Here is a 224,744-nt window from a genome sequence, read left to right as displayed (position 1 = left end):
CCGCATTACCTCGTCGTCAATGCCGACGAATCGGAGCCGGGCACCTGCAAGGACCGCGAAATCATGCGCCACGATCCGCACACGCTGATCGAGGGCTGCGTCATCGCCGGTTTCGCCATGGGCGCCCATACCGCCTATATCTACGTGCGCGGCGAATATATGCGCGAGCGCGAGGCCCTGCAGGCGGCGATCGACGAGTGCTACGACTACGGCCTTCTCGGCGGCAACAACAAGCTCGGTTGGGATTTCGACATCTACGTGCATCACGGCGCCGGCGCCTATATCTGCGGCGAGGAGACGGCCCTGCTCGAAAGCCTCGAAGGCAAGAAGGGCCAGCCGCGCCTGAAACCGCCGTTCCCGGCCAATATGGGCCTCTACGGCTGCCCGACGACGGTCAACAACGTCGAATCGATCGCCGTTGCCCCGACCATCCTGCGCCGCGGCGCCGGCTGGTTCTCCTCGATCGGCCGTCCGAACAATGTCGGCACCAAGCTCTTCATGATCTCGGGCCATGTGAACAAGCCCTGCACGGTCGAAGAGGCCATGGGCATCCCGTTCCGCGAACTGATCGAAAAGCATGCCGGCGGCATCCGCGGCGGTTGGGACAATCTGCTCGCCGTCATTCCGGGCGGCGCATCCTGCCCGGTCATCCGGGGCGAGGACATGGGCGACGCGATCATGGACTTCGACGGCATGCGCGACAAGAAGTCGTCCTTCGGCACGGCTGCGATCATCGTCATGGACAAGTCGACGGACATCATCAAGGCGATCGCCCGCCTTTCGGCCTTCTTCAAGCACGAAAGCTGCGGCCAGTGCACGCCGTGCCGCGAAGGCACGGGCTGGATGTGGCGCGTCATGGAGCGCATGGTGAAGGGCAATGCCCAGAAGCGCGAAATCGACATGCTGTTCCAGGTGACGAAGCAGATCGAGGGACACACCATCTGTGCGCTCGGCGATGCCGCCGCCTGGCCGGTCCAGGGCCTCATCCGCAATTTCCGCGATGAGATCGAAAAACGCATCGACCAATACACCTACAACGCCATGGCGCACGGCGCCGTCATGGAAGCTGCGGAGTAACGGCTGTGACGAAAACGGGCAACGAGCAGGAAAAGCATGCGGCGGATCATCCGGCGCTCGATCCCACGCGTCCGTCCCGTTTCTCGGACATGCCCTATTTTTCGGAAGCCCTGTCGCTGAACCCGCTTCTCGCCCATCCGGCGGCCGCGATGGCTGCTGCGACCGCGATCGGCTTCGGCTTCGCAAACCAGATGGCCGGCGCCTTCTTCGGCGCATTGCAGAGCGCGATGGAGACGACCAACCGGCAGAATGCGCAGGCTTCGGAGCCCGAAGCTGCGGCCGAGACCGAGGCTTCCGTTGCGGCAGAGACGATGGTTGCCGCCGGTGCCGTCGCCGCAGAGCCGGCCGCGCCCGCCGAAAAGGCAAAACCCGTGCGCAAGGCGCCGCCGGCAAAGCCGGTGGCGGAAAAGAAGGCCGTCGCGAAGGCTGCTCCTGCAAAAGCTCCCGAAAAGGCCGAGGTGAAGGCTCAGCCAGCGCCGAAAGCTGCTGCGAAGGCGCCTGCCAGGCCGAAGGTTTCGAAGGTGGCGGCCGGCAGCGACGACCTGAAACGGATTTCGGGCATCGGCCCGAAGCTTGAAGGCATCCTGAAGGGCATGGGCGTGACGAGCCTTGCCGAGGTTGCTGCCTGGACCGACAAGGATATCGCCCGTTTCGACAAGGAACTGGGTTTTGAAGGGCGCATCGGCCGCGACGATTGGGTCGGCCAGGCGAAAGCTCTGCTGAAATAAAAAGGATTAAGTCCCGCGAGTCGCCGCAAGCCAGGGAGACCCGAAGGATGGAACTGAGGACGTAAGTGAGACGATGGTTAAGCTGAAGGTTGACGGCAAAGAGGTCGAGGTTCCGGATCATTTCACGCTGCTCCAGGCATGCGAGGAAGCCGGTGCCGAAGTCCCGCGCTTTTGTTTCCACGAACGTCTTTCGGTCGCCGGCAATTGCCGCATGTGCCTGATCGAGGTGAAGGGCGGCCCGCCGAAGCCGGCGGCCTCCTGCGCCATGGGCGTGCGCGACATCCGCGGCGGCCCGAACGGCGAGCTGCCGGAAGTCTTCACCAACACGCCGATGGTCAAGAAGGCCCGCGAAGGCGTGATGGAATTCCTGCTGATCAACCATCCGCTGGATTGCCCAATCTGCGACCAGGGCGGCGAATGCGACCTGCAGGACCAGGCGATGGCCTTCGGCATCGATAGTTCCCGCTACACGGAAAACAAGCGCGCCGTCGAAGACAAGTATATCGGTCCGCTGGTCAAGACCGTGATGAACCGCTGCATTCACTGCACGCGCTGCGTCCGCTTCACGACCGAAGTCGGCGGCATTTCCGAGCTCGGCCTGATCGGCCGCGGCGAGGATGCCGAGATCACCACCTATCTCGAAAGCGCCATGACCTCGGAACTGCAGGGCAATGTGATCGACCTTTGCCCGGTCGGCGCGCTGACCTCAAGGCCCTTCGCCTTCACCGCCCGCCCGTGGGAGCTCGGCAAGACCGAATCGATCGACGTCATGGATGCCGTCGGCTCGGCGATCCGCGTCGATACCCGCGGCCGCGAAGTGATGCGCATCATGCCGCGCGTCAATGAGCAGGTGAACGAGGAGTGGATTTCCGACAAGACCCGCTTCATCTGGGACGGGCTGAAGACCCAGCGCCTCGATCGTCCCTACGTCCGCAAGAACGGCCGCCTGACCGCCGCCTCCTGGGGCGAAGCCTTCGCCGCCATCAAGGCTGCGGTATCCGGCGCGTCGGCGAACAAGATCGGCGCGATCGCCGGCGATCTGGCTTCGGTGGAAGAAATGTACGCCTTGAAGGAACTGATCCGCTCGCTCGGGTCGGAAAACCTCGACTGTCGCCAGGACGGGACGGCGCTTGATCCGTCGCTCGGCCGCGCAAGCTACATCTTCAATCCGACCATCGAAGGCATCGAACAGGCCGGCGCACTGCTTCTGGTTGGCGCCAATCCGCGCCTCGAAGCCGCCGTCCTCAACGCCCGTATCCGCAAGCGCTTCCGTCGCGGCAACTTCCCGATCGGCGTGATCGGCGAAGTCAGCGAACTGCGCTATGTCTATGACTATCTCGGCGCCGGCCCGGAGACGCTCTCCGCCCTCGCGTCGGGCGCCAATGCTTTCGCCGACAAGCTGCGCGGCGCCAAGAACCCGATGATCATCGTGGGGCAAGGGGCTCTCTCCCGTCCGGACGGTGCGGCTATCCTTAGCTCCGCCGCCCAGCTGGCCGGTTCGGTCGGCGCGCTCACGGAAGAGTGGAACGGCTTTGCCGTCCTCCACACCGCAGCCGCCCGTGTCGGCGGCCTCGACCTCGGCTTCGTGCCGGGTGCAAACGGCGCGGATGCGAGCGCGCAGCTCGCCGGCATGGACGTCCTCTTCCTGCTCGGCGCCGATGAACTCGATTTCTCCAAGAAGGGCGCCAAGTTCACGGTCTATATTGGCAGCCACGGCGATGCCGGCGCGCACAATGCCGACGTCATCCTGCCGGGTGCGGCCTATACGGAAAAGTCAGGCACCTGGGTCAATACCGAAGGCCGCGTCCAGATGGGCAACCGTGCCGGCTTCGCGCCGGGCGAGGCCCGCGAAGACTGGGCGATCATCCGCGCCCTTTCCGACGTGCTCGGAGCCAAGCTGCCGTTTGATTCGCTGAGCGCCCTGCGCGCGAAACTTTATGCGGACTACCCGCATTTCGCCGCCATCGACGAGATCGCGGCCGGCTCGGTGAACGAAATTGCCGCACTCGGTCAGAAAGCTGGGACAATGACGAAGTCCGGGTTTGCGTCTCCGATCAAAGACTTCTATTTGACGAACCCGATCGCTCGCGCATCCGCCGTCATGGCGGAATGCTCGGCATTGGCCCGCAACAATTTCCAGGCTGCGGCGGAGTAATTTTGCACATGGATTCGTTCTTTTCCATCTATGTCTGGCCGGGCATCATCATGGTGGCGCAGTCCCTGCTGCTTTTGGTCTGCCTGCTCGTCTTCATCGCCTATATCCTGCTTGCCGACCGCAAGATCTGGGCAGCCGTCCAGCTGCGCCGGGGCCCGAACGTCGTCGGCCCCTTCGGTCTGTTCCAGTCTTTCGCCGACCTTTTGAAGTTCGTCTTCAAGGAGCCGGTCATTCCGGCGGGCGCCAACAAGGGCGTCTTCCTGCTTGCTCCGCTCGTCGCCGTGACGCTGGCTCTCGCCACCTGGGCGGTCATTCCGCTCGCCGATAGCTGGGTCATCGCCAACATCAATGTCGGCATCCTCTATGTCTTTGCGATCTCCTCGCTCGAAGTCTACGGCATCATCATGGGCGGCTGGGCTTCGAACTCGAAATACCCCTTCCTCGGCGCGCTCCGCTCGGCGGCGCAGATGGTCTCCTACGAAGTCTCGATCGGCTTCGTCATCGTCACTGTGCTGCTCTGCGTCGGTTCGCTGAACCTGACCGACATCGTCAACGCCCAGCACGATGGCCTCGGCACGATGATGGGCCTACCGGCCTCGTTCCTCGACTGGCACTGGCTGGCGCTGTTCCCGATGTTCGTGGTGTTCTTCATCTCGGCGCTCGCCGAAACGAACCGCCCGCCCTTCGACCTTCCGGAAGCGGAATCGGAACTGGTCGCCGGCTTCATGGTCGAATACGGCTCCACCCCCTACATGATGTTCATGCTCGGCGAATACGCGGCGATCTGCCTGATGTGCGCGCTGACCACGATCCTCTTCCTCGGCGGCTGGCTGCCGCCGGTCGATATCGCCATCCTCAACTGGGTGCCGGGCATCATCTGGTTCGTGCTGAAGGCGGGCTTCGTCTTCTTCATGTTTGCCATGGTGAAGGCCTTCGTTCCGCGCTACCGCTACGACCAGCTCATGCGGCTGGGCTGGAAGATCTTCCTGCCGCTGTCGCTCGCCATGGTCGTCATTACCGCATTCGTGCTGAAGCTGATGGGATGGGCATGATCGTGACCGTTCCCGCTTCCGGCATCATTGGAGAATAAACATGGCAAGTCTCGGCCAAGCCGTGAATTCGCTGTTCCTGAAGGAGTTCGTCGGGGCGTTCTTCCTGTCGATGCGTTACTTCTTCAAGCAGAAGGCGACGATCAACTATCCGTTCGAGAAGGGGCCGGTCTCTCCGCGCTTCCGCGGCGAACATGCGCTGCGCCGTTATCCGAACGGCGAGGAGCGCTGCATCGCCTGCAAGCTGTGCGAGGCGATCTGTCCTGCCCAGGCGATCACCATCGAGGCGGGTCCGCGCCGCAACGACGGCACCCGCCGCACGGTGCGTTACGACATCGACATGGTGAAGTGCATCTATTGCGGTTTCTGCCAGGAAGCCTGCCCGGTCGACGCGATCGTCGAGGGCCCGAACTTCGAGTTCTCGACCGAAACGCGCGAAGAACTCTACTTCGACAAGGCGCGGCTGCTGGAAAACGGCGATCGCTGGGAGCGGGAGATCGCCCGCAACATCGCTCTGGATGCGCCCTACCGCTGAGGCGGGACGCATTCTTCCCGGTGCAGCTCCCATTCAGCGAGCAATGCGCCGGTGACATCTGGATGAAATGCCCGGTGCGTATCAGGCAACCGGGTTTCGACGGGTAGGGGCGTCCGCTCCGATCCCGGCTGAGGGACGAAAAGGCACCACGATGGGTCTGCAGGCTATCTTCTTCTATCTCTTCGCGTTCGTCGCGGTGGCGTCGGCGTTCATGGTCATTTCGGCCAAAAACCCGGTCCACTCGGTGCTCTTTCTCATCCTGGTCTTCTTCAATTCGGCCGGCCTCTTCCTGCTCACGGGCGCCGAATTCCTGGCGATGATCCTGCTGGTCGTCTATATCGGCGCCGTTGCGGTCCTCTTCCTCTTCGTCGTGATGATGCTCGACATCGACTTCGCCGAACTGCGCTCGGGCGTCCTGCAATATGCACCGATCGGCATCCTGATCGGCCTGATCGTCGCAGCTGAACTTGTCGTCGTCATCGGCGGTAGCGTGCTGACGCCGGGTGCGGCCAAGGCGATCACCATGCCGATCCCGAACCCGGCGACCCGCACCAACACGGCGGCGCTCGGCGACGTGCTCTATACGAATTATGTCTACTTCTTCCAGATCGCCGGCCTGGTGCTGCTGGTGGCGATGATCGGCGCGATCGTGTTGACGCTGCGCCACCGCACCAACATCAAGCGCCAGGATGTTTCCAGACAGGTTGCCCGTACGCCCGAAACCGCCGTCGAGGTGGTCAAGGTCAAGCCGGGCCAGGGCGTGTGAGCATGTCGCGCAAAAGTGTGAAGCGGTTTTGCGATAACGACATGCGCCGGAAGAAGAACTAGGCGGGTAAAAGGAACAAGAAAAATGGAAATCGGTCTTTCCCATTATCTCACGGTCAGCGCCATCCTCTTCACGCTCGGCGTTTTCGGCATTTTCCTGAACCGCAAGAACGTCATCATCATCCTGATGTCGGTGGAGCTCATCCTGCTCTCGGTCAACCTCAACATGGTGGCCTTCTCCTCCTTCCTGAACGACATCGTCGGCCAGGTCTTCGCATTGTTCATTCTGACCGTCGCGGCCGCGGAAGCCGCCATCGGTCTTGCAATTCTTGTCGTCTTCTACCGCAACCGCGGCTCGATCGCGGTCGAAGACGTCAATATGATGAAGGGCTGATCGGGTCATGATCTACAAGGCAATCGTCTTTTTACCCCTGATCGGCTTCCTGATCGCCGGCCTGTTCGGCCGCCAGATCGGCGCCAAGGCTTCCGAATACGTCACCAGCGGCCTGATGATCGTCGCCGCCGTGCTCTCCTGGATCGTCTTCTTCAACGTCGCGCTCGCCCATGGCGAGGCCGGCGAGGTGATCAAGGTTCCAGTGATGCGCTGGATCCAGTCCGGCGGCATCGACGTCGAATGGGCCTTTAGGATCGATACGCTGACGGCGGTCATGTTCGTCGTCGTCAACTCCGTCTCGACGCTCGTGCATGTCTATTCGATCGGCTACATGCATCACGATCCGCATCGGCCGCGCTTCTTCGCCTATCTGTCGCTCTTCACCTTCGCGATGCTGATGCTGATCACGTCGGACAATCTGGCCCAGATGTTCTTCGGCTGGGAAGGCGTCGGTCTCGCCTCTTATCTGCTGATCGGCTTCTGGTACAAGAAGCCTTCGGCTTCGGCCGCTGCGATGAAGGCCTTCATCGTCAACCGCGTCGGCGACTTCGGTTTCGTGCTCGGCATTGCCGGCGTCTTCGTGCTGTTCGGCTCGATCAGCTTCGAGACGATCTTTGCGGCCGCCGCCACCTATCTGCCGCATGAAGGCGCTCCGGAAGCCTCTCAGGTCATCGCCAACATCTTCGGCATGCAGCTGACCAGAAGCGGCGCGCTGACCATCGTCTGCCTGTTGCTCTTCATGGGCGCCATGGGCAAGTCGGCGCAGTTCCTGCTGCATACCTGGCTGCCGGACGCCATGGAAGGCCCGACCCCGGTCTCCGCGCTCATCCATGCGGCGACCATGGTCACCGCCGGCGTCTTCCTCGTCGCCCGCATGTCGCCGCTCTTCGAGCTTTCGCCGGATGCTTTGCTCTTCGTGACGATCATCGGCGCCATCACCGCCTTCTTCGCGGCGACCGTCGGTCTCGTCCAGAACGACATCAAGCGCGTCATCGCCTATTCCACCTGCTCTCAGCTCGGCTACATGTTCGTCGCACTCGGCGTCGGGGCCTATGGCGCGGCGATCTTCCACCTGTTTACGCACGCCTTCTTCAAGGCGCTGCTGTTCCTTGGCGCCGGTTCGGTCATCCATGCCGTCGACGGGGAGCAGGACATGCGCTACATGGGCGGCCTCAGGAAGCATATCCCCGTCACCTTCTGGATGATGACGATCGGTACGCTGGCGTTGACCGGCGTCGGCATCCCGTTCACGCCGGTCGGTTTCGCCGGCTTCTTCTCCAAAGACGTGATCATCGAAGCGGCCTATGCCTCGCATTCGGCCGCCTCGGGCTTTGCCTTCACGCTGCTGGTCGTGGCCGCTCTCTTCACCAGCTTCTATTCCTGGCGTCTCGCCTTCCTCACCTTCTTCGGCAAGCCGCGCGCCTCGGCCGACGTCATGCACCACGTGCACGAATCGCCGAACGTCATGCTGATCCCGCTCTATCTCCTGGCGATCGGCGCGGTCCTGGCCGGCGTGATCTTTGAAGGTTACTTCTACGGCGAGGAATATGCCGAGTTCTGGAAGGGTGCGCTGTTCACCTCCGAACACAACGAACTGCTGCACGAATTCCATCACGTGCCGGCGCTTGTGGCATTGAGCCCCTTCATCGCCATGCTGGTCGGTTTCGTCACCGCCTGGTACTTCTACATCAAATCGCCCTCGACGCCCCGCCGTCTCGCCGCCTCGCAGAAGGTCCTCTACGAGTTCCTGCTCAACAAGTGGTATTTCGACGAGATCTACGATTTCCTCTTCGTCCGTTCCGCCAAGGCGCTCGGCCGGTTCCTGTGGAAGAAGGGTGACATCGGCGTCATCGACACCTACGGCCCGAACGGCGTTGCCGCCCGCGTGGTCGACGTCACCAACCGGGTTGTCAAGCTGCAGTCCGGTTACCTTTATCACTATGCGTTCGCGATGCTGATCGGCATTGCCGCCCTCGTCACCTGGATGATGCTCGGGAGCTCAATCTAATGACCGACTGGCCAATTCTCTCGACGGTCACCTTCCTGCCGCTGGTCGGCGTCGTGCTCCTGCTTCTGACACGGGAGGACGGCCCGTTCGGCCGCCGCAATATCCTCAACGTCTCGCTGTTCACGACGGTCTTCACCTTCATCGTCTCGCTCTTCATCTGGATCGGCTTCGACAATTCGAATCCCGGCTTCCAGATGGTCGAGAAGCATGAATGGCTCGGCACCGGCATCTCCTATCATCTCGGCGTCGACGGCATCTCCATGCTGTTCGTCATCCTGACGACCTTCCTGATGCCCTTCTGCGTGCTCGCCAGCTGGGAATCGGTCGAAAAGCGTCTCAAGGAATACATGATCGCCTTCCTGCTTCTGGAAGTGGTCATGGTTGGCGTCTTCGTTTCGCTCGACATCGTCCTCTTCTACGTCTTCTTCGAAGCGACGCTGATCCCGATGTTCGTCATCATCGGTGTGTGGGGCGGTAAGGACCGCGTCTACGCCTCCTACAAGTTCTTCCTCTATACGCTTACCGGTTCGGTGCTGATGATGCTCGCGGTCATGGCCATGTACTGGCAGGCCGGCACCACCGACATTACCGAACTCCTGAAATACGGCTTCCCGGCCGGCATGCAGACCTGGCTCTGGTTCGCCTGCTTCGCCGCCTTCTCGGTCAAGATGCCGATGTGGCCGGTCCACACCTGGCTTCCGGATGCGCACGTCCAGGCGCCGACCGCGGGCTCCGTTATCCTGGCCGGCGTCATGCTGAAGCTCGGCGGTTACGGTCTCATCCGCTTCTCGCTGCAGATGTTCCCGCTCGCGTCCGACTATTTCGCGCCGCTCGTTTTCGCGCTCTCCGTCATCGCCATCATCTACACCTCGCTGGTGGCGATGATGCAGGACGACATCAAGAAGCTGATCGCCTATTCCTCCGTCGCCCACATGGGCTATGTGACCATGGGCATCTTTGCGGCGAACGTGCAGGGCGTCCAGGGCGCGATCTTCCAGATGCTGTCGCATGGCATCGTCTCCGGCGCGCTCTTCCTCTGCGTCGGCGTCGTCTACGACCGCCTCCATACCCGCGAGATCGCCGCCTATGGCGGCCTCGTCAACAACATGCCGAAATATGCCGTCGCCTTTATGATCTTCACCATGGCGAATGTCGGCCTGCCGGGCACGTCGGGCTTCATCGGCGAATTCCTGACGATCATCGGCGTCTTCCGGGTCAATACCTGGGTGGCGCTCTTCGCCGCCACCGGCGTCATCCTTTCGGCCTCCTACGCGCTCTGGCTCTATCGCCGGGTGATCTTCGGTGCGCTCGAAAAGGAGAGCCTCAAGGCATTGCTCGATCTTTCCGGCCGCGAGAAGCTCATCCTCTATCCGCTGATCGCACTCACCATCTTCTACGGCTTCTATCCGGCTCCGATCTTCGATGCGACGGCAGCCTCCGTGGACCTCGTGGTGAACAATTATTCCGCAGCCCTGGCCGCGGCGAAAACCCTTGCGCTCAACGCGCACTGAGACGGGACACGACTGGACATGACCGCTGAAATTCTCTCGCTCAGCCTGCAGCTCTCCATGCCGGAGCTTATCCTGGCCGTGGGCGCGCTCGTTCTCCTGATGATCGGCGTCTTCTCCGGCGACAAGTCGTCGACGACGGTGACCGGCCTTGCCGTGGCGCTGCTCGCTGTCGCCGGCCTCTGGCTGATCTTCATGTCGGGCGAGGGCGAGGCCTATGGCGGCGCCTTCAAACTCGACGCCTTCGGCCGCTTCATGAAGGTGCTCGCACTGATCGGCTCGATCACCGCCATGGTCATGTCCGTCGGCCACGCGAAGTCCGACCAGCTCAACCGCTTCGAATTCCCGGTGCTGCTGGTGCTCTCGACGCTCGGCATGCTGCTGTTGATCTCGGCCAACGACCTGATCGCCTTTTATCTCGGCCTCGAACTGATGTCGCTGGCACTCTATGTCATCGCCGCCTTCAATCGCGACAGCCTGCGCTCCACCGAAGCGGGCCTTAAATATTTCGTCCTCGGCGCGCTCTCTTCCGGCATGATGCTGTACGGCATGTCGCTGGTCTACGGTTTCACCGGCAATACCGGCTTCGACGAGATCGCCAGGGTTCTGACCGCAGAACACCGTGGCCTCGGTCTCGTCTTCGGCATGGTCTTCGTGCTCGCCGGCGCCTGCTTCAAGATCTCCGCCGTGCCGTTCCATATGTGGACGCCGGACGTCTACGAAGGTGCGCCGACCCCCGTCACCGCCTTCTTCGCCGCCGGCCCCAAGGTCGCCGCCATGGCGATCCTGGTGCGCATCGTCTCCGACGCCTTCCTGCCGATCGTTGCCGACTGGCGCCAGATCATCGTCTTCGTGTCGATCGCCTCCATGCTGCTCGGCTCGTTTGCCGCGATCGGCCAGCGCAACATCAAGCGGCTGATGGCCTATTCCTCGATCGGCCACATGGGCTATGCTCTGGTCGGCCTTGCCGCCGGCTCCGAGACGGGCGTTTCCGGCGTCGTCCTTTACATGACCATCTATATGATCATGACGCTCGGCACGTTTGCCTGCATCATGGCGATGCGTCGCAAGGAAGGCGGCAATGTCGAAAATGTCGACGATCTCGCCGGCCTTTCCTCAACCAAACCCTTCATGGCGATCGTGCTCACCGCACTGATGTTCTCGATGGCCGGCATCCCGCCGCTCGCTGGCTTCTTCGCCAAGTACTTCGTCTTTGTGGCGGCGATTGAGGCGAAGCTTTACGCGCTGGCGGTCATCGGCGTCCTCTCCTCGGTCGTCGGCGCCTATTATTACCTTCGTATCGTCAAGCTGATGTGGTTCGACGAAGCCAAGGGCGAGTTCGCCCGTATCTCCGGCGAACTGCGCTTGGTCTTCGGTCTCTCGGGTCTTTTCGTTACGGCCTATGTGTTGTTCGGCGGCCCGATCGGCTCGGCTGCAAACGCCGCCGCCAAATCCTTCTTCTGAGGATGATCGGAAGACGCGGCCGTTTCTCGCTCGATGCGTTTCGCCACGAAGCGCTTGATGAAGTCGGCTCCACCAATAGCGAATGTCTCGCCCGCGCCCGCGCGGGCGATTCCGGTTTGTTGTGGCTCACCGCCACCCGCCAGCTCGCCGGCCGCGGCCGTCGCGGCCGTGCCTGGACGTCGGAGCCCGGCAATCTCTACGCCTCCCTGCTGCTGATCGATCCCGCACCGCCCGAACGCATCGCGTCGCTGCCGCTTGCCGTTGCCGTCGCCGTGCACGCGGCCATCCGCGCGGTCTTGCCGCCGGGCGGCGACCCGCTGGAAGTAAAATGGCCAAACGATGTTTTGATCGGCCGCCGCAAGACCTGTGGTATCCTGTTGGAAGGCGAGGGCCTGCCGGAGGGCCGCCGCGCGCTTGTCATCGGCATCGGCATCAATATCCGCCATATGCCGGATAACCCGGCCTATGCCGTGACCCGGCTTGCCGACCACGGCGCCAACATCTCGCCCGACGAGCTTTTCGCCCATCTTTTCAGGGAGATGGTCGAGGTTCTGGAATCATGGGACGAAGGCCGTGGCACCGCGGAGATCAGCCACCGCTGGCGCGAGGTCGCCTGCGGCATCGGCGAAAAAATCACCGTGAACCTGCCGGACCGCTCGCTTGTTGGCACATTCGCAGGTATCGATGACAAAGGATTTCTGCTGCTCGACACCGGGCTGGGCGCGGCTCTTCCGATCGCCGCCGGTGATGTGTTTTTTCAAAGAATGGAATAGACAAAGATATGGCCAACCAAGAAGAACTGGTGTTTCTGCCGCTCGGCGGCGTGGGCGAGATCGGCATGAACCTCGCCCTCTACGGCTACGGAACGCCGGAGAAGCGCCAGTGGATCATGGTCGATTGCGGCGTCACCTTCCCGGGGCCGGAGCTGCCGGGCGTCGATCTCGTGCTGCCGGATATCCGCTATCTCGCGAACCAGCGCAACAACCTCAAGGCGATGATCATCACCCACGCCCATGAGGATCATTACGGTGCGATGAACGACCTGTGGCCCGGCCTCAACGTGCCGGTCTATGCGTCGCCCTTCACCGCCGGCATGCTGGAGGCGAAGCGCGATTACGAAGGCTCGCGCGCCGAGATCCCGGTGACGATCTTCAAGGCCGGCGACAGGATCAATGTGGGTCCGTTCGAGATCGAGGCCGTCGGCGTCAACCACTCCATCCCCGAGCCCATGTCGCTGGTCATCCGCACGCCGCTCGGCAACGTGGTCCATACCGGCGACTGGAAGATCGATCATGCGCCGTCGCTCGGCCCGCTCACCGACGAGACGCGCTTCCGCAAGCTCGGCGACGAGGGCGTGCTGGCGCTGATGTGCGACTCGACCAATTCCATGCGCGAGGGTGTTTCGCCCTCCGAGGAGGAAGTGTCGGAAGGCCTGCGCCAGATCATCGAGGCCGCCGAGGGCAGGGTGGCGATCACCACGTTTTCGTCCAATGTCGGCCGCATCCGCTCCATCGCTCAGGCCGCCGAAGCCGCCGGCCGCGAAGTACTGCTCCTCGGTTCGTCGCTGAAGCGCGTCGTCGACGTCGCCCGTGATATCGGCATCATGGAAGGCCTGAAACCCTTCATCGCCGAGGACGAATACGGCTATATCCCGCGCGACAAGATCGTCGTCATCCTTACCGGCAGCCAGGGCGAGCCGCGCGCCGCGCTTGCCAAGATCGCCCGCGACGAGATGCGCAATGTGGCACTGACCTCGGGCGATACGGTTGTCTTCTCCTCGCGCACCATTCCTGGCAACGAAAAGGCGATCCTCGAGATCAAGAACGGCCTGATCGAGCAGGGCGTCAAGGTGGTGAGCGATGGCGACGCGCTGGTGCACGTCTCCGGCCATCCGCGCCGCAACGAGCTTCTCAAGATGTATGAGTGGACCCGGCCGCAGATCCTCGTGCCGGTGCACGGCGAGGCGGCGCATCTGACGGCGCAGGCGGAGCTCGGCGCATCCGCCGGCATCAAGACCATTCCGCGCGTCCGCAACGGCGACATGCTGCGCCTGGCGCCCGGTCCGGCGGAAGTCATCGACGCGGCGCCCCATGGCCGCATCTTCAAGGACGGCAAGCTGATCGGCGATTTCGAGGAAATGGGCATCGGCGATCGCCGCAAGCTCGCCTATGTCGGACATGTCGCCGTCAACGTGCTGCTCGACAACCGCTATGACTTCGTGACGGATCCGGACCTCGTCGCCTTCGGCCTGCCGGAATTCGACGATGAGGGCGAGGACATGGAGGATACCCTTTATGATGCGGTGCTCGGCGCCGTCGAAAGCATTCCGCGCGCACGCCGCAAGGATCTCGACATGGTCCGCGAAGCGATCCGCCGCGCCGTCCGCGCCGCCGCCAACGAGGCTTGGGGCAAAAAGCCGGTGGTGACGGTGTTCGTGACGCGGGTGTGAGGAGCGAGGGGCGGCCCCCTCACTTGCGGTTTCTAACACTTAGCCTTTGGCTAAGTGTTAGAAACCGCTTTCTCTCCCGCAGGGGGAGAGATAGGAGCGCAGGCGCTGTCCCAGCCTACCCCCTTGCGGGAGAGGACGAAAAATCAGCATCTTAGCCGGAGGCTAAATGCTAGATTTTTCAGGTGAGGGGGCGGGAATGGTTACAGTTCCCAAAGGAGGACACATGCTCGGACGCGTCAATCACATCGCCATCGCCGTGCCGGATCTGGCCGCCGCCACCGCGATCTATCGCGATACGCTCGGCGCCCGTGTTTCCCAGGCGCAGGCACTCCCGGAGCACGGCGTGACGGTGGTGTTCGTTGAACTTCCCAACACCAAGGTGGAACTGCTCGAACCTTTGGGCGAGAACTCGCCGATTGCCGCCTTCCTGGAGAAAAGTCCTTTCGGCGGGATGCATCACATCTGCTACGAGGTGGACGATATCATCGTCGCCCGCGACAGCCTCAGGGCCGCCGGTGCTCGCGTGCTCGGGGACGGCAATCCCAAAACCGGTGCGCATGGAAAGCCCGTTCTCTTCCTGCATCCCAAGGATTTCAACGGTACGCTGGTCGAGCTTGAGCAGGTCTGAGGCCGGGGTAGTTCCAAGGAGAATCTGCCCACGCTCCGGCACAACTGACGTTCAAGGTAATAAGCCGCGCCAACTGCCGCACCCTTAATACAAACAACCTCAATGCCTTACCCCACCTTCCGGAATCACTTTCGCAAGGTGCGGCATCGCGTCCGCATCGGGCGGTTTGAGCTTTGCCGCCTTTCGGCCTATAAGGCCGCTCTCTGACGAAACCGGAAACCAATCCATGTCGCTGCTGACGGTCGCCGCCATCTATTTCATCATCTGGTGGACCGTGCTCTTCATCGTGCTGCCGCTCGGTTATCGCAGCCAGCAGGATGATGGGGAGGTGACGAACGGCACGGTGGAAAGCGCGCCGACGAAGTTTCGGGGCGGCCGCGTGGTTCTCATGACGACCGTGATCTCCGCCGTGCTTTACGCAGCTTACCATTTTATGTCGAGTTATCTGGGCTTCGGCATCGCCGACATTCCCAATATCGTTCCGAGCTTCGAATAGACGCGGAAATGTCATCTGCCTGTCATCATTCGAGGGCATAGGAGCGCCGGAAGCGAATGGCCTGATCGGGAAGGCGGGCAGCCGCCTTGAGAGCTGTATGCCGTCGAGAAAGCAAAAAAAAACAAGGCGGTTAGGCCTTGTTTTTAGTATCGCGTGATCCTTAACCGTTGCCGGGGCAGCGAACGAGCGCGCCTAAGATCTGATCCTCCCAAGACTTGACCGCGAAATGGCAAGAATTTGAACTCCTTGCCTGTTTTGTGAGCTGACCGTAGCCCAACAGATGGGCTTTGTCACCCAGTTTTTTTGTATTTTTGACACAGTTCGATAAAATTTTTCAGTTGACATAAATGTCGCACGTTTGCCACGAAATCCCCGCTTTTTGCCGATTTGTCGTTGCCGGCTGAATCGCGGTTCCCAGTGCGATTCCTGTGGGAGCGGGTTCCCATCAAAGCCCGGAACGGCTATGTACCCAGGCCATATCGTTCAAGAAATGGCCGATTCCCGTCGTTCCAGGGACCGGCCCGGCAACCTCGGAAATCTCGATGCGCCTTTCCCGCTATTTTATGCCTATCCTAAAGGAAAACCCCAAGGAGGCGGAAATCGTCTCGCACCGGCTGATGCTGCGTGCCGGCATGATCCGCCAGCAGAGCCAGGGCATTTATTCCTGGCTGCCGCTCGGCAAGCGGGTGCTCGACAAGGTCAACGCGATCATCCGCGAGGAGCAGAACCGGTCGGGCGCGATCGAGCTCATCATGCCGACCCTGCAATCCGCCGAGCTATGGCAGGAAAGCGGCCGTTACGACGCCTATGGCAAGGAAATGCTGCGCATCAAGGACCGGCAGGACCGGCCGATGCTCTACGGCCCCACCAACGAGGAGATGATCACCGACATTTTCCGGTCCTACGTCAAATCCTACAAGAACCTGCCGCTCAATCTCTATCACATCCAGCTGAAGTTCCGCGACGAGATCCGTCCGCGCTTCGGCACCATGCGCTCGCGCGAATTCCTGATGAAGGACGCCTATTCCTTCGACCTGACGAAGGAGGGCGCCGAGCACGCCTATCGCAGGATGTTCACCGCCTATCTGCGCACCTTCTCCAGGCTTGGCCTGCGGGCCATTCCGATGCGCGCCGATACCGGCCCGATCGGCGGCAACCTGTCCCACGAATTCATCATCCTGGCCGAGACCGGCGAGTCGGAAGTCTTTTCCCACAAGGATTTCGTGAATTTCGACATTCCCGGCGTCGACACCAATTTCGACGACGTCGAGGCGCTGCAGGCGATCTTCGACAAATGGACCTCGGTCTATGCCGCGACCTCGGAAATGCATGACGAGGAAGCCTTCAACGCCATTCCGGAAGAGGATCGTCTCTCGGCCCGCGGCATCGAAGTCGGCCACATCTTCTATTTCGGCACCAAATATTCCGAGCCGATGGGCGCCAAGGTGCAGGGGCCGGACGGCAAGGAACACCTTGTCCACATGGGGTCCTACGGCATCGGCCCGACCCGCCTTGTTCCCGCCATCATCGAAGCATCGCATGATGAGAACGGAATCATCTGGCCGGCCTCCGTCGCGCCCTTCGACGTCGTGGTCATCAATATGAAGCCCGGTGACGAGTCCTGCGACCGGATTTCGGAGACGCTCTACGGCGGCTTCACGACGATCGGCAGGGACGTGCTCTACGACGATACGGATGAGCGCGCCGGCACGAAGTTCGCGACCGCCGATCTCATCGGCGTGCCCTTCCAGGTGATCGTCGGCCCCCGCTCCGCCGCAGCCGGCGAAGTGGAGGTCAAGGACCGCAGGACGGGCGAGCGCGAAACGCTGACCGTCGAGGCGGCCATGAACAAGCTTGCCGGGCGCTGATCCGGCAGGCTGCCGGGTCGGATATGCGTGGAGCATTTCCGGGAAAAGGACCAGGCTTTTCGTCCGGAATTGCGACAGACAGAGATAGGCAGGCTTGAGGAGACGGCATGGCAAGCGTCGCGGCGAATGGTGAGGCGGAAAAGGCGGGGCGCTCTCCCTCGGCCGGGCCTTTTTCGGCTTTCGAACGGATGGTGGCTTGGCGTTACCTGCGCTCCCGCCGCAAGGAAGCCTTCATTTCCGTCATCGCCGGTTTCTCCTTCGTCGGCATCATGCTGGGCGTGGCGACGCTGATCATCGTCATGGCGGTCATGAACGGTTTCCGCACCGAACTCATCTCGCGCATCCTCGGCATCAACGGCCATATGATCGTCCAGCCGATCGATGGCCCCTTCACCGATTATGCCGAGCTCACCCAGAAATTTTCCGCCGTGCCGGGGGTCAGGATGGCGCTGCCGCTGGTGGAAGGCCAGACGCTTGCCTCAGGCCGGGGCGGGGCGGGTTCCGGGGCGCTCGTCCGCGGTGTCCGCCCGGAGGATCTCGAAAAGCTCACCGAGGTCGCCGGCAACATCAAGTTCGGAGATATGGTCGGCTTTGCGTCGGGCCAGGGCGTGCTGGTCGGTTCGCGGCTTGCAGCCCAGCTCGGCCTCAATGCCGGCGACCAGATCACCCTCATCTCCCCGGAAGGCGACGTGACCCCCATGGGGGTCAACCCGCGCGTCAAGTCCTATCCGGTATCGGGCATATTCGAGATCGGCATGTCGGAATATGATGCGACGATCATCTACATGCCGCTCGAGGAATCGCAGCTCTATTTCAATGCCGATGGCCTCGTCCAGTCGATCGAGCTCTTCATCGACAACCCGGACAACGTCGACGGCCTGCGTCCGCTGGTGGAAGCCGCCGCCGGAAGGCAGATCTTCATCACCGACTGGCGCCAGCGCAACCAGACCTTCTTCTCCGCCCTCCAGGTGGAGCGCAACGTCATGTTCATGATCCTGACGCTGATCGTGCTGGTGGCCGCCCTCAACATCATTTCCGGCCTCATCATGCTGGTGAAGGACAAGGGCAGCGATATCGCCATCCTGCGCACCATGGGCGCGGGGGCGGGCGCGATCATGCGCATCTTCTTCATGACGGGTGCTGCGATCGGCATCGTCGGAACGTTTGCCGGTGTGGTGCTGGGCGTGGTCGTCTGTCTCAACATCGAATCGATCCGCCAGTTTTTCTCGTGGGTCTCGGGTACCGTCCTCTTCGACCCGGAACTCTATTTCCTGAGCCAGCTGCCGGCCGAGATGAGCTTTGGCGAAACGCTGTCCGTCGTCCTCATGGCGCTGGTGCTCTCCTTCATCGCGACCATCCTGCCGGCCTGGCGGGCCTCCAGGCTCGACCCCGTCCAGGCCCTCCGATACGAATAGGTCCAAATCCTTCATGGCACGCAAAACTGTCTTGCAGCTCTCGGGCGTCGAACGTCACTACGGCCAGGGCGAGACCACGCTTTCGATCCTGAAGGGAGTGGATTTCGAGCTGAAGACCGGCGAGATCGTCGCGCTGGTCGCCCCCTCGGGAACCGGCAAGTCGACGCTGCTGCATCTCGCCGGCCTGCTCGAACATCCCGATGGCGGCGAAGTGTTTGTCGACGGCCGCGCCTGCAACGGCCTTGCCGATGGCGAGCGCACCGCGATCCGCCGCGCGGAGATCGGTTTCGTCTATCAGTTCCACCATCTGCTTCCGGAATTCTCGGCGATTGAGAACATCATGATGCCGCAGCTCATTGCCGGCCTTTCCAAAGCGGAAGCGAAGGAGCGGGCGGGGCAGCTTCTGGACTACATGCGCATCGGCCATCGCGCCGAACACCGCCCGTCCGAGCTTTCCGGCGGCGAACAGCAGCGTGTGGCGATCGCCCGCGCCGTCGCCAATGCGCCGCGTGTGCTTCTCGCCGACGAGCCGACCGGCAATCTCGACCCGAAGACCGCATCCTATGTGTTCGATGCGCTGGAAGCTCTGGTGCGCCAGTCGGGTCTCGCCGCCCTCATAGCCACCCACAATCACGACCTCGCCGCCCGCATGGACCGCCGCGTCACCATCGAGGGCGGCAAGGTCGTGGAGATGTAGCCGCCGCTTCGCTTGCGGTTTTGCCCGATGCGCATATAATTTGCGCATGATGTGGAGGAATTCCCATGCCGTCAGCCGTTCGTAAACCCGCCAACCTCTCCCTCGACTCCCGCCTGTTGTCGGAAGCGCGCGAGTTGAACATCAATATCAGCCGCGCCGCCGAGGAGGGGGTTGCCAGCGCCATAAAGGCAGAGAAGGAGCGGCTTTGGCGGATCGAAAACACCGAAGCGATCCAGGCGGAAAACGAATATATCGAAAAACACGGCCTGCCGCTCGCCAAGTACCGGCAGTTCTGATGGCGCGTTTTGAAGTCTTCCGGATGAAGGACGAGCCCTTCCTCCTGCTCGATCTTCAGTCCGATCTTCTGGATACCTTGCCCACCCGTGTGGTTGTCCCGCTCTTTCCGGCAAGTGAGATGTCTTGGTCGATTGACAGGTTGAACCCGCGTTTCGAAATCGATGGGCACGTCTATGTGATGGCGACCCAGAGGATGGCGGCGGTGAAGGCCAATGAATTCGGCCCGTTCGTGACTGATCTCAAGGCTCACTCGGATACCATCACCAAGGCGACCGACTTCCTGTTTCAGGGTTTTTGAACAGCCGCCGCCCGTGGACGAAATTTGCTCCCGGTCTCTGTACGATCAAAGACTTACACGAATTTTCGTCCCCCTTCATCCCCGCCCTCAGGACCCTTGCCTATACTGTGCCCGTCCCGCATCGGATACACCGCAAGGCGTTGCGGCGAGGCGGGGCCGGCGCGGTGCGAGAGGATAGGACGCAAAGCCTCCGGCATCGGGTTCCCGGAAAATGGTTTCCCTCCGGCGACACGGGAGAAGCGATGCGGTTACGGACCGGCCCTTTCGCTTCCGATGCCCGAAAGAGCGCGCCGGGCGTGCCTGTGCGGCACACATGAGGGCTGACCCGGATGGTTTCGCCGGATGTCTGGTCTGGAGTCCCGGATCGGGTCCGGGGACGAAACCGGCGGCAAAGGACCGTTCGGTCCGGCCTTCGCAGAGGAACCGGAGTCGCGGATAAAAATCCTCGGGTTTAACCCGAGGACCAACGGGGCTGAGAGGTGTCACCTATTACTTAACTACAAGGCAGCTTTCAGCGCCCCGTCCGATCCATGTCTCCGATCGGACTGGTTTTCCAGGCCCGGACGCTACCGCATGCGCATGGGCGTGCGGTGGCGGCTTAACCTTCCGTTTACCAGCGTATCGAGGATATCGCGACTTGTTCGTTTCCTGTCTGTTCTCCTGTTGACTCATAAACAAAATGAGAACAAATTAAAAACATAAGAGAACACGGGAGACGACGATGACTGACCTTATTCGTGACATTGCCGCATTCGCTTCCATCGCCACCTTCGTGGCCAGCCTCTCGATGATCATGATGGCCATGTGATGAGCAGCCTCGGCCGAAAGGCGTTGAGGAGGAAAATCCGAACTGGACTCTCAAGGCCGTGCGCCGGACAATAGCCTGATTCATGAAATGGATATGGCGTGGACATGGCAGATACGGCGGATGCGAAATCGGGTTCGGAAGAGCTGGGGAACTCCCCTCAATTCGTCCATCTGCGCGTCCATTCGGCCTATTCGCTTCTTGAAGGCGCATTGCCGCTCAAGAAGATCCTTTCGAAGGCGGTCGCGGACAATCAGCCCGCGATTGCCATCACCGATACCAACAATCTCTTTGTCGCGCTTGAATTCGCCCAGAAGGCGATCGACGACGGCCTGCAGCCGATCATCGGCTGCCAGCTCTCGATCGACATGGAAGACCAGTCGGACGAGCGCCGCAACAGCCACCAGCAGCTCGCCAAGCTGCCGGCGGTCGTCGTGCTTGCCGCCACTGCGGCGGGGTATGAAAGGCTCGTCGATCTCATCAGCCGTGCCTATCTGGGCGGCGAGGGACATCAGGCGACTCACATTCGCCGCTCCTGGCTGGAAGAGGGCGGTACGGAGGGTCTCATCGCGCTCACCGGCGCTTCCACCGGTCCGGTCGACATGGCCATGAAAGAGGGCAATGCCGCGCTGGCCGAGGCGCGACTGCTTACGCTCAAGCGGATTTTTGGCGATCGCCTCTATGTCGAGCTGCAACGTCACGGCTCCTACGACCGCCGCCACGAACAGAAGATCGTTTCGCTCGCCTATGACCACGACCTGCCGCTGGTCGCGACGAACGAGGCCTTTTTCCCGACCAAGGCGGATTACGACGCCCATGATGCTCTGATGGCGGTGGCGCACAATGCCATCGTCTCGGACGACAGTCGTTTCCGGCTGACGCCGGACCACTATCTGAAGAGCCGTGCGGACATGGCGAAGCTTTTCGCCGACCTGCCGGAAGCGCTGGAGAACACGGTCGAGATCGCCCGCCGCTGCTCCTTCATCCTGAAGACCCGCAACCCGATCCTGCCGCGCTTCACCGGGGCGACGGACGATCCGGCCGAGGCCGAACGCGCCGAGGCCGCCGAACTTCGCCGCCAGTCCGTCGAAGGGCTGGAGGAACGGATCGCCACGCTCGGCATGACTGCCGGATATACGGAGAAGGATTATCGCGAACGGCTGGATTTCGAGCTCAGCGTCATCGAGAAGATGAAGTTCCCGGGCTATTTCCTGATCGTCTCGGACTTCATCAAATGGGCGAAGCTTCAGGGCATTCCGGTCGGTCCGGGACGCGGTTCGGGTGCGGGCTCGCTGGTCGCTTACGCGCTGACCATCACCGACGTCGATCCGCTGCGCTTTTCGCTGCTGTTCGAGCGCTTCCTCAATCCCGACCGCGTGTCGATGCCGGACTTCGACATCGACTTCTGCCAGGATCGCCGCGAAGAGGTGATCCGTTACGTGCAGCAGAAATATGGCCGCGAGCAGGTGGCGCAGATCATCACCTTCGGTTCGCTGCAGGCGCGCGCCGCTCTGCGCGATGTCGGCCGTGTGCTGGAAATGCCCTATGGCCAGGTCGACAAGATCTGCAAGCTGGTGCCGAACAACCCGGCCAACCCGACGCCGCTGTCGAAGGCGATCGAGGAGGAACCCAAGCTGCAGGAGGAGGCCGAGAAGGAGCCCGTCGTCGCGCGCCTCCTCGATATCGCCCAGAAGATCGAGGGCCTCTACCGCCACGCTTCGACCCACGCCGCCGGCATCGTCATCGGCGACCGGCCGCTGTCGAAGCTCGTGCCGATGTATCGGGATCCGCGTTCCGACATGCCGGTCACCCAGTTCAACATGAAATGGGTGGAGCAGGCGGGCCTGGTGAAATTCGACTTCCTCGGGCTGAAGACCTTGACGGTGCTGAAGACGGCGGTCGATTTCTGCCGCAAGCGCGGCATCGAGATCGATCTGGCGAAAATCCCGCTCGACGATAAGAAATCCTACGAGATGCTATCGCGCGGCGAGACGGTCGGCGTGTTCCAGGTGGAAAGTGCCGGCATGCGCAAGGCGCTGATCGGCATGCGGCCGGACTGTATCGAGGACATCATCGCCCTTGTGGCGCTCTACCGTCCCGGCCCGATGGAGAACATCCCCACCTACAACGCCCGCAAACATGGCGAGGAGGAGATCGAATCGATCCATCCGATGATCGATTACCTCCTGAAGGAAACCCAGGGGGTCATCGTCTACCAGGAACAGGTCATGCAGATCGCCCAGGTCCTGTCGGGTTATTCGCTCGGCGAAGCCGATCTTCTGCGCCGTGCCATGGGTAAGAAGATCAAGGAGGAAATGGACAAGCAGCGTGCCCGTTTCGTCGACGGCGCGGTGAAGAACGGCGTTTCCAAGCCGCAGGCCGACAACATCTTCGACCTTCTCGCCAAGTTCGCCAACTACGGCTTCAACAAGTCGCATGCCGCGGCCTACGCGATCGTCTCCTACCAGACCGCCTATATGAAGGCGCATTACCCGGTCGAGTTCCTGGCAGCCTCGATGACCTACGATATGTCGAACAGCGAGAAGCTGAACGACTTCCGTCAGGATGCGGGCCGCCTCGGCATCGCCGTCATTCCGCCTTCCGTCCAGACCTCCTACCGGCATTTCGAGACGGGCGAGAACAGGATCTATTACGCGCTTGCCGCCATCAAGGGGGTCGGGGAGAGCGCCGTCGATCACATCACCGAGGTGCGTGGCGACCAGCCGTTCCGGAGCATAGAGGATTTCTGCCTGAGGATCGATCCGAAACAGGTCAACCGCCGTGTCATGGAAAGCCTGATCTCGGCGGGTGCCTTCGATTGCTTCGGCCGCGACCGCGCCGAACTGATCGGCGGTCTCGACCGGATCATCGGTTATGCCCAGCGCGCCCAGGGAGAGAAGGTGAGCGGCCAGCACGACATGTTCGGTTCGTCCTCGGCTTCCGGGCCGGAGACGCTGATCTTCCCGCCGTTCAATCCGTGGATGCCGTCTGAGAAATTGATGCGGGAATATCAGGTTCTCGGTTTTTACCTTTCGGCCCATCCGCTGGATTCCTACGCCAATGTTCTCGCCAAGATGCGCGTTCAGACATTTGCGGATTTCTCCGCAGCCGTGAAACAGGGGGCAACCGCCGGCCGCCTCGCCGGAACGGTGACGAGCCGGCAGGAGCGCAAGACGCGCACCGGCAACAAGATGGGCATCGTCGCCTTCTCCGATTCGTCCGGCCAATTCGAGGCCGTCCTGTTCTCCGAAGGGCTGGCGCAATACCGGGACCTGCTGGAGCCCGGCAAGTCGCTGGTCATCACCGTGCAGGCGGAAGAACGGCCGGAAGGGATCGGGCTGCGTATCCAGACGGCCCAGTCGCTGGAGGAGAAATCGGTGCAGATGCAGAAGGCGCTGCGCGTCTATGTCCGCGATTCCGGTCCCTTGCGCACCGTGGCACGCCATCTCAATGCCAAGGGAGACGGATTGGTTTCCTTCGTCGTCATCAAGGACGACGGCAGGCGCGAGATCGAGGTGGAGCTGACGGAGAAATACCGCATCTCCCCGGAAATCGCCGCGGCGCTCAAGGCGGCGCCGGGCATTCTCGATGTCGAACTCGTCTGATCCGCTGGGGTTCGCACCCGTCCGGCGAGGAGGCGGGGCCTTGTTTCGCACCATTGTCGCCGGCGCTTGCGGGCGTCAATAGAGGCCGATCATGCCGGACTTGAGTTCGGAGCGCGTCTGGCGCACCGGGCGTGGCTTGGTGATGGTCGGCTCGGCGTCGGCCATAGCCTGGGCAACCCGGCCTTCCGGCTGCGTGATGGTGATGAAATCCGTGCCGTCGCCCGTCTCGGGGCCAAGGCCCTGGTCATTGATGGTCAGCGAACTGCCGTCGGTCAGCATCGTTTCGATCCGGTCGCGGATATCGGCGGGGATTTCGATCCGGTCGAGCGTCCGGCCGGCCGCGCCGGGGGCGCCGGCATCGTCGGCGATGGTGATGCCGAGGCGGGTCATCGTGGCATCGGAGAGCTTGTTCGGCAGCGTCAGGCTGTGCCACTCGCCGGTCTCGGCCTTGCGATCCACCTTGTCGACGGTGAAGAAATGCGTGCCGAGCGCGATTTGCGGGTCCCTGATGCCGATCGGCGCCTCGAAGAGCGGTTCGAAACTCTGCCGCACCAGGATCTGGCCCGCCGGCGGCCGCGGTTTGCCGGCGGTTTCATAAAGCGCCGTCAGGAATTCCGGCGTCAGCAGCGACCCTTTCGGGGAAAGGTTCTTCCAGCGCTTGAAACCCGCGATCGCGCTGCGGGTCATCGGCCCCGCAAAACCATCCGAGCCGCCGGTCTCGAAACCGAGTTCCTGCAGGATCGTCTGGGCGTCCATCAGGGTCTCTCGGTCCCCGCGGCGGGTGATGAGGATGCGCAACGGTGCGGCATCGATATTCGCCTCAGCCGGTGTGGCTTCGTTCGCCGCGGCCGGTGGCGTGACGATGGGATGCGCGGCGGCCGGATTGCCCGGAACGACGTTCATCGCCACTTCGACCGGTTTAACCGGCCCCTTGATCGACGAGGTCCGCAGTTCGACATCGGGGAAAAGTGGGCCGTTCGGCAGCGGCTTGCGCGGCTGGAAGAGGTTGGCATTGTCGATCCTTTGCGGCGCCACCGGCGCCTCGGTGATGATCACATGCGCGCCGCGCTCGGTCATCTGATAGAGCGATTTTGCAAAAGCGCCGGGCATGCGGATGCAGCCGTGCGAGGCCGGATAGTTCGGGACGACGCCTTCGTGAAGCGCGATGCCGGACCAGGTGAGCCGCTGCATCCAGGGCATGGGCGCATTCGAATAGAGGTTCGATTCGTGATATTTCTCTTTTTGAAGGATCGAGAAGATGCCGCTCGGCGTCGTATGGCCGGCCTTGCCGGTCGAAACCTTCGTCGTCGTCACGACCGTCTCGCCGTCATAGACGACCATCGACTGCTTGTCCTTGGAAACGACGATCTGGAGCGTATGGCCGCCTTCGGCAAATGCTCCGTGCGACAGCATGGTCGCAGACAACAAACCCAATCCGAACATCAGGGGACGCAACATACACAGACCTCATACGCAATACACGAGGCGCATATTAGGGGATTAGGTTTAAGGAAGATTTTCGCCGGCAAGAAGGATGGTTAAAAACGGATCACATTTCATTGATCCCGCCGGCGGTCCCCGAACGTATATCCGGTTTCGACCGCCGCCTTGCCGAACTTGTCCCTGAGCTTGTCCATGGCCGCCTCCGCCGCCGCCCGCCGGCCCGCCTGGCGGTCGACGAGGTCCGGCGGATCGGCAAGCGTCGGGTCGCTCAGGTCGGTCACGCCGATGCCGAGCAGACGAAACTTGGTGCCGTCGGTTTCCCGCTCCATCAACGAAAGCCCGGTGCGAAAAATCCGGTCGGCGAGCTGCGTCGGGTCTTCCAGCCTTTTGTTGCGGGTCCGGCTCTTGAAGTCGGCGGTCTTCATTTTCAGCACCACCGTATGTCCGGCGATGGCGTGTTTCTTCAGCCTTGCCGAGACTTTTTCGGAAAGCCTGCGCAGGATCGGCACGAGGTCGTCGTAACGGGAAATATCGTCGAAAAACGTGGTTTCAGCCGAAACGCTCTTGGCGGCCTCGTTTGGATGCACGTCGCGATCGTCGATGCCGCGGGAAAGCCGGTAGAGCCGCTGGCCCATCGTGCCGTAGCGGCGCATCAGATCGCCTTCCTCCATCGTCTGCAACTGGCCGATCGTCCGGATGCCGTCGGCCTCCAGCGTGGCGTTGAAGGCCTTGCCGACGCCCCAGATGGTGGTGACGGGCCGCGCCGCGAGGAATTCCAGGGCTTCCTCGCGGCCGATGACGGAAAAGCCGCGAGGCTTCTGCAGGTCGGAGGCGACCTTGGCGAGGAATTTGCAATAGGAAAGACCGACCGAGATGGTGATGCCGAGTTCGTCGTGAACACGTTTTGCGAGCCGGGCCAGGGTACGGGCAGGCGGATCGTGATGCAGCCGCTGCGTGCCGGCGAGCTCCAGGAACGCCTCGTCGATCGATAGAGGCTGCACCAGAGGCGTCAGATCCATCATCATCTGTCGCACCTGCCGGCCGACGGCGACGTATTTCTCCATATTGGGCCGGATGACGACGGCGTCCGGGCAGAGTTCGAGCGCCTTGAACATCGGCATTGCGGAGCGCACGCCGTTGATGCGGGCAATGTAGCAGGCAGTCGACACGACGCCGCGCTTTCCCCCGCCGATGATCACCGGCCTGTCGGCGAGCTCGGGATTGTCGCGTTTTTCGATCGTCGCGTAGAACGCGTCGCAATCGATGTGGGCGAGCGTCAGGTCATAGAGTTCGCGGTGATAAACGAGGCGGGGGCTGCCGCATCCACGGCACCGGCGTGTTTCGGCCTTCTGCTCGGCAAGGCAGTCGCGACAGAAGCCGGGTGTCTTGTCGGATACGGAGGTCATCGCCCGGAACAAAGATTGAACATCGGAACAATAGGCCTTAAACTTGTGACTCTCAAGAGAGAAGCGAGCCGGTATGGAAGTCTTCACAGCCTATCCGCTGACGCCCGACAGATGGGACGATTTTAAAACCCTGTTCGGCCCGAGCGGCGCCTGTTACGGCTGCTGGTGTACCTATTTCCGCATGCCGGCGGCGGAGCGCAAGGTTTTGGATGGCGAGGCAAAAAAGGCGTTCATCCACCGGCGCATCGAGGCGGGGCCGCCGCCCGGCGTGCTCGGTTATCTCGATGGGCGGCCCATCGCATGGGTGCAGGTGGGGCCTCGCTCGGATGTGCCGCAATGGAATTCGCCGCGTACCGTCTCGCGGCCGCTCGATCCCGCCGATGCGGAAGATCCCTCGGTGTGGGCCGTAAGCTGCTTTTTCATCGGCGCCCGCCATCGGGGAAAGGGCGCCAGCCACGATATTCTCGGCGCCGCGGTCCGTTTCGCCCGCGAGGGCGGGGCACGTGTTCTGGAAGGCTGTCCCATGGAACGGGCCAAGCAATCCAAGTCGCTCGGCCTCTATGTCGGATCGCTCCGGATTTTCGAAGCCGCAGGCTTCAAGGAAGTGGCGCGCCGCAAGGATGGACGGCCGCTCATGCGGCTGGAACTCTGATGTCAGGCCGCCCGGCGCTGGATATGGGCCCGGATCAGTTCGGCCGCATGCTCCCAGTCCGTTGCCCGGACGATGTCGTCGGCCGGTTTGGGAGCAAGGACATGCAGCGGCGAGGCCGGCATCATGTGGAGAAGCAGCGTATCGGGAAGGTGATCCCTTACCGAATGCAAATTGTGCGCCATATCGTCGATGAACACGGAAGGAAGCCCGCGCCCGGCGTGCAGCCGCTTCATGATCGGCCCCTTGGACTCTTCGCTGGCGATCAGCGGGAAGAGAAGGCCGAACCGGTCGAGAAGCCGGCGGCGATGCTCCCGGTAGCGCGGCGGCATCGCCGTCAGGAAAACGACGTCCGCTTCGGTCGAAAGTGCCTCGAGCGTATGGCCGACGAGATCGAAGGGATGCTGCCAGCTTTCCTGGGCTTCGAAAAAAGCCTCGATCAGTCGCCGGACATCGCCATGTTCGAGCGCGATCTGGGTGTCGGTGGAGACGATATTGCCGGTGAGCCGGAAGGAGCGCGGCAGCAGTTCATGGCCTTCGCCGCGCAGGAAATCCTGGAAAGGTGCCACGAAATGCAGCACCACATCGTCCACATCGCAGACGACGAGCGGCCGATCGCTGAGACGGATATGCGAGATATCGAGGATTTCGGTCATTTCAGTACTCGCCTGGACCAGGCCCTGGGCCCGAATAATGGTTCCATGCGGCGGCCACGGTCTCGGGATTCGTGCCGGTCGCCTCGCAGAAGGCGAGCAATGTCGGCTCGTGTCCCATCAGGAAGTCGATCATGCCGGCGAGAAAGCCCGGATCGTTTATCGCCTGGCGCAATTGGTACGGCTGAACGCCGGAAAGCGCCAGAAAACGGCCGAGCATTTCCGGTTCATTGGCGAGCCAGCCTAAAATGGCGCCCGCCGTCTCTTCCGCCTCGGCTGTATTGTTGCTGGTATTTCCAGTCGTATGCCGCTTCACTCGTCAAGTTACCTCTTTTTCAACTAAATGGCCTTACCGTGCCTCAAAAGAGCTCTGTGGAATCGACCGTCCGGCGAGCTTATATACTGAGAGCACGCTTGCAAGGCGGGATTTAAGGAACGCATCGCCATGCCCAAACGGGTGATGATCGTCGAGGACAACGAGCTCAACATGAAGCTCTTCCGAGATCTGATCGAAGCATCGGGATATGACACGATCCAGACCCGCAACGGCATGGAGGCGCTCGATCTCGCGCGCAAGCATCGTCCCGACCTCATCCTGATGGACATCCAGCTTCCGGAAGTTTCCGGCCTGGAGGTCACCAAATGGCTGAAGGAAGACGACGAGCTGCACATTATTCCGGTGATCGCGGTAACCGCCTTCGCCATGAAGGGCGACGAGGAACGCATCCGTCAAGGCGGCTGCGAGGCCTATGTCTCGAAGCCGATCTCGGTGCCGAAATTCATCGAGACCATCAAGACCTATCTGGGCGACGCATGAGATCGGAACGGACGTCATGACGGCGCGCATCCTGGTAGTCGACGATATTCCGGCAAACGTGAAGCTGCTCGAGGCGAGGCTTCTTGCCGAATATTTCGATGTCCTGACCGCCGATGACGGCTACAAGGCTCTGGCGATCTGCGACAGCACGCATGTGGACCTCATCCTCCTCGACATCATGATGCCGGGCATCGACGGATTCGAGGTTTGCGAGCGGCTGAAGGCCAATCCGCGCACCGCTCATATCCCGGTGGTCATGGTGACGGCGCTCGACCAGCCTTCCGATCGCGTGCGGGGACTGAAGGCCGGTGCCGACGATTTTCTCACCAAGCCGGTCAACGATCTGCAGCTCGTCTCGCGGGTGAAGAGCCTGGTACGGCTGAAGACGCTGAGCGACGAACTTCGCATCCGTGCCCATACGGCGAACAATATCGCGCTCGAAGATATGCTGAAGGGCGCCGACGGTCGCGACGAGATGGCCCAGGTCCTGCTCGTGGATGGACGGGCGAGTTCCCAGGAGCGGATCGTCAAGGCGCTGAAGCCGGTGGCCGGTGTGATCGCCATGTCCGACCCCCAGGCGGCTCTTTTCGAGGCGGCCGAAAATCCGATCGATCTGGTGATCGTCAACGCCAATTTCGACGATTACGATCCCTTGCGCCTCTGCTCGCAGCTCCGCTCCCTGGAGCGAACCCGCTTCCTGCCCCTGCTTCTCGTCACCGAACTCGGTGCCGACGACATGATCGTCCGGGCGCTCGATCTCGGAGTGAATGACTATATCGTCCGGCCGATCGACCCGAACGAGCTCGTCGCGCGCGTGCTGACCCAGATCAAGCGCAAACGCTACAACGACCGCCTGCGGACGAGCGTCCGCCAGACGATCGAACTCGCGGTGACCGACGGACTGACGGGTCTCAACAACCGCCGTTACCTCGACAACCATCTGAAGGTTCTGTTCAATCGTGCGGCGGCGCGGGGCAGGGCGCTTTCGGTGTGCATCACCGATATCGACCGCTTCAAGTCGGTCAACGACACCTATGGGCACGACGCGGGCGACGAAGTGCTGAGGGAATTCGCCGGCCGGATCCGCTCGACAGTGAGGGGAGCCGATCTCGCCTGCCGTTACGGCGGCGAGGAGTTCGTGGTCGTCATGCCGGATACGGACGCCGCTGCTGCCGCTGCCATCGCCGAGCGTCTGCGCAGTATCGTCGAAAGCCATCCCTTCGCGCTGAAGACGGCGGGAGTAATGCTCAACATCACCGCATCGCTTGGCATCGCCTGCAACACCCATGGCGCGGAGACCCCGGAGCAGCTTTTGAAGCAGGCCGACCGCGCGCTTTACGAAGCGAAGAACAGCGGGCGAAATCGCGTTGTTGCAGCCGCTGCATAAGAGAATCATTTAATTCTAAAATAAGAGCTTTAACCTGCTCTTCGCGCCCAAACCGGTGTGGAAAACGCCTCCTGATCGATCATTAATGAGCATCGATAACGATTTTTTGCGGGTGCGAATTGATGGAAGAACTTTCATGAACACCAGTCAGAAAATCTGACGGCGGCAGGGGAATGAAAGTGAATTTGAATGTATCGGTGGTCCATCTTGACCTTCCGCTCCAGAATAAATTTGCCATTCTGCATCAAGATTTTTGGCGCGACGCAAGGGGTGCGTAAATACCGTTCGGAATATTCTTGACGTAGGGCATATGTTTCTAGAAGTGCGCTTGAAGGAAAGAATACAAGTTCCTCAGATAGACTATTGACTTATATCAAAGATCGGATGCTGATCGCCGATTTTGGCCATGAATTTTAACCAACAACCCAAACAGATCAGGGGTGGAATTAAGAATCTGTTGATTTTCTTTTCGTTTTGCGCAACTTTGACCTCAACGAAAACAAGGCTCCCCAACGGGACGCAGATACCCCATGATGCTCAGGTCCGCCGCATCTCCTGGGTCGTGGGGTCGGTCGACTGGCAGGCATACCAAAAACGGTTCCTCGTGCCGTGATTGCAGGCTGGTCGACCCCCATTTGAAACGCCGCTTCCGGTTTCGGAGGCGGCGTTTTCCGTTTCTACGGCCAGACCATCATCCCAGATCACACGAAACCTGAAAAGACGCAAAAGAAAAGGCGCCTGACCTTGAGGCCGGCGCCTTCGGGCATTCCAGAGATCAAGAGTTACTTGATCTTGGTTTCCTTGAACTCGACATGCTTCTTGGCAACCGGGTCGTACTTGGTCTTCGTCATCTTGTCCGTCATGGTACGGCTGTTCTTCGTCGTGACGTAGAAGAAACCGGTGTCAGCCGTCGACAGCAGCTTAATCTTGATGGTCGTAGCTTTCGCCATGGTGTTCTGCCTCTAAGAAAAATGAAGCCGCGGGCGCGTGTGAGGCCCACGGCAAAATCTGGCGCGAAATTACAAATCGCGTCCGAAAAGTCAACCTCGTTTTGAGCGGAAAATGACCCGGCAAACGGAAACTGCGACGTAAAAGCCGAAGAAACCGGCCAAAGCCCAGGCAAAGCCGTCATTGCCGGCGACATCCATGGCGGCGCCGATCCCTTGCGGGCCGGCAACCGTGCCGACCGCGTAACAGAAGATGAAGGCGGCATTGGCGGCGGCGAGATCGGGGCCGCTTAGCCGCGCGCCGAGATGCGCAAGGCCGACCGTATAGAGGCCGGAAACGCAACCGCCCCAGAAGAACAGAATCACCGCCATCAGGATCCAGTGCTCGATCAGGAAGGGTAGGGCGAGCGAGCCGAGGACGCCGAGGACGGCCATGATCGCCAGGAGAGGCCTGCGGTCTCTCAGCCTGTCGGAATAAAGCCCGAGCGGGATCTGGAAGGCCATGTTACCGGCGCCCATCACGGTCAGCAGCAACGCGGCTTGAGCCTCGGTCAACTGTTCGCGCAGCGCGTAGATCGGGAACAGCGAAAGGCCGCCGGCCGACACCGCGCCGAAGGCAAAGACTGCGGCGGTTGCCGTCGGGACGAGGAAGATATAGTGGAAAAAGTGCCGTTCGGGTTTGGTATCGAGGACGGGGCTTTCACGGCGGGCGATAAAGATCGGGATGACCGCCAGCATGATGATGATCGCACCGACGAGAAACGGCATGATGCCATCGCTGCCGAGCGCCGAGAAGAGCAGCGGACCGATGGCAAAGCCGATCGCCAGCACGGTGGCGTAGATCCCGAGGACCAGGCCGCGGCGGCGGGGCGGTGCGGCCTCGTTGATCCAGAACTCCGAGAGGATGAAGAGCGTCGTCGTGGCGCCGTGGAAGGTGAAGCGCAGCGGAAACCACATCCAGAAGGCGTCCGCGTAAAAGAAGCCGATGGCGCTAAGTGCTGCGACTACAACCGCGACCATCATCGTCTTCGCCACGCCGTAGTCATGCGCGAATTTGGTGGTGATGGGAGCGGCGGCCATCGAGGCGATGCCGGCCATCGCCGCGTTGAGGCCGATCAGGGTCGATGCGATGCCGCGCTTCTCGAGGATGATGGAGAGAAGCGGCAGGCCGAGTCCGATAGCGATGCCGACCGCGCTAATGGCGGAGATGGCGGCGATCAGCGACGGCCAATGAATTTCTTCGACATGGCCGTTTTCGTCGGTCGTCGGCAGGGGCATTCACCATTCCTTACAGTCGGCTGCGGACGAAATGTCCACGTCGCATGAAATAGAAGTTGACCGGGCTTCCAAAGGGTAAAGACGGATCGGCGGCCATGAGGTTCCTCACATCCTCCAATACCGTCTTCGTGATGGCCGGGAGTTTCAGACCGGAAAGCGCCGCAATGTCAAGCCAGCCCACGTCCTGAAGTTCAGTAGAATCGCATAAATGGTTTACGTCGAAGCCCGTTTCGTCGAGAAATGCCAGGAAGAAGCGGGTATCGTAGCGGCGGACATTGCCGGGCGGGGTGATGGCGCGGGCGACATAACGCAGGCGCGAGAGATCGGCTGCGGCTGCCGGCGCCCCGAGCCCCGTCTCCTCGCGCAGTTCCCGAAGTGCTGCGAGCGCCAGCGCGCGGGCACGCGCCAGGCTCATGCGGCCCGGCGCGGCGGCCAGCAGCTTTTCGAAGACGAGCGGATTAAGATCGCCGGAGAACGGCAGCGCATGGTCGCGGGCATCGCGCCGGCCGCCCGGGAATACGTAGACATCCGGCATGAAGACATGGCCGCTGCCGCGCCGGCCCATCAGAACCCGAGGCGTCGGCGCCGAACGGTCGATCAGGATCAGCGATGCGGCATCCTTGGGTTTCACGCCGGCGATACGGGCATGTTTGAGCGCGTCCATTGCGGACGGAGCATGTTCCTCATTCGAGGAGATCATGCGACAGGTCCGTCCTTGCGCGCAGGATGGCCCGGATCGATCGTTTCGTCGTCATGGCCGCCGAAGCCATGCATACGATAGACCCATTGCAGCCCGATGACGCCGCCCTTGATCGGCTGGATGGTGAGAAGGGCAGCAAGCACCGCGAGCGGCACCCAGATCGCCAGATGGATCCAGGGGGAGACGCGAAACACCATGTCGGTCAGCATGTAGCCGGTCATCAGCACATGGCCGACGACGACGATGACCAGATAGGCGGGAAGATCGTCGGCCCGCTGATGGGACATGTCCTCGCCGCAGACCGCGCAGGCATCGACCGGCTTCAAGAAGGCCCGGAACAGGCGGCCCTCGCCGCAATTCGGGCAGCGGCAGGCGAGGCCGCGCCTGATCGAGCGTCCAAGAGGCCGCTCCGCCTCTCGTGCGCCTCCGTATCGAACCGTCTGTTCGCTCTCTCGCATTCCTATCTCCTTCGGCCGCGCGGCGGCCGCGTGCCGGGTGTCGGCCTGCCGCGCCGTCCCGACTTGTGGCCCGACTTGTGGCCCGACTTGTGGAACGAGCGGGTCGCGGTCGGCAGTTTCTTGCCTTGGCTCAGCATCTCGAACTGCAGCGCACCGGCAAGCGGGATCGCCTGCTTCAGCCGCACATCGACCGTATCGCCGAGCTGATAGCCCAGACCCGTCTTCTCTCCGGACAACGCCTGATGCGCCTCGTCAAAGATGAAGTAGTCGTTGCCAAGGGTGGATATAGGGATGAAACCGTCCGCGCCATAGGTCGGCAGCGAGACAAATAGTCCCGCCTTGGTGACGCCGGAGACGCGGCCTTCGAATTCCTCGCCGATCCGCTCCGAAAGATGATGGGCGATCAGCCGGTTGATCGTGTCGCGCTCGGCCGCCATGGCACGCCGCTCGAAGGTCGAGATTTCGGCGGCGATATCGTCGAGCTGCGCTTCCTCGTCCGGCGTGATGCCGCCTTCACCGAGCCCCAGCGAGCCCACCAGAGCACGATGCACGATAAGGTCGGCATAACGGCGGATCGGCGAGGTGAAATGCGCGTATTTCATCAGGTTGAGGCCGAAATGGCCGATGTTTTCCGGGCTGTAGATCGCCTGGCTCTGGGAGCGCAGCACCATCTCGTTGACCATGACCTGATGCGGCGTTCCTTCAGCCTTCGACAGGATGCCGTTGAAGGAATTGGATCGCATCTGGCCGCCCTTGGCCATCGAAATGCCGAGCGTCGCGAGAAACTCGCGCAGCGTTTCCTGCTTGGCGAGCGAGGGCGTGTCATGGATGCGGTAGATCAGCGCCTGGCGTTTCTTCTCCAGCGTCTCGGCGGCGGCGACGTTCGCCTGGATCATCATCTCTTCGATGAGCTTGTGGGCATCGAGCCGTTCCGGCACGAACACCCGGTCCACCGTGCCGTCGGATTTCAGCACGATCTTGCGCTCGGGCATGTCGAGTTCGAGCGGCTGGCGGCGGTCGCGTCCGCGCTTCAGCACGCCATAGGCATGCCACAGAGGCTTGAGGATCGGATCGGTGAGCGGCCCGGTCTTCTCGTCCGGCTTGCCGTCGATCGCCGCCTGCGCCTGTTGGTACGAAAGTTTCGCCGCACTCTTCATCATGATGCGATGGAAGGTGTGGCCCGCCTTGCGGCCTTCCTTCGAGAATGTCATGCGCACGGCGAGCGCCGGCCGGTCCTCGCCTTCGCGCAGCGAGCAGAGGTCGTTGGAAATGCGCTCCGGCAGCATGGGCACGACGCGGTCCGGGAAATAGACCGAGTTGCCGCGTTTCAGCGCCTCGCGGTCGAGCGCCATGCCGGGGCGGATATACCAGGAGACATCGGCGATCGCGACGGTGACGATCACCCCGTCCGGATTGTCGGGCGAGGGATCGGGCTCGGCATAGACCGCGTCGTCATGGTCCTTGGCGTCGGCCGGGTCGATGGTGATCAGCGGCACGTCACGCCAGTCTTCGCGTTTCGACATTGTCGCCGGCTTGGCGTCTTCCGCCTCGTCCATCACCTGTTTCGGGAAGATGTGCGGGATGCCGTGGGCGTAGATGGCGATCATCGAGATCGCCTTTTCCGAGCCGACCGAACCGACGACGGAAAGCACGCGGGCGCGCGGCAGGCCGAAACGGCCGGAACGCACGACTTCCGACTCGACGAGATCGCCGTCCTTTGCATCGCCGATATCGGCATGCTCGATGACCATTTCCTCGCCGCGCCGGTCGATCGGCAGGAGGCGAAGCTCTCCGTCGGAAAGCTTGTGGACGACGCCGAGCGAGGCGCCGCGCCTTTTGTCGATAACCTTGATGACGCGGGCCGTGTAGGCGGGACCGCTACGGTCCTTGTTGGGGAAGATCTTCGCGAGGATGCGGTCGTTGAGGCCGGCCGCCGGCGTCTTGCCCTTGCCGCGATTTTCGGACGGCTGGCGGATCAGCACGGCCGGCGCCGCGCCCTGTTCCTCCGGCCATTCCGCCGGTCGGCCGATCAGCTCGCCGTCCTTGTCGCGCATGGTGATGTCGAGCACGGTGACCGGAGGCAGGGCGCCCGGGCGCGAAAGTGATTTCCGGTCCTTCTTGAGGAGGCCTTCCTCTTCCAGCGCCCGGAGCAGGTCCTTCAGCTCGACCCGGGTGTCGCCTTTCAACCCGAAAGCCTTGGCGATCTCGCGTTTCGAGGCCCTGTCCGGGTTGTCGGAGATGAATTCCAGCAGCACCTCGCGCGGAGGCACGGCGCCCTGAATGATTGCGGGCTTTTCGCTCGCGGAGGCTATCCTGCCGCGCCCCGTTCCGTCCGCTGTCCTGTCCGGGCGTCGCCCCGAGGGTCTCGATCTGTCGCGCGGTTCTCTCACGTTCCCGTCTTCTTCGCCTTCGGAGCCGCTTTCTTGGCCGGCGCCTTGGCCTTGGTGGTGGCCTTGGCTTTCGGAGCGGCCTTCTTGGTATCGCCGTCTGCTTTGGCGGCCGCCTTCCTGGCGGGCTTGGCCTTGGCCGGCGCGACCTTGCCGCCCTTCTCGATAATGAGGGCCATCGCCTGTTCCATCGTCACCGACTGCGGATCCATGCCCTTCGGCAGCGTGGCGTTGACCTTGCCCCAGTTGACATACGGGCCGTAGCGGCCGTCCCGCACGGTGATCGAGCCGCCATCCGGATGGTCGCCGAGCTCCTTCAGCGCCGCCGGCGTGCCGCGGGTCCGCCCGCCGCCGGCCGCGACCTTGCTCTGTTTTTCCGCAAGCACGGTCACGGCGCGGTTGAGGCCGATCGAGAAAACGTCCTCGATGCTTTCGAGATTGGCATAGGTCCCGTCATGCAGCAGGAACGGCCCATAGCGGCCGAGGCCTGCGGAAATCATCTTGCCCGATTCGGGATGCTGGCCGACGTCGCGCGGCAGGTTGATCAGCGCCAGCGCCTTTTCATGATCGATATCCTCCGGCCTCCAGCCCTTGGGCAGCGACGAGCGCTTGGCTTCCTTGCCGTCGCCGCGCTGGATATAGGGCCCGAACCGGCCCGAACGCAGCGTCAGTTCCTCGCCCGTATGCGGATCGGCGCCCAGCGCCTTCGGTTCGTTGAGGCCGTTCGCCTCCGCTTCCGCACCGCCTTCGGAAGAAAGCTGGCGGGTGTAATTGCATTCCGGATAGTTCGAGCAGCCGACGAAGGCGCCGTATTTGCCGAGCTTCAGCGAAAGATTGCCGGTACCGCAGACCTGGCAGATGCGCGGATCGCTACCGTCTTCCCGCTTCGGGAAGACCAGCGGCGCAAGCGTTTCGTTCAGCGCATCGAGCACGTTGGTGACGCGCAGTTCCTTGGTGTCTTCGATCTGGCTGAAGAAATCCTGCCAGAATTCCCGCAGCACCTGCTTCCAGTCGAGTTCGCCGGCGGAAATCTTGTCGAGCTTTTCTTCCAGATCGGCGGTGAAGTCGTATTCCACGTATTTGGTGAAGAAGCTTTCGAGGAAGGCCGTCACCAGCCGCCCCTTGGAATGCGGGATCAGCTTGCGCTTGTCCACCGTAATATATTCACGGTCGGACAGTGTCTTCAACGTTGCGGCATAGGTAGAGGGGCGGCCGATGCCGAGTTCTTCCATCTTCTTGATCAGCGAGGCTTCCGAATAACGCGGCGGCGGCTCGGTGAAGTGCTGGCTGGCATTCACCTTGCGCTTGTCGAGCTTTTCTCGCGCGTTGATTTCCGGGAGGCGGCCGTCCTCTTCGTCATCCTCCGATTTGTCGGCATCCTCGCGGCTGTCCATATAGGCGCCGAGGAAGCCGTCGAAGCGGATGACCGAGCCGACGGCCCTCAAGCCCGCCTTCTGGCCGCTGTTGTCGGCGAGGATTTCGACCGTGGTGCGCTCGATTTCGGCGGACGCCATCTGGCTGGCGATGCCGCGCTTCCAGATCAGCTCGTAGAGACGGGCCTGATCGGCGTCGAGGAAACGCTTCACCTTGTCCGGCGAGCGGTTGAAATCGGTCGGGCGGATCGCCTCGTGCGCTTCCTGGGCATTTTTCGCCTTGGTGGAATAAAAGCGCGGCTTTTCCGGCAGGTAGCGGTCGCCGAACTGGTCAGCGATGGCGTGCCGCGCCGCATCGATCGCTTCCGGCGCCATCTGCACGCCGTCCGTACGCATATAGGTGATCAGACCGAGGGTTTCGCCGCCGATATCGACGCCTTCATAAAGTTTCTGGGCCACCTGCATGGTGCGGGACGCGTTGAAACCGAGATTGGAGGATGCAGCCTGCTGCAACGTGGAGGTGGTGAAGGGCGGGCCGGGATTGCGCTTGACCGGTTTCGCCTCGACGGTATCGACCGTATAGGCCGCGCCGTCGAGCAGCGCCTTCAACCGGTTGGCATCCTCTGCGTTCTTGATCGCACGGCCCTGCAGCCGCTTGCCGTCGGCGGATACGAGCTTTGCCTCGAACTCGTCGCCGCGCGGGGTGCGAAGCAGGGCGGAAAGGTTCCAGTACTCCTCCGAAACGAAACGCTCGATCTCCGATTCGCGATCGCAAACGAGACGCAGCGCCACCGACTGCACGCGGCCGGCCGATCGGGCGCCGGGCAACTTGCGCCACAAGACGGGCGAGAGATTGAAGCCGACCAGATAGTCGAGTGCGCGGCGGGCCAGATAGGCATCCACCAGCGGCACGTCGATATCGCGGGGGGCGGCCATCGCGTCGAGCACGGCTTTCTTGGTGATCGCGTTGAAGACGACACGTTTGACCGGCTTGTCGCCCAGCACGCGCTTCTTCTTCAACAGATCGAGCACGTGCCAGGAAATGGCCTCGCCTTCGCGATCCGGGTCGGTCGCGAGGAAAAGGCCGTCCGAGCCTTTGACTGCGTCGGCTATGTCTTTCATGCGCTTCTGGGACGCGGCATCGACCTCCCAGGACATTTCGAAATCCTGGTCGGGAAGCACCGAACCATCCTTGGCCGGAAGATCGCGCACGTGGCCGAAAGAGGCGAGAACCTTATAGCCGGAGCCGAGATACTTATTGATGGTCTTGGCTTTAGCGGGAGATTCTACGACGACAACATTCATTTTGCTTCTCTGCAATAGAGGCTTGGCCCGGAACCTTTTAGGTCCAGGCGGAATTCTTGACCTCCCGACATGGAGGGCCTTTGCCTCGCGGTCAAGAGGCCGCCATTAAATTCTGGAGTACAACGAAGCGCAACCGAAGGGGGATCTGCAATTTGTTGCAATCTTAAATAAATGCGATAAGGTCCTCGTATAGATGAAGGTGGATTTATTTGGGTTGGCCAAACGGATCTTTTACAGGGTGACCGATGATCCTCGAGAGCGAAATGAACAGCCGACGCGAATCCGATGCGAGGGAGAATATCGCCTATATCAGGCAGATGCTGGGAGAGCTTCGGCAGGTCGCATTGGGGGAGGGCGCGGACATGCTCTGTTATCTCATCGAAATGGCTTATGTGGAAGCCGGTGACGTTCAGGCCGGCAGGCGCCCACGCTCAGTTTTCCATCGCGATTGAGACGAGGCCGCCAGCATGCCGCCGCAGTTGCCTCGGCGGCATCGAGGTCCAGGAGGACGAGATAGACAGACGAGGCCGGTAAGCCGGTGTACTGAAGATATCATCCACCTCAACTGGTGTGCGCTATCGGCGATCCCAACCGACGGACGGGTTGCTGCAGAAAGGTCTCTCTTACCGCAAAAAGGAAGTAGTGCCGGCGGCCTCTAGTTCCTGTCCGCCTTGCGTTGCCGTCCATCTGCTCATCCCTTCTGGCCGATCCTGCCTTCGGTGCCGGCGATCAGCCGTTTGATATTGGCCTCGTGCTTCCACCAGGAGATCGCGGTCATGATGGCCATGACCAGCGCGATCTTCGGTTCTCCTGAGAACCACAGCACAACCGGAATGACAAGCGTTGCAACCAGGGCCGAGAGGGAGGAGTATTTGCTGATCTTGGCGACCGAGAGCCAGATTGCCGCAAATACCAGCACCATCCACGGCGCAACGCCGAGCAGCGTACCGATATAGGTGGCCACGCCCTTGCCGCCCTTGAAGCCGAGCCAGACGGGGAAGAGATGGCCCATGAAGGCCGCGAAACCGGCGATCAGGCCCGCTTCCTTGCCGAAGAAATACCAGCCGACCAGGGCGGCGGCGGTCGCTTTCAGCGCGTCGAGCAGCAGCGTCGCGGCGGCGAGTTTCTTGTTGCCGGTCCTGAGAACGTTGGTCGCGCCGATATTGCCGGAACCGATCGAGCGGATGTCGCCGAGCCCGGCGGCGCGCGTCAGGATCAGGCCGAAGGGAATGGAGCCGAGCAGATAGCCCAGGATCAAGGCAGCTGCGGCGATCGGCAGGGTGATCTGCCAGTTGAAAAGGTCTGCCATCCGTTTGCCCCTTTACGTCCTGAAACCCTTGTGGCCCAAATCCCATGGGGCCGAAAGCCCCTCATCCGCCTGCCGGCACCTTCTCCCCGCATGCGGGGAGAAGAGATATGCCGTGCCCTTTTTGCTCGATCTCCTGACCCGCGGTGAAGTGGACCTGGCGTCGCCGCACCTATCCTTCTCCCCGCGAGCGGGGAGAAGGTGCCCGCAGGGCGGATGAGGGGCAAACCTTGTAATCAGCCCAGATTATAAACGCACTTGCCCGCAACATAGGTCGCGACCGCTCGTCCCGAGAAACGCGCATCCTCGAAGGGCGTGTTCTTCGAACGGGACAAAAGCATATCCTTCATCACGATCCAAGGCTCGTCGAGGTCGATCAGCGTGATATCCGCCTTCGCACCGGATTTCAGCGTGCCGGCATCGAGGCCGAAGATTTGTGCGGGTCTCGTCGACATGGCGTCAATCAGCCGCATCAGCGGCACGCGGCCGTCGTGATGCAGGCGGAGTGCTGCGGCCAGCATGGTTTCCAGCCCGATCGCGCCGTCGGCGGCATCGGCGAAGGGCAGCCGCTTGGTATCGACGTCCTGCGGGTCGTGCGAAGAGACGATGATGTCGATCGTGCCGTCCGCGACCGCATCCGCCATGGCGATCCGGTCGTCCTCGGAGCGGAGCGGCGGAGAGAGCTTAAAGAAGGTGCGGTATTCGCCGATGTCGTTTTCGTTGAGCGACAGGTGGTTGATCGATACGCCGCAGGTGGCGTTCGCCCCGCGTCCGCGTGCAACCCGCATGGCTTCCGCCGATTCCGCCACGGAAATCTTCGCGGCGTGATATTTCGCTTTCGTCAGTCCGGCGAGGCGCAGGTCCCGTTCGAGCGGGATGAGTTCGGCTTCCTTAGGCACGCCCGAAAGGCCAAGCCAGCTGGCGAACAGGCCCTCGTTCATCACCCCGTTGCCGAGATATTTTTCCTTGAGTTCGAGCGAGATGACGGCGTCGAACTCGCGCGCATAAGTCATGGCCCGGCGCAGGAGCAGACTGTCGGAAAGCCCGTGGCGGCCGTTGGTGAAGGCAACCGCGCCGGCTTCCTGCAGGAGCCCGAATTCGGTCATCTCCCTGCCGTCCAGGCCCTTGGTGAGCGCTGCGGCCGCATGGACGTTGACGATCGCCTTGTCGCGGGCGTTCTTCTGCACGAATTCGATCAGCGCGATGTCGTCGAGCACCGGATCGGTGTCCGGCATCATGATGAAGGATGTGATGCCGCCGGCCGCCGCCGCGCGGCCTGCCGATGCTATCGTCTCGGTGTGCTCGGCGCCGGGTTCGCCGAGATAGACGCGGGCATCGACCAGACCCGGCGTCGCGACGATGCCCTTGCAATCCTTGACCGTCGCGCCTTCCGGCACGCCCTGGTTCTGTGCATCCCTGCCGGCGGCTAGAATGCGGCCGTCATCGCCGATGACGATCGTGCCGGTTTCGTCGAGATTGCGCGACGGGTCGATGATGCGGAGGTTTTTCAGAACGGTGGCGGCCACGGACTTCAAGGTCATGCGCGTTCTCCTTGGTTATGCGAGACGAGCAGCGCTTCCATCACCGCCATGCGTACGGCGACCCCCATTTCCACCTGTTCCTCGATAACGCTCTGCGGACCGTCCGCCACTTCCGAGGCGATCTCGACGCCGCGGTTCATCGGGCCGGGATGCATGACAAGAGCATCCTCCTTGGCGGCCTTCAGCTTTTCGGCATCAAGGCCGTAGAAGCGGAAATATTCGCGCACCGACGGCACGAAGGCGCCGGCCATGCGCTCCCGCTGCAGTCGCAGCATCATCACCACGTCTGCATTCTTGAGGCCTTCCTCCATGGAGCGGAAGACCTCGACGCCCATGTCGCGGATGCCGGAGGGAAGCAGCGTCGAGGGGGCTACGACCCGCACCCGCGCGCCCATGGCATTGAGCAGCAGGATGTTCGAGCGGGCAACGCGCGAATGCAGCACGTCGCCGCAGATCGCCACAATGATGCGCGACAGCTTGCCCTTGGCACGCCGGATGGTCAGCGCGTCGAGCAGCGCCTGGGTCGGATGTTCGTGCTGGCCGTCGCCGGCATTCACCACCGAGCAGGCGACCTTCTGGGCGAGCAGTGCGGCGGCACCCGCGGAGGAGTGGCGCAGGATCAAGACGTCCGGCCGCATGGCGTTCAGCGTCATCGCGGTGTCGATCAGCGTCTCGCCTTTTTTAACCGACGAATTGCCGACCGACATGTTCATCACGTCGGCGCCGAGCCGTTTGCCGGCGAGCTCGAACGAGGACTGCGTCCGCGTCGAAGCTTCGAAGAAGAGATTGATCTGGGTGAGGCCGCGCAGGGTGGACGTCTTCTTTTCCCGCTGCCGGGAAATCTTCACGGCCTCGTCGGCCTTGTCGAGAAGAAAGGTGATGTCCTGTTCGGTGAGGCCCTTGATGCCGAGGAGATGGCGGTGGGGAAAGAAGACCATGGGTCATGTCTCCGCTTGCGTTCGGCGGTCTATAAGGGCTGGCGGCAGGCGCCGCAAGCGGTCAGAACGTCATCTCCGCGCATGTTTTACCGGTGTCCACCGCAGATTTTCTGTGTACCAGTCACCTATATGTAAAGAACGTTTGAAATCCCCCGCGGCTGCCGTTCCCACGGTTGTCGACTTCCTATAGAAGGCAGCCATGAACCAGATGTCGCGCGCCGAAGAAAAGTTTGCCGAACTGAACCAGCCCAAACCCTGGTCCGGCATCAATGCCTATCGATCCGATCCGCTGGTCGTCGATCTGACGAGCACGCTCAACCGCACCATCCGCGAGGAATACGACCAGCTCGGCCGTTACGTCACCTCGCCGGAGGCGCAGGAACTGGCGCGGATGGCGAATGAGAACCCGCCGAAGCTCAAGACCCACGGTCCGCGGGGTGAACGGCTCGATACGGTCGAATTCCACCCGGCCTGGCACGCTCTGATGCGCCGCTCGATGCAGGCCGGCCTGCATTCCTCCGTCTGGGAAAGCATTCCAGAAGCCAAGGGCCACGAGCACAAGGCGCGCGCCACGCGCTTCTATCTGACGGCGCAGCTCGAATGCGGGCATCTGTGCCCGCTCACCATGACCAACGCCTCGATCGCTGCGCTGATGGCTTCGCCGCGGGTGCAGAAGGAATGGGCGCCGAAGATACTGTCGCGCAAGTACGATTCCACGAATCGCCCAGCACTGCAAAAGACCGCCGTCACGCTCGGCATGGGCATGACCGAGAAGCAGGGCGGCACGGATGTGCGCGCCAACCGCTCGACCGCGGAGCGGGTGGGCGAGGGGATCTACCGGCTGTCCGGCCACAAATGGTTCATGTCGGCGCCGATGAGCGACGGTTTCGTCATGCTCGCCAAGACCAACGAGGGGATCGGCTGTTTCCTCGTGCCGCGCATGCTGGAAGACGGTTCGGCGAACGGCCTACAGTTCCAGCGTCTGAAGGACAAGCTCGGCAACCGGTCGAATGCGTCCTCGGAGGTCGAATTCACCGATGCCTTCGGTTACCTGCTCGGCGAACCGGGCGGCGGCATCCGCACCATTCTCGACATGGTGACGCTGACGCGGCTCGATTGCGCGCTGGCTTCGGCCGGCATCATGCGCGCATCGCTTGCGGAAGCGGTGCATCACTGCCGCGGCCGAAGCGTTTTCGGCAAAAAGCTGATCGACCAGCCGTTGATGACGCGCGTGCTCGCCGACATGGCGCTCGATGTGGCTGCTGCAACGGCGCTGAGTTTCCGCCTCGCGGACGCCTTCGATCGTGCCGCCAGCAGCCAGACCGATGCGGCATTCGCCCGCGTCATGACGCCGGTCATCAAATACTGGAACTGCAAGATCGCGCCCGCGCTGATCTATGAGGCCATGGAATGCCTCGGCGGCAACGGATATATCGAGGAGCGGCCGATCGCCCGGCATTATCGCGAAGCGCCCGTCAATGCGATCTGGGAAGGCTCCGGTAACGTCATGGCGCTCGACGTGCTGCGCGTCCTGTCGCGCGGAAAGGACCTGTTCGACACGGTGCTCGCCGGTTTCGAACGCGATCTCGGCCCCTCCGGCAAGAAGACGGTCGAGGTGCTGCGCGCCGCCATGGCGCTCTGCGAAACTGACGAAGGGGCCGCCCGGCTTCTCGTGGAGCAGTTGGCGCTCGCGGCAGGTGCTTCCGAACTCGTCCGGCTCGGAGCCGGCAAGATCGCCGATGCCTTTCTGGAAACCCGGCTCGCCGGCGGCTGGCGCTCGACCTATGGCATGCTCGATGCCCGCTTCGATGCCAATTATATCGTCGACCTGCTTTACCCGGCAGCGACGTAGGCGGTCGCGCTCATGATGGCCGGAATGGTCAGGAAGGACGCGATCACCTGCAGCGCCGCCGCCGCGGCATAAAGATCCGCATCCCCGTTCAACTGCTTGGCCAGCAGATAGCCGTTCATCGCGGTGGGAACAGCCGCACTCAAAGCCAGCAGGACAAGCCCGTCGCCGCCTATGCCGCAAAGCGCCCCGACCCCGACGGCGACGATCGGGAAGACGATCAGCTTCAAGACCACCGCAAGCAGGGTGAGTGGCCTCGGCTTCAGCGCATCCGCGATCCTGAGGCCTGCACCGACGGTGATCAGTCCGAGGCTGAGCGACGCCTGCGACAGCAGATCGACCGTCGACATCAGCGGCTGGTAGATCGGCAGGCCGGCGACGTTGACGAGGATGCCGAGTGCCGTCGACAGGATCAGCGGATTGGTGACGATCCGGTAGACAAGCGTCTTGTAGTTCCGCTCGCGGCCGGAAAACCACAAAAGCACGATGACGTTGATGAGGTTGAGGGGAACGACGATCGCCGCCATCACGAGACCGACCGTGGTGAGCCCCTCCTGGCCGAAGGTTTTGGCGGCGATCGCGAGCGCCATGAACGCGTTCCAGCGCGTCGCGGTCTGGAAGAGCGAGGTATAGGCCGGCCCGCCGACGCGCAGGTTCCTCAGGAGCGGCCAGGCGAGGAGCAGCCCGCCCGACATGACGATGACGGAGATGATGGCTGCGACACTGACGGTCAGGTTCTGCGTATTGGAAAAATCCGCCCTGGCCATCGTGGCGAACAGGAGGGCGGGGAACAATACCCAGTAACTCAGCTGTTCGAGCCCGTCCCAGACATTGGCATTGATGACGGGTGCGCGTTTCAGTCCGATGCCGAGCAGGACGAGCAGGAATATCGGGAGCGTGCTTTGAAAGACGATGAGCATATGGGCAGGCGTCGGAGGGAAATCGATCCCTCGTTAGTCCTCCCGTTCCGATAGTGCAATGCGGCGGGTTGCGATTTCGGGTGCGCAATCCTGTGAATGGCCCCTTGACACCGCTTGCAGCGGCCGATGGCAGGGATTATCGCGGTTGAGGACGGGAACCAACACGGGCGAAAAATGCTGCAACCCTCTGAAGTCACGGCGCAAGAAGGCCCGGCTGCAAAAGTGCGCAATCGCGCCGGTACGGAGCGGGCGATTTTTCTGGCCGCGCGCCAGCTTCTGGCCGAAAAGGGGTTCCAGGGTTTCGGCATCAATGCCGTGGCGCGGCGGGCGGGCTGCGACAAACAGCTCATCTACCGGTATTACGGCGGCCTTGGCGGCCTGATCGAGGCGATCGGCACGGATCTCGGCACCTGGGTCAAGGATCGCATTCCGGAAGACACCGGCGGCATGTTCCTCCTGACCTATGGCGACCTCATGGAAAAGCTCGCCATCTATTTCATGGAGGCCCTGCGCGACGATCCGCTGGTCTGCAAGATCGTCGCCTGGGAGGTCTCGCAGGATACGCCGCAGGTCCGCCAGCTTTCGGAAGCGCGCACCAAGGCGCTTGGCAAATGGCTCGACCGCATGAAAGGGTCGTTGAACCCGCCGAAAGGGGTCGATGCCGCGACGACCAATGCCGTGCTTTTCGCAGCCATCCAGCATCTGGTGATTTCCGCGGCCGTGAGCGGCCAGTTCGCCGGCATTGCATTGAGGACCGAGAAGGACTGGGACAAGGTCGCCAGCGCACTGCGCCGCCTGGTGCGCGCCATCTACGGCTGACCGCCCATGTCTTGAAGCCTTGACCTTTGCCCAATATCTTTCCGGGAAAGGGAGGCGGTGATGACGGTACCGACACTTTACGAATGGATCGGCGGTTTCGACGCGCTCCTGCGTCTGACGACGGAGTTCTACCGCCGCGTCCCGGCGGACGACATCCTCGGTCCGGTCTTTTCAGGCATGGACAAGGACCATCCGCAGCATGTCGCGATGTTCATCGCCGAGGTCATCGGCGGGCCGAAGCTCTATTCCGAAGAGCGCGGCGGCCATCCGGCCATGGTGCGCCATCATCTCGACAGGCACCTGACCGAACCAATGCGCCGGCGCTGGATCAATCTTCTCCTCGACAGCTACACCGATCTCGGGCTTCCCGCCGATCCGGAATTCGCCTCCGCGCTGGTCGGTTATCTCGAATGGGGAACGCGCCTCGCCGTTATCAACTCGCAGCCCGGCGCAAAGGTCTACGAACATGCGCCCATGCCGGAATGGGGCTGGGGCGAGACGGGCGGACCTTATATTCCCAAGAAGCCGGCGCCTGCGGCCTGAGCCGGTTTTCCACAGCAGACCCTTCCCTTGTTAACCATGCTCTCCGGTTTCCGTTGCGGGAAATCCCTCGCGGGCTAAATTCGCATTAACGCATTGTTAACGACGACGTTCGCCGAGTATCCGCGTATGGGAACTGCAGTCAGGGATTGGGCATTGCTCGCCGTCATGACGACGATCTTTGCGGCGCTGGCGATGGACATCGCGGTTCCGGCCGCGGTCCTGAGCTTGATGGCATTATCGAGATGGCTCGTATTGCCGGAGATGTATCCGGTGGGGCCGAGGGGAAAAACCGCATGAAGTGGTTTCTGATTTTGTGGGCGGGTCCCGTCCTGCTGCTGACCGGCTGGTACGGACTTTCCTACTACGACATGAGCTTCGGCTTTTTCATGCTCACCCGCCATACGCATGACCTGGTCTTCCAGATCTATGGGAACGTTCTCGGCATTCCGCCGGAAACCATCCCGCCGCTCGTGGCACGCGCCATCGCCTTCGACAGCCTGATCGTCTTCGCCATCATCGCGTTGCGCAAGCGAAAGGCGATTGCGGCCTGGTGGCGCAGGCGTCAGTCGTCCCGGTCGATCGGGATTTCCCTGGCGAGCGACGAAAGTCTGTCGAGCGCGCCTTGAAGGATGAAGCTCGCCGCGGCGGAATCGATCCGCTCGGCACGCTTGGCCCGCGACACGTCCATTTCCAAAAGCGCCCGTTCGGCGGCGACCGTCGACAGCCGCTCGTCCCAGAAGACGAAGGGCAGGGCGGTCTTCTCGCTCATGGAGCGCACGAAGGCGCGCGTCGCCTGGACGCGCGGGCCGGCCGAACCGTCCATGTTCATCGGCAGGCCGATGACGAAGCCGGCGACCTTTTCCTTCTCGGCGAAGGCGAGCAGCAATTCAGCGTCCTTGGTGAACTTCACCCGCTTGATGACCGGGCGCGGAGAGGCGAAGCGCCGGCCGAGATCCGACATGGCAAGCCCGATCGTCTTGGTGCCGAGATCGAGCCCGGCGATCGCCTGACCCGGCGCGAGCGCCTGCGCGAGTTCCTCGATCGTCATCACTGTCATGCGTTCTTCATCCCTTGGGGGCAGAGAGGCCCGGAGACGGTTTGTCCCACCTTCTGTCCCACTTCCCTTTAGCCTCACATGGGCTATGTGTCGTTACCATTCACATTGCATCGGAGGAAACTTTTCCATGAAGATCATCTGGCTCGGCCATGCCGCCTTCCGCATCGAGACCGCCAAGGCAAAGATTCTGATCGACCCGTTCCTGACATATAACCCCGCCTTTGCCGGTCAGGACATCAAGGCCGCCGCCGAAGGCCTGACCCATATTCTGCTGACCCATGGCCATGGAGACCATGTCGGCGACACAGTCCAGATCGCCAAGGAAACCGGTGCCGTCGTTCTCGCCAACTATGACCTGGGCGTCTGGCTCGCCAAGAAGGGCGTCGAGAAGCTGGAAATGGGCAATACCGGCGGCACGATCGGCTTCGACGGCTTTACCGCCACCTTCACCAATGCTCTGCATTCTTCGGCGCAGATTACCGAGGACGGGGTTTCCCATGCGCTCGGCAATGCCAACGGCCTGATGCTGCATTTCGACGACGAACCTTCGGTCCTCCACATGGGCGACACCGATATCTTCTCCGACATGGCGCTCATCAACGAGCTGCACCAGCCGGATATCGGTATCGTGCCGATCGGCGACCGTTTCACCATGGGCGGTGCCGTGGCGGCGCTCGCCTGCCAGCGCTTCTTCGATTTCAAGCACGCGCTGCCCTGCCATTACGGACTGCCAATGGTCGACATGACGGCGGAAAAGTTCGTCAAGGGCATGGAAGGTTCGCGCACCCGCGTCGAGGTTCCGGCTCCGGGCGGCAGCGTTTCGTATTGATTGCTGCATGAGATCCGGCGGCGCGCCTCCAAATTGAGACGCGCTGCCTGTTGCGGGAAGCGGACGCGGCGATTATAGCGGGTAGGAAATTTCTTGCCTGGAGCTGTGCCATGTCCGTCGATCTCGCCACTGTGAAGCGCGTCGCGCGCCTTGCCCGCATTGCGGTCACCGAGGAAGATGCCAATCGCATGGTCGGCGAGTTGAACGGCATCATCGATTTCGTCGAACAGCTCAATGAAGTGGATGTCGCGGGCGTCGAGCCGATGACATCGGTCACGCCGATGGAGATGCGCAAGCGCGCCGATATCGTCACCGACGGCGACAAGGCCGCCGAGGTGGTGGCGAACGCGCCATCCATCGATCACAATTTCTTCCTGGTGCCGAAGGTCGTTGAGTGAGCGCTCAAACGGCGCTGCCTCTGAGCCTTTTCCCGCATTCGAACATTCCGAAGAGACCATGACCGAACTCACCAGCCTTACCATTGCCGAAGCCCGCGACAAGCTGAAGGCCAAGGAATTCACCTCCGTCGAGCTGACCGAGAGCTATCTGAAGGCGATCGATGCCGCCAATCAGGTATTCAACGCCTATGTGGCGGTGACGCCGGAAAAGGCGATCGAGATGGCCAAGGCCTCCGACGCCCGTCGCGCTTCCGGCACCGTCGGCGCGCTGGAAGGTATTCCCCTCGGCATCAAGGATCTGTTCGGCACCCGCGACGTCCATACCCAGGCGTGCAGCCACATTCTCGACGGCTTCAAGCCGAAATACGAATCGACCGTGACCCAGAACCTCTGGGACGATGGCGCCGTCATGCTGGGCAAGCTCAACATGGACGAGTTCGCCATGGGCTCCTCCAACGAGACCTCGCATTACGGCGCGGTGATCAACCCGTGGAAGGCGAACGGCTCCAACCAGCAGCTCGTGCCGGGCGGTTCGTCCGGCGGTTCGGCCGCAGCCGTCGCAGCACATCTCTGCGCCGGTGCCACCGCCACCGATACCGGCGGCTCGATCCGCCAGCCGGCCGCCTTCACCGGCACTGTCGGCATCAAGCCGACCTATGGCCGCTGCTCGCGCTGGGGCGTCGTCGCCTTCGCCTCGTCGCTCGATCAGGCCGGCCCGATCGCCCGCGACGTGCGTGATGCCGCGATCATGCTGAAGTCGATGGCATCGGTCGACACCAAGGACACCACCTCCGTCGACCTGCCGGTGCCGGACTACGAAGCCTCGCTCGGCCGGTCGGTCAAGGGCATGAAGATCGGCATTCCCAAGGAATACCGCGTCGACGGCATGCCGGAAGAGATCGAGGCGCTCTGGCAGAAGGGCATCGCCTGGCTGAAGGATGCCGGCGCCGAGATCGTCGACATAACCCTGCCGCACACGAAATATGCCCTGCCGGCCTATTACATCGTGGCACCCGCCGAGGCCTCGTCGAACCTTGCCCGTTACGACGGTGTCCGCTACGGGCTGCGCGTCGACGGCAAGGACATCATCGACATGTACGAGAAGACCCGCGCCGCCGGCTTCGGCAAGGAAGTCAAGCGCCGCATCATGATCGGCACCTATGTTCTGTCCGCCGGATATTACGATGCCTATTACCTGCAGGCGCAGAAGGTCCGCACGCTGATCAAGCGCGACTTCGAGATCGTTTTCGACGCCGGCGTCGACGCGATCCTCACGCCCGCCACTCCGTCTTCCGCCTTCGGTGTCGCCGACGAGAACCTCGCCGCCGATCCGGTTGCCATGTACCTGAACGACATCTTTACGGTGACGGTGAACATGGCGGGCCTGCCCGGCATCGCGGTTCCAGGCGGTCTCGACAAGAAGGGCCTGCCGCTCGGCCTGCAGCTCATCGGCAAGCCTTTCGAGGAAGAGACACTCTTCCGCACCGCCCATGTCATCGAACAGGCCGCCGGCCGGTTCACCCCGGCCAAGTGGTGGTAAGCGGGCTTACAATCCGAAAAATGACCGTCGCCGACCATAAACTGGTCGGCGAAGTCGGGTTTGCGGCCTGGTCCGCGAGTGATGCGTTCGAGGACAGCTATCTTGATCTCGAAGTGATCGCCCGGGTGAAGCTCCGTTATTTTGAGCAGATGAAGGAAGTCCGTAGGGCGCTGATCAAGGAGCTAAACAGCAACATATCGTATCTGATCTTGCTGGCAATCGTAACGGTAACCACAACGCTGCTGCTGTTTTCGTGACCAGTCCGAGAATATACGGCTCCGGTCTTGCAGTCGCGCTTTACACCCACTTCTTCCTCACGTTGCTCATGGTGGTCAAGCGTTCCAGCATCGCGTTTTCCCGTGAGTATGAGACCGACGGAGCGACCGAGCTGCGTTAGCTCCGCGAAGAATACATTGGATGGACGTCCTAAACCGTCTAAAGCGCCAAGCTGTGCAAGGCAGGATGATTGATCTGGCCCGCTCCGGCGGGCCTTTTTCGATCATTGTCGAAGTGAGGTGATCAGCCGAGCTGTAGATCTACACCGGCTTTGTAATCGTCGTTGGCCGACTCCATCTCATGTTTGGCGGCAAGTGCAAGGAAACCAGATCGAGTTAATCCAAGAGACTCTGCATACGCGTCGATTTCCTTTAGAACGTCTTCCGGAAGTGTAATATTGAGGCGGACCGATCTTTTGCTCTGCGCCTTAAGCGAAACGAGAATGGCTACCGCGTCTTTGTTCTCAGGATCAGACATTACGGCCTCCAAGCTCGAAGGTTCTGGAATGGCTTCTCCATCTTCCAGAAGACCCTCGACATGAACTGCCAATGCTTCCTCAGCCATGCGGCGAGCATCGTCGAGGTCAGTGCCGGCGGTAACGACGCCCGGAAAGTCCGGAAAGGAAATGCCGTAGTCGCTATCAGCGTCCTTATGGATCAGTCCGATATAGTTGCGCATATGGGTTACCTCAGTTTCAAACCGGATTGTTTTTCGATGCTCTTAAGCGTACCGATCGGTATATCTCTCTTTGGATGAGGGACAGTCACTCGGCCCGGCTTTGATGCGTGCTTAAACTGAACATGGCTGCCTTTGATGGCCACTTCATACCAGCCATCGGCCTGCAATGCCGAAATGATATCGCCGCTTTTCATGTCATTTACATACACACCAAGTGTGTATAAATCAACAATCTGCTGCTTGGTTCCGGTTGGCAGAAACGGGGTTCATTACCTGCTGTTGATGCGCGAGTTCGCGCCTCTGGGCTCGTCAAAACACGCCTCTCTTATCGGAGCATTAGCCACACATTCATGACCGTCAGTACCACATCGATCAAAAGTTGTGCTTTAACATATCTGGAATATCGATTCACTGCTGAAATTTGCCGGGGGATGGGCTTTGTCACTACGCAAGGAAGCAACGGCCAGGATCAAAATCAATCGGCTGGGAGCTTGGCTCCACTCCGCTAGAGCGAGCGGTGGCGAAGAGCTGGAAAGTGAAGTCGGATTTGCCGTAGCTCGGGAAGCACTTGCAGAAGGCGGCGATTACAACCTGGGTGGCGAACGTTACAAACCTGCAACTGCTGAAGAACATGAAATTCCACGTGTACCTATTAGCGTCTTTTCAAAGCTGGCGGAAAACAGCAGGTCCATGACGGTGACCAGGTTGCGATTGGCTTCCGTGCGCCTGGTCATGACGACCTCGATCACGGCGGCAATCATTGATTTCGCCATTTCAGCGAAGTGCGCGCCGTTACCGCCTTCCGGTCGAAACAGTCCTTCGGCGATGACCTCGATGTCTCGGACGAGGTGCGCTTGCCGGATATAGTCGAGTGAGGGACGATATTCTGTGTTGTGCCCGACGCCATTTCCGCGCTGGACCTCGAACCATCCTTTGACCTCAAGTTCACGGACGGCGCGCTGAATGGTCTTAACGCTCTTGCCGGTCGCGTCGGCAATCGTCTGATAGGACGGCCACAGCTTCTCGGTGTGGCCGTTCAAATGCGTGGTGATGATGTAGAGCGCCACGGAACGCGCGCTGTCGCTCAAGTCCTTGTCGCAGCTCAACTGCTGAAGCCACTGCAGCTTCACGTCCCGAAATGGCCGCGCCTCGCTCATGCGCGCCTCCCTGGTCGCAATACGACCGGGAAAGAAGAGGCGGAAACGGCCGGAAAAAGTGGGACGACGGCTCTACTAAGTCATTGATTTTTATTAAATGGGGTCTTCGTCCCACATGGGGCTAAGCTGCTGATTTTCTTGGAATTCGGCAGGCCCTGTGGGTTCGCCCGGACCGTCAGGGCAGGGGCATAGGTCGGTCGCTGCTGCTGCATCTCTGCGATCAGATGACCGCAGAAGGACTGGCGACGGCCCGCCTCGATACCCACGCGAAAAATGCCGGCGCGATCCGCCTTTACGAGCGCTGCAGCTTTTCGATCATCTGGCGCGGCTTCGAGTATTCCAAGAGCATGGGCGTCGACCTCGAAAAGGTGCATCTGGAAAGGCGTCTGGGTTGAAAATGCAACATTTCTAATTTGTTGCCGATGCGCAACGATGATCCGCCTGCAACTCTCCGCTGTAATTTTCCCTGTTGCCTTTGCGCCGCAAAATGCCCTAAACGCGCCTTCCCGGTCGTCAGCCGGTGTGGACGTCAACGGACGGAGCTCGAAACCTCCTCCCGTGCAGCCGGCTTTGCCGTCCTGCATACGGATGCCGCATCGGAGGTCGGACAAGCGGATATAGCTCAGCGGAAGAGCGCCGGATGACGAATCCGGAGGTCGTGGGTTCGAGTCCCGCTATTTGCACCGTTGGATAGCTCAGTGGCAGAGCATCAGACTGATAATCTGATTGTCGAAGGTTCAAATCCTTCTCCAAACGCTGGCTCCTAACCAGCAGCACCCTGTTAAGGTGTTACCAGGATTGATGGTTCGGGAACCGGAATGCCGAGGAGGGGAAAGAGGCCGAAAGGTCTCGGACTTTTCCAAAACCAGGGGCGCAAGCCAGAACGACAGTGATGACCAAACCGCATGCCGGCCGGCCAGGGAGTGCGCTCCAAGGCTCGCCCGTGTGCCGCGACGTCCTCTCCCGCCGTTCCGCAAGCGCCGTCTGCCACCGGTTCCCGGATCAATACCGGGCAAACTGTAAGATTGAACGAAACGAAACACGAAACGCAAAGGAAAAATCGGTCGATGACTTGAGCAACGCCGAAGGAGTAACGAACATGACAAAGCTTCTCGAGATGATTTTGGGGCGCAAGCGCGTCCTGGTGAAAGAAAACGAACGTGTGATCGCCCTCAACGAGGGCCGTATTCAGGGCATTTACGGAGCCGGCATGCACTGGCTACGCAATACCCGAAACAGCCTGGAGATCGCGCGCCACGACCTGACCAACCCGGTATTCGTTTCGGTTTATGAGAAGGCTCTGTTCGATAGGCTCCCGGATGTCGCCGAGCACAACTTGACCGTTTTCCGGACCGCGGCCGCCGAAGTGGCGGTGATCGAGCGGGATGGCGCTATCTTTTCGGTTCTGATGCCGAACCAGAAGCTGATCGTCTGGAAGGACGCCGGCCCGTGGACGGAAACGCGGATCGATGTTTCGGAAAACCCGACTGTCGAGCCGTCTTTGATGCGCCGGATCGTCCAGGCCCGAAAGGCCGAAGCGATCGGTATGCATCTCGTCAACGAGGGGCAGGTGGGTCTGCTTTTCGTCGACGGTGCACAGACCGGAACGCTTGCTGCGGGCGTTCACGCCTTCTGGAATGTCGGCAAGGCCTTCCAGGTGAAGGTGATCGACCTGAAGTGGCAGTCGCTCGACGTTTCGGGCCAGGAACTCCTGACCCGCGACCGCGTGACGATCCGCGTCAACATCTCCGCCGAATACCGCGTCACAGATCCGGTCAAGGCAGTGACGGTGGTGAAGGACTTCTCCGACGCGCTTTACCGCGCGCTGCAGTTCGTCTTCCGCCGCACGCTCGGCAGCCTGACGCTCGACCAGATTCTTGAGCGGAAGGTGGCGATCAATGCCGAAGCCGCCGACAAGGTCCGCGACGACATGGCGGCAATCGGCATCGAGGTCTCCGGCATCGAGCTCAAGGACGTGATCCTGCCGGGCGAGATGCGTGAGATCCTGAACCAGGTCGTCGCCGCCGAAAAGCAGGCCGAAGCCAATGTCATTCGCCGCCGCGAGGAAACGAACGCCACCCGTTCGCTCCTCAACACGGCGAAGGTCATGGCCGAAAACCCGGTCATGCTGCGTCTGAAGGAGCTCGAAGCGCTGGAAACCATCGCCGGCAAGGTTGGTCACCTGACCATCCACAACGGCACCGGCGGACTGATGCACGACATCATCAATCTGCGCGACTAAAAGGCAGGCGCCGTCTCGGCTTTCGGGGCGGCGCCTGTTATAGATCGCGAGCTTCGGGAGGAAACCCCATGTCGAATTCGGACCTTGTTCGCCTCGTGGAGGCATTCGATCGCCTTGCTGCCGCCAGCTTTGAGATGGGGGCAGATTGGCAGGCCGTCCACAACATCTGCCAGGCCCATGAGGGCGAAAAGCCCTTTGACTGGGGCCACGCCCTCTGCCACCGCATCGAAGGCGACGACTGGAACGCCGACTATTGGTACCGCCGCGCGGGTAAGAGCCGCTCGGGCTCGGTCGGCGAGGAGTGGGAGGCGATGAAGGCAGAGCTTTCGAAACCGATCTGAAGCTTCAACCGTCTAGCGGCGGATAAAGCTCCTCTCGACGCATGATCATTAGAATATTGGTATCGCTCGGAGGCCTCGTTCCATCCTTCCACAGGGTTCGAGGGAAGCCGACCCTCGCAGAGCCGGCTTCCGCCTTGGTCACCTGTTATCCTGTTCGGCCCTCACCAGCACCAGTCCCCTTTCGGTGATGCGGTAGGGCCTGCCGCCCTGGGACTTGATCGCTCGTCTCTGCTTGAGCTTGCGGAAGGTGACGAGGTCGAGGCCGGAGAAAGCCCAGCCCTCGCGGGTGATGAGCTGCAGCTTTTCGATCTTTCTGTTGTCGTCGCGGGTAATCTCGATCCTGCCGCCCTGGGCAAGCAGGTGGAGGATGCGCTGTTCGGCGCGGGAAATATCCATTGTGTCGGTGTCCGGAGAGGCGCTCTGGAGACGAGCGCACAAAAACGTTGCCGGCGCCGGTTGGCGTCGGAGCGGTCGTTTTTGTCTGGGCCGGTGCGCTTTGCGGGCGGCCGGCCCCTCAGCGGGTCCCTCGGGACGAGAACATCAAGACTCCATGGGCGCGGGCCTTCGGGAAAAGACAGGCGCGTCGCGGAATCGCTGCTAGGCCTGTTTTCCCCAGCCGTCAAGCGCTCCTGCGCGCTTCGTTGACATGTTCCGCTGGTAAAAGCCGAGACTCAGTGTTCTACTGGCCTTGCAGCAGGGGAAGCCATGGCCACCATCCGCAATGCGCGTGAAGATGAGGTAGATATCCTGGCGGAGATTGGGTTCCGCTCGTGGCAGAAGGCCATGATCTCGATCGGCGAGATGACCGATATGCGAGCCAGCGCCCGCATAGCCTTCCAGAACTTCACGCGTTCCTCCTGGCTCACCATCACCGTCGTCGAACAGGGCGGCAATCTCGCTGGTTGGGCGGCGCGCGAGAAGCTCGACGAACTGATTTCCGATTTCTGGATCGATCCGTCCTTTCAAGGCCACGGATTCGGCCGGGTGCTTCTCGCGGAAGTCGAGGCGGAAATCGTCCACCAGGGTTTTGAAGTCGCCCGGATCGAGACCCATGCCCAGAATACCGAAGCCGTCGGGTTCTTCGAGAAACAGGGTTATTCGATCAACTGGCTGTCGATAACCTATTCTCCGAAGATCGACCGCGACGTGCAGTCGGTCGGCCTGTCCAAGCGGCTCGTGGCGCAGGAGCCGGAGACCTACGGCCCGAGCTTCTGAGGGCATCTCCCGCGACGCTGTTCGTCAGAGTGAGCTTGCGCGTCCGCGCCATTTGCTCTACCTCCAGAAAACGCAATCAAGACCATTTTACGAGCATCAGATGACCATTGTCGACGTCCGCACGCCCGATCCGAAACGTTTGATTCCCGGCGCCACCGGCGATTGGGAAGTCATCATCGGCATGGAGGTGCACGCCCAGGTTCTTTCGAATTCGAAGCTCTTCTCCGGCGCCTCGACGGAGTTCGGCAAGCCGGCCAATTGCAACGTGTCGCTCGTCGATGCCGCCATGCCGGGCATGCTGCCGGTCATCAATGAGGAATGCATCAAGCAGGCGGTCCGCACCGGGCTCGGCCTGAAGGCGGCGATCAACAAGCGTTCGGTCTTCGACCGCAAGAACTATTTTTATCCGGACCTGCCGCAGGGCTATCAGATCTCCCAGTATAAGGACCCGATCGTCGGTGAGGGCAAGATCGTCATCTCGCTCGGTCCGGATCGCCAGGGCCAGTTCGAGGACATCGAGATCGGCATCGAACGCCTGCATCTGGAACAGGACGCTGGCAAGTTGATGCACGACCAGCACCCGATCATGTCCTATGTGGACCTGAACCGCTCCGGCGTGGCGTTGATGGAAATCGTCTCCAAGCCTGACATGCGCTCGTCGGACGAGGCGAAGGCCTACATGACCAAGCTGCGCTCGATCGTGCGTTATCTCGGCACCTGCGACGGCAACATGGACGAGGGCTCGATGCGCGCCGACGTCAACGTCTCGGTGCGCCGTCCGGGCGAAGCCTTCGGCACCCGTTGCGAGATCAAGAACGTCAACTCGATCCGTTTCATCGGCCAGGCGATCGAATACGAGGCGCGCCGCCAGATCGGCATTCTGGAAGAAGGCGGTACGATCGACCAGGAAACCCGGCTCTTCGATCCGGGCAAGGGTGAAACGCGTTCGATGCGCTCCAAGGAGGACGCGCACGACTATCGTTATTTCCCCGATCCGGACCTGCTGCCGCTCGTATTCGACGATGCCTTCGTCGCCGATCTTGCCGCGCACCTGCCGGAACTGCCCGACGACAAGAAGGCCCGTTTCGTGAAGGAACTCGGCCTATCGATCTACGATGCCTCGGTTCTGGTCTCGGAAAAGGCGATCGCCGATTATTTTGAGGCCGTGGCTGAGGGCCGCGACGGCAAGATTGCCGCCAACTGGGTGATCAACGACCTGCTGGGCGCCTTGAACAGAACCGGCAAGGATATCGAAGGGACGCCGGTTTCTCCCGCCCAGCTCGGTGCCATCATCGACCTCATCAAGGACGGGACCATCTCCGGCAAGATCGCCAAGGACCTCTTCGAGATCGTCCTCAATGAAGGCGGCGATCCGGCGGAGATCGTCGAGGCCCGCGGCATGAAGCAGGTGACAGACACCGGCGCGATCGAAAAGGCGGTCGACGAGATCATCGCCGCCAATCCGGACCAGGTCGCCAAGGTCAAGGCCAAGCCGACGCTTGCCGGCTGGTTCGTCGGTCAGGTCATGAAGTCGACCGGCGGCAAGGCGAATCCGCAGGCCGTCCAGGCGCTCGTCAAGGCGAAGCTGGGGATCGAAGAGGAGTAAGTCTCCGGCATCGGCCCGACAAGTGTAAGCGGTTTTCGGACTGGCGATGCCGCAAGGAGAAAGCTTTGGTCTATTTCGTCCGCACCGCCGGCGAGGAGGACGTGGAAAAGATCCGCACCCTTCTTGCGGAGACGTTTCACGCCACCTACGACCCGTTCTACGGAGCCGATAAAGTCGCGCGCATGGTGAGCGGCTGGCATTCGCCGGGGGCGATCCGTGCCCGTATCCTGAAGAAGGAAGGCGAATTCCTGGTGGCTGACAACGGCAGGGAGATCGGCGGGATCGGTTATGCTGCCATGTATCCGAAAATGGCGAAGACGGCCATGCTGCACCAACTCTACATAAAACCGTCCTGCCAGAACGAAGGCATCGGGCGGGATATCTTTGCCGAGATCGAGACCTGTTTTCCGGATGCGGAGATCATGCGGGTCGAAGTGGCGCTGCAGAATATCAGGGCAATTTCTTTCTACGAGCGGCTCGGGTTTTCAGAGGTCGATCGCATGGAAGAGTGGGGCGCTCCCAATTCCGGCCTACCGGCGGTCATCATGGAAAAACGGCTGGCCGTCTGACGTTTGCCTGCCGCTTGGCCGTTATCATTGGGCTGGCGGCTCGAATTCCTTGCCGTCCTCGTTGTAGATCATCACTAGGCTGCACTCCATCAGCTCCTTGCGGCGCTTCATGTTGCAGACGGATTTCGAGGCCTGGATGGCGGCCTCCTTGCTGTCGAAGCCGCAGAAGGTCTCGTGCCAATGCGGACCTTCTTTGGATTGCGCGAAAATGTCGATGCTCCAGCCGGCCGGGAAGCAGGCCGTTGTTTCGAGGCAATCTTCGGCAGTGCCGCCTTCCTTGATGCATTTCTTCTTGGCACAATCGAGCGCCTTGCGGATCGATGACGCAAAGCAGACGCCGCTGCTCATTTCCGGCGCCTGGGAAAAGCCGACCGCGCTCCGCCCCTCCGCCATCGCCGCCATGGGCCAGATTGCCATGACGATCGCGAATAAAACCATGCCAAGTCTTTGTCCCATGACCCAACCCCTCTAAGGTCCCTTCGTCGATCATTGCCGATTCTTGCCGGAAAGGAAAACAGATGACGGATAATCCGCTGATCCGCCGGGCGCGAGACACCGATCTTCCCGCCTTGATCGCCCTTTTTGCCGCGGACGATGCAGGCGGTCACGGCGATACGACGGACGAGGCGGCCTATGAGGATTATCTGCGTGCTTTCAACGTGATCGAAGCCTCGCAGAACGAGCAGCTTTTCGTTGCGGAAGTCGAAGGCGAAGTGGTCGGCACCTTCGAGATCGTGTTCACCCGGGCTCTCACGGGCAGGGGGGCGCTCTCGATGATCATCGAGGCGGTGCAGACGCGCTCCGACATGCGCAGCAAGGGGATCGGCGCAAAGATGATCGCCTATGCCGTCGAAGAGGCGAAACGGCGGGACTGCCGCCTCATTCAGCTGATGTCCAACGCGGTTCGCACGGACGCGCATCGTTTCTATGAACGACTCGGTTTTGCCAAAAGCCATTTCGGCTTCAAGATGAAGCTCAAATGAAGTGTGCGACAACGGGAATCACTGGACATCGGGCCTTTCAGGCGGCATAAGCGGATCGGCCATGTCTTTGGCCTGCTGTTTGCCCAACCTGCTTTTTAAGCCGATGGAACATCCATGAAAAACCTCCTGCTGCAGATCTTCACCTGGTGGAACGGACAGACGATCGGTACGCGGTTCTTCACTTGGCGCTTCGGCAAGAAAGTCGGTGAGGACGAATTGGGCAATGTCTATTACGAAGGCCCAATGACGTCCTGGGGCAAGCCCAAGCGCTGGGTGGTCTACAAGAACTACGCGGAAGCCTCGGCGATCACGCCAGGTTGGCACGGCTGGATGCATTACCGCACCGACGTTCCGCCGTCGAAGGAAGATTACAAGCAGCGCGAATGGCAAAAGCCGCACAAGGAAAACTTGACCGGCACGGCTTTCGCCTATCGCCCGCAGGGTTCCTTGGCTGCGACCGGCGAACGCCCCCGCGTCACCGGCGATTACGACGCCTGGACGCCAGGCAACTAACCGCCTTGTGGCACCTGTTTTGGCCATAATCGACCTCTAGGTCTCGACCCCGACGCGAGTTGTCGAGACGGGAAGCATTAATGGGATTGATGACGGTTTTTCCACGCAAGCGAATTGTCGGCGCGTTGATCGCGTTGTCTTTGGTGTTTGCGGCGGAGGGCGCTTCGGCCGCCCGTATTGCCAATCCCGTCGCCGTCTTCAAGGGCATCGACAAGATCACCGGCCGCATCACGACCTTCGACGTCTATGTCAATGAGACCGTTCAATACGGTGCGCTGCAGGTGACGCCCAAGATCTGTTATTCGCGCGATGATACCGAAGCGCAGAAGATCGATGGTTTTGTCGAGGTTGACGAAATCACGCTCGACCGCAAGATACGCCGCATCTTCACCGGCTGGATGTTCGCCGACAGCCCTGGCCTCAACGCCGTCGAGCATCCGATCTATGACGTCTGGCTGACGGGCTGCAAGCAAAGCTCCGACGTGCCGGCCCCCAAGGCGACGAACTGATCGGTCAGAACTGCCGGTGCGGCAGGTCGACGGCCGGCCTCAGAAGCGCCAGATACTCGTCCTTCGGAATATCGATTGCACCGAACGTCTTCAGGTGTTCGGTGGTGAACTGCGTATCGAGCAGCGTAAAGCCCCGCGCACGCAGACGCTCGACCAGCTGCACGAGGCAAATCTTCGAGGCATCCGTGCGCCTTGAAACCATGCTTTCGCCGAAGAAGGCCGAACCGAGCGAGACGCCATAAAGCCCTCCCACCAGTTCGTCACCTTCGAAGGCTTCGACGCTGTGGGCATGTCCCATACGGTGAAGTTCGATGTAGAGCTTGCGGATGGTGGAATTGATCCAGGTGCTCGGCCGGTCTTCGGCCGGCTCGGCGCAGAGCGCGATCACCTGCTCGAACGCGCTGTCGAAACGGATGTCGAAAGGCTTCTTGCGGATCGTCTTGGCAAGGCTTTTCGAAACATGAAATGCCTCGAGCGGCAGGATGCCGCGCACTTCCGGTTCGACCCAAAAGATTTCCGGGTCATCGGCGGATTCCGCCATCGGAAAAAGGCCTATGGAATAGGCGCGCAACAGGATTTCCGGTGTGATCGCCGGGTAATATCTGCCGCGCCGCCCTGCCATTCAAACCCTTCTAGTGTGTTTTGTCCCCGGCCAGATAATGTTCCAGCCAATGGATGTCGTAGTCGCCGTTGGCGATGTCCGGATTGTCCACGAGATCCTGGAAGAGCGGCAGCGTCGTCTTGATGCCGTCCACCACGAACTCGTCCAGCACGCGGCGCAGACGCATCATGCATTCGACGCGGGTGCGTCCGTGCACGATCAGCTTGCCGATCAGGCTGTCGTAATAGGGCGGGATCTTATAGCCCGCATAGGCGCCCGAATCGACGCGCACGCCAAGACCGCCCGGCGCATGAAAATGCGTGATCGTGCCGGGCGAGGGCACGAAGGTGCGCGGGTCCTCGGCATTGATGCGGCATTCGATGGCATGGCCCTGGAAGACGATGTCTTCTTGGCTGACCGAAAGGCCACCACCGGATGCGACGCGGATCTGCTCGTGCACGAGGTCGATGCCTGTGATCGCCTCGGTGATCGGATGCTCGACCTGCAGGCGGGTGTTCATCTCGATGAAATAGAACTCGCCGTTTTCGTAGAGGAACTCGATCGTGCCGGCGCCGCGGTATTTCATCTTTTTCATGGCGTCGGCGCAGACCTGGCCGATCTCCATGCGCTGATCGACATTGAGGGCAGGGGAATTTGCCTCTTCCCAGACCTTCTGGTGGCGGCGCTGCAAAGAGCAGTCGCGTTCGCCGAGATGGATCGCATTGCCTTCGCCGTCGCCGACCACCTGAATTTCGATATGGCGCGGCTTGCCGAGATATTTTTCCATGTAGACGGCAGGGTTGCCGAATGCGGCCGCCGCCTCGGAGCGCGCCGTGTTCAGCGCTTCTTCAAGGTCGGCCTCGGTCTTGGCGACCTTCATGCCGCGTCCGCCGCCGCCGGCCGTTGCCTTGATCAGAACCGGGAAGCCGATCTGACGGGCGGTCTCAAGTGCGTTCTCCGGCGTCACTTCGCCGTCCGAGCCCGGAACAACCGGAATGCCGAGCCCCTCGGCCGTCTGTTTGGCGGTGATCTTGTCGCCCATCAACCGGATATGCTCGGCGGTCGGTCCGATGAAGGTGATCCCGTGCGCTTCCAGAATATCGGCGAACTTGGCGTTTTCCGACAGGAAGCCGTAGCCCGGATGCACGGCGTCGGCGCCGGTGATCTCGCAGGCCGCGACGATCTGGTGGATGTTGAGATAGCTTTCGCGCGAGGGCGGGGGACCGATGCAGACGCTTTCGTCGGCAAGCCGCACATGCATGGCGTCGGCATCCGCCGTGGAGTGGACCGCGACGGTTGCGATACCGAGCTCCTTGCAGGCCCGCAACACGCGAAGCGCGATCTCGCCGCGGTTGGCTATGAGGATCTTGGAAATCATGGGCCTTACTCGATGATAACGAGTGGCTGGCCGTATTCGACGGGCTGAGCGTCGTTGACCAGGATTTCCGTGACTTTGCCGGAGCGCGGCGACGGAATCTGGTTCATCGTCTTCATGGCCTCGATGATCAGCAGCGTCTGGCCTTCCTTGACGGTGGCGCCAACCTCGATGAAGGCACGCGAACCCGGAGCAGGGGCGAGGTAGATCGTGCCGACCATGGGCGCCGTGACGGCATTTTTATTGTCGGCGGCTGCGGCCGGTGCGGCCACGGCAACGGGAACAGCGGCCGCGGCGGAAGCAGCCGGCGCAAAGGCGGGTGCGATCGGTGCCTGGACATACTGGGGGGTGCCGGCACGCGAGACGCGGATGCGCAGGTCGTCCTGCTCGACTTCGATCTCGGTGAGGTCGGTATCGTTGAGGATGTTCGCGAGGTCGCGGATCAGTCCCTTGTCGATCCCGTTCTTCTTCTCAGACATGGCAAATCCTGTTGTTCTGTTTATCTTGTCAGGCGGTAGCGGATTTCAAGGCATGCAGCGCCAGAATGTAGCTCTGGGTGCCAAAGCCGCAGATCACACCCTTCACCGCCGGTGCGATCATGGAATGATGACGGAATTCCTCCCGTGCATGGACATTCGAGATATGAAGCTCGACCACCGGCACGGAGATCGCCTTGATGGCGTCATGCAGGGCGATCGAGGTATGCGTGTAGGCGCCCGCGTTGATCGCGACGCCGAGGGCTTTTTCGCCGGCTTCGTGAATCCAGTCGATCAGCGTGCCTTCGTGATTGCTCTGGCGGAAGTCGATCGTCAGGCCGAGTTCCCGGCCGGCGGCGATGCAGGCTTCCTCGACATCCTTCAGGGTTTGGCCGCCATAGATGCCAGGTTCGCGTTTTCCCAGCATATTGAGGTTCGGTCCATTGAGGACGAAGACCGTCTTGCTCATCAGTGATCTATTGTTCCAACCAGAAATTCAGCGGCCACCTATAGACCGGTGAGGCGCCGAGGAAAAGCCCCCGGCACGCTGAAAGCCGCGCATGGAGCTTCATGGCGCGGCCCGACGTCGGGTGGCGAACCGGCGGGGAGGGCGTCTCTCGTTTGCACCCGGCAGAGGCTCAGGGACCTCGGCAGGTCGCCGCCTCAGCAGGTCGCCTTTCCGCAGGCGCGGACATTGGCGATCTTCGGCACGAGGACGTCGAGCCCCTGCGCGCCAAACACCGCCTCGTCGCCGACGATGTAGGTCGGCGTGCCGGTGATGCCGATCGCGTTGGCAAGATCGTAGGCCTGCTTGACCACGTCGTCGTTCGGGTTCTCGGCCATAGATTTGCGGATTGCCGCGTCGCTGATGCCGAGCGATGTGGCAACTGCCATTGCGCTGGCCTCGGAAGCGTGCGCTTGGCGCATGAGCGTGCTGTGGAACTCGCCATAGCTTTTTGGCGCGACAATGCGCACCGCATCGGCCACGCGGTGGGCCGCAACGGAATCAGGACCGAGGATCGGGAACTCCTTCAGGACGAAGCGGATGTTCTTGTCCTTGGCGATGATGTTTTCCATGTCGGACAGGGCACGTTTGCAGAAACCGCAATTGTAGTCGAAGAACTCGACCACGGTAACGTCGCCCTTCGGATTGCCGAGCGTAATGTCGGTCGGCGAGGAGAAGATCTTTTCCTTGTTCTGCGCGATCGCCTTGGTCGACTGCTGGTCCCGTTCGCTCTGCTGCTTGGCCTGGAGCGCATCCTGCACCTCCAGCAATATTTCCGGGTTCTGCAGAAGATAATCGCGGATGAAGGCGCCCATCTCCTTCTTCTGCTGGTCGTCCAGCGCGACAGCCGGAGCGGCGGCGGAAAATACCAGTGCCAGCATCGTGCCGGCGGTCAGTGTCTTGAGAAGGCGGCTCATCCATATCCTCTTGAGATCGGGTGCGAATCCCGCACACCATCATGTCCGTTTGTGCCCAAAGTAAGCCAGTCGGGCCTCTGGCGAAACCGCAAATTCATTGCCGATCGGTTGATCGCACTTCACAACTGCGTATGGGCGACATGCCGATCGGGAAAAGGATCTCTTTTCAACAGGCTGCCGGCCTTGGCGGAATCCGCCTGTCAGGCTCTTCAACCGGAATCTCACCGATGGGCGCCACGCGCAAACGAAAACGGCCGCGTCGAACACGGCCGTTTCGCTTCACAGGTTTCGTTTCGGCTCAGAAGAAGCCGCGGCGCTGCCACCAGCCGGCCTTTTTGGGCTTCGGCGGCTCGCCGTCACCCTCAGGAGCAGCCGAAGACGGCTCGGAGCTCTTTACGACTGCTTCGGTCGAAGACGAGATGTTCGATGCCCGGTTGGCGCGAACCGGTTTGGCGTCCTCGGTGGACTGAGCGGCAGCCTCGGTGGCGGCCGGCTCTTCAGCCGCTGCATCCTCCACCGCTGCGGGCGCCTCGCCAAGTGCCGCTTCGACCTGTTCGACCACAGCCTCGACCGGAGCAGTTTCCGCGGAAGCGGGTGCCTCGGCGGCGGGAACGTCTTCAGTTGCGGCCGCAGCCTTGCCGCGGCGCGAACGGCGCGGCTTCGCAGCCGGCTGTTCTGCCGGTTCGGCTGGCGCTTCGGCGGTTTCGACAACGGCCTCGACAGCGACGCTTTCGGCAGCTTCCGCGTCAGCGGCTGCCGCGTCTCCTTCATCGCCGTCCTCGTCACCGCCCTCTTCGGCTTCGCCGGAAGCGTTCAGCTCCTGGCCGTCTTCGCCGTTGCGATTGCGGCGGCCGCCACGCTTGCCGCGCCGGCGGCGCTTGCGGCGATTGCTCTCTTCGGAGTCGGATACTTCGGCTACTGCCGCCTCGGTGGCTTCGCCGGCATTGGATACATCGTCCTCGCCTTCGTCGCCGTCCTCGTCGCCTTCGGCCATGTCGTCATTGCCGGCCTGTGCAGCCTGGCCGTCTCCGCCACGTTCGCCGCGGTTGCGGCGGCGGCGGCGGCGCTTGCGCTTACGACCGTTCTCATCGCCCTGGGCGCGATCCTGGGCAGCCTGCTGCGGCTGCGAGGCGACAGATTCCTCCTCTTCCTCCTCGTCGGCCTCGATGATGACGTCGTCATCCTCGTCCTCCACGGGAAGGGCTGCGAACTGCATCAGGCTTTCGATCTTGACCGGGTTTTCGACCGGCTCGCCGCGATCGATCGCGAAGTGGCTGGAGCCGATGCTGACATCCGATTCGATGAAGATCGAGACGCCGAAGCGGTTTTCGTAATCGACGACGCTGCCGCGCTTGTGGTTCAGGAGATAGAGCGCGATATCCGGCGTCGTGCGCACGGTGATGTCATGCGTGGTGTTCTTGAGGAGATATTCCTCGATGCCGCGCAGCACGTGCAGGGCGACCGACGACTGCGAACGCACATGGCCGGTGCCGCCGCAATGCGAGCAGATCTGCGTCGTCGATTCCAAAACCGAAGCGCGAATACGCTGGCGCGACATTTCCAAGAGACCGAAATGCGAGATGCGGCCGACCTGGATACGGGCGCGGTCGTTCTTCAGGCAATCCTTCAGCTTCTTTTCGACGGCGCGGTTGTTGCGCTTTTCTTCCATGTCGATGAAGTCGATAACGATCAGGCCGGCAAGGTCGCGCAGGCGAAGCTGGCGTGCGACTTCCTCGGCTGCTTCGAGGTTCGTCTGGAGCGCGGTCTCTTCGATCGAGTGTTCGCGGGTCGAGCGGCCGGAGTTGACGTCGATGGCGACCAGCGCTTCGGTCTGGTTGATGATCAGGTAGCCGCCGGACTTCAGCGTTACCTGCGGCTGCAGCATGCGGTCGAGCTGCGCCTCGATGCCGGAGCGCGAGAAGATCGGGTGCAGGTCGCGATAGGGCTGTACCACCTTGGCGTGGCTCGGCATCAGCATCTTCATGAAGTCTTTCGCTTCACGATAGCCTTCTTCGCCGGACACGATGATCTCGCCGATATCCTTGTTGTAGAGGTCGCGGATCGAACGCTTGATCAGCGAGCCTTCCTCGTAGACGAGGGTCGGGGCCGTCGAGCTCAGCGTCAGCGTGCGGACGTTTTCCCACAGGCGCATCAGGTATTCGAAGTCGCGCTTGATTTCGACGCGGGTGCGGTTGGCGCCGGCGGTGCGCAGGATGACGCCCATGCCCTGCGGCACGTCGAGCTCGCGGGCAATCTCCTTGAGGCGCTTGCGGTCCTGCGGCTGGGTGATCTTGCGGGAAATGCCGCCGCCGCGTGCGGTATTCGGCATCAGCACCGAATAGCGGCCGGCGAGCGACAGATAGGTGGTGAGAGCCGCGCCCTTGTTGCCGCGTTCTTCCTTGGCGACCTGCACGAGCAGGATCTGGCGGCGCTTGATGACTTCCTGGATGCGGTACTGCTTGCGCGGCTTGCGCACGACGCGGTCGGGAACCTCTTCCATCGCGTCTTCGGCGCCCACGGATTCGATCACTTCCTTTTCGCCGTGATCGTCATCGTCGTCGTCATCGTCGTCGTCGTGACGGCGGCGGGCCTCGACGTCTTCCGAGATCGAATCGGTATCGACCATCGCGGCCATCTCGCCGGGCGTCGAACCTTCGTCGTCGCTGGTATCGGAGGAGGGGGCTTCCGCTTCCGGGGCCTCCGCCGTTTCTTCCGCCGCGACTTCCGTCGGCTTCTTGCGGGAGCGCGAGCGTTTCGGCTTGGCCTTCGGCTTTTCGGCTTCCTCGACGGCCGCCACTTCGGCGGGGCTGGCCTCGGCTGCTTCCGAACCGGCCTCGCTCACCGGCTCGGTCGCCGGGAGCGGGGTGGAAGCTATGCCGATATCCGGCTGCTCTTCGTTGGCCAGATCAACGATCGGATCGGCGGCTTCCGCCTCGGCGATCTTGCGCTGGTCTTCCGCCTCCTGCTGCATCAGCGCCTGACGGTCGGCGAGCGGGATCTGGTAATAGTCGGGGTGGATTTCCGCGAAAGCGAGGAAACCGTGGCGATTGCCGCCGTAATCGACGAACGCCGCCTGCAGGGAGGGTTCGACCCTCGTCACCTTCGCCAGATAAATGTTGCCGCGTATCTGTTTCTTATGCTGCGATTCGAAATCGAATTCCTCGATCCGGTTACCGCGAACGACGACTACCCGCGTCTCCTCTTCATGAGACGCGTCGATAAGCATTTTGTCTGCCATTGAAATTCTGCTCCTCGGCGCCGCCGGGGACGTGCAGGAAAGTCTGCCGTAAGAACAGACCCGTCATGCGATATGGTCGCTGCGCCGGATAAAGATGTTCCCGTTCGGCGCGACTGTGACGGCAACCGGAACGATGACGGGGCTTGGAGCTCCCTCGATCCTTCCGGGTTCTGAAAAATGTGCCGCAACATTAAAGACCAAACGAGAATGACGATACCAAAGGCCCTCGAGGGCCCGATGAATTTGCTCCACTGAGCGATGGGTGGCGCGCCACCCGGACTGTTTCCGGCCACCGCCGGATTGGATCGAGTATCAGGAAAAAGTGTAGCGACGGCGGATGACTGTCGGTCTTCGGCGCCAGGTCCAATCGAGGCTGGCTGCCTATCGGCAGACTATCCCGTCAACACTTTAACCCTCGTCCGCGTTGTATGGTTTATCTGTCACAATAGCAAGGGAAAAGCCAAGTTTGCCATATTCTGGATGGAATTACGCGGCTTATGGATGGCAAGGATCGGGCGGATGATTCGCTTCTTTTTCAGTGCAAATGGCTTTAGAACAGGCACTTTGGCAGCGAGTTTCTGGCATTCGGCGGGGCTTTTGATGCGAGTTTTGGTTTGAGCGCGGGTGTTGAGGCGGACGCGGCTAAAGCCTTTGTCACGGGTGCGGCGCGCCTTTTTGCGCGAATCGCTGCCGTTCTGCTGCTGCTCGGCGGTGGTGTCACGTCCGCTCCCGCGGTGTCCCCGGGTGCCACGAAACAGCCCCTGCTTGCCTTCGGCGCACGGGTTGCCGGCGACGACGCACGCACCCGGATCGTCATAGATTTCGAGAAGAAGCCGGAATTTTCCGTACATTACGTGGCTGCGCCGGAACGGGTGATCGTCGATCTGCCCGCCACGGCCTTCGGTTTCCCGGCGGAGGATCTGGGCGCACGCGGCCTCTTCAAGGACATCCGCTACGGCACGATGGATGAGACGAGCGCCCGGATCGTGCTGACGGCCAAGAAGCCGGTGAAGCTTTTGCTTGCCGAGGTGCAGCCGAACGACAATGGCAGCTATCGCCTTGTCCTGGATGCCGAAATGGCTTCCAGGGAAGTCTTTGCCGAGCTGGTGAAGACGCAGAGCTGGTCGAAGCCGGCGGTTGCTGCGCCGGACCCGCTGGCCGCCGCGACACAGGACAACGTCTTCACCGTCGCGGTCGACGCCGGCCACGGCGGGATCGATGTCGGCGCGATGGGCGCGGCGAGCAAGACCCCCGAAAAGACGATCACGCTCACCTTCGCCAAGATTCTCGCCGACAGGTTGAACAGGATCAACGGCGTAAAGGCCTTCCTTACGCGTGATGACGATACGTTCCTGTCGCTCTCCGAGCGCGTGACGATCGCCCGTCAGCAGCACGCCGACCTTTTCATCTCGCTGCACGCCGATACGCTCGGCCAGAAGGACATCCGCGGCGCGACGGTCTATACACTCTCGGACAAGGCCTCCGACCGCATGGCCGAAAATCTCGCCGCGCGTGAAAATCTGTCCGACGAGCTTGCCGGTTTCAGCATCCAGAGCGGCCCGCCTGAAGTGGCCGACATCCTGCTGGACCTGGCCCGGCGCGAGACGCAGGCTTTTTCGATCGCGCTCGCCACCAATGTGGTCGAATCCTTCGAGGGGCAGGTGGGGCTCATCAACAACCCCCATCGTTATGCCGGTTTCCAGGTGCTTCGCGCGCCGGACATTCCGTCCGTCCTTCTGGAGCTCGGATTCCTGTCCAACGCGGAGGACGAAAAACTGCTGCTGGACGACGCCTGGCGGACCAAGGTGACGGAACGCATCGCCGATGCCGTGCGGCGCTATCGCGATCGGGCTCAGGCAAGCGGCGATTGATGACGCGCTTTTGCGTGGCCCGCGCGCTACAGGTTTCGGATGAATTCGTGCAGGTCGGGTGGTGAGGCGTAAATCGGGGCGCCGAGCCCTATTTTACTCACATTCGGGCGGTTACTCGGTGGGATGGGCGGTGCATTGGATGACGGACGATTGATCCGCTTCCTCCTTGCGCTGCTGCAATCACCGTGCAAAACGCGTCAAATCATGCGATGGTGTTTTTCATGCGCCGAATGGAAGCTCTAACGGTAGCTCAGATATGATCAGATTGATTGGTTACCTCTTTGGATTGGCCTGCGTCCTGTTTCTGGTCGTGGCTGCCGGCTTGGGCATATACCTTGCCGGAATGACCAAGGATCTGCCGAACTACGAGGTGCTTGCTTCCTACGAGCCGCCGGTCGCAACCCGGGTTCATGCGGGCAATGGCGCGCTGATGGCCGAATATGCCCGCGAACGGCGCCTGTTCCTGCCCATCCAGGCCGTGCCCGACCGGGTCAAGGCCGCGTTCCTTTCGGCCGAAGACAAGAATTTCTACAATCATCCGGGCGTCGACATTACCGGCCTCGGCCGCGCGGTTCTTTCCAATCTCCAGAATCTCGGCTCCGGCCGCCGCCCGGAGGGTGCGTCAACCATCACCCAGCAGGTGGCGAAGAACTTCCTGCTGACCGCCGACCAGACGATCGACCGCAAGGTCAAGGAAGCGATCCTCTCCTTCCGCATCGAGCAGACCTATTCCAAGGACAAGATCCTCGAACTTTACCTGAACGAGATCTTCTTCGGCCTGAATTCCTATGGCATCGCCGGCGCGGCGCTGACGTATTTCGACAAGTCGGTGACGGAACTGACGACGGCGGAAGCGGCCTATCTTGCAGCGCTCCCGAAAGGTCCGGCCAACTATCATCCCTTCCGGCGCGAAAAGGCGGCACTCGAGCGCCGCAATTGGGTCATCGATCGCATGGCCGAGAACGGCTACATCACTCAGGCCGACGCCGACGACGCCAAGAAACAGCCGCTCGGCGTCAAGCAGCGCCGCACCGGCACGCACCTCTTCGCCTCGGATTATTTTTCGGAGGAAGTCCGTCGCCAGATCATCGAGCGTTACGGCGACAAGGCGCTTTACGAAGGCGGCCTTTCGGTCCGCACCTCGCTCGATCCGGATCTCCAGATCATCGCCCGCCGCGTGCTCCAGGAAGGGCTCCTCGACTATGACGAGCGGCGCGGTTTCCGCGGTCCGGTTGCGCAGATCGCGATGATGGGAGACTGGGGTCCCGAACTCGCCAAGCTGCCGGCGCTCCGCGACGTGCCGGAATGGAAGCTCGCCGTCGTGACGGACGTGACGCCGAAATCGGTTGCGATCGGCCTGCAGCCTGCGACCGACGGGGCCGGCAAGGTGGACGCCGCGCGCGACGCCGGCACGATCGCTCCCGACGACATGAAATGGGCCTATCGGGACGCGACGGACACCCGCAAGCCCGCAAAGTCTCCCGACGGCGTGCTGAAGCGCGGCGACGTCGTTTATGTCGAACCGATCAACGAGGCGGCCAAGACCTACCGCCTGCGCCAGCCGCCGAAGGTTCAGGGCGGGTTCGTCGCGATGGACCCGAATACCGGCCGCGTTCTCGCCATGGCCGGCGGCTTCTCCTACGCCCAGTCGGAGTTCAACCGCGCCACCCAGGCGATGCGCCAGCCCGGTTCTTCCTTCAAACCGTTCGTCTATTCCGCAGCGCTCGACAACGGCTACACGCCGGCATCGGTCATTCTCGACGCGCCGATCGAGATCGTCTCGGGCGGTCAGGTCTGGCGGCCGGACAACTACGGCGGCGATTCGGGCGGCCCGTCGACGCTGCGCACCGGCATCGAAAAGTCCCGCAACCAGATGACCGTGCGCCTGGCGCAGGACATGGGCATGGAACTGGTCGCCGAATATGCCGAGCGCTTCGGCATCTACGACAAGATGCTGCCGGTGCTGGCCATGTCGCTCGGCTCCGGCGAGACGACGGTCATGCGCATGGTCTCGGCCTATGCCGTGCTCGCCAATGGCGGCAAGCAGATTAAGCCGACGGTCATCGACCGCATCCAGGACCGTTACGGCAAGACGATCTTCCGCCACGAGGAACGCAACTGCGACGGCTGCAACGCCAACAACTGGTCGAACCAGGAAGAGCCGACGATCGTCGACAACCGCGAACAGGTTCTCGATCCGATGACGGCCTACCAGATCACTTCGATGATGCAGGGCGTGGTCATCCGCGGCACGGCTGCCGGCAAGATCCCGGTCAAGGATCGCGATGTCGCGGGCAAGACCGGAACCACCAACGACGAAAAGGACGCCTGGTTCGTCGGCTACACGCCGAACCTCGTGGCCGGCCTCTATATCGGCTACGACACGCCGACTCCGCTCGGCCGCGCCGGCACCGGCAGCGGTCTTGCCGCGCCGATCTTTGGCAAGTTCCTGGCCGAAGCCGCCAAGCTTACCCCGGCTGAGAAATTCCACGTGCCGGAAGGCATGCAGCTCATCGCCGTCGATCGCAAGACCGGCATGGGTGCGGTGGAGGGCGACCCGAACACGATCGTCGAGGCCTTCAAGCCCGGCACCGGTCCCGCCGACGTCTTCCAGGTCATCGGCGATGGCGAATACATGACCCAGGACCAGATCTTCTCGCATTCCCCGCAGGCGCAGCAGGCCGTCACCTCGGGCATGCCCGGCCTTTTCTGACCGTCTGCCTTTTCTGATCGTCAACCTCTTCTGATATCCTTCGCCGCAGCGGTTGCCGCTGAGGCCCGGTCTTTACATCCGGGCCTCATGCAACTATGTCCACGGCACCTTTAAATTCCAGACATAGAGAGTGAAAATCAACGCCATGCGCGCGGAAATCATCAATGTAGTCGACGAAATCAAGCAGGCCATAAGCCTGCTGAGGAGGCATCTTTGACTGGGACCAGGCGGTAAGACGACTGGACTGGTTGAACAACAAGGCAGAGGATCCGAACCTCTGGAATGACGCCCAGGAAGCCCAGAAGCTGATGCGTGAGCGCCAGCAGCTCGAAGACGGCATCAACGGCGTCAAGACGATGGAAGGCCAGCTCAACGACAATATCGAGCTGATCGAGCTTGGCGAGGAAGAGGGCGACGAGGCGATCGTCACCGAGGCGGAAAACGCTCTGAAGGCGCTGAAGGCCGAAGCCGGGCGCCGCCAGGTCGAGGCCATGCTGTCCGGTGAGGCCGACAGCAACGACACCTATCTCGAAGTGCATTCCGGCGCCGGCGGCACGGAAAGCCAGGACTGGGCGAACATGCTGCTGCGCATGTACACCCGCTGGGCCGAGCGTTCAGGCTTCAAGGTCGAGCTCATGGAAGTCCATGACGGCGAAGAAGCGGGCATCAAGTCGGCGACCATGCTGGTCAAGGGCCACAATGCCTACGGCTGGCTGAAGACCGAATCGGGCGTGCATCGCCTTGTCCGCATCTCGCCCTATGACAGCAATGCGCGCCGCCACACGTCCTTCTCGTCGATCTGGGTCTATCCGGTCGTCGACGACTCGATCAACATCGAGATCAACGAAAGCGACTGCCGCATCGACACCTATCGTTCGTCCGGCGCCGGCGGCCAGCACGTCAACACGACCGACTCGGCCGTGCGCATCACCCATATCCCGACCGGCATCGTGGTCGCCTGCCAGCAGGAGCGCTCGCAGCATAAGAACCGCGCCAAGGCCTGGGAAATGCTGCGCGCCCGCATGTACGAGGCGGAGTTGAAGAAGCGCGAGGAGGCCGCCAATGCCGAAGCCGCGTCCAAGACCGATATCGGCTGGGGACATCAGATCCGTTCCTACGTCCTGCAGCCCTATCAGCTGGTGAAGGACCTGCGCACCGGCGTCGCCAGCACCGCGCCGGACGACGTGCTCGACGGGGAATTGAACGAATTCATGGAAGCCGCTCTCGCCCATCGAATCAGCGGCAAGCCGGATGTGGACGTCGCCGACGTCGACTGATCGAATTGATGTTCGAACGCAAAAGGCCGGATCGCAAGACCCGGCCTTTTTCTTCGTCCGAGTTTCGCCGCGGTTATTCTGCGGCGGCCATCGCGCTCTGCTGGCTGCGCAGCACAACGAGCGACAGCAGGAAAACGACGACCGAGCAGACGGCGATGACGGTCACCATCGGCAGCGAGGTGCCGTCCGCAAACAGGCCGCCGACGCCGACCACGATCGCCGAAGTCACGAACTGGATCGTGCCCATCATCGCCGATGCCGTGCCGGCAATGCGGCCGTGATGTTCGAGCGCCAGAACCGCGGCCGTCGGGATGATCATGCCGAGGAAGCCGTAGCCGCCGAAGAGAAATGCCGCCATCACTTCCAGCCGGTCGATGCCGAGCGACGTGACCAGGGCCAGCATGACCATCATCGCCGCATAACCGAGAACCGCGCCGCGGATCACCTTCCTGAGGCCGATCTTGCGGGAAAGCCAGCCGTTCAGCTGCGACATGCCGATGAAGGCGACCGCATTGCCCGAAAAGACGACGCTGTAAAAGGACGGTGACAGGCCATAGTGCCCGATAAGCACGAAGGACGAGTTCGCCACGTAGATCATGTAGCTCGACATGCCGAACGAGGCGATCAGCACCAGCCCCAGATAATAGGGATCGCTGAGCAGCGTGCCGTAGGCCTTGAGCGCGCTGCCGATACTGCTTTCGCTGCGGGCGGCGGGCAGGCGGGTCTCCTCCAGGAAGAAGGTGGCGACGATCGCGCCGCCAGCGCCGGCGCCGACCATGACCCAGAAGATCAGCCGCCAGTCGCCGAACACGGTGACGATGCTGCCGGCAAGCGGCGCGAGGATCGGCGAGACGCTGAAGACCAGCATCAGCCGCGACATCAGCTGTGCGGCTGCCGGGCCTGTGTGAAGGTCGCGGACGATGGCGCGGGAGATGACGACGCCGGCGCAGGCGCCCATGCCCTGCAGGAAGCGGAAGACGATCAACCATTCGATCGACGGCGACAGCGCGCAGCCGATCGCGCCGAGCGCATAAAGGCCGAGCCCGACATAAAGCGGCCGCTTGCGGCCGAACATGTCGGAGAGGGGTCCGTACGCGATCTGCGATACCGCCATCGCGGCGAAGAAGGAGATGAGGCTCGCCTGCACGGCATGGCTGTCAGCCCCGAGATCGGCGCTGATAGTGGGGAGAGCCGGAAGATACATGTCGAGGGCGAAAAGCCCGATAGCGGAGAGCAGCCCGAGCGAAAGGGCATGCGAAGGAGCTCTGCTTTGCATTTGGAAAAAACCTTTCCCGTCACCACATCTGCCGTGATACGGCAGGGCGGACGACGATTATGGGAGATGAGTATGAAAGCCGGCCGCGCATGGGAGAATGGCCTCAAGCAATCATGTAAAATATTTTGGACACAATTGTCCAATCCGTCAAGTGCCTGTATGATGATGTCATGAAAAATTCGTCTGCCGAACTTACGCACGAATACGATACTTGGCCGCCGGCGCAGAACAAACGCCAGGCGATCCTCAATGCCGCGGCGGATGTCTTCGCTCAGGAAGGTTTTGCAGGCGCGAGCATCGATGCGATCGCGGCAAGGGCCGGGGTGTCGCGCCAGACGATCTACAACCAGCTGGGCGACAAGGATAATCTTTTCAAGGTCGTCGTTTCCGAGATCACCGATCGGTCCAGTGCCGGCTTCTTCCGCGTCCTCGATACATTTCCCGACAGGCCCCAGGATCTTGAAAGGGAGTTGGCGGCCTTTTCCGCGCAGCTGCTCCGTAAGGCGATCTGCGACCCGAACGGCCGCTGGCTGCGCAAGCTGGTGGAGACGGAGGGCGCGCGTTTCCCGGAACTTTTCGAGACCTGGAAGGAATACGGTCCCGGCAAAAAATATCCGGCGGTCGCAGCCCGCCTCGCGCAGCTTGCCCATGCCGGTTATCTGGACCTCGACGATCCGGCGCTGGCTGCCCGCCAATATATGGCGCTTCTGGCGACCGACCTTCGCTACGATCAGCAGATCGGCCGCCAGACGCCCGAATCGGAAATCGACCGCATGGCCGCCGATGCCACGAAAACCTTCCTGCGCGCCTTCGCCCGCAAGCTGTGACGTCCAGCCGCTCGCCTATCGTCGGGTGAATTGACGCAGAGTCAGTTGTTGAACTGTTCGGCGAGGATGCGGTCGGACCAGGAATGATCGGGATCGGAAAGAATGCGAGCCGTCAGGTCGGTCGACTGCGCCACCCGCACATGCAGCACGGATTTCACCTCGGCATTGTCGGCAACCGCGTTGACTGGCCGTTTTTCCGGCTCCAGGATCTCGATATCCACGCAGACGCGGTTCGGCAGAAGCGCGCCGCGCCACCGCCGCGGCCGGAAGGCGGAGACGGGCGTCATGGCGAGAAGCGGCGCCTCGAGCGGCAGGATGGGCCCGTGCGCCGAGAGATTGTAGGCGGTCGAGCCGGCGGGCGTGGCGATCATCAACCCGTCGCAGATGAGCTCCTCGAGCCGCACATGGCCGTCGATCTCGACCTTCAGCTTCGCCGCCTGATAGGACTGGCGAAAGAGATAGACTTCGTTGATGGCGAGCGCCGCGGATGTGGAGCCGTCCTCGTTCCGGGTCGTCATCTTGAGTGGATGGAACTCGTTTTCCACGGCCTCGGCCACCCGCTCGTGCAGGCCGTTGGCGCGATAGTCGTTCATCAGGAAGCCGACCGAGCCGCAGTTCATTCCGTAGACGCGCTTGTCGGTATTCATCGTATCGTGCAGTGCCTGGAGCATGAAGCCGTCGCCGCCGAGCGCCACGATCACGTCCGCTTCGGCGGGGGAAATATTGCCATAGAGCCGCACCAGTTCCTCCAGGCCGGATTGTGCCTCCGGTGCGGTGGAGGCGATGAAGGAGAGCTTTTTCGGCTGGGACGACATGGCAGGCCTTCGAAGATGTCGCCGCCCATCCCGGGGGCGCAAGAAACGCTGGAACCAGAGCTAGCACGATCCTGTGACGGAGCCATGCCGTAAGACGGCCTTAGGTATAGGAAAAACAGGCCCTTGCACAAGCGCCCTGGCAGGATGCAGAGCTTTTGCGCCTCAGGCCGATCGTCCGGGCTTGGCAATCACGCTGTTTTTCTCTTTACAGGAAGGGAAAATCTGCTAACTCCCCGGTTGAGAGTGCCCTTGTAGCTCAGTTGGTAGAGCACCTGATTTGTAATCAGGGGGTCGCGGGTTCGAACCCTGCCGGGGGCACCAATAAAATCAATCGCTTAGCTTGATCAGTCTTTTTCCTTTCCTTCTACGGGTAACGCTGGGGGTAACGGAGACCGTCATTTGCCCAAGTCGGAGCGCTACCCATAGTCTGATGATGTCGAGCAGGATCATGATGATTCGTCCTCGGTCGGTCCTGGTTCATCACCGCGTCTCGGACGGCCGCGGCGGGGCTGCTTGGTGAGCGGATGAGCCGCAAGGAAAGCTTCATCTTCCTCAATGCGCCTCTTGATCTGCTCGGGATTAAGCGAACCGTTGCGGGCGTACATGCTTTTGAGCTTATGTTTTTTTCAGTTGATTGCAGCTAGGTCCGGCGCTGGGGTCGTTATCTGGAACGCGATAGCGGCTAGTAGCTCACCTGTCGCTTCGTCCAGCTTGCGCTTGCCGGCCTCGTCCTCGGCATCAGAACATTCGAGCACGCGCGTGCTCTAAATCCATTCAGCAACAGCAAGGTCGCGCTTGGCCTGCAAGTAATTGGGGGTGAGCCGGGCCTTTTCCCATACTTCTCGGCGAGCGTTGCGAACGAGGTGATTGTAGTGCGTATCGGTAAGTGCCTCTTCGGAAAGTGGCTCCATGATCCGAAACATGAACTGGTCGAGCTGCTTGCGGTTTTTTGTGGAAAGGGCGGTCATCAACGTTCCTCCGCCCCATGCCGCAAGAAGCGCTCGTCGCGAACCTTGATATCGGCCACGACCATGGCGAGGACACTGGCCTCGAACTGCTCAATCGAGACGGTATGACCGTGATAGCGCGGGTTCTCGTAGGATAGCTTCAGGCTTTTCTTTCCGTCCCATGCCGAAGTTACGCGATAGAGTTGTTCGCCTATGCGTCTGGCGGTCTTCCCGGATTGGCAAGGGCCGGCGCAGTGAATGCCGGCAACAAGGCCATCAACGCGGTTGCCCAGGCGAACCGCGAAGCGACGAGCGAGGAATTGGCAAAGCTGATCACCAGCAATCGGCAGGAGGTCATAGATGCGCTGGCGAAGCTCGACAGGGGAAAGCGCTATTCACCGGCCGTCGAAGCTGTCGCCCGGGCGGCGCTGCTGGGGGGGGCGGAACCGCGGGGCGAGAGGCTGGATCAATCCATAGGATCAGCCCGTAGATCACAAAGCAGAAGGCGACACCGAACAGAAATCCATCGACGAACCCAGGTCCGCCCCAGTTGAATATCCCAAGCAAAGTCTCCCGCAGCGCCCACAGGGTGCCAGCGGTGATGACGATGCAGACGATTTGAACGACGCGGATCATCGCCGACAATGCCGTCAGTCGCCGTGATTGTCCAGATCAGTAGCTATGGCAGTTAAGACGGCTCACAATCCCCGGTCAGGCGAGGTCGTCCAAGTCCAGATCGAGAACCTGGGCGATCTTCTTCATGACGGAAAGGCTGCCTTCCTTCTTGCCGCTTTCGATCTCCGATAGGTAGGGCGCACTGATTTCCGCCTTTGCCGCAAGATCACGTGCAGTCAGCCCGCGATGGTTGCGCCATACCTTGACGGGGTTTTCGCCGGCAAGGAGTTGATCGACGACTTCGGAAGGGACGAGTTCATCCCGGCCGGCTGCGATATCGGCTTTGACCTTGTCGGCGGCCGCAATGTCGGCCTTGTCGAGAAGGTTTTCGTATTCGCGCAATGGAAGAACAACCAGCGTCTCGCCGTTGGGAGTGGTGATAGTCTGCATGAACTTTACTCCTATTCGTAAATATCGCTGCGTGGCCCGATCTTGATCACGTCGATGACGTTCGCCTGATCGTCCATGATGACCCGCCAGTCGGCCACCCGGAGGCAGATATAAGGGGAGCCAACCAGCGCTTTAACGTTGTTGGCCAGAGACTTCGGATCGCTTGCATATTGTTCGATCTTGGAGGTGATCCGCTTGGCCTCGTTTGCGGGGATGCGCCGGGGAACTTTCAAGGACGATTTGCTGTAAGCGATCTTTTTCATGCACCGATAGTAGCATTCGGCGAATTTCTGCCAACGGGAATTCGCTCCCGGCGAACATTTTGGAAAGGAAATGTGATACCTCGTAACCCCGGCACTGGCATCTATACCCTGCCGCCCGGCACTGGCGGATCGCCAAACACTCCGATCCTCAGCGCAATGTTCAACGCCTTCGCCGGCGACGTTGCGCAGGATCTGAACACCGCGCGTCCGATTTCGTCTGGCGGCACAAACGCAACGAACGAGACCGACGCGAGGGCGAACCTTGGCCTCGCGATCGGCTCGAACGTGCAAGCCTACGATGCTCTTCTGCAGGCCATCGTCGGTCTGACGACGTCGGCCAACCAGCTGATCTACACGACGGGTGTGGACACGGTTGCGCTCGCTTCGATCTCGGCATTCGGTCGATCCCTGATCGACGATGCGGACGCTGCTACGGCTCGGGCAACGGTGGGCGCCGATATCTGATCGTCTCCGCGATGGCCGCCATTGCGACCCGCGGCTGGATATCCAGCGAGCAGAGCGCGATCCTCAGCCAAAACCTCGACAATCATCGTCTCCGCGCTCGTCGGCTTGCTCACGGTGGCCTATGCGCTTTTCAAGCGACCTTCGAGCAAGGCAATGGATGCCGCAAAGGCGATCGACAAGCAGGTTGCGACGTCAGCGCCGGTCGTCATCCAGACCCCGGTCGGCATGCCGGACATCGTCGTGCCGGCGAAGAAGGAGTGAGCGATGGAGATCGCTCTTTCCCTTGCTCTGACGAATCCGCTCCTGCGCCAAGGCGGCGGTGTCCCGGCATGGGTGCTGCTTGACGCCACCGGGCAGCCGGTCCCCTTTGTCGTTGACGCCGTCAATGATCGCGGCTGGTACAGCGGCAAGCCTTTTCCCACGGAGGCTTCGTTTCTGGCAGTCGAGGGGATTTCCGGCGCGCTTGCCTCCGGCGTGGGTACCTTCGGCCCCTATGATGTGCCAGGCGCCCCGAATGAGATGCCGACAGATCCTGCTTTCGCGTCCATCATGGGATATACCGCCTTCGGCTCCGGCTCCTCGATTGCCCTCGTCGGCGAGGAGCTGGAGCTGACTGCGGGCGGCTCGGGTGCGGGCTGGCGGTTCAATCTGCTCTCGGCACGCAAGGCGTATCGGTTCCGCCTCAAAGGGCTGCGCGGCACGAACACCAGCGGACAGCAGACGCCACGCGGCGGGATGACCAATGCCGCTCTGTCCAGCTCGTATATCGGCAGCACTCAGTTTTCCGGGAGCATGACCGAGCAAAGCGTCATCATGCCATCAGGCGACGGTGCGCAGCGTTATGCCGGCGTCGGACAGGCGAACTGACGCAAAGGCGATCTGCCTTCGCATCAGCGAACTTCCGGTAGAAGTTGTTTTTCAGCGCTGGAGGAGGCGGGTATGGGTATTGCCGCGAGGGCCTGTGCGGACGACGGAACAGGATTGATCGGCCCGGCTGCAGTTCCGTACCCGCGAACCGCTATTTCCCCGTGGGCCGGTCCATTGACGTTCCGCCGTGCATTCGCCGCCGGAGCAGGTACGGGTATGGGTGGCCAAGCCGCCGCGGATACCGGAGGTGGAGCGTGTTGCCGTACAGGCGCCATCGGCGCATCGCACGGTGCGGTCGAAGGAACCTAACCTTGGCGCAATCGCCGGCGGATGATAGCGCCAGGCATGATACCACGGATAGCGCACGTAATAGCGATCCCAATAGGCGCGATCATAGGCGATCACCACGAGCCCGATGCGCGGCGCGACAGCCGGCGTCAGCACGACGGGCGCTCCGTGATAGGTGACCTGGATGTAGCTTGCCGAGACCCAGCCGCGATAGGCCCCGAGTGAGATGTCGCACCAGCTGTAACCGTCGATACAGCCGTAGGCGGTGATGCGGGCGCCGGCCGGCACGACGGTCACCACCGGATAGGCGGTCGAAGGGCCGGCGCGCAAGTTGACGTTGCCGGTGGCGATCGCGGCCGTCGCAGCCGCGGCCGCCGACGTCATGCCGGCCAGGATCGCGAAGGCAAGGAGGAGCTTTTTGATCATCGGATGTTCTTTCCTGAGAAAGGTCAGCGTTGCTGCATCGCATCGGCAAGCGCGGTGCGGCAGGGTGAGGAGAGCCTTTCGGCATTCTGCCTCAGGCAGGCGGCGATGCGCCCGTCGCCACGCTCGACGCCGTCGCAATAGGTCTTGAGGTCGCTGCGGCAGGCGCGGGCGACTGCGAAGGCTTTTTGCCGCATCTCCGGCGATGCCTGCATTTGGGCGGATGCCGGGACGGCGACCGAGGCGAGGAGGAGGGCGAGCAGGGCCGGTGCAAGGAGAAATCTTGTCATCATGGCGTTGGTTCTTCCTTTTGGGTAATGGGAGCGGCTGGCAGCCCGCCGTCATTGACGGCGATCGGTGCCGGTCGTGGGAAGGGCGGAGATTTGCAGACTGCGGGACCGATCGGGCCGAAAAGGGCATTAAACCTCTCGCCCCAGGTCAAGGCCCTGCGGAAATCGCGCCACAGAGATGCCCATTCGCCGAGCGCGACGCGGCCGGGATTGAGCGATGGTTTGCGGCCGCGAAGGCCGTAGCGCAGGGGTTCGCCCGTTGGTGCTTCGGCAAAGGTGCCGAACAGGTGGTCGAAGACGATCAGGATGCCGCCATAGTTCCTGTCGAGGCAGCCGTCATTGGAGGCATGGTGAACCCGGTGGTGCGCCGGCGTGTTCAGGACCCGTTCGAGCGGTCCGAGACGGGGCGACAGTTCGGTATGGATGAAGAACTGATAGATGAGGTTGACGCCCATCATCGTGACGATGCCGAACGGATGAAAACCCAGGAAGGCCAGCGGCAGGTAGAACAGGAAATGGCCGGAAATGCTGCCTGTCCAGCCGAGCCGCACGGCCGCCGTCAGGTTGAGCCTGGTCGGCGAATGGTGAACGGCGTGGGTCGCCCAAAGCCAGCGGACCCGGTGCGAGGCGCGATGGTGCCAGTAATAGACGAAATCCACGGCAACGAAGAGGGCGATGGCGCCGGCGGGACTCGTGATGTTGATGTCGAACAGCCGATGCCGGTAGGCGAACATGAACGGTGCGGCAACCAATGCCGCTTCGATCGGACGGAGAAGATTATGGATGAAGGCGACGCCGAACGTCGCGGCCGTTTCCTTCAGGTCGTGGATGTCGTGCCGCGCAAGCCTGCCGATCAGATATTCGAGCAGCATGAAGGCGGCGGCGATCAGGAGGATGGCGGCCCGGAAGCCCGGTTCGGCATTGCCTTGCAACATGGGAACCTCGCGAATGAAGGGAATGCCCGGCGGCCTGGGGCATCGAAGCCCTCGTGCTGGGGGGCGGAAAGCCGCCGGGCGCCGCGCCCAGGTCAGTAGCGATGGAAACTGCCTGAGCGGGTAACCGTGTTGCCGCGCGGGCCGGTCGTTGTCCGTGAACCTGTGCAATAGCCGCCGTCGCAGGCAACCGACCCGCTGCGAGACATGCTGTAGCCATAAGGACCGGTGCGGGTGACGCTGCGCGAGCAGGAGCCGCCGGAGCATCCGCCGCTGGCATGGACGGAGGCCGTGCCGCGCGGGCCGCTGACCGAACCGTCTCGGGTCCAGGCATTGGCCTGACCGACCGAAAGAAGCGCGAACGTGCCGGCAAGCAGGCCGGCGGAAAGGAGTCTGGTCATCATCTTATCCTCGTTTTGGTGGACCGAAGCATCGGCGGCTTCAGGGAGGCCGGCCGTCGATGCGAAGGTGAGAATGGCGCAGAGATGTATGCCGGCTTTGTCTCCGGCGTATCGGTGTGTAGGCTTTTGTGGCTATTTGTAGCGTTTTGTATCTGCGGCCGGGCGATGCTTGATTTCGCGAGGCCGCTTCTTCATGGTCGCCGTATGGACCATTCCCCGCAGACGATCCTGATTGTCGATGACGATGCCGAAATCAGGCAGCTCGTCGGCGACCTTCTGTCGCGCGAGGGATATGAAGTCGATACGGCCGAGGATGCGCGGGCCATGGATGACGTCCTGCGCCGCCGCGAACCGGACCTGATTGTATTGGACCTGATGATGCCGGGCGAGGACGGGCTTTCCGTCTGCCGGCGCATCCGCGCCGCACGGCCGCTGCCGATCCTGATGCTGACGGCGAAGAGCGACGAGACCGACCGTGTCGTCGGCCTGGAACTCGGCGCCGACGACTATCTCGTCAAGCCGTTCGGCCCGCGCGAGCTTCTGGCACGGGTGAGGGCGCTGCTGAGACGGGCTTCTTCGCAGGCCTTCCAGCCGCAGAGCCGGCGTTACGCCTTCGATCGCTTCGTCGCCGATCTCGATGCCCGCCTGCTCGAAACGGAACTCGGCGGAACGGTGGCGCTGACGAGCGGCGAGTTCGAGCTTCTCTCCTGCTTCGTCCTGAGGCCGCGGCGGGTTCTCTCCCGCGATCAGATCCTTGATTGGACGCACGGCCGGACGGCCGATCCTTTCGATCGCACCGTCGATCTTCTCGTCTCGCGGCTTCGCAGGAAACTGGAGGCGGCAAGCCCCGGCAGCAACCTGATCAGCACCGTCCGCAATGGCGGTTATCTGCTGACGGCGCCGGTGCGTCCGGTCAGCTGATGTTCGGCCTCAGCCTTTCCCGGAGACTGATCGCCATCGGCGGCGCGGGCCTCCTGGCTCTCTGGATCATGCTGCTCGCTCTCTACTACCTGGCCAACGGGCTCGGACGTACGGCCTCCAGCCCGCCGCCCCGCCAGATCGTGGCGATCGCCTTGCTCCTGAAAGAGAGCCCGCGGGAGAAATGGCCGCTGCTGGTCGATGCCGCCACGTCGCCCATCCTCGACGTGCGCGTCTCCGGAAGAGACCTTCCGCCGTCCGACACCACAGACCTGTGGGACGATCCGGAATACCGCATTTATCGCGACGTTCTGGGCGACGATCTGCTCTCGATCCGGCTTCTGGCGCCCGAGCGCAGGTTCAGGCGGCCGCGGCTTTTCCAGGGCGTCGTCAACCCGGTGCAGTTCCTCGTCCGGCTTTCACCGGATGAAACCCTCGTCATGGAAACCCGCACGCCCTTCATCGTCTCCTGGTTCGGCCTGCCCGCCGGGCTCGGCGCCGGGCTGATCGGCACGCTCTTCGGCGTCGTGGCGCTGATCGCGCTTCACCGGGAGATCCGCCCGTTGATGAGGCTCGCCGCGGCTGTCGACCGGATCGACCCGACTGCAGCGCCTGTCCCGCTGCCGAAGCTGAAAGGTGCGGCGGCCGAAACGCGGGCACTGGTCAATGCCTTCGAACGGCTGCAGACGCGTTTGCATGCGATCGTCCGGGCGCGGCTGGCGCTGATCGGCGGCATCCAGCACGACGTGCGCACCTTCGCGACGCGGTTGCGGCTGCGGCTCGAACATATTCCAGACGAAAGGGAGCGGCAAAAGGCGGCCTCCGATATCGGCGACATGATCGAACTGCTCGACAACGCGCTGCTTGCCGGCCGCGCAGGCGTCGGAGCGCTCGACGAGGAACTGCTCGATCTCGTGCCGCTCCTGGAGGCAGAGGCGGCGGACCGGCGTATCGCAGGCGCGCGTATCGACTTCAGGCCCCTGCCACCCGAGACGGCGCTGGTGATCGGCGACAGGTTGGCGCTGAGACGCGTTTTTGCCAACCTCATCGACAACGCGCTGAAATACGGTCGTGCCGCCCATTTGGCGCTGACGGCCGGGGATGAGTGGCTGCGGTTGACCATCGATGACGAGGGGCCGGGCATTCCTGCCGACCGGCGCGAGATCCTGATGGAGCCTTTCGTGCGGCTGGAAGCCTCGCGGGCCCGCAAGACCGGCGGGGCGGGGCTAGGCCTTGCCGTCGCCCGCAACCTTGTCGAAGCCCATGGCGGCATCCTGGAGATTGCCGACGCGCCGACGGGCGGTGCAAGAATTATCGTCAGCCTCCCGTTATTTACCAGTCGATGACGTTCCTCTTTCTTCAGAAGAGATTAGCTGGCGTTTCAGCCGCCAACCAATTCCGGCAAAGGCAACCATGGCGAAGGCACCGAGACCGATGAAAACTCCAAGCGAAAGCGCGATGCCGATCCGCGCCATGGCGAATGCGAAGATGAAAGGGGCGAGCGCCGACAGAATAAGTCGGGCCGCCATCATCTTGCCTTGCAATTTGCCGTATCCGTCGCTGCCGAACAGCGCCAGCGGCAATGTGCCCGTCACGATGCTCAGCAGTCCGTTGCCCATGCCGAAGATGACAGAAAACGCAATCGCGCCGGAAAGAGAAGGGGCCGAGAGGAGCAGGATCAGCACGCCGCCCGGGATGAGCGTTGCTGCGATCAGCGCCAGGTGAAGAGCCTGCAGGTTGCGGCCGAGCAGCATGTTGATCAGGCGGCTCAGCACCTGCGACGGGCCGAATACCGTTCCGACCAGGGCCGCAGCCGCGCCAAGACCGAGCCCGGAAAGCAGCGGCACCATATGGACCAGTATAGCCGCGCTGACCAGGGACATCATCGAAAACCCCAGGACCATCAGGGCAAAGCTGCCGCGCCGGAATTCGGGAGGCAAAATACCTTCGATGCGCGGCAAGGCGGTCGCCGCGGACGTTTTGCGCAGGGCCGAACCATGCGACAGCCATGCATGGATGGGCAGGCAGACCAGAAGGTTGAGTGCGGCAAACACCAAATAGACGTTTTGCCAGGAGAGCAGGGCGTGCAGGGCCGCGGTGATCGGCCAGAAGATCGTCGAGGCGAATCCCGCAATCAGGGTCAAATAGGTGATGCTGCGTCGCGCGGCTTCGGGGCGAAGCTGGACGAGAAGAGCGAAGGCGGCTCCGTATTGTACGAGGTTTGCGGAGACTTCAATCGCGATAAGGGCGAGGACATAGGAGATCTTGCCGGGTGCGAAGGCGCAGGCAACCAGGGCGGCGGCCGCCGCGGCCGAGCCGATCGTCATCGCCCGGCCGGCTCCAATCCTGTCGAACAGCGCCCCAAGCCAGGGTGCCGTGAGCCCGCCGACCAGCAGTGCCACCGAAAGCGCGCCGAATACCCACTCGGCGGGCCAGTCGAAATGCCGGGCCATGTCGGGAGCCAGGATGCTGAAGCTGTAGTAGAGGGTGCCGTACCCCGTGATCTGCGTGACGCCGAGCGCCGCGACTGCTGCGACCGGGACCCGTTCAGACAAGCCGCTTGCCGCCCGCGTCGATCACTTGCTGACCATCTTCCTTGGCGAAAGGTCCCTTGTGGGTCGAGGGAAGGATGTCGAGGACCACTTCGGAAGGACGTGCCAGCCGCGTGCCCATCGGCGTGATCACGAATGGCCGGTTGATCAGGATCGGATCCCGGAGCATCGCGTCGAGGAGCTGCTCGTCGGTCAATGCGGGATTTTCGAGACCAAGTTCCGCATAGGGCGTGCCCTTTTCGCGGATGGCCTCACGCACCGTGAGCCCGGCGGCCGCGATCATGGTGACGAGCTGCTGACGCGAGGGCGGGTTCTGCAGGTATTCGATGATGGTTGGCTCGATGCCGGCATTGCGGATCATCGCCAGCGTGTTGCGCGAAGTGCCGCAATCAGGATTGTGGTAGATGGTGACCTCGGTCATGGGCGGTTTCCGGTTGGGCGCGGGGTTTGGATCGAGACTGAAGTTTCCATGGTCAGCCAGCGGGTTACCGCCAAGCCGAGCAGGGCGCCGAATAATTCGGCGCCGATGAAGCCGGGCAGGTCGAGGGGGCGGATGCCGGCGAATGTGTCGGTCAGCGACCGCGCGATGGCGACCGCCGGATTGGCGAACGAGGTCGAGGCGGTGAACCAGTAGGCTGCGGTAATATAGAGCGCAACCAGCCAGGGTACGGCCTCCAGACGGAGGCGGATACCCGCAAGAATGGTAAAGAGCAGTCCGAAAGTCGCCGTCGCTTCGGCCAGCCATTGTCCACTCCCCGTGCGGATCGTGGTCGAGGCCTGCAGCAGCGGCAGTTCGAACATGGCATGTGCCAGAAATGTGCCGCCGATGCCGCCCAGGATCTGCGCAATCAAATAGGCCGCGCATTCGCCGGCTGTCAGCGCCCGCCGCAAGGCGAAGATCAGCGTCACCGCGGGGTTGAAATGCGCTCCGGAAATCGGTCCGAGCAGGGTGATCAGGACGACCAGAATGGCGCCGGTCGGGAGGGTGTTGCCGAGCAGGGCCATGGCGATGTCGTCAGTCAGTCTGTCGGCCATGATGCCGGAGCCGACCACGGTTGTGACGAGCATCGCGGTGCCCATGGCTTCAGCCGTGAGACGTCTGGAGAGTGTGAAGGCGGCTGCAGTCATGCGACCTCGGACTTCCGAAAGGTCGATCCCTCCATCCGGCCGATGTCGTGCAACTGACGCTGCAGGGCGAGCCTGTCGATCGAAGTCATCGGCAGGCTCACGAACGCCATGATCCGGTTCTTCAAATAGCGCGCCGCAGTGGAGAACGCCTGGGCCTTGACATAAGTCTCGCCTTCGACGGCGGCCGGATCCTCGACACCCCAGTGGGCTGTCATCGGCTGGCCCGGCCAGACGGGGCAGGCTTCGCCGGCAGCGTTGTCGCAGACCGTGAACACGAAATCCATCTGCGACGCTCCGGGCACGGCAAAGACATCCCAGCTTTTCGAGCTGAAGCCTTCAGCTGGATAGCCGAGCGCCCGAAGGGTATCGAGGGCAAGCGGATGCACCTCGCCCTTGGGGTGGCTGCCGGCCGAATAGGCATGAAAACGGCCTTTGCCTTCGACACGCAGAATGGCTTCCGCCAGGATCGATCGGGCGGAGTTTCCGGTGCAGAGAAAAAGAACGTTGTAGACGCGATCGGAGGTCATTGCAGGTTCTCCTTGGGTGCGGGGATGCAGCAGGCAGCCACTTCGGCGGCTGGCGCGCAGATTTCCGGATGACCGGCGCAGCAGTCCTCCATCAGAAAACGCACCAGCCTGCCGAGGGCCTCGTAATTGGCGAAATAGATGATCGACCGGGACTCCCGTTGCTGCGAGATCAGTCCGGAACGGTCGAGTTCCTTGAGATGAAACGATACGTTCGAAGGCGACATATCGAGCGTCTCGGCGATCACGCCGGCGGCGAGGCCCGCAGGTCCAGCCACGACGAGCATCCGCACGATCTGCAGGCGTGTCTCCTGCGACAGGGCGGCAAATGACGCGAGAGCTTGACGTTCGTTCATATTTCAATAATCCTTGAATTATTGAAACAAGGAGTATTCCAAATGAATGCGATCGACAAGACCCTTTTTGATGCCGACATCGGCCTGGGCTTTCTGCTGGACGCCCTGGCAGGCGCCGGGGATTTGCCGCTGGTGTTCCGTTACAATGACCGGCCGGTGAAGTCGGGTTATCACGTCACGGAGGTCAAGGCCGGGCATTTTTCCGCCCTCGATTGCGGCGCCAATCCCGAAACCTGGTCGGAAATCTTCGTGCAGCTCTGGGATATCGAGGAAGACGATCGAACCCATATGCCGGCAGGCAAGTTTTCAGCTATCATCCGCAAGGTTTCGGAGCATGTGCAACTCGATGCTTCCGCAAAGCTGACATTCGAGATCAGCGATGGTGCGCGGCCGATGGAGCTCTATTCTGCGGCGGCCCCGATCCTTCGTGACGGCGCCGTACATGTGGAGCTCGTGCCGCGCGCAGCGAGCTGCAAGCCGCGCGATCGGTGGCTCGCCGTGCCGCAGCCGAAAGAAACAGCCGCATGTTGCGGTCCTTCGGCCGGCGGGAGCGCCTGCTGCACCTGAACAACATCGCGCGAAGTCTGCAGGCGCTTGGATAGAGGGCTCGGACAAGATTTGTGGCGGAGAGCGCCGCTGGACGCGCCGCCGCGGGTTTTCTTTTGGCGGGCGTACCGAAATGAGGTTTTCCGCCCTCGCGTTGCGACAAATGGTGTGCAAATTGCGACTGCCGCATCATTGCTGCGGTTTTCCCAACTTGCCCTGCCTCTATCTCAGGCGGGGCTTTTTGTTTTCGTCCCTTTCTGCGGCAAAAGCCTGCGGGCGAATGAAAGTGAGGGGCCTGAGGGTCCTCTCAAAGAAGGGGAGATGTCCTCCAGTTCCTCCGTTCATGTAGAATTCCTCGCTGTTACTGCAATCCACCCAAAAATGCACAGTATCCGGTTATGGCTGAGCAGCAGAGGGCTTGATAAGCCTTGGGATGGATCATGGGCCTTGGCCCCGGGGGACGGGAAATGACATTCAGGACATCTGCGCCGACGGCGATCGTGGCTGCGATCGTCGTCGTGGTGCTTGCGACGATCTATTTTTCGATGCGGCTTTTCAGTGGCATGGTCAACGACGTGGAGGTTCAGCAGTTCACGCTGATCCGTTCGCTCGTCCAGACCGCGATCATTGACGCCGAGAACAAGGCGCTGGCGCGTGCCGAACTGATCGCCGATCTGCCGCGCGTGCAGCAACTCTTCGCCGCGCAGGACCGCGCCGGTCTGACGGCGGAACTCGGCAGGATGTTGGCCAACCAGAAGAACCGGCATGGCGTGGATCAGGCGCAGTTCCATCTGGCGCCGGCCATGTCGTTCCTGCGCCTGCATGACTTGTCGAGATTCGGCGACGACCTGACGGCGACGCGGCCGATGGTCGTGGCGCTCAATCGCGACAGGGTTCCTCTGAAAAGCCCGGCGATTGCCGCCAACGGCCCGGGCATATTCGGAGGCACGCCGGTTTTCGATGCCGGCGGCAGGCATCTCGGCAGTTTCGAGGTCGGCATCGCCTTCGGTCCGCTAATGGCAGGGCTCAAGTCCGCCTACAATCTCGACCTCGGCCTGTTCGTCGAGGAACGGCCGTTGAGGGATTTTGCCAAGGGAGTGGATCCCGAACGGCTGGGGGATCAGAATCGGTTCGGCAAATACATCCGTTTCGAATCGACCAATGGCGCGCTCATTTCCGCCGTCACGACGCCGGAGGATCTGGCTGCCGTCACCGAGCCGGTCACTTATGTTCGCGAGGTAGACGGGGTGGTGCGCGGCGTGGTGCTGGTGCCGATCAACAATACCGCCGGCACGCCGCTCGGCGTCATCGCGGCGACTGCGGATTTCAGCGCGTCGCGCGCCGGTGCCAACCGCACGCTCATCTGGCAGGCAGCATTTGCGCTGATCGGCATCGTCCTGCTCAGCGGTTTCGTGATCGCCATCCTGCGCGGCTTCGTTGTCCGGCCCCTTGAGGTCCTCTCGAAGAGCTTCGAGGGCGTGTCCAAGGGCGGTTCGCTGGCAGAGATCGAAGGAGCCGATCACTTCCCTGCGGAAATGCAGCCGATCGTACAGGTTTACGGCAGGCTCCGGGCCCACCGGAACGCCGCCGCCACGAAGGGATGACGGCGATGGTCTTTCGTATCCTTCTATTGGCCGTACTCGCGTTTCTGGCCCTTGCCTTGCCGGGATTTGCGCAAACCGATCTGCCGCTCGGCAAGGGGCTGCCCGTCGAGGTGCAGGTCGGTATCGCTTTCGTGGACATTTCCGGTTTCGACGAAAATGAGGGCACGTTTACCGCGACGGTCGATATCCGGGCGTGCTGGGATGATCTGAGGCTCGTTAACCCGTCTGCGTCGCCCGGCGCGCCTCCGACGACCATGGTCGGGGAGGCCGCTGCGGAAAAGATGAAATCCATATGGGTGCCGCCGCTCCTGGTCGTCAACCAGCACGGTGAACCGTCCCGCTCCGATTATGGCTTGCGGATCTATCCGAGCGGCCGCGTCGAGATGATGCACCGGGTCACCGGCAGCTTCTCGCTGGATCTCGATCTCTCGAAGTTTCCGTTCGACCGGCAGAAACTGCTGGTGACCGTCAAGGTCAAGGACTATCCGATCACCCAGGTGGCGCTCCGCATCACCCAGGCCGACATCGAGTTCAGCCGCGCTTCGCAGGATATCGACATCCAGGACTGGTCGATCGGGCTTGTGGACATGCGCTCCGAAGCTGCCAAGGGTTGGTATAACGTGTCCGAAAGCCAGATCGTCGCAGCGCTCGACATCAAACGCCGGCCGGGGCTGATCGTCGCGTCGATCTTCATCCCGCTGATCGCCTCGCTGTTCATTCCGCTCCTGGCAATCTGGCTGAACCGGACCGAGGATGGTGTCTTTCAGGTGGACACGTTCGAACTGGTCAACATCATCATCGGCGGCCTGTTTGCGGTCATCGCCCTGAATTTTACCGTCTACAGCAGCTTCATCGCGCTTTCGGTCGGCGACAATACGGTCAATCGGCTCTTTGCGCTGAACTACCTGGCGCTTGCCGCGGCTCTGGTGGTCAATATCGTCTTCTCCCGTTTCAATGCCGTCGAAGCGCTTTTCGGTCGCTACGTGCAGGAACAGACCTATTGCGTGCTGATGTGGATGATCCCGCTGATCGTCGCGCTGCTGGTCGCGACCTTTCTTCTGTCGGCCTACGCCTGAGTTCGCCCCTTCGAGGCGAATGAAAAGGCTCGCAGCAACATTCATGCTGCGGGCCTTCCTGTCCGGTCCCCCGGGACGGGAGCGCGTTACTGCGACTTGCCGACGCCGGTATAGGTGAAGCCGTGTGCCTTGACCTCCGGCGCGCGATAGACATTGCGCAAGTCGACGAGGATCGGGGACTTCATGACCGATTTCAGCCGTTCCAGGTCGAGCGCACGGAATTCGTTCCATTCGGTGACAAGGACAGCGACGTCGGCGTCTTCGGCCGCCTTGTAGGGGCCGCTCGCAAATTCGATATCCATCATCTGCTTGGCGTTTTCCATGCCTTCCGGATCGTAGCCGGAAACGATCGCGCCGGCATCCTTCAGCGTCTGGACGACGGCGATCGCCGGGCTGTCGCGCATGTCGTCGGTGTTCGGCTTGAAGGTGAGGCCGAGTACGGCAACCTTCTTGCCGCGCACGTCGCCGCCGGCGGCGGCAATGACCTTGCGGCCCATGGCGCGCTTGCGGTTGTCGTTGACGGCGATCGTCGTCTCGATCAGCCGCACCGGCGCGTCGTAGTCCTGCGCGGTCTTGGCAAGCGCCAGCGTATCCTTCGGGAAGCACGAGCCGCCGTAGCCGGGGCCGGCATGCAGGAATTTCGAACCGATGCGGCCGTCAAGGCCGATGCCGCGGGAGACGTCCTGCACATCGGCGCCGACCCGTTCGCACAGATCCGCCATCTCGTTGATGAAGGTGATCTTCATCGCGAGGAAACCGTTGGCGGCATACTTGATCAGTTCCGAGGTGCGGCGGCTGGTGAAGAGCAGCGGCGACTGGTTGAGATAGAGCGGCCGGTAGACTTCCGTCATGACGGAGCGCGCCCGTTCGTCGGAAAGGCCGACGACGATGCGGTCGGGCCGCTTGAAATCCTCGATCGCGGCGCCTTCGCGCAGGAATTCCGGATTGGAGACGACGGCGAAATCGGCGTCCAGGTTGGTTTCACGGATGATGCGCTCCACCTCGTCGCCGGTGCCGACCGGGACGGTGGACTTGGTGACGACGACTGTGAAGCCCTTGATGGCCTCGGCGATCTCGCGCGCTGCGGCGTAGACGTAACCGAGGTCCGCATGGCCGTCGCCGCGGCGGGACGGTGTACCGACTGCGATGAAGACGACATCGGCATCGGCGACGGCGCCACCGAGCTCGGTCGTGAAGGACAGGCGGCCCGCCTTGACATTCGATTCGACCAGCGCATCCAGACCGGGTTCGAAAATGGGGATGATACCCTTCTTGAGCGCCTCGATCTTTTCCGCAGCCTTGTCGACGCAGATCACATCATGTCCGAAATCCGCAAAGCAGGCTCCCGAAACCAGGCCGACATAACCGGATCCAACCATTACAATACGCATCAGCAATCCCCATTACGGCGAGCAGAACGTCTGCTCTCAACTCGCGTTTTTCCTATAGCATCCAGTTTTTATTGCAATGCATCATTGGAGTCAGGATTAATTGGCTCGCCGCCAAGTATAGTCTGCAACCCTTGAGACGATGCATCTCATCGCGACCATCGGCCCTGTCGATGACTGGAATATGAACCTCATGGCCGCGTCCGCTTTCGCGCGGCTGCAAGATCAGGCGGAATGCGGGCGTACGCCGGAGGCGATGAAATCGGGATTGGCGAAGTCTGCCATGTCCTTCCGGCCGATCTTGCCGTAGCGCAGCGGCTTTCCCGCAAGATCGAGCGTCATTCCGCCGGCGGCACGCAGAACGGCATCGCCGGCTGCCGTGTCCCATTCCATCGTTCTCCCGAAACGGGGATAGAGATCGGCAGTGCCCTCGGCCAGCAGGCAGAACTTGAGCGAGGACCCGACGGCGCGGATATCGCATGCGCCGGATTGTTTGAGATAGGCCTCCGTTTCGGCCGAATTGTGGGAGCGGCTCGCAACGCAGACCGGCGGCGTCGCGACCAGCTTGGCGGAGACATGCCTTCGTTCCGTGACCGACTGGTCGTTGCCGACGAGAAGCTTTTCCACCTGCCCGTCGCCGCCGAGATAAGCGACGTTGAGGGCAGGGGCGTGGACGACGCCAAGGACCGGCGCACCTTGTTCGATGAGGGCGATGTTGACGGTGAAGTCGGCCGATCTGTTGATGAATTCCTTGGTGCCGTCGAGCGGGTCGACGAGAATGAACGTGCCTCCCTCGATCGACGGAACCCGGCCCGCGGCGACCGATTCCTCTGCGATGACCGGAATCCCTGGGCACGCTTTGGCGAGTTCGGCCAGAATGATCAGCTCGGCCTGCTCATCGGCTTCCGTGACGGGTGAATGGTCGGCCTTGTAACTGGTCGTCGGGCCGGCCCTGTAGATGTCCAGGATCGCCTTGCCCGCGAGGAGCGCCGCTTTTTCGAACGTTGCCAGCATCGGTCTCATCGGGCGCCTGAACTCGTCCCGCCCGCCTTCGCAAGATGCTGCCGTGTGGCGTAGAGCGCAATTGCCGCCGCATTCGAGACGTTGAGCGACTTGATTGCGCCGGGCATGTCGAGCCGCGCCAGTGCCGTCACCGTCTCGCGGGTTTTCTGGCGCAATCCTTTGCCTTCCGATCCGAGGACGAGCGCGATCCGGTCGCCGGCAAACGTCTCCTCGACGACTGCGGGGCCTTCCGAATCGAGGCCGATCGTCTGAAAGCCGAGCCGGTGGAGTTCGCCCAGCGCATCGGCCAGATTGGTGATCTGTATATAAGGTATGAGCTCCAGCGCGCCGGATGCCGATTTGGCCAGCACGCCAGATTCGGTCGGACTGTGTCTCTGGGTGGTGATGATCGCGCCGGCACCGAAGGCGACGGCCGAGCGCATGATCGCGCCGACATTGTGCGGATCGGTCACCTGGTCGAGGACGAGCAGCAGCGGACTTTCCTTCAGCGCCTCGAGCCGGCGGACGGGAAGCGGACGGGTCTCCAGCATGACCCCCTGGTGAATGGCCTCCGGCCCGAGCACCTTGTCGATATCCTGCGGGGAAACGAACTCGACGGGAAAGGGCAGGGCCGCGGGCTCGCCGAGATCGAGCCGGGCGAAGGCGTTCTGCGTCACCGACAGCTTGACGAGCTTGCGCTCGGAATTGTCGAGCGCGGCGCGCACGGTGTGAAGGCCGTAGAGAAAAACCTGCTCCGGCTGCAACTGCGGCGGCTTCCAGTCCTTGTTCGACTTCGGTTTTCTCTGCGGTGGCGTCGGAATTTCACCGCGCTCGCGCTTGGCGTCGCGCACCGCACGGCGCAGCGTCGCATAGTGGGTGTCACGGCTGGATTTGTCTTTGGCGTCGTCCTTGCTCATGAGGCCTTATAGCCATCCTCATCCGCCGGGCAAAGCCCTCCGGGGAGGGGCGGCCGGTATTGTGGATTGATTATTTTCGTCATTTTTGCTCATTCATCGTGTTGACAGACGGAAACGAGGCGGTCATATACGCGGCGCAGATCACGGGGCGGCAAGCTTCCGAGATCTTAGAGCTTGGTCTTACGATCCGGACGAAACTGGAGAGATGCCCGAGTGGTTAAAGGGGACGGACTGTAAATCCGTTGGCTCAGCCTACGTTGGTTCAAATCCAACTCTCTCCACCATTCGTCTCTGATCGGACCAAACCCCGCGGGTATAGCTCAATGGTAGAGCAGCAGCCTTCCAAGCTGAATACGCGGGTTCGATTCCCGCTACCCGCTCCAATTTCCCGGTTTCGTTGAAATCCTCCATGTCGTTTGTCTGATTGTGCGTTGACGATGTCCATCGGACATTGATCCGTCTTTCGAGATCGGATTCCCGGTACTTGTGAAGATCGTCATCTTCCCGGATTGGTCCGGACTTTTTTTGGGTGTACCGCCCGTTTTCGCCGATCTGCTCCGCGTTTTCGCAGCTGTCCGTGAGACTTATTAAGCCGCTGAGAGTAAAAGACTGCCGCCGGCGCAAAGCCGCCCTGTTTTTCTCCAGCTATGGAAATCCACCATGAAGAAACTCATCGCTGCAGCAGCACTTTCGGTTGCCGTGCTCCTGCCGTCCGCTTCGTTCGCAGCCACGCTTCTGTTCCCGAGCGCCGATCCGGTCGCCCAGATCACTATCCCGGATGCGTGGAACCCGGAAGAGACCGATTACGGCATCCAGGCAAATTCCGACGACGATGCGATCTATATCGCCATCGACGTCGCCGACGACAAGACCACCGAGAAGGTCATCGATGATGCCTTCTCCTTTCTCCAGAACAACGGCGTGACGGTCGATACTTCCACCCAGAAGCAGTCCGAGGACGCGCTGAACGGAATGAAGATGGTGAACTTCGACTGGTCCGGAAAGGACAATGACGGTGAAGTTTCGATCGGCATCTCGCTCGTCGCTGCAAAACCCGGCAAGCTCCTCGTCATCACCTATTGGGGCACCAAGGGCGAGCAGGAAAAGCACGCTCAGGAATTGATGGGGCTGATCACCTCGCTGAAGCCCGCCAAGTAACCCGTCAAGTAAGTTGGCCCGCCAAGCAGGGTCCGGTCGATGCCGGAACTTCATGCCGCGCATTGGATAAAGCCGGCGGTCGCCCTGAACGGGTGACCGCCGGTTTCGATTTTAGATCCTTGCATGTGACAGCCGTTGCGACGTGTCCGCGTGCCGTGCTCTCGTCGCGTCGGAGTGCCTTTCTCGGGCCTTTCGGCGCGGATTCTTCGCGCTCCCCTTGTCCGGGCGCGCGTCGTAATTATGTCTTGCGCATTCTGGTGGAAAGCCTTAAACGGCGACACCAAACCCGGTCGCCCAACCTAGATCGCTGGGTCCACCTCTTATGTTCACAGGAAGCATTCAATGGCAAAGAGCAAGTTTGAGCGCAACAAGCCGCATGTCAACATTGGCACGATCGGTCACGTTGACCATGGCAAGACGTCGCTGACGGCGGCGATCACGAAGTACTTCGGCGAGTTCAAGGCCTATGACCAGATCGATGCTGCGCCGGAAGAAAAGGCGCGCGGCATCACGATTTCGACGGCGCATGTCGAATACGAGACTGCAGCCCGCCACTATGCGCATGTCGACTGCCCCGGCCACGCCGACTACGTAAAGAACATGATCACCGGTGCCGCCCAGATGGACGGCGCGATCCTGGTCTGCTCGGCCGCCGACGGCCCGATGCCGCAGACCCGCGAGCACATCCTGCTGGCCCGCCAGGTCGGCGTTCCGGCGATCGTGGTGTTCTTGAACAAGGTCGACCAGGTGGACGACGCCGAGCTTCTGGAACTGGTTGAGCTGGAAGTACGCGAACTTCTGTCGTCCTACGACTTCCCGGGCGACGACATTCCGATCGTCAAGGGTTCGGCGCTGGCCGCTCTTGAAGATTCCGACAAGAAGATCGGCGAAGACGCGATCCGCGAGCTGATGGCTCAGGTTGACGCCTACATCCCGACGCCGGAGCGTCCGATCGACCAGCCGTTCCTGATGCCGATCGAAGACGTGTTCTCGATCTCGGGCCGTGGTACGGTTGTGACGGGCCGCGTCGAGCGTGGCGTGATCAAGGTGGGTGAGGAAGTCGAGATCGTCGGCATCCGTCCGACCTCGAAGACGACGGTGACCGGCGTTGAAATGTTCCGCAAGCTGCTCGACCAGGGTCAGGCGGGCGACAACATCGGCGCGCTGGTTCGCGGTGTGAACCGTGACGGCGTCGAGCGTGGCCAGATCCTCTGCAAGCCGGGTTCGGTGAAGCCGCACAAGAAGTTCAAGGCGGAAGCCTACATCCTGACGAAGGAAGAAGGCGGCCGTCATACGCCGTTCTTCACGAACTACCGTCCGCAGTTCTACTTCCGCACGACGGACGTGACGGGGATCGTGACGCTTCCGGAAGGCACGGAAATGGTGATGCCGGGCGACAACGTGACGGTTGACGTCGAGCTGATCGTTCCGATCGCGATGGAAGAAAAGCTGCGCTTCGCGATCCGCGAAGGCGGCCGCACCGTCGGCGCCGGCATCGTCGCTGCGATCGTCGAGTAACGATCGCCAGGCGACGGGGCCGAAAGCTGCCGACGCAATCAAGTTTCCTGGGTCGCGCAAGCGCGATCCAGGGCGGCGCCGGCATCGTCGCTGCGATCGTCGAGTAACGATCGCCAGGCGACGGGGCCGAAAGCTGCCGACGCAATCGTTGAGTCATCGACGTCTCGAAATAAGAAAGGCCTTGCCGGCAACGGCGGGGCCTTTCGCTTTTGGGACTGCCGTTCCGCCAGGCAGCCGGTTCCGCTGAGTCAGCTTTGCGGAAAAAGCTCGTTTTCGTAACGGAAATGGGGGGCGCCGCCGGGCTTGCGGAAGCTCGTCGGAAGTCGGTCTTCCGCTTCCATGAGACGCGCGCCGACATTTTTCGCGCCGGTCCTGATCGCGTCCGCGCCGATAAAGCCGCCGCGCACCTGCGTCGTCGCGGCAAGCGCCCTGAGGAACTGGTCGAAGAGCCCGATGTCGGGGGGAGTCGGGTTTCGCCAAAACGCGGTAAGACTATCTTGGAATGTCAGCCCCGGCACGTCGTAGATCGCCGCACCCAGGGTGATCACCGGCCTTGCCCGCCCGAGCGCCGTCAGCCCGACGGTGGAATTGACGGTGACGATGCCCGCCGACCGGTCGATCAACGCGTCCGTATCGCCGCCGTCCGCCACAAACAGCCGGTCGGCCACGCCGTGCCGCGCCGCGGCCTCTTCGATCCGCTCCCGCCAGCCGGACAGCCCATTGTCGATTGGATGAACCTTGAAGAGCAGCCGGCTCTCCGGAGGAGCATGTCGGGCGAAGGAGGCGATCGTCGCTTCGACGAGCCTGAAGAGGTTTCCGCCGGGCGCATGACGGCGGATCTGGTAGTCGCCTGGCAATTGCAGCGGGAAAAGGAAGAATGGGGCAGGGCTTCCGTCTGCAGCGGCAAGGCAGGCCTTGATGGCCCGTTCGGCCTCGCGGCGCCGTTTGCCCTTGGTCAAAGCCTTCCGGATCCACCCGCTGTATTCGACCACCGGATGAACCGGCCCATGGGTTCGATAATGCGGATGCACGAGCCAGCCGAGCAGGACGTTGGGAACATGGAACGCGAGATCGTAGAGCGCGTAGGTGAGAAAGCTCGAGCGGAAGAGCCCGCCGGTCGGCACCTTGGGCTGGCCGGCAGCGAGCGCTCCGATCCGGCCGGGGTCCTGCGGGAAGCGGGAATGGGCAGACATGCCGTCAGGTTCGATCGTCAGCCAATCGGGCCGGAGATAGCCGTGCTCGAGGATATGGACGCGAAGCCCCTCGCGGATGCCGAGTTCGGCCGCCCTTGCATGGAGGTCTCGCCCATCACCCAACATGACGATGTCTGTTATTTCGTGATCGCGGATGTAGCATTTAAGATACACCGGCCATTCATTCGGACGGCCGCGAAAAAAGTCGCTTTTCTTCGGCCACCAAAAGACCACATCTCCGAGGCAGACGCTGATTTTCCGCACCGAAGCGCCTTGCTTTTCAAGCGCTTCGGCCAGCAAGCCGAGAAATGGCGAGGCGGGGCCTTGGAGAAACAGGAACGTGCGGGCTTTCATGTCACACAACCTGTCAGAATGATCTGGAACGTCTGCTTTGGCATTGACGGGGGAACTGCCTTGATGAAAATACCCGGCGATGTTTATCGAGAAAATTCGCAATTGAAATCGCTTTTGTAAGCAGTGCACGGCGCATCCGAGTCTCCAGCAGCATTGGCTATCGCATGACCAAAGTTCTCTTCCTGCAAGGCCCTCCCTCGGTGTTCTGGCGTGAACTCGCGGATGCGTTCGAGGCGCAGGGTACCGGGACGGTGCGCGTCAATTTCTCGTTCGGCGACCAGCTTTACTGGCGCAAGCGCGGCGCGGTCAACTATCGCGGCACCTTGCGCAGATGGCCGCGTTATCTGGCGGAGATGATTCGCCGCGACGGCATTACCGACATTCTTTATTACGCGGACCGGCTTCCCTACCATCGCCTCGCGGCGCGGGTCGCCCGCAAGCTCGGCGTCCGCTGCCATGCCGTCGAGTTCGGTTATCTGAGGCCCGACTGGATCACGCTGGAACGGAACGGCATGGGCCGTTTCTCGCATTTCCCCAATGATCCGGAGCATATCCGCGCCATCGCCGCGAAGGTGGCGGAGCCGGACCTTGAGGCGCGCTACGGGCATACGTTCGGACAGGAGGCGACCAACGAGGTCGTCTATAATCTCGCCGCCTATTTCGGCCGGCCGATGTTCCCGTTCTATCGTTCCGACAAATATTACGACCCGCTGTTCGATTATACCTCCTGGCTGCCGCGCATGTTCCGGCCGCGCCATGATCTCCCGGCGGGCTTCTTCGATGATACGTCCAGGAAGAACTACCTTCTGGCCCTGCAGCTGCAGAGCGATTACCAGATCCGCGCCAACTCGCCCTATCGGCACCTGTCGCAGATGATCGAGCAGGTCCTGCAGTCGTTCGCGCGCCATGCACCGGACGGCAGCCGGCTGATCGTCAAGCAGCATCCGCTTGACAACGACCTGGAAGGCTGGCGGAAGACCGTGACCCGCCTTGCCGAGCGCTACCGCATTTCGACGCGGGTGGTCTTCATCGAGAAGGGCGATCTGGCGGCGATCCTCAAGCACACGCACGGGGTCGTCGTCTGCAATTCCACCACAGCGCTGCACAGCCTGCGGGCGGGTCTGCCGACCATCGCTCTCGGCACGGCCATCTACAATGTGCCAGGCCTGACGCATCAGGGCGGGCTCGATAGTTTCTGGCGCCGTCCGGAGCGAATCGACCAGGGTCTGCTTGCCGATTTCATCAAGGCGATCGCCGGCAGCGTTCAGGTGAAGGGGAATTTCTATCACGAGACAGGCCGAAAGCTCGGCATTGAAGCGATTGTGTCGCGGATCTCGGGCAATCTGGTCAATCAGCCGGACGCTTATGTGGAGCGGCCGCCGCGGCTGTCTTGGAAGCGCCTGCCGCTTTCTCCCGAAAAGCGGCCGCAATCGTCGGGCCTGCTGTCGGGCGGTCTTGACCTGCCGGGCAAGGAAATTCTGGTCGGCGGTTCGGAAACCGTTTTGCACGCCGTTCGCGTCGAGACTTCCGACACGTCCAGCAGAAAGCTGAGATAGGTCGGCATTCTGCAAAAAAACGCTCTTGCCAAGCGCGGCGCATCCCCTTAAAGGGAGCGCCTAGCCCGATGGCGGCGAACCGAACAGCCGGTTGATCGTCCGTAGGGATCGAAGGGGTATAGCTCAGTTGGTAGAGCGGCGGTCTCCAAAACCGCAGGTCGGGGGTTCGAGCCCCTCTGCCCCTGCCACTTTCCGATAATGGGCGCGAAATCATCCGCAGCGGAATTGTCTGAAGTGGTCGCCGTAGAAGAAGGCGAAATTTCATCGAACACTGTTTTCCCTCTTGTGTAAAGGGGAAGGGGTGTTTATGTAGGTCAAAACAGACACGCGGTGCGTGGGGCTGAGCGAGGTCAGCTTTACGCGCCGTAATTGCGTGGGCAATCTATGGCATCCAAAACCACTCCCGTTACGTTTCTACGCCAGGTGCGCTCCGAGGCGTCCAAAATCCATTGGCCGTCTCGTCGTGAGACGATGATCTCGACCGCCATGGTTCTGGTTATGGTTGTTTTCGCTGCGCTGTTTTTCTTCGCTGCCGACCAGCTTATGGGCTGGTTGTTACGTCTCGTACTGAACGTCAGCGTTTGATTCTGGAGAATGAAGATGGCGGCGCGTTGGTACATCGTCCACGCATATTCGAATTTTGAGAAGAAGGTTGCTGAGGACATTGAGAACAAGGCTCGCCAGAAGGGGCTTGAGCATTTGTTCGAAAAGATCCTGGTGCCGACCGAGAAGGTTGTGGAAATCCGCCGTGGCCGCAAGGTCGATTCGGAGCGCAAGTTCTTTCCCGGTTATGTTCTGGTCCGTGCGAACCTGACCGACGAGGCTTATCACCTCATCAAGAATACGCCGAAGGTCACCGGCTTCCTCGGTTCCGACAACAAGCCGGTTCCGATTCCGGATTTCGAGGCCGAGCGCATCCTGGGCCAGGTCCAGGAGGGCGTCGAGCGGCCGAAATCCTCGATCACCTTCGAGATCGGCGAGCAGGTCCGCGTTTCCGACGGTCCGTTCGCGTCGTTCAATGGCATCGTTCAGGATGTCGACGAGGAGCGTTCCCGCCTCAAGGTGGAGGTTTCGATCTTCGGTCGTGCGACCCCGGTCGAATTGGAATACGCGCAGGTCGAAAAGGTCTGATGGGTTTTTGAGATGGGCTTGCCGTTTTCCGGCGAGCCTTGTGCGGCGTTTGCCGCAGCCGCGTGGAAGGTGAGGGGGTCTTAGCCGGGCTTCTAAGGATCCGCACCACGCAACCGCAGCCGCCGGGTTCGCCCGGCATATCGGGCCGGGGGACCGGTCCATAACGAAAGGCAGAGAGAAATGGCTAAGAAGGTAGCAGGCCAGCTCAAGCTTCAGGTCAAGGCAGGATCGGCAAACCCGTCCCCGCCGATCGGCCCGGCGCTTGGTCAGCGCGGCATCAACATCATGGAATTCTGCAAGGCGTTCAATGCCGCCACGCAGGAGATGGAAAAGGGCATGCCGATCCCGGTCGTCATCACCTATTTCCAGGACAAGTCCTTCACCTTTGCGATGAAGCAGCCTCCGGTCAGCTACTGGCTGAAGAAGGAAGCGAAGATCACGTCCGGTTCCAAGACCCCGGGCAAGGGTGCCAAGGCCGGTACCCTCACCAAGGCTCAGATCAAGACGATCGCCGAAGCCAAGATGAAGGATCTGAATGCCGCGGATATCGAAGGTGCAATGGCCATGATCGAGGGCTCCGCCCGCGCCATGGGCCTGGAAGTGGTGGCATAACATGGCAAAGCTTGCAAAGCGTATTCAGAAGATCCGCGAAGGCGTCGATCCGACCAAGCTGGTTGCCCTGACGGAAGCCATCTCGATGGTCAAGGTTCGTGCTACGGCGAAGTTCGACGAAACCGTCGAAATCTCCATGAACCTCGGCGTCGATCCGCGCCACGCCGACCAGATGGTCCGCGGCGTGGTCAACCTGCCGAACGGCACCGGCCGTGACGTTCGCGTCGCCGTTTTCGCGCGCGGCGCCAAGGCTGACGAAGCCAAGGCCGCCGGCGCGGACATCGTCGGCGCCGAAGACCTCGTCGAAATCGTTCAGGGCGGCAAGATCGATTTCGATCGCTGCATCGCCACCCCGGACATGATGCCGCTCGTCGGTCGTCTCGGTAAGGTTCTCGGCCCCCGCGGCATGATGCCGAACCCGAAGGTCGGCACCGTAACCATGGACGTCACCGGCGCCGTCAAGGCTTCCAAGGGCGGCGCCGTCGAGTTCCGCGTCGAGAAGGCCGGTATCGTCCATGCCGGTATCGGCAAGGCTTCCTTCGACGCCAAGGCTCTCGAAGAAAACATCAAGGCTTTCGCCGATGCGGTCATCAAGGCCAAGCCGTCGGGCGCCAAGGGCAATTACGTCAAGCGTGTAGCGATCTCGTCCACCATGGGTCCGGGCGTCAAGATCGATCCGTCGACGGTAACCGCCTGATCATGAATTGCCGAAGTCTTCGGACTTCGGGTGACTGAATTCCCGGTCCTTCGGGGCCGGGAATTTCCGGAGAAATCCGGAATTCCTGTCCGAGATTGCGGGTGGCTTTATAGCCTTAATCATCCGACCTGCATGAGACGGGTAAGAACGCGAGTTTTCAAAGGCGCCAACGCGCTTTCGAGTTCGGTTCGAGCCTAGTGTGCCTTGTGCCTGTGACCCGAAAGGGGGACAGAGCGAGGGGACAGGATCCTCAAGCGTCGCTTGGGGTCCGACCAAAAGGATCCCTTGAGGCAAAGGCAAACCCGGTGGGGCCTGCAGGATTGCGGTCCCATCAACTGGAGACAGACAGTGGAAAGAGCGGAAAAACGCGAATTCGTCACGGAGCTGAACGAAGTCTTCAAGGCTTCCGGTTCGGTTGTCGTGGCCCACTATGCTGGTGTCACAGTCGCGCAGATGAACGACTTCCGTTCCAAGATGCGCGCTGCTGGCGGCACCGTCAAAGTCGCGAAGAACCGCCTGGCCAAGATCGCTCTTCAGGGCACGGAGTCGGAAGGGATGTCGGACCTGTTCAAGGGTCAGACGCTCATTGCCTACAGCAATGACCCGGTCGTCGCTCCGAAGGTCGTCTCGGATTTCGCCAAGACCAATGACAAGCTCATTGTTCTCGGCGGCGCCATGGGATCGACCACGCTCAACGCGGAAGGCGTCAAGTCGCTTGCGACCCTGCCTTCGCTGGACGAGCTGCGTGCAAAGCTGCTGGGTATGATTCAGACCCCGGCGACCCGCATTGCAGGCGTCGTTCAGGCACCGGCAGCTCAGCTTGCCCGCGTGTTCGCAGCATATGCCAAGAAGGACGAAGCCGCATAAGGCGGAACTTCGCTGTTTATAACCAACCAGTTCGAACCGAACAAAAGGAACTATCAAAATGGCTGATCTCGCAAAGATCGTTGAAGACCTCTCGGCTCTCACCGTCCTGGAAGCTGCCGAGCTTTCCAAGATGCTCGAAGAAAAGTGGGGCGTTTCTGCAGCAGCTCCGGTAGCTGTTGCTGCTGCTGGCGGTGCTGCCGGCGGTGCTGCTGCTCCGGCTGAAGAAGAAAAGACCGAGTTCGACGTCATCCTGACGGATGCCGGCGCCAACAAGATCAACGTCATCAAGGAAGTCCGCGCCATCACCGGTCTCGGCCTCAAGGAAGCCAAGGACCTCGTTGAAGGCGCTCCGAAGGCTGTCAAGGAAGGCGTTTCCAAGGCTGAAGCCGCTGACCTCAAGAAGAAGCTTGAGGACGCCGGCGCCAAGGTCGACGTCAAGTAATACCGGAATGCGGTGGGAGAGGAGTTTCCTCTCCCACCCGTTTCCTCCGAACTTATTACCCAGGAACCGTCAAAAACGGTTCCTGGGTAATGGGTTCTCAAGAGGATGGTCCTGAACCGAACCGAAAAGGCAATCCGGCCTGGCGTGTTCGGGAAGTAGGACGAGATTGAGAATACCATGATCGACGGGATCGACTGGCCAGCGAACCCCGTCCGTTGCAGGCCCGGATGCAATTTTGAAGGAGCGACGATGGCTCAGACCCTTTCCTTTAATGGTCGCAGGCGCGTACGCAAGTTTTTTGGAAAAATCCCCGAAGTCACCGAGATGCCGAACCTCATCGAGGTTCAGAAGGCGTCCTATGACCAGTTTCTGATGGTCGACGAACCCAAGGGCGGCCGCCCGGACGAAGGTCTGAACGCCGTCTTTAAGTCCGTCTTCCCGATCACCGATTTTTCCGGCGCCTCCATGCTCGAATTCGTGTCCTACGAATTCGAACCGCCGAAGTTCGATGTGGAAGAATGCCGCCAGCGCGACCTGACCTATGCTGCGCCGCTCAAGGTGACGCTGCGTCTCATCGTGTTCGATATCGACGAGGATACCGGCGCGAAGTCCATCAAGGACATCAAGGAACAGTCCGTCTACATGGGCGACATGCCGCTCATGACCGATAACGGTACGTTCATCGTGAACGGCACCGAACGCGTGATCGTGTCGCAGATGCACCGCTCGCCGGGCGTCTTCTTCGACCACGACAAGGGCAAGAGCCACTCTTCCGGCAAGCTGCTTTTCGCCGCCCGCGTCATTCCCTATCGCGGTTCCTGGCTCGACATCGAATTCGACGCCAAGGACATCGTGTTCGCCCGTATCGACCGTCGCCGCAAGATCCCTGCGACCTCGCTGCTGATGGCGCTTGGCATGGACGGCGAAGAAATCCTGTCGACCTTCTACTCGAAGTCCACCTACGAGCGCGACGGCGAAGGCTGGCGGATTCCGTTCCAGCCGGAAACGTTGAAGGGCGCCAAGGTTCTTGCCGACATGATCGACGCCGACACCGGCGAAGTTGTCGTTGAATCGGGCAAGAAGCTTACTCCCCGCCTGCTGCGTCAGCTGTCCGACAGGGGTCTGAAGGCACTGAAGGCAAGCAACGACGAAATCTACGGCAACTACCTCGCCGAAGACATCGTCAACATGGCAACCGGCGAAATCTATCTGGAAGCCGGTGACGAGATCGACGAGAAGACCCTTCCGATCATCCTGAAGGCCGGCTTTGACGAGATCCCGGTTCTCGGCATCGACCATATCAATGTCGGCGCCTATATCCGCAACACGCTCGCGGCAGACAAGAACGAAAACCGTCAGGACGCTCTGTTCGACATCTACCGCGTCATGCGTCCGGGTGAACCGCCGACCATGGAATCGGCCGAAGCCATGTTCAACTCGCTGTTCTTCGATGCGGAGCGCTACGACCTCTCCGCCGTCGGCCGCGTCAAGATGAACATGCGTCTCGATCTCGACGTTGCCGACACCGTCCGCACGCTGCGCAAGGACGACATCCTGGCCGTGGTAAAGATGCTGGTCGAACTGCGCGACGGCAAGGGCGAGATCGACGACATCGACAACCTCGGCAACCGCCGCGTCCGTTCCGTCGGCGAACTGATGGAAAATCAGTACCGCCTCGGCCTGCTCCGCATGGAGCGCGCCATCAAGGAACGCATGTCGTCGATCGAGATCGACACCGTCATGCCGCAGGACCTGATCAACGCGAAGCCGGCGGCCGCCGCCGTCCGCGAGTTCTTCGGTTCCTCGCAGCTGTCGCAGTTCATGGACCAGGTGAACCCGCTTTCGGAAATCACCCATAAGCGCCGTCTCTCGGCGCTTGGTCCGGGTGGTCTGACCCGCGAGCGCGCCGGCTTCGAAGTCCGCGACGTTCACCCGACCCATTACGGCCGTATCTGCCCGATCGAAACGCCGGAAGGCCCGAACATCGGTCTGATCAACTCGCTTGCGACCTTTGCCCGCGTCAACAAGTACGGTTTCATCGAAAGCCCGTACCGCAGGATCATTGACGGCAAAGTCACCAACGACGTGCTCTACCTCTCCGCCATGGAAGAGGCGAAGTACTACGTCGCTCAGGCGAACGCGCCGCTCGAGAAGGACGGTTCGTTCTCGGAAGAATTCGTGGTCTGCCGCCACGCCGGCGAAGTGATGCTCGCTCCGCGCGACAACATCAACCTGATGGACGTCTCGCCGAAGCAGCTCGTTTCCGTCGCGGCGGCTCTGATCCCGTTCCTCGAAAACGACGACGCCAACCGCGCTCTCATGGGCTCGAACATGCAGCGTCAGGCCGTGCCGCTGGTGCGCGCCGAAGCTCCGTTCGTCGGCACCGGCATGGAGCCGGTCGTCGCCCGTGACTCCGGTGCTGCGATCGCCGCCCGCCGCGGCGGCGTGGTCGACCAGGTCGACGCGACCCGTATCGTTATCCGCGCCACCGAAGACCTCGATCCGTCGAAGTCGGGCGTCGATATCTATCGTCTGCAGAAGTTCCAGCGTTCGAACCAGAACACCTGCGTCAACCAGCGTCCGCTGGTCGCCGTCGGCGATATCCTGAACAAGGGCGACATCATCGCCGACGGTCCGTCGACGGACCTCGGCGATCTGGCGCTTGGCCGCAACGCGCTCGTCGCGTTCATGCCCTGGAACGGCTACAACTACGAAGACTCGATCCTGATGTCCGAGCGGATCGTGGCCGACGACGTGTTCACCTCCATCCACATCGAGGAATTCGAAGTGATGGCGCGTGACACCAAGCTTGGTCCGGAAGAAATCACGCGCGACATTCCGAACGTTTCGGAAGAAGCGCTGAAGAACCTCGACGAAGCCGGCATCGTCTACATCGGTGCGGAAGTCCAGCCGGGCGACATCCTCGTCGGCAAGATCACGCCGAAGGGCGAAAGCCCGATGACGCCGGAAGAAAAGCTCCTGCGTGCCATCTTCGGCGAAAAGGCCTCCGACGTTCGCGACACGTCCATGCGCATGCCTCCGGGCACGTTCGGCACGGTCGTCGAAGTCCGCGTCTTCAACCGTCACGGCGTCGAAAAGGACGAGCGTGCGATGGCGATCGAACGCGAGGAAATCGAACGCCTCGCCAAGGACCGCGACGACGAACAGGCGATCCTCGACCGGAACGTCTACGGCCGCCTGATGGACATGCTGCGTGGCCAGATGTCGGTTGCCGGTCCGAAGGGCTTCAAGAAGGGCGTCGAGCTTTCCAACGCCGTCGTCTCCGAGTATCCCCGCTCGCAATGGTGGATGTTCGCTGTCGAGGACGAAAAGGTCCAGGGCGAGATCGAAGCGCTTCGCGGCCAGTACGACGAATCCAAGTCGCGCCTTGAACAGCGCTTCATGGACAAGGTCGAGAAGGTCCAGCGCGGCGACGAAATGCCTCCGGGCGTCATGAAGATGGTCAAGGTCTTCGTCGCCGTGAAGCGCAAGATCCAGCCGGGCGACAAGATGGCCGGCCGTCACGGCAACAAGGGTGTCGTCTCGCGCATCGTTCCGGTTGAGGACATGCCGTTCCTCGAAGACGGTACGCATGTCGACATCTGCTTGAACCCGCTCGGCGTTCCGTCGCGCATGAACGTCGGTCAGATTCTTGAAACCCATCTCGCATGGGCATGCGCAGGCATGGGGAAGAAGATCGGCGAGCTGCTCGAAGAATATCGCAAGACGATGGACATCTCCGACCTCAAGAAGGAGTTGACGGACGTCTATGCCAGCCAGGCCAGGGACGAAGTCGCCAACTTCGACGACGAGTCGCTTGTCAAGCTGGCCGAGCAGTCAAAGCGCGGCATCTCGATCGCGACGCCCGTCTTCGACGGCGCGCACGAGCCGGATGTGGCTGCGATGCTGAAGAAGGCGGGACTGCACGAGTCCGGCCAGTCGGTCCTGTACGATGGCCGCACGGGCGAGCCCTTCGACCGCAAGGTCACCGTCGGCTACATGTACATGATCAAGCTGAACCACCTCGTGGACGACAAGATCCACGCGCGTTCGATCGGTCCGTACTCGCTCGTCACCCAGCAGCCGCTCGGTGGCAAGGCGCAGTTCGGCGGCCAGCGCTTCGGGGAAATGGAGGTCTGGGCTCTGGAAGCCTACGGCGCCGCCTACACCCTCCAGGAGATGCTGACCGTGAAGTCGGACGACGTGGCCGGACGTACCAAGGTCTACGAAGCGATCGTGCGCGGCGACGACACGTTCGAGGCGGGCATTCCAGAAAGCTTCAACGTTCTCGTCAAGGAAATGCGCTCGCTCGGTCTGTCGGTGGAGCTCGAAAACTCCAAGATCGAGACGGCCGAGGCCGGCCAACTGCCGGACGCGGCCGAATAAGACAAGAGAAGGCGCGCGCTTGACTGGGCGCGCGCCGCTCCCGCTGCCGGTTCCAGCCGGCTGGGCCGGGAAACTTTCGCCGCATTTCGCGGCTATGACCGTTTAAGAGCGTCGGTCAGTCCCTCCGGGAAAATTGGCCCGGGAAATTGGACCTGACTGATCGCAAGCCGAGGGCTTCCGCCCCTAAAGGAGATAGGCATGAACCAAGAGGTCATGAATCTTTTCAATCCGCAGGTGCCTGCACAGCACTTCGACTCGATCCGTATCTCGATCGCGTCTCCGGAGAAGATTCTCTCCTGGTCCTACGGCGAGATCAAAAAGCCGGAGACCATCAACTACCGTACGTTCAAGCCGGAACGTGACGGCCTCTTCTGTGCGCGCATCTTCGGGCCGATCAAGGATTACGAATGCCTGTGCGGCAAGTACAAGCGCATGAAGTACAAGGGCATCATCTGCGAAAAGTGCGGCGTCGAAGTGACCCTGTCGCGCGTTCGCCGCGAGCGCATGGGCCATATCGAGCTCGCCGCTCCGGTTGCCCATATCTGGTTCCTGAAGTCGCTTCCGTCCCGCATCTCGACGCTTCTCGACATGACGCTGAAGGATGTCGAGCGCGTTCTCTATTTCGAGAACTACATCGTGACCGAGCCCGGCCTGACCGCGCTCAAGGAAAACCAGCTTCTTTCCGAAGAAGAGTACATGATCGCCGTCGATGAATATGGTGAAGACCAGTTCACGGCGATGATCGGCGCCGAGGCCATCTATGAGATGCTGGCTTCCATGAACCTCGAAAAGATCGCCGGCGACCTGCGTTCCGAGCTTGCCGACACCACGTCGGACCTGAAGCAGAAGAAGCTGATGAAGCGGCTCAAGATCGTCGAGAACTTCATCGAGTCCGGCAATCGCCCGGAATGGATGATCATGAAGGTCGTTCCGGTCATCCCGCCGGACCTGCGCCCGCTGGTCCCGCTCGACGGCGGCCGTTTCGCGACGTCCGACCTGAACGATCTCTATCGTCGCGTCATCAACCGTAACAACCGTCTGAAGCGCCTGATCGAACTGCGCGCTCCGGGCATCATCATCCGCAACGAAAAGCGCATGCTGCAGGAATCTGTCGATGCGCTGTTCGACAACGGCCGCCGCGGCCGCGTCATCACCGGCGCCAACAAGCGTCCGCTGAAGTCGCTGTCCGACATGCTGAAGGGCAAGCAGGGCCGCTTCCGCCAGAACCTGCTCGGCAAGCGCGTCGACTATTCCGGCCGTTCGGTCATCGTCACCGGTCCGGAACTCAAGCTGCACCAGTGCGGCCTGCCGAAGAAGATGGCGCTCGAACTCTTCAAGCCGTTCATCTACGCCCGCCTCGACGCCAAGGGTTACTCCTCGACCGTCAAGCAGGCCAAGAAGCTGGTCGAGAAGGAAAAGCCGGAAGTCTGGGATATCCTCGACGAGGTCATCCGCGAACATCCGGTTCTCCTGAACCGTGCACCGACGCTGCACCGCCTGGGCATCCAGGCCTTCGAACCGATCCTGGTCGAAGGCAAGGCGATCCAGCTGCACCCGCTCGTCTGCACGGCCTTCAACGCCGACTTCGACGGCGACCAGATGGCCGTGCACGTGCCGCTGTCGCTCGAAGCCCAGCTCGAAGCGCGCGTGCTGATGATGTCGACGAACAACATCCTGCATCCGGCGAACGGCGCACCAATTATCGTTCCGTCGCAGGACATGGTTCTCGGCCTCTATTACCTGGCGATCATGAACCAGAACGAGCCGGGCGAGGGCATGGCCTTCTCCGACATGGGCGAACTGCATCACGCCCTGGAAAACAAGGTCGTGACGCTGCACGCCAAGATCCGTGGCCGTTTCAAGACCGTCGATGCCGAAGGCAAGCCGGTTTCGAAGATCTACGAAACGACCCCCGGCCGCATGATCATCGGCGAACTCCTGCCGAAGAACGTCAACGTGCCGTTCGAGATCTGCAACCAGGAAATGACCAAGAAGAACATCTCCAAGATGATCGACACGGTCTACCGTCATTGCGGCCAGAAGGACACGGTCATCTTCTGCGACCGCATCATGCAGCTCGGCTTCACACATGCCTGCCGCGCCGGCATCTCCTTCGGCAAGGACGACATGGTCATCCCGGCCACCAAGGAGAAGATCGTCGGCGACACCGAAGCGCTGGTCAAGGAATACGAGCAGCAGTACAACGACGGCCTGATCACTCAGGGCGAGAAGTACAACAAGGTCGTCGACGCCTGGGGCAAGGCCACCGAAAAGGTTGCGGAAGACATGATGGCCCGCATCAAGGCCGTCGAATTCGACCCCGAAACCGGTCGTCAGAAGCCGATGAACGCCATCTACATGATGTCCCACTCGGGTGCCCGCGGTTCTCCGAACCAGATGCGCCAGCTTGGCGGCATGCGCGGCCTGATGGCCAAGCCGTCGGGCGAGATCATCGAAACGCCGATCATCTCGAACTTCAAGGAAGGCCTGACCGTGAACGAGTACTTCAACTCGACGCACGGCGCCCGTAAGGGCCTGGCGGACACCGCCTTGAAGACTGCGAACTCCGGTTACCTGACCCGCCGTCTCGTCGACGTCGCGCAGGACTGCATCGTCAACATGGTCGATTGCGGCACCGAAAACGGCCTCACCATGACGGCGATCGTCGATGCCGGTCAGGTCGTGGCTTCGCTCGGCGCCCGCATCCTCGGCCGCACGGCGCTCGACAACATCGATCACCCGGTCACGGGTGCCCGCATCGTTGACGCCGGCAAGATGATCCTGGAACCGGATGTCATCGAGATCGAAAAGGCTGGCATCCAGTCGATCCGCATCCGTTCGGCACTGACCTGTGAAGTCCAGACGGGCGTCTGCTCGGTCTGCTACGGCCGCGACCTGGCGCGTGGTACTCCGGTCAACATCGGCGAAGCCGTCGGCGTCATCGCCGCTCAGTCGATCGGTGAGCCGGGCACCCAGCTCACCATGCGTACCTTCCACCTGGGCGGTACGGCAAACGTGGTGGACCAGTCGTTCCTGGAAGCATCGTACGAAGGCACGATCCAGATCAAGAACCGCAACATGCTGCGGAACTCCGAAGGCGTTCTCGTCGCGATGGGCCGCAACATGGCGATCACCATTCTCGACGAGCGCGGCATCGAGCGTTCGTCGCAGCGTGTCGCCTACGGTTCGAAGCTGTTCGTGGATGACGGCGACAAGGTCCGCCGCGGCCAGCGTCTTGCCGAGTGGGACCCGTATACCCGCCCGATGATGACGGAAGTCGCCGGTACGGTTCAGTTCGAAGATGTCGTCGACGGCATCTCCGTTTCGGAATCCACCGACGAATCCACCGGCATCACCAAGCGTCAGGTCATCGACTGGCGTTCGACGCCGCGTGGCACGGATCTGAAGCCGGCGATCGTCATCAAGGACGCTTCCGGTGCGATCATGAAGCTGTCGCGTGGCGGTGAAGCCCGCTTCAACCTGTCGGTCGACGCGATCCTGTCCGTCGAGCCGGGCCAGAAGGTCTCCCAGGGTGACGTCCTGGCGCGTATCCCGATGGAAAGCGCCAAGACCAAGGACATCACCGGCGGTCTGCCGCGCGTCGCCGAACTCTTCGAAGCGCGTCGTCCGAAGGATCACGCCATCATCGCCGAGATCGATGGTACGATCCGCCTCGGCCGCGACTACAAGAACAAGCGTCGCGTCATGATCGAACCGGCGGAAGACGGTGTCGAACCGGTCGAATACCTGATCCCGAAGGGCAAGCCCTTCCATCTTCAGGAAGGCGACTACATCGAAAAGGGCGACTACATCCTCGACGGCAATCCTGCGCCGCACGACATCCTGGCGATCAAGGGCGTGGAAGCACTCGCTTCCTACCTCGTCAACGAAATCCAGGAAGTCTACCGTCTGCAGGGCGTTGTCATCAACGACAAGCACATCGAGGTCATCGTCCGCCAGATGTTGCAGAAGGTCGAGATCACCGATGCCGGCGACAGCCAGTACATCGTCGGTGACAATGTCGACCGGATCGAGCTGGACGAAGCCAACGAGCGTCTCGCCGAAGAAGGCAAGAAGCCCGCTTACGGCGAACCGGTTCTGCTGGGCATCACCAAGGCGTCGCTGCAGACCCCGTCGTTCATCTCGGCCGCTTCCTTCCAGGAAACCACCAAGGTGCTGACGGAAGCCGCGATCGCCGGCAAGATGGACACGCTGCAGGGTCTGAAGGAAAACGTCATCGTCGGCCGCCTCATCCCGGCTGGTACGGGCGGCACCATGACCCAGATCCGCCGCATCGCCACCTCGCGCGACGACCTCATCCTGGAGGAACGCAAGAAGGGCTCCGGCGCTGCTTCGGCCACGCCGATGCTGCAGGACATGGCTGGCGAAAACGCACCTGCGGCCGAGTGATCGGCGCGCCAGTTACGTATACAGGAAGCGCCCGGAGCAATCCGGGCGTTTTCGTTCGTAATGGGACATGAAAAAGCCGCCGGATCGCTCAGGCGGCTTTCTGGCCTTCTCGGAGGGGGTGGTTCCCGTGGCGGGCAACCCGGCCGGATTTCTGCACGGACTCGTTCCGTATTCTCGAACCGGTGCGTCCGTTCTTATTCGAAGCGGATGATCGCCACTTCGCCTTCGAGCGCGCCCTGATAGGCGGAGGCATGCGGTTCTTCGGCGGGTTCGTCGGTCAGGATGCCGATCTGGTCGAGATCCGCTTCGAGAAATCCTTCCTCGGACAGGGCGTTGAGAGCCTCGCGGACAGCCGAATCGTCGTCCGGCGCGCGCAGCATGATATGCAGGTCGACGCCTTCGCCGCCCTTCTTCTCATAACCTTTGCCGATAATGATGAACACCATCGGCCCGTCCAGGTTGTTGTCGTTGTCAGGGGTCGCGATCATGGTCGTCTCCGCGGCTGCATTCGCTTGATCGTCCGCAGGCGGGTGCAGGACGAAAGGTTCTCGCACTCTTTAGTGCGATTGGAATCGATTCCCAAACATTATTGGAGGTGATACGGAAAATCTCACGAAACCTTGTCTGCGAAGCCTGCTCGGGCCCGGAAACCCGGCGTTTCGGGGATTATTTTCGGCTCAGCCCTTGACGGGCAGGGGGGAAAACAGTAAACGCCGCGCATCGGAAGCGATGTGAGGCTTGTCCGTCCGGGATGACTCGTTCCGGAGTGTGGCCTCAAACACGGTTCCATACGCACGTTGAAGACACGAATGCTGCACGCATGACGCATGAGGAATGCGTCCTCTGCCTTCTGTGGTCCATCCGGCAGCGGATCGGGCCACGTTTTGCGCATGAGGAAATGTGTGTGCCGCCGCCGGAAACGGCATCAGATCGGCCCGAAAGGGTACTGAGAAACACGTAAGGGATGGTTGAATGCCTACCGTAAACCAGCTGATCCGCAAGCCTCGTCAGGCGAACGTAAAGCGCAACAAGGTTCCTGCGCTGCAGGAAAACCCGCAAAAGCGCGGTGTTTGCACCCGCGTCTACACGACGACCCCGAAGAAGCCGAACTCGGCTCTGCGTAAGGTCGCCAAGATCCGCCTGACCAATGGCTTCGAAGTCATCGGCTACATTCCGGGTGAAGGTCACAACCTGCAGGAACACTCCGTCGTCATGATCCGTGGCGGCCGCGTCAAGGACTTGCCGGGCGTTCGTTACCACATCATCCGCGGCGTTCTCGACACCCAGGGCGTCAAGAACCGCAAGCAGCGCCGTTCGAAATACGGTGCGAAGCGTCCTAAGTAATTTCGCCCCGGGCAGACCTGCCCGGAAAGGCTTGAAAACGAAAATCCCGGCGCTGCGCGAGGTCCTCCGCGTGGTAGAGCGCCTTAACAGTTTAAGAGACGAGAAGAAGTATGTCCCGACGCCATCGTGCAGAAAAGCGTGAGATCAACCCGGACCCGAAGTTCGGCGATCTCGTCGTCACCAAGTTCATGAATGCGATCATGCTCCACGGCAAGAAATCCGTGGCTGAAAACATTGTTTACGGCGCATTCGACGTCGTGCAGGGCAAGGCCAAGGCCGACCCGCTGGGTATCTTCCATTCGGCGCTCGACAATGTCGCGCCGCATGTCGAAGTTCGTTCGCGCCGCGTCGGTGGTGCGACCTACCAGGTTCCGGTTGACGTGCGTCCGGAGCGCCGCCAGGCTCTCGCGATCCGCTGGGTGATCGCAGCTGCCCGCAAGCGCAACGAGACCACCATGGTCGATCGCCTGTCCGGTGAACTTATGGATGCCGCCAACAACCGTGGCAGCGCCGTCAAGAAGCGTGAAGATACGCACAAGATGGCCGACGCCAACCGCGCATTCTCGCATTACCGTTGGTAATCTTCATCCGATCGAGTTTCGAAAGGCAGTCCTATGGCTCGCGAATATAAAATCGAAGACTACCGCAATTTCGGTATCATGGCGCATATCGACGCCGGCAAGACCACGACCACCGAGCGTATTCTTTATTACACCGGCAAGTCGCACAAGATCGGCGAAGTTCACGATGGCGCCGCCACGATGGACTGGATGGAGCAGGAGCAGGAGCGCGGCATCACCATCACGTCCGCTGCCACCACGACCTTCTGGAAGGGCCGTGACGGCAAGATGCGCCGCTTCAACATCATCGACACCCCCGGCCACGTCGACTTCACCATCGAAGTCGAGCGTTCGCTGCGCGTTCTCGACGGTGCCATCGCTCTTCTCGATGCCAACGCAGGCGTCGAGCCGCAGACGGAGACCGTCTGGCGCCAGGCCGAGAAATATCATGTCCCGCGCATGATCTTCTGCAACAAGATGGACAAGACCGGCGCGGACTTCTACCGCTCCGTCGAGATGATCAAGACCCGTCTCGGCGCGACGGCCGTCGTCATGCAGCTGCCGATCGGCGCCGAAACCGAGTTCAAGGGCGTCGTCGACCTGATCGAGATGAACGCTCTCGTCTGGCGCGATGAATCGCTCGGCGCCCAGTGGGACGTCGTCGAAATCCCGGAAGACCTGAAGGCCAAGGCCGAAGAATATCGCGAAAAGCTGATCGAGACGGTTGTCGAGATCGACGAAGAAGCGATGGAAGACTATCTGAACGGCATCATGCCGGACAACGATAAGATCCGTGCGCTGGTCCGTCGCGGCACCATCGACGTCAAGTTCCACCCGATGTTCTGCGGCACCGCCTTCAAGAACAAGGGCGTTCAGCCGCTCCTCGATGCGGTTGTCGACTACCTGCCGTCGCCGCTCGACATTCCGGCCATCAAGGGTATCGACTTCAAGACGGAAGCCGAGATCGAGCGTCATGCCGATGATGCCGAGCCGCTTGCCATGCTCGCGTTCAAGATCATGAACGACCCCTTCGTCGGTTCGCTGACCTTCGCCCGCATCTATTCCGGCAAGCTCGAAAAGGGCGTGTCGGTCATGAACACGGTCAAGGACAAGCGCGAGCGCGTCGGACGCATGCTGCAGATGCATTCGAACTCCCGTGAGGATATCGAAGAAGCCTATGCAGGCGACATCGTCGCTCTCGCAGGCCTCAAGGAAACCACCACGGGCGACACGCTCTGCGATCCCCTGAAGCCGGTCATCCTCGAGCGCATGGAATTCCCCGAGCCGGTCATCCAGATCGCCATCGAGCCGAAGTCCAAGGGCGACCAGGAAAAGATGGGCCTCGCGCTCAACCGCCTGGCGGCCGAAGACCCGTCGTTCCGTGTCAAGACCGACCAGGAATCCGGCCAAACGATCATCGCCGGCATGGGCGAGCTGCATCTCGACATCATCGTCGACCGCATGCGTCGCGAGTTCAAGGTCGAAGCCAACGTCGGTGCTCCGCAGGTCGCTTACCGCGAAACGATCACCCGCAAGACCGAAGAAGACTATACGCACAAGAAGCAGACCGGTGGTACCGGCCAGTTCGCGCGCGTCAAGATCATCTTCGAACCGAACGAGGAAGGCGAAGACTTCAAGTTCGAGTCCAAGATCGTCGGCGGTGCCGTTCCGAAGGAATACATCCCGGGCGTCCAGAAGGGCATTGAAAGCGTCCTGTCATCGGGCCCGCTGGCTGGCTTCCCGATGCTGGGCGTCAAGGCGACCCTCATCGACGGTGCCTTCCACGACGTCGACTCGTCGGTGCTCGCGTTCGAAATCGCCTCCCGCGCCTGCTTCCGTGAAGCAGCCAAGAAGGCCGGCGCTCAGCTCCTCGAGCCGATGATGAAGGTCGAAGTCGTCACCCCGGAAGATTATGTCGGTGACGTCATCGGTGACCTGAACTCCCGCCGTGGTCAGATCCAGGGCCAGGAAAGCCGCGGTATCGCGGTCGTCATCAGCGCCCACGTGCCGCTGGCCAACATGTTCAAGTACGTCGACAACCTGCGCTCCATGTCGCAGGGCCGCGCTCAGTACTCGATGGTCTTCGATCACTACGCACCGGTTCCGTCGAACGTCGCAACCGAAATCCAGGCCAAGTACTCCGGTCAGAAGTGACCGGAGTAATCCGCCCGATAATTTGAGAGAATAACCCCTGACGGGGATAAGAACGGAGAGCCGGAAATGGCAAAGAGCAAGTTTGAGCGCAACAAGCCGCATGTCAACATTGGCACGATCGGTCACGTTGACCATGGCAAGACGTCGCTGACGGCGGCGATCACGAAGTACTTCGGCGAGTTCAAGGCCTATGACCAGATCGATGCTGCGCCGGAAGAAAAGGCGCGCGGCATCACGATTTCGACGGCGCATGTCGAATACGAGACTGCAGCCCGCCACTATGCGCATGTCGACTGCCCCGGCCACGCCGACTACGTAAAGAACATGATCACCGGTGCCGCCCAGATGGACGGCGCGATCCTGGTCTGCTCGGCCGCCGACGGCCCGATGCCGCAGACCCGCGAGCACATCCTGCTGGCCCGCCAGGTCGGCGTTCCGGCGATCGTGGTGTTCTTGAACAAGGTCGACCAGGTGGACGACGCCGAGCTTCTGGAACTGGTTGAGCTGGAAGTACGCGAACTTCTGTCGTCCTACGACTTCCCGGGCGACGACATTCCGATCGTCAAGGGTTCGGCGCTGGCCGCTCTTGAAGATTCCGACAAGAAGATCGGCGAAGACGCGATCCGCGAGCTGATGGCTCAGGTTGACGCCTACATCCCGACGCCGGAGCGTCCGATCGACCAGCCGTTCCTGATGCCGATCGAAGACGTGTTCTCGATCTCGGGCCGTGGTACGGTTGTGACGGGCCGCGTCGAGCGTGGCGTGATCAAGGTGGGTGAGGAAGTCGAGATCGTCGGCATCCGTCCGACCTCGAAGACGACGGTGACCGGCGTTGAAATGTTCCGCAAGCTGCTCGACCAGGGTCAGGCGGGCGACAACATCGGCGCGCTGGTTCGCGGTGTGAACCGTGACGGCGTCGAGCGTGGCCAGATCCTCTGCAAGCCGGGTTCGGTGAAGCCGCACAAGAAGTTCAAGGCGGAAGCCTACATCCTGACGAAGGAAGAAGGCGGCCGTCATACGCCGTTCTTCACGAACTACCGTCCGCAGTTCTACTTCCGCACGACGGACGTGACGGGGATCGTGACGCTTCCGGAAGGCACGGAAATGGTGATGCCGGGCGACAACGTGACGGTTGACGTCGAGCTGATCGTTCCGATCGCGATGGAAGAAAAGCTGCGCTTCGCGATCCGCGAAGGCGGCCGCACCGTCGGCGCCGGCATCGTCGCTGCGATCGTCGAGTAACGATCGCCAGGCGACGGGGCCGAAAGCTGCCGACGCATTCAAGTTTCCTGGGTCGCGCAAGCGCGATCCAGGGCGGCGCCGGCATCGTCGCTGCGATCGTCGAGTAACGATCGCCAGGCGACGGGGCCGAAAGCTGCCGACGCATTCAAGTTTCCTGGGTCGCGCAAGCGCGATCCAGAGCGGCGCCGGCATCGTCGCTGCGGTTGTTGAGTAATTCGGCTTCGGCGCAGACTAGCTTTGCGCCGATTGCATGGAAATCTTTTAAGCAAGCGGCGGCTAGCCGCTTGCTTATGACATAAAAATGTAGCAAATGGCGCGCGAGCGCGATTTGCCCCTGCTTCGCTATCGGGGCAGCAATCAGACATAAGGTGGGTCGAAAGGCCCGGAGAGTGGAAAGGGATGTGGTCTTCCGCGTCCCCTTCGATCTTTGAACCGGTGGTCCCGCCTTAGGAAAAAGAACAACCCGTGCCTGTTTGTTCGGCACGGAGAACAGATAACAAGGATAACGTCGAATGAACGGCCAAAATATCCGCATTCGCCTGAAGGCGTTCGATCACCGGATTCTCGATGCTTCCACGCGCGAGATCGTGTCGACGGCGAAGCGCACCGGTGCTAGCGTCCGGGGCCCCGTTCCGCTTCCGACCCGCATCGAGAAGTTTACGGTTAACCGGTCCCCCCACATCGACAAGAAAAGCCGCGAGCAGTTCGAGATGCGCACCCACAAGCGCCTTCTCGACATCGTTGACCCGACGCCCCAGACCGTGGACGCGCTGATGAAGCTCGACCTCGCAGCAGGCGTCGATGTTGAGATCAAGCTCTGAGACCCAGGTCTCGGGCTGAGTGAGAAGGATTGAACCGATGCGTTCAGGTGTAATTGCACAGAAGGTGGGAATGACCCGCGTCTACAACGACGCCGGCGAGCATATCCCGGTCACCGTATTGCGGCTGGAGAATTGCCAGGTCGTTGCGCACCGCACTGTCGAGAAGAACGGTTATACCGCTCTTCAGTTGGGTGCGGGCACGGCCAAGGTGAAGAACACCTCCAAGGCTGAGCGCGGCAGCTTTGCCGTCGCCAATGTCGAGCCTAAGGCGAAGCTCGTCGAGTTTCGCGTTTCCGAAGACAACATGATCGAGGTCGGCACCGAGCTGAAGGCAGGCCATTTTTCGGCCGGCCAGCTGGTCGACGTGACCGGTACCACGATCGGTAAGGGTTTCGCCGGCGCCATGAAGCGCCACAACTTCGGTGGTCTGCGCGCCACGCACGGTGTGTCCGTTTCGCACCGTTCGCATGGTTCGACTGGTAACAACCAGGATCCGGGCCGCGTCTGGAAGGGCAAGCGCATGGCTGGTCACATGGGCCAGACTCGCGTCACCACCCAGAATCTCGAAGTCGTCTCCACCGATGAAGGCCGCGGCCTGATCCTCGTCAAGGGTGCCGTTCCCGGCTCCAAGGGCGCCTGGATCGTCGTTCGCGACGCCGTCAAGTCGGCCGCGAAGTAAGGGAGCCAGCTACAATGGAATTCAACGTCAAGACCCTCGAAGGCAAAGACGCTGGCAAGGTTTCCCTGTCGGACGCGATCTTCGGCCTCGATCCGCGCGAGGATATCCTCGCCCGCATGGTCCGCTACCAGCTCGCCAAGAAGCAGCAGGGCACGCACCAGACGCTCACCCGCGGCGAAGTTTCCCGCACGGGCGCCAAGATGTACAAGCAGAAGGGTACGGGCCGCGCTCGTCACCATTCGGCTCGCGCTCCGCAGTTCCGCGGCGGTGGCAAGGCTCACGGTCCGGTTACCCGCAGCCACGAGCACGACCTTCCGAAGAAGGTTCGCGCCCTTGCCCTGCGTCACGCGCTGTCGGCCAAGATGAAGTCCGAGGACATCATCATCGTCGACGACCTGGTCGCTGCGGAAGCAAAGACCAAGGCGCTCGCCGGTACGTTCGCGTCGCTCGGCCTCACCAATGCGCTCGTCATCGGCGGTGCTGAGCTCGACAACAACTTCAAGCTCGCAGCCCAGAACATCCCGAACGTGGACGTTCTGCCGGTCCAGGGCATCAATGTTTACGACATCCTGCGCCGCGGCAAGCTCGTTCTGTCCAAGGCTGCTGTGGAAGCTCTAGAGGAGCGTTTCAAGTGACCGATCTTCGCCACTATGATGTGATCGTATCCCCCTCGATCACCGAAAAGTCGACGCTGGTATCCGAACAGAACCAGGTCGTCTTCAATGTTGCCAAGACTGCTTCCAAGCCGGAAATCAAGGCTGCCGTGGAAGCGCTCTTCGGTGTGAAGGTCACTGCCGTCAATACGCTGGTCCGCAAGGGCAAGGTGAAGCGCTTCCGCGGCTTCATCGGTAAGCAGAAGGACGTCAAGAAGGCTGTCGTCACCCTGGCCGAAGGTCAGACGATCGACGTCTCCACCGGTCTTTGAGGTAAAGTACAATGGCATTGAAAAGCTACAATCCGACGACTCCGAGCCAGCGCCAGCTGGTCATCGTCGACCGCTCGGGCCTCTGGAAGGGCAAGCCGGTCAAGGCGCTGACGGAAGGTCTCACCAAGAGCGGCGGCCGCAACAACCTCGGCCGCATCACCGCCCGGTTTATCGGCGGCGGTCACAAGCGTACCTATCGCCTGGTCGACTTCAAGCGTCGCAAGTTCGACGTTGAAGGCACGGTCGAGCGTTTGGAATATGACCCGAACCGCACCGCCTTCATTGCGCTCGTCACCTACACGGACGGCGAACAGGCCTACATCCTCGCTCCGCAGCGCCTCGCTGCCGGCGACAAGGTCATCGCTTCCGACAAGGCCGTTGACGTAAAGCCCGGCAACACCATGCCGCTACAGTTCATCCCGGTCGGCTCCATCGTCCACAACGTGGAAATGAAGCCGGGCAAGGGTGGTCAGATCGCACGTTCTGCCGGCACCTATGTCCAGCTCGTCGGGCGCGACCAGGGCATGGCGATCCTTCGCCTCAACTCCGGCGAGCAGCGCCTGGTGCACGCGTCTTGCCTTGCAACGGTCGGTGCTGTATCGAACCCGGACCATGGCAACATCAACGACGGCAAGGCCGGTCGTACCGTCTGGCGCGGCAAGCGTCCGCATAACCGCGGCGTCGTCATGAACCCGGTCGACCATCCGCACGGCGGTGGTGAAGGCCGCACCTCGGGTGGCCGTCATCCGGTTACCCCGTGGGGCAAGCCGACCAAGGGCAAGCGCACTCGTTCGAACAAGTCGACCGACAAGTTCATCATGCGCTCGCGCCATCAGCGCAAGAAGTAAGAGAGGAAGTCACTAATGGCTCGTTCAGTATGGAAAGGTCCGTTTGTTGACGGCTATCTTCTCAAGAAGGCTGAGAAGGTGCGCGAAGGCGGACGCAATGAAGTGATCAAGATGTGGACCCGTCGGTCCACGATCCTGCCGCAGTTCGTCGGCCTGACGTTCGGTGTCTACAACGGCAGCAAGCACATTCCGGTCAGCGTCAACGAAGACATGGTCGGACACAAGTTCGGTGAATTCGCTCCCACCCGTACCTATTACGGTCACGGCGCGGACAAGAAGGCGAAGAGGAAGTAACCATGGCGAAGGCTAAGACCGAACGCCGGCTGAAGGACAACGAGGCGCAGGCAGTTGCGCGTACGCTCCGTGTCAGCCCCCAGAAGCTGAACCTCGTTGCCGCCATGATCCGCGGCAAGAAGGTCGAACGCGCGCTCGCCGAGCTGGAATTCTCGCGCAAGCGCATCGCTGGCACGGTGAAGAAGACGCTTGAGTCCGCAATCGCCAATGCCGAAAACAACCATGACCTCGACGTCGACGCGCTGATCGTATCGGAAGCATACGTCGGCAAATCCATCGTCATGAAGCGTTTCCACGCTCGCGGTCGCGGCCGCGCTTCCCGCATCGAGAAGCCGTTCGCGCATCTGACGATCGTCGTCCGCGAAGTCGAGGAAAAAGGGGAGGCCGCATAATGGGCCAGAAAATTAATCCGATCGGTTTCCGCCTCGGCATCAACCGTACCTGGGACAGCCGCTGGTTCGCCGACAATGCCGAATACGGCCAGCTCCTCCACGAGGACCTGAAGATCCGTGCATATCTCATGCAGGAACTGAAGCAGGCTGGCATCGCCAAGGTGGTCATCGAGCGTCCGCACAAGAAGTGCCGCGTCACGATCCACTCGGCTCGTCCGGGTCTCATCATCGGCAAGAAGGGCGCCGACATCGAAAAGCTCCGCAAGAAGCTTTCCGAAATGACGCGTTCGGAAACGCACCTCAACATCGTCGAAGTGCGCAAGCCCGAAATCGACTCGACGCTCGTCGCCCAGTCGATCGCCCAGCAGCTCGAACGCCGCGTGGCTTTCCGCCGTGCGATGAAGCGTGCCGTTCAGTCGGCCATGCGTCTCGGCGCCGAAGGCATCAAGATCACCTGCGCCGGCCGTCTCGGCGGCGCGGAAATCGCCCGTACCGAATGGTATCGTGAAGGCCGCGTTCCACTTCACACGCTGCGCGCCGACATCGACTACGGCACGGCCGAAGCCGAAACCGCTTTCGGCATCTGCGGCATCAAGGTCTGGATCTTCAAGGGCGAAATCCTTGAGCACGACCCGATGGCCTCGGAGCGTCGCGCGATGGAAGGCGATGCCCAGGGTCCGGCAAGCCGTGACCGTGATCGCGGCGACCGTGGTGATCGCGGTGACCGCGGTGACCGTGGCGATCGTCGTCGCGAAAACGCTTGATCAACGCTGGCGAAAGATAAGCTCGGAGAAGTAAGAAAATGTTGCAGCCAAAGCGTACCAAGTACCGCAAGCAGTTCAAAGGTCGCATCAAGGGTGTGGCCAAGGGCGGCTTCGATCTGGCCTTCGGCGAATTCGGCCTGAAGTCCCAGGAACCCAACCGCGTCAACGCCCGCGAGATCGAGGCGGCCCGCCGCGCGATCACACGTGCCATGAAGCGCGCCGGTCGCGTCTGGATCCGCGTGTTCCCGGACGTTCCGGTCACCGCCAAGCCGACCGAAGTGCGTATGGGTAAAGGTAAGGGCGGCGTCGAATACTGGGCATGCAAGGTCAAGCCCGGTCGTATGATGTTCGAGATCGACGGTGTTTCCGAGGAGCTCGCTCGCGAAGCGTTGCGCCTCGGTGCCGCCAAGCTCTCGGTCAAGACGCGCTTCGTTCAGCGCATCGCAGAGTAAGGAGAAGGCACGATGAAAGCCGAAGACGTTCGCGGCCTCACGGCCGACCAGCTCAAGGACAAGCTCGCCGACCTCAAGAAGGAGCAGTTCAACCTGCGCTTCCAGAAGGCCACCGGTCAGCTGGAGAAGTCCTCGCGCATCAACGAAGTTCGCAAGGACATCGCCCGCGTGAAAACCATTGCCCGCCAGAAGGCGGCAGAAGCCAAGGCCTAAGGAAGAATAATATGCCGAAACGCATTCTGCAGGGCGTAGTCGTTTCCGACAAGAACGAGAAGACCGTTGTTGTCCGGGTAGAGCGCCGCTTCGCGCATCCGCTGCTTCAGAAGACGGTCCGCCGTTCGAAGAAGTACAAGGCGCATGATGAAAACAACCAGTACAAGGTTGGTGACGTGGTTTCCATCGAGGAATGCGCGCCGATCTCCAAGGACAAGCGCTGGACGGTTATCGCCGCCCAGGCTTGATTGACTAGATTCTCCGCCGGGTGGGGGCTTTGGCCCTTGCGTCCGGCGGAGAATCCTGTATGAAGCACGCCACTGGCGTCGAACGCTCGGAAACGAGCGTTCTTTTGCTTTGAGCGCAGGGAAGGTCCTATCTCGGGAAACCACCTTGGCAAGACCCCACCCGCGCACATCGAAATTCTGTCCATAAGCCGGCTCCGAGCGTTTTTGACGCCCGGTCGCTCCGGTCATTAGAAAAAGGCGACCTGACATGATTCAGATGCAAACAAACCTCGATGTGGCGGACAATTCCGGCGCACGTCGTGTCATGTGCATCAAGGTGCTGGGCGGCTCCAAGCGCAAATACGCTTCGATCGGCGATATCATCGTCGTTTCGATCAAGGAAGCGATCCCGCGCGGCCGCGTCAAGAAGGGCGACGTGATGAAGGCGGTTGTCGTGCGTACCGCCAAGGACATCCGTCGTCCGGACGGCAGCGTCATCCGCTTCGACAACAACGCGGCGGTCCTCATCGACAACAAGAAAGAGCCGATCGGCACCCGTATCTTCGGACCGGTTCCGCGCGAACTCCGCGCCAAGAACCACATGAAGATCATCTCGCTGGCTCCGGAAGTACTGTAAGGAGCTCATGCGATGAACAAGATCAAGAAGGGCGACAACGTCGTCGTATTGACCGGCAAGGACAAGGGCCGCACCGGCGAAGTCCTCCAGGTCCTGCCGAAGGAAGACCGTGCCGTTGTTCGCGGCATCAACATGGTGAAGCGCCACCAGCGTCAGTCTCAGACGCAGGAAGCCGGCATCATCAACAAGGAAGCATCCATTCACCTGTCGAACATCGCGATCGTCGCGAAGGATGGCAAGCCGACCCGCGTCGGTTTCTCCGTCGTCGACGGCAAGAAGGTGCGTGTGGCCAAGCGTACGGGAGATGTGATCGATGGCTGAGGCAAAGTATGAGCCGCGGCTCAAGCAGGAATATGTTTCCCGCATCCGCGCCGCGCTGAAGGAGCAGTTCTCCTATTCCAACGAGATGATGATCCCCAAGCTGGAAAAGATCGTCATCAACATGGGTGTGGGCGAAGCGACCGCCGACTCCAAGAAGCCCACCGTGGCTGCTGCCGACCTCGCAGCGATCGCTGGCCAGAAGCCGGTCATCACGCGCGCCCGCAACTCGATCGCAGGCTTCAAGGTCCGCGAAAACATGCCGATCGGCGCGAAGGTCACGCTGCGCGGCGCCCGCATGTATGAATTCATGGACCGTCTGATCAACATCGCGCTTCCGCGTGTTCGCGACTTCCGCGGCCTGAATCCGAAGTCCTTCGATGGCCGTGGCAACTTCGCCATGGGCCTCAAGGAACACATTGTGTTCCCGGAGATCAACTACGACAAGGTTGATCAGATGTGGGGCATGGACATCATCGTTTGCACGACGGCTACCACCGACGACGAAGCACGGGCTCTTCTGAAAGAGTTCAACTTCCCGTTCCGTCAGTAACCGTAACGACGAGCGTTAAAAAGGAACTCCGATATGGCGAAAACCAGCGCAGTTGAAAAGAACAAGCGCCGCCGCAAGACCGTCGCCAACCAGGCCGCCAAGCGCGCAGCCCTGAAGGCGACCATCATGAACCAGGAACTTCCGATCGAAGAACGGTTCAAGGCAACCCTGAAGCTCGCTTCGCTGTCGCGCGACGGCTCGAAGACGCGTATCCGCAACCGTTGCGAAGTCACCGGTCGCCCGCGCGCCTTCTACCGCAAGCTCAAGATGTCGCGTATCGCGCTTCGCGAGCTGGGCAATCTCGGCAAGGTGCCGGGCATCGTCAAGTCGAGCTGGTAAGGAGATCGTTAGATGACCATGACTGATCCCCTGGGCGATATGCTCACCCGTATCCGCAACGGTGCCGCACGCCGCAAGTCGACCGTGACCACGCCTGCTTCCAAGCTGCGTGCCCGCGTTCTCGACGTCTTGCAGGCTGAAGGCTACATCCGCGGTTATTCCGAGATCGACTACGGTAACGGCAAGGCCGAGATCGAAATCGAACTCAAGTACTATGAAGGCGCGTCGGTGATCCGTGAGATCGGCCGCGTGTCGAAGCCGGGCCGCCGGGTCTATGTCTCGGTCAAGTCCATTCCGCAGGTCGCGAACGGCCTCGGCATCACCATCCTTTCGACCCCGAAGGGCGTGATGGCCGATCACCAGGCTCGCGAACAGAACGTAGGCGGCGAGGTTCTCTGCTCGGTCTTCTAAGATCGGGCAGGGGAACTCCATAACGAACAGACAGGATTGAAACATGTCTCGTATCGGTAAAAAGGCCGTCCCGGTTCCAGCAGGTGTGACGGCGACCGTCGATGGCCAGAAGGTGACCGCGAAGGGCCCGAAGGGCGAGCTCTTTTTCGTCGCAAACGACGAAATCAAGCTTGAATTCAAGGACAATGCGGTTTCGGTGACCCCGGCCAACCAGACCAAGGATGCTCGTTCGAAGTGGGGCATGTCCCGCACGATGATCGAGAACATCTTCAAGGGCGTCAAGGAAGGTTTCGAGCGCAAGCTCGAGATCAACGGCGTCGGTTACCGCGCGTCCATGCAGGGCAAGAACCTGCAGCTGGCTCTCGGTTTCAGCCACGACGTGGTCTACCAGACCCCGGAAGGCATCACCATTGCCGTGCCGAAGCCGACGGAAATCGTCGTCACCGGCATCAATAAGCAGCAGGTCGGTCAGGTAGCCGCGGAAATCCGCGAATACCGCGGTCCCGAGCCCTACAAGGGCAAAGGCGTCAAGTACGCCGAGGAACGGATCGTCCGCAAGGAAGGCAAGAAGAAGTAAGGACGCGGCATCATGGCTACCAGAAAAGAAGCACTCACCAAGCGTGCGAGCCGTGTTCGCCGCCAGATCAAGAAGGTCGCCAATGGCCGTCCGCGTCTGTCGGTTCATCGCTCGTCCAAGAATATCTACGCCCAGATCATCGACGACGTCGCCGGCCGCACGCTTGCTGCCGCGTCTACGCTCGATGCAGGCCTGCGCTCGTCCCTGAAGACCGGTGCTGACGTTGCGGCTGCTGCCGCCGTCGGCAAGCTGGTTGCGGAACGCGCGGAGAAGGCCGGTGTGAAGGAAGTCGTGTTCGACCGCGGCGCCTTCATCTATCACGGCCGCATCAAGGCGCTCGCCGAAGCTGCCCGCGAAGGCGGTCTGAGCTTCTAAGAAATTTCGCCCGGTCTGCCCGAAGAGGGGAGGCCGGGCGAATTGCGGTTCGCCGCACCCCATAAGTCGTTCCATTCCCCTCTCTGTTGAAGAGGAGATGGTTGGCTCCCGGAAACAGCCCGTTGCACCCGGAAAAGAAAAAGGAAAAGGACAATGGCACAGGAAAGAAGAGGCCAGCGCGAAGACCGCCAGGCCCGCGAAGAGCGCGATAGCGAATTCGTCGACAAGCTGGTCGCGATCAACCGCGTCGCCAAGGTCGTCAAGGGCGGCCGTCGTTTCGGTTTCGCAGCCCTCGTCGTCGTCGGCGATCAGAAGGGCCGCGTCGGCTTCGGCCATGGCAAGGCACGCGAAGTGCCGGAAGCCATCCGCAAGGCGACCGAAAGCGCCAAGCGCGATCTGATCTTCGTACCGCTGCGCGACGGCCGTACGCTGCATCACGACGTCAACGGCCGTCACGGTGCCGGCAAGGTTCTGCTGCGCTCGGCCAAGGCCGGTACCGGCATCATCGCCGGCGGCCCGATGCGCGCCGTATTCGAAACCCTCGGCGTCCATGACGTCGTCGCCAAGTCGACCGGTTCGTCGAACCCGTACAACATGGTTCGCGCCACGTTCGACGCTCTGAAGCACCAGGTGCATCCGAAGGACGTAGCAGCCCAGCGTGGCATCAAGTATGCAACGCTTCAGGCTCGCCGCGCCGCTTCCGGCAATGCGTCGGAAGAATAAGAGGAGTCTGATCCATGGCTAAGGCTACGCAGAAGACTGAAGCAAAGACGGTGACCGTTCAGCAGATCGGCTCGCCCATCCGCCGCCCGGACGTACAGCGCCAGACGCTGATCGGTCTCGGCCTCAACAAGATGCACCGGACCCGCACTCTGGAAGATACCCCTTCCGTTCGTGGCATGATCCGGGCTGTCCAGCATCTCGTTCGCGTCGTCGACGAGAAGTGAGACGGAGGAATTGACCATGAAACTGAATGAGATCAAGGACAACGAAGGCTCTTCGAAGGACCGTATCCGCGTCGGTCGCGGCATCGGCTCCGGCAAGGGCAAGACCGGTGGTCGCGGCGTCAAGGGTCAGAAGGCCCGTTCCGGCGTTGCGATCAAGGGCTTCGAAGGCGGCCAGATGCCGATCTATCGTCGCCTGCCGAAGCGCGGCTTCAACAACATCTTCGCGTCCGACTACGTCACCGTTTCGCTCGGCCGTATCCAGACTGCGATCGATGCCAAGAAGCTCGACCCCAAGGCCACGATCGATGCTGCAGCGCTCAAGGCTGCCGGCGTCATCCGTCGCCCGAAGGACGGCGTGCGCGTTCTCGCCGACGGCGAACTGACCGCGAAGGTTTCGATCGAAGTCGCCGGTGCCTCCAAGGCTGCCGTCGAGAAGATCGAAAAGGCCGGCGGTTCGGTGAAGCTGCTGGTCGTGGCGGAAGCCACCGCTGAATAAATCGTTTAGAATCGCCCGGTTTGAACTTCACACCGGGCGATTTTATCTCCATATGTGAGCCTCACGATCCCGAAGCGATCCTGTTGGTCGCCTGGCCGGGATCATACGGAAAACAGGGTGAGGCATCCGGTTGCTCTCGCAATCTCCGCGCCCGGTTTTTTGAACCAGAATTTTTGACTGCTTTCCGGGTTTGGCTTTCCCCGCCGCCGGAGAATTGGTCAGGCGGAGAATTGCATGGCTTCTGCAGCGGAACAACTTGCCTCCAATTTGAATTTTTCCACCTTCGCCAAGGCGGAGGACCTGAAGAAGCGTCTGTGGTTCACCCTCGCGGCACTTCTCGTTTATCGTCTCGGCACGCATATTCCGCTTCCGGGGTTGAACCCAGAGGCCTATGCCCAAGCCTTCCGCGGCCAGGCCGGCGGCATCCTCGGACTTTTCAATATGTTTTCGGGCGGCGCGGTCGAGCGAATGGCGATTTTCGCGCTCGGCATCATGCCTTATATTTCCGCGTCGATCATCGTCCAGCTCATGACCTCGGTCGTCCCCTCGCTTGAAAACCTCAAGAAGGAAGGCGAGGCGGGCCGCAAGATCATCAACCAGTATACCCGTTACGGCACCGTCCTGCTCGGTACGCTGCAGGCCTATGGCATCGCGGCCGGCCTTGAGAGTGGCAACGGGCTGGTGCTGGATCCGGGCTGGTTCTTCAAGCTTTCGACAGTCGTGACGCTGCTCGGCGGCACCATGTTCCTGATGTGGCTCGGTGAGCAGATCACTTCGCGCGGCATCGGCAACGGCATTTCGCTGATCATCTTCGCAGGTATCGCCGCAGGTCTTCCGACCGCGCTCGCCGGTACGCTGGAACTCGGCCGAACGGGCGCGCTCCCGACCGCGCTGATTCTCACCGTCATCGTTGTCGCGATCGGCGTCATCGCGCTCATCGTCTTCGTCGAACGCGCCCAGCGCCGGTTGTTGATCCAGTATCCAAAGCGCCAGGTCGGCAACCGCATGTTCCAGGGCGATACGTCGCACCTGCCGCTGAAGCTCAACACCTCGGGCGTCATCCCGGCGATCTTCGCCTCGTCGCTGCTGCTTCTGCCGGCCACTGCCGCGGGCTTTGCCGGCAATGCCGGGCTGCCGGACTGGGCGACGATGATCATCTCGGCGCTCGGCCACGGCCAGCCGCTGTTCATGCTGCTCTACGGCCTGCTGATCGCCTTCTTCGCCTTCTTCTACACGGCGATCGTCTTCAATCCCAAGGACACGGCCGACAATCTGAAGAAGCATGGCGGCTTCATTCCGGGCATTCGTCCGGGCGAGCGCACCGCCGAATATATTGATTATGTGCTGACCCGCATCACGGTCATCGGCGCGATCTACCTTGTCTTCGTCTGCATTCTGCCGGAGTTCCTGGTCGCCCGCACGGGCGTGCCATTAGCCCTTGGTGGTACTTCGCTTTTGATCGTTGTCAGTGTAACCCTCGATACGGTAGCACAGATCCAGGGGCACCTCATTGCGCAGCAGTATGAGGGTCTGATCAAGAAGTCGAAACTGCGCGGAGGAAAGAGGGGACGATGAGATTGATACTTTTGGGGCCGCCGGGCGCGGGTAAGGGGACCCAGGCCCAGCGGATCGTGGAGAAGCACGGCATCCCGCAGCTCTCCACCGGCGACATGTTGCGCGCCGCGGTGGCGGCTGAGACGGAAGTCGGCAAGCGCGCCAAGGCCGTCATGGACGCCGGCAACCTCGTCTCCGACGAGATCGTCAATGCGATTATCTCCGAGCGGATCGACCAGCCCGATTGCGCCAACGGCTTTATCCTCGACGGTTTTCCGCGCACCCTGGCGCAGGCGGATGCGACCGAGGCGATGCTGAAGGCCAAAGGCCTCGATCTCTCCGTCGTCATCGAACTGCGTGTCGACGACAAGGAACTGGTCCGCCGTGTATCCGGTCGTTATTCCTGCGCCCAGTGCGGCACGACCTATCACGACACTGACAAGAAGCCTTCGAAGGAAGGCGTCTGCGACAAGTGCGGCTCGACTCATTTCAAGCGCCGTCCCGACGACAACGCCGAGACCATGACCAAGCGTCTCGAAGTCTACTACAAGGAAACCTCGCCGCTGATCGGCTATTACCATGCCAAGGGCAAGCTGAAGGTCGTCGACGGCATGGCCGAGATGGACAAGGTTACGGCCGACATCGAAAAGATCCTGGCGGCTCTCTGAGCATGTCTCCCAAGGCGGGAACCGGTTTTGGGACAAAGACATGCGCAAAAGCAGATCCGTCATCGATCTGTTAAAGAATCTCGGGCTGAGCGGTTGCATTTCCGCGCTGATTCCGTTAAACACCGCGCCAACTCGCGACAGCTTTGAGCGATCGGCGCGGATTTCCCGATGAGGACATCCGGGACCGGTCGTTTTGACCTGTTCCGTATGACGTTTGAACTGGCGGCCTGGTGAGGCTGCTTTCATGAAAGAAGTACCACTTGCTGGATGGCAACTGGAACGAAGGAGAATAGGCGTGGCACGTATCGCTGGCGTCAACATCCCGACTGCGAAGCGCGTTGTCATCGCGCTGACCTACATTCACGGGATCGGCCCGAAATTCGCACAGGAAATCATGGAGAAGGTCGGTCTTCCGGCTGAGAAGCGCGTCCATCAGCTGACGGACTCGGAAATCCTGCAGATCCGCGAAACCATCGACCGCGACTATCAGGTCGAAGGTGATCTTCGTCGCGAAACCGCGATGAACATCAAGCGCCTGATGGACCTTGGCTGCTACCGCGGCCTGCGTCATCGCCGCGGCCTGCCGGTCCGCGGTCAGCGCACGCACACCAACGCCCGCACCCGCAAGGGTCCGGCCAAGGCGATCGCCGGTAAGAAGAAGTAATTTGAGGGGCGAATAGGGAGTAGCGAATAGCGAATAGATGTTTCTTCTATTCGCTACCAACTATTCGCTATTGGCTTCTTCAGGTGGAGCCGCTGGAATTACGGCGGTGCAGAGATCAACGAAAGGGATAATATGGCCAAGGAAGCCACCCGCGTTCGCCGCCGCGAGCGCAAAAACATCACGTCGGGCGTCGCCCACGTCAATTCTACCTTCAACAACACGATGATCACCATCACCGACGCGCAGGGTAATGCGATTGCCTGGTCGTCCGCCGGTGCGAAGGGCTTCAAGGGTTCGCGCAAGTCGACCCCGTTCGCGGCCCAGATCGCTGCTGAAGACTGCGCCAAGAAGGCTCAGGAGCATGGCATGAAGTCGCTGGAAGTCGAAGTCTGCGGTCCGGGTTCCGGCCGTGAATCGGCTCTGCGCGCTCTGCAGGCTGCAGGCTTCATGATCACGTCGATCCGCGACGTGACCCCGATCCCGCACAACGGCTGCCGTCCGCGCAAGAAGCGCCGCGTCTGATCGTCGGATCTGCAGGGGCCGCTAGCTTCACGTGAAGAAGTGGGCGGTTTCTCTATTGAACCGGGGCATAGCCGCCTGATCCTCCGCCGGAGGTTCGGCGGCTTTACCCATATAGCCGATGAACATCATCGTTCGATGAAGGATGGTGTTCCGCTCGGTGTTCCTCATGCTCGGTTGCCACGATTGGATGGTGGCAACGAACGGAAGGTAGTTAGTCATGATCCAGAAGAACTGGCAGGAACTGATCAAGCCGAACAAGGTGGAATTCTCCTCCTCCGGCCGTACCAAGGTAACGCTTGTTGCCGAACCTCTCGAGCGCGGCTTCGGCCTGACGCTCGGCAACGCGCTTCGTCGCGTGCTTCTGTCGTCTCTGCGAGGCGCGGCTGTCACCGCCGTGCAGATCGACGGCGTATTGCATGAATTCTCGTCCATCCCCGGCGTCCGGGAAGATGTGACCGACATCGTGCTCAACATCAAGGAAATCGCCATCAAGATGGATGGCGACGATGCAAAGCGCATGGTCGTGCGCAAGCAGGGTCCGGGCTCGGTCACCGCCGGTGACATCCAGACGGTCGGCGATATCGAGATCCTCAACCCCGACCACGTGATCTGCACCCTCGACGAGGGCGCCGAGATCCGCATGGAATTCACGGTCAACAACGGCAAGGGCTATGTTCCGGCCGAGCGTAACCGTGCCGAAGACGCTCCGATCGGTCTCATCCCGGTCGACAGCCTCTATTCGCCGGTCAAGAAAGTGTCCTACAAGGTGGAAAACACCCGCGAAGGCCAGGTTCTCGACTACGACAAGCTGACCATGACCATCGAGACCGATGGCTCGGTCACGGGTGAAGACGCCGTAGCCTTCGCCGCTCGTATCCTTCAGGACCAGCTCTCGGTCTTCGTCAACTTCGACGAGCCGCAGAAGGACGTCGAAGAAGAATCGGTTACCGAACTCGCGTTCAACCCGGCGCTTCTCAAGAAGGTGGACGAACTGGAACTTTCGGTCCGTTCGGCCAACTGCCTGAAGAACGACAACATCGTCTACATCGGCGATCTCATCCAGAAGACCGAGGCGGAAATGCTGCGCACTCCGAATTTCGGTCGCAAGTCGCTGAACGAGATCAAGGAAGTTCTGGCATCCATGGGCCTCCATCTGGGCATGGAAGTTCCCGCCTGGCCGCCGGAAAACATCGAAGATCTCGCCAAGCGATACGAAGACCAGTATTAACCACCGCAGCATTTCCAGGCGAAGTGTCACCGCTTCGCCATCCGGAAATGCGACAGCCAATTTAGACTGCAGGCGGATGCCTGCAAGTAAAGGAGAACAGAGATGCGCCACCAGAAAGCCGGCCGCAAGCTCAACCGCACCGCAAGCCACCGCAAGGCGATGTTCGCCAACATGGCTGCTTCGCTCATTACCCATGAGCAGATCGTAACCACGCTGCCGAAGGCGAAGGAAATCCGTCCGATCGTCGAGAAGCTCGTCACGCTCGGCAAGCGCGGCGACCTGCACGCTCGTCGTCAGGCGATCTCGCAGATCCAGGACCAGGACGCCGTCCGCAAGCTGTTCGACTCGATCGCTTCGCGTTACGCAAACCGCAACGGCGGTTACCTGCGTATCATGAAGGCCGGTTTCCGCCATGGCGATAACGCTGCCATGGCCGTCATTGAGTTCGTCGAGCGCGATGTCGACGCCAAGGGCGCTGCCGACAAGGCCCGTGTCGCCGCCGAAGCCGAAGCTGCCGAAGCCGCTTGATTGATCCGCATTGCGGATTTGAAGAAGCCGGGTGGAAATGCCCGGCTTTTTTGTGTTTCGGCGGTCACTGAACGAAGCGGCTAGCCAAAGAATCTTTCGCCCGGTGAATCCTTTTGCGAAAGGGCGGCCTCTTATCTGTGAAGGCAATGAGCCTTTGACCGGATAAGGAGGATTGGACATGTTCTACCGCAAGAATATCGGATCGGTGCAGCAGGTGCTGCGGATTGGCGTGGGCTTGCCACATGCGTCGCAAGTTTCGCTTATTTCCAGGGATTGGCCGCGTGGGCGATCTGCGCGGGTGGGGCGGTTTTCGCGCTGACCGGCATTGTCGGTTATTGCCCGATATGCACAGTCGCGGGATTGGTCTCCGGAAAACGTCATGACTAGCCGAGCAGTATCCACCGAATTGTTCGAAGCGGCCCAGCTTGGCGATCGGCAGGCGCTGCTCAATGTGCTGGAGCAGGCCCAACCGGATATCCGGCGATATGCGAGGACGGCCTGCCGTACTGCCGCGGATGCGGAAGATGCGGCACAGGAAGCGCTCTGGCTGCTGTTTCGCCATGTTGGGACCATCCGTGCGCTGGCCGCGTTACCTGCGTGGTTGTTCAGCGTCGTCCGGCGGGAATGTCTGCGTCTGGTGCGTCGGGCGGGTCTTGTCACGACGATCGAGCTGGAGAGTGACGACCTCCTCCAAGATAGGCCCGAAACGGATCTACGCCTCGACCTCGCTGCAGCTTTCGAGGCGCTGCCGGCACAGCTAAGAGAGATCGCGGTGCTGCGCGATTTCCGAGAAATGACGATAGACGAGATTTCCCGTTCGACCGGCCTCTCGCGCCAGGCGGTAAAAGCACGGCTTCACCGCGCCCGTGTCCTGCTCAGGGAGTATCTCCTGCGGTAGTGCTCTCGGATGATGCGACGAGATCGCTTATTGTCGGCCGAGTGATAGCCGCAGCCTTGGTGAGAGCGGCCGGCCTCACGCTACGGCGGTTCGGCTACGATCTCGGCCTGTCGTTTCCTGTCGTAAAATACGGCGGCTCGGTCCTCTGGGGCGCGATGGTCTATCTGCTGTTTGCCTCGCTGCTGGGCCGATCGAGGCGCGGATTGATCCTGCCGGTGCGTTCGTTATTGCGATCGGGGTCGAGCTCCTCCGCCTCTACCATACGCCTTGGCTGGATGAATTCCGTTTGACGACGCCGGGCGCATTATTTCTCGGACGGATATTCTCCCCCTGGAATATTATTGCTTTCGTTGGCATTGCTGCTGCGGTCCTCGCGGAGCGCCTTGTGATTGCCGTCCGCCGATGATGATCACGCCTGCGACCGTGCGGGCCTAGCTTCCGAACGCTTACCGCGCTTCCAATCCAGAATAGGCCGCCTGACCGCCCGATAGGTGACGAGCAGCACGATCAGCGCCACATGGACGAACGGCACCAGCGTCACCGACTTGACGGCGAGCACATAGTGGATCGCCCCGCCGACTGCAATCACGTAGATCAGCTTGTGCAGCCGGTTCCAGGCCTGGGCGAGCTTGCGGATCGACCAGTTGTTGGACGTCGCCGCCAGCGGGATCAGGAGCAACAGACAGGCAAAACCGATGGTGATATAGGGACGCTTGGCGATATCGCCCCAGACTGCGCCGAAATTGAACCGCAGGTCGAGCGAGACATAGACCGCGAAATGGATCAGCACGTAATAGAAGGTGAGCAGCCCGAGCGCCCGGCGGTAACGCATCCAGTTGATGCCGGCCAGATCGCGCAGCGGCGTGATCGCCAATGTGGCGATGACGAAGCGCAGCGCCCAGATGCCGAGCGCGTGTTCGAATTCCTTGACCGGATTGAAGCCGAGTCCTCCGGTCAGTCCGAGATAGAAATACCAGACCGCCGGGCAGAGCCCGATCGCATAAAGCGCCCAGACGCTGGCCCTGTGGTAGCGCCGGGGAAGGGTTGGCAGGGCGGGGATGGAAAGCATCAGTAGTTCGCTTTCAGGTCGAGGCCGTCATAGAGGCTCGCCACCTGGTCCGCGTAACCGTTGAAGGGCAATGTTGGACGGCGGTTGGAGCCGAAGAAGCCGCCTTCGCCGATCCGCTGTTCCGTCGCCTGGCTCCAGCGCGGATGGTCGACGGCCGGATTGACGTTGGAATAAAAGCCGTATTCCCGGGCATTGGCGTTTTTCCAGGTCGTCTCCGGCTGCTTCTCGACGAGCGAGATCCTGACGATCGACTTGATGCTCTTGAACCCGTATTTCCACGGCACCACGAGCCGGATCGGCGCGCCGTTGGCGTTGGGCAGCGTCTCGCCATAAAGCCCGACCGCCAGAATGGTCAGCGGATGTCGCGCTTCGTCGAGGCGAAGCCCTTCGATATAGGGCCAGGGCAGCGGCTGGAAGAAACCCTTCTGGCCGGGCATCTCCTCCGGCCGCACCACGGTTTCGAAGGCGACGTACTTGGCGCTGCCGAGCGGATCGACCTTGTCGAGGAGTGCCGAAAGCGGGAAGCCGATCCACGGGATCACCATCGACCAGCCCTCGACGCAGCGCATCCGGTAGGTTCGGTCCTCGAGCGGCAGTTTGAGCAGTTCCTCGAGCCCGAATTCTGCGGCTTTGCCCACCATGCCCTCGACCTTCACCGACCAAGGCGTCGGTTTGAAGTCGCCGGAATTGGCGGCCGGGTCTTCCTTGTTGACCCCGAATTCGTAGAAATTGTTGTAGGTGGTCACCGCTTCCTTCGGCGTCAGCTTCTCGTCGAGCTTATAGATGCTGGGGCTCGACGCCAGCGGCGCGGCGAAGGCCTCGCCCACACCTGTCATGGCCAGACCGGCGGCAGCGGCTGCTCCCATGAAATGCCGGCGCGATAGGTAGATGTCCCGAGGGGTGATCTCGGAGGCTGGAATATGCGGCGGACGATAGGCGGGCATGATGAATCTCCTCTGGGCAGATACTGCCTTTTCTCCTCCATACGTACCGCCAAACCAAAAGGTTTCACAGCTTTGGAAATTGTTGCGGAGCCCACGTTTGCGTGAAAAATTCGTGCAATCCTTTGATGGAATAAACCGGCGAGGGAACCGCTGGCCTGCCTGCCTCATTTTCCATGCTCGAGACATTCGCGCCAAGGAGGTTATGGATGACGGACAATGCCTGGAACGTCGGATCGGCAGGCGCTTTCACGGATCGTGCCGAGAGATTGCGCCGCCTGCGCCGTCTATCCGGCATCGCGCGGCTGATGGACACGGCAATCGGCATTCCCGGCACCCGTATCCGCTTCGGCGCCGACTCCGTCTTCGGTCTCATTCCCGTCATTGGTGACGCCGGCGGCGCTTTGGTTGGTCTCTATATCGTCAACGAAGCCCGCCGCCTCGGCCTGCCGCCGGCGAAGCTCGTACAGATGCTCGGCAACATTGCTGCGGACTCCATCCTCGGCAGCGTGCCGCTCGCCGGCGACGTCTTCGACCTGTTCTTCAAGTCGCATCGCCGCAACGTCCGGATGATCCTTGACCATTTCGGGATAAATCCCGACGAACTGCGGCGGTGACGAGTTCGGGGGCTGGCAACCGTACCGCTTTGGCCTGTCGTGATAGTGACACGTTTTGCCGTTTGGGCTAGGAAAGCCGCAAAACCGGTGGTTTTTGCGCATGGTCCTGGAAAGGACTAGACTGCGCGAGGCCCGAACAAGAGATCGAGGACGACACCATGCCCGCTTACCGTTCCAGAACCACGACCCATGGCCGCAACATGGCGGGTGCACGCGGGCTCTGGCGCGCGACCGGCATGAAGGACAGCGATTTCGGCAAGCCGATCATCGCGGTGGTCAATTCCTTCACCCAGTTCGTACCCGGCCACGTGCACCTCAAGGATCTCGGCCAGCTGGTCGCCCGCGAGATCGAGGCCGCCGGCGGCGTCGCCAAGGAGTTCAACACCATCGCCGTCGACGACGGCATCGCCATGGGCCATGACGGCATGCTCTATTCGCTGCCGTCGCGCGAAATTATCGCGGACTCGGTCGAGTACATGGTCAACGCCCATTGCGCCGACGCCATGGTCTGCATCTCCAACTGCGACAAGATCACCCCCGGCATGCTGAATGCCGCGATGCGCCTCAACATTCCGGCCGTTTTCGTCTCCGGCGGCCCGATGGAAGCCGGCAAGGTCGTGCTGAAGGGCAAGACCCATGCGCTCGACCTGATCGATGCGATGGTCGCCGCTGCCGACGACAAGGTCTCCGACGAGGACGTCAAGGTCATCGAGCGTTCGGCCTGTCCGACCTGTGGTTCGTGCTCCGGCATGTTCACGGCCAACTCGATGAACTGCCTCACCGAAGCGCTCGGCCTGTCGTTGCCCGGCAACGGCTCGACGCTCGCCACCCATGCGGACCGCAAGCGCCTGTTCGTCGAGGCCGGCCACCTGATCGTCGATCTCGCCCGCCGTCATTACGAGCAGGAAGATTATAATGTCCTGCCGCGTTCGATCGCCACCAAGCAGGCCTTCGAGAACGCCATGTCGCTCGACATCGCCATGGGCGGCTCGACCAACACGGTGCTGCACATCCTTGCAGCCGCCTATGAAGGCGACATCGACTTCACCATGGACGATATCGACCGCCTGTCGCGCAAGGTGCCGTGCCTCTCGAAGGTGGCGCCCGCCAAGGCCGACGTGCACATGGAAGACGTCCATCGCGCCGGCGGCATCATGTCGATCCTCGGCGAGCTGGACAAGGGCGGCCTCCTGAACCGCGATTGCTACACCGTTCACGCCGAAACGCTGGGCGACGCCATCGACCGCTGGGACATCACCCGTACCAACAGCGAGACGGTCCGCAACTTCTTCAAGGCTGCTCCAGGCGGCATCCCGACCCAGGTGGCGTTCTCCCAGGAAGCCCGTTGGGACGATCTCGACACCGACCGTGTTGGCGGCGTCATCCGCTCCGTCGAACATCCGTTCTCGAAGGACGGCGGCCTCGCGGTCCTGAAGGGCAATATCGCGATTGACGGCTGCATCGTGAAGACGGCCGGCGTCGATGACTCGATCCTGAAGTTCACCGGCCCCGCCCGCGTCTTCGAAAGCCAGGATGCGGCGGTCAAGGCGATCCTCGCCAACGAGATCGTCGCCGGTGATGTCGTGGTCATCATCTACGAAGGCCCCAAGGGCGGTCCGGGCATGCAGGAAATGCTCTATCCGACGAGCTATCTGAAATCGAAGGGCCTTGGAAAGGCCTGCGCGCTGATCACCGACGGGCGCTTCTCGGGTGGCACGTCCGGCCTGTCGATCGGCCATTGCTCGCCGGAAGCGGCCAACGGCGGCACGATCGGTCTGGTCCGTGAAGGCGATACGATCGAGATCGATATCCCGAACCGCACGATCAACCTCAAGGTTTCGGAAACGGAACTCGCCGAACGCCGCAGAGAGCAGAACGCCGCCGGCTGGAAGCCGTCCGCTCCCCGCAAGCGCAATGTCACCACGGCGCTCAAGGCCTACGCCGCCTTCGCCGCCAGCGCCGACAAGGGCGCCGTGCGCATCCTGCCGGAATAAGGGCCTGCGGACTTGTTTGCCAAAAGGCGGCGGCGGGTTCTCCTGAAGCCGACTTGTGTTATTGTGGCTATAAGTTGCCGAAGGGACGCACGATGTCTGAGCTATATCGCATTACCTTTGACCCGCATATCTGTTCGGGGCGTCCGGTGATCCGCGGACTGCGGATCCGGGTGAAGGATATCTTGGAACTGTTGGCCTCCGGAGCGACCCCGGAAGAAATTCTCGAAGACTATCCATTGCTGGAGGCATCGGACATCCAGGCAGCGTTGGAATATGCCGCACGCCAGAGTGATCATGTCGTATTACGCGTTGCCTGATGCGTTTCCTGATCGATGCCCAACTGCCGCCGGCGCTTGCAATATGGCTTGTCGAGCAGGGACATGAAGCCCGGCACGTCATGGACTGCGGTTTGCAGTCGGCTTCCGATCGTCAGATATGGGATACCGCAGCAGCTCTGAATGCGGCGGTCGTCACCAAGGATGAAGATTTCGCTCAGCGCAGGGCAGTGACGGAATCCGGTCCTTCGATCGTTTGGGTCCGCCTGCCAAATTCGCGCCGACGCGATCTGCTGAATTGGTTCGAAGGCGCTGCCTGAAATCCTGAATGCCTTGGAGAACGGGGAGACGGTTGTAGAGGTTCTTTGACCAGCGGCTGTCGTTGTTCTCTGAATGCGAAATAGTCTGCCGATGGTGGATATTGAAAGGCCGCAGGGGAGACTCTCGCGGTTCTTCTCGTCAAAAGTTGCTCACGCACCAATCCTGCGCTTCAACCGCAACCCATCCCGAAAACTCATCCCCAGAAGCGAAATGTTGATCGCGCCGGCACAGAATTCGAGCGCCTGCACCGCGTGGAAGATCATGCCGAACTCGCCGGCCAGCGCCAACTGCCGCAGAACCAGCGCACAGGGAACAAGGATCAGCAGGCCGTTGAGCGCGATGAACGGCATGCGCCTCTTCTTGGCGCCGACGGCGGGGTGTTTCCATTTCGCTCCGAGGCGAAAGCCGCTGAAGCCGGTGAAGGCGATTGCCGGCACGAGCACCGTCAGTCCCCAGGGGATGGCCAGTTTGACGGCGCGGATCATGTCCGGATTACCGGAGATCTCGCTCGCAGCGGTCGATATCCAGAAGACGAGGGTTATCGCCAGCGCCAGTGTCCCGGCGACGGGGTGAAGGGTTCTCATCGATGTCGTCCTTTAAAGGCTTGGGTCAGTCGGGCAAGCGATTGTCGTCCAGCCCGGCGGCAAGCTGCTCCAGGCAGCCGATTGCGGTCGTCAGTCTTTCGGCATCCATTCCCTCCGCCAGTTTGGCGGCAAGCGCATTCCATTGCTGCATGATCCCGGCATAGGCCGTTTCGCCTTGTGCCGTGAGGCGGACGAGTTTCGCCCGCTTGTGATGCGGATTGTCTTCAAAGCCGATGATGCCCTGGCGCTCCAGTTCGTCGATCAGCCGTTGCACCCCCTGGCGCGTCAGGCCCATGTTCCGGGCGATCTGTGCGACGGTAAGTGGATGGCCGGCCAGCGCGATTGCCCCCATCACCTGCCAGCGGGCGCTGGAAAGGCCGAATGAAGCCGTCAACGCATCGCCCGCCGCGATCAGCGCGCCATTGGTGCGAAAGATCGTCAGGCTCAGGCTCGTGAGAAGTTCTGCTCTATCATGCTTCATGACAACATATTGTCGAAATGACAATTTGTTGTCAAATGACATTTCGACCTAAAGCGGCTGTGCGAGATCCTTGTAGGCCTCGTCCAGCTGCTTCATCCGCTCCGCATAGGCAGCCCGGATGCATTCCACGTCTTCGCCGCAGGTCTGGCGCTTTTTCAGCCAGGCGCTCTGTTCGTCGCGCAGCTTGTCGCGATTGCCCATCGCGACGAGGGTGGTCAGGATATCGAAGGTCGTCACCATTTTCACGTCGGCATCGTTGAGCGAACGGGTGTCGCAGATGACTTTCTCGTCCGCCGCAAGGTTGCCGCGGTCGCAATCGAAGCTCGCAGGCCAGGCGGTGCGGGGCAGGGCCGGGATGGCGAGGGCGGCGAGGAACCCGGTCAGGGCGGTGGCGGTGAGGATCGGTCTCATGCCTGCACTCCTTCGTGTCTTCACAGGGAGCCGGATCGGATCGCTCTCCAAAGGCTCCAGACAACGAAGATGAGGCAGCAAAGCCAGATGGCAAGGATGACGGCAAGGCCACCCCGGCTGGCGGGACGTTCCGCTTGGCGCGAGGCCTTTTCGCGAAACTCGCCCATCAGCGCCGCAGGCACCAGCCTGACCGCGAGCATGATGCCGAGCGGCACGATGACGAGATCGTCGAGATAGCCGAGGACCGGAATAAAGTCCGGGATGAGATCGACCGGCGACAGGGCATAGGCCGCGACCGCGCCGGCGACGAGCTTGGCATGCAGCGGCACGCGACGATCGCGGGCGGCGAGCCACAGCGCCACGATGTCCCGCTTCAGCGCTTTCGCCCATTGTTTCGCCTTTGTCAGTAGGCCCATTGGCGTCCTCTCAAGTGATCTCCTATATAATGCGAGGAACTGACTGATTTCCGCCATCTTATCCGTGATTCGGCCACCTTTCTTTTCCAGCCTGCCGCGCTAAAACTCGATCCGGATTTTCTTAGAACGAGGAATCAAATGCTGACCATGCTGAAGCGCGTGTCGACCGGCCTTCTCACCCTTTCATTGCTGATGCCGGTTGCGGCGATCGCGCAGGAACAGAGGGCGGTGCCCCAGAGCCGCCAGGAAATGCAGCTCTCCTTCTCGCCGCTGGTCAAGCAGACGGCAGGCGCGGTCGTCAACGTCTATGCCGAGCGGGTCGTGCAGCGCCTCAATCCGTTTGCCGGCGATCCGTTCTTCGAGCAGTTCTTCGGCCAGCGCATGCCGAACCGCTCCGAGAAGCAATCCTCGCTGGGGTCCGGCGTCATCCTCTCGGCGGAAGGCCTCGTGGTGACCAACAACCACGTCATCGAAGGTGCCGACGACATCAAGATCGCGCTTGCCGATGGCCGCGAGTTCCCCTGCGACGTGGTGCTGAAGGATGAGAGCGTCGATCTTGCGGTCCTGCGCATCAAGTCGAAGGAACATTTTCCGGTGCTTGCAATCGGCGATTCCGACCGCACCGAAGTGGGCGACCTGGTGCTCGCCATCGGCAACCCGTTCGGCGTCGGCCAGACGGTGACGAGCGGCATCGTCTCGGCGCTTGCCCGCAATCAGATCACATCGGGCGATTTCGGCTTCTTCATCCAGACGGATGCCTCGATCAATCCCGGCAATTCCGGAGGGGCGCTGATGAACATGAACGGCGAACTGATCGGCATCAACACCGCGATCTTTTCCCGCGGTGGCGGCTCCAACGGCATCGGCTTCGCGATCCCCGCCAATCTCGTGAAAGTTTTCCTGGCCGCGGCTTCGGAGGGCAAGAAGAGCTTCGAACGTCCGTTCGTCGGCGCCACCTTCGATGCGGTCAATTCCGATGTCGCCGAGGCGCTGGGGCTCAAGACCGCCCGCGGCGCCCTCGTTGTACGCGTCGTGGAAGGCGGTCCGGCCGACCGGGCGGGCCTGAAACCCGGGGAAGTGGTGACCGCCGTCAACGGCATTCCGGTCGAACATCCGGATGCGCTTGGTTATCGCCTGACGACCGCCGGTCTCGGCAAGCAGGCGGCGCTGACGGTGCAGACGAACGATGGCCAGCGGCAGGTGAATCTTGCCCTCAACACCGCGCCGGAAACCACGCCGCGCGACGAGCGGCTGCTGGAAGGCCGCAACCCGTTTGCGGGCCTGCGGGTCGCCAATCTCTCGCCGAAGCTTGCGACCGAACTGCGCATTCCCGCGGAGAAGGCCGGCGTGGTGGTGACCGACGTCGTCCGCGGTTCGCCAGCGGCCCGATACGGTTTCGAGCCGCGGGATATCATCATTTCCCTGAATGGCACGACCGTCACAGCCAGCAAGGCGCTGGAGGGAATGCTGGACGACGATCCGGGCTTCTGGCGGGTCGAAATCGAGCGCAACGGGCAGCGGATCCGGCAGTTCTTTCGATGAGCGGTGATCTTTTCGCCCCGAAGGTTCCAGATGAGGTCGCCAACCGGCGGCCGCTGGCGGATCGGTTGCGGCCGAAAACGCTCGCCGAAGTCACCGGCCAGCCGCATCTGACCGGCGAGGACGGGGTGCTGAGGCGGATGATTGCCTCCGGTTCGCTCGGCTCGATGATCTTCTGGGGGCCGCCCGGCACCGGCAAGACGACGGTTGCCCGGCTTCTCTCCGGCGAGGCGGGTTTGGCCTTCGAACAGATTTCGGCGATCTTTTCCGGGGTCGCCGACCTGAAGAAGGTTTTCGAAGCCGCCCGCATGCGCCGCATGGACGGCCGCCAGACGCTTCTCTTCGTCGATGAGATCCACCGCTTCAACCGTGCCCAGCAGGACAGTTTTTTGCCGGTCATGGAGGATGGCACGGTCATCCTGGTCGGCGCGACCACCGAGAACCCGAGTTTCGAACTCAATGCCGCTCTTCTGTCGCGCGCCCGGGTCCTGACCTTTCGCAGCCATGACGAGGAGAGCCTCGGCGAATTGCTGGAGCGTGCCGAGGCGGCGGAGGCCAGGCCGCTGCCGCTCGACGAGGATGCCCGGGCAAGCCTCATCCGGATGGCGGATGGCGACGGCCGGGCGGTCCTGACATTGGCCGAGGAGGTCTGGCGCGCGGCCCGGCAGGGGGAGGTCTTCGATACGGCAGGCCTCACCGCCATCGTCCAGCGCCGTGCCCCGGTCTACGACAAGGCGCAGGACGGCCACTACAATCTCATCTCGGCGCTCCACAAGTCGGTGCGCGGCTCCGATCCCGATGCGGCGCTCTATTATCTCGCCCGCATGTTCGATGCCGGCGAGGATCCGCTCTATCTCGGTCGGCGGCTGGTGCGCATGGCGGTCGAGGATATCGGCCTTGCCGATCCGCAGGCGCTGGTCGTCTGCAACGCGGCCAAGGACGCCTACGACTATCTGGGGTCGCCCGAAGGCGAACTGGCCTTCGCACAGGCCTGCGTCTACCTGGCGACCGCGCCGAAATCCAATGCGGTCTATACGGCGTTCAAGGCGGCGACGCGGGCGGCCAAGGAAAACGGCTCGCTCCTGCCGCCGAAGCATATCCTCAATGCGCCGACCAAGCTGATGAAGGGCGAGGGATACGGCGAGGGTTACCGCTACGACCATGACGAGCCCGACGCGTTTTCAGGCCAGGACTATTTCCCCGAAAAGATGGGCCGCCAGACCTTTTACGATCCGCCGGAACGCGGTTTCGAACGGGAGATCCGCAAGCGCCTCGACTGGTGGGCCAAGCTTCGCAAGGAACGCAACGCCGAGTGATGACGCCAGGGGTTTACGAGGCTTGTTTATGGCCCATGCCGCTGCCGGGCGCGGCGAGCAGCTTGACGGAGGATTCCGCCAGACCGTGATGGCCCTCCATGTCGACGATCAGGTGCCAATGGCCGTTTTCGGGGATGACCAGCCGGATGGGCGAGCGTTTTGCGATGCCGCCGACATATTTGAAATCGAGCAATTCGGTGAAACGCTGGAAATTGGCAGCGGTCATCAGGCGCACGTTATTGACCGCGCTCAGCGTCACTTCGATCGTCGTCCCGGCCCGCTGGGGTTTCAGATCGTAATGTGTGTAGCGGAAATTCGGAGCGGCCATCCCTGCCTCATTGATGCCAGCATAAAAGTTCATCAATCTTAATGGCACGTCGTTAACGAATGGTGGAACCTAGGGGTTGCCCAAGGGTTAATTACAGGAACTTCAAGCCTAGCACGGCGCGCCGAAATGGCACCGTGCCAATGAGGCGGCTTTCGTCCCCTGCAGCCGCCGTACAATAATAATATTGACCTCCTAACTCGACATCCCGCCGGCCTCCGGCGGGGTTTGCTTTTTCGAAAAAGAGTTTTCGCCGGTGTCGGTTCCGCTTGGCCTCCTCCGTCCTTGGGGCATCGATTAACCGAACGAGGGAGCGACCCATGTCGATCAGGATAGTCACAGCCTTCATTGCGGCCATTGCCGCAGCAGTCATTCCCGCCATCGCCGAAGCGCAGGAGCCGAAGCCCGTGGCGCCGCAGTCCGCCGGAGCCGAACCGGTCAGGAAGGGACGTGTCGAGGCCGGCGGCATCAGCTATTATTACGAAATACGCGGGAAGGGGGATCCCCTGCTGCTTCTGCATGGCGGCCTCGGTTCGATCGACATGTTCCAGCCGATCCTGCCGGCGCTGACCGAACATCGCCAGGTGATCGGGGTTGATCTCCAGGGCCACGGCCGGACCCCGCTCGGCAAGCGGCCCATCTCGATCGAGGCCATGGGCGCGGACATGGGCAAGCTCGTCTCCGAACTTGGTTATGCCCAGGTCGACGTGCTCGGTTATTCGATGGGCGGCGGCGTGGCGTTGCAGATGGCGGCCCAGGCGCCGGGCAAGGTGCGCCGGCTCGTCATCGCCTCGGCGCCTTATGCCAGGAACGGCTTCTTCCCGGAAATGATCCCGCAGCAGGAGGCGGTCGGCGCCGGCCTTGCCGACATGATGAAGGACACTCCGATGTTCCTCTCCTACAAGGCGGTGGCGCCGGATGTTTCCGAGTTTCCACGCCTGCTCGACGCGATGGGCGACTTGATGCGCCGCGACTATGATTTTTCCGACGCCGTGGGCAAACTGAAGATGCCGGTCATGCTGGTCTTCGGCGACAGCGACATGATCCGGCCCGAGCATATCGTCGAATTCTATCAGAAGCTCGGCGGTGGTCTGAAGGATGCCGGATGGATGCGGGAGAACATGGCCGGGAACCGCCTGGCGATCCTGCCGGACCTCACGCATTACGAGGCCTTTGCGGCCCCCGCTCTGGTCACGACCGTATTGCCCTTCCTCGACGGCAGGAGCAATGCCCCGAACTGGGCCGGACAGGTGAAGAATTGACGATCCACCGGGAAGGGAGGCCGCCATCGAAGGGGTGGCCTCCCATTCATTTCAAGAGCTTGTTTGGTTTTTCGGACTCTAATTTAGAGATTGATGATTCATTTTCTGAGGTTCTCGCGGTCGAGCTGGGTCGTGAGCGCCAGCACGGTTTCGCAGGTCGGAGTCGGCACGCCGGTCAGTTTGCCGAGCGTCACCACCATGCCGGTGAGCGGGATGATCTCCAGCGCCTTGCCGGCCAATAGGTCCTGCAGCATCGAGGTCCGCACCGGGCCGAACCCGCCGGCACGGTTGATCTGGGCATCGACGTCCTCCTTGAACACGGCGCCGAGCGCCTCGCCGACCGCCTTGGTTTCCCCCATGACCTTGGCCACCTGGGCGGCGACGGCACGGTTTTCCATCATGTTGTCCATGAGAGCGCGGGTCAGCGCGCTGATCGGATTGTAGGCCGCATTGCCCATCAGCTTGGTCCAGATCGCATCACGGATACGATCGGTCGGCAGGATGGTGATATCGGCGCGGCCGAGCAGTTCCGAAATTGCCGCGAGATCGGCCGACATCTCGCCCGAAGGTTCGCCGAGGTGGAAGCGGCCCTCGCCGTTGAGCTGCACGGTGCCGGGCTCGATGACCTCCGCGCCCTGATAGGCGACGCAGCCGATCACCCGTTGCGGACCGACGAGCGACCAGAGCTTGCCTTGCGGATCGAGTTCGGGAAGCTGCCGTTCCGCGTGGCCGCTCGTCTGGTCCCGGTGGAAATACCACCACGGAATGCCGTTCAGGATGTTGATGACGCGCGTGCTTGGCTTCAGCAGGCGGGCAAGGCCCTCGGCCGCATCGGCAAGCTGATGGCCCTTGAGGCCGGTGATGACGAGGTCCTGCGCGGGCAGTTCGCGAGGATCGCCGGTCGCCGCCACCTGCACGTCGAGCGGCGCTTCATGCCCCGGCGTGACGATGGTGAGGCCCTTTTCGCGGATCGCCGCCAGATGCGCGCCGCGCGCCACGACCGAAACCGTCGCATCTTCGCCGAGTCCGTTGGCAATCTTCGCCGCAAACGCGCCGCCGAGCGCGCCTGCGCCATAGATGCAGATATCCCTGATCGTCATAGTCTCCTGTCTCCGCTCCTGTGCAGTGCGGTAGACTTAGGGCATGTGGACCGGTCAGGCGAACGACTTTTTGTCATGGATCAGTGGGTGAGCCTTCCGGGAAGAAGCTCGTTGCGCCGCAGTTCATCGATGGCGGCGACGGCATCCGCGACCGACCAGCCGGCCTTGACGGCGGCGGCGATCATCTTCACTTCCGCTTCCTCTTCCAGCGCCAGGAAGAGCGGTTCGAGTGCCTCCTGGACGGTGAGGATATGTTCCTCCGGCGAAGCGACGGACGCGCGTGCAGCAGTCGTAGGCATGATACGCAGTGCTCCTCTCTCTTTTGTGATCGAATCCCCACAATAGTTGTGAGGCAAAAAGGTTCCGTGCAACCTGTGGAAAATTTAGCCGGCCGCCTTTCATCGTCATGGAGCTTGTTCTTTCGCCAAGCGTCTGCCTTGTTGCCTAGCTAAAATAAAAATGATTCGGGCGGCCGCTGGCCTTGCCCGACGGCGGCAGCCGATGCCAAGGAGACGACGATGACGGACGGCAAGAAATACCAGATCACCGAAATGCGGCCGAAGATCACCGTGATCGGCGTCGGCGGCGGCGGCGGCAACGCGATCAACAACATGATTGCCGAAAACCTGGAAGGTGTCGATTTCATCGCCGCCAACACGGACGCGCAGGTGCTGGCCACCTCCAAGGCCTCGCGCCGCATCCAGCTCGGCGCGCATGTGACCGAGGGCCTCGGCGCCGGCTCGCTGCCGGAGATCGGCCGGGCTGCGGCGGAGGAATCGATCGACGAGATCATGGACCATCTTTCGGGCTCGCACATGTGTTTCGTCACCGCCGGCATGGGCGGCGGCACGGGAACGGGCGCCGCCCCGATCATCGCCCAGGCGGCCCGCAATGCCGGCATCCTGACGGTGGGCGTCGTCACCAAACCATTCACCTTCGAGGGCAATCGCCGCATGAAGACGGCGGACGCCGGCATCGAGGAACTGCGCCGCGCCGCCGATACGGTCATCGTCATCCCCAACCAGAACCTCTTCCGCATCGCCGACGCCAAGACGACCTTCGCCGACGCCTTCATGACCGCCGACAAGGTGCTGTTTGCCGGGGTCGGCTGCATTACCGACCTGATCGTCAAGGAAGGCCTCATCAACCTTGATTTCGCCGACGTCAAATCGGTGATGAAGGGCATGGGCCGGGCGATGATGGGCACCGGCGAAGCCTCCGGCGATGGCCGCGCGCTGATGGCCGCGGAAGCCGCGATCGCCAACCCGCTGCTCGACGACATCTCGATGAAGGGCGCCAAGGGCGTTCTGATCTCGATTTCCGGCGGTTCCGACATGACCCTGTTCGAGGTGGACGAGGCGGCGAGCCGCATTCGCGACGAGGTGATGGACGATGCCGATATCGTCGTCGGCGCCATCTTCGACCGCAATCTCGATGGCAAGTTCCGCGTCTCGGTGGTGGCGACCGGCCTCGACGGTGGCGATGCGGTCGCCGCCCCCGGCACGCCGGCCGGCGCCCAGCCGGTGCCGCGCACTCTGCAATAGGCCGCCCGTCCTTCGATCGTCCGGCGCGACCGGATCGACGCCCTTTGGAGGTTCCGCCCCGAAGGGCGTTTTCCGTCTTTTCATTGTCATTCTCCGCCGGTATAGGTCGCGGCCCATTCACGACGAGCCGGAGGACGAACATGGACGCGAAGACTGTCGCCGCCCATTGGGAAGGCAATGCCGAGACCTGGACGATCTATTCGAGGGCCGGTTACGACAAATACCGGGACGCGCTGAATACGCCCGCCTTCCTCGCCATGCTGCCGCCGGTTGCCGGGCTGAAAGGCCTCGATCTCGGCTGCGGCGAGGGGACGAATACCCGCGCCGTCGCCCGGCTCGGGGCGCGGATGACGGGCCTCGACATCGCCCCGACATTCCTGCGCTTTGCCGGCGAGACCGAGGCCAAGGATCCGCTCGGCATCGATTACGTGCTCGGCGACGGCCTGACGATCGATTTTCCCGATGCGAGTTTCGATTTCGTCACCGCCTTCATGTCGATGATGGACATGGCCGACCAGCGCGGCGTGCTGAAGGAGGTTCATCGTGTCCTGAAACCCGGCGGCTTCCTGCAGTTCTCCATCCTGCATCCGTGCTTCGTGCCGCCGACCCGCAAGAACATCCGCGACGAGACGGGCGAGGCGGTCGCCGTGCAGATCTCCGATTATTTCGACGAGAGCGACGGACGGATCGAACGCTGGCTGTTTTCGGAAATCCCGGCCGAGGAACGGTTGAAGCTGACGCCGTTTTCGATCCCGCGCTTCCATCGCACGCTGACCACATGGGTTTCGATGGTCGTCGAGGCGGGACTGACGATCCAGGCTTTCGGCGAACCTATGGCGTCGGTCGAGGTGGCGCGTGCCGAGCCGGTGGTCGCCGATACGCGTGTCGCGCCGATCTTCCTGCATGTCCGGGCCGGCAAGGGATAGAGGCTTCCACGCGTTCACCGGACACACTCCTCCCTTGGCGATCCCCGGTTTTCGCTTCGCCCTCCCGAGGAGGACGAAGGGGTCTTTCGTTGTCCATGCCCCCGGGTTTAACCCGAGGGTCGGACGGGGCGCTGAAAGCTGCCTCGTAGTTAGGTAATAAGTGACACCTCTCAGCGCCTCGTTCGGTGGTTTTTATCCGCGACTTCGGTTCTTCTGCGACGGCGGGGGTGTGGGGAGGATGGCACGGCGTTTCGAAAAGAACCGTTCGTCCTCAAACCGGCATCTCTCCGGCCGCCCATGCCTCGTCGGGTCACGATTGGCCGGGCGCCACGATCTTCCACCTGCGCTACGCGGCAGGGTTTTGGTAAAGCCCCCGGACGCCGCATGGCGCGTTCCCGTCATCCTCCAATGCCGCACAGGCACGCCTGGCGCTTCATCATGAGCTACGAGGAGGAAGTCGGTCCGACTGCTTCCCGTTCGCCCCATCGCCGGAGGAGAACCGTGTTCCGCGGACCCGATGATGCAGGAGGCTTTGCGTCCTATCCTCCTGTACCGCGCCGGCCCAGCCTCGCCGAAACGCCTTCCGGTGTATCCGAAACGGGAAGTGCACAGTGTAGGCAGGGGGCGAAGGGTGGGGATGAAGGGGGACGAAAATTCTCGTAAGTCTTGGATTGCGTATGCGAGCGTGAGGCAAACGTCTCCGCCCGGAGGGCCTCTCTCGGTCTTGTTACACTTGTTGATCGATGAACCCGCAAGGCGGAGGCGGGAGGTTAAGAGAGTATTTATAGATTCGTGAAAATTGATGGTGTCATGCTGGCGTCGGGCATGAAGGGCTCTGCGGGGTGTTACGATGCCGAGCGGTTTGTAACCTTGAGTGACCGCCTGCGTTCCGTCGGATGCGGGCTTTGTACGGAGTAAAGCATGACCATGATGAAGACGCCCTTCGCGCTGGCGATCGCCGCCGCATTTTTCGCCACGCCGGTCCTGGCAGCAGACCTTGCCCCCTATTCCGAACCGCCGTCCTATAACGAGCCGGCTGGCGCGCCGAAGGCGGGCTGGGGCGGCGCCTATGTCGGTGCCGATCTCGGCATGGCGTCGCGCAAGCTGAACCCGTTCGATGGCGACAAGGGCCTCGTTCTCGGCGTTCACGGCGGCTATAACATGGACCTCGATTCCGGCGTCGTCGGCGCGGAAATCGAAGCCTCGCATCTCGGCAACGTCGAAAGCCGCGTGCCGGGCGGCAAGATCAAGGAACAGGGCCGCGTCGCCGCCAAGGCCAAGGCCGGCGTCGGCTTCAACCAGACCCTCGTCTACGGCACCGCCGGCGTGGCGCTGACAAGTTTCGGCGACAAGAGCGGCACATCCGGCCCGGACGGCTGGAAACCCGGCTGGGTGGTCGGCGCCGGTGTGGAACAGAAGCTCACCGACAACCTCTCGGCCCGCTTCGAATACAACTACACCATGACCAACGACGTCCGCAGCACGACCGCCGGCGTCACCTCGAAAAGCGACGTGGTCGACCAGACGCTCAAGGCCGGGGTGAATTACAAGTTCTAGGATGAAAGCAGTCTTGACCCCGCCGGAGGCGATGGCGCGGTCCTTGGGGGTAAGGAATAGCAAAGCGCCGCGCGCCGGAATGGCGCGCGGCGCTTTGCCTTTGACGGCTAGTCTCAGCGGGTGGTCTCTGTATCGAGTTGGTCGCGGACCTGATCGATCTTGCCGACCGCCGGACCGACGCCCAGCGTGCTCTTTGCCCATCCCAAGGCTTCGTCGGTGACGGGGGTGCCTGCGAAATCCTGCAACGCCTCGCGCAGAGCCGCTTCGCCGAGTTCGGGATCCGTAACGGCGGGCTCGATGCCGTTCTTCAGTTCGTATTGCGCATAGCCTGTCACATAGGCCGAAAGTGACGCCATCCTCGGATCGTTGCTGTTGAGATAGGCGTGGTAATTGCGCTTCAGGGAGTTGAGGCCGGCCAATTCCGAGGCCGGCGGCCTGGCCTTCTGCGCAGGCACGGCCTTCGCGACCTGCCGGCCGGGATCCCTCCTGGCCCGCTCCTTAGCCGAGCCGAGACTGGTTGTTGCCGAGCGGCTCTTGCCCGAATGACCCTGATTGGTGGGGCCACGGTCCGCGGCCTTGTCGCGGCCCCCGCCATTGCCACCGCCGCCGCCGTTTCCACCACCATTACCGCCACCATTGCCTCCCTTGGCAAAGGCGGGTTCGGAAAATCCGGTGACACCTCCGCCCACCGCCACCGCCGCGAGCGCCAGGACGACAATTCCGTTCCTGAGGACCTTGTTCATGTTCGCCGATCTCCTCCGTTGGCCTTGCGAAAGTCGGCGGACGCGCCGACTGTCCTGCTTCGAGTGTCATGACAATCTGACGCAACAGCCCCTATAAATCCATGGGGCTAGGACCAAAGAGCCCGTTTTCGGGACCAAGGTCGGAGCGGGGCGGGGACCTTGGTCTCATTTCGGGGCTTGCGGTCTGCATAACGGCGCTCATCGCTTCGACGACAGTGCCATCTGCGCATCTAAACCTCTCTGCTGGCCCGTAAAGCAGTTCATAAATCGGAAAACGAGTGTCGCTTTTGAACGATGACGCGGCTGTACCGCAATGATGAGGTGCCGGCAGAGCTATGTTGGGTTCGCGGTCTCGGCTGGTGTTTGGCCTACGCCTCGGCGGCAAGTCCGCAGTCATGCCGCCGCAGAAGTTGCTTACATCTGCCGTCATCGCTAGCTCGGCCTATTGCCGAAAGCTGATCTCGCCCCTAGGTCGAGTCGTACCCATTTTTCTATCAGAGAGTTTGAGCAACTATGTCGATTTCAGATGCGATCTACCGTCCTTTTGAAACATTAATCCGACCGCTTGACATTCCCTACAAGCCATTGCCGTCGAACGGATCGGTCGCCGTTCTCCTGCACTTCATCCTGATGTTTCCCGGCATCCTGATTGCACTCGCTGTTTCCACCATGGCGATCGAGGCCATGAATCTAACGATCGTTTGGGGATTGTCCGTCATTGTTGATGGCGTAACGCAGCAGGGCGCCCGCGCTTTCCTGCACAATGAATGGCTGCTGCTGACTTTCCTCGGCCTTATGCTCTTCCCCGCCATTCCAATTGCCTCTTTCCTCGTCAATACGCTGAACTCGCATACGCTTGGCATTGGCATGCCGGCCGCCATTCAATGGCAGGGCCACAGGGCGGTGGAGCGGCAGGACCTGGCCTTCTTCCACGATCTCTATGCAGGCCAGGTCGCCTCGCGTCTACAGCAGGTGGCGTCAGCCGTGCAGCAGCAGGTCATTTCGGCCTTCCAGTCCATCCCCCGCTTTATCATGCAGATGGTCGGCTCCATCATCCTTCTGAGTACGCTCTCCTGGCAGCTTGCCCTGCCGCCCATCATTTGGATCACGCTCAACGTACTGCTCGCCGTGAGGCTCGCGCCCGTCTTTACCGAGCGCTCACGCCGCTCCGCCAAGCGCCGCAGTCTGATTTCCGGCGCCATCACCGATCTCTACGCCAACATGCAGATGGTCAAACAATTCGCAGCGGAAGACAGCGAGGCCGGCGCTATCAAAGGAATAATCGGCAAGGCGATCGAGGCGCAGCAGAGCGAACAGCGTATCTATCGTACCGCCGAGGTCATAGTGGTCGTGCTCAACATGATGCACTGGCTGGCAATTCTGTCGATCGGCTTTACCGGTCTCGTCGATGGCTTCGTCACAATCGGCGAGTTCACAGCCGCCGTCTATGTCCTCAGCCGTCTCTCCGGTCACACATTTACATTCCTGCAGATGGGCCAACAGATCTTCCAGGCAATCGGCACGATCAAGGACGCCATGCCCGTCATGACGACACCGCCGACGATCACCGACCAGCCGGATGCGGACGAACTTGTCGTACAGCGGGGCGAGATCAGGTTCGAGAATGTCTGCTTCGCCTACAAATCAGGCAAGCCGGTGATCGACGCCCTGTCGCTAACGGTGCGGCCCGGCGAGAAGGTAGGCCTCGTCGGCCTATCCGGCGCGGGCAAGACGACGCTCGCAAACCTGCTCCTGCGCTTCTACGATATCAAGGACGGCGCGATCCTGATCGACGGGCAGGATATCCGGGCCGTTACCCAGTCAAGCCTGCGCCGCGCCATAGGCGTTATTGCCCAGGACGTTGCTCTGCTGCACCGTTCTGTCGGTGACAATATCCGCTACGGACGGCCGGAGGCGACGCAGGAAGAGATTGAAAGGGTGACGAAGATAGCGAGCGCCGATGGCTTCATCGCCGATCTTGCCGACAGCGAGGGCCGCAAGGGCTATGACGCCTTCGTCGGCGATCGCGGCATCAAACTGTCCGGCGGTCAGCGCCAGCGGGTGGCCATCGCCCGCGTGCTCCTGAAGGATGCGCCGATCCTGGTGCTCGACGAGGCGACCTCGGCGCTGGACAGTGAATCCGAAGCCGCCATCCAGGAAAAGCTCAACCTGGTGATGGAGGGAAAGACGGTGATCGCCATCGCCCACCGCCTGTCGACCATTGCCAGGATGGACAGGATCGTCGTGCTCGATCACGGTCGCATCGTGGAGGAGGGCAGGCCGGAAGAACTGATCGAGCAGGACGGGTTGTTTGCCCGGCTGTGGAAACACCAGACGGGCGGCTTTATTCCGGCTGACATTAGATAAACTGCGCTTTGCCGGAAAGATCCCGCACATCGTGCAAAAACTGTTTTGACGACTGAAGATCGCACCTTTCATGGAAGGGCGGCATATTTTGAATGCGCTAGGATGACCTGCTATAGAGGACGGCCATTGAATCCCTAATGATCCTTTAATATCCTGTCTTTGGTAGCTATGGAGACTAATGGGGATAAATGACAGCTGAATTTTTGACCGTGGAAGCCGCCGCTCATCTCTTGCAATTGCATCCGAAGACCGTTCTGCGGTTTATCCGGGAGGGGCGGCTGCGCGCGACTAAGGTGGGCAAGCAATATCGAGTGATGCGGTCCGACCTGAACACCTTCGCTGGTTCCAATAGTCCGAATGACGTGCGCGAGGCCAGAGCCACCAGCATTGTCGACATTGCAGATGTCGATCCCGCGCTTCTGCAACGCCTTTCAGCCATTTTGCTCGGAGCCGCCAAAGGCAAAGAGCCCTCCGGCGCTCCCATCTCGGTCGATATTGCGCATGACCCCGAGGGTCGCAGCGTCAAGGTCATCCTTATCGCATCGCCGGCCGACGCCGCGATGTTGCTTAAGCTCGTTAGCGCATGCCTGGAGGCTTGACCGTGATCTACAAAATAGAAGGGAGCCGGGAGCAGGTCATGAACCGGTATCGGCTGCACTCCAGAGCGAGCGGTCGGCCGACGTCAGTAACAGCCGGTCCGGCCGTCAGTGGCCAAGCAACCAAATGTCGTCTCCCAACTCTAAAACGATATTCCGATGAGCCCTCTCGAAACCGCTTTGGCTAACCCCGACCCATCACTGCGTCTCAACGCGGCGCTCCGAGCGGGAATGAACCCCTCGTTGGGGGACCTCGAGATATTGCTGCGTCAATGTGCCGTCGAGCCGGATTTCCAGGTCCGTGAAATGCTGACTTGGGCGCTGATCCGGCTCCCGGCGGATAGGGTCGTTCCGCGCGTGGTCGAGGAATTGGCTCGCGCGGAACCACAAGCTAGACGCCAGGCCCTCCACACGCTGTCCAAGTTCAAGGACCCAACGGCGTGGTCAGCCGTGGCGGGTCGCCTGGATGACGAGGATCAGGGCGTTGTCCGCACGGCCTGGTATTCGGCCGTGGCGCTGGCGCCCGAAAGCGAGCGCGACTGGCTGGCCGGAAAACTAGCGGCAAGCCTTGGCCATGGGGACGCGGAGACACAACTCAGCTTGAGCCGGGCCCTTGTTGCGTTAGGAGAGGACGTGATCGCGTCTGTCCTTGCTTTCGCTGCAGAACACGGAGACGCGGCGGTTCGGCAGCATGTCAATGCAACAGAACGGTTGCAGCAAGACCCCGATTCTGGGTTCGCCACTTCGATTAGAAGTGCACGCCGTGAGGTTGCCCTAGGCCGTACGAGATCAACAAAGGGCTGAGGCCAAATGTTGATCAACGGCTTCGGTGATCAGAGTAGGGTGCGTCGCACGCCTCGACGCTAGGTGGGCGGCCGCCTACCAGGACAACAATCGTGGGTACGGTTTCGAGAAGGCCTTCTTCTGGACACTTTCGTTCGATAGAAGAGGGACATTGGCACTGCTAATGAGCGCTGAATGACTCGCCGCTCGCGATGCCGCGTCGCTTAGAACTTCTGACCACGGATGTACTGGCACAGGTGAATAGCGATGATGAGGAAGGTCGGTGCGGTTTCGCCCCGACCTTTTTTATTGCGCGGAAGGCGCCGTGGTATGGCTTAGAAAGCCTCTCTTCACCTCGTTGGATGCTGCAGCTCCTCTAGGCAAACAAGATTCACGTCTTCACAGACAGCCCGCAATGCGAGAGTGCGTTTAGACGGGTGGGCTTCGTCACGCCTGAAGTGGGTCACCTGCTCATCGCGGGCCGCGACGTAGTACGTCGATCAACTACCTTGAACTGCGCGCACACACTTGGAGAGGACCGGATCTACAAGCGCCTAACCTTCGTCGCTCTCATGAAGATCTCGTCCTACTTGAAGCGAGCCTCTAATCCAACGAAACGCAACCATGAGCGCACGGTCGAGGTAGCCATTGGGTTGGGCTGGTAGCTAGCGATAAAAGCGAGAGGGGCAGGTCCGGGACCTGCCCCTCTCTTAAATTACCGACGTCTTGATAATATCCGTTCGGCAACATGTTTTGGATTCGTCCAAACAAACTCGCCAATGGCAATGTTTACGTGGACGCGACACATGATCATCGCTTTAATCAGCTGCAACCGCTAGTCGCGCCGCAAGTGTCGCACTTCTCGCAAGTCCCGTTCCGGACCATCGTGAAGTTCTGGCATTCGGAGCACATGTTGCCCGTATACCCTTGGGCAATGGAGCGCATGCGGCGTTCATTTTCGACCTTCTTGGCTTCGGTCTTGGCGGTTGCGGCCTCGTCGGCGGCGGCGTCGGAGAAGAGGGCGGTGGTGGCGGCCCGTTCCTCGGCGAGTTCCTCGACGATCTCTTCGGCCAGTTCCTTGGCGCGCTCTTCATAATCGCGCTTGAAGGAGACGACTTCCGAAGTGGAGATCGCGGTGGCCGGTTCCAGCTTGCGGGCGGCCGAGCCTGCAAAGGCCGTGACATTGGTGCTGGCCGAGGCGCGGGCGGGGGCGGCGGTTGCCGCACCCTTTGCTTCCGAAGCCGGCAGGCGGTCGCCGCCGGTGGAAACCAGCGTCGGCTTGTAGCCGCGGGTCAGGCCCTTGGAGACCACGTCCGCCTTGCCTTCGGAGACGTTGCGGCCGAAGGCGGTGTTGGAGAAGTCCGACGTATCGACATGGGCGAGGTCGTGGCGGCCGAGATAGGAGATCGCCAGTTCCCGGAACACGTAGTCGAGGATCGACGTGGCGTTCTTGATCGCGTCATTGCCCGTGACGATGCCGGCCGGCTCGAACTTCGTGAAGGTGAAGGCATCGACATATTCCTCGAGCGGCACGCCGTATTGCAGGCCCAGCGAGACGGAGATCGCGAAGTTGTTGATGAAGGCGCGCAGCGCCGAGCCTTCCTTGTTCATGTCGAGGAAGATCTCGCCGAGCCGGCCGTCGTCGTATTCGCCGGTACGCAGGAAGATCGTGTGCCCGCCGATCTTGGCCTTCTGGGTATAACCCTTGCGGCGGCCCGGCAGCTTTTCCTGGTGCCGCACGACCTTTTCGATGATCCGCTCGACGATCTTTTCCGTGACGGTGACGGCCTGGGCGGCTGCCGGCTGGGCGAGCAGGTCCTCAAGTGCATCCTCGGCATCGTCCTCGTCGATCAGCGAGGCGTTGAGCGGCTGGCTGAGCTTCGAGCCATCGCGATAAAGCGCGTTGGCCTTCAGAGCGAGCTTCCAGGAGAGCATGTAGGCGGCGCCGCAATCTTCCACGGTCGCGTCGTTCGGCATGTTGATCGTCTTGGAGATCGCCCCCGAGATGAACGGCTGGGCGGCCGCCATCATGCGGATATGGCTTTCGACCGAGAGATAACGCTTGCCGATCTTGCCGCAAGGATTGGCGCAATCGAAGACCGGCAGATGCTCGGCCTTGAGGAAGGGGGCGCCTTCCAGCGTCATCGCGCCGCAGACATGGATGTTGGCGGCTTCGATGTCCTTCTTGGAGAAGCCGAGATGTTCGAGCAGGTTGAAACTCATGTCGGCGAGCTGCTCGTCGCTGACCTTCAGCGTGCCCTTGAGGAAGTCGGCGCCTAAAGTCCACTGGTTGAAGACGAACTTGATGTCGAAGGCGGCCTTCAGCGCGCCGTTGACGGCTTCGATCTTCTCGTCGGTAAAACCCTTGGCCTTCAGCGAGCCGGGGTTGATGCCGGGCGCCTGGTTGAGGTTGCCGTGGCCGACCGCATAGGCCTCGATCTCGGCGATCTGGCTCTCTGAATAACCGAGGGCGCGGAGCGCTTCCGGGACGGCGCGGTTGATGATCTTCCAGTAGCCGCCGCCGGCGAGCTTCTTAAACTTGACGAGCGCGAAATCGGGTTCGATGCCGGTCGTGTCGCAATCCATGACGAGGCCGATCGTGCCGGTCGGCGCGATGACCGAGACCTGCGCATTGCGGTAGCCGTGCTTTTCGCCGAGTTCGAGCGCCTTGTCCCAGGCGGCCTTGGCGTGACGGCTGAGATCCTGGTCCGGGTTTTCCGAATGGACGAGCGCGACCGGGTTGACCGACAGGTTCTCATAACCGGCGGTCTCGCCATGGGCGGCGCGGCGATGGTTGCGGATGACCCGCAGCATGCTGTCGCGGTTCGGCGCAAAGTTCGGGAACGGACCGAGTTCGGAGGCGATTTCCGCCGACGTCGCATAGCAGATGCCGGTCATGATGGCAGTGAGCGAACCAGCGATGGCGCGGCCTTCGGCCGAGTCATACGGGATGCCGCAGGACATCAGCAGGCCGCCGATATTCGCATAGCCGAGGCCAAGCGTGCGGTATTCATAGGAGAGTTCGGCAATACGGCGCGACGGGAACTGCGCCATCATCACCGAGATTTCGAGCACGATCGTCCACAGGCGGGTCGCATGTTCGTAGTCGCCGATATTGATGCGCTTGGTCGCGGCATCCTTGAACTGCAGGAGGTTGATGGAGGCGAGGTTGCAGGCCGTGTCGTCGAGGAACATGTATTCCGAGCACGGGTTCGAGCCGCGGATCGCACCACCTGCCGGCGAAGTGTGCCAGTCGTTCATCGTCGTGTTGAAGTGGATGCCCGGATCGGCGGACGCCCAGGCGGCATAGGAAATCTGTTCCCAGAGGTCCTTGGCCTTCAGCGTCTTCAGGACCTTTCCGTCCTTGCGGGCGGTCAAGTTCCAGTCGCCGTCATTCTCCACCGCGCGCAAAAAATCGTCCTTCAGCGAGACGGAATTGTTGGAATTCTGGCCGGAAACGGTGAGATAGGCTTCCGAATCCCAATCCGTGTCATAGGTCTTGAACTCCATGTCCTTGTAGCCTTGGCGGGCGAACTGGATGACCCGCTGGATGTAGTTTTCCGGAACCTGGTCCTTCTTGGCGGCACGGATCTCGCGCTTCAGCGCAGGGTTCCTGGCCGGGTCGAAGCAGTCGTCGCCATTATTGTCATATGCGCCGCCTTCGCAGTTGACGCAGGCCTTCATGATCGCCTTGAGGTGCTTGGCGACGATCTTCGAGCCGGTGACGAGGGCCGCGACCTTCTGTTCTTCCTTGACCTTCCAGTTGATGTAGTCCTCGATATCCGGATGGTCGATGTCAACGACGACCATCTTGGCGGCGCGGCGCGTCGTGCCGCCCGACTTGATGGCGCCGGCGGCGCGGTCGCCGATCTTCAGGAAGCTCATGAGACCCGAGGAGCGGCCGCCGCCGGACAGCTTTTCGCCTTCGCCGCGCAGCATCGAGAAGTTGGAGCCGGTGCCAGAGCCGTATTTGAAGAGGCGCGCCTCGCGGACCCAGAGATCCATGATGCCGCCCTCGTTGACGAGGTCGTCCTCGACCGACTGGATGAAGCAGGCATGCGGCTGCGGGTGTTCATAGGCCGACTTCGACTGCGTCAGCTTGCCGGTGAACGGGTCGACGTAGAAATGGCCCTGGCCGGGACCATCGATACCATAGGCCCAATGCAGGCCGGTGTTGAACCATTGTGGGGAATTGGGGGCGACGCGCTGGGTGGCGAGCATATAGGCAAGCTCGTCCATGAAGGCGCTAGCGTCTTCTTCGGACGAGAAATAGCCGCCCTTCCAGCCCCAATAGGTCCAGGTGCCGGCAAGGCGCGAGAAGACCTGGCGCGCATCGGTTTCGGAGCCGTACTGCTCTTCCTTCGGCAGCGCCTTCATGGCTTCCTTGTCGGCGACCGAGCGCCACAGGAAGGAGGGAACGTCGTTTTCCTCGACCTTTTTCAGGATCTTCGGAACGCCGGCCTTGCGGAAATATTTCTGGGCGAGGACGTCGGTCGCGACCTGGGAGAACTGCGCGGGAACGTCGATATCGGCGAGCCGGAAGACGACGGAACCGTCCGGATTGCGGATCTCGCTGACCGCCTTGCGGAATTCGATCCCGCCATAGGCGCCAGTGGCTGGCTTGGTGAAACGACGTTCGATGCGCATTGCCTTAATCCCTCATCTGTTGGCCCGTGCCCCGGGCGCACTTATCCGCCCCGGCCGCTCGCCATCATGGGCAGCCGGTTGAAATTCCATCCAGGTGAATCATCTTGGATGTCTACCTGTATCTTGTGATGGATGGTGGCTGCAAACACTAAATATAGTATTAACAGGTTCTTTCCGCCAGGGCCAATCACAGTTTCGGCAGGGCATTCGGACGCGCACGGAAACTCGCTGGCAGACCAGCCGTCATAGCCGGAATGCCACCCAATGTTATCCGTCCAACTCGAAAGAGAACCGGCCTCGTTAACTCCGGTCCAGTCGCCGCCGCAACATAAAAGCCACAATCCGACGCCCGGAGAGATTCGTCAAGGCGTAGATTGCTACGGTTTTATAACCACAAGATATTGTGCTTCCCGGCTGTGGATAACGGGGATGAAAAATAACCTAGGAATCTCAAAGTTTTGGGAGGGGTAGGTTCTCAAGTCCGATGAACAAGCCCGAAACTTTCAGCTTACGGAACCGTCGCGCATGCCCCGGTCATGCAGGATGCTGAAGATTCCGCCGTACCATATTGAGACAACTTGGCATTCGTCTTCGGGCGGCGGCAGCGGGGCCTGCGGGCGAAAGGCGGGTGAAATTCGCGAAGCGGCCGAGAATGTCTTCGATCGGCGCAATCATGACAGGGACCGCCGCGTCGGACGGCGAAAATTACGGTTGCCTGGCGCCGCATCAGGCAAAGAGGCGGCGCCGGGCGGGGAAGCCGGGTCGAGCTGGGTCAGAGAGAGTTGACGTTTATGCCGACGGTGATGGCGCCGATCGGGGTCCCGGCCTCGTCGGAGATCGTCACGCTCGCCTGCGATTGCAGCGTCTGGGATGATTCGTCCTTTTCGACGCCGTCGATGAAGACGGCGTCCTTGCCGGCACCGAAGGACTTCTTGAACTTTGCCTCGTCGCCCTGCCAGTAGTCGGAGGTGACGTCGCTTTGGCCGACATTGAGGCCCTTGGCATCCATCACGAACATTTCCGTAACCGTACCCCCGGACTTATCCTTCTGCTCCACGAGGAATTTCGACAGGGCGTTGCCCAGCACGCCGTCGATCATCGCGCGATTGGAGCCGTCGACTTCGGCGCGCCATTTCTTGTCGAGCGCCTGGATGTCGGCGTCGCTCAGTTTGGCATTGGCGGCGTTCTGCGCCTTGATCGCCGAAATGACTACGGCATCGTTGAGCCATGGCTTTATCTTGCCGGTGACATATTCGGTCATCGGGGCGACATGGGACTCCTCGGCCAAAGCCGTGCCGGAGGGCAGGGCGAGCGCTGCGGTGCCGAGAAGGAGCGTGATGATGGTCCTGCGCATGAATGTTTCCCTTCCATAGGTTGTTTGACAGTTATCGGGCCTACCGCGGCAAGACGTGTCGTCGTCAGGACGCTTGTCTGACGGGGGCAAGGCGTGATTCTTTCTCGGAAAAGGCGCGATATTCACCCGATCCGCCGTGGTTCCGGGCGCCGTTTCCGGCCGGTCTGCCGACCGTGAAGCGGCTTGCCGAATCGAGCAGCAGGCGGCCCTGCGAGAGCAGTTCCTGGCAGGCGGCATTGGTTTCTTCCACCATGGCCGCGTTCTGCTGCGTGGCCTGATCCATCTGGCTGATCGAGGCGTTGATTTCCAGCAGCCCGGTGGCCTGTTCGCGGTAGGATTGAACGATCGAAACGATGCTGTCGCTGATGCGGTTGATCTGGTCGCCGATCTGCAGAAGGGCGTCACCCGTGTCGTTGACGAGCCCGACACCGGCGGCGACTTCCTGGTTGGACGCGGTAATTAACGCCTTGATCTCCTTGGCCGCGTTGGCCGATCTTTGCGCCAGCTCCCGCACTTCCTGGGCGACGACCGCAAAACCTTTGCCGGCCTCGCCGGCCCGCGCCGCCTCGACGCCGGCATTCAGCGCCAGAAGATTGGTCTGGAAGGCGATCTCGTCGATGACGCCGATGATATGGCCGATCTGGCTGGACGAAGCCTGAATGCGATCCATTGCGCCGATCGCATTGCGGACCACGGTTGCCGAGGAATGGGCGCCCCTCTTCGTCTCCTCGACGAGATGGCCCGCGTTTTCGGCCTTTTCCGAGGAGGTTCCGACCGTAGCCGTGACCTGGCCGAGGGCGGCGGCGGTCTCTTCAAGCGCGGCGGCCTGCCGTTCCGTGCGGTGAGCCAGTTGATCGGCGGCGTTCGCAAGTTCGCTGGATCGATCCTCGACCGCGTGGGACGCCTCCTTGATCTCCGTCAGGGTTGCTGCGACCGCCTCCACCATATTGTTGAAGTCGCGCTGCAGTTTTTCGAAATCCTGTCCGAGACCGCTGAGATGGGTTGAAAAATCGCCTCCCGCGAGTCGTTCCAGAGCGTCTCCGAGCCGGGCCATGACGGTGCTTTGCTTGGCGCTGGTTTCCTCGGTGATCCTCGCGTTGTGAGCGCGCTCCTCATCGAGCGCCTGGCGCTGTTCCGCAGCGATGCGTTCCTTGTCCACCTTGGTGATCGCCTCATTGCGGAAAACCTCCAGGGCGCGCGCGAGAACACCGATCTCGTCGCCATTGCCCTGGTAGTCGATCGGGGAGGCAAGATCTCCGGTCTGCAGAGCGCTGATACGCGCACTCAGGGTTCGTATGGGGCGGCCGACGAGCTTGCGCATGGCGAAGAGAAAGGCTGTGACCGCAATGGTGATGACGAACAATTGCATCAGGACCGTGTTCAGCACCTCCCGCTGCGCCTTGGCGGCAATCTTGGCGACCGACCAGGCGGTGAAGACATAACCGGTGACCTTGCCGGTCTTGTCCGCAGGCAGAGGTACGGTGATCCCGACCAGGCCTCTGGAGGCGAGCGTCGTGTCGATGACCGTCTTGTCGGGTTTCTGACCGACGATCTGGGTCAGCTCGGCGGAGGAGAGGACGCCTGCGACGCCTTCGCGCGTCCAAGTGTCGACCGGAACGAACTCGCCATTGAAGGCGGCGAACTGGACAAGATCGAGGTTGGGGTTGTCGCGCTGCAGGGCATAGGCTTCCCGCACGGCATTGACTTTGCCCCATTTCACGCCGCCTGCGGCAACCGACGCAAACTGCTCGGCTCCGCGCGACCAAAGTGTCGTCGCCGTGCCGATCAGCAATTGGGTTTCGGATATCCAGGTATAGGTGGCCAATGCCGAAACGCCGCAAATATTGACTGCAACGATAAGCGCCGCCAGTTTTGCGGTGAGCGGCATCTTTTTAAAGAAATTAAGCATTGCGGGGCCTCGACATCGCACAGGTGCGGCCGGGCAATTCCGGCCTGCAGCGGATCTGAACTCGGGCATCGTATGCTTGAAAATTTACACGGCTGGCGTCATGCCCGTGTCACCGCTGTGAGGCGAAGCATACGGGCGATAGTCTGTAATCATTATGTGAATAAATAATAAAATGAAAACTCTCTAATGGAAAGAGGCGCCAAAATCGGCAGCCCTATGCGTTCGCGATAGTATTCGGCGTGTTATTCTTGATGAATGCCAATTCAGCCGGCGGCGCTACCATGTGCAGCCGACCGGCTGATCGGCGCGGGACGGCTCCCGCAAGGTTCCGCCTTGCGGGAAACGGCATCGGAACAGGGTGTTTGGTCTTAGCCCTTGCTGCCCTTGGCGATCGGCTCCTGATAGGTGAAGCCCATGTCCCAAGGGAAATAGATCCAGGTGTCCTGACTGACTTCGGTAACGAAGGTATCGACTGTCGGCACGCCCTTGGGTTTGGCGTAGACGCAGGCGAAATGCGCCTTCGGCAGCATGGCGCGCACCTCGGAGGCCGTCTTGCCGGTGTCGGTCAAATCGTCGATGACGAGCACGCCGGCGCCGCCTTCGGTCGCGAGTTCGGGCGTGATTCCCTTGAGCAGCGCCATTTCGCCCTGGTTCACATAGTCGTGGTAGGAGGCGATGCAGACCGTCTCGATCAACCGGATATTGAGTTCGCGCGATATGATCGCCGCCGGCACCAGGCCGCCGCGGGTGATACAGACGATGGCGCGGAAATCCTGGTTGAGGCCGGCGAGCCGCCAAGCAAGCGCGCGGGCATCGCGGTGGAACTGGTCCCAGGAGACGGGGAAGGCTTTTTCTGGAAGAGACATGTCTGGTTTGCCAATAGCGAGAGCTTCGTTGGCTCTCGCTAATAGCGGCAAATTGCCTGCCGACGCAAGGATGTGTCAGCGGGAAAGCAGAGTGAGCGCCGTCATCGAATCGAGCAGGTTGCGGGTAACCCCGCCGAACAGCATTTCCCACCAGCGCGAATGACCGTATCCGCCCATGACCAAGAGGTCGATGCTGTTTTCCGCAAGCCGGTTCTCGATGGCGATTGCGGCCGACGTGCCGGCGGCTTCTCGCGTCGTGAGGGTGACCCTGGCGCCGTGGCGCGCAAGCGTCGCGGCAATTTCGGCGCCGGCCATTTCCGGCGTCTGGCCGCCGCGGTCGGTCGGATCGACGCAGAAGACTTCGACGGTATCGGCGCCCTTCAGGAAGGGCATCGCATCGAAGGTCGCGCGGGCGGCCTCCCGCGAGCCGTTCCAGGCGATCAGCACGCGTTTGATCGGCTGCGGCACCTTCATCGTATAGGGGATGAGCAGCATCGGCCGTCCGCTGTCGAAAAGGAAGGTTTCGAGATCGGCGCGGTGATCGGCATGCGCGGGATCGCTCTGGCTGGCGACGATGAGATCCACGGCATGTGCCGTTTCCATGACCGAGGCGGAGCTATAGCCCGCCGACGACATGAAGCTGCGCCATTCGGTGGAAAGCCCTTCGCGCGCCGTCTGCTGCTTGAAGATCTTTTCCACCTCGGCCGTTTCCTTCTGGGCCGCTTCCTGCAGGACCTGCACCGCGGCGGGATCGGGAATTTCCATCGGCGCGATCAGCGGCACGGCCGCCAGCGTCTCGGCATGCACGCCGATCACGTGGGCCGAAAACCGCTCGGACAGCGCGATCGCGAAATCGGTGATCTGACGGGCGTTTTGGGGGGTATCGAGGACGGCGAGAATGGTCTTGTAGCCCATGGCGGTGTCTCCTCAGTGGCTGGATCCATGAATTGGAACCCAGTGTCCGATAAGTACCTGTGTCGTAGTTTGATCCGGGTCAAGGAGGGAGGAGGCAAGGCAATAATGAAGCTGCCATCTGCGAGATCGCCGGTTGGATAAGGGGCAAAGCCGAAGGTGTATGCGTCTCCCGATGACGAAGGGTACGAATGCAATATCGCCGAATGGCGCTCACGCATCCGCCGTGGGATTGGTCCTGATCTTCGCCCGGTCGATGCCGGCGATCATCTCGGCGACCGCTTCGGCCGCCACGTCGAGCGCTTCAGGATCGCGGGCGCGCACGACGATCTCGGTCGAGAAACGCTGCCCGTCGTATTTCGGGTAGGAGCCGATGCTGGTTTGCGGATGCGCCTTCTGAACGGCGGCCAACAGCGTGCCGATATCGCCTTCGCCATAGGGGCAGGGCAGCGCCCGCGACAGCATTTTCGCGCCCGAGCGCAGCATGGGGAGCACATTGTCCACCATCGCCTGGAAGACCTGCGGCACGCCGGCCATGACATGGACATTGCCGATGATGAAGCCCGGCGCCGTCGAAACCGGATTGGGGATGTGCCGGGCGCCTTCTGGCATGCGGGCCATGCGCTGGCGGGCCTCGGTGAATTCCATCTCGCGGCGCCTGTACATGTCGGCGAGCAGCTTCATCGCATCCGGATCGTGGATGCAGGGCACGCCGAAGGCCTTCGAGATCGCGTCCGCGGTGATGTCGTCATGCGTCGGGCCGATGCCGCCGGACGTGAAGACATAGTCGTAGCGGCTGCGCAGCGCGTTGAGCGCCTCGATGATCGCCTCCTCCTCGTCGGCGACGATGCGCACCTCCTTGAGGTCGATGCCGGAAAGCGTCAGGAGATCGGCGAGATGGCCGATATTCCTGTCCTTGGTCCGTCCCGAGAGCAGTTCGTCGCCGATGGCGAGCATGGCGGCGGTGACGATCGTTGATGGTGACGCTTCAGACATGGCATTCCTCCGTGAGCGCCACAGTCCTAAGCCCAAATTTTTCAAGGCAGAAGCGATTTTCGCCGAGGCGGCGCAGAAAGGGTTACTGTTACGGATTTATGATCCGCAAGCGAAATCCCGTCTCCGGATGTTGAACAGTGCGTAGACCGGGCGAGGGCTGTCGCGCGCCGGGAAAGCCGTTACATGTGAACCCGGTTCGGCCGGCGGCGGCCCTGTTCAGTTCACAAGATCAGACATGGAATGGAGAAGATCATGGCGAAGGTTCTCGTGCTTTATTATTCGGCTTACGGCCACATCGAAAAGATGGCCTATGCCGTTGCGGAGGGCGCAAAGTCGGCAGGCGCCGAGGTAACGGTGAAGCGCGTGCCGGAACTGGTTCCGGAAGACGTCGCCAAGGCCTCCTATTACAAGATGGACCAGGAAGCGCCGGTCGCCACGGTCGACGAACTCGCAGACTACGACGCGATCATCGTCGGCGCCGGCACGCGTTTCGGCACCGTCGCCTCGCAGATGCGCAATTTCTGGGACCAGACCGGCGGCCTCTGGGCGCAGGGCAAGCTGGTCGGCAAGCTCGGCTCGATCTTCACCTCGTCGGCCACCCAGCACGGCGGCCAGGAATCGACCATCCTCGGCTTCCTGCCCACCTTCCTGCATCAGGGCATGGCGGTCGCTGGCCTGCCTTACGCCTTTGCCGGCCAGATGGGCACGGAAGAAGTCAAGGGCGGCTCGCCCTACGGCGCCTCCACGATCACCAACGGCGACGGCTCGCGCCAGCCTTCGGAAATCGAGCTCGAAGGCGCCAAGTTCCAGGGCGCCCATATCGCCAGGCTGGCCGCCAAGCTCGCCGGCTGATTCTTGCCATGGCAGACAAATTGGAAAGCGCGGCCGGGTGCCGCGCTTTTTCGCGTGCGGCGCCGAGCGCCGCTTTTCCGGCCAGGCGGGATGGCAGCGAAGGCGTTCCGCCACGCTTTTCGCATCCGCCGAACAACTTCCCCAAATTGGGTGCTTGACGCAGACGCTCAACTTCAAGAAACAGGACGCCCATAGCGGACGTGGCGAAACTGGTAGACGCAATTCGCCGAGGACTGGTTCTTCAGGATGAAGGCCAAGGAAAAGGGCGGTGGGCTTAAAAACGAGCGCACGTTCGATGATGCGGCCAAACGGTATCGTGAGGAATATGATCTCGTGACCGGCGGCACCCGTAACCGCGAATACGTGACGGGCAACGACCGCCGTTTGAGGCTTTACCTGCTGCCGTTCTTTGGCGAGTTGGGCCTGTCGGAAGTCACGTCGGGCAAGGTTCAGGAATACCGGGTCTCAAGGCATAAAAGCAGCCCGGAAGGTAAGCCACCGGCAAAGAATACGATCCACCAGGAAATCGTCACCTTGCGGCAGGTGCTCAAGACCGCGATCCGCCACGGCTGGCTGGCCCATTTGCCCGACCTGTCGATGCCGTACAAGTCGGCACAGAAGATTTCACACCGTGCCTGGTTCTCTGCGGAGGAGTACAAGAAGCTCTATACGGCTACCCGTAAGCGCGTCGATCTGCACCGTGACAAGCGCTATGCCTGGCACGCGGCCCAACTGCACGACTATGTGCTCTTTATGGCCAATACCGGCCTGAGGCCGGATGAAGCCAAACGCCTCCAGTACCGGGACGTAGAGATCGTCATTGACGAGGAGACCAAGGAAACCATCCTCCTCATCCAGGTCCGGGGCAAGCGCGGTGTCGGCTACTGCAAGAGTACCGCCAGTGCGGTGTTTCCGTTCGAGCGACTGCTCAAACGCAATCTTCCCGAGCCGGAAGACCTGATCTTCTCCGGCAACCATGCCATGCTGTTCAATACCATCCTCGGGGAGGAAAACCTGAAGTTTGATCGGAGGGCAATCGAAGGACGGCTTACAGCCTGCGGCACACCTACATCAGCCTGCGCCTGATGGAAGGCGCTGACATTTATCAGGTCGCCAAGAACTGCCGGACCAGCGTCGAGATGATCGAGAAATACTATGCCTCGCATATCTCGACCAGCATTAGCGCGGCTGCCGTCAACGTGAAGCGCAAGGCCAAGTCAAAGAAAGCGATTATCGAACACGAGAAGCGCAATGCTCACCGGGGGGTGTGAAAATCAAGGCGGCAAATCTGCTACATCGATGGCGCCAAATAACATGGAGTGGTGGTGTTTGAGCTATAGCGTCCCTTGCTAAAGCTCAAATATCACCCCATCATGAGTTATAGAAAGGCGGTCTATAACTCATGATGTGGAACTGGCAGCACGGCGATTGGCCGAATTTTATCTATGACAGCGCGGCGCTGGAGCCGTTCGAGAGGCAATTCCTGCTGAATTCCGGTGAATTCATCGGTGCTTATCGCCATGTCAGTGCCGATGACCGGGACTTGCTCCGTATCGAACTCATCAGCGACGAAGCCCTGACCACATCCGAGATCGAAGGGGAAATCCTCAACCGGGACAGCCTGCAATCGTCTCTTCGTCGGCAATTCGGCCTTGGCGGTGACGATCGCACTATTCCGCTGCCGGAGCGCGGCATCGCCGAGATGATGGTTGACCTTTACCGGACCTTTGCCGAACCTTTGACCCACGAGCAACTCCATGCCTGGCACGGGATGATCATGGCGGGCGCTCGGCGCATTGAAGTCATCGGCGGGTATCGCACTCACGCCGACGCCATGCAGGTGGTTTCGGGAGCCATTGGCAATCCCAATATTCACTTCGAAGCCCCGCCGTCTGCCCAGGTGCCGGAGGAGATGGAGCGCTTCCTGGCCTGGTTTAACGGTAGTGCCTCGGCAGGGCTTCCGGCCGCAACGCGGGCAGGGATCGCCCATATCTATTTTGAAAGCATCCACCCGTTCGAGGACGGCAATGGGCGCATTGGCCGGGCCATCTCCGAAAAGGCCCTGGCGCAGAGCTTGGGGCAACCCAGCTTGATCTCGCTCTCTTACACCATAGGGCGCCACCGCAAGCGCTATTACGACATGCTGGAGCTTTCCAATAAGAATGTCCGGATTACCGACTGGCTGGTTTATTTCGACGAGACCATCCTTGAGGCACAGCGGAATACCTTGGAGCGCGTCAATTTCTACATCGCCAAGGCGCATTTTTTCGACAGGTTCGGCGCGAAACTGAACGGCCGCCAGATGAAAGCCGTGGCACGGATGTTCCGCGAGGGTGTCGAGGGTTTCAAGGGCGGCTTGAGCGCGGAGAACTATATCAGCATCACCAAGACTTCCCGCGCCACAGCCACCCGCGATTTGCAGGATCTGGTCGAGATGGGGGCTTTTGCCCGGACAGGCGAACGGCGCTACACGCGTTACTATCTGCGTCTAGAATAACTACTACCGGAGCGGCGCTGAAGCGGTTCTGATGAAGTACGGATGGAGAGTTGAATGGCGCGTAACGGTCAGATGGAGACCGAAAGGGAAAATAACTTCTCGGAGTTGCTGCAGCTTCTGGGAAGGGCGCTGACCGATGCACTGGAGAAGTTGAATGCATGGTGGCAAAAGCCAGAAACGCAAGAAACTCTTTTGAAGCTGACTAACCTTCCGGTTCAAATGGAGGAAAGGTTAAAGGCGCAGCGCAGATATTTCCGGCGTGGTGTCCTGCCATCTCTTCCTATTGTTGCACTCGCGGATAAGTTTGCGACGGTTGACGCCAAGACAATAGCGGAAGAATATGCGGCAGCATTGGAAAGCCATGCCTAATTCGAGGACGCGAGCCTATTCAGAGAAATAGCGCAGGTAGCGGCGTTAGAGCGTCCAATACATACTCTTCGGGTGATTTTCCCTGAAATTGAAGCCGTAGCTCGAAGACATTTCTATGCTCCGGAGGTGAGGGAAGGCATTACGAGTCTGGTCGAGATGCGAATTGCCATGGGGGAGCTTCTGACTGGGGCCTCTTTAGGCATCGCAAGCGATATATTGGCCATCGAACAGTTCACTTTCGTAAACCTGCTAGCGATTGATTTCGCTTATAAAAGAACTGGTGACAAAAGTTCGCGCGGTTCGCGGATATTCGCGAAGGTTCCTAATCGCCACCGGGTATGCCACGGCATTCCGGATGAATATGGGCGAATACACGTCATCAACGCCCTAACGCTTCTCTATATGTCCGTCATTGTCGGCCGGTTTATGGTGAAGCACGGGCCACGTCTTTCCGAAAGACAGAGGGATGCGCACCAGATGTTAAATCAGCAACGGGGCGAACAAAGGGCCGTCAATCGGGAGATGCTCTTATTTATCCAAGAGCTGAATAGACAGTCTCCCGCTCTTTCGGAAAATGAATAGCTAAATTGGTGCGGACGGCGGGGATCGAACCCGCATGGCCGAAGCCGAGGGATTTTCTTACCAGCTACGGCTTTCGCCGCCGCCTTCCGGCGTTTGTGGTCTGGACTATACCTTCACCCTAACTTTCGCCGTAGGTGCCGCCCGTCTAGTCTCTACACCTTCCCCGTAGGGCTTGGCTCGGGATTGCCATCTGACAGGTTTCCCCGACTTTGAGCGGTTCTACATCCGGCGTTTCCGCCGGTGCACTCAATTTGCGTCTAAGTCCCTTGTGTCTACCAGTTTCACCACGTCCGCGTGGTTCTCCCTGCTAACAAAGAGATGATTCCTTCACAACAGACAATTCGCACAAGCGCTTGAATTGAATCGCTCATCTTGCGACATTCAACTTCCGGACGTACGATGCGTACAGCGCACTTACGCATCACCAACATGTAATACGCATTGAAAAAAAGCGGCGATGCGTTGCGCGGTTTTCTGCCCGGCCGCGAAGCGCGGGCCGGAGAAAACCGGCAAGTGCGCCAGGGGCAAGCCCCTTGGAACCCCTTGGTGCCTCGTTCGGGCTCATCGCCAGATCGAACAGGAGGCGGCGCGGCAAACCAAACACCTGACCCGGCATTGGCGCATGTGCGGGCAACAGCATCGCGGAACCTCTGCGGATCCGGTATCCTGTCAGGAATCTTGCAAGTGATACTGGAAAGTGATACTATATGGAATTAAGCAGGAAGCATCAGGCGACCCTTGAAGCCGTCTTCGCCGAACCCGTCCGCGCCAGCATTCCGTGGCGCGACATCGAGGCCATGCTGGCCGCTTGCGGGGCGGACATATCGGAGGGACAGGGGTCGCGGGTGCGCATCGCCTTGAACGGCGTACGTGCGGTGTTCCACCGCCCGCATCCGCAGAAGGAGACCAACAAAGGCGCGGTGAAATCCGTCCGGCGCTTCCTGCTCGAAGCGGAGATACAACCATGACCATGATGCACTACAAGGGCTACGAGGCGGTCGTCGAGTTCGACGAGGAAGCCGAGATCTTCCATGGCGAAGTCATCAACCTGCGCGACGTGATCACCTTCCAGGGCACGTCGGCGGCCGAACTCAAGCAGGCCTTCGCCGATTCCGTGGAAGATTACCTGGCGTTCTGCAACGAACGTGGCGAGGAACCTGAAAAGCCGTTTTCGGGGCAATTCGTCGTGCGGGCCGAGCCGAGCCTGCACAAGGCGATCACGGTTGCCGCCCGGCGTGCGGGTGTCAGCCTCAACAAGTGGGTGACATCGACCCTTGAGCGGGCGGTCGGATAGCGATGGAGCGGGAATTTGCCTTCGTGGAGTTTGAGGAATGCGTAGCCTACTTCAAGGCTCATCCGCCCGCAGGCGAACGGGTGGAACTGGACTTTTCCGAAGAGGAACTCCAGCGCGTCCGCGACCACGCCGCGCACTACGGCTGCTCCATCGACGTTTTTCTGGCGGCGGTCATGGCATGCTTCATGACCGAGACCGAACGCAGGAACCGCCTTGCCGCCGAGGACGACAACTTTGCGGAGGTCAAGGCTAAGCTGCGGCAATGGGTGCTGGCCGAAGCCAAGCGACAGGGCCAAGAATTCGCCCGCATCGAAGCAGGAACGGATCTTCTCTTGGATGATTTCATCCGCGCCGCCTTTGACCTGGGCTTCCGGGTGGAACTCCACACGTCGGAAGCCGCTCCTGGTGAAACCCGCCGTTTGACGGTCACGCTGCCGCATTGAGCGCTTGAGGCTCGGCACTCAACGGGCGCTGGAGATTATTTCCGAAGCCTGCCGTCACATACCTGATGAGCTACTGAACTTTGCCTCGGACGTTCCTTGGAAGAAAATTCGCGGGATCGGTAATATCCTGCGGCACGAATACCATAAAATCGCGGATGACGTGATTTGGGTGGTGGTAACCCAGAACATCCTGCCGCTAAAGGCGGCAATCAACGCTATCCAGGAATCCGTTGGCGATGAGAACCAGCCTTGAGGCGTAGCGGTGATGTCCGTATCTGCCTTTCGTTCAGCATGGAATATCGGACATTCCAGAAGATCAGGACGCACCGCACAAACCGAATTGATAGATTTTGAGCCAAATTCACCATGGTTTCAAAGGGAGAGTGACGCTAAGTCGTTCAATTTTTTAGGTAATCGATGTAACGCCGGACACAAATTGCGTTAATGTGAAGATGCTTCCATCCATCTCGCTTCTTTTTGCCCCTTCATCCCCGCAATTGTGATGAAAATGGAATTGCCAAAGCGCATTCCATCCCTTGGCGGCTAGATTTTTGCCGCCCCAATCATTCTGGACACCCAACGCAAAGGTCGCAATCTCGGTTCCGTGAAGAGCAGCTGCGGAATCGGTAAAATGGCGGCAACCGGCAACTGTTGCGTTGAGGTCAAGCCTGGGAATTTCTGAAGAGAGAGTAATTACAGGCTCAAGTTCGAACGGATCTGCAATCGCCGAGCCATGTCCGAGGATGACTATCGATGCTGGCTGCCGGTTCGCCGTGTTGGACTTCGATCCGTTTACACGGAGGGCTGCCATTCCCCGATGCGGTTCCGGCGCTATATCCGTCTCTCTGGAGGAGAGCGTGAGTTTCACCTTTGCGATCGGCGATATCCATGGCTGTCTGACGGAGCTCAAGGATATGCTCGGGCATATTCATGATCAGGCTTCGGCCGGTCATGTGGTCTTCGTGGGCGATTACATCGATCGCGGGCCGGAGAGCCGTGGCGTGCTGGAACTCGTAATGGCCGGGCCAAGGAAGCAGGGCTGGCGCTGGACCATGCTCAAGGGCAACCACGAGGACATGATGGTCCGCGCCTATCTGCACGGCGGGGCCGAGATGGCCATGTGGATGGAGAACGGTGGATACGAGACGCTGGGATCCTTTTGTGGACACGTGCCGGACGATGTCGTGCGGTGGTGCGCGGAGCTGCCGGCCATCCATGCCGACGAATATCGCATCTTCGTGCATGCAGGGGTCGACGAGGCGTTGCCGCTTGACGGACAGCGGGAGCACGACCTGATTTGGAAGCGTTTCGGGGGAGGCGAATCGGGTTATTTCTGGGGCCGGCATCTCTGCCATGGCCACACCCCGCTCGCCGGCAATCCGCAGACCTTCGACAACCGCACCAATATAGACGGCGGCTGCGTCTTCGGTGGCGAGCTTGCCTGTGCCGTTTTCGACGACGACCGGCCGGAAGGGCCGCTGCGTTTCCTGCGTGTTCCGGCCCGGGGCTAGGCGCAGCACGCTTGTTCAAGTGCGCTCGCTGTGGTTCGGCTTCCCGTTCCCGCGGTGTCGTCACCGCAAACGGCTCAACACTTCGCGCGACACACGTTAGTGCCGCCAGAAGACCGGGGTGAGGAGCACCAGCACGGTCAGGACCTCGAGGCGTCCGAGCAGCATCATCACGCAGAGAAGATAAAGAGCCGGATCGCTGATGGTCGAAAAGTTGCCGACCGGGCCGATGATCGGGCCGATGCCGGGGCCGACATTCGAAAGCGCCGTGATGACCGACGACGTCGCGGTGAGGATATCGTAGCCGAACAGCGTCATGCCGATGCTGCCGATCACCCAGAGGAAGATATAGAGGCTGACGAACAGGAAGACGCCGCGCTGGGTTTCCGCATCGATGGTCATGGCGCCGTAGCGCACCGGATAGATGGCATTCGGGTAGATGAGCTTGTTGAGACCGGCCCGCGCGCTGTTGAACATCACCACGAACCGATAGGCCTTGATGCCGCCGGCGGTCGAACCGGAACAGCCGCCCATGAAGGTCGCGAAAAAGGCGAGAAGTACGGCGAACGGTCCCCAGAGCGTATAGTCGTCGCTCGCGAAGCCGCCGGTCGAAAGAATGGATGACATGTTGAAGAAGGCATGGATCAGCGCATCGTCCAGCTCGATGCCGTTCTTCAGATGGTGATAGACGGCAAGCGCGACCGAGATGGCGCAGAGATAACCGATGAAGACGGCGATCTGCGGGTCGCGCACCGCATCGAGCCGACCGCGAAGCGCAAGCAGGATGATCACCGAGAAGGGCAGGCTGCAAAGTGTTAGGAAAATGGCGCCGACCAGGAGGATCGCGGTGTTGTCGAAATAGGCGAAGGACATGTCGTGGGTCGAGAAACCGGCCGTCGCGATGGTCGACATGGCATGGTTGAGGGCGTCGAAATGGCTCATTCCGGCGATGTCGTAGGCAACCGCGCAGGCGATGGTCAAAAGCACGTAGACGATCAGGAAGGCTCGCGTGAAACTCGCCAGCCTTGCGAAGGGCCGATCGTTGGTCTCCGAGGATTCCAGCTTGAAGATCGACATGCCGCCGACTTTCAGGAAAGGCAGCACGAAAAGGCCGAGGCCGACGATGCCGATGCCGCCGAGCCATGTCAGGATTGAGCGCCAGAGCAGGATGCCGGGCGGCATCGTGTCGAGCCCGACGACGACGGTCGAGCCGGTCGTGGTGATGCCGGAAATCGATTCGAACAGCGCCTGGGCGAAGGAAAGTTCGTGCTCGGCCAGGAAGAGCGGGATGGCGCCCACCAGTGAGAACATCACCCAGAGCACGTTGACGAGCAGGAAGCCGAGCCGCTTGTTGAAGACCGGCGGCGGACCGCGCGTCGCAAGCGCTGCCGCGGCCGCGAGACCGCCGACTAGGAAACCGGACATCGCGAAGACCTGCCAGTCGTCATGGCCGTAATAGAGATCGACCAGCGCCGGCAGGAACATCGCGGTCGAAAGATAGAGCGCGCAAAGCGCCGTGATATAGATGACCGAGCGGAGAAGGTTGGCGTTCAAGAAAGGGTCGTCCCTGTTTCGCGGCGGCGGAAAGATGCTTTGTCTCGGACGTGAGCCTATGGCATAGCGAGGCCTATCTTCGATTTCAATGGATGGCCGATGTGAGCGGGTTGGGCGTGAGTGGGGCAGGCGTGGCGAAAGCGGGCGTGGACGAAGCAAAGGCCGCGATGCGGGAGATTTTCCCGGAAACGCCGCTGCAGATGAACGAGCACCTGAGCCGGCGTTACGGTGCGGAGATCTGGCTGAAGCGCGAGGACCTGTCGCCCGTCCGCTCCTACAAGATCCGAGGCGCCTTCAACTTCCTGCGCAAGGCGATCGCGGCAGGCGCCGGCGGCAAGACCTTCGTCTGCGCCTCGGCCGGCAACCATGCCCAGGGTTTTGCCTTCGTCTGCCGCCATTTTGAAGTGCCGGGAGTAGTCTTCATGCCGGTGACGACGCCGCAGCAGAAGATCGACAAGACCCGCATGTTCGGCGGCTCGTTCATCACCATCAGGCTGATCGGCGACATTTTCGACCAGTGCTACGCGGCGGCGCGCACCCATGTGGAAGAAATCGGCGGCGTCATGGTGCCTCCCTTCGACGACAGGGACATCATCGAGGGCCAGGCGACGGTAGCCGCCGAGCTCGTCGAGCAGTTGCCGGAAGGCACCGTTGCCGATCTGGTCATCATGCCGGTCGGCGGCGGCGGCCTCTCCTCCGGCATGACCGGTTATCTCGACGATATCGTCACGACGGAAAACTTCGTCTTTACCGAACCGGAAGGAGCGCCGAGCCTGAAGAAAAGCCTGGAGGCGGGGCAGCCGGTCACGCTGAAGCAGGTGGACAATTTCGTCGACGGCGCCGCGGTGGCGCGGGTCGGCGACCTCAATTTCGCGGCGCTGAAGCGGTTTTCGGCCGATCAGGTCCTGCTGGTGCCGGAAAACGCCATCTGCGTGACGATCACCGAGATGCTGAACGTCGAGGGCGTGGTGCTGGAGCCGGCGGGCGCCTTGTCGATCACCGCGCTGGAGGCCCTCGGCAAGGAGAAGCTTGCCGGCAGGACGGTGGTCTGCGTCGTCTCCGGCGGCAATTTCGACTTCGAGCGGCTGCCGGACGTCAAGGAACGCGCCATGCGGTTTTCCGGGGTGAAGAAATATTTCATCCTCCGGCTTCCGCAGCGCCCGGGCGCCCTGCGCGACTTCCTCAACCTGCTGGGGCCGGAGGACGATATCGCCCGCTTCGAATACTTGAAGAAGTCGGCCCGCAACTTCGGCTCCATCCTGATCGGCATCGAGACGACGAAGCGGGAGAATTTCGCCGGTCTCATCGAACGGTTCGACGCGGCCGGCATGGGCTATCAGGACATTACCGAGAACGACATCCTCGCAAACCTCGTCATTTGATCCGGACCTTGAGCCAGGCGACGATCCGTTCGGCAAGAGGTGCCGTCGTCTGCGGCGAGATGATGTCGCCCGCAATCACGTGATTGGCGGGATCTCCCGTCTTGCCGGCATCGAAGATGTCGTGAGGGCCGCCCCAGCGGGCGGCGACCTCCCGCACCTTGTCCGGCCGGACGATCTGGTCGAGCGAGGAGTAGAGGAAGAGCGCGGGCGTGCCGATCTGCTCCACTCTGCCTCCGACGGAGAGTTTGACGAGTGCGGCCATCGGCAGCAGCGCGCGCGTCGGATAGCGCGTCGTCCAGTGCGCCGCATGGCCCTCGTTATAAGGCGTGAAGCCGCGGGTCGGGCCAAGCAGGAGGTGCGAGATCTGCGGCGCGACCGGCGTCGTCAGCAGGAAGGCGCCGAAGGTCCTGATGCCGTAGTTCGGCGACAGGAAGACGGCCGCGGAGATGCGCGATGCGATCTTCGGGTCGGCAAGCGCGAGCGTCGCGAGCGAGGCACCGGTCGACGTGCCGATGACGACCACCCGCTCGCCGATCGTCTCGCCGATCGCGAGCGCCTCGGAAAAATCGGCAAGCCAGTCTTCAAGCCTTGCTTCGCCCATGGCGTCCGACGAGCGGCCATGGCCGGCGAGCCGCGTGAAGAAGAGGTTGGCGCCGAGTGCCTTTGCGACCCGGTCAGGCAGCGGACGCACCTCTTCGGCAGACGCCGAAAAGCCGTGGAGGTAGACGATTGCCACGGGCGTCTTCGGCCTGTTTGCAGGATCGGCCCAGACGATGCGTTTGGCGGCACCCGGCCTTATGTCGGGATAGCGGCTTTCCGCGGCGGCGAGATAGGCGTCCGGGTCGCTGCCGAGGCGGGCCTTGTCGAATGCGGGAAATCCTTCAGCGGGCATGCGCGAGCCAGCCGTCAGCAGCGCGCCGAATGCGGCGGCAAGAATCACAGAGATATAGACGATCGTCCACCATGGGAGAGATCTCCTCCGCATTCGGTCTTCCTCCGAACTGCGGTGAAGATACGCGTCCGCCGCGGCGGGGGAAAGGCTATTTCCGGCAGATGACGGGTTGGGCGGGGAGCGCGCAGAACCCCCGGCGGTCGGCCTCGGCGCGGGTCTTCTCAATGACATTCGTCCAGATGAGGCCGGGAAACCCGTCCGGCACCATGTTCCAGGCCGCACGGTCGTCTATGCCGGAACTGCCTGCGTCGCCGGTCTCGAACGGGCCGATCAGCACGACGTCCGAACCGGCCGCCTGCATGCGGCCGTAGAAGCGCTCCGGCCAGCCCCAGAGCAGGGGGGCGTAGTTGACAGGCACCGGCACGAGCGTGTTGCGGCAGGTTTGCGGCACATATCCGCTCCAGCCGAGCGCCAGGTAGCCGAGGAGGCAGGATTTGGCGGTGCGATTGGAATATCCGGGAAGGCCCGCGATCAGGGCGACCGCCTTTTCGGTGGGCTCGCCGCCGCCGTAGACGCCGAACGTCGCCCGGCGGAAGGCCGGCTGCGCATTGACCAGCGCTGCAAGCGCTTCGCCCTCCTCCGTCCTGCGGCTCTTGAAGTTGACGAGGAAACGCCCCTCGGGCAGGGCGGCATAGACCTCGGGCAGCGTCGGCATCAGGCCGACCGCCTTGCCGCGGAACGGGAAGGTCCGGCCGCCGTCGGCCGTGTAGCCGTAGCCGATATCGAGCGTCTTCAGGACGTTCATCGGCGTCTCCTCGGTCACGCCCTTGCCGTCGGTGCGGCAGTCGAGCGTCCAGTCGTGGAAGACGGCGAACTGTTTGTCGGGCGTCAGGTGCACGTCGAGTTCGACCACGTCGGCGCCCGCATCGAAGGCCGCCTTCATGCCGGAAATGGTGTTCTCCAGATAGCCGTGCGTCGGCGGCAGCATCAGGCTCGCGGTGCAGGTGTCGCTTTCGACATTCGTGCGGTCGAAGATCTGGTGCTGGCCGCGATGGGCGATGATTGCAAGCGGCTTGTTTTCCGGAAACCGCGAGAAGAGCGACGTGTTGCCGATCCATAGACCGACGAAGACGGCGAGGGGGACTGCTGCGGCGATCTTCCATTTCATGGCGACGGCTCCTCTGACTTTTGGATTTGGATGAGACGTCCGATCGCGACTTTTCCTTGGCCGCCCCGCTTCCGGCCCGTCGAGGAATGTGCTAGGCAGCCCGCCATGGCTTCGTTTCTTTCGAATATTTTCTCGATGTTCTCCGGCGGCGGCAAGTCCGCCGAGCCGTCCGCTCCGGCCGCCAAGCCGGTCGAGCATGCCGGCTGCACCATCTATCCCGAGCCGATCCGCGAGGGGTCGCAGTTCCGGCTGGCGGGCCGCATCGAGAAACAGGTGAACGGCGAGACGCTGGTGCGCAGCTTCGTTCGCGCCGACGTCTTCACCTCCATGGACGATGCCGTGGAATACACGATCAAGAAAGCCCAGCAGATCATCGACCAGAACGGCGCGTCGCTGTTCGGCGATGGCGAAAAGTCGCGTTCGGCCTGACCGCGGGCTTTTTGCCGGCATCGGGGATTGTGACAATCACTCAAAATTAAATCATTGGACGTAGAAAGGACACTTGTTCAGATGTCCTTTTTCTGCAGTCATTGATGCGCTCTTGCTGGCTATATCGGATACGTTTTGGCGGATACGGGCTCGCCGCCTGCTTTTTTCCGTGCCTGGCCTTTGCCGATGAGGCGCTGTCGCGCTCCTCGCGACTGGATCTGACCTGGGTCCTCGTCGCGGCCGGCCTGGTGATGATGATGCAGGTCGGTTTCCTGCTGCTGGAAGCCGGCATGGTGCGCTCGAAGAACTCGATCAACGTCGCCCAGAAAAATCTCCTCGATTTCGTCTTCGGCGTCGTCGCATTCGCGGCGGTGGGTTTCATGATCGCGTTCGGACGCTCCGACGGCTTCATCTTCGGCATGCAGCGCGACTTCTATTTCCTGCGCCATACGGATTCCTGGCAGTCGGCCTTTTTCGTCTTCCAGGTGATGTTCTGCGGCACGGCCGCGACGATCGTCTCAGGCGCCGTCGCTGAGCGGATGAAGCTGCCGGCCTATGTGTTCGGCTCGCTTTTCATGTCCGGCCTCATCTATCCGGCTTTCGTGCACTGGACCTGGGGTTCGGCCCTCTTTCCGAACCCGTCTTCCTTCCTCTCAGAAATGGGCTTCGTGGATTTCGCCGGATCGACGGTGGTGCATTCGACCGGCGGCTGGGTCGCGCTCGCCGCCTGCATGGTGATCGGTCCGCGCATCGGCAAGTTCAATGCCGACGGTTCTTCCGTCCGCATCGCCGGCCATAGCCCGGTGCTTTCGACCACCGGTGCGCTGCTGCTGTTCATCGGCTGGATCGGCTTCAACGGCGGTTCGACGCTTACCGTTTCCGACGACGTCGCGCCGATCATCATGAACACCGTGCTCGCCGGCGGCATGGGCACCTGCGTCGGTTATGTCATCGGTTTCTACCAGGATGGTGTGATCCTGCCGGAGAAATCGAATTCCGGGATGCTCGGCGGACTGGTGGCGGTCACGGCCGGCTGCCATATCCTCGATCCGGCGAATGCCCTGATGGTCGGCGCGATCGGCGGCGCGGTGGCGATCTTCGGCAATGCGTTCATCGAGAGCAGGCTGAGGGTCGACGACGCCGTCGGGGCGATCGGGGTCCATGCCTTCGCAGGCGTCGCCGGAACGCTGCTGCTCGCTCTTCTGGCACCGGTGGATCAGTTGCCGGCCGGCGGCCGCCTGGCGCAGCTGCACGTGCAGCTCGTCGGCGCCGGCGTGAATTTCTACTGGTCCTTCGGGCTCGGATACGCCTTCTTCTGGCTCCTCGACCGGACGATGCGCATCCGCGTGTCCGCGAAGGACGAGGAGGACGGGCTGAACCTCGCCGAACACGCGACCCGTCTCGGCGTCGGCCATGTCGAGGACGCACTCTCCGACCTCGTCGGCGGCAATGCCGATCTCAGGCAACGCCTGCCGATGGTCAGGGGCGACGAGGCGGAAAAGCTGACCGGCCTCTTCAACCGGCTGATGGACAATATCGAGGAGGAGGAGCGCAGCCGCGGCGAGATCCTGCAGCTCAAGCGCGACCATGAGGAGACGGAGCGTGTCGCAGCACTGGCGAACGCCACGTTCGAGGCGATCCTGATCCATCGCGACGGCATCATCCTCGACGGCAACGAACAGCTCGGCAAGCTGCTCGGCATTCCGCTCAGGGAAATCATCGGCCGTTCGATCTTCGACTTCCTGCTCGACGGCGAGACGATCGCGGTCGCCGACATGATCAAGCGGAACGACGACGGCAGCCATGAAATTTCGGTCCTGCTGGCCAATGACGAGGAGATACCGGTGGAGGCGCGCGGCCGCGATATCATCTATCGCGGCCAAAAGGCGCGCATCGGTTGCCTTGTCGACCTGCGCGAGCGCAAGCAGGCGGAAAGCCGCATGCGCCATCTGGCGCTGCACGATCCGCTGACCGGGTTGCCGAACCGCGTTCTCTTTTCGGAACGCCTGACCGAGCTCGTGGCCGAGGCGGGCGAGGGGTCGTCCTGCGGGGTCGTGATGGTGGATCTCGACCGTTTCAAGGATATCAACGATATCCACGGCCACCAGGCGGGCGACGCGGTGATCCGCGAGGCGGCCGTGCGCCTCGCCGCCGCAGCCGGCCCGGACGACATCGTCGCCCGTCTCGGCGGCGACGAGTTCGCGGTCATCCTCGCGGCCGTTTCGACGGCGGAGGACCTGGAGGAGTTCGGTAACCGCCTTCTCGCCGCCATGGCGGCGCCCATCGATATCGGCCATGGGGAGCAGGTCAATATCAGCGTCAGCATCGGCGGCGCTCTTTGCCCCGAACATGCCGGGGACATGGATGCGCTGATCGGCTGCGCCGACGTCGCCCTCTATCATGCCAAGAATTCCGGCCGGAATGCCTGCCGCGTCTTCAAGCGCGGCATGAACGAGCTCATCGAAAAGCGCAGGGCCCTGGAGATGGATCTGGAGATCGCCCTGCAGCACGGCGAATTCGAAATTTATCTCCAGCCGCGGGTCGAGGCGGAGACGGGCGACATCATCGGCTACGAGGCGCTGCTGCGCTGGAACCATCCCAAGCGCGGCATGATCAGCCCCGGCGACTTCATTCCCGTCGCCGAGGCTTCGGGCAAGATCATCCGCCTCGGTCACTGGGTGCTGGCGCAAGCCTGCCGGCTGCTCGAAGGCATCGAAGGCCATATCAGCGTCAATGTCAGCCCGCTGCAGTTCCGCCATGCGGATTTCATGGCCGACCTTGCCGAACTCCTCAAAAGCACCGGCGCCGATCCGCGGCGCATCGAACTGGAGATCACCGAAAGCGTGCTGATCGAGGACGACAAGCGCGCCGTGCAGATCCTCAACGACTTGAAGCGCATGGGTTTCCAGATCGCGCTCGACGATTTCGGCACGGGGTATTCGTCTCTGAGCTACCTGAGCCGCTACCCCTTCGACACGATCAAGATCGACCGCAGCTTCGTCAACAATATCGGCGTGGTGGAAAATGCCCAGGTGATCGTCAGGACGATCATCGATCTGGGGACGGGGCTCGGCATGAAGATCGTGGCCGAAGGCGTCGAGACCGCCGAACAGGCGCTGTTCCTGGCACATGCCGGCTGTGAGGAGTTGCAGGGTTTCCTTCTCGGCAAACCGCGAAGGGTCCAGGAGATCGCCCGCGAGATCGATCCGGCGATCGCCACCCAGCTGCGCAACATGCCAAAGAGGCTGCCCGAGATCCGGGACTACGGCAGCTTCGAGGGCGAAACCTTCGAGCCGTTATTGCCTAGCCACGCGTAATGGCCATAATCGCGCCGTTGGGAATCGGAAAATGGAAGCTGTTACAATATCATAGTATTCGCCCAGCGTGAAAGCGGACCGAAATGCAGACGTACAATCTCGCCCTCTTCCTCTGCGAGGCGGTGATCTACTTCGCGGTGATGACGACGTTTCTGCATTTTCGCCGCCAGCTCGGCCTCGGCGTCTTCCTTGCCGCCCTCGGGGTCATGCATTTCATGGAGACCTATCTCGCTGCGGTCTTCTACATCGAGCTTCCCTTCGGCACCGTTTCCCCCGGCTCCTCGGTATTCTTCGCCGGCAAGCTGATGATGATCCTGCTCCTCTATCTGAAGGAGGATGCCGCGATCGTTCGCCAGCCGATCTACGGGCTCTTCCTCGGCAACCTCGTGACCGTCGGCATCGCGCAGTTTCTGCGGCTTCACGAGTCGGTCGCCCTGCCTGGCGGGCGGCCCGTCGACATCGGTTTCCTGAACGAGATGGGCTGGCTGATGGTCTGGGGCACCGCGCTCCTCTATGTGGATGCGATCGGCATCATCCTGCTCTACGAACGGCTCGGCCGCATCCTGCCCGGCAACCTCGTGCTGCGCTTTGCGCTGAGCGGCGCGGCTTTGCTGACTTTCGACCAGATCGGTTTCTATGCGGCGCTGAACATCCTTTTCGATGCGCCGGTCTCGGTTTTCTTCGGTGGCTGGATAGCGAAGCTCCTGGCCGTCGCGCTCTATTCGCTGCTCTTCGGGGTCTACCAGCGGGTGGAGCACACGCCGCAACTGAGGAGATCGCGCCGCGGGATTACCGACATCTTCAACGATCTGACCTTCCGCGAACGCTATCAGGCGCTGCTGGCCAAAAGCGGCGTCGACGTGCTGACGGGCGTCTTCGACCGGCGGCGGCTGGAGGAGGATGCGCCGCGGCTGATGCGCGATTGCCTGGAGCGCGGGCGAAGCTTCAGTCTTGCCATCATCGACGCGGATCATTTCAAGGAGGTCAACGATCTCTTCGGGCATCTCAAGGGCGACGAGGTCCTGAAGGAGGTGGCAGCGCGCCTGCGCGCCGGGTCGCGCCCGAGCGATCATCTCTCCCGCTTCGGCGGCGAGGAATTCGTGCTCATTCTGCCCGATACCGGTCATGACGGGGCGCTGAGGCTGGCCGAGCGTCTGCGGAACGATATCGGCAGCTCGGTCATTCGCCCTGACGGCCAGCGGGTGACGGTATCGATTGGCGTCGCCACGGCGCCGGAGGATGGCCGCGTCTTCGACGCGCTTCTCGGCTTTGCCGACGAAAGGCTCTATCGCGCAAAAAAAGACGGCCGGGACAATGTCCACGGCCGTCTTGGCAGGCTCGTCTCGCCAGGGACGGCGGCAGGGATGGCCGATTAGGCGGCGAGAGCGAGCTGCCTTGTGCGCTGCTGTGCGGCGGCGACCGCCTTTTCGGCGGCTTCGGGACCGAAGGCCAGGCCTTCGACGTAAAGAACTTCCACGTCGACCATGCCCATGAAGGCGAGCACGGTGGTGAGGTAGGGAACGGCATGGTTCATGCCGGCTGCGGGGCCTTCCGAATAGACGCCGCCGGAGGCGAGCACGATATAGACCTTCTTGCCGGTGGCGAGGCCTTCGGGACCCTTTTCCGTGTACCGGAAGGTCTGGCCGGCGCGGGCGACGTTGTCGATCCAGCTCTTCAGCGTCGAATAGATGTTGAAGTTGATGAGGCCGGTGCCGATGACGACCGTATCGGCGGCGAGCAGTTCGGCGACCAGCTTGTCGGAATAGTCGGCGGCGGCGGCTTCTTCCGGCGTACGGTCCGCAGGTGCCTTACGGATGGCCGAGGTCGTGACGCTGTCGAGATGCGGGATAGGATTGGCGCCGAGATCGCGGTGAACGACCGAGGTGCCGTTGTCGCGGGCGCTCAGTTCGTTGGCGAGGTCATGGGCGACCTTGCTAGACAGCGATTCGTCGCCGCGCGGGCTCGAAGTGACGAGAAGAATAGAGGACATGGTTTGTTTCCTTGCCGTGGGGTACACTATCTGAGGTCTTGGGTCCTGCAGATATCGGGATTGGGGAAGCGGGTGGCCCGCTGTCTTCGTCACAAGAGATAGGCGTGGACGGCCATCGATAAAACTGAGATAATCTCGAAGCGATCTATCGAAAATTTGGATGATGACCATGGAAGCCAATCCAACGCTCGACCAGCTGCAGGTGTTTCTGGCGGTTGCCGAAACCGGCAGCTTTTCCGCCGCCTCACGCGCGCTCAATCGGGCGCAGTCCGTGGTGAGCTACACGATCGGCAATCTGGAGGCCCAGCTGGAAGTGCCGCTTTTCGAGCGCAGCGGCGCCCGGCAGCCGAAGCTGACTGAGGCTGGCAAGGCGATGCTGACCGACGCCCGCCGCATTGTCGCGGACCTGCAGGTGATGCGCGCCCGCGCGAAAAGCATCAAGCAGGGGCTGGAGGCGGAACTGTCGCTGGCATTGAGCGTCATGGTGCCGTCGGATGCGATGGTTTCGGAGCTCCGGGAATTTCGGGACCGCTTTCCGAGCGTGACGCTCAACCTCAATGTCGGTGAACTCGGCATGGTGATGGACATGGTCATGAGCGGCCGGGCCGATATCGGCATCGGCGGATCGATCCTTCGGCAGGAGGACACGCTGACGATGGAAAAGATCGGCTATTCCTTCATGATTCCGGTCGCAGCCCCGGAGCATCCGCTCGCAAAGCTCGGCCGGCCTCTGACGCTCGCAGACGTGCGCGAAGAGGTCCAGCTGGTTGTCACCGATACGTCCGGTCTCACCAAAGGCCGCGATTTCAATGTCCTGTCCTACAGGACATGGCGCGTCAGCGACATCGCTACCAAGCACCATCTGATCAAGGGCGGTCTCGGTTGGGGCGGTCTGCCGGCTTCGGTCGCCGGAAAGGACATCATGAAGGGAACCCTCGCGGCGCTCGACCTCGAAGCCTACGAGCAGAGCGAGTATCCGCTTTATGCCATGCGCAAGACGGCAAATCCGCTGGGGCCGGCGGGCCGCTGGCTGATTGACGCCATGGAGCGCCGGCTTTCCAGCTGCCCGAGCCACGGCGATTTCAAGCAGATGCTGGGCCTTGACTCCGGGGAGGCGATCCCTCAGGCCGCCGAATAGGCGGAGCGGCGCCGGCGGAGCGAAGCGGGTTCAAAGCCACTCGATGCGCTTGAGGATCCACAGCGTGCCGGCGGAAATGACGATGACCAGCACAACGATGATTAGGAAAGCCCAGGTGTCGTTGACGCCGGGAATGCCGCCGACATTCATGCCGAACAGGCCGGCGACGACGCTCGGCGGCAGGAGAAGGGCCGCCAGCGCGGCAAGCCGGTTGGAATTGCGCGCGATCCGCTCGCCGATGACCGTGGAAAGGTCGTCATGAAGGATGCCGGTCCGGTCGCGGATGGCGTCGAGATATTCGATGAACCGCATCAGTTTGTCGATCACCTCGCGAAAGCGCAGCTTGTCCCGTTCCTTCAGCCATGGCGCATCGTCGTGCTCGATCCTGTTCAGCGCATCGCGTTGCGGCGCGAGATAACGGCGTAACTGCACGGCGCGGCGGCGCAGCAGCTTGAGCCTCTGACGGACCTCGCTCGCTTCCCCCTTGAAAATCAGCTCGTCGAGTTCGTCGACCTCTTCGTCCATGCCGTCGAGCACGGGCTCCAGATCGCGCACGAGCTTGTCGCTGACGAGTGCCAGAAGCTCCCCTGCCTGCCGGGGACCCTTGCCGTTGTCGAGCGCCCGCCGGATATCGCGCAGCGCCGTGATGTAATGGCCGCTGTCCCGCAATGTCACCAGTCGGTGCTCGTCCACCCAGGCATGCAGGGGCACGAGGTCGATTTCGTCGGAGGTTTTCTCCGCTTCTTCCGGGGGAGCGGCGCAGACACCGCGCAGGATGATCAGCAGCCCGTCGCCCAGGGGCTCGACGCGAGGACGGGAATCCTCCGCCAGAAGCGCCTCCGCCACCAGCGGATCGAACCCGCCATTGGTGTTTATCCATTCCGCCGTCGCCGGATGATCGCGTTCGAAATGCAGCCAGACGAGGCCGTCTCCGGGCTGCCAGCCGCAGGCTTCGGCCATGTTCATCGTCCTGCAGCCGCCGTGGCCGTCGAGGACAAGGGCGAAGCGCAGGCCGGGCTCGTCTCCGTAGGTTACGGCGGTCTTTGCCTTTTCGAGCATCGATGGCGTCCTCCTCACGCGGTTTTCGATCGATTTTACCAGCAAATATCTTGCCTACGAAGTGTAACCATTCCCTTCAGAACGGCGGGACGGGCGAAGCGCAGCGGCTGCGAGTTGACGCGGTTTCAACCTCTGCTATAACGGCGCCACGGTCTGCAGTTCACCGAGGCGTCGCCGTCCCGAAAGGGAAGCTAAACCTGCTCATGACAAGGATGATCAGCACTTATCCCGTGCTCGAGTCGACAAGCCGGCGACCAGCGACACCCTGATTTAAGGGAACGGCGCGTTTGAGGATAAGACATGCCGAGATCCATCTTTCCCATGGAGATCGCCGATCTTTCGGCTTTCGCCAAATCTATTCGTCAGCAGATCGATACGCTCGACCACAAGCCGAGCCATCTGGAGATGCTCAATCTGCTCACCAAGGCTGCCGGTTTTCGCAACTACCAGCATTTTCGAGCGGTCGCCAAAACCGCCGATGTCATCGCCCGATGGCGTCCGGTGCTGAACAACGAACCGGCGCCCGATGAAGACCGGGTGCTGAAGACCGCGCGTCATTTCGATGAGGCCGGCAAGCTCGTGCGCTGGCCGGGGAGGCGCGGGCAGCAGGAGCTGTGCCTCTGGTTCCTCTGGTCGAAGATATCGGCGGGGCAGGATTTCACCGAGCGCCAGATCAGCGAGTTCCTGAACACGCTGCACCTCTTCGGCGATGCCGCTCTGCTGCGCCGCGATCTCTTCGATTTCGGTCTCGTGCAGCGCACGCGTGACGGCCGGGAATATCGCCGCATCGAGCAGAAGCCGCCGGCGGAGCTGAAGCTTTTGCTGACGCGCATCGGGCAAAAGGCCGCCGCGGCCTGAGAGGTTGGTGCGATGACCTTCTTTATTGACGGCGGCGCGGGTCAGCTTGCCATGCCTACACCGGTCATCACGCCGACGCGTCGCGGAGCGATCCAGCATGCCGATAGCGGAAAAGGCGAGGTTCTCCTGGCACTGCATGGCGGCGTGGGCGGGTTCGACCAGTCCTGGCTGCTGGCGCAGGCGTTGTTTGCGGATCTTTCCGCATGGCGGGTGCTTGCCCCGTCGCGGCCGGGTTATCTCGACACGCCCCTCGCAACCGGCAGGATCCCGGAAGAACAGGCGGATGCCTATGCCGCTTTGCTCGATATGCTGGAGATCGACAAGACCATCGTGGCGGCGGTTTCGGCGGCCGGCCCTTCCGCGCTGCAATTCGCGATCCGCCATCCGAACCGCTGCGAGGCGGTGATCCTCGTCTCGGCGGCGACCGGTGCACTCTCGGTGCCCGTCCGTGTGCTTCGCCGTCTCCGGATGGTGACATGGCTGGTCCGTATCCCCGGCATGCAAGCCTGGCTCAGGCGGAAGGCGCTCGGTGATCCGAGGAGGACGGCGACGCGCTCGATCGGCGATCCGGCGGTGTTGGAACGGACGCTTGCCGATCCGCAGGCCGGATCGCTTTTCCTCGCCCTGCAGGAGAGCGTCATGACACGGGCGGCCGCGCGCCTGCCGGGCACCAGGAATGACACCGCGCTGCTGCAGGTCCTGCCGGATCTGCCGCTCGCCGAGGTTCGGGTCCCGGTTTTGGTGATCCATGGCACCGCCGATGCAGTCGTGCCGTTCAGCCATGCGGAGCGTGTCGTCCGCCAAGCTCCGAAGGCCCGGCTTTGCGGCATCGAAGGCGGCGAACACGTGGTGTTGTTCACGCATCTTGCAGAGGTGAGGGCGGCGGCTTCAGCTTTCCTGGCGGGAGTCCTCGACGCTGATCATCAGAGCTCGACCGTGCCCTGAATGCAGGCCGTGACGTTGCCGCCGATCCAGATGTCGGCGCCGTCCTGCCGCACGTGGACCCGTCCGGCGCGGCCGAGCACCGTGCCCTGGGCGGCGACGTAGCTCGATGCGGCGATGCCTTCCCCGATCAGCCACTGGGCAAATCCCGCATTCAGGCTGCCGGTGACGGGATCCTCGGTGCCGCGGTTGCTGAATGCCCGCACTTCGAAGGTCGCGTGTCCTTCGTCCGTTTTGGGGTCGAAGCGGCCGATGACGCCGACGCGAAGGCCTGCGAGCAAGCTGTAGTCGGGCCGGATCGCAAGCACCTCGGCCCGGGAATTCAGAAGCACGCCGATCCAGTCCGGTCCGTTGTCGATCCAGTGCGCCGCCTGGATGGCTGCCCGCGAGATCCCGAGACCGCGCGCAATCCGTTCGGCAATATCGGGATCGACCGGACCGTTGCGCAGCAGGGGAGGTGCGGCAAAGGCAAGCCGGCTTCCTTCTCGCCGGATGCGCACCAGGCCGGCACCGCATTCCTGGATGATGTCACCTTCCGGCGGCTTGGCCGATTGGGGTTGGCCGGATCGGGATTGATGATCGGACAGCCAGACATGGCAGCTGCCGAGCGTCGGATGGCCGGCGAACGGCAGTTCCTGCTTCGGCGTGAAGATGCGCACCCGGTAATGTGCTTTCGGATCGCCGGGCGTGAGCAGGAAAGTGGTCTCGCTGAGGTTGGTCCAGTTCGCGAAATCCTGCATCTCGTCGCTCGTCAGCGCATCGGCGCCGACGACCACGGCGAGCGGATTGCCGCGCATCGGCTGGCTGGAAAAGACATCGACCTGCTGGAAGGAAAATGTGGGCATCGGTTCTGGACCTGGAGATTGATACCGCAAGGCCGACATCGCAGCCCTCGGCTCCCGAGGAGCCTGCGTCCTGTTCGGCGTCGTCCGGGCCACCGGGGACGAAGATGGCGGTGAGAGATTTTCGAATTCCGACCGGGGAAAGGATGGCTTCCCCGGTCGGTTGTCATGTGCCGGACGGGCTTAGAGCACCAGCCGGAACTTTGCAAAACCGTTCTCGCCGTCGCCGGCATCCTCGATCTTCGCGCCCTTCACCGCGGCGGCGAACTGGCGGGCCTTGGGGCCGGTCTCGAAGAGCGCCGTCGTGCCGGGCAGCGGCTTGAACGACCAGTTGGCATCGGCCGAAGGATTGATCGTGCCCTGTTGGACGATATAGCGGACGATCACGTCGCGGTTGGTGTCGGGGGCGACGAAGATCACCTTGTCCCCGGCGATTTCCGGGAACTTGCCGCCGCCGCCGGCGCGGTAGTTGTTGGTTGCGACCACGAACTTCTGTTCCGGATCGATCGGCTTGCCGTTGTACTTGAGGTCGACGATGCGGTTGGCGTTGGCATTGAGCAGCTTGCCGTCCTTGTCGAAGCGAACCGGCTGCGACAGGTCGATCTGGTAGGTCACGCCGTCGATGACGTCGTAATTGTAGGACGGGAAATCGTTGTTGAGCAGCGGCGCGTCCTTGGATCCCGCCTGAACCTGGTTGAACATGCCGGCCGACATTTCCAGCCAGTTCTTGACCTGCGCGCCCGATATCAGCACGGCCTGCACGGTGTTAGGATAGAGGTAGAGGTCGGCGACGTTCTTGATCGCGATGTCGCCCGCTGGCACGTCGGTGAAATACTCGGCGCCGCCGCGGCCGCCGGCCTTGAAGGGGGCCGCTGCGGAAAGCACCGGCAGATCCTTGTACTGGCCCTCCTTCAGCATGTCCTTGATGTACCAGGTCTGGGCATTGGAGACGATCTGCACCGACGGGTCGTCGGCGACGAGCGCGAAATAGGAGTAGAGCGGAGCCGACGACTTGCCGACGGCGCGGCGTACATAGGCGAGCGTCGCTTCGTGCTCTTCCTTCGCGGCCGAGATGACCTCGGGCTTGTCCTTGACGTCGGCGACGATCTTGCGGTTCTCGTCGCGGTGATAGATCGGCCGGGCTTCCGAGGTCGAATCGACGATCTTCCAGCTCTTGCCGTCCTTTTCGAGAAGCAGATCGATGAGGCCCATGTGCGAACCCCAGAAGCCGCCCATGACGGCCGGCTTGCCCATCAGCTTGCCCTTCTTCGTGTCGGCGCCGGCAATGCCGTCGAAATCCTTGGTGCCCGGGAAGACGAGATGCTGGTGGCCGGTGAACACCGCATCGATGCCCTGGATGCCGGCGAGGTAGAGCGAGGCGTTCTCCATGCGCTCGCTCTGGCCGCCGCCGTCGATGCCGGAATGGGAGAGCGCGATGACGATGTCGGCACCTTCCTCTTTCATAACAGGTACCCAAGCCTTCGCGGCGTCGACGATGTCGCGGGTCTGCGCCTTGCCTTCGAGGTTCTTGGAATCCCAGACCATGATCTGCGGCGGCACGAAGCCGATGAAACCGACCTTGATCGGGCTGGTGGCGCCCGAACCGTCGCGGATCTGCTTTTCGACGATCACATAGGGCTTCAGGAAGAGTTCGTCCTTCCTGGCGTCGGAGGCGAGCTGGCCCTTGGTGAGGTTGGCGCAGACGTAAGGAAAGCCTGCGCCGGCGAGCACCTTGAACAGGAAATCGAGGCCGTAGTTGAATTCGTGATTGCCGAGCGTGCCGGCATCGTAGCCGAGCACGTTCATCGCCTTGACGACCGGGTGCTTGTCGCCCTCCTTCATGCCACGCTCATAGGCGATGTAGTCGCCCATCGGATTGCCCTGCAGGAAGTCGCCGTTGTCGATCAGCATGGAATTGCCGGCTTCGGCGCGGATCGCGTCGACGATCGAGGCGGTGCGGGCGAGGCCCAGCGTATCGTTCGGCTTGTCGGCGTAATAGTCGTAAGGGAAGACGTGGACGTGGATATCCGTCGTTTCCATGATGCGCAGATGCGCCTGGTTGCCGGCCGCGCGCGCGGCAAACGGATGCAGCATTACGAGCGCCGACGAAGCGGCGACGCCTCCAAGCAGCGAACGGCGGGTCATGGGTTGAAAACCGGCTAGAAACGACATGGACATCTCTCCCTCTGGTCATTTGCGGCGGCAAGATTAGGCAAAATTGCACGGCCTTGCATCAGCAAAATGACAGCGGGAGATTGCATTGTGAAGATGGCCGGTGGCGAAACCGGCACCATTGGATCCTAGCGTACCGGACCTCAGCGTGCCAGGCCTTAACGTGCCAGGCCGGCGGGCACGTCCTTGTGGAAGAAGCGGAAGTAGGAGGAGACCTGCGCCACCGCATTGCTGTTGACGTTGAATTGCACGCCGAGCCGGCCGCTGCGGCGCCATTTCACGGTGCCCTCGAGAATGCCGAGCTCGTCGCTCTCCACCTTGACCGGGCTGCCGTCGGCGGCATGGAAGACGCGGCCGCCGAGATCGAGCGCCAGGCCCTTCGCCGACAGGTCGGTGACGCGCCCTTCGACCGTCTGGTTGAAATATTTGACCGTGCCGAGAATGCGGGTTTTCTTGCGCTCCGCACCGCGCGTCTTCATCCGGCCGTTCATGCTCATGGTCCATCCCTCGTTGTTCCTTGAGGGCAAGATACATGGCAGCGATTGAGATCCCTTTAGGGCGATCGATAAAAATCGACCTGTTTCGGCACGAGGTATTTAGCCGGCTTTGACAAAGTGCCCGAAGAGGCTCACGCATGGGCCGGCCGCAGCCTGTCGGCGAGTCGCTGCGGCCGACTTTATCTAATGTCGTCATCCGTCCGGACCTTCGAAGACGATCCAAGCCATGGGGGTATGTTTCAGGGGAAATGAGCACTTTCGTCGTCGCCCTGGCGCTCTGCGCCGCCATCCTGCATGCCGGCTGGAACGCCTTTCTGCGGTCGGGTGCCGACCGTTTCTGGACGATGACCGTCATGACGGCGGCGATGACCATCGTCGCGATCCCCGTAGCGTTGGCCCTGCCTTTGCCGGAGCAGGAGTCATGGCCCTATCTCGTCGCTTCGGCGCTCTTCCAGCTTGTCTACAGCCTGCTCCTCGTCGCTGCCTACCGCCATGGCGAACTGGGGCAGGTCTATCCGATCATCCGCGGCAGCGCGCCGCTGCTCGTCACGCTCGGCGGCCTCGTTTTCATGGGTGAGGTGCTGCAGCCGCTTGCCATGGCCGGCGTCCTGTTCGTCGTGATCGGCATCATGCTGCTGTCGCTCGGCAGGGCGCGCGCCACCGCAAGCTCCATGGCCTTCGCGCTGGCGACGGGCGTCTCGATCGCCGGTTATTCGACGGTCGACGCAGTCGGCATCCGGCTTTCCGGTCATACCGGTGCCTATATCACCTGGGTCTTCCTGCTGCCGGGCATCCTGATGGCGATCGCCTTCTTCATCATGCGCGGCGGGTTCCGCGTCGATCTTCGCTCGCGGGAAACCTGGAAGGCCGGCGGCGGCGGCATGGTCTCACTGCTTTCCTATGGCGCGGTATTGGTGGCCTATTCGATGGCGCCGGCCGGCCCGGTCTCGGCACTGCGCGAAACCAGCGTGGTCTTCGCGGTGCTGATCGGCCGGCTGTTCCTCGGCGAAACGCTCTCCGCCAAGCGGATTGCAGCCTGCATCGTCGTCGCTGCCGGCGCGATCCTCATCGGCATTTCATAGGCCGACATTCGGCCGGTCGATGATTTCGCGCAGCGCGAAGCTGGAGTTGATCTTCACCACATGCGGCAGGGCGGAGAGCCAGTCGCGGTGGATGCGCTCGTAATCTTCGAGATCCTTGGCGGCCACCCGCAGGATGTAGTCGTATTCCCCCGACATCAGGTAGCAGACCAGCACGTTGGGGCAGAGTTTGACCGCCGCCTCGAATTCCGTCAGCGTCTTGGCGAACTGGCCCGACAGCGAGATATGGACGATCACCATCATCTTGTAGTCGAGCGCCTTGTTGGAGAGGCGCGCGTGATAGCTGCTGATCGTGCCGCTTTTTTCGAGGATGTCGAGCCGCCGCGAGCAGGCCGACGGCGACAGTCCGACCCGTTCGGCAAGCTCGGCATTGGAGATACGGCCGTTGTCCTGAAGCGTGCGCATGATCGCAAGATCAATGGCATCGAAGTTGTTCATTCGAAGACCCTTCGAAAAATTCTTTCCAAACGCAATAATCTGCGAAGATACGCGTTTTCGCAATTCCTCTTCGCAAGGACATTCGAGCGATTTTCTGGTTAGCTTCCATCGGGAACATCAACTGGCGAAAGCCGCAACTGAGAGGAACGCTGCATGCGTGTCGGGTGCCCGAAGGAAATCAAAAACCATGAATACCGGGTGGGCCTGACGCCCGGCGCGGTGCGTGAATATGTGGCGCATGGCCACGAGGTCCTGATCGAGACGAAGGCGGGCGCCGGCATCGGCGCGGACGATGCCGCCTATATCGCCGCCGGTGCGAAGATCGTCGGTTCGGCAAAAGAAATTTTCGAAAAATGCGACATGGTCGTGAAGGTCAAGGAACCTCAGCCGACCGAATGGGCCCAGCTCCGCGAGGGCCAGCTTCTCTACACCTATCTCCATCTCGCGCCCGATCCGGAACAGACGAAGGGCCTCATCGCCTCCGGCGCCACCGCCGTCGCCTACGAGACCGTGACCGACGAACGCGGCGGCCTGCCGCTCCTCGCTCCCATGTCGGAAGTCGCCGGACGCCTGGCCATCCAGGCCGGCGCGACCGCGCTCCAGAAGGCGCATGGAGGCCGCGGCATCCTGCTCGGCGGCGTGCCGGGCGTCCTGCCGGCCAAGGTCGCCGTCATCGGCGGCGGCGTCGTCGGCCTGCATGCGGCCAAGATGGCGGCCGGCCTCGGCGCCGACGTCACCATCATCGACCGTTCGCTGCCGCGTCTGCGCCAGCTCGACGACATCTTCAACGGCCGTGTCCACACCCGTTATTCGACAATCGATGCGGTGGAAGAGGAAGTCTTCTCCGCCGACCTCGTCATCGGCGCCGTGCTTATTCCCGGCGCCGCCGCGCCGAAACTCGTCAGCCGCGAAATGCTGTCGGGCATGAAGAGGGGCGCGGTCATGGTCGATGTCGCGATCGACCAGGGCGGCTGCTTCGAGACGTCACATGCGACGACCCACTCGGAGCCGACTTACGAGGTCGACGGCATCGTGCATTATTGCGTCGCCAACATGCCCGGCGCGGTGCCGGTGACGTCCGCACATGCGTTGAATAATGCGACCCTGCAGCACGGTCTGGCGCTCGCCGACCGCGGCCTGCGGGCGATTGCCGAGGACAAGCACCTGCGCAACGGTCTCAACGTCCACAAGGGCCGCGTGACCAGCAGGCCGGTCGCCGAAGCGCTCGGCTACGAAGCCTTCGCGCCGGAAAGCCTGCTGAACGTCGCGTAATCGATATATCGAAAGCGTGTCGGACCGGCCGCTGGACCGGTGGAATACAGATTGATACCAAGCGCCGGGGCGATGCTCCGGCGCTTTTTTGTCATCAGGATCAATATGATATGATTTAGATATATCGAAATCCTTGACTACCCTTTCCATGCGACTATCTTTAGATATATCGTAAGTTAGTCTAAAGGAGACGCGGAATGTTCGGACAAAGATTTGATGGGCGCCACGGCTGTGGTGAACGCGGCGGGCGCAGGGGCTTCGAGGAGATGTTCGCGGCGCGGGGCGGTCCGTTCGGCGGTGGTTTCGGCCGCGGTTTTGGCGGGCGTGGCGGCGGCCGCGGTTTCGGCGACGACGGCGACGGCCGCATCGGCCGTTTCCTGCTGCAGGGCGACCTGCGGCTTCTGGTCCTTGCGCTGATCGAGAAGGAGCCTCGCCATGGCTACGAGATCATCAAGCACATCGAGGACCTCACCTATGGCTTCTACGCCCCGAGCCCGGGTGTCGTCTATCCGACGCTCACCTATCTCGAGGAGGCGGGTTATGTCACCGCCGAAGCCGACGGCAACAAGAAGCGCTACGTGATCACCGAAGAAGGCCGCAAGTATCTCGACGAAAACCGCAGCTTCGCGGCAACGATCCTCGACCGGCTGTCGATGATTGCCGAGCGGATCAGGCAGAAGCAGGAACGCCAGGAACGCGGCCGCGATACCGGCCCGACCCTGCCGCGCAGCGTCGATGCCGCCCTGCTGAACCTGCGCGAGGTGATCGCCCGAAAACTCGAAGAAGACGAAAAGAAGGGCGGCGAATTCGTCAAGCTTCTGCTCGACATCGCCGAGCGGATCGAAAGCGGCGACGGTGAGAGCGGCGAAGACCGCAACTGACCAAACCGATGAAGGCGCGTCTGCACCCCATGGCGCGCCTTCATAGTCAGATCGCCAGCCCGGTATCCGCGAAGGCCGGCCCCGCGACCCTGTCGATCCGGCATTGGTAGCAATTGTTGCGCGCCGACCGGACGTGCACATAGGCGATGTCCTCGCGGGCAAGCAGTTCCTCGGCACGCGCAGCAATCCGGTCCGTCGGCGTCACCGCACCGCTGCCATAGACGATCCGGTCGTCGGCGCCGTAGCCGCGCACGATATAATCCGTGCTCGACAACATGGGCGGCAGGATTTCCTCTGCCGCGTAACGTTCGCACGGCTCCTTGTGCAGGAAGATCGGCCCGGTTTCCGCATAGGGCTGCAACGCCGGGAAGGGCCGATAGGCGAGGACGAACAGTTCTTCGCCGGCATCGATATTCTTCAGGCAGTGACGGCAGGGATAACCGGGGCCGTCGGAAACCTTGGTCTCCGGATGGTGACCGTAGGAATCCCGGCCGCCGTTCCACAGATCGGCGGCGTCTTCGGTGGGCATTGCGACGAAGGCGATGGACATGGAAATCTCCTCTTCTCGATGGAGGAGAGATGCGCGTTCTGTCGCCGCGCCGCCACCCGATACTTGCCGGCGGCGAGGAATGCCGACCGTCGCCTGCCGGCAGGGAGGGGCCAATCGTCGGCTGCCCGTCCCAGCGTTGCGTTTCCGAGGCGATGCTGGGGCTCGACCAGTCCATATAGGTTCCGGCCAGCAGCCGTGAGGCTTCTATCCTTTATCTCAGCGCCCGGCCTGGCGGGTTGCTTCCGATGGTTCAGGCTAGGCCGAAGAATTCCGCCATAGGTCCCGCCGTCGAGCGCCAGCACCACCAAGGCACCAGTGCTGCCTTGGGTGAGAGCCTGCCATCAAGCGTCGAGAACCTTGATGAGCTCCGCCTCCGTCATCGGCTGGACGATCGCCTCGTAGGTCGAAACCGGCGAGAAGCCCATCATCTGATAGAGCTGCAGGGCGCGCGGATGGTCGAGCGTGTTGGTGGTGACCGTCACCTTCTTCGGATTGTCCTGCCAGGCGGCGTAGAGCGCCTGCAACAGGAACCACTTGCCGATGCCGAGCCCGATCGCCCGCTCGAACAGTCCGAAATAGGAAAGTTCGACCATGTCGTCGCTTTCCTTGAGCAGCTCGAAGAAGCCGGCCGGCGCGCCGTTGACATAGAGCACGGTGACGGAGACGCGCGGGTCGTGGATGGTCGCGGCGAGCTGTTCGTCGGTCATCCTCAGCCGTTTGTACCAGTGCCAGCGCTTGCCGACCTGACGGTAGAGATAACGGTAATAGTGGAGCGGAATGTCCGCGGCGCGGATGATCGCGGTCTGGATGTTGACCGGCACGGGCAGGCTCGCCCTCGGCGGCGCCGTCATTTCCAACTGGGTGACGTGCGCCGTAAGCGCCGCGGGCTTCTTGACCATGATGCTCACGCCGCTTTCGGGGCGGACGGACCAGTCACCACGGGCGTATCCTGGCGGCTGCCCCATTCGGTCCAGGAGCCGTCGTAGAGCGCATTGTCCTCATGCCCGAGCGATTCCAGCGCCAGGGTGATGATCGCGGCGGTGATGCCCGAACCGCAGCTGGTCACGACCGGCTGGCCGAAATCGATGCCCGCGTCCTCGATCGCTTTCCTGAGTTCGGAAAGCGGCCGGAGCTTGCCCTTCACCGAAAAGGTGCCGGACGGGAGGCTGACGGCGCCGGGCATATGGCCGGAACGCATGCCGGCGCGCGGCTCCGGCTCCGTGCCGGCGAAACGGCCGGCCGGGCGTGCATCGGCGATCTGCCGCGTGCCCTCGCTGACGATCGACAGCATGGTCTGGAAGTCGATCACCTTGTCGAGGCGGAAGTCCGGCGTGAACGTAGCGGGTTCAGGCGAGGGAACGACGGTTTCCAGCGGCCGACCTTCGGCCTTCCAGCCGTCGATGCCGCCGTCGAGAACAAAAACGTTCCTGGCGCCCATGATGCGAAACAGCCACCAGCCGCGCGGCGAGGAAAAGATGCCCGGGCCGTCGTAGATGACGATGCGGTCGCTTTCGCAGATCCCCATCCGGCCGACCGCCTCGGCGAAGACTTCCGGCGAGGGAACCATATGCGGCAGGCCGGTGGAATGGTCGGCGACTTTGTCGTGGTCGAAACGGACCGCACCGGGAATGTGGCCGGCCGCATATTCGGCGTCGGCATCGCGGTTCTGCGCCGGCAAGTAGAAGGAGGCGTCGAGGATCCTGAGATCGGGACTGCCGAGTTCCTTGTGGAGCCACTCGGACGAAACGACGAAACGGCTGGTTTCGCTCATGTCATATCTCCTTCGGACCCGTATCAGGCCTCTGCGCCGGGCTCGCCGAACCGGATGCGGAAACGCCGGTTCTCCTTGCCCTTCTTTTCGATCTTGGCGATGTGAATCGCCCCGACTTCCTGGGTTTCCGAGACATGTGTGCCGCCGCAGGGCTGGCTGTCAACGCTCGAATTTTCCCCGATGCAGACGAGGCTGACGCGGCCCATGCCCATCGGCGGGCGGACGTTCTTCGACTTGACGATGCCCGGGTTGGCGGAAAGCTCCTCGTCCGTGATCCACTGCACGTAGACGGGGTGGTTCTGGTTGACCAGTTCCATCAGCCTGGCCGTCACTGCGTCCTTGTCGATCGTGTCGGTCATGTCGAAATCGACGCGCGATTCCTCCTCGCCGACGGCGGCACCGGTGATCGGATATTGGCACACGACGGAGAGGAGATGGCAGGCGGTGTGCATGCGCATCAGCCTGTAGCGGCGCGGCCAGTCGACATGCATGACCACCTTCTCGCCGACCAGCGGCTGCGCTTCGCCCTCGAGCGGAACGTGGATGACGATGTCCTTGGTGGCGCCGTGCTTCGTCTGGCCGAGCTGGATCTTGGTGCCGTCGGCCCGTTCCAGGAAGCCGGTATCGCCCGGCTGGCCGCCGGATGTGGCGTAGAAACAGGTGCGGTCGAGCTCGATGCCGCCGTCCTCGTGGATGGCCGTCACCACCGCTTCGGCTGTCGAAAGATAGAAATCGTCACGGTAGAGGGCTTCAACGGGCATGGATCACTCGGTTCTGGAATTGTGTCAGGCCGCCTGGAAGGGCACGGTGATCTGCCGCTTCTGCGTCAGCCAGGCCGGCACCGGCAGGCCCTTCGACTTCAGGAAATCCGGATTGAAGAGCTTCGACTGATAGCGGTTGCCGTAGTCGCAGAGCACGGTCACGATCGTGTGGCCGGGGCCGAGATCCCTGGCGAGGCGGACGGCACCGGCGATATTGATGCCGGTGGAGCCGCCGAGGCAGAGGCCTTCGTGCTCGACGAGGTCGAAGATATAGGGCAGCGCTTCAGCATCCGGGATCTTGTAAGCGAAATCCGGCGTGAAGCCTTCCAGGTTGGCGGTGATGCGGCCCTGGCCGATACCCTCGGTGATCGAATTGCCTTCCGCCTTGAACGCGCCGTGGGCATAGAAATCGTAGAGCGCGGCACCTTCCGGATCGGCGATGCCGATCTTGATATCCGGGTTGCGGGCCTTGAGGCCGAGGGCGACGCCGGCAAGCGTGCCGCCCGAGCCGACCGCGCAGATGAAGCCGTCGACCTTGCCGCCGGTCTGTTCCCAGATCTCCGGCGCCGTGGTTTCCACATGCGCGTCGCGGTTGGCGACATTGTCGAACTGGTTGGCCCAGATGGCGCCCGCCGGCTCGGTCTTCGCAAGCTCCTCGGCGAGGCGGCCTGAGATTTTCACGTAATTGTTCGGGTTCTTGTAGGGAACCGCCGGGACCTCGACCAGCTCGGCGCCGAGCAGCTTCAGCGCGTCCTTCTTTTCCTGGCTCTGGGTCTCCGGAATGACGATGACGGTGCGGTAGCCGAGCGCCTTGGCGACCAGCGTCAGGCCGATGCCGGTATTGCCGGCGGTTCCCTCGACGATCACGCCGCCCGGGCGCAGCAGGCCTTTCTTTTCGGCATCACGGATGATGTAGAGCGCGGCACGGTCCTTGACCGACTGGCCGGGGTTCAAGAATTCCGCCTTGCCGAGGATTTCGCAGCCGGTCGCTTCGGAAGCGCCCTTGAGCCGGATAAGGGGCGTGTTGCCGATCACATCGAGGACGGAGGAATGGGGGGTCATCGTCATGCCTTGTTGTTCATCGCTGATTTAAGCGTCGTCTTTTCGACGGACAAGCGCCGAAGAGCAAGAAATTCTGTTTCTGCCGGAAGCGGTAACCGATAAAATCCATCTTTAGCCGGCTGTCTCCAGTCACTGCCCGGAGACAGGATTCTAGGGCAGGCCGCCGCTTTTAAGATGCGGCTCGCTAAAATCAGACCACGCTCCTCAACTTTCTGGAAGTTATTATATTGGAAGTAGTAATCCAAACCGGTTGCCGTACGTATATCAAATACCGTTGAAGCACATACTGAACCGTGTCATTCGTGAATTTATCGTGCAGCGCAGGAAGTTTATGCGCGAAATTGGCCTTGAGACATGCTGCTGAACCTTGAAAGGTTGGAATTCCTCATCGCGCAATACGTGTCTGGCTCCCTTCCGGAACCGGCGCATGTCCTCATCGGTTCTCATCTGGAAATGCAGGCTTCGGCCGCCCGGCTGGCCCGCGTCCTGGAGACCATGTCGGGAGAGGCCCTGGAGGACAGCAGGCCGCTTCCGGTCTCCTCGCGCGAACGTCGCCTGGCGGAAATATTCATGTCTCCCCCCCTTCCGTCGGAGAGCTGGCCGGCGATCCCGGAAAGATCCCGGTTCCCGGTCGCACTCCGCGCCTATGTCGGGACGGATCTTCCCAACATTCCCTGGAAGACCAGGCTGCCGGGTTTCCGGCAGCACATCATCAGAAAATCGAAGGAGGTCGAGGCGAGCCTCCTGTGGGTGCGGCCGGGCAGGGCGCTTCCCCATCACGGTCACCACGGCCTGGAACTGACCCTGGTTCTGGAGGGCGAGTTCCACGATCATCGCGGCAATTTCGACGAGGGCGCGGTTTCCGTTGCCGACGAAACACTGGACCATCGCCCGGTCGCCGGAAGACGCGGCCCGTGCATCTGTTTTTCCGTGCTGTTCGCCCCGATCGCGCTGTCCGGTTCGACGCTGCGCCTGTTCGGGGATATCATCGGCATCTGAAGCAGCAAAAAGCCGGTCATCGACCGGCTCCGGGTTAGTTCAGATGCAGCTGCGCTTCGCTCACAGCCTGTTCGAACTGCAGACGCGCCTCCTCCGGCGACCTGCGTCCGTCGAGTGCCGCGCGGCAGGCGCTGCGTGCCTTGACGAAGTTCGGCCCTCGCATGTCGGGCCACCGGTCGGTCAGCAAAGCGAGCGCTTCGAACGGCCCGTTGATGATTTCCGTTCCCAGATGACCGAACGCAACGCGTACTGGTTTCTGCCAGCTTGTCTGCATTTTTGATTCCTCCCTGGATACCAACCGGAAGAAATGCGCGAACCGATGAAAGGTTCCGGGGCATTTCAAAAAAATCCTGGGCCGCCGGCTACCCAAAAGGAGGCTGCCAGAAATCGGACGGGGCAAAAGCCGCCGCGCCGGGGCGCGACGGCTTGAAGAGCCGTGTCGGGCCGGGTCTTAATCGACGACCTGCACCACGGTGTGGGTGCGCGGATCGACGATGACCCGCTGCTGGTTGACGATCGCATAGGAATATTGCGGGGCCTGCGGAACCGGGGTCAGCACGACCTGCTGCGGAATCGGCTGGCCGACCACGACGCGTTCCTGGACGACGACGGACTGCTGGATGGGCTGTTCGCGTACATAGGTGACGACGCGTTCCGGCGGCGGATCGACGATTGTGCCGGCGGCGGCGCCGACCACGCCGCCGACAGCGGCCCCGATCGGTCCGCCGACGATGGCGCCCGTGACTGCGCCGCCGACGGCGCCGTTGACGGTGCTCTGCTGAGCGAGTGCGCCGGTCGCGGCAAGGCCGAACGCGGCGGTAATGAGAACGATATTCTTCATGGCCAATCTCCTCTTGGTTGAAGTGGCCGGAGAACGTGGCGACATGGAATTTCGTTCCATTCCAATAGCTTCGTCGGACTTAGGTCCTAAGCGTTCGAGGCAGACGTCAGACCTTGGTAGGACAATTTCGGATACCAGTGCGGGTCGCGGCCCTCCGGCGTCGAATCGAGGATCGTCCAGATCGGCATCAGATCCGGCGCCCCGCGCGGATCCTGGCCGGGATCGGCGGTGACGCCGCCCATTTCCGCGCTCCAGAAGTGCCGGATCGTACCGTCCCGGCGGGTGAAGACGTGGAAACCGGCATCGTCGCTGCCGTCGGCCGCCACCGCATGATAGTCCCGGCTGAATTCGCCGGTACCGTCCGAATAGAGCGGCAGGTGGTGCCAGCCGCGTTCTCTCTTGAAATCCATGAGACGCTTGAGCGGCGAGCGTGCGATCACCGCAAAACCCACCCGCTGCTGGATGTCCGGCACTTCGCCGTCCCACGAGGAGAGCAGCGACGTGCACATCGGGCAGGGCCGTTCCCGCTGCGGGCCGAACATGTAATTATAGACGACCAGCGTTTCCTTGTCGGCGAACAGATCCTCGAAGGAGACCGTGCCGTTCACGCCTTCGAACGTGTACTTCTTTTTCACGATGCCGCCCGGCGGAAGCCGCCGCCGCTGTTCGGCAACACGTTCGATGTGACGGCGCAGCTCGATCTCCTCGGCGAGCAGCGCGTCGCGCGCCTCCCTGTATTCGGTGCTTTCGTTGGGAAAGCGCATGTCGTTTTTCCTTGCGAGTTCCATGGCGGGCTCGAAGTTCTGCATAGAGATTTCCTCCTTCTGTCTTCCCTAGGGGACGGATCCTGCTCTTGCTGCTAGATATCGATTTCGGGCGAGCACGCTTCGTCCAGACTCAAGGACGTTCGCCATCGGCGCTGGCCGACAGACGTTTTCAAAATGCGCCTGAATTGAGGGAGCAAAATGTCAGACCGATTTCTGATCGACGGGCCGGAGGTGGCCGATTTCACGATCCTGCTGGCCCACGGCGCCGGTGCGCCGATGGACTCCGCATCGATGACCGCCGCCGCCGGCGCGCTGGCTGGCCGGGATTTTCGCGTCGTCCGGTTCGAGTTCGACTACATGGCCGCCCGCAGGAAATCGGACGATCGCAGGCCGCCTCCGAAGGCGGAGACCCTCATTCCGGAATACAGAACTGCGATCACCGAGCTCGGCGCCGGGGGACGCCTGATCATCGGCGGCAAATCCATGGGCGGACGCGTGGCGAGCATGGTTGCCGACGAGCTGCATGCGGAGGGGGCGGTCGCCGGCCTCCTATGCCTCGGTTACCCCTTCCATCCGCCCGGCAAGCCGGAGCAACTGCGGACCCAGCATCTCAAAGGGCTGAAGACACCCGCCCTGATCTGCCAGGGCACCCGCGACGAATTCGGCACACGCGAGGAGGTGCCGGGTTATGAACTTTCCGGGGCGATCGAGATCTTGTGGCTGGAGGACGGCGATCATGATCTCAAGCCGCGCAAGAAGATCTCCGGTTTCTCCGCCGCCGACCATCTTGCCTCAATGGCGGAAAAAGTGCGCCGCTGGGCGGATCGATTGGCGGGCTGAGTCGGAGCCTTGGCTCACCCGCGCCGGAGGCTGCGATGCCGCCGGCGGAAGCCTTGGGCAGCGAAGGATTGTTGAAAAAAGAAGAGCATAAACCGGCTGCCGACGGCCGTCTTGCGTCGTCTCGGCTTGCTCGATAAGAAGCACGCATTGTAATTTACAATTATCAATTATTGTCCTGACTGCTGCTGCGCATGCCCGCATCCCCGCCTGCGTACACTGCCGTTCATGCCGAATCTTGCCGTTCATGCCCGAATCTTGTGGACTCTCCGATGCCGATGACGGCCCAGCAAATAGCGGACCACGCGCTGATCGTGCCCCTGATCAAGCAGCAGTCGGCGGCGATGCAGCAGGCCTACGCCGCCAACCCGCGCATGTCCTCGGTCTTCGCCACGCAACAGCGCTGGCTGCTTGCCCATGCAGCGATGGGCCTCCTGTTCCGCTCCATGGCAGGCGGCAAGCCGATGATGACGCTCTCGGGCTTTCTGGCTCTCGTCGCGGAGCATTCGATCTCCAGCCGCAACACGGCCGACGCGTTTGCCAAGGAAATGCTCCATTACGGCTACATGACGCTGCTCGAAGAGGCCTCCGACCGCAGATCCCGTCCGATGGCGATCTCGAAAATGGCCTTGGAAGGGATTATCGGTTGGGCCGCGACGCATCTCAACACGCTCGACCAGCTCGATGGCGGGCGTCGCCTGGAGGTCTTTCTAGCGTCGGACGGAGCGATCTTCCGGCTGGAGCCGGAAATCGCCGACGGCCTGCTCGTCCATCCTTCCATCCGCCAGCCGCAGGATACGTTCTCGCTGTTCACCTGGCTCAACAATGGCGGCGTCATCATGGACTGGCTCATAACGGGACTGGGCGAGATCAGCGATGACGGCCGGCGCTACCCGACCTCGGTCGGCTCGATCGCCGACATGGCAGGGTGGCTCAAACTTTCCCGCACCCATCTCGCTCGCAAGTTGAACGAGGCCGAGGCGATGGGAAGCCTTGGCTGGTCGGGCAGGCGCGGCGATTCCGCCATGTGGGTCTCGGCCGGGTTCGTACGCGAGATCATCAAGGCGAACGCAGCCAAACTGGCCGTCATCGATGCGGCTTTCGAGCGCAGCTTCGGCCGTTAATCATCTGCGAACGCTTCGCAAATCCACCCAATAATAGTCAATGGCGCCAGATTGACCCTCGGTCGCGTGGTTTGTAGCTTCATGCCCATAAAACGATCATCGCTCCGCGGCTGCAGGGCCGCCGGGTGAGTGATCCGGAGGGTGCCCGGTCACAACGGCCGGTTTGGACAGCAGTCAATCAGGCAAGAATGCGGACGGCGTACCTCTGGTGCGCCGGCGTTCGCATATGCCGAAACAGCAGGCAGAAAATGGTTAACGAGACGCCACTCTTCTATCGAGACATCGTTCCGCTCGACCGCGCCAGGCACAAGCTTGCGCGTCTGGAGAGCCCGAGCCGGCCTTACGGCTTCGCCGAAAGCACACAATTCGTGCCCGCCGTGGTAGACGAGTTCCGGGCGGCCTGCCGCGAGCTTTCGATCCTGTTCATGCCCGGGCAGCAGCGGCCGACGGCGGTCTTCGTCGTCGGGCTCACCGCGGGTCAGAACCTGCTCGTCACGCCGGAAGGCCTCTGGGACGGCTCCTACGTGCCCGCCTTCCTGCGCCGCTATCCCTTCATCCGGGGTGATATCGAGGGGGCCGATCCGATCATCTGCATCGACCAGTCCTATGAGGGGCTGAACGAGGAGCGTGGCGAGCCCTTTTTCGCCGAAGACGAGCAGACCTCGTATCTCGCCCAGCAGGTCGGCTTCGTGAACGCCTATTATGAGGCGAGCCGCCGCTCGGAGGAGTTCGCCGACATGATCCAGGCCATGGGCCTGCTGAAGTCGGTCACCGTCGACGTCAAGTCGCAAGGGTCGACGGTCTCGCTGCACGGCCTGTTCGCGATCGACGAGGACAAGCTCAACGCCTTGCCGGCGAAGGAATTCGAGAAGCTCCGCAAGGCAGGTTTCGTGCCGGCGATCTACGCGCAGATCATCAGCATGGATGCGATCGGCAAGCTGAGCGCCAAGTTCGACGCCGTGCGCAAGGGGCTCGACGCATGAGCCGGAGACATATTCTTCTTGCCGCCGCCGCCGCGATCTCGCTTGCCGCGAGCGGCAGTTTCGCCGCAGCCCAGGGCGCCAAGCCGGCGCCTGCCGACGCGACCAAACCGACACAGGCAAAGCCGCCGGTGGCCGAGAACATGAAGCCGCCGGCTGCCGAAAGCGCCAAGCCTGCGCCCGCATCCGATGCCGCCAAACCGGCGACCCAGGATGCCGCCAGACCGGCGACCGCCGGTGTCGCGCCAGGTGCCCCTCCGGGCGCCGTCGTGCAGCCGGCCGATATCCGCGGTTTCCGTTCGGCCCATTTCGGCATGGACGAAGCGGCAGTGCGCGCAGCCATCCAGGAGGATTTCGGCAAGGAGATCGCCGATCGCATCCAGGTGCAGGAGAACACCGCCGAGAAGACGAGGGTGCTCAACGCGCTGGTACCCAATCTGTTCGAAGGGGCGGGCACCGCCGGCGTTTCCTATGTCTTCGGCTATAGATCGAAGAAGCTGATCCAGGTTGTGGTGCTGTGGTCGCCGCAGACGGATCAGGCGCTCACGCCCGAAACGCTCTATTCGAGTGCCGCCATATTGCAGGGCTATTTCACGGCGCAGGGCTACGTGTCCGAGACGATCGTTACCGGCGCGGTGATGGACGCCGGCCTCCTGATGTTCCGCGGTTCCGACAAGGACGGCAACACGACGATGCTGCTGCTTCAGGGCGGCTTCGCCGGTGAAGGCGCGCGGCGGAACCTGACCCCCAATGCGCTGCTGCTCTACTACATCGACGACGCAAAGAACCCGGACGTCTTCCGGATCCCGGCGGGCAAGTTCTAAGGACACGATCATGGGCGTGGTGGATGTCGGATTGCTGAAGCGTTGGAGCAGCGCGCTGCGCCGCGGCGTGGCCCTGCTGCCCCTGGCGGCGGGCGCGACGACGGCCCAGGCCCAGTCGCTGGGGCCCGCAGGCAATGTCATCATTCCGGACGGCCGAACGGCGACCAACCTTTCCGTGAACGGCGCCACGACGGACGTCACCACCGGCACGATGGCCGGCGGCAACGCCTACAACTCCTTCTCCCGCTTCGAGGTCGGCGAGAACAATACCGTCAACCTGCACGTCCCGACCTCGGCCGGCCATCTCATCAACATCGTCCGCGACGCGCCCGTGGTCGTCGGCGGCACGCTGAACGCGATGAAGGACGGCCGCATCGGCGGCAATGTCGTGTTCGCCGATCCCTATGGCTTCATCGTCAACAAGAAGGGCGTCGTGAATGCCGGCAGCCTGACAGTGAACACGCCGACGCGCGAGTTCCTGGAACAGACGCTGGATTCCGCCGGCCGCATCAATGCGGCGATGGGCGCCCGTATCGTCAACGGCGATATTCCGCTGTCGCCGGACGGCTCGATCGTCATCAAGGGGCGCGTCAACACCGAGACCGGGGTTGCGCTGAAGGCGCAGTCGGTGACCGTCTCCGGACCGGAGCGCCACAAGGAGCAGTTCGAGGCGACCGTCAATACCGACGGCCGCCGCGACGGCGGCCAGATCGTCGTGCGCAACGGCAAGCTGCAGATCGTCGCGGCCGGTTCCGCCAAGGTCGGCGGCAGGCTCTCCGCCGGCGGCGGATCGCGCGGCGGCGACATCCAGATTTTGGCCGGCGCGGCGCTCAAGGTGCTGCCGACCGCCCGTATCGAAGCCCTGCGCGCCAACGATGCCGAAACGTTGAACGCGGCTTTCGACGCGGTGAACCGCGACACCGCCGGCAGGATTTCCATCACGTCGGCCGGCGAGCTTTCGGTGGCGGGTTCCATCGTCGCCGAAGGTTCGGTTCACGCCGGCGGCACGGTCGGCCTTTCCGGCCGCGGCGTCGCCATCGAAGCCGGCACGGAGATCGCCGCGACGACGGCTGCGGCATCCGGTCGGCCTGCAGCGCTGTCTGCCGCGAAGGTGGACATCCGTTCGGCCGGCGACCTGAGGCTCGACGGCAAGGTCTCGGCCGATGGCGCCGGCGGCCGCTCCGGCGGTGCGATCAACGTTCTGGCGACCAACGACATCGCGCTCGCCTCGACCGCCGAACTCTCGGCGAACGGCGTCGGCGGCGAGGGCGGGCGGATCATCGTCTTCGCCGACCGCAATCTTGATGTAGCCAACGGTTTCACCGTAAAGGCCGCAGCCGGCGAGACCGGCGACGGCGGCTTCGTGGAGCTTTCCGCGAAGAAGGTCGTGGAGCTTGCAACGGTCAATCTGGATCTCGGCGCGAAGAACGGCCGGGCCGGTACGCTGCTAATCGATCCCGAAAACGTCGTGATCGGTGCCGATGTGGGGGCGGCGGACACGACCTATTTCGCCAGCCAGCTGACCAACGGCGCGAACTACTCGTTGACTGCGACCGGATCGATCACCGTCAACGGCGGTTACAAGATCGATACGCGCCAGATGGATGTGCAAGGTGTTTCGACCGGTAACTCCGGCAATGTCACGTTGAGCGCGCCGAGGGTTACGCTCGATGCCAATTCCCAGATCCTGGCTGGCGTCAACAACCCGACGACTGGCGCGCAATATACCGCCGGCGACGTGACGCTCAGTGCATCGCAGATTCCGACCTCGGTCGCCATCTTCGGCGATTCGACCTTCGACAGCCTCGACAACCAGCGCGAATCGCGCATCGACTTCAGCGGCAAGATCACCGGCAGGACGGTCACGATCAATGCGATCGCCGAGTATGAGGTGGGCAGCCTGCATGCCGGCACCAGGACCGAGATCAACCTCAATGGCACAATCGAGGCGACAACGGTCAACGTGCTGTCGCGGGCGGTCGCGCGTGCGAACTACAACGACCCGGCCAATCCTTTCGGTGTCATCCAGGGCGTGGTCTCGCTGCTGAACCCGCTCGGGATCGACGCAGCCTTCGTCAGCGCATCGGCAACGGCGCATCTGAAGGTCCACGGCGGAACCAATATCACCGCCGACACCGTCAAGCTCGAAAGCTTGGCCGTCGGCGAGGCGGTGGACCAGGCCGTCGGCTTCGGCACCGGTTCGACCACGCATATGAGCGCCAGCGCGGTCATCGGCATGGTGGATACCGACGCCGTGACCGATATCGCCAGCGACGCGCAGATCAACGCAAAGACGAGCCTCGGCATCGGTGCGGTCACGGATACGCGCCTCAACGCGCTGTCCTCCGTCATTTCCGGCATTCCCTTCGTCGGTCAGGTTTCGGGTGCCACGGCCGTGGGTGCTGCGGCCTACGGCGAGGCGGACGTCAATGCCAATGCCACCGTTCATACCGGTGCGAAACTGACCGGCACCGGCGCCGTGACGGTTCTGGCCCGCAGCGACAACGCCTTCTCCGTCAACGCCAAGGTCTACGGCACCGGCCAGACCAGCGTCGGCGGCACGATCGCCATCAGCGACGTCAATTCGAACACGGTGGCCCGCCTCGGCGCGGATGTCGACAATACCGCATCGACCACGGCCCGCGACGTCTCCGTCCAGGCGATTTCCAACGTGAAGACGCATGACACGGCAGCGTCCACGACGACGGGCACCGCCGCGTTCAGCACCTTCCTGGCCGCCGCCGGCACGACGGGCAACCTGCTCGGCGGCGCGACGCCCAATGTGGCCGGTATCACCAGCCTGATCGCCAGCAAGCTTTCGAGCACGCCGTCCGTTCCTGGATCCAACAACTTTCTCAAGGCCGCCGGTTCGCTGGCCCTTTCGTCGGGTTCGATCACGGCCGATTCCTCGATCAGCGCCGATACGGGAGCGGCCGCGCCGGTCATCAAGGCTGGCGGCAATATCTCGGTTGTCAGCGATCTCGCAAGCCGCAAGATCGTCAGCAATTCCGGAAGCGGCGTGAATTCCAACGCGGAGAAGCCGGAGCCCGGCAATACCAGCGCGACGGTGGGCGCTGCCGTCGCCGTTTCGGTCTTCGACGTCGACCACTATTCGCGCGCCTGGGCGGGCAAGAGCGTCACCCTCCAGGGCAGCAATGTCGGGGTCAACGCCTATACCTATGTGCCGACCGGCATCTTCCTGTCGAACTGGGAGAGCTTCGAGCAGGTATTCCTAGATCTCGTCGGAGCGTTCGTCAGCAATCCGGGCCTGATCACCTCGGGCGCCAAGGCGACGGCGGAATCGGATACCGCGTCGCTCGCCGGCTCCTACAATCATTTCGATTTCTCTGGCGAAACGACGGCCTGGATCGGCACCGGCGCTACCGTCACCTCGACGGGTGCGGGCGGCCAGTGGCAGGTCGACAAGCTCGACAAGATCGGCGCGGCGGAAACTTCCGGCGGCAACGCCGTCAAGTTCGATTTCCAGACCGCGGTCGACGTTTTGGCCGACACCTATCTGGAATCGCTCAACGTGATGGGCAACTGGGGCCTGTCGGGCAATACCAGCCGGGGCAGCGCCGTTGGCGGCTCCGCCGGTTCCATCCTGTTCGACGTGGCGACGGTCGCCGGCATCGCCGATTCCGCAAACGTCACCTCGGCCTCGACGCTCTCGGTCGATGCCAAGTCGAAAAACTTCATGCTGGCCATGTCGCCGTCCAACGGCTCGGGTTCGAGCCTTGCGGGCAGCGGTCTGGTGGCGGTCGTGCAGGTCGATGACAAAACGCATTCCTCGATCAGCAATACCGCGAACGTGACGGCGAACCTCGTCTCCGTGGTGGCCGAGGAGACGCTCGAAATCTATGCGGCATCCGGGCAGCTGCAGCGCGGAGCCGGCACCTCGATCGGTGCGGCGATCACCATCGTCGATATCGATACCGACACGGCGGCCTATATCGGCGACAATTACGGCGAGGGCGGTGACGACGTAGGCCCGCAGACGCGAGCTGCCGCAAACACGCAAGGTTCGGTGACCACCGATGAAATGACGGTGAGAGCGGTGACGAACGGTTCGGTCGTGGCCGCAAGCGTCGCGGCGACCGTATCCGATCCGGTGCCCGCTCCCGCTCCGCCTCCGGGAACGCCTTCCAAGGCGCTCGAACTGCTGATGGGCTCGCAGACGACGTCATCCGCGCAGCCCAAATTCAACCTCACCATATCCGGTTCGTCGTCGGTCATCGTCAATGAACTCGATACCAGGGGCCTGATCGACAACGTCGATATTGTGCGCCGCAATTCCAGTTCGCCCGGCGTCATGCGCGTCGAGGCGATCAATACCAGCAATATCTATTCCGTCAGCGGATCGGCCGCGATATCGCTGGGCGGTTTGGGATCGAGCGGTTCGGCCGGCGTGGCGGGCGCCATAGCGCTTGGTGCAAGCTCCAACAGGACGATCGCATCCCTGTCGGATTCCGATGTCACCGACATGCGCAATGTCGCCGTCCAGGCTCTCACGGGCGGCGGTTACACGGTATCCGCCGTCGGCCTGAGCGGCGCCGGCGGCAGTTCGGACCTGCTGACGCTGGCGGGCTCGGTCTCGATCGCCGAGATCGCCGACACGGTCCAGGGTCTGGTTTCCGGTTCCGACATCGACGGCCCGGGCGGTGGCGCGCTTGCCGTCAATGCCTATCGCAAGACCGAGGTCAGCATCGGCGGCGGCTCGATGGGCATCGGCGGCAAGGCCGGAGCCGGCATCGGCCTCACGTATACGACCATCCGCGACAACGACGACGGTTACGCTGCGGAAGCCTCCATCACCGACAGCTCCGTGCAGGATTATCAGGATGTGTCGGTGGTTGCCGCGGCCCCCAGCCGCATCTATTCCGGTGCTGCCGCGGCATCGCTGCTGGCCACCAACGGCCTTTCCGGCGCGATCGTCGTCAACGACATCGGCGGCACGATCCTTGCGTCGATCGATACCGACGAAGCCGGCCACGAGATCCAGGCGACAGGCAATATCAACGTCAAGTCCGGCACGGCCGATGCCGACGACCTCAATGCACTGCTGAGTGCTACGGCGCGCGGCGAGAATACCGCCGCCAACAACTATGCCGTCGTCAAATACCAGAACGCCGAGAACGGTGCTGCGACGGAAGTCGCCGCGGGCGCGGCCATCGTCGCGATCGCCGGCAACATCTCGTTCGGCGACAACAATATCGGCGCCAGCATCGTCAGCAATTCGGTGCATCAGCGCCATGTCGCGCGGATTGCCGGAGCCGACATCGACGCGGGCGGCGGCGTCAACGTGGTGGCGACGGATACGACGAGCATTCTGGCGCTCAGCGTCGGCGTGGGTGTCGCGACCGGAGGTTTCGCCGGCCAGGCCGCGATCGTCGACAACCGGGTGAACAGCTCGATCTCCGCCGAGATCGGCAAGTCCGGACGCCGCACGGCCATCGAGGCAGGCGGTCTGGCGGTCAAGGCGCAGGACGCAGTCGTAATCCGCGGATCGGCGACGTCCGCGACGCTGTCTTCCGGTCTCGCCGCCGGTATCGGCATCGCGGTCAACTCGATCGGCATGGATGTCGATGCATTGATCGGCAATGCGGAAATCGATACGTCCGGCTCCGTTTCGCTGGTGTCCGCTTCTCAGGCCGATATCCTGACGATCGCCGCGGGCGTTGCCGGCGGCAGCAGCAGCGCGCTCGCGGGTTCGTCCGCCGCAAGCAAGATCGACACCGACGTGCGCGCATTGGTGAGCGGCTCGTCGGATATCGATGCCGGCAACAACGTCGTCATCGACGCCCACAATTCCGGCCGCATCTCGGTCGTCGCCGGCGCTGTCGCCGTCGGACTGGGCGGTGCGGGCGTCGGCCTTTCGGTCGTAGTCAACGAGATCGGCGGCGATACCGAGGCTCGTATCGCCGACAGCACGGTCGATGCCAACGGCAACGGAGCCGACCAGCTGCTCCAGGCGGGTGCGCTCGTCGAAGCACTTGAGCCGGGTGACGTGCAGAACATGCGCTTCGGCACGCCGGACTTCACGCAGCAGACAAGATTCGTCTCCGGCCTTGCGGTGCTCGCCAGCTCCACGCAGACCGTGACCGGGATTGCCGTGACGGTCGGCCTCGCGGGTGCGGGGCCGGCTGCCGCGATCCTTCCGGTCACCACCGTCGTCGGTGGAAGCACCGTCGCGGCGATCGACCGCTCCTCGGCCGGAACGCGCCTCAACACGACGTCGGACATTCTCGTTTCGGCAAGCTCGCACAGCTTCTCCGGAAATTTCGCATTGGGCGGCGCCGGAAGCGCCTCGGCCATGGCCGGTGCGGCGACGAGCGTCGCCACCACGATGAAACGGTCGACCGATGCGCGGATCTCCAATGCGACCATCGGTTCGACCAGCATGCCGGCGCAACCGGGCAACGTGAAGGTCCAGGCTTACGCCTCCCAGTCCGCATCGGATATTTCGATCGGGCTTGCGGCCGGCCTCATCGGCGGCGCCAGCGGTTCGGCGATCGTCACCGTCTTCAACGCCGACACGGAGGCGGCGATCGAGGGCGGCACGTTGCGCGCGGGTTCGACGGATGTCGTTGCCGACAGCACCAACGGTTATTTCGCGGCGGCCGGCGCTGGGGCGGGCGGCCTCTTCGGCGGCTATGCCGGCGCGGCGGTCATCGGCGTCAGCAAGAACACGACGGTCGCGCGCATCGGCGCGGCCGGCGTCTCGACCGTGCTCAACCTCAACGGCAATCTCGGGGTTTCTTCCGCCAGCCACAACGTCTTCACGTCGCATGCCTACGGGTTCGCCGGCGGTGTCGTCGGCACCCCGATCGCCGGCATGGCGCTCGTTACCGTGGTCGGCAACGACACGCAGGCGATGCTGCGCGACGCCACGATCAACATTGCTTCCGACGCGACCGTCAACGACGTTCCTGTCGGCATCAGCCTGTCCGCGCATGAGGATGTGGACGTCACGCCGACGACCGGCGGCGGCGGGGTGGCGATCGTCGGCGCCGGCTTCGGCGCGGCTGCGAACGTCGTCGTTCTGACCAGCAAGGTGCTGGCGGGTTCGTCCGGCGGCAATATCAGCGCTCCCGGCGTCTTCGACATCTCCGCCACCACCGACAAGACCATCGATGCCAAGACGATCACCATCGGCGGCGGCCTGGGTGGCGGCGTCGGTGCGGCGGTCGGCGTCGTCATCGCCGGCGGCGCCACGGCGGCCGACGCGATGGCCGAGCTCAACAAGGGTGGCGACGGCACGCTTGCCAACCTCAACGACGTCAGCGCCGGCGGCCAGGATTTCGTGCTCGCCTTGGACGACATCGCGACCTGGCGCAGCCGCGCCGTGGCCGCCGGCATCTCGTCCCCGAGCGATGCGCAGGTGCAGGCCTGGGCGAGGGCGCGTTATGTCGAACTGCTGCAGGGCGGCAGCTTCCGCAACGACGGCACCTACGTGCCCAATCCGCAGCTTTCGAGCGCGCAGCAGACGGCCGCGATCAACGACTTCGCCGCGCTTACGCGCGATCGTGCCGCCTACGTGCTGGCCGACGACCAGCTGCTTTCCTATTCGTCGAAGGCGCTGAACGGCACCGAGCAGACGGCATTCGCGGCCCTGGTCGCCGCAAACGATTCGAGCGGCATCAATTTTACGCCGAAGGCCGGCGTCCTGGCGCAATATGCCGCCGAGGCGCGCACTGCGCTCGGACTGTCCGGCACGCCGACGGACGCGCAGATCCGCTCCTATCTCGAAGCGCGTTATGAGGGCTTCGTCGCCGCTATCCGCGCCAGCGCCGATGCCGACTACACGGCCTTGCTGGCCAAGGGCACGGTTGACGGCGGGCGTCTCGTCATCGACGCGGCCAATCTCGGCTCGCTGGCTTCGAGCATGCTTTCGACCGACGATGCCACGTTGTTCACGACCCTGTCGGGCGCAAAGACGTCGTCCTCGACCTTCGCGCTCACCAGCGTCGATGCGGTTTACGCCAACGGCAAGACCTACCGGCAGGCGGCTGCCGAAGCCCTCGGGATCGATCTGAGCGGTCCTGCCAAGGACCAGCAGGTGCAGGACTACTGGGCGGCGCGCTACAACGCCCTGACCCGCGTGATCCAGGCCAATGCGGATACGAAATACCGCGACATGGTGGGCAGCCAGATCAGCGCGCGCAGCAGTTTCAGCGTCACGAACGCGGCTTCGAATGCGTCCGAAGGCGTCTATGCCGGCATCGACGGCGGTGTGGTGGCTGTCGGAAGCGTGGCGATCGATGCGATCAGCAGCGTTTCGGCGACCAACATGTCGACCGGCATCGGCGTCGGCGTGTTTGCCAATGCCGGCGGCGCGGCCCTGAGCTATACGGAAAGCAATGCCACGGTCGCAGCCTATGTGGCCGGCAACGTGACCGCCAACGCCATCGTCGCCAACGCGACGGCCCGGAATTCCGGCGATGGCCCGGCAGCGCGCAGCGAAGCCTATGCCGGCGCGGGCGGCATGGCAGCCGCTGTCGGCGCGGCGGCTGCGGTATCGAAGGCGAACAACAATGTCACGGCGACGCTTGGCGGTACGCTGACCGGACGCGGCAGCACGACGACCGTATTCGCCAACGCGATGGACACGACCACGCAGGAATCCGAGGCTATCGGCGCGACGGCCGCGGGCGGGATCGCCATCGGCGCTTCGATCGCCGATTCACGCAAGTCGAGCAAGGTCGAAACCACGCTGGTGGCAGGCGGCGTTGCCACCAACTGGGGCGAGGTCTCGCTCAATGCCGGCACGGGCGGCGCGCTTTATTCGAAGGCGGTCGCCGGCGCGGGCGGCATGGGCGTTGCGCTCGGTGGCGCCATTGCGAGGTCCGTCGGCACCGAACAGGTAACCGCCAGCATAGGCAACGGTGCCTCCGTCTCGGCCGTCTCGGTCGAGGTGATGGCGACGGCCGTTCCGAAGCTGACATCGGAGGCGATCGGCGTGACCGTAAGCCATGGCGTGGCGCTTGGCGTCTCGATGGCCGAATCCCTTTCGAGCGCCGTCGTCAAGGCCTTTGCCGGCAATGGCGTCACCGTCGCCGGTGGCGGCCTCAACATCGTGGCCTCGGCGGTCGCGCCGAGCTCGGGCGATACCGCCTGGTCGCGCGCAGTCGCCGGCACCGGCGGCGGTCTGGTCGGCGCCAATGCCACGATCGCCAATTCCATGAGCTCCAGCAAGGTCGAGGCCTATACCGGCACCGGGCTGAGGATGCCGAACGGCGACGTCTCGATCGCGGCCGTCAACAACAGCCGTCAGAAATCCATTTCGACCGGTATTGCGGTCGGCTTCGTCGGCGCCGGCGCCACCCGTTCCGAATCGTCATCGAGCGGCTGGAGCAAGGCATGGCTCGGCGACGGCGCGATCACGCTCTCCAACCGTACCGGCGCATTGACCGTCAATGCGTCCGGCACGAGCGAAAACCGTGCGGACAGCACTGCCGGTTCCGGCGGCGTGGTCGCCGGCTCTGCGGCGATCGCCCGCACCAGCGACACCAGCACGACCGTTGCGGAAATCAAGTCCGCCGCCGGATATACGCTTTACGTCGGCGGCATGGCGGTCGAAGCGCGGCACGATTCGGTCTTCCGCGGTAATGCCGACTCCTTCCAGGCGTCTGCCTTCGGCGCCAGTGGGGCGGATTCGCGAAACGTGGTCAATTCCACCGTAACCGCGAACATCGCTGCCGACATGATCATCCATTCGCGCGACAGCGTGTTCATCACCGCCACGTCGATGACCGGCCAGGATGGCGGCGGCGCCCGCACCGCGTCGGGCGGCGTGGTCTCCGGCGCCGCATCGCTGAGCGATACGAAGGTCAACAACACGACGACGGTGAATATCGGCGAGTCCACCGTCATCAGCCTGAACGGCGATCCGACGACCGCGACCGGCAAGATCGATATAGAAGCCTTCAACCAGCTCATTGCGGGCGATACCATCAGGGTCGATTCCGGCGGCTATTATTCCGGCGGCGGCGGCGAGTCCAAGCTTCTCGCCACGATCAAGAACGAGGTGAACATCGGCGCGAATGCGCATCTGTTCAGCGTCGGCGGGCTGCAGGTCGGCACGGCCTCGGTCAACATGTCGAACAACAACGCCAATGCGTCTCTGTACGGCATAGTGACCGGGGCAGGGGCTTCGTCCAATTCCGTCATCAATGTCGAGCAGAACGTCAAGCTGGAAAACAATGTTACGCTCGAGGCCTATGGCGATCTGACCGTAACGGCGGGCCAGAGCGGCAATGGCTTCTATGCGAGCCTCATCTCGGCAAGGGCGACGACCGAAGTCTACAATTATGCGCTGATTCCCATATCCGCGTCCTATCGCGGCAATGCGGAAGCGAGAAATCTGGTCAGCTTGACGATGGGAACCGGCGGAAAGCTCCTGGCCGGACAGGACATCCGAGTGGGTGCCTATTACGGCACGGTGTCGGCGGAGGGTCGCGGCACCAACCACAACCCCTATCTGGCATTGTTCAATACGACGAAATCGGACGACAACAGCATGCGGACCGTTAGCTCCGCGGTGACGCTGAACGGTACGGTCTATGCCGGCATCAACAACAAGCAGCAGATCACCATCGACCGCGACGGCAGGGTGACGCTGGCGGACCAGGACTTCGACTTCCAGTTCACGGAAGTGGCCGCGGCAGATGTGGCGACAACCTATTTCACGTACAACCAACGCAGGTTGAACTACGACATCGCCAACACCTACAATCCTTATGCCGATATCGTGTCGAACATCATGCGGTTGACCGGCCTCGACGAGGGCACGGTCCGGTGGCGGCTCCAGACCCGTAACGACATGTTGTATGGCGTCACCGTCAGCGATGACAACCGGCGTCAGACGGAAGCCTTCGTCAACCAGATCTATGCCGGCGGCATACCAGACAGGCAGGTCGGCAGCGTCGCCATCGGCTCGATGTGGGCGTCGGCGGGCAGCGTGACGATCAATGCCGATACCTTGTCCGGTTCGGCAAGAATCACCGCGAAGGGTGCGCCCCGCATCGATGTCGTCAACAGCAGCCTCAACTATGTGCTGCTGAACAAGCTGCTGTTGACGACCAATGAGGGCGGCCGCGTCGACTTTACGGGCGGAGCCAGCAGCGCGGCCGGCATTATCGTGTCCACCGACACGAATCCCGCAAAACCCGAAATCAGCATCCGCAGCATCTGGGACGACAGGGATCACCTGGGCAACCCGATCATTCCGACGGTGACGCCGGACATCTATTTCCTTGGCGGCGTTTCGAACTTCAACGGCGTCGTGACGGTGCGCAACGCCGTCGGCAACGTGACCATTCTCGGCAACTCGTTCGAGGCCGCCACGATCGACATGCAGGTTCCGCGCGGCAACCTGTCCGTGAACTGGGGTGCGGGGACGATCTACGAGACCAACAACGACGTCATGGCCCAGTGGCGCGGGCCCAACAACCAGTATCGTCCGACGAACGTGGCCGATGCGGTGGCTGCCGTGGCCACCTATCTGGAGCCGCAGGCCAACACGCTGCTGAACGGCCAGGCGGCGAACAACGCGCAGTTCACCGCCCGCACGATCGTCCGTCAGTATTTCGGCACCATTCCAGGCGGGCCGAGCACGCCTTCCGCGCTCGTATCGGACATCTGGTTCAAGATGTATCGCGATGACATCGCCGTGCAACCCACGCAGACCGGCGAGCGGTCGTATTGGGACGAGGGCTGGTATCGCGGCGAAGCCTATTCCGGAGACGACAGTTCGGGTCCGTTCGGCTGGGCGAGGTTCGACGTCATTCAGCGGCAAGGCCTGCTCTACCGGGCGGACAATGCAAGCGCGCCGCCGTCGTCGGTTCCGCAGATCATCGGCGGCTCGATCATCATCACCGCCGGCATCATCAACGTCAACGGGACGATCCAGAGCGGTTTTTCCAACTCCTATTCCGTCAATCTCGGCGATGCTGCAAAGAGCGTGATTGCCTCCTACAGGGACAATCCGGCCGCGCGCGCGGCCAATGCCGGTCGTTTCATCGAGCTGCCGGTCTCCAGCTACGGCGGCGACAGCACGATCCGGGCCTATTACGACGTGAGTAACGACCGTATCGAGCTTCAGAACGTCGTGCAGGGTGCCGGCGGCCGCGTTTATTTGAACGGCGGCATCATCTCGACATCGACCCGGGCCGGGGAAAACCAGGGCTTGATCCGGGTCAACGGCGGATATGCGACCGTCAACATCGTCAACACCACCGGCACGGGGCTGGTCACCAACACGATCAATACCGGCGTCAGCACCACGAGCACGGTGGAGATCGTCGACCAGTTCAAGCGGGCGAACGGCGCGCCGATCCGCACGTGGTACGTCTATGACGTCAGCAATCCGACCACGCCGCTGACCGTCTACCAGCAGACCAACGGCTCCAACAACACCGACTACCGCAGTGCGAACAACAGGTGGACGGTCAACGGCACGACGACGACCTACGACCCGCAGCAGAACCTGCTCTATCAATGGGTGGAATCGGCAACCGCGGTCCGTGCGGATTCCGTCAATGCCGACATCATCTCCGACTGGGTCTGGGAGCGTGGCGGCGACCCCTATCAGCTGGTTTCCCGCTCGGTGATCTCCGGTACCCAGGACAGCAATTTCCGGGAGGTCGTGACAGGCGAGGCAAGCTACCAGACCATCAACACCTGGGTGGACAGCGCCTACGGCACGGACTTCGAAGGCAACTGGGAACAGCATGTCTATAACAGGGCGACGATCTGGCTGACCAACACGGTCAGGGCATCGAACCCGATCAACATCCAGTTCATCGGCGGTTCGACCGGTGTCGTTTCGATCGATTCGAACGCGAGCGTGAAGATCAACGACGCGATCACCAACTACAACGGCTCGACCAACATCCGCACCACCGGCACAAGCTCCGCCATCACGGCCAGCCGCGAAGGCAGCGTCAGCGGACGCTCGATAACGCTTTACGGCGAAGGCGGCATCGGCACCGCCGACCAGGCGCTTGCGATCCAGGTCTATGGCGGCACGCTGACCGCGAACTCGGTCAACAGCGACATCAACATCAGCGCGCGCGGCGACGTGAACGTCGCTGCAGTGAAGGTGAATGGCAGGAACGGCCAAGCGCTCACCGCCGGCAATGTCACGCTATCGGCAACGGGCGACATCTACTCGAGCGTGCCTTATGATATCGTGACCCCCATCGTCGTCGGCAAATCCGTGGCGCTCAACAGCGCCAGCGGCGCGATCGGCGCCCGCACGACGCTGGTCGACGGCCAGCAGACGCTCACCAACATCAATCCGATCGTCATCCAGGCGAGCGGCATAGCCCTCTCGAACGGCAGCGTCGATGGCGGCGTGCTGGACAGCACATCGTCCACCGGTGCCTATATCGTGCAGTCTCGCGGCGATCTGCGCGTCGGCAAGGTCATCTCCAACGGCGCGGTCTTCCTGGCTGCCGCCGCTTCCGACGGGCGTGCTGCGAACATCGTCGCCGGCGCCAGCCGCACCGGTATTTCGGCTGCGGAAAGCCAACGCCTCGAGAATGTCTGGGGCTCGCTCGACCTGTTGCGCGAAGCGACGCAGGACGGTACCGTCGGCGCGGACGGCAACGCGAATACCGACGTCTTTGCGGGCAGTGCCGCGGTGCACGGCTACGAGGCGATGATCAACCGCGCCTATGAGGACTACTGGCAGCTCCGCACGGTGGCCTTCGCCGACGGCGCGACCTATGCATTGACCGATGCGGGGCGCACCGCGCTGAAGGCCCAGATCGCCGCTGCGAGCGGCGAGGAGCCGGAAGATATCGGCGACGAGCTGGTGGAAGAGGAGGCCCGGCGCCGCTTCGCTATCGCGCGCTCGCTGCTCGGCCTCGACGAGACCATCAACGATACCTACGAAGCCTACTGGAACCTGCGTGCGCTCGGATATGTCGGCGCCGATGGCGAAAACTATTCGATCAGCGCGCAGGGCAGCGCGACGATCAAGGCCGAGCTCGCCGCCATCCGCGGTGTCCCCGCCAACACGATCACCGATGCCGAAGTGCGGACCGAGGTCGTGCGTCGCTACGCGGCGATCCGGCCGCTGCTCGGTATCACTGCCGGCGGCTACAGGCTCGAACTGCCGGACGATCAGCTTGAGAATTTCAGGGTTCTGCCGACCACCTCGGCGCTGACGACGGCGCTGGGAGGCTATACCCAGGGCTTCAGCTACCAGCTTGCGGAAAATACGGAACTTTACGCAAGCCTGACATCCGGCGCGAGCTGGACCCGCGACCAGCTGACCTACACGATCGACGCTGCCGCAAACCCGGCTTCCAACACGCCGATGCCGACGATCGGGCGGCTGCCGGAAAACGTCGATGCACGCCAGATCATGCTTTATACGCCGAACGGCTCGATCGGCAGCCTGGCGCCGCCGCGCACCATCGTATTCCGCAGCGACAATCTCGGCGCCCTGTCCGAGGTCGACCGCGCGGCGATCGCCGCTGCCGGTCCCGGCGAATTGAAGGTCGATCAACGGGCGCTGGCAGGGGGCGCAGTCGAATATACGGTCACGCTCACCCAGCGGGACCTTTTCGTCGCAAGCGCGCTCGGCACAGTTGCCGCCAAAGCGAAGTCCGAGATCTATCTGGCCAGCGCCTCCGAGCTGAAGCTCGGCGGCGTTCCGCAGGGCATGTTCCCGGGCGGCGCCCTGGCAGCCTCCTATGCGCAGGGCGTGACGACCGCGCCGGGCGGCACGGTGCGGCTGGAAGCGGTCGGCAATGTCGTCGGCGGCGTTGCCGGCCAGGTCGCCATCTCCGGCGAGATCGCCAATCTGACGATCATCTCCGAGACGGGCAGCATCGGCAGGCCGGGTGCCGCGGGCAGCGATCCGGCACAAAACAGCAATGCCCTGCTGATCGCGCTCACCGGCAGCGATACCGGCACGCTGAACCTCGCACAGGCGGCCCAGGGCATCTATATCCGCCAGACGACGGGCGATCTCATCCTCGGCAATATCGCCGGCGGCAGCGGCGACCAGGCCAATGTCCAGCTCGCCGCGAGCGGCAGCATTTATGCCCAGGCGCAGTTCACCGACCGCACCGTGCCGCACATCCTCGGTTCGACGCTGGATCTTCGCGCCGGCGGTTCGATCAGCTTCCGCAACGGCACGTTCCAGCCGCTGCAGGTGGCGATCACCGGCGCTGTGACGGGTTACGCCGCCGGCGACATCACCATCCTGTCGCCGACCACCGGCCTGACGGTCGGCAAGGCGGGCGGTTTCGGCACGCTGGGCGCCGGTGGCGACCTGGTGCTGAATTCCACCGGCGGTGCATTGACACTCAAACGTTCCGTGACCGCCGGCGACGACATGACGCTGGTCGCGAGCGGCGCGCTTTCCTTCGCGGACGAGGACGACGACGAGGCCGTGGAGGCGAAGGCCGCCAATGGCGACATCAACGTCACGGCGGGTTCCCTCGGCATGGGCGCCGGCTCGCGTATCCTTGCGGGAGGCACGGTCGACGTCCTGACCACCGGCAATGCCGTGATCGGCCAGATCCGCTCGACTGCGACGGGCAATGCCACCGTGCCGGTCATAAGGGTGACCACCGGTGCGACGGGATCGATCCTCGGCAATGGCGACGATGTCGCCGACCTTCTGGCCGCGGCCGCCGCCGGCGTGAACCTGTCGGCCGGTGCCGGCATCGATCTCGACGTCTCGACGGGCTGGCTGAATGCGACGGTCAGCACCGGCAACCTTGTCCTGCGCACCGAAGGCACGCTGAAATCGACGACGCTTGCCTCCGCCATCGGCGCCGTGAACGTCACCGCCGCCGGCCTGCTTGACCTCGCCTCGGTGGTCTCCGGTACGAACGCGACACTCACCTCGACGGGCGGCTCGATCGATCTCGGGACGCTCGCAGCCGGCGGCAATGCCATCCTCGACGCGCATGACGACATCGATGCGGACGATATTGGTGCCGATGGTTCGGTGACGGCAGATGCCGGCGGTTCGATCGGCGTGACGACCCTGGCTGCCGGCGGCTCCGTTACCGGCACGTCCGGAACGGGCATCACCGTCACCAGCGTTAATGCCGGCGCGTTTATCGACCTGACGGCGGGCACGACGATCAGTGCCGCCGACATGCTGGCCGGCACCTCGGTCGATCTCGATGCGGGCAGGGGCATCCTCGTCACCACCTTGACCACCGGCGGCTCCGCCACTCTGTTTGCCGATGGAGCGATTGCTATCGCGACGCTGACTGCTGGCAGCTCCGTCACCAGCACGGCTGGAACGGACATTACGGTCACCTCTCTCGATGCGGGCACGTCCGCCGACCTCGATGCGGGCCGCGACATCCTCGTCACTACCTTGACCACCGGCGGTTCCGTGATGCTTGCCGCAGACGGTGCGGTCGACATTACGACCTTGACCACCGGGGGCTTCGCTACTCTGTCTGCCGATGGCGCGATCGATATCGGGACGCTCGACATCGGCACGGTGCTGACCAGCAATGCAGGCACGACGACGGTGTTCGGTACGACGGGCGCCGGCACGTCGATGACGGTCACTTCGGGTGGCCTGATCGACATGGCGACGACGACGATGGCGGGGACGGGCGACACGCGGCTGACCTCGACGGGCGGCTCGATCGACCTCGGAACGTTTGCAGCCGGCGGCAATGCCATCCTCGACGCGCATGACGGCATCGATGCCGACGATATTGGTGCAGACGGTTCGGTGACGGCGGATGCCGGCGGTTCGATCGGGGTGACGACCCTGGCTGCCGGCGGCTCCGTCACCGGCACGGCTGGAGCCGACATCACCGTCACCTCTCTCGATGCGGGCACGTCCGCCGACCTCGATGCAGGCAGCGACATCCTCGTCACTACCTTGACCACCGGCAGCTCCGCGATGCTTGCCTCAGACGGTGCGGTCGACATTACGACCTTGACCACCGGGGACTTCGCTACTCTGTTTGCCGACGGAGCGATCGATATCGCGACGCTCGACATCGGCACGGTGCTGACCAGCAGTGCAGGCACGACGACGAGGTTCGGCACGACGGGTGCCGGCACCTCGATGACGGTCAGCTCGGGTGGCCTGATCGACATGGCGGCGACGACGATGGCGGGGGCGGGCGACACCAGGCTCACCTCGACGGGCGGTTCGATCGATCTCGGGACGCTCACGGCCGGCGGCAATATCATCCTCGACGCGCATGACAGCATCAATGCCGACGATGTTGGTGCAGACGGTTCGGTGACGGCGGATGCCGGCGGTTCGATCGGCGTGACGACCCTGGCTGCCGGCGGCTCCGTCACCGGCACGGCTGGAGCCGATATCGCCGTCACCAGCGTTAATGCCGGCGCGTTCATCGACCTGACGGCGGGCACGACGATCAGTGCCGCCGACCTCCGGGCCGGCACGTCCGCCAGCCTCGATACAGGCAGCGACACCCGCGTCACTACGCTGATCACCGGCGGCTCCGCCACTCTGTTTGCCGATGGAGCGATTGCTATCGCGACGCTGACTGCTGGCAGCTCCGTCACCAGCACGTCCGGGGCGGGCATCGCCATCACCTCTCTCGACGCAGGCACGTCCGCCGACCTCGATGCAGGCAGCGACATCCTCGTCACTACCTTGACCACCGGCAGCTCCGCGATGCTTGCCGCCGGCGATGCGATCGACATCGCCACTCTGACCACTGGCAACTCCGCCACTCTGGTTGCCGACGGAGCGATCGATATCGCGACGCTGGACATCGGCACGGTGCTGACCAGCAGTGCAGGCACGACGACGGTGTTCGGCACGACGGGTGCCGGCACCTCGATGACGGTCAGCTCGGGTGGCCTGATCGACATGGCGACGACGACGATGACGGGGACGGGCGACACCAAGCTCACCTCGACGGGCGGTTCGATCGATCTCGGGACGCTCACGGCCGGCGGCAATATCATCCTCGACGCGCATGACAGCATCAATGCCGACGATGTTGGTGCAGACGGTTCGGTGACGGCGGATGCCGGCGGTTCGATCGGGGTGACGACCCTGGCTGCCGGCGGCTCCGTCACCAGCACGTCCGGGGTGGGCATCACCGTCACCAGCGTTAATGCCGGCGCGTTTATCGACCTGACGGCGGGCACGACGATCAGTGCCGCCGACCTCCGGGCCGGCACGTCCGCCAGCCTCGATGCAGGCAGCGACATCCGCGTCACGACCCTGACCACCGGCAGCTCCACCACTCT

General features: G+C 62.0%; 220 protein-coding genes, 6 tRNA genes and 2 pseudogenes (1 of these 228 running past the window's edge). 147 read left to right on the top strand and 81 right to left on the bottom strand.

Annotated features, from left to right (window positions below; all coding sequences use genetic code 11):
• The 20 genes from nuoF to dnaE form a co-directional block, all read left to right on the top strand.
• Positions 1-1,077, top strand: the 3' portion of a protein-coding gene (gene nuoF / locus DMO26_RS20205) for an NADH-quinone oxidoreductase subunit NuoF (RefSeq protein ID WP_117193965.1). Its footprint begins 228 nt before the window's first position; the window shows 1,077 of its 1,305 coding nt (coding positions 229-1,305); its start codon lies off the left edge, out of view; the stop codon is at positions 1,075-1,077.
• A gap of 5 nt (positions 1,078-1,082) precedes the next feature.
• A complete protein-coding gene (locus DMO26_RS20200) occupies positions 1,083-1,805 on the top strand; it encodes a 5' DNA nuclease (protein ID WP_117193964.1) in 723 nt (240 codons plus the stop codon).
• A 73-nt stretch (positions 1,806-1,878) separates the two neighbouring features.
• The gene (gene nuoG / locus DMO26_RS20195) at positions 1,879-3,960 is read left to right on the top strand and encodes an NADH-quinone oxidoreductase subunit NuoG (RefSeq protein WP_117193963.1); all 2,082 of its coding nucleotides are present in this window, start codon (positions 1,879-1,881) and stop codon (positions 3,958-3,960) included.
• Between the two features lie 8 nt (positions 3,961-3,968).
• Positions 3,969-5,012, top strand: coding sequence for an NADH-quinone oxidoreductase subunit NuoH (gene nuoH / locus DMO26_RS20190; RefSeq protein WP_117193962.1), 1,044 nt, complete (start codon positions 3,969-3,971; stop codon positions 5,010-5,012).
• Positions 5,013-5,052: 40 nt separating this feature from the next.
• The gene (gene nuoI / locus DMO26_RS20185; protein ID WP_085423060.1) at positions 5,053-5,544 is read left to right on the top strand and encodes an NADH-quinone oxidoreductase subunit NuoI; all 492 of its coding nucleotides are present in this window, start codon (positions 5,053-5,055) and stop codon (positions 5,542-5,544) included.
• 151 nt (positions 5,545-5,695) lie between these two features.
• A complete protein-coding gene (locus DMO26_RS20180; RefSeq protein ID WP_117193961.1) occupies positions 5,696-6,310 on the top strand; it encodes an NADH-quinone oxidoreductase subunit J in 615 nt (204 codons plus the stop codon).
• Between the two features lie 84 nt (positions 6,311-6,394).
• Positions 6,395-6,703 (top strand): NADH-quinone oxidoreductase subunit NuoK, encoded by a 309-nt coding sequence (gene nuoK / locus DMO26_RS20175; RefSeq protein ID WP_007772674.1) that lies wholly within the window; start codon positions 6,395-6,397, stop codon positions 6,701-6,703.
• Between the two features lie 7 nt (positions 6,704-6,710).
• Positions 6,711-8,711, top strand: coding sequence for an NADH-quinone oxidoreductase subunit L (nuoL, locus tag DMO26_RS20170; protein WP_117193960.1), 2,001 nt, complete (start codon positions 6,711-6,713; stop codon positions 8,709-8,711).
• Complete coding sequence (locus DMO26_RS20165; protein WP_117193959.1) at positions 8,711-10,222, top strand: NADH-quinone oxidoreductase subunit M; 1,512 nt, start codon at positions 8,711-8,713, stop codon at positions 10,220-10,222. Before nuoL ends, DMO26_RS20165 begins: the two co-directional genes overlap by 1 nt.
• A gap of 18 nt (positions 10,223-10,240) precedes the next feature.
• A complete protein-coding gene (gene nuoN / locus DMO26_RS20160) occupies positions 10,241-11,683 on the top strand; it encodes an NADH-quinone oxidoreductase subunit NuoN (RefSeq protein ID WP_117193958.1) in 1,443 nt (480 codons plus the stop codon).
• 2 nt (positions 11,684-11,685) lie between these two features.
• Positions 11,686-12,456: a biotin--[acetyl-CoA-carboxylase] ligase gene (locus DMO26_RS20155; RefSeq protein ID WP_117193957.1), complete on the top strand. Its 771-nt coding sequence runs from the start codon at positions 11,686-11,688 to the stop codon at positions 12,454-12,456.
• Positions 12,457-12,464: 8 nt separating this feature from the next.
• The gene (locus DMO26_RS20150; RefSeq protein ID WP_117193956.1) at positions 12,465-14,132 is read left to right on the top strand and encodes a ribonuclease J; all 1,668 of its coding nucleotides are present in this window, start codon (positions 12,465-12,467) and stop codon (positions 14,130-14,132) included.
• A 223-nt stretch (positions 14,133-14,355) separates the two neighbouring features.
• Positions 14,356-14,760, top strand: a complete 405-nt coding sequence (gene mce, locus DMO26_RS20145; RefSeq protein WP_117193955.1) for a methylmalonyl-CoA epimerase — start codon at positions 14,356-14,358, stop codon at positions 14,758-14,760.
• 226 nt (positions 14,761-14,986) lie between these two features.
• Positions 14,987-15,256, top strand: a complete 270-nt coding sequence (locus DMO26_RS20140) for a DUF1467 family protein (protein WP_117193954.1) — start codon at positions 14,987-14,989, stop codon at positions 15,254-15,256.
• A gap of 542 nt (positions 15,257-15,798) precedes the next feature.
• Positions 15,799-17,124 carry a proline--tRNA ligase gene (gene proS, locus DMO26_RS20135; RefSeq protein WP_117193953.1) on the top strand — a complete coding sequence of 442 codons (1,326 nt, stop codon included), beginning with the start codon at positions 15,799-15,801 and terminating at the stop codon, positions 17,122-17,124.
• Between the two features lie 107 nt (positions 17,125-17,231).
• Positions 17,232-18,539 (top strand): lipoprotein-releasing ABC transporter permease subunit, encoded by a 1,308-nt coding sequence (locus tag DMO26_RS20130; protein ID WP_117193952.1) that lies wholly within the window; start codon positions 17,232-17,234, stop codon positions 18,537-18,539.
• Between the two features lie 13 nt (positions 18,540-18,552).
• Positions 18,553-19,236, top strand: a complete 684-nt coding sequence (locus tag DMO26_RS20125; RefSeq protein ID WP_117193951.1) for an ABC transporter ATP-binding protein — start codon at positions 18,553-18,555, stop codon at positions 19,234-19,236.
• 65 nt (positions 19,237-19,301) lie between these two features.
• Entirely contained in the window at positions 19,302-19,532 is a 231-nt protein-coding gene (locus DMO26_RS20120) for a type II toxin-antitoxin system CcdA family antitoxin (RefSeq protein WP_117193950.1), read from the top strand.
• Entirely contained in the window at positions 19,532-19,831 is a 300-nt protein-coding gene (locus tag DMO26_RS20115) for a CcdB family protein (RefSeq protein WP_117193949.1), read from the top strand. Before DMO26_RS20120 ends, DMO26_RS20115 begins: the two co-directional genes overlap by 1 nt.
• A gap of 912 nt (positions 19,832-20,743) precedes the next feature.
• On the top strand, positions 20,744-24,241 hold the full coding sequence (dnaE, locus tag DMO26_RS20110) for a DNA polymerase III subunit alpha (RefSeq protein WP_117193948.1): 3,498 nt from the start codon (positions 20,744-20,746) through the stop codon (positions 24,239-24,241).
• A 75-nt stretch (positions 24,242-24,316) separates the two neighbouring features.
• On the opposite strand, the gene DMO26_RS20105 is transcribed toward dnaE, so the two are convergent.
• Together DMO26_RS20105 and DMO26_RS20100 are read right to left on the bottom strand one after the other, a co-directional pair.
• Complete coding sequence (locus DMO26_RS20105; protein ID WP_117193947.1) at positions 24,317-25,699, bottom strand: L,D-transpeptidase family protein; 1,383 nt, start codon at positions 25,697-25,699, stop codon at positions 24,317-24,319.
• Between the two features lie 98 nt (positions 25,700-25,797).
• Positions 25,798-27,090, bottom strand: coding sequence for a DNA polymerase IV (locus tag DMO26_RS20100; RefSeq protein ID WP_117193946.1), 1,293 nt, complete (start codon positions 27,088-27,090; stop codon positions 25,798-25,800).
• Positions 27,091-27,163: 73 nt separating this feature from the next.
• On the opposite strand from DMO26_RS20100, the gene DMO26_RS20095 reads away from it, so the two are divergent.
• Positions 27,164-27,742 carry a GNAT family N-acetyltransferase gene (locus DMO26_RS20095; RefSeq protein WP_117193945.1) on the top strand — a complete coding sequence of 193 codons (579 nt, stop codon included), beginning with the start codon at positions 27,164-27,166 and terminating at the stop codon, positions 27,740-27,742.
• A 2-nt stretch (positions 27,743-27,744) separates the two neighbouring features.
• On the opposite strand, the gene DMO26_RS20090 is transcribed toward DMO26_RS20095, so the two are convergent.
• Both DMO26_RS20090 and DMO26_RS20085 read right to left on the bottom strand, forming a co-directional pair.
• Positions 27,745-28,395: a hypothetical protein gene (locus DMO26_RS20090; RefSeq protein WP_117193944.1), complete on the bottom strand. Its 651-nt coding sequence runs from the start codon at positions 28,393-28,395 to the stop codon at positions 27,745-27,747.
• Position 28,396: 1 nt separating this feature from the next.
• Entirely contained in the window at positions 28,397-28,708 is a 312-nt protein-coding gene (locus DMO26_RS20085) for a DUF3572 domain-containing protein (RefSeq protein ID WP_117193943.1), read from the bottom strand.
• 129 nt (positions 28,709-28,837) lie between these two features.
• On the opposite strand from DMO26_RS20085, the gene DMO26_RS20080 reads away from it, so the two are divergent.
• Together DMO26_RS20080 and DMO26_RS20075 are read left to right on the top strand one after the other, a co-directional pair.
• Complete coding sequence (locus DMO26_RS20080; protein WP_085423079.1) at positions 28,838-29,209, top strand: response regulator; 372 nt, start codon at positions 28,838-28,840, stop codon at positions 29,207-29,209.
• A 16-nt stretch (positions 29,210-29,225) separates the two neighbouring features.
• Positions 29,226-30,596: a PleD family two-component system response regulator gene (locus tag DMO26_RS20075; protein WP_117193942.1), complete on the top strand. Its 1,371-nt coding sequence runs from the start codon at positions 29,226-29,228 to the stop codon at positions 30,594-30,596.
• A 782-nt stretch (positions 30,597-31,378) separates the two neighbouring features.
• Here DMO26_RS20075 and rpmG read toward each other — a convergent pair.
• From rpmG to topA, 6 genes are all read right to left on the bottom strand, one after another.
• The gene (rpmG, locus tag DMO26_RS20065) at positions 31,379-31,546 is read right to left on the bottom strand and encodes a 50S ribosomal protein L33 (RefSeq protein ID WP_003547442.1); all 168 of its coding nucleotides are present in this window, start codon (positions 31,544-31,546) and stop codon (positions 31,379-31,381) included.
• A gap of 90 nt (positions 31,547-31,636) precedes the next feature.
• On the bottom strand, positions 31,637-32,821 hold the full coding sequence (locus tag DMO26_RS20060) for an MFS transporter (protein ID WP_117193940.1): 1,185 nt from the start codon (positions 32,819-32,821) through the stop codon (positions 31,637-31,639).
• A gap of 10 nt (positions 32,822-32,831) precedes the next feature.
• Entirely contained in the window at positions 32,832-33,485 is a 654-nt protein-coding gene (locus DMO26_RS20055; protein ID WP_226951366.1) for an NUDIX hydrolase, read from the bottom strand.
• Between the two features lie 32 nt (positions 33,486-33,517).
• On the bottom strand, positions 33,518-33,979 hold the full coding sequence (locus DMO26_RS20050) for a DUF983 domain-containing protein (protein WP_117193938.1): 462 nt from the start codon (positions 33,977-33,979) through the stop codon (positions 33,518-33,520).
• Between the two features lie 2 nt (positions 33,980-33,981).
• Entirely contained in the window at positions 33,982-36,369 is a 2,388-nt protein-coding gene (rnr, locus tag DMO26_RS20045) for a ribonuclease R (protein ID WP_117193937.1), read from the bottom strand.
• Entirely contained in the window at positions 36,366-39,044 is a 2,679-nt protein-coding gene (topA, locus tag DMO26_RS20040; protein WP_117193936.1) for a type I DNA topoisomerase, read from the bottom strand. Before topA ends, rnr begins: the two co-directional genes overlap by 4 nt.
• Positions 39,045-39,307: 263 nt before the next feature.
• Between topA and DMO26_RS20035 the strand changes: the two genes are divergently transcribed.
• A complete protein-coding gene (locus tag DMO26_RS20035; protein ID WP_226951360.1) occupies positions 39,308-39,496 on the top strand; it encodes a hypothetical protein in 189 nt (62 codons plus the stop codon).
• A gap of 239 nt (positions 39,497-39,735) precedes the next feature.
• Here DMO26_RS20035 and plsY read toward each other — a convergent pair whose 3' ends face one another.
• The 3 genes from plsY to DMO26_RS20020 form a co-directional block, all read right to left on the bottom strand.
• The gene (plsY, locus tag DMO26_RS20030; RefSeq protein ID WP_117193934.1) at positions 39,736-40,353 is read right to left on the bottom strand and encodes a glycerol-3-phosphate 1-O-acyltransferase PlsY; all 618 of its coding nucleotides are present in this window, start codon (positions 40,351-40,353) and stop codon (positions 39,736-39,738) included.
• Between the two features lie 233 nt (positions 40,354-40,586).
• Positions 40,587-41,891, bottom strand: a complete 1,305-nt coding sequence (locus DMO26_RS20025; protein WP_117193933.1) for a dihydroorotase — start codon at positions 41,889-41,891, stop codon at positions 40,587-40,589.
• The gene (locus tag DMO26_RS20020) at positions 41,888-42,829 is read right to left on the bottom strand and encodes an aspartate carbamoyltransferase catalytic subunit (RefSeq protein WP_117193932.1); all 942 of its coding nucleotides are present in this window, start codon (positions 42,827-42,829) and stop codon (positions 41,888-41,890) included. Before DMO26_RS20020 ends, DMO26_RS20025 begins: the two co-directional genes overlap by 4 nt.
• 199 nt (positions 42,830-43,028) lie before the next feature.
• Between DMO26_RS20020 and DMO26_RS20015 the strand changes: the two genes are divergently transcribed.
• A complete protein-coding gene (locus DMO26_RS20015; RefSeq protein WP_117193931.1) occupies positions 43,029-44,681 on the top strand; it encodes an acyl-CoA dehydrogenase family protein in 1,653 nt (550 codons plus the stop codon).
• Here DMO26_RS20015 and DMO26_RS20010 read toward each other — a convergent pair.
• Positions 44,663-45,598, bottom strand: coding sequence for an AEC family transporter (locus tag DMO26_RS20010; RefSeq protein ID WP_117193930.1), 936 nt, complete (start codon positions 45,596-45,598; stop codon positions 44,663-44,665). The two genes, DMO26_RS20015 and DMO26_RS20010, sit on opposite strands and share 19 nt — an antisense overlap.
• A gap of 174 nt (positions 45,599-45,772) precedes the next feature.
• Here DMO26_RS20010 and DMO26_RS20005 point away from each other — a divergent pair, with 174 nt between their 5' ends.
• From DMO26_RS20005 to DMO26_RS19990, 4 genes are all read left to right on the top strand, one after another.
• Entirely contained in the window at positions 45,773-46,417 is a 645-nt protein-coding gene (locus DMO26_RS20005) for a TetR/AcrR family transcriptional regulator (RefSeq protein WP_117193929.1), read from the top strand.
• A gap of 60 nt (positions 46,418-46,477) precedes the next feature.
• Positions 46,478-46,960 carry a group II truncated hemoglobin gene (locus DMO26_RS20000; RefSeq protein ID WP_117193928.1) on the top strand — a complete coding sequence of 161 codons (483 nt, stop codon included), beginning with the start codon at positions 46,478-46,480 and terminating at the stop codon, positions 46,958-46,960.
• A 153-nt stretch (positions 46,961-47,113) separates the two neighbouring features.
• The gene (locus DMO26_RS19995) at positions 47,114-47,257 is read left to right on the top strand and encodes a hypothetical protein (RefSeq protein WP_162894973.1); all 144 of its coding nucleotides are present in this window, start codon (positions 47,114-47,116) and stop codon (positions 47,255-47,257) included.
• Entirely contained in the window at positions 47,254-47,586 is a 333-nt protein-coding gene (locus tag DMO26_RS19990; protein ID WP_117193926.1) for a DUF6105 family protein, read from the top strand. Before DMO26_RS19995 ends, DMO26_RS19990 begins: the two co-directional genes overlap by 4 nt.
• Here DMO26_RS19990 and ruvX read toward each other — a convergent pair.
• Positions 47,523-48,017 carry a Holliday junction resolvase RuvX gene (ruvX, locus tag DMO26_RS19985; RefSeq protein WP_117193925.1) on the bottom strand — a complete coding sequence of 165 codons (495 nt, stop codon included), beginning with the start codon at positions 48,015-48,017 and terminating at the stop codon, positions 47,523-47,525. The genes DMO26_RS19990 and ruvX overlap by 64 nt on opposite strands.
• A gap of 127 nt (positions 48,018-48,144) precedes the next feature.
• Between ruvX and DMO26_RS19980 the strand changes: the two genes are divergently transcribed.
• The 4 genes from DMO26_RS19980 to DMO26_RS34445 all read left to right on the top strand — a co-directional run bounded on the left by DMO26_RS19980 (position 48,145) and on the right by DMO26_RS34445 (position 51,041).
• A complete protein-coding gene (locus tag DMO26_RS19980; RefSeq protein ID WP_117193924.1) occupies positions 48,145-48,846 on the top strand; it encodes a metal-dependent hydrolase in 702 nt (233 codons plus the stop codon).
• A gap of 110 nt (positions 48,847-48,956) precedes the next feature.
• On the top strand, positions 48,957-49,244 hold the full coding sequence (gatC, locus tag DMO26_RS19975) for an Asp-tRNA(Asn)/Glu-tRNA(Gln) amidotransferase subunit GatC (RefSeq protein WP_117193923.1): 288 nt from the start codon (positions 48,957-48,959) through the stop codon (positions 49,242-49,244).
• Positions 49,245-49,302: 58 nt separating this feature from the next.
• A complete protein-coding gene (gatA, locus tag DMO26_RS19970; protein WP_117193922.1) occupies positions 49,303-50,784 on the top strand; it encodes an Asp-tRNA(Asn)/Glu-tRNA(Gln) amidotransferase subunit GatA in 1,482 nt (493 codons plus the stop codon).
• Between the two features lie 20 nt (positions 50,785-50,804).
• Complete coding sequence (locus DMO26_RS34445; RefSeq protein ID WP_226951359.1) at positions 50,805-51,041, top strand: hypothetical protein; 237 nt, start codon at positions 50,805-50,807, stop codon at positions 51,039-51,041.
• Between the two features lie 262 nt (positions 51,042-51,303).
• On the opposite strand, the gene DMO26_RS19960 is transcribed toward DMO26_RS34445, so the two are convergent.
• From DMO26_RS19960 to DMO26_RS34440, 3 genes are all read right to left on the bottom strand, one after another.
• On the bottom strand, positions 51,304-51,738 hold the full coding sequence (locus DMO26_RS19960) for a type II toxin-antitoxin system HicB family antitoxin (protein ID WP_117193921.1): 435 nt from the start codon (positions 51,736-51,738) through the stop codon (positions 51,304-51,306).
• A 5-nt stretch (positions 51,739-51,743) separates the two neighbouring features.
• Positions 51,744-51,932 carry a type II toxin-antitoxin system HicA family toxin gene (locus DMO26_RS19955; RefSeq protein ID WP_117194011.1) on the bottom strand — a complete coding sequence of 63 codons (189 nt, stop codon included), beginning with the start codon at positions 51,930-51,932 and terminating at the stop codon, positions 51,744-51,746.
• 411 nt (positions 51,933-52,343) lie between these two features.
• Positions 52,344-52,895, bottom strand: a complete 552-nt coding sequence (locus DMO26_RS34440; protein WP_226951358.1) for a helix-turn-helix domain-containing protein — start codon at positions 52,893-52,895, stop codon at positions 52,344-52,346.
• Between the two features lie 155 nt (positions 52,896-53,050).
• On the opposite strand from DMO26_RS34440, the pseudogene DMO26_RS19940 reads away from it, so the two are divergent.
• The 5 genes and pseudogenes from DMO26_RS19940 to DMO26_RS19920 all read left to right on the top strand — a co-directional run.
• A pseudogene (locus DMO26_RS19940) lies at positions 53,051-53,290 on the top strand (GNAT family N-acetyltransferase); the annotation flags it as partial.
• 216 nt (positions 53,291-53,506) lie between these two features.
• A tRNA-Arg gene (locus DMO26_RS19935) sits at positions 53,507-53,578 on the top strand.
• 1 nt (position 53,579) lies between these two features.
• Positions 53,580-53,652 (top strand) — tRNA-Ile (locus tag DMO26_RS19930).
• 342 nt (positions 53,653-53,994) lie between these two features.
• Positions 53,995-55,137, top strand: coding sequence for a slipin family protein (locus DMO26_RS19925; RefSeq protein WP_117193919.1), 1,143 nt, complete (start codon positions 53,995-53,997; stop codon positions 55,135-55,137).
• A gap of 68 nt (positions 55,138-55,205) precedes the next feature.
• Positions 55,206-55,478: a hypothetical protein gene (locus DMO26_RS19920; RefSeq protein ID WP_117193918.1), complete on the top strand. Its 273-nt coding sequence runs from the start codon at positions 55,206-55,208 to the stop codon at positions 55,476-55,478.
• Positions 55,479-55,616: 138 nt separating this feature from the next.
• Here DMO26_RS19920 and DMO26_RS19915 read toward each other — a convergent pair whose 3' ends face one another.
• Positions 55,617-55,874: a YjhX family toxin gene (locus DMO26_RS19915; RefSeq protein ID WP_117193917.1), complete on the bottom strand. Its 258-nt coding sequence runs from the start codon at positions 55,872-55,874 to the stop codon at positions 55,617-55,619.
• 309 nt (positions 55,875-56,183) lie between these two features.
• Here DMO26_RS19915 and DMO26_RS19910 point away from each other — a divergent pair, with 309 nt between their 5' ends.
• From DMO26_RS19910 to DMO26_RS19900, 3 genes are all read left to right on the top strand, one after another.
• Positions 56,184-56,693 carry a GNAT family N-acetyltransferase gene (locus DMO26_RS19910; RefSeq protein WP_117193916.1) on the top strand — a complete coding sequence of 170 codons (510 nt, stop codon included), beginning with the start codon at positions 56,184-56,186 and terminating at the stop codon, positions 56,691-56,693.
• Between the two features lie 100 nt (positions 56,694-56,793).
• The gene (gatB, locus tag DMO26_RS19905) at positions 56,794-58,299 is read left to right on the top strand and encodes an Asp-tRNA(Asn)/Glu-tRNA(Gln) amidotransferase subunit GatB (protein ID WP_117193915.1); all 1,506 of its coding nucleotides are present in this window, start codon (positions 56,794-56,796) and stop codon (positions 58,297-58,299) included.
• 65 nt (positions 58,300-58,364) lie between these two features.
• On the top strand, positions 58,365-58,868 hold the full coding sequence (locus DMO26_RS19900; RefSeq protein ID WP_117193914.1) for a GNAT family N-acetyltransferase: 504 nt from the start codon (positions 58,365-58,367) through the stop codon (positions 58,866-58,868).
• A 24-nt stretch (positions 58,869-58,892) separates the two neighbouring features.
• Here DMO26_RS19900 and DMO26_RS19895 read toward each other — a convergent pair whose 3' ends face one another.
• Positions 58,893-59,324, bottom strand: a complete 432-nt coding sequence (locus tag DMO26_RS19895; protein ID WP_162894986.1) for a hypothetical protein — start codon at positions 59,322-59,324, stop codon at positions 58,893-58,895.
• A gap of 62 nt (positions 59,325-59,386) precedes the next feature.
• Between DMO26_RS19895 and DMO26_RS19890 the strand changes: the two genes are divergently transcribed.
• The 3 genes from DMO26_RS19890 to DMO26_RS19880 all read left to right on the top strand — a co-directional run bounded on the left by DMO26_RS19890 (position 59,387) and on the right by DMO26_RS19880 (position 60,873).
• Entirely contained in the window at positions 59,387-59,851 is a 465-nt protein-coding gene (locus DMO26_RS19890) for a GNAT family N-acetyltransferase (RefSeq protein ID WP_117193912.1), read from the top strand.
• A 114-nt stretch (positions 59,852-59,965) separates the two neighbouring features.
• Entirely contained in the window at positions 59,966-60,364 is a 399-nt protein-coding gene (locus tag DMO26_RS19885; RefSeq protein WP_117193911.1) for an NADH:ubiquinone oxidoreductase subunit NDUFA12, read from the top strand.
• Positions 60,365-60,453: 89 nt separating this feature from the next.
• Positions 60,454-60,873, top strand: a complete 420-nt coding sequence (locus DMO26_RS19880) for a DUF2155 domain-containing protein (protein WP_205421244.1) — start codon at positions 60,454-60,456, stop codon at positions 60,871-60,873.
• 4 nt (positions 60,874-60,877) lie between these two features.
• Here the strand turns inward: DMO26_RS19880 and aat are convergent, their stop codons facing one another.
• From aat to DMO26_RS34435, 7 genes are all read right to left on the bottom strand, one after another.
• The gene (gene aat / locus DMO26_RS19875; RefSeq protein ID WP_117193909.1) at positions 60,878-61,495 is read right to left on the bottom strand and encodes a leucyl/phenylalanyl-tRNA--protein transferase; all 618 of its coding nucleotides are present in this window, start codon (positions 61,493-61,495) and stop codon (positions 60,878-60,880) included.
• Positions 61,496-61,505: 10 nt separating this feature from the next.
• A complete protein-coding gene (gene accC, locus DMO26_RS19870) occupies positions 61,506-62,852 on the bottom strand; it encodes an acetyl-CoA carboxylase biotin carboxylase subunit (protein ID WP_117193908.1) in 1,347 nt (448 codons plus the stop codon).
• 5 nt (positions 62,853-62,857) lie between these two features.
• Positions 62,858-63,328, bottom strand: a complete 471-nt coding sequence (accB, locus tag DMO26_RS19865) for an acetyl-CoA carboxylase biotin carboxyl carrier protein (RefSeq protein WP_117193907.1) — start codon at positions 63,326-63,328, stop codon at positions 62,858-62,860.
• Between the two features lie 28 nt (positions 63,329-63,356).
• The gene (gene aroQ / locus DMO26_RS19860; RefSeq protein ID WP_117193906.1) at positions 63,357-63,794 is read right to left on the bottom strand and encodes a type II 3-dehydroquinate dehydratase; all 438 of its coding nucleotides are present in this window, start codon (positions 63,792-63,794) and stop codon (positions 63,357-63,359) included.
• Positions 63,795-63,988: 194 nt separating this feature from the next.
• Complete coding sequence (locus DMO26_RS19855) at positions 63,989-64,747, bottom strand: DsbA family protein (protein ID WP_117193905.1); 759 nt, start codon at positions 64,745-64,747, stop codon at positions 63,989-63,991.
• A gap of 298 nt (positions 64,748-65,045) precedes the next feature.
• On the bottom strand, positions 65,046-67,985 hold the full coding sequence (locus DMO26_RS19850) for an Rne/Rng family ribonuclease (protein WP_117193904.1): 2,940 nt from the start codon (positions 67,983-67,985) through the stop codon (positions 65,046-65,048).
• 440 nt (positions 67,986-68,425) lie between these two features.
• The gene (locus tag DMO26_RS34435; RefSeq protein ID WP_226951369.1) at positions 68,426-68,836 is read right to left on the bottom strand and encodes a hypothetical protein; all 411 of its coding nucleotides are present in this window, start codon (positions 68,834-68,836) and stop codon (positions 68,426-68,428) included.
• On the opposite strand from DMO26_RS34435, the gene DMO26_RS19845 reads away from it, so the two are divergent.
• The 3 genes from DMO26_RS19845 (at position 68,720) to prfB (ending at position 73,846) form a co-directional block, all read left to right on the top strand.
• The gene (locus DMO26_RS19845) at positions 68,720-69,856 is read left to right on the top strand and encodes an N-acetylmuramoyl-L-alanine amidase (protein ID WP_226951365.1); all 1,137 of its coding nucleotides are present in this window, start codon (positions 68,720-68,722) and stop codon (positions 69,854-69,856) included. The two genes, DMO26_RS34435 and DMO26_RS19845, sit on opposite strands and share 117 nt — an antisense overlap.
• 256 nt (positions 69,857-70,112) lie before the next feature.
• Positions 70,113-72,569, top strand: a complete 2,457-nt coding sequence (locus DMO26_RS19840; protein ID WP_117193902.1) for a penicillin-binding protein 1A — start codon at positions 70,113-70,115, stop codon at positions 72,567-72,569.
• A 145-nt stretch (positions 72,570-72,714) separates the two neighbouring features.
• A protein-coding gene (gene prfB / locus DMO26_RS19835) for a peptide chain release factor 2 (RefSeq protein ID WP_117193901.1) occupies positions 72,715-73,846 on the top strand; the annotation gives its coding sequence in 2 pieces (ribosomal slippage) (positions 72,715-72,783 and positions 72,785-73,846; 1,131 coding nt in all).
• Positions 73,847-73,919: 73 nt separating this feature from the next.
• Here the strand turns inward: prfB and DMO26_RS19830 are convergent.
• On the bottom strand, positions 73,920-75,122 hold the full coding sequence (locus DMO26_RS19830; protein WP_117193900.1) for a multidrug effflux MFS transporter: 1,203 nt from the start codon (positions 75,120-75,122) through the stop codon (positions 73,920-73,922).
• A 170-nt stretch (positions 75,123-75,292) separates the two neighbouring features.
• On the opposite strand from DMO26_RS19830, the gene DMO26_RS19825 reads away from it, so the two are divergent.
• Positions 75,293-75,949: a TetR/AcrR family transcriptional regulator gene (locus DMO26_RS19825; RefSeq protein ID WP_117193899.1), complete on the top strand. Its 657-nt coding sequence runs from the start codon at positions 75,293-75,295 to the stop codon at positions 75,947-75,949.
• 41 nt (positions 75,950-75,990) lie between these two features.
• Here the strand turns inward: DMO26_RS19825 and DMO26_RS19820 are convergent, their stop codons facing one another.
• Positions 75,991-76,764: an NAD kinase gene (locus DMO26_RS19820; protein ID WP_117193898.1), complete on the bottom strand. Its 774-nt coding sequence runs from the start codon at positions 76,762-76,764 to the stop codon at positions 75,991-75,993.
• Positions 76,765-77,009: 245 nt separating this feature from the next.
• Here DMO26_RS19820 and DMO26_RS19815 point away from each other — a divergent pair.
• Positions 77,010-77,085 (top strand) — tRNA-Thr (locus DMO26_RS19815).
• Between the two features lie 443 nt (positions 77,086-77,528).
• Here DMO26_RS19815 and DMO26_RS19810 read toward each other — a convergent pair.
• The 3 genes from DMO26_RS19810 to DMO26_RS19800 all read right to left on the bottom strand — a co-directional run bounded on the left by DMO26_RS19810 (position 77,529) and on the right by DMO26_RS19800 (position 79,039).
• On the bottom strand, positions 77,529-77,732 hold the full coding sequence (locus DMO26_RS19810) for a hypothetical protein (protein ID WP_117193897.1): 204 nt from the start codon (positions 77,730-77,732) through the stop codon (positions 77,529-77,531).
• Positions 77,733-78,422: 690 nt separating this feature from the next.
• Entirely contained in the window at positions 78,423-78,776 is a 354-nt protein-coding gene (locus DMO26_RS19805; RefSeq protein ID WP_117193896.1) for a helix-turn-helix domain-containing protein, read from the bottom strand.
• A gap of 11 nt (positions 78,777-78,787) precedes the next feature.
• The gene (locus DMO26_RS19800; RefSeq protein WP_117193895.1) at positions 78,788-79,039 is read right to left on the bottom strand and encodes a type II toxin-antitoxin system RelE family toxin; all 252 of its coding nucleotides are present in this window, start codon (positions 79,037-79,039) and stop codon (positions 78,788-78,790) included.
• Positions 79,040-79,111: 72 nt separating this feature from the next.
• On the opposite strand from DMO26_RS19800, the gene DMO26_RS19795 reads away from it, so the two are divergent.
• Complete coding sequence (locus tag DMO26_RS19795) at positions 79,112-79,504, top strand: hypothetical protein (RefSeq protein ID WP_162894985.1); 393 nt, start codon at positions 79,112-79,114, stop codon at positions 79,502-79,504.
• A gap of 264 nt (positions 79,505-79,768) precedes the next feature.
• Positions 79,769-80,371 carry a hypothetical protein gene (locus tag DMO26_RS19790; protein ID WP_117193893.1) on the top strand — a complete coding sequence of 201 codons (603 nt, stop codon included), beginning with the start codon at positions 79,769-79,771 and terminating at the stop codon, positions 80,369-80,371.
• Between the two features lie 51 nt (positions 80,372-80,422).
• Here the strand turns inward: DMO26_RS19790 and DMO26_RS19785 are convergent, their stop codons facing one another.
• The 4 genes from DMO26_RS19785 to DMO26_RS19770 all read right to left on the bottom strand — a co-directional run bounded on the left by DMO26_RS19785 (position 80,423) and on the right by DMO26_RS19770 (position 82,708).
• Positions 80,423-81,085 carry an SH3 domain-containing protein gene (locus tag DMO26_RS19785; RefSeq protein ID WP_117193892.1) on the bottom strand — a complete coding sequence of 221 codons (663 nt, stop codon included), beginning with the start codon at positions 81,083-81,085 and terminating at the stop codon, positions 80,423-80,425.
• A 23-nt stretch (positions 81,086-81,108) separates the two neighbouring features.
• Positions 81,109-81,375 carry a cysteine rich repeat-containing protein gene (locus DMO26_RS19780; protein WP_117193891.1) on the bottom strand — a complete coding sequence of 89 codons (267 nt, stop codon included), beginning with the start codon at positions 81,373-81,375 and terminating at the stop codon, positions 81,109-81,111.
• A complete protein-coding gene (locus tag DMO26_RS19775) occupies positions 81,372-82,307 on the bottom strand; it encodes a sterol desaturase family protein (protein WP_117193890.1) in 936 nt (311 codons plus the stop codon). Before DMO26_RS19775 ends, DMO26_RS19780 begins: the two co-directional genes overlap by 4 nt.
• 92 nt (positions 82,308-82,399) lie before the next feature.
• Entirely contained in the window at positions 82,400-82,708 is a 309-nt protein-coding gene (locus DMO26_RS19770; protein WP_226951357.1) for a hypothetical protein, read from the bottom strand.
• Positions 82,709-82,909: 201 nt separating this feature from the next.
• Here DMO26_RS19770 and DMO26_RS19765 point away from each other — a divergent pair, with 201 nt between their 5' ends.
• Together DMO26_RS19765 and DMO26_RS19760 are read left to right on the top strand one after the other, a co-directional pair.
• A complete protein-coding gene (locus tag DMO26_RS19765) occupies positions 82,910-83,626 on the top strand; it encodes a response regulator (RefSeq protein ID WP_117193889.1) in 717 nt (238 codons plus the stop codon).
• Complete coding sequence (locus DMO26_RS19760) at positions 83,626-84,969, top strand: sensor histidine kinase (protein ID WP_117193888.1); 1,344 nt, start codon at positions 83,626-83,628, stop codon at positions 84,967-84,969. The genes DMO26_RS19765 and DMO26_RS19760 overlap by 1 nt, the downstream gene beginning before the upstream one ends.
• Here DMO26_RS19760 and arsK read toward each other — a convergent pair.
• From arsK to DMO26_RS19735, 5 genes are read right to left on the bottom strand one after another with little or no spacing between them, the layout of a single operon-like run.
• Positions 84,952-86,178 carry an arsenite efflux MFS transporter ArsK gene (gene arsK / locus DMO26_RS19755; RefSeq protein WP_117193887.1) on the bottom strand — a complete coding sequence of 409 codons (1,227 nt, stop codon included), beginning with the start codon at positions 86,176-86,178 and terminating at the stop codon, positions 84,952-84,954. The two genes, DMO26_RS19760 and arsK, sit on opposite strands and share 18 nt — an antisense overlap.
• Complete coding sequence (gene arsC / locus DMO26_RS19750; protein ID WP_117193886.1) at positions 86,171-86,596, bottom strand: arsenate reductase (glutaredoxin); 426 nt, start codon at positions 86,594-86,596, stop codon at positions 86,171-86,173. The genes arsK and arsC overlap by 8 nt, the downstream gene beginning before the upstream one ends.
• Positions 86,593-87,303, bottom strand: a complete 711-nt coding sequence (locus DMO26_RS19745; RefSeq protein WP_117193885.1) for an aquaporin — start codon at positions 87,301-87,303, stop codon at positions 86,593-86,595. The genes arsC and DMO26_RS19745 overlap by 4 nt, the downstream gene beginning before the upstream one ends.
• Positions 87,300-87,830 (bottom strand): arsenate reductase ArsC, encoded by a 531-nt coding sequence (locus tag DMO26_RS19740; protein WP_117193884.1) that lies wholly within the window; start codon positions 87,828-87,830, stop codon positions 87,300-87,302. Before DMO26_RS19740 ends, DMO26_RS19745 begins: the two co-directional genes overlap by 4 nt.
• Complete coding sequence (locus tag DMO26_RS19735) at positions 87,827-88,183, bottom strand: ArsR/SmtB family transcription factor (protein WP_117193883.1); 357 nt, start codon at positions 88,181-88,183, stop codon at positions 87,827-87,829. Before DMO26_RS19735 ends, DMO26_RS19740 begins: the two co-directional genes overlap by 4 nt.
• Positions 88,184-88,225: 42 nt before the next feature.
• Here DMO26_RS19735 and DMO26_RS19730 point away from each other — a divergent pair, with 42 nt between their 5' ends.
• The 3 genes from DMO26_RS19730 to DMO26_RS19720 all read left to right on the top strand — a co-directional run bounded on the left by DMO26_RS19730 (position 88,226) and on the right by DMO26_RS19720 (position 91,409).
• Positions 88,226-88,750: a DUF6428 family protein gene (locus DMO26_RS19730; RefSeq protein ID WP_117193882.1), complete on the top strand. Its 525-nt coding sequence runs from the start codon at positions 88,226-88,228 to the stop codon at positions 88,748-88,750.
• A 446-nt stretch (positions 88,751-89,196) separates the two neighbouring features.
• Positions 89,197-90,333, top strand: coding sequence for a cache domain-containing protein (locus tag DMO26_RS19725; protein ID WP_162894984.1), 1,137 nt, complete (start codon positions 89,197-89,199; stop codon positions 90,331-90,333).
• Positions 90,334-90,338: 5 nt separating this feature from the next.
• Positions 90,339-91,409, top strand: coding sequence for a ligand-gated ion channel (locus tag DMO26_RS19720; protein WP_162894983.1), 1,071 nt, complete (start codon positions 90,339-90,341; stop codon positions 91,407-91,409).
• Between the two features lie 86 nt (positions 91,410-91,495).
• Here DMO26_RS19720 and DMO26_RS19715 read toward each other — a convergent pair whose 3' ends face one another.
• From DMO26_RS19715 to DMO26_RS19705, 3 genes are all read right to left on the bottom strand, one after another.
• Complete coding sequence (locus tag DMO26_RS19715; RefSeq protein ID WP_117193879.1) at positions 91,496-92,800, bottom strand: UDP-glucose dehydrogenase family protein; 1,305 nt, start codon at positions 92,798-92,800, stop codon at positions 91,496-91,498.
• Between the two features lie 222 nt (positions 92,801-93,022).
• A complete protein-coding gene (gene cysQ, locus DMO26_RS19710; RefSeq protein ID WP_117193878.1) occupies positions 93,023-93,820 on the bottom strand; it encodes a 3'(2'),5'-bisphosphate nucleotidase CysQ in 798 nt (265 codons plus the stop codon).
• Positions 93,817-94,716, bottom strand: a complete 900-nt coding sequence (locus tag DMO26_RS19705; RefSeq protein WP_117193877.1) for a TrmH family RNA methyltransferase — start codon at positions 94,714-94,716, stop codon at positions 93,817-93,819. The genes cysQ and DMO26_RS19705 overlap by 4 nt, the downstream gene beginning before the upstream one ends.
• A 199-nt stretch (positions 94,717-94,915) precedes the next feature.
• Here DMO26_RS19705 and DMO26_RS19700 point away from each other — a divergent pair.
• From DMO26_RS19700 to tuf (DMO26_RS19685), 4 genes are all read left to right on the top strand, one after another.
• Positions 94,916-95,000: transfer RNA gene (locus DMO26_RS19700), tRNA-Tyr, on the top strand.
• A gap of 25 nt (positions 95,001-95,025) precedes the next feature.
• Positions 95,026-95,099 (top strand) — tRNA-Gly (locus tag DMO26_RS19695).
• A 277-nt stretch (positions 95,100-95,376) separates the two neighbouring features.
• Positions 95,377-95,874, top strand: a complete 498-nt coding sequence (locus DMO26_RS19690) for a histidine kinase (protein WP_117193876.1) — start codon at positions 95,377-95,379, stop codon at positions 95,872-95,874.
• Positions 95,875-96,216: 342 nt separating this feature from the next.
• A complete protein-coding gene (gene tuf, locus DMO26_RS19685; protein WP_117193863.1) occupies positions 96,217-97,392 on the top strand; it encodes an elongation factor Tu in 1,176 nt (391 codons plus the stop codon).
• Positions 97,393-97,640: 248 nt separating this feature from the next.
• Here tuf (DMO26_RS19685) and DMO26_RS19680 read toward each other — a convergent pair whose 3' ends face one another.
• Positions 97,641-98,663, bottom strand: coding sequence for a capsular biosynthesis protein (locus tag DMO26_RS19680; protein ID WP_226951364.1), 1,023 nt, complete (start codon positions 98,661-98,663; stop codon positions 97,641-97,643).
• On the opposite strand from DMO26_RS19680, the gene DMO26_RS34430 reads away from it, so the two are divergent.
• From DMO26_RS34430 to rpoC, 11 genes are all read left to right on the top strand, one after another.
• Positions 98,574-99,059 carry a hypothetical protein gene (locus tag DMO26_RS34430; RefSeq protein WP_226951368.1) on the top strand — a complete coding sequence of 162 codons (486 nt, stop codon included), beginning with the start codon at positions 98,574-98,576 and terminating at the stop codon, positions 99,057-99,059. The two genes, DMO26_RS19680 and DMO26_RS34430, sit on opposite strands and share 90 nt — an antisense overlap.
• A 44-nt stretch (positions 99,060-99,103) precedes the next feature.
• On the top strand, positions 99,104-100,495 hold the full coding sequence (locus DMO26_RS19675) for a capsule biosynthesis protein (protein WP_117193874.1): 1,392 nt from the start codon (positions 99,104-99,106) through the stop codon (positions 100,493-100,495).
• A 112-nt stretch (positions 100,496-100,607) separates the two neighbouring features.
• Positions 100,608-100,683 (top strand) — tRNA-Trp (locus DMO26_RS19670).
• Positions 100,684-100,879: 196 nt separating this feature from the next.
• Positions 100,880-101,080 (top strand): preprotein translocase subunit SecE, encoded by a 201-nt coding sequence (gene secE, locus DMO26_RS19665; RefSeq protein ID WP_117193873.1) that lies wholly within the window; start codon positions 100,880-100,882, stop codon positions 101,078-101,080.
• 15 nt (positions 101,081-101,095) lie between these two features.
• Positions 101,096-101,626, top strand: a complete 531-nt coding sequence (nusG, locus tag DMO26_RS19660; protein WP_117193872.1) for a transcription termination/antitermination protein NusG — start codon at positions 101,096-101,098, stop codon at positions 101,624-101,626.
• Positions 101,627-101,806: 180 nt separating this feature from the next.
• Complete coding sequence (gene rplK / locus DMO26_RS19655; protein WP_117193871.1) at positions 101,807-102,238, top strand: 50S ribosomal protein L11; 432 nt, start codon at positions 101,807-101,809, stop codon at positions 102,236-102,238.
• Position 102,239: 1 nt separating this feature from the next.
• Positions 102,240-102,935 carry a 50S ribosomal protein L1 gene (gene rplA, locus DMO26_RS19650; protein ID WP_117193870.1) on the top strand — a complete coding sequence of 232 codons (696 nt, stop codon included), beginning with the start codon at positions 102,240-102,242 and terminating at the stop codon, positions 102,933-102,935.
• Between the two features lie 348 nt (positions 102,936-103,283).
• A complete protein-coding gene (gene rplJ / locus DMO26_RS19645; RefSeq protein ID WP_117193869.1) occupies positions 103,284-103,802 on the top strand; it encodes a 50S ribosomal protein L10 in 519 nt (172 codons plus the stop codon).
• Positions 103,803-103,860: 58 nt separating this feature from the next.
• The gene (gene rplL, locus DMO26_RS19640; RefSeq protein ID WP_117193868.1) at positions 103,861-104,244 is read left to right on the top strand and encodes a 50S ribosomal protein L7/L12; all 384 of its coding nucleotides are present in this window, start codon (positions 103,861-103,863) and stop codon (positions 104,242-104,244) included.
• 249 nt (positions 104,245-104,493) lie between these two features.
• Entirely contained in the window at positions 104,494-108,630 is a 4,137-nt protein-coding gene (gene rpoB, locus DMO26_RS19635) for a DNA-directed RNA polymerase subunit beta (protein WP_117194009.1), read from the top strand.
• A gap of 198 nt (positions 108,631-108,828) precedes the next feature.
• Positions 108,829-113,040 (top strand): DNA-directed RNA polymerase subunit beta', encoded by a 4,212-nt coding sequence (gene rpoC, locus DMO26_RS19630; RefSeq protein WP_117193867.1) that lies wholly within the window; start codon positions 108,829-108,831, stop codon positions 113,038-113,040.
• 194 nt (positions 113,041-113,234) lie between these two features.
• On the opposite strand, the gene DMO26_RS19625 is transcribed toward rpoC, so the two are convergent.
• Entirely contained in the window at positions 113,235-113,528 is a 294-nt protein-coding gene (locus DMO26_RS19625) for a transcriptional regulator (RefSeq protein WP_117193866.1), read from the bottom strand.
• A 484-nt stretch (positions 113,529-114,012) separates the two neighbouring features.
• Between DMO26_RS19625 and rpsL the strand changes: the two genes are divergently transcribed.
• From rpsL to DMO26_RS34185, 35 genes and pseudogenes are all read left to right on the top strand, one after another.
• Entirely contained in the window at positions 114,013-114,384 is a 372-nt protein-coding gene (rpsL, locus tag DMO26_RS19620; RefSeq protein WP_003547537.1) for a 30S ribosomal protein S12, read from the top strand.
• A gap of 110 nt (positions 114,385-114,494) precedes the next feature.
• The gene (gene rpsG / locus DMO26_RS19615) at positions 114,495-114,965 is read left to right on the top strand and encodes a 30S ribosomal protein S7 (RefSeq protein ID WP_117193865.1); all 471 of its coding nucleotides are present in this window, start codon (positions 114,495-114,497) and stop codon (positions 114,963-114,965) included.
• Between the two features lie 33 nt (positions 114,966-114,998).
• Complete coding sequence (fusA, locus tag DMO26_RS19610; RefSeq protein WP_117193864.1) at positions 114,999-117,098, top strand: elongation factor G; 2,100 nt, start codon at positions 114,999-115,001, stop codon at positions 117,096-117,098.
• Between the two features lie 66 nt (positions 117,099-117,164).
• Complete coding sequence (tuf, locus tag DMO26_RS19605; protein WP_117193863.1) at positions 117,165-118,340, top strand: elongation factor Tu; 1,176 nt, start codon at positions 117,165-117,167, stop codon at positions 118,338-118,340.
• 512 nt (positions 118,341-118,852) lie between these two features.
• Positions 118,853-119,161: a 30S ribosomal protein S10 gene (gene rpsJ, locus DMO26_RS19600; RefSeq protein ID WP_003547547.1), complete on the top strand. Its 309-nt coding sequence runs from the start codon at positions 118,853-118,855 to the stop codon at positions 119,159-119,161.
• Positions 119,162-119,198: 37 nt separating this feature from the next.
• Positions 119,199-119,840, top strand: a complete 642-nt coding sequence (rplC, locus tag DMO26_RS19595) for a 50S ribosomal protein L3 (protein WP_117193862.1) — start codon at positions 119,199-119,201, stop codon at positions 119,838-119,840.
• A 14-nt stretch (positions 119,841-119,854) separates the two neighbouring features.
• Positions 119,855-120,475, top strand: coding sequence for a 50S ribosomal protein L4 (gene rplD / locus DMO26_RS19590; protein ID WP_117193861.1), 621 nt, complete (start codon positions 119,855-119,857; stop codon positions 120,473-120,475).
• Positions 120,472-120,765 carry a 50S ribosomal protein L23 gene (locus tag DMO26_RS19585; protein ID WP_046792692.1) on the top strand — a complete coding sequence of 98 codons (294 nt, stop codon included), beginning with the start codon at positions 120,472-120,474 and terminating at the stop codon, positions 120,763-120,765. The genes rplD and DMO26_RS19585 overlap by 4 nt, the downstream gene beginning before the upstream one ends.
• An 11-nt stretch (positions 120,766-120,776) precedes the next feature.
• On the top strand, positions 120,777-121,613 hold the full coding sequence (gene rplB, locus DMO26_RS19580; protein WP_117193860.1) for a 50S ribosomal protein L2: 837 nt from the start codon (positions 120,777-120,779) through the stop codon (positions 121,611-121,613).
• A 15-nt stretch (positions 121,614-121,628) separates the two neighbouring features.
• A complete protein-coding gene (rpsS, locus tag DMO26_RS19575; RefSeq protein ID WP_117193859.1) occupies positions 121,629-121,907 on the top strand; it encodes a 30S ribosomal protein S19 in 279 nt (92 codons plus the stop codon).
• A gap of 2 nt (positions 121,908-121,909) precedes the next feature.
• Complete coding sequence (rplV, locus tag DMO26_RS19570; RefSeq protein WP_117193858.1) at positions 121,910-122,299, top strand: 50S ribosomal protein L22; 390 nt, start codon at positions 121,910-121,912, stop codon at positions 122,297-122,299.
• A complete protein-coding gene (rpsC, locus tag DMO26_RS19565; RefSeq protein ID WP_117193857.1) occupies positions 122,299-123,063 on the top strand; it encodes a 30S ribosomal protein S3 in 765 nt (254 codons plus the stop codon). The genes rplV and rpsC overlap by 1 nt, the downstream gene beginning before the upstream one ends.
• A gap of 38 nt (positions 123,064-123,101) precedes the next feature.
• Complete coding sequence (rplP, locus tag DMO26_RS19560; RefSeq protein WP_007770145.1) at positions 123,102-123,515, top strand: 50S ribosomal protein L16; 414 nt, start codon at positions 123,102-123,104, stop codon at positions 123,513-123,515.
• Between the two features lie 12 nt (positions 123,516-123,527).
• Positions 123,528-123,728: a 50S ribosomal protein L29 gene (rpmC, locus tag DMO26_RS19555; protein ID WP_037151107.1), complete on the top strand. Its 201-nt coding sequence runs from the start codon at positions 123,528-123,530 to the stop codon at positions 123,726-123,728.
• Between the two features lie 11 nt (positions 123,729-123,739).
• Entirely contained in the window at positions 123,740-123,976 is a 237-nt protein-coding gene (gene rpsQ, locus DMO26_RS19550; protein ID WP_046792687.1) for a 30S ribosomal protein S17, read from the top strand.
• 247 nt (positions 123,977-124,223) lie between these two features.
• Entirely contained in the window at positions 124,224-124,592 is a 369-nt protein-coding gene (rplN, locus tag DMO26_RS19545; protein ID WP_007770138.1) for a 50S ribosomal protein L14, read from the top strand.
• A gap of 12 nt (positions 124,593-124,604) precedes the next feature.
• Positions 124,605-124,913 carry a 50S ribosomal protein L24 gene (gene rplX, locus DMO26_RS19540; protein WP_117193856.1) on the top strand — a complete coding sequence of 103 codons (309 nt, stop codon included), beginning with the start codon at positions 124,605-124,607 and terminating at the stop codon, positions 124,911-124,913.
• On the top strand, positions 124,906-125,463 hold the full coding sequence (gene rplE / locus DMO26_RS19535; protein ID WP_117193855.1) for a 50S ribosomal protein L5: 558 nt from the start codon (positions 124,906-124,908) through the stop codon (positions 125,461-125,463). The genes rplX and rplE overlap by 8 nt, the downstream gene beginning before the upstream one ends.
• 33 nt (positions 125,464-125,496) lie before the next feature.
• Complete coding sequence (gene rpsN, locus DMO26_RS19530) at positions 125,497-125,802, top strand: 30S ribosomal protein S14 (protein WP_117193854.1); 306 nt, start codon at positions 125,497-125,499, stop codon at positions 125,800-125,802.
• A 12-nt stretch (positions 125,803-125,814) separates the two neighbouring features.
• Positions 125,815-126,213, top strand: a complete 399-nt coding sequence (rpsH, locus tag DMO26_RS19525; RefSeq protein ID WP_117193853.1) for a 30S ribosomal protein S8 — start codon at positions 125,815-125,817, stop codon at positions 126,211-126,213.
• A gap of 43 nt (positions 126,214-126,256) precedes the next feature.
• The gene (rplF, locus tag DMO26_RS19520) at positions 126,257-126,790 is read left to right on the top strand and encodes a 50S ribosomal protein L6 (RefSeq protein ID WP_117193852.1); all 534 of its coding nucleotides are present in this window, start codon (positions 126,257-126,259) and stop codon (positions 126,788-126,790) included.
• Positions 126,791-126,802: 12 nt separating this feature from the next.
• Positions 126,803-127,165: a 50S ribosomal protein L18 gene (gene rplR / locus DMO26_RS19515; protein WP_117193851.1), complete on the top strand. Its 363-nt coding sequence runs from the start codon at positions 126,803-126,805 to the stop codon at positions 127,163-127,165.
• Positions 127,166-127,318: 153 nt separating this feature from the next.
• Positions 127,319-127,888 carry a 30S ribosomal protein S5 gene (rpsE, locus tag DMO26_RS19510; RefSeq protein WP_117193850.1) on the top strand — a complete coding sequence of 190 codons (570 nt, stop codon included), beginning with the start codon at positions 127,319-127,321 and terminating at the stop codon, positions 127,886-127,888.
• Positions 127,889-127,902: 14 nt separating this feature from the next.
• Positions 127,903-128,112, top strand: a complete 210-nt coding sequence (gene rpmD, locus DMO26_RS19505; protein WP_117193849.1) for a 50S ribosomal protein L30 — start codon at positions 127,903-127,905, stop codon at positions 128,110-128,112.
• Between the two features lie 16 nt (positions 128,113-128,128).
• Positions 128,129-128,608: a 50S ribosomal protein L15 gene (rplO, locus tag DMO26_RS19500; RefSeq protein ID WP_117193848.1), complete on the top strand. Its 480-nt coding sequence runs from the start codon at positions 128,129-128,131 to the stop codon at positions 128,606-128,608.
• Between the two features lie 234 nt (positions 128,609-128,842).
• Positions 128,843-130,183, top strand: a complete 1,341-nt coding sequence (secY, locus tag DMO26_RS19495) for a preprotein translocase subunit SecY (protein WP_117193847.1) — start codon at positions 128,843-128,845, stop codon at positions 130,181-130,183.
• On the top strand, positions 130,180-130,830 hold the full coding sequence (locus tag DMO26_RS19490) for an adenylate kinase (RefSeq protein WP_117193846.1): 651 nt from the start codon (positions 130,180-130,182) through the stop codon (positions 130,828-130,830). The genes secY and DMO26_RS19490 overlap by 4 nt, the downstream gene beginning before the upstream one ends.
• Before the next feature lie 295 nt (positions 130,831-131,125).
• Positions 131,126-131,494 carry a 30S ribosomal protein S13 gene (gene rpsM, locus DMO26_RS19485; RefSeq protein WP_084367386.1) on the top strand — a complete coding sequence of 123 codons (369 nt, stop codon included), beginning with the start codon at positions 131,126-131,128 and terminating at the stop codon, positions 131,492-131,494.
• 132 nt (positions 131,495-131,626) lie between these two features.
• A complete protein-coding gene (gene rpsK / locus DMO26_RS19480; RefSeq protein ID WP_007766864.1) occupies positions 131,627-132,016 on the top strand; it encodes a 30S ribosomal protein S11 in 390 nt (129 codons plus the stop codon).
• 217 nt (positions 132,017-132,233) lie between these two features.
• Complete coding sequence (locus tag DMO26_RS19470; RefSeq protein WP_117193844.1) at positions 132,234-133,244, top strand: DNA-directed RNA polymerase subunit alpha; 1,011 nt, start codon at positions 132,234-132,236, stop codon at positions 133,242-133,244.
• Between the two features lie 102 nt (positions 133,245-133,346).
• Complete coding sequence (gene rplQ, locus DMO26_RS19465; RefSeq protein ID WP_117193843.1) at positions 133,347-133,772, top strand: 50S ribosomal protein L17; 426 nt, start codon at positions 133,347-133,349, stop codon at positions 133,770-133,772.
• Positions 133,773-133,950: 178 nt separating this feature from the next.
• Complete coding sequence (locus DMO26_RS19460) at positions 133,951-134,091, top strand: hypothetical protein (protein ID WP_319025406.1); 141 nt, start codon at positions 133,951-133,953, stop codon at positions 134,089-134,091.
• Positions 134,046-134,159 (top strand): YgaP-like transmembrane domain, encoded by a 114-nt coding sequence (locus DMO26_RS35105; RefSeq protein ID WP_404947070.1) that lies wholly within the window; start codon positions 134,046-134,048, stop codon positions 134,157-134,159. Before DMO26_RS19460 ends, DMO26_RS35105 begins: the two co-directional genes overlap by 46 nt.
• Positions 134,152-134,670 (top strand): RNA polymerase sigma factor, encoded by a 519-nt coding sequence (locus DMO26_RS19455; RefSeq protein ID WP_117193842.1) that lies wholly within the window; start codon positions 134,152-134,154, stop codon positions 134,668-134,670. Before DMO26_RS35105 ends, DMO26_RS19455 begins: the two co-directional genes overlap by 8 nt.
• A gap of 29 nt (positions 134,671-134,699) precedes the next feature.
• A pseudogene (locus DMO26_RS34185) lies at positions 134,700-135,076 on the top strand (ribosomal maturation YjgA family protein).
• Between the two features lie 3 nt (positions 135,077-135,079).
• On the opposite strand, the gene msrQ reads toward DMO26_RS34185, so the two are convergent.
• Both msrQ and msrP read right to left on the bottom strand, forming a co-directional pair.
• Positions 135,080-135,730: a protein-methionine-sulfoxide reductase heme-binding subunit MsrQ gene (msrQ, locus tag DMO26_RS19445; protein ID WP_117194008.1), complete on the bottom strand. Its 651-nt coding sequence runs from the start codon at positions 135,728-135,730 to the stop codon at positions 135,080-135,082.
• An 8-nt stretch (positions 135,731-135,738) separates the two neighbouring features.
• Complete coding sequence (gene msrP, locus DMO26_RS19440) at positions 135,739-136,683, bottom strand: protein-methionine-sulfoxide reductase catalytic subunit MsrP (RefSeq protein ID WP_117193841.1); 945 nt, start codon at positions 136,681-136,683, stop codon at positions 135,739-135,741.
• Positions 136,684-136,889: 206 nt separating this feature from the next.
• Between msrP and DMO26_RS19435 the strand changes: the two genes are divergently transcribed.
• The 4 genes from DMO26_RS19435 (at position 136,890) to DMO26_RS19420 (ending at position 139,886) form a co-directional block, all read left to right on the top strand.
• Complete coding sequence (locus DMO26_RS19435; RefSeq protein WP_117193840.1) at positions 136,890-137,297, top strand: DUF4112 domain-containing protein; 408 nt, start codon at positions 136,890-136,892, stop codon at positions 137,295-137,297.
• Positions 137,298-137,455: 158 nt separating this feature from the next.
• Positions 137,456-139,291, top strand: coding sequence for a dihydroxy-acid dehydratase (gene ilvD, locus DMO26_RS19430; protein ID WP_117193839.1), 1,836 nt, complete (start codon positions 137,456-137,458; stop codon positions 139,289-139,291).
• A 92-nt stretch (positions 139,292-139,383) separates the two neighbouring features.
• Positions 139,384-139,608: a DUF433 domain-containing protein gene (locus DMO26_RS19425; protein ID WP_117193838.1), complete on the top strand. Its 225-nt coding sequence runs from the start codon at positions 139,384-139,386 to the stop codon at positions 139,606-139,608.
• Positions 139,608-139,886, top strand: a complete 279-nt coding sequence (locus tag DMO26_RS19420; RefSeq protein WP_205421243.1) for a DUF5615 family PIN-like protein — start codon at positions 139,608-139,610, stop codon at positions 139,884-139,886. The genes DMO26_RS19425 and DMO26_RS19420 overlap by 1 nt, the downstream gene beginning before the upstream one ends.
• Positions 139,887-140,036: 150 nt before the next feature.
• On the opposite strand, the gene DMO26_RS19415 is transcribed toward DMO26_RS19420, so the two are convergent.
• The 4 genes from DMO26_RS19415 to DMO26_RS19400 are packed head-to-tail and all read right to left on the bottom strand — an operon-like array spanning position 140,037 to position 141,779.
• Positions 140,037-140,471, bottom strand: a complete 435-nt coding sequence (locus DMO26_RS19415) for a hypothetical protein (RefSeq protein WP_117193837.1) — start codon at positions 140,469-140,471, stop codon at positions 140,037-140,039.
• 25 nt (positions 140,472-140,496) lie between these two features.
• Positions 140,497-140,952: a MarR family winged helix-turn-helix transcriptional regulator gene (locus DMO26_RS19410; RefSeq protein WP_117193836.1), complete on the bottom strand. Its 456-nt coding sequence runs from the start codon at positions 140,950-140,952 to the stop codon at positions 140,497-140,499.
• Positions 140,953-141,000: 48 nt separating this feature from the next.
• Entirely contained in the window at positions 141,001-141,363 is a 363-nt protein-coding gene (locus tag DMO26_RS19405) for a lysozyme inhibitor LprI family protein (protein ID WP_117193835.1), read from the bottom strand.
• A 20-nt stretch (positions 141,364-141,383) separates the two neighbouring features.
• Positions 141,384-141,779, bottom strand: coding sequence for a YkvA family protein (locus DMO26_RS19400; RefSeq protein ID WP_117193834.1), 396 nt, complete (start codon positions 141,777-141,779; stop codon positions 141,384-141,386).
• A 138-nt stretch (positions 141,780-141,917) separates the two neighbouring features.
• On the opposite strand from DMO26_RS19400, the gene DMO26_RS19395 reads away from it, so the two are divergent.
• A complete protein-coding gene (locus tag DMO26_RS19395) occupies positions 141,918-143,321 on the top strand; it encodes a DegQ family serine endoprotease (RefSeq protein WP_117193833.1) in 1,404 nt (467 codons plus the stop codon).
• Positions 143,318-144,634, top strand: a complete 1,317-nt coding sequence (locus tag DMO26_RS19390) for a replication-associated recombination protein A (RefSeq protein WP_117193832.1) — start codon at positions 143,318-143,320, stop codon at positions 144,632-144,634. Before DMO26_RS19395 ends, DMO26_RS19390 begins: the two co-directional genes overlap by 4 nt.
• A gap of 13 nt (positions 144,635-144,647) precedes the next feature.
• Here DMO26_RS19390 and DMO26_RS19385 read toward each other — a convergent pair whose 3' ends face one another.
• Positions 144,648-144,962: a DUF1883 domain-containing protein gene (locus DMO26_RS19385; protein ID WP_117193831.1), complete on the bottom strand. Its 315-nt coding sequence runs from the start codon at positions 144,960-144,962 to the stop codon at positions 144,648-144,650.
• Between the two features lie 317 nt (positions 144,963-145,279).
• Here DMO26_RS19385 and DMO26_RS19380 point away from each other — a divergent pair, with 317 nt between their 5' ends.
• A complete protein-coding gene (locus DMO26_RS19380) occupies positions 145,280-146,221 on the top strand; it encodes an alpha/beta fold hydrolase (protein ID WP_117193830.1) in 942 nt (313 codons plus the stop codon).
• A 98-nt stretch (positions 146,222-146,319) separates the two neighbouring features.
• Here DMO26_RS19380 and DMO26_RS19375 read toward each other — a convergent pair whose 3' ends face one another.
• On the bottom strand, positions 146,320-147,321 hold the full coding sequence (locus tag DMO26_RS19375; RefSeq protein ID WP_117193829.1) for a ketopantoate reductase family protein: 1,002 nt from the start codon (positions 147,319-147,321) through the stop codon (positions 146,320-146,322).
• A gap of 80 nt (positions 147,322-147,401) precedes the next feature.
• Positions 147,402-147,620, bottom strand: a complete 219-nt coding sequence (locus DMO26_RS19370) for a hypothetical protein (RefSeq protein ID WP_117193828.1) — start codon at positions 147,618-147,620, stop codon at positions 147,402-147,404.
• A gap of 219 nt (positions 147,621-147,839) precedes the next feature.
• On the opposite strand from DMO26_RS19370, the gene ftsZ reads away from it, so the two are divergent.
• From ftsZ to DMO26_RS19355, 3 genes are all read left to right on the top strand, one after another.
• Positions 147,840-148,865 (top strand): cell division protein FtsZ, encoded by a 1,026-nt coding sequence (gene ftsZ, locus DMO26_RS19365; protein ID WP_117193827.1) that lies wholly within the window; start codon positions 147,840-147,842, stop codon positions 148,863-148,865.
• Between the two features lie 140 nt (positions 148,866-149,005).
• Positions 149,006-149,791, top strand: a complete 786-nt coding sequence (locus DMO26_RS19360) for a class I SAM-dependent methyltransferase (RefSeq protein WP_117193826.1) — start codon at positions 149,006-149,008, stop codon at positions 149,789-149,791.
• Positions 149,792-150,712: 921 nt separating this feature from the next.
• Entirely contained in the window at positions 150,713-151,348 is a 636-nt protein-coding gene (locus DMO26_RS19355; protein ID WP_226951355.1) for an outer membrane protein, read from the top strand.
• Between the two features lie 113 nt (positions 151,349-151,461).
• On the opposite strand, the gene DMO26_RS19350 is transcribed toward DMO26_RS19355, so the two are convergent.
• Positions 151,462-152,091: a hypothetical protein gene (locus DMO26_RS19350; protein WP_117193825.1), complete on the bottom strand. Its 630-nt coding sequence runs from the start codon at positions 152,089-152,091 to the stop codon at positions 151,462-151,464.
• 513 nt (positions 152,092-152,604) lie between these two features.
• Here DMO26_RS19350 and DMO26_RS19345 point away from each other — a divergent pair.
• The 3 genes from DMO26_RS19345 to DMO26_RS19335 all read left to right on the top strand — a co-directional run bounded on the left by DMO26_RS19345 (position 152,605) and on the right by DMO26_RS19335 (position 155,858).
• Positions 152,605-154,458, top strand: a complete 1,854-nt coding sequence (locus DMO26_RS19345) for an ABC transporter ATP-binding protein (RefSeq protein WP_117193824.1) — start codon at positions 152,605-152,607, stop codon at positions 154,456-154,458.
• Between the two features lie 188 nt (positions 154,459-154,646).
• The gene (locus DMO26_RS19340; RefSeq protein WP_117193823.1) at positions 154,647-155,057 is read left to right on the top strand and encodes a helix-turn-helix domain-containing protein; all 411 of its coding nucleotides are present in this window, start codon (positions 154,647-154,649) and stop codon (positions 155,055-155,057) included.
• A gap of 156 nt (positions 155,058-155,213) precedes the next feature.
• Entirely contained in the window at positions 155,214-155,858 is a 645-nt protein-coding gene (locus DMO26_RS19335; RefSeq protein WP_117193822.1) for a HEAT repeat domain-containing protein, read from the top strand.
• An 801-nt stretch (positions 155,859-156,659) separates the two neighbouring features.
• Here the strand turns inward: DMO26_RS19335 and DMO26_RS19330 are convergent.
• The 6 genes from DMO26_RS19330 to DMO26_RS19305 all read right to left on the bottom strand — a co-directional run bounded on the left by DMO26_RS19330 (position 156,660) and on the right by DMO26_RS19305 (position 166,521).
• Entirely contained in the window at positions 156,660-160,484 is a 3,825-nt protein-coding gene (locus DMO26_RS19330) for a vitamin B12-dependent ribonucleotide reductase (RefSeq protein ID WP_117193821.1), read from the bottom strand.
• A 772-nt stretch (positions 160,485-161,256) separates the two neighbouring features.
• Complete coding sequence (locus tag DMO26_RS19325; protein WP_117193820.1) at positions 161,257-161,838, bottom strand: hypothetical protein; 582 nt, start codon at positions 161,836-161,838, stop codon at positions 161,257-161,259.
• Positions 161,839-161,902: 64 nt separating this feature from the next.
• Positions 161,903-163,747, bottom strand: a complete 1,845-nt coding sequence (locus DMO26_RS19320) for a methyl-accepting chemotaxis protein (RefSeq protein ID WP_117193819.1) — start codon at positions 163,745-163,747, stop codon at positions 161,903-161,905.
• A gap of 368 nt (positions 163,748-164,115) precedes the next feature.
• Positions 164,116-164,613: a xanthine phosphoribosyltransferase gene (gene gpt, locus DMO26_RS19315; protein ID WP_117193818.1), complete on the bottom strand. Its 498-nt coding sequence runs from the start codon at positions 164,611-164,613 to the stop codon at positions 164,116-164,118.
• Positions 164,614-164,688: 75 nt separating this feature from the next.
• Positions 164,689-165,528, bottom strand: a complete 840-nt coding sequence (locus DMO26_RS19310) for a universal stress protein (protein ID WP_117193817.1) — start codon at positions 165,526-165,528, stop codon at positions 164,689-164,691.
• A 210-nt stretch (positions 165,529-165,738) separates the two neighbouring features.
• Complete coding sequence (locus DMO26_RS19305; protein WP_117193816.1) at positions 165,739-166,521, bottom strand: competence/damage-inducible protein A; 783 nt, start codon at positions 166,519-166,521, stop codon at positions 165,739-165,741.
• A gap of 252 nt (positions 166,522-166,773) precedes the next feature.
• Between DMO26_RS19305 and wrbA the strand changes: the two genes are divergently transcribed.
• The 10 genes from wrbA to DMO26_RS19255 all read left to right on the top strand — a co-directional run bounded on the left by wrbA (position 166,774) and on the right by DMO26_RS19255 (position 172,811).
• Entirely contained in the window at positions 166,774-167,373 is a 600-nt protein-coding gene (wrbA, locus tag DMO26_RS19300; RefSeq protein ID WP_117193815.1) for an NAD(P)H:quinone oxidoreductase type IV, read from the top strand.
• 246 nt (positions 167,374-167,619) lie between these two features.
• Complete coding sequence (locus DMO26_RS19295) at positions 167,620-168,459, top strand: hypothetical protein (RefSeq protein WP_117193814.1); 840 nt, start codon at positions 167,620-167,622, stop codon at positions 168,457-168,459.
• The gene (locus DMO26_RS19290) at positions 168,459-168,644 is read left to right on the top strand and encodes a hypothetical protein (protein WP_117193813.1); all 186 of its coding nucleotides are present in this window, start codon (positions 168,459-168,461) and stop codon (positions 168,642-168,644) included. The genes DMO26_RS19295 and DMO26_RS19290 overlap by 1 nt, the downstream gene beginning before the upstream one ends.
• Positions 168,645-168,775: 131 nt before the next feature.
• Positions 168,776-169,870: a Fic family protein gene (locus DMO26_RS19285; RefSeq protein WP_117193812.1), complete on the top strand. Its 1,095-nt coding sequence runs from the start codon at positions 168,776-168,778 to the stop codon at positions 169,868-169,870.
• Positions 169,871-169,924: 54 nt separating this feature from the next.
• A complete protein-coding gene (locus DMO26_RS19280; RefSeq protein ID WP_117193811.1) occupies positions 169,925-170,239 on the top strand; it encodes a hypothetical protein in 315 nt (104 codons plus the stop codon).
• Positions 170,240-170,395: 156 nt separating this feature from the next.
• Positions 170,396-170,821 carry a hypothetical protein gene (locus DMO26_RS19275; protein WP_162894981.1) on the top strand — a complete coding sequence of 142 codons (426 nt, stop codon included), beginning with the start codon at positions 170,396-170,398 and terminating at the stop codon, positions 170,819-170,821.
• Positions 170,822-171,528: 707 nt separating this feature from the next.
• Positions 171,529-171,789: a type II toxin-antitoxin system HicA family toxin gene (locus DMO26_RS19270; RefSeq protein WP_117193809.1), complete on the top strand. Its 261-nt coding sequence runs from the start codon at positions 171,529-171,531 to the stop codon at positions 171,787-171,789.
• Positions 171,786-172,115: a type II toxin-antitoxin system HicB family antitoxin gene (locus tag DMO26_RS19265; RefSeq protein WP_205421242.1), complete on the top strand. Its 330-nt coding sequence runs from the start codon at positions 171,786-171,788 to the stop codon at positions 172,113-172,115. Before DMO26_RS19270 ends, DMO26_RS19265 begins: the two co-directional genes overlap by 4 nt.
• Positions 172,116-172,117: 2 nt before the next feature.
• The gene (locus DMO26_RS19260; RefSeq protein WP_117193808.1) at positions 172,118-172,558 is read left to right on the top strand and encodes a hypothetical protein; all 441 of its coding nucleotides are present in this window, start codon (positions 172,118-172,120) and stop codon (positions 172,556-172,558) included.
• Positions 172,559-172,562: 4 nt separating this feature from the next.
• Entirely contained in the window at positions 172,563-172,811 is a 249-nt protein-coding gene (locus DMO26_RS19255) for a HepT-like ribonuclease domain-containing protein (protein WP_226951354.1), read from the top strand.
• 153 nt (positions 172,812-172,964) lie between these two features.
• On the opposite strand, the gene DMO26_RS33765 is transcribed toward DMO26_RS19255, so the two are convergent.
• Complete coding sequence (locus DMO26_RS33765) at positions 172,965-173,369, bottom strand: hypothetical protein (protein ID WP_162894980.1); 405 nt, start codon at positions 173,367-173,369, stop codon at positions 172,965-172,967.
• A 46-nt stretch (positions 173,370-173,415) separates the two neighbouring features.
• On the opposite strand from DMO26_RS33765, the gene DMO26_RS19250 reads away from it, so the two are divergent.
• Complete coding sequence (locus tag DMO26_RS19250; protein ID WP_162894979.1) at positions 173,416-174,069, top strand: metallophosphoesterase family protein; 654 nt, start codon at positions 173,416-173,418, stop codon at positions 174,067-174,069.
• 96 nt (positions 174,070-174,165) lie between these two features.
• Here the strand turns inward: DMO26_RS19250 and DMO26_RS19245 are convergent, their stop codons facing one another.
• Positions 174,166-175,620, bottom strand: a complete 1,455-nt coding sequence (locus DMO26_RS19245; protein WP_117193805.1) for a TrkH family potassium uptake protein — start codon at positions 175,618-175,620, stop codon at positions 174,166-174,168.
• Between the two features lie 167 nt (positions 175,621-175,787).
• On the opposite strand from DMO26_RS19245, the gene ilvA reads away from it, so the two are divergent.
• Positions 175,788-177,002 carry a threonine ammonia-lyase gene (ilvA, locus tag DMO26_RS19240; protein WP_404947071.1) on the top strand — a complete coding sequence of 405 codons (1,215 nt, stop codon included), beginning with the start codon at positions 175,788-175,790 and terminating at the stop codon, positions 177,000-177,002.
• Here ilvA and DMO26_RS19235 read toward each other — a convergent pair.
• Both DMO26_RS19235 and DMO26_RS19230 read right to left on the bottom strand, forming a co-directional pair.
• Positions 176,995-177,987, bottom strand: coding sequence for an alpha/beta hydrolase (locus DMO26_RS19235; RefSeq protein WP_117193803.1), 993 nt, complete (start codon positions 177,985-177,987; stop codon positions 176,995-176,997). The two genes, ilvA and DMO26_RS19235, sit on opposite strands and share 8 nt — an antisense overlap.
• A 55-nt stretch (positions 177,988-178,042) precedes the next feature.
• The gene (locus DMO26_RS19230) at positions 178,043-179,062 is read right to left on the bottom strand and encodes a glycerophosphodiester phosphodiesterase family protein (RefSeq protein ID WP_117193802.1); all 1,020 of its coding nucleotides are present in this window, start codon (positions 179,060-179,062) and stop codon (positions 178,043-178,045) included.
• Between the two features lie 105 nt (positions 179,063-179,167).
• Between DMO26_RS19230 and DMO26_RS19225 the strand changes: the two genes are divergently transcribed.
• From DMO26_RS19225 to DMO26_RS19215, 3 genes are all read left to right on the top strand, one after another.
• Positions 179,168-179,491: an HlyU family transcriptional regulator gene (locus DMO26_RS19225; protein WP_117193801.1), complete on the top strand. Its 324-nt coding sequence runs from the start codon at positions 179,168-179,170 to the stop codon at positions 179,489-179,491.
• 104 nt (positions 179,492-179,595) lie between these two features.
• On the top strand, positions 179,596-182,808 hold the full coding sequence (gene amt / locus DMO26_RS19220; protein WP_117193800.1) for an ammonium transporter: 3,213 nt from the start codon (positions 179,596-179,598) through the stop codon (positions 182,806-182,808).
• Between the two features lie 83 nt (positions 182,809-182,891).
• Positions 182,892-184,184 carry a GGDEF domain-containing protein gene (locus DMO26_RS19215; protein WP_117193799.1) on the top strand — a complete coding sequence of 431 codons (1,293 nt, stop codon included), beginning with the start codon at positions 182,892-182,894 and terminating at the stop codon, positions 184,182-184,184.
• Here DMO26_RS19215 and DMO26_RS19210 read toward each other — a convergent pair.
• On the bottom strand, positions 184,181-184,798 hold the full coding sequence (locus DMO26_RS19210) for an FMN-dependent NADH-azoreductase (protein ID WP_117193798.1): 618 nt from the start codon (positions 184,796-184,798) through the stop codon (positions 184,181-184,183). The genes DMO26_RS19215 and DMO26_RS19210 overlap by 4 nt on opposite strands.
• A gap of 169 nt (positions 184,799-184,967) precedes the next feature.
• Here DMO26_RS19210 and DMO26_RS19205 point away from each other — a divergent pair, with 169 nt between their 5' ends.
• On the top strand, positions 184,968-185,936 hold the full coding sequence (locus DMO26_RS19205) for a LysR family transcriptional regulator (RefSeq protein ID WP_117194005.1): 969 nt from the start codon (positions 184,968-184,970) through the stop codon (positions 185,934-185,936).
• 30 nt (positions 185,937-185,966) lie between these two features.
• Here DMO26_RS19205 and DMO26_RS19200 read toward each other — a convergent pair whose 3' ends face one another.
• Positions 185,967-186,995, bottom strand: coding sequence for a CorA family divalent cation transporter (locus DMO26_RS19200; RefSeq protein WP_117193797.1), 1,029 nt, complete (start codon positions 186,993-186,995; stop codon positions 185,967-185,969).
• Between the two features lie 300 nt (positions 186,996-187,295).
• On the opposite strand from DMO26_RS19200, the gene DMO26_RS19195 reads away from it, so the two are divergent.
• Positions 187,296-187,853, top strand: coding sequence for a DUF2087 domain-containing protein (locus DMO26_RS19195; protein ID WP_117193796.1), 558 nt, complete (start codon positions 187,296-187,298; stop codon positions 187,851-187,853).
• Positions 187,854-187,865: 12 nt separating this feature from the next.
• On the top strand, positions 187,866-188,798 hold the full coding sequence (locus tag DMO26_RS19190) for an alpha/beta fold hydrolase (protein ID WP_117193795.1): 933 nt from the start codon (positions 187,866-187,868) through the stop codon (positions 188,796-188,798).
• Here the strand turns inward: DMO26_RS19190 and DMO26_RS19185 are convergent.
• The 3 genes from DMO26_RS19185 to DMO26_RS19175 all read right to left on the bottom strand — a co-directional run bounded on the left by DMO26_RS19185 (position 188,777) and on the right by DMO26_RS19175 (position 192,306).
• Positions 188,777-189,640 (bottom strand): PhzF family phenazine biosynthesis protein, encoded by an 864-nt coding sequence (locus DMO26_RS19185; RefSeq protein ID WP_117193794.1) that lies wholly within the window; start codon positions 189,638-189,640, stop codon positions 188,777-188,779. The genes DMO26_RS19190 and DMO26_RS19185 overlap by 22 nt on opposite strands.
• 180 nt (positions 189,641-189,820) lie before the next feature.
• Positions 189,821-191,809 (bottom strand): bifunctional 2',3'-cyclic-nucleotide 2'-phosphodiesterase/3'-nucleotidase, encoded by a 1,989-nt coding sequence (locus DMO26_RS19180; RefSeq protein ID WP_117193793.1) that lies wholly within the window; start codon positions 191,807-191,809, stop codon positions 189,821-189,823.
• Between the two features lie 158 nt (positions 191,810-191,967).
• Positions 191,968-192,306 (bottom strand): PilZ domain-containing protein, encoded by a 339-nt coding sequence (locus tag DMO26_RS19175; protein ID WP_117193792.1) that lies wholly within the window; start codon positions 192,304-192,306, stop codon positions 191,968-191,970.
• 248 nt (positions 192,307-192,554) lie between these two features.
• Between DMO26_RS19175 and DMO26_RS19170 the strand changes: the two genes are divergently transcribed.
• A complete protein-coding gene (locus DMO26_RS19170; RefSeq protein ID WP_117193791.1) occupies positions 192,555-193,388 on the top strand; it encodes an EamA family transporter in 834 nt (277 codons plus the stop codon).
• On the opposite strand, the gene DMO26_RS19165 is transcribed toward DMO26_RS19170, so the two are convergent.
• Entirely contained in the window at positions 193,383-193,844 is a 462-nt protein-coding gene (locus tag DMO26_RS19165; protein WP_117193790.1) for an Lrp/AsnC family transcriptional regulator, read from the bottom strand. The genes DMO26_RS19170 and DMO26_RS19165 overlap by 6 nt on opposite strands.
• A gap of 153 nt (positions 193,845-193,997) precedes the next feature.
• Between DMO26_RS19165 and ald the strand changes: the two genes are divergently transcribed.
• Positions 193,998-195,116: an alanine dehydrogenase gene (gene ald / locus DMO26_RS19160; RefSeq protein WP_117193789.1), complete on the top strand. Its 1,119-nt coding sequence runs from the start codon at positions 193,998-194,000 to the stop codon at positions 195,114-195,116.
• 197 nt (positions 195,117-195,313) lie between these two features.
• Entirely contained in the window at positions 195,314-195,997 is a 684-nt protein-coding gene (locus tag DMO26_RS19155) for a PadR family transcriptional regulator (RefSeq protein WP_117193788.1), read from the top strand.
• Between the two features lie 46 nt (positions 195,998-196,043).
• On the opposite strand, the gene DMO26_RS19150 is transcribed toward DMO26_RS19155, so the two are convergent.
• The gene (locus DMO26_RS19150; RefSeq protein ID WP_117193787.1) at positions 196,044-196,547 is read right to left on the bottom strand and encodes a DUF1203 domain-containing protein; all 504 of its coding nucleotides are present in this window, start codon (positions 196,545-196,547) and stop codon (positions 196,044-196,046) included.
• 29 nt (positions 196,548-196,576) lie between these two features.
• Between DMO26_RS19150 and DMO26_RS33760 the strand changes: the two genes are divergently transcribed.
• On the top strand, positions 196,577-196,726 hold the full coding sequence (locus tag DMO26_RS33760) for a hypothetical protein (protein WP_162894978.1): 150 nt from the start codon (positions 196,577-196,579) through the stop codon (positions 196,724-196,726).
• Positions 196,727-196,888: 162 nt separating this feature from the next.
• On the opposite strand, the gene DMO26_RS19145 is transcribed toward DMO26_RS33760, so the two are convergent.
• Genes DMO26_RS19145 through DMO26_RS33755 form a run of 5 tightly spaced genes read right to left on the bottom strand, consistent with a single transcriptional unit; the run spans position 196,889 to position 200,386 of the window.
• Positions 196,889-197,446, bottom strand: coding sequence for a GNAT family N-acetyltransferase (locus tag DMO26_RS19145; protein ID WP_162894977.1), 558 nt, complete (start codon positions 197,444-197,446; stop codon positions 196,889-196,891).
• A gap of 5 nt (positions 197,447-197,451) precedes the next feature.
• Positions 197,452-198,318 carry a 3-mercaptopyruvate sulfurtransferase gene (sseA, locus tag DMO26_RS19140; RefSeq protein WP_117193785.1) on the bottom strand — a complete coding sequence of 289 codons (867 nt, stop codon included), beginning with the start codon at positions 198,316-198,318 and terminating at the stop codon, positions 197,452-197,454.
• A 23-nt stretch (positions 198,319-198,341) separates the two neighbouring features.
• Positions 198,342-199,079 carry an alanyl-tRNA editing protein gene (locus tag DMO26_RS19135; RefSeq protein ID WP_117193784.1) on the bottom strand — a complete coding sequence of 246 codons (738 nt, stop codon included), beginning with the start codon at positions 199,077-199,079 and terminating at the stop codon, positions 198,342-198,344.
• A gap of 24 nt (positions 199,080-199,103) precedes the next feature.
• Entirely contained in the window at positions 199,104-200,141 is a 1,038-nt protein-coding gene (locus DMO26_RS19130) for a cysteine synthase A (RefSeq protein WP_117194004.1), read from the bottom strand.
• A gap of 2 nt (positions 200,142-200,143) precedes the next feature.
• A complete protein-coding gene (locus DMO26_RS33755; protein ID WP_162894976.1) occupies positions 200,144-200,386 on the bottom strand; it encodes a hypothetical protein in 243 nt (80 codons plus the stop codon).
• A gap of 109 nt (positions 200,387-200,495) precedes the next feature.
• Between DMO26_RS33755 and DMO26_RS19125 the strand changes: the two genes are divergently transcribed.
• Positions 200,496-201,140, top strand: coding sequence for a cupin domain-containing protein (locus DMO26_RS19125; protein WP_117193783.1), 645 nt, complete (start codon positions 200,496-200,498; stop codon positions 201,138-201,140).
• Positions 201,141-201,174: 34 nt separating this feature from the next.
• Here DMO26_RS19125 and DMO26_RS19120 read toward each other — a convergent pair whose 3' ends face one another.
• From DMO26_RS19120 to DMO26_RS19110, 3 genes are all read right to left on the bottom strand, one after another.
• Entirely contained in the window at positions 201,175-201,414 is a 240-nt protein-coding gene (locus tag DMO26_RS19120) for a DUF982 domain-containing protein (RefSeq protein ID WP_117193782.1), read from the bottom strand.
• 177 nt (positions 201,415-201,591) lie between these two features.
• Entirely contained in the window at positions 201,592-201,981 is a 390-nt protein-coding gene (locus DMO26_RS19115) for a DUF1236 domain-containing protein (RefSeq protein WP_117193781.1), read from the bottom strand.
• An 86-nt stretch (positions 201,982-202,067) separates the two neighbouring features.
• Positions 202,068-202,790: a DUF899 family protein gene (locus DMO26_RS19110; RefSeq protein WP_404947069.1), complete on the bottom strand. Its 723-nt coding sequence runs from the start codon at positions 202,788-202,790 to the stop codon at positions 202,068-202,070.
• Between the two features lie 156 nt (positions 202,791-202,946).
• Here DMO26_RS19110 and DMO26_RS19105 point away from each other — a divergent pair, with 156 nt between their 5' ends.
• The 5 genes from DMO26_RS19105 to DMO26_RS19085 form a co-directional block, all read left to right on the top strand.
• Positions 202,947-203,588, top strand: coding sequence for an alpha/beta hydrolase family protein (locus DMO26_RS19105; RefSeq protein WP_117193779.1), 642 nt, complete (start codon positions 202,947-202,949; stop codon positions 203,586-203,588).
• Positions 203,589-203,857: 269 nt separating this feature from the next.
• Positions 203,858-204,709, top strand: a complete 852-nt coding sequence (locus tag DMO26_RS19100) for a hypothetical protein (RefSeq protein WP_117193778.1) — start codon at positions 203,858-203,860, stop codon at positions 204,707-204,709.
• Positions 204,710-204,957: 248 nt separating this feature from the next.
• Positions 204,958-205,692: a SapC family protein gene (locus DMO26_RS19095; RefSeq protein WP_162894975.1), complete on the top strand. Its 735-nt coding sequence runs from the start codon at positions 204,958-204,960 to the stop codon at positions 205,690-205,692.
• A complete protein-coding gene (locus tag DMO26_RS19090) occupies positions 205,689-206,513 on the top strand; it encodes a hypothetical protein (protein ID WP_117193776.1) in 825 nt (274 codons plus the stop codon). The genes DMO26_RS19095 and DMO26_RS19090 overlap by 4 nt, the downstream gene beginning before the upstream one ends.
• A gap of 10 nt (positions 206,514-206,523) precedes the next feature.
• Positions 206,524-224,744: leukotoxin LktA family filamentous adhesin (locus DMO26_RS19085; protein ID WP_117193775.1), on the top strand; the 18,221-nt coding region annotated here is incomplete at its 3' end.

Source organism: Rhizobium terrae, from assembly GCF_003425685.1.
Classification (GTDB): domain Bacteria; phylum Pseudomonadota; class Alphaproteobacteria; order Rhizobiales; family Rhizobiaceae; genus Neorhizobium; species Neorhizobium terrae.
The sequence above is the reverse complement of the archived record's forward strand: the minus strand, read 5'-3'. Positions and strand labels throughout refer to the sequence as shown.

Bases quoted from the DNA above. Each gene is read 5' to 3' on its own strand.
- nuoG (WP_117193963.1), top strand. From the start codon at position 1,879: ATGGTTAAGCTGAAGGTTGACGGCAAAGAGGTCGAGGTTCCGGATCAT.
- nuoH (WP_117193962.1), top strand. From the start codon at position 3,969: ATGGATTCGTTCTTTTCCATCTATGTCTGGCCGGGCATCATCATGGTG.
- nuoI (WP_085423060.1), top strand. From the start codon at position 5,053: ATGGCAAGTCTCGGCCAAGCCGTGAATTCGCTGTTCCTGAAGGAGTTC.
- DMO26_RS20180 (WP_117193961.1), top strand. From the start codon at position 5,696: ATGGGTCTGCAGGCTATCTTCTTCTATCTCTTCGCGTTCGTCGCGGTG.
- nuoK (WP_007772674.1), top strand. From the start codon at position 6,395: ATGGAAATCGGTCTTTCCCATTATCTCACGGTCAGCGCCATCCTCTTC.
- nuoL (WP_117193960.1), top strand. From the start codon at position 6,711: ATGATCTACAAGGCAATCGTCTTTTTACCCCTGATCGGCTTCCTGATC.
- DMO26_RS20165 (WP_117193959.1), top strand. From the start codon at position 8,711: ATGACCGACTGGCCAATTCTCTCGACGGTCACCTTCCTGCCGCTGGTC.
- nuoN (WP_117193958.1), top strand. From the start codon at position 10,241: ATGACCGCTGAAATTCTCTCGCTCAGCCTGCAGCTCTCCATGCCGGAG.
- DMO26_RS20155 (WP_117193957.1), top strand. From the start codon at position 11,686: ATGATCGGAAGACGCGGCCGTTTCTCGCTCGATGCGTTTCGCCACGAA.
- DMO26_RS20150 (WP_117193956.1), top strand. From the start codon at position 12,465: ATGGCCAACCAAGAAGAACTGGTGTTTCTGCCGCTCGGCGGCGTGGGC.
- mce (WP_117193955.1), top strand. From the start codon at position 14,356: ATGCTCGGACGCGTCAATCACATCGCCATCGCCGTGCCGGATCTGGCC.
- DMO26_RS20140 (WP_117193954.1), top strand. From the start codon at position 14,987: ATGTCGCTGCTGACGGTCGCCGCCATCTATTTCATCATCTGGTGGACC.
- proS (WP_117193953.1), top strand. From the start codon at position 15,799: ATGCGCCTTTCCCGCTATTTTATGCCTATCCTAAAGGAAAACCCCAAG.
- DMO26_RS20130 (WP_117193952.1), top strand. From the start codon at position 17,232: ATGGCAAGCGTCGCGGCGAATGGTGAGGCGGAAAAGGCGGGGCGCTCT.
- DMO26_RS20125 (WP_117193951.1), top strand. From the start codon at position 18,553: ATGGCACGCAAAACTGTCTTGCAGCTCTCGGGCGTCGAACGTCACTAC.
- DMO26_RS20120 (WP_117193950.1), top strand. From the start codon at position 19,302: ATGCCGTCAGCCGTTCGTAAACCCGCCAACCTCTCCCTCGACTCCCGC.
- DMO26_RS20115 (WP_117193949.1), top strand. From the start codon at position 19,532: ATGGCGCGTTTTGAAGTCTTCCGGATGAAGGACGAGCCCTTCCTCCTG.
- dnaE (WP_117193948.1), top strand. From the start codon at position 20,744: ATGGCAGATACGGCGGATGCGAAATCGGGTTCGGAAGAGCTGGGGAAC.
- DMO26_RS20105 (WP_117193947.1), bottom strand. From the start codon at position 25,699: ATGTTGCGTCCCCTGATGTTCGGATTGGGTTTGTTGTCTGCGACCATG.
- DMO26_RS20100 (WP_117193946.1), bottom strand. From the start codon at position 27,090: ATGACCTCCGTATCCGACAAGACACCCGGCTTCTGTCGCGACTGCCTT.
- DMO26_RS20095 (WP_117193945.1), top strand. From the start codon at position 27,164: ATGGAAGTCTTCACAGCCTATCCGCTGACGCCCGACAGATGGGACGAT.
- DMO26_RS20090 (WP_117193944.1), bottom strand. From the start codon at position 28,395: ATGACCGAAATCCTCGATATCTCGCATATCCGTCTCAGCGATCGGCCG.
- DMO26_RS20080 (WP_085423079.1), top strand. From the start codon at position 28,838: ATGCCCAAACGGGTGATGATCGTCGAGGACAACGAGCTCAACATGAAG.
- DMO26_RS20075 (WP_117193942.1), top strand. From the start codon at position 29,226: ATGACGGCGCGCATCCTGGTAGTCGACGATATTCCGGCAAACGTGAAG.
- rpmG (WP_003547442.1), bottom strand. From the start codon at position 31,546: ATGGCGAAAGCTACGACCATCAAGATTAAGCTGCTGTCGACGGCTGAC.
- DMO26_RS20060 (WP_117193940.1), bottom strand. From the start codon at position 32,821: ATGCCCCTGCCGACGACCGACGAAAACGGCCATGTCGAAGAAATTCAT.
- DMO26_RS20055 (WP_226951366.1), bottom strand. From the start codon at position 33,485: ATGGACGCGCTCAAACATGCCCGTATCGCCGGCGTGAAACCCAAGGAT.
- DMO26_RS20050 (WP_117193938.1), bottom strand. From the start codon at position 33,979: ATGCGAGAGAGCGAACAGACGGTTCGATACGGAGGCGCACGAGAGGCG.
- topA (WP_117193936.1), bottom strand. From the start codon at position 39,044: ATGAATGTTGTCGTCGTAGAATCTCCCGCTAAAGCCAAGACCATCAAT.
- DMO26_RS20035 (WP_226951360.1), top strand. From the start codon at position 39,308: ATGAACAGCCGACGCGAATCCGATGCGAGGGAGAATATCGCCTATATC.
- plsY (WP_117193934.1), bottom strand. From the start codon at position 40,353: ATGGCAGACCTTTTCAACTGGCAGATCACCCTGCCGATCGCCGCAGCT.
- DMO26_RS20025 (WP_117193933.1), bottom strand. From the start codon at position 41,891: ATGACCTTGAAGTCCGTGGCCGCCACCGTTCTGAAAAACCTCCGCATC.
- DMO26_RS20020 (WP_117193932.1), bottom strand. From the start codon at position 42,829: ATGGTCTTCTTTCCCCACCGCCATCTCCTCGGCATCAAGGGCCTCACC.
- DMO26_RS20015 (WP_117193931.1), top strand. From the start codon at position 43,029: ATGAACCAGATGTCGCGCGCCGAAGAAAAGTTTGCCGAACTGAACCAG.
- DMO26_RS20010 (WP_117193930.1), bottom strand. From the start codon at position 45,598: ATGCTCATCGTCTTTCAAAGCACGCTCCCGATATTCCTGCTCGTCCTG.
- DMO26_RS20005 (WP_117193929.1), top strand. From the start codon at position 45,773: ATGCTGCAACCCTCTGAAGTCACGGCGCAAGAAGGCCCGGCTGCAAAA.
- DMO26_RS20000 (WP_117193928.1), top strand. From the start codon at position 46,478: ATGACGGTACCGACACTTTACGAATGGATCGGCGGTTTCGACGCGCTC.
- DMO26_RS19990 (WP_117193926.1), top strand. From the start codon at position 47,254: ATGAAGTGGTTTCTGATTTTGTGGGCGGGTCCCGTCCTGCTGCTGACC.
- ruvX (WP_117193925.1), bottom strand. From the start codon at position 48,017: ATGACAGTGATGACGATCGAGGAACTCGCGCAGGCGCTCGCGCCGGGT.
- DMO26_RS19980 (WP_117193924.1), top strand. From the start codon at position 48,145: ATGAAGATCATCTGGCTCGGCCATGCCGCCTTCCGCATCGAGACCGCC.
- gatC (WP_117193923.1), top strand. From the start codon at position 48,957: ATGTCCGTCGATCTCGCCACTGTGAAGCGCGTCGCGCGCCTTGCCCGC.
- gatA (WP_117193922.1), top strand. From the start codon at position 49,303: ATGACCGAACTCACCAGCCTTACCATTGCCGAAGCCCGCGACAAGCTG.
- DMO26_RS34445 (WP_226951359.1), top strand. From the start codon at position 50,805: ATGACCGTCGCCGACCATAAACTGGTCGGCGAAGTCGGGTTTGCGGCC.
- DMO26_RS19960 (WP_117193921.1), bottom strand. From the start codon at position 51,738: ATGCGCAACTATATCGGACTGATCCATAAGGACGCTGATAGCGACTAC.
- DMO26_RS19955 (WP_117194011.1), bottom strand. From the start codon at position 51,932: ATGAAAAGCGGCGATATCATTTCGGCATTGCAGGCCGATGGCTGGTAT.
- DMO26_RS34440 (WP_226951358.1), bottom strand. From the start codon at position 52,895: ATGAGCGAGGCGCGGCCATTTCGGGACGTGAAGCTGCAGTGGCTTCAG.
- DMO26_RS19925 (WP_117193919.1), top strand. From the start codon at position 53,995: ATGACAAAGCTTCTCGAGATGATTTTGGGGCGCAAGCGCGTCCTGGTG.
- DMO26_RS19920 (WP_117193918.1), top strand. From the start codon at position 55,206: ATGTCGAATTCGGACCTTGTTCGCCTCGTGGAGGCATTCGATCGCCTT.
- DMO26_RS19915 (WP_117193917.1), bottom strand. From the start codon at position 55,874: ATGGATATTTCCCGCGCCGAACAGCGCATCCTCCACCTGCTTGCCCAG.
- DMO26_RS19910 (WP_117193916.1), top strand. From the start codon at position 56,184: ATGGCCACCATCCGCAATGCGCGTGAAGATGAGGTAGATATCCTGGCG.
- gatB (WP_117193915.1), top strand. From the start codon at position 56,794: ATGACCATTGTCGACGTCCGCACGCCCGATCCGAAACGTTTGATTCCC.
- DMO26_RS19895 (WP_162894986.1), bottom strand. From the start codon at position 59,324: ATGGGACAAAGACTTGGCATGGTTTTATTCGCGATCGTCATGGCAATC.
- DMO26_RS19890 (WP_117193912.1), top strand. From the start codon at position 59,387: ATGACGGATAATCCGCTGATCCGCCGGGCGCGAGACACCGATCTTCCC.
- DMO26_RS19885 (WP_117193911.1), top strand. From the start codon at position 59,966: ATGAAAAACCTCCTGCTGCAGATCTTCACCTGGTGGAACGGACAGACG.
- DMO26_RS19880 (WP_205421244.1), top strand. From the start codon at position 60,454: ATGACGGTTTTTCCACGCAAGCGAATTGTCGGCGCGTTGATCGCGTTG.
- aat (WP_117193909.1), bottom strand. From the start codon at position 61,495: ATGGCAGGGCGGCGCGGCAGATATTACCCGGCGATCACACCGGAAATC.
- accC (WP_117193908.1), bottom strand. From the start codon at position 62,852: ATGATTTCCAAGATCCTCATAGCCAACCGCGGCGAGATCGCGCTTCGC.
- accB (WP_117193907.1), bottom strand. From the start codon at position 63,328: ATGTCTGAGAAGAAGAACGGGATCGACAAGGGACTGATCCGCGACCTC.
- aroQ (WP_117193906.1), bottom strand. From the start codon at position 63,794: ATGAGCAAGACGGTCTTCGTCCTCAATGGACCGAACCTCAATATGCTG.
- DMO26_RS19855 (WP_117193905.1), bottom strand. From the start codon at position 64,747: ATGAGCCGCCTTCTCAAGACACTGACCGCCGGCACGATGCTGGCACTG.
- DMO26_RS19850 (WP_117193904.1), bottom strand. From the start codon at position 67,985: ATGGCAGACAAAATGCTTATCGACGCGTCTCATGAAGAGGAGACGCGG.
- DMO26_RS34435 (WP_226951369.1), bottom strand. From the start codon at position 68,836: ATGTACGGAAAATTCCGGCTTCTTCTCGAAATCTATGACGATCCGGGT.
- DMO26_RS19840 (WP_117193902.1), top strand. From the start codon at position 70,113: ATGATCAGATTGATTGGTTACCTCTTTGGATTGGCCTGCGTCCTGTTT.
- DMO26_RS19830 (WP_117193900.1), bottom strand. From the start codon at position 75,122: ATGCAAAGCAGAGCTCCTTCGCATGCCCTTTCGCTCGGGCTGCTCTCC.
- DMO26_RS19825 (WP_117193899.1), top strand. From the start codon at position 75,293: ATGAAAAATTCGTCTGCCGAACTTACGCACGAATACGATACTTGGCCG.
- DMO26_RS19820 (WP_117193898.1), bottom strand. From the start codon at position 76,764: ATGTCGTCCCAGCCGAAAAAGCTCTCCTTCATCGCCTCCACCGCACCG.
- DMO26_RS19810 (WP_117193897.1), bottom strand. From the start codon at position 77,732: ATGACCGCCCTTTCCACAAAAAACCGCAAGCAGCTCGACCAGTTCATG.
- DMO26_RS19805 (WP_117193896.1), bottom strand. From the start codon at position 78,776: ATGCAGACTATCACCACTCCCAACGGCGAGACGCTGGTTGTTCTTCCA.
- DMO26_RS19800 (WP_117193895.1), bottom strand. From the start codon at position 79,039: ATGAAAAAGATCGCTTACAGCAAATCGTCCTTGAAAGTTCCCCGGCGC.
- DMO26_RS19790 (WP_117193893.1), top strand. From the start codon at position 79,769: ATGGAGATCGCTCTTTCCCTTGCTCTGACGAATCCGCTCCTGCGCCAA.
- DMO26_RS19785 (WP_117193892.1), bottom strand. From the start codon at position 81,085: ATGATCAAAAAGCTCCTCCTTGCCTTCGCGATCCTGGCCGGCATGACG.
- DMO26_RS19780 (WP_117193891.1), bottom strand. From the start codon at position 81,375: ATGATGACAAGATTTCTCCTTGCACCGGCCCTGCTCGCCCTCCTCCTC.
- DMO26_RS19775 (WP_117193890.1), bottom strand. From the start codon at position 82,307: ATGTTGCAAGGCAATGCCGAACCGGGCTTCCGGGCCGCCATCCTCCTG.
- DMO26_RS19770 (WP_226951357.1), bottom strand. From the start codon at position 82,708: ATGATGACCAGACTCCTTTCCGCCGGCCTGCTTGCCGGCACGTTCGCG.
- DMO26_RS19765 (WP_117193889.1), top strand. From the start codon at position 82,910: ATGGACCATTCCCCGCAGACGATCCTGATTGTCGATGACGATGCCGAA.
- DMO26_RS19760 (WP_117193888.1), top strand. From the start codon at position 83,626: ATGTTCGGCCTCAGCCTTTCCCGGAGACTGATCGCCATCGGCGGCGCG.
- arsC (WP_117193886.1), bottom strand. From the start codon at position 86,596: ATGACCGAGGTCACCATCTACCACAATCCTGATTGCGGCACTTCGCGC.
- DMO26_RS19745 (WP_117193885.1), bottom strand. From the start codon at position 87,303: ATGACTGCAGCCGCCTTCACACTCTCCAGACGTCTCACGGCTGAAGCC.
- DMO26_RS19740 (WP_117193884.1), bottom strand. From the start codon at position 87,830: ATGACCTCCGATCGCGTCTACAACGTTCTTTTTCTCTGCACCGGAAAC.
- DMO26_RS19735 (WP_117193883.1), bottom strand. From the start codon at position 88,183: ATGAACGAACGTCAAGCTCTCGCGTCATTTGCCGCCCTGTCGCAGGAG.
- DMO26_RS19730 (WP_117193882.1), top strand. From the start codon at position 88,226: ATGAATGCGATCGACAAGACCCTTTTTGATGCCGACATCGGCCTGGGC.
- DMO26_RS19725 (WP_162894984.1), top strand. From the start codon at position 89,197: ATGACATTCAGGACATCTGCGCCGACGGCGATCGTGGCTGCGATCGTC.
- DMO26_RS19720 (WP_162894983.1), top strand. From the start codon at position 90,339: ATGGTCTTTCGTATCCTTCTATTGGCCGTACTCGCGTTTCTGGCCCTT.
- DMO26_RS19715 (WP_117193879.1), bottom strand. From the start codon at position 92,800: ATGCGTATTGTAATGGTTGGATCCGGTTATGTCGGCCTGGTTTCGGGA.
- cysQ (WP_117193878.1), bottom strand. From the start codon at position 93,820: ATGAGACCGATGCTGGCAACGTTCGAAAAAGCGGCGCTCCTCGCGGGC.
- DMO26_RS19705 (WP_117193877.1), bottom strand. From the start codon at position 94,716: ATGAGCAAGGACGACGCCAAAGACAAATCCAGCCGTGACACCCACTAT.
- DMO26_RS19690 (WP_117193876.1), top strand. From the start codon at position 95,377: ATGAAGAAACTCATCGCTGCAGCAGCACTTTCGGTTGCCGTGCTCCTG.
- tuf (WP_117193863.1), top strand. From the start codon at position 96,217: ATGGCAAAGAGCAAGTTTGAGCGCAACAAGCCGCATGTCAACATTGGC.
- DMO26_RS34430 (WP_226951368.1), top strand. From the start codon at position 98,574: ATGGGCAGACATGCCGTCAGGTTCGATCGTCAGCCAATCGGGCCGGAG.
- DMO26_RS19675 (WP_117193874.1), top strand. From the start codon at position 99,104: ATGACCAAAGTTCTCTTCCTGCAAGGCCCTCCCTCGGTGTTCTGGCGT.
- secE (WP_117193873.1), top strand. From the start codon at position 100,880: ATGGCATCCAAAACCACTCCCGTTACGTTTCTACGCCAGGTGCGCTCC.
- nusG (WP_117193872.1), top strand. From the start codon at position 101,096: ATGGCGGCGCGTTGGTACATCGTCCACGCATATTCGAATTTTGAGAAG.
- rplK (WP_117193871.1), top strand. From the start codon at position 101,807: ATGGCTAAGAAGGTAGCAGGCCAGCTCAAGCTTCAGGTCAAGGCAGGA.
- rplA (WP_117193870.1), top strand. From the start codon at position 102,240: ATGGCAAAGCTTGCAAAGCGTATTCAGAAGATCCGCGAAGGCGTCGAT.
- rplL (WP_117193868.1), top strand. From the start codon at position 103,861: ATGGCTGATCTCGCAAAGATCGTTGAAGACCTCTCGGCTCTCACCGTC.
- rpoB (WP_117194009.1), top strand. From the start codon at position 104,494: ATGGCTCAGACCCTTTCCTTTAATGGTCGCAGGCGCGTACGCAAGTTT.
- rpoC (WP_117193867.1), top strand. From the start codon at position 108,829: ATGAACCAAGAGGTCATGAATCTTTTCAATCCGCAGGTGCCTGCACAG.
- DMO26_RS19625 (WP_117193866.1), bottom strand. From the start codon at position 113,528: ATGATCGCGACCCCTGACAACGACAACAACCTGGACGGGCCGATGGTG.
- rpsL (WP_003547537.1), top strand. From the start codon at position 114,013: ATGCCTACCGTAAACCAGCTGATCCGCAAGCCTCGTCAGGCGAACGTA.
- rpsG (WP_117193865.1), top strand. From the start codon at position 114,495: ATGTCCCGACGCCATCGTGCAGAAAAGCGTGAGATCAACCCGGACCCG.
- fusA (WP_117193864.1), top strand. From the start codon at position 114,999: ATGGCTCGCGAATATAAAATCGAAGACTACCGCAATTTCGGTATCATG.
- tuf (WP_117193863.1), top strand. From the start codon at position 117,165: ATGGCAAAGAGCAAGTTTGAGCGCAACAAGCCGCATGTCAACATTGGC.
- rpsJ (WP_003547547.1), top strand. From the start codon at position 118,853: ATGAACGGCCAAAATATCCGCATTCGCCTGAAGGCGTTCGATCACCGG.
- rplC (WP_117193862.1), top strand. From the start codon at position 119,199: ATGCGTTCAGGTGTAATTGCACAGAAGGTGGGAATGACCCGCGTCTAC.
- rplD (WP_117193861.1), top strand. From the start codon at position 119,855: ATGGAATTCAACGTCAAGACCCTCGAAGGCAAAGACGCTGGCAAGGTT.
- rplB (WP_117193860.1), top strand. From the start codon at position 120,777: ATGGCATTGAAAAGCTACAATCCGACGACTCCGAGCCAGCGCCAGCTG.
- rpsS (WP_117193859.1), top strand. From the start codon at position 121,629: ATGGCTCGTTCAGTATGGAAAGGTCCGTTTGTTGACGGCTATCTTCTC.
- rplV (WP_117193858.1), top strand. From the start codon at position 121,910: ATGGCGAAGGCTAAGACCGAACGCCGGCTGAAGGACAACGAGGCGCAG.
- rpsC (WP_117193857.1), top strand. From the start codon at position 122,299: ATGGGCCAGAAAATTAATCCGATCGGTTTCCGCCTCGGCATCAACCGT.
- rplP (WP_007770145.1), top strand. From the start codon at position 123,102: ATGTTGCAGCCAAAGCGTACCAAGTACCGCAAGCAGTTCAAAGGTCGC.
- rpmC (WP_037151107.1), top strand. From the start codon at position 123,528: ATGAAAGCCGAAGACGTTCGCGGCCTCACGGCCGACCAGCTCAAGGAC.
- rpsQ (WP_046792687.1), top strand. From the start codon at position 123,740: ATGCCGAAACGCATTCTGCAGGGCGTAGTCGTTTCCGACAAGAACGAG.
- rplN (WP_007770138.1), top strand. From the start codon at position 124,224: ATGATTCAGATGCAAACAAACCTCGATGTGGCGGACAATTCCGGCGCA.
- rplX (WP_117193856.1), top strand. From the start codon at position 124,605: ATGAACAAGATCAAGAAGGGCGACAACGTCGTCGTATTGACCGGCAAG.
- rplE (WP_117193855.1), top strand. From the start codon at position 124,906: ATGGCTGAGGCAAAGTATGAGCCGCGGCTCAAGCAGGAATATGTTTCC.
- rpsN (WP_117193854.1), top strand. From the start codon at position 125,497: ATGGCGAAAACCAGCGCAGTTGAAAAGAACAAGCGCCGCCGCAAGACC.
- rpsH (WP_117193853.1), top strand. From the start codon at position 125,815: ATGACCATGACTGATCCCCTGGGCGATATGCTCACCCGTATCCGCAAC.
- rplF (WP_117193852.1), top strand. From the start codon at position 126,257: ATGTCTCGTATCGGTAAAAAGGCCGTCCCGGTTCCAGCAGGTGTGACG.
- rplR (WP_117193851.1), top strand. From the start codon at position 126,803: ATGGCTACCAGAAAAGAAGCACTCACCAAGCGTGCGAGCCGTGTTCGC.
- rpsE (WP_117193850.1), top strand. From the start codon at position 127,319: ATGGCACAGGAAAGAAGAGGCCAGCGCGAAGACCGCCAGGCCCGCGAA.
- rpmD (WP_117193849.1), top strand. From the start codon at position 127,903: ATGGCTAAGGCTACGCAGAAGACTGAAGCAAAGACGGTGACCGTTCAG.
- rplO (WP_117193848.1), top strand. From the start codon at position 128,129: ATGAAACTGAATGAGATCAAGGACAACGAAGGCTCTTCGAAGGACCGT.
- secY (WP_117193847.1), top strand. From the start codon at position 128,843: ATGGCTTCTGCAGCGGAACAACTTGCCTCCAATTTGAATTTTTCCACC.
- DMO26_RS19490 (WP_117193846.1), top strand. From the start codon at position 130,180: ATGAGATTGATACTTTTGGGGCCGCCGGGCGCGGGTAAGGGGACCCAG.
- rpsK (WP_007766864.1), top strand. From the start codon at position 131,627: ATGGCCAAGGAAGCCACCCGCGTTCGCCGCCGCGAGCGCAAAAACATC.
- DMO26_RS19470 (WP_117193844.1), top strand. From the start codon at position 132,234: ATGATCCAGAAGAACTGGCAGGAACTGATCAAGCCGAACAAGGTGGAA.
- rplQ (WP_117193843.1), top strand. From the start codon at position 133,347: ATGCGCCACCAGAAAGCCGGCCGCAAGCTCAACCGCACCGCAAGCCAC.
- DMO26_RS19460 (WP_319025406.1), top strand. From the start codon at position 133,951: ATGTTCTACCGCAAGAATATCGGATCGGTGCAGCAGGTGCTGCGGATT.
- DMO26_RS19455 (WP_117193842.1), top strand. From the start codon at position 134,152: ATGACTAGCCGAGCAGTATCCACCGAATTGTTCGAAGCGGCCCAGCTT.
- msrP (WP_117193841.1), bottom strand. From the start codon at position 136,683: ATGCCCGCCTATCGTCCGCCGCATATTCCAGCCTCCGAGATCACCCCT.
- DMO26_RS19435 (WP_117193840.1), top strand. From the start codon at position 136,890: ATGACGGACAATGCCTGGAACGTCGGATCGGCAGGCGCTTTCACGGAT.
- ilvD (WP_117193839.1), top strand. From the start codon at position 137,456: ATGCCCGCTTACCGTTCCAGAACCACGACCCATGGCCGCAACATGGCG.
- DMO26_RS19425 (WP_117193838.1), top strand. From the start codon at position 139,384: ATGTCTGAGCTATATCGCATTACCTTTGACCCGCATATCTGTTCGGGG.
- DMO26_RS19420 (WP_205421243.1), top strand. From the start codon at position 139,608: ATGCGTTTCCTGATCGATGCCCAACTGCCGCCGGCGCTTGCAATATGG.
- DMO26_RS19415 (WP_117193837.1), bottom strand. From the start codon at position 140,471: ATGAGAACCCTTCACCCCGTCGCCGGGACACTGGCGCTGGCGATAACC.
- DMO26_RS19410 (WP_117193836.1), bottom strand. From the start codon at position 140,952: ATGAAGCATGATAGAGCAGAACTTCTCACGAGCCTGAGCCTGACGATC.
- DMO26_RS19405 (WP_117193835.1), bottom strand. From the start codon at position 141,363: ATGAGACCGATCCTCACCGCCACCGCCCTGACCGGGTTCCTCGCCGCC.
- DMO26_RS19400 (WP_117193834.1), bottom strand. From the start codon at position 141,779: ATGGGCCTACTGACAAAGGCGAAACAATGGGCGAAAGCGCTGAAGCGG.
- DMO26_RS19395 (WP_117193833.1), top strand. From the start codon at position 141,918: ATGCTGACCATGCTGAAGCGCGTGTCGACCGGCCTTCTCACCCTTTCA.
- DMO26_RS19390 (WP_117193832.1), top strand. From the start codon at position 143,318: ATGAGCGGTGATCTTTTCGCCCCGAAGGTTCCAGATGAGGTCGCCAAC.
- DMO26_RS19385 (WP_117193831.1), bottom strand. From the start codon at position 144,962: ATGGCCGCTCCGAATTTCCGCTACACACATTACGATCTGAAACCCCAG.
- DMO26_RS19380 (WP_117193830.1), top strand. From the start codon at position 145,280: ATGTCGATCAGGATAGTCACAGCCTTCATTGCGGCCATTGCCGCAGCA.
- DMO26_RS19375 (WP_117193829.1), bottom strand. From the start codon at position 147,321: ATGACGATCAGGGATATCTGCATCTATGGCGCAGGCGCGCTCGGCGGC.
- DMO26_RS19370 (WP_117193828.1), bottom strand. From the start codon at position 147,620: ATGCCTACGACTGCTGCACGCGCGTCCGTCGCTTCGCCGGAGGAACAT.
- ftsZ (WP_117193827.1), top strand. From the start codon at position 147,840: ATGACGGACGGCAAGAAATACCAGATCACCGAAATGCGGCCGAAGATC.
- DMO26_RS19360 (WP_117193826.1), top strand. From the start codon at position 149,006: ATGGACGCGAAGACTGTCGCCGCCCATTGGGAAGGCAATGCCGAGACC.
- DMO26_RS19355 (WP_226951355.1), top strand. From the start codon at position 150,713: ATGACCATGATGAAGACGCCCTTCGCGCTGGCGATCGCCGCCGCATTT.
- DMO26_RS19350 (WP_117193825.1), bottom strand. From the start codon at position 152,091: ATGAACAAGGTCCTCAGGAACGGAATTGTCGTCCTGGCGCTCGCGGCG.
- DMO26_RS19345 (WP_117193824.1), top strand. From the start codon at position 152,605: ATGTCGATTTCAGATGCGATCTACCGTCCTTTTGAAACATTAATCCGA.
- DMO26_RS19340 (WP_117193823.1), top strand. From the start codon at position 154,647: ATGACAGCTGAATTTTTGACCGTGGAAGCCGCCGCTCATCTCTTGCAA.
- DMO26_RS19335 (WP_117193822.1), top strand. From the start codon at position 155,214: ATGAGCCCTCTCGAAACCGCTTTGGCTAACCCCGACCCATCACTGCGT.
- DMO26_RS19330 (WP_117193821.1), bottom strand. From the start codon at position 160,484: ATGCGCATCGAACGTCGTTTCACCAAGCCAGCCACTGGCGCCTATGGC.
- DMO26_RS19325 (WP_117193820.1), bottom strand. From the start codon at position 161,838: ATGCGCAGGACCATCATCACGCTCCTTCTCGGCACCGCAGCGCTCGCC.
- DMO26_RS19320 (WP_117193819.1), bottom strand. From the start codon at position 163,747: ATGCTTAATTTCTTTAAAAAGATGCCGCTCACCGCAAAACTGGCGGCG.
- gpt (WP_117193818.1), bottom strand. From the start codon at position 164,613: ATGTCTCTTCCAGAAAAAGCCTTCCCCGTCTCCTGGGACCAGTTCCAC.
- DMO26_RS19310 (WP_117193817.1), bottom strand. From the start codon at position 165,528: ATGGGCTACAAGACCATTCTCGCCGTCCTCGATACCCCCCAAAACGCC.
- DMO26_RS19305 (WP_117193816.1), bottom strand. From the start codon at position 166,521: ATGTCTGAAGCGTCACCATCAACGATCGTCACCGCCGCCATGCTCGCC.
- wrbA (WP_117193815.1), top strand. From the start codon at position 166,774: ATGGCGAAGGTTCTCGTGCTTTATTATTCGGCTTACGGCCACATCGAA.
- DMO26_RS19295 (WP_117193814.1), top strand. From the start codon at position 167,620: ATGAAGGCCAAGGAAAAGGGCGGTGGGCTTAAAAACGAGCGCACGTTC.
- DMO26_RS19290 (WP_117193813.1), top strand. From the start codon at position 168,459: ATGGAAGGCGCTGACATTTATCAGGTCGCCAAGAACTGCCGGACCAGC.
- DMO26_RS19285 (WP_117193812.1), top strand. From the start codon at position 168,776: ATGATGTGGAACTGGCAGCACGGCGATTGGCCGAATTTTATCTATGAC.
- DMO26_RS19280 (WP_117193811.1), top strand. From the start codon at position 169,925: ATGGCGCGTAACGGTCAGATGGAGACCGAAAGGGAAAATAACTTCTCG.
- DMO26_RS19275 (WP_162894981.1), top strand. From the start codon at position 170,396: ATGCGAATTGCCATGGGGGAGCTTCTGACTGGGGCCTCTTTAGGCATC.
- DMO26_RS19270 (WP_117193809.1), top strand. From the start codon at position 171,529: ATGGAATTAAGCAGGAAGCATCAGGCGACCCTTGAAGCCGTCTTCGCC.
- DMO26_RS19265 (WP_205421242.1), top strand. From the start codon at position 171,786: ATGACCATGATGCACTACAAGGGCTACGAGGCGGTCGTCGAGTTCGAC.
- DMO26_RS19260 (WP_117193808.1), top strand. From the start codon at position 172,118: ATGGAGCGGGAATTTGCCTTCGTGGAGTTTGAGGAATGCGTAGCCTAC.
- DMO26_RS33765 (WP_162894980.1), bottom strand. From the start codon at position 173,369: ATGGCAGCCCTCCGTGTAAACGGATCGAAGTCCAACACGGCGAACCGG.
- ilvA (WP_404947071.1), top strand. From the start codon at position 175,788: ATGCGGGAGATTTTCCCGGAAACGCCGCTGCAGATGAACGAGCACCTG.
- DMO26_RS19235 (WP_117193803.1), bottom strand. From the start codon at position 177,987: ATGCGGAGGAGATCTCTCCCATGGTGGACGATCGTCTATATCTCTGTG.
- DMO26_RS19230 (WP_117193802.1), bottom strand. From the start codon at position 179,062: ATGAAATGGAAGATCGCCGCAGCAGTCCCCCTCGCCGTCTTCGTCGGT.
- DMO26_RS19225 (WP_117193801.1), top strand. From the start codon at position 179,168: ATGGCTTCGTTTCTTTCGAATATTTTCTCGATGTTCTCCGGCGGCGGC.
- amt (WP_117193800.1), top strand. From the start codon at position 179,596: ATGCGCTCTTGCTGGCTATATCGGATACGTTTTGGCGGATACGGGCTC.
- DMO26_RS19215 (WP_117193799.1), top strand. From the start codon at position 182,892: ATGCAGACGTACAATCTCGCCCTCTTCCTCTGCGAGGCGGTGATCTAC.
- DMO26_RS19210 (WP_117193798.1), bottom strand. From the start codon at position 184,798: ATGTCCTCTATTCTTCTCGTCACTTCGAGCCCGCGCGGCGACGAATCG.
- DMO26_RS19205 (WP_117194005.1), top strand. From the start codon at position 184,968: ATGGAAGCCAATCCAACGCTCGACCAGCTGCAGGTGTTTCTGGCGGTT.
- DMO26_RS19200 (WP_117193797.1), bottom strand. From the start codon at position 186,995: ATGCTCGAAAAGGCAAAGACCGCCGTAACCTACGGAGACGAGCCCGGC.
- DMO26_RS19195 (WP_117193796.1), top strand. From the start codon at position 187,296: ATGCCGAGATCCATCTTTCCCATGGAGATCGCCGATCTTTCGGCTTTC.
- DMO26_RS19190 (WP_117193795.1), top strand. From the start codon at position 187,866: ATGACCTTCTTTATTGACGGCGGCGCGGGTCAGCTTGCCATGCCTACA.
- DMO26_RS19185 (WP_117193794.1), bottom strand. From the start codon at position 189,640: ATGCCCACATTTTCCTTCCAGCAGGTCGATGTCTTTTCCAGCCAGCCG.
- DMO26_RS19180 (WP_117193793.1), bottom strand. From the start codon at position 191,809: ATGTCGTTTCTAGCCGGTTTTCAACCCATGACCCGCCGTTCGCTGCTT.
- DMO26_RS19175 (WP_117193792.1), bottom strand. From the start codon at position 192,306: ATGAGCATGAACGGCCGGATGAAGACGCGCGGTGCGGAGCGCAAGAAA.
- DMO26_RS19170 (WP_117193791.1), top strand. From the start codon at position 192,555: ATGAGCACTTTCGTCGTCGCCCTGGCGCTCTGCGCCGCCATCCTGCAT.
- DMO26_RS19165 (WP_117193790.1), bottom strand. From the start codon at position 193,844: ATGAACAACTTCGATGCCATTGATCTTGCGATCATGCGCACGCTTCAG.
- ald (WP_117193789.1), top strand. From the start codon at position 193,998: ATGCGTGTCGGGTGCCCGAAGGAAATCAAAAACCATGAATACCGGGTG.
- DMO26_RS19155 (WP_117193788.1), top strand. From the start codon at position 195,314: ATGTTCGGACAAAGATTTGATGGGCGCCACGGCTGTGGTGAACGCGGC.
- DMO26_RS19150 (WP_117193787.1), bottom strand. From the start codon at position 196,547: ATGTCCATCGCCTTCGTCGCAATGCCCACCGAAGACGCCGCCGATCTG.
- DMO26_RS33760 (WP_162894978.1), top strand. From the start codon at position 196,577: ATGCGCGTTCTGTCGCCGCGCCGCCACCCGATACTTGCCGGCGGCGAG.
- DMO26_RS19145 (WP_162894977.1), bottom strand. From the start codon at position 197,446: ATGGTCAAGAAGCCCGCGGCGCTTACGGCGCACGTCACCCAGTTGGAA.
- sseA (WP_117193785.1), bottom strand. From the start codon at position 198,318: ATGAGCGAAACCAGCCGTTTCGTCGTTTCGTCCGAGTGGCTCCACAAG.
- DMO26_RS19135 (WP_117193784.1), bottom strand. From the start codon at position 199,079: ATGCCCGTTGAAGCCCTCTACCGTGACGATTTCTATCTTTCGACAGCC.
- DMO26_RS19130 (WP_117194004.1), bottom strand. From the start codon at position 200,141: ATGACCCCCCATTCCTCCGTCCTCGATGTGATCGGCAACACGCCCCTT.
- DMO26_RS19125 (WP_117193783.1), top strand. From the start codon at position 200,496: ATGCTGCTGAACCTTGAAAGGTTGGAATTCCTCATCGCGCAATACGTG.
- DMO26_RS19120 (WP_117193782.1), bottom strand. From the start codon at position 201,414: ATGCAGACAAGCTGGCAGAAACCAGTACGCGTTGCGTTCGGTCATCTG.
- DMO26_RS19115 (WP_117193781.1), bottom strand. From the start codon at position 201,981: ATGAAGAATATCGTTCTCATTACCGCCGCGTTCGGCCTTGCCGCGACC.
- DMO26_RS19110 (WP_404947069.1), bottom strand. From the start codon at position 202,790: ATGCAGAACTTCGAGCCCGCCATGGAACTCGCAAGGAAAAACGACATG.
- DMO26_RS19105 (WP_117193779.1), top strand. From the start codon at position 202,947: ATGTCAGACCGATTTCTGATCGACGGGCCGGAGGTGGCCGATTTCACG.
- DMO26_RS19100 (WP_117193778.1), top strand. From the start codon at position 203,858: ATGCCGATGACGGCCCAGCAAATAGCGGACCACGCGCTGATCGTGCCC.
- DMO26_RS19095 (WP_162894975.1), top strand. From the start codon at position 204,958: ATGGTTAACGAGACGCCACTCTTCTATCGAGACATCGTTCCGCTCGAC.
- DMO26_RS19090 (WP_117193776.1), top strand. From the start codon at position 205,689: ATGAGCCGGAGACATATTCTTCTTGCCGCCGCCGCCGCGATCTCGCTT.